The sequence below is a fragment of the Pseudomonas sp. T1.Ur genome (assembly GCF_023516725.1).
Lineage (GTDB): Bacteria > Pseudomonadota > Gammaproteobacteria > Pseudomonadales > Pseudomonadaceae > Aquipseudomonas > Aquipseudomonas alvandae.
The window spans coordinates 3,480,210-3,709,811 of the sequence record NZ_JAMGSN010000001.1 but is presented as its reverse complement, the minus strand read 5'-3'; the positions used below and the strand labels follow the sequence as shown (position 1 = coordinate 3,709,811).

Here is a 229,602-nt window from a genome sequence, read left to right as displayed (position 1 = left end):
ATGGAGCGCGTTGTTGCGAGCGCTGTCTTCCTTCGAGGCCTACACCGAAATCTACCGCGACGCCCCCGGTGCCCGGCATGTGGCTGAACTGCTGCTGTTGCGTGCCGACGTCCCGCGCTCCTTGCGTGCCTGCACCGAAGAGATCGACCAGATCCTTGCCAGCCTGCCCGGCAGCAACGGTCGGCAGGCCCAACGCCTGGCGGCGGAGATGGACGCACGCCTGCGCTATACCGGCATCAATGAAATCCTCGACGGTGGGCTGCACGCCTGGCTTACCGAATTCATCCCACTGGTTCGTGAACTGGGCAATGCCATCCACAGTTCCTACCTGGAGGTCATATGAGACTCTCGATCAGCCACGAAACGGCCTACCACTATGAAGACCAGGTTCGCGCAAGCATTCAGTACCTGCGCCTGACGCCGCACGACAGCGAACGCCAGCACGTGCTGAGCTGGCAGCTGGACCTGCCCCGGCCGGTGCGGTCGCAGCTCGATCCGTTCGGCAACATCCTTCATGTACTGACGCTGGACGAGCCCCACGAAACCATCATCATCGGTGCCCGTGGCCAGGTGGATATCGACCCGTCGCGCGAAGCCGAGCACGAAAGCCAATCGGCGCTGCCCTTCCTGCGTTTCACCCGGCTCACCGAAGCGGACGAAGCCCTTCGCGCCTTCGCCCAGGCGCAATGCAAGCAGCGTCGCGATCGTGTGGCGCTGATTGATCTGATGCACGGGCTCAACCAACACATGACCTACACACCGGGCTCCACCGAAGTCGAGACCAGCGCGGCCCAGGCGTTTGCCGGTCGCAGCGGGGTTTGCCAGGACCATGCCCATGCCTTCCTGGCGTGCGCCCGCAGCCTGGGCGTGCCGGCGCGTTATGTGTCGGGTTATCTGTTCAACGAAGACAGCGAACACCTGGCGAGCCATGCCTGGGCCGAAGCCTGGCTCGATGACGCCTGGTACAGCTTCGACGTGACCAACCAACTGGCCCGTCCGGAGCGACACTTGAAATTGGCCGTAGGCCTGGATTACCTGGACGCCTGCCCGGTGCGTGGCATGCGCCGTGGCGGTGGGTTTGAACAAATGCACGCCAAGGTGCTGGTGACGCCGGCCCCGGTGATTACGGTGCAGCAGCAGTAAACGATCCAGCTCTTGCTCCCGCTGTGTAGGAGCTGCCGAGCGAAGCGAGGCTGCGATCTTTTGATCCTTGGCTTGGAGCTCAAGTGTCTGGAAAAGATCGCAGCCTCGCTTTGCTCGACAGCTCCTACAAGGGCCAGCGGGACTGGCTTAGACAAAACAAGCTGATCTATTGACCCAACGGCTGCTTGCGCCCCGCCATATGCTTCAAATACCCCACCAGCAAATCCAGCTCCGAATCCGGCAGCACTGTCGCCGAGAACCCGGGCATTTTCCCCTGGGGCCAGTGACGCATGCCCTGCGGGTCACGGATGTAGCGCTTGAGGAAATCCCCCGAGAAATATTCCGTGGGGTTGAAAGGAATGTTCAGGTCCGGGCCAAACTGCGCATCCCCCGCGCCGTTGAGGCGGTGGCAGGCCAGGCAGTTCTTCTGGAACAGTTCGAACCCCTTGTTCACCGGGTCATCCTTGGCCAGCGTGGGCGAGGGCAGCAGGGCGGGGAAGCGATCGGCCAACGCCGACAGGCGCTTGATGCTTGCCACCGCGTACGGCCATTGTTCAGGGCTGATATGGCCGGATTGAGGATCGGTCCAGACCAGATAGAACGGTCCGGCACTTTTCTTCCCGTCTCCCAGCGGCGGCCATGGCTTGGCCGGGTCTTCGATGGCCAGCCACGCCCTGGCGCCGCGCTTGTTGAGCAACGGCGCGGCAGGCAGTTCGGCGGCAAAGCCATCCAGCGCCACGGCCTGCAGGTGATCGTCCGCTTGGACACCGGTCAACAGCGCGGCCAGCGGCACGGCGCGATAACTCATCGGCTTTTTGTAGGAGACATCTTCGGCAATCTGGACCGTCCGCGCTTCAGGATGCTTGAGCAGCGCCTCGGTTTGCCACGTACGAGTATTCGCGCCCAGCTCCAACACCAACTGTGCGGCATAAAGGGGCGAGCTGAGCAGCAGCGCCCCCATCACGATGAGGACTTTCAAATGAGTCGCCTTCCATGTCGAGAGGGAAGCGCAAAGGGTGGCACAACCACCATCGCTGGAACAGCGTTCGCTTATCGGCGTGGATGATGCAACTCATGAATGGTGTGGACACCATGCACCTGTCAGCCGATGACCTTGGTGATATTCGGCAAGATCAACAGCAGTGTGGTGGCGAAGAGAATGAGTCCGGCTTGGCGAACTTTCGAATGTTTGAACATGGCTGACCCGCCTTTTTTGTTATTTCCTGAGGCCAGCCTGCATAACTCCATAACGGCTGGCGTTGCACTTCCTGTCTGACAAGCGCCCCGGCAAAACCCGACGACTTTTCTTGTACAAGCTTTACATTAGGGGCCGCGACCGACTTGGCTTAGATCCAATTCGTATGGACTTCTTGCTGCTCGCTATAAAAAAGACATGAGGCCTATTGCCACCTTCCTGCCGGCCCTTTTGCTAGACAGCTTGCTTACCTGAATCGGTTAACCCGATAGCACGCTACCGTTCGTCTGAGCGTGGCTGTCAACGCCGTTGAGCACTGGGGTCATTGAATCCAGCGCCGCTGGGCTTATGGTTGCAGGTGTGGTTTTTGTCCCAATGGCGGTTCGAGGATGTCATGACCGAAGCTTTGATTTTTGACGCATTACGCACGCCTCGTGGCAAGGGAAAACCCGACGGCGCCCTGTACACCGTCAAGCCGGTGAACCTGGTCAGTGGCCTGTTGACCGCGTTGCGCCAGCGCATGAGCCTGGACACTGGCCATGTGGACGACATCGTGCTCGGCTGCGTGACGCCGACGGGTGATCAAGGCGCCGACATCGCCAAGACCGCCGCCCTGGTGGCCGATTGGGATGTCAGCGTGCCCGGCGTGCAACTCAACCGCTTTTGCGCCTCGGGCCTGGAAGCGGTGAACCTGGCTGCGATGAAAGTGCGCTCCGGTTTCGAAGATCTAGTGGTGGCCGGCGGCGTCGAGTCCATGTCACGGGTGCCGATGGGCAGTGATGGCGGCGCCTGGGCGCTGGACCCGCAGTCCAACCTGCGAGGCCATTTCGTTCCCCAGGGCATCGGCGCCGACCTGATCGCTACCCTCGAAGGTTTCAGTCGCGAGGACGTCGACGCCTTTGCATTGCAGTCCCAGCAGAAGGCCGCGCGGGCGCGGGATAACGGTTCGTTCGATAAATCCCTGGTGGCGGTGCGGGACCAGAACGGCATCGTGCTGCTGGACCATGACGAGTTCATCCGCGCCGACTCGACGCTGGAAGGCCTGGGCAAACTCCGGCCGAGTTTCGAGGCGATGGGGCAGATGGGCTTCGACGCGACGGCGTTGCGGGTCTACAGCCATGTCGAGCGGATCCATCACGTGCACACCCCAGGTAACAGCTCGGGCATCGTCGACGGCGCGGCGCTGATGCTCATCGGTTCCCAGGCCAAGGGACGCGAGCTGGGCCTGCAACCCCGGGCGCGGATTGTCGCCACTGCCGTCATCAGCACCGAGCCGACCATCATGCTCACCGGCCCGGCCCCGGCCACCCGCAAGGCCTTGGCGAAAGCCGGGCTGCGGGTCGAGGACATCGACCTGTTCGAGGTCAACGAAGCCTTCGCCTCGGTGGTGCTCAAATTCATCAAGGACATGGCCATCGACCCCGCCAAGGTCAACGTCAACGGCGGCTCCATCGCCATGGGCCATCCGCTGGGTGCCACCGGGTGCGCCATCCTCGGCACGCTGCTGGACGAGCTGGAGGCGCGTCGCCTGCGTTATGGCCTGGCGACGCTGTGCGTCGGCGGCGGCATGGGCATCGCCACCATCATCGAACGCCTCTGAGCCAGGACTTAAGGAACATTTTTCATGACCGATGCCATTCGTTACGAAACCGGCCCGGACCGGGTCGTCGTCCTGACCCTGGACATGCCGGGCCAGAGCGCCAACACCATGAACGCGATGTACCGCGAGGCGATGGCCGCCTGCGTTGCGCGTCTCACCGTCGAGAAAGACTCGATCGCCGGCGTCATCATTGCTTCGGCCAAGCAGACCTTTTTTGCCGGCGGCGATCTGAACGAGCTGGTTCAAGTCGAACCGTCCCAGGCCAAGGCCTTCTACGAAACCGTGCTGGGCCTCAAGGCACAACTGCGCGCACTGGAAACCCTCGGCAAACCGGTGGTTGCCGCTATCAACGGTGCGGCCCTGGGCGGTGGCTGGGAAATCTGCCTCGCTTGTCATCACCGCGTGGCGCTGGATCACCCGTCGGTGCTGATCGGCCTGCCGGAAGTGACCCTTGGCCTGTTGCCTGGCGGCGGCGGTGTGGTGCGAATGGTGCGCTTGCTCGGTTTGGAAAAGGCATTGCCGTATCTGCTCGAAGGCAAGCGGATTGGACCGCAACAAGCACTGCAGGCCGGCCTGATCGATGAACTGGCGGAGGATCGCGACGAGTTGCTCGCCAAGGCCCGCGCCTGGATTCTCGCCAACCCGGGCGTAGTGCAACCTTGGGATACGAAAGGCTATCGGATTCCGGGCGGGACTCCGTCCGATCCTGCCGTCGCCCAGACGCTGGCGATCGCGCCTTCGATCCTGCGCAGCAAGACCCAGGGTTGCCTGCCGGCCCCGGAGAAAATTCTCTGCGCCGCAGTGGAAGGGGCGCAGGTGACGTTTGACGCGGCCCATCTGATCGAAACCCGTTATTTCGCCGAACTGGTGACCAGCCAGGTGGCGAAGAACCTGATCGGCACCTTCTGGTTTCAACTCAACGAGATCAAGGCTGGCGGTTCCCGCCCACACGGTTTTGCGCCTTGTCTGACAAGAAAAGTCGCGGTGCTCGGCGCCGGGATGATGGGGGCGGGTATTGCCCATGTCAGTGCAGCGGCGGGCATCGACGTGATGCTCAAGGACATCGACCTGGCCACCGCGCAAAAAGCCAAGGCTCGTTGCGCGACGCTGCTCGACAAGAAAGTCGCACGCGGCCAGCTCACCGTTGCCCAGCGTGACGCCACGTTGGCGCGAATCCACCCCACCGACAGCGATGCCGACCTGGCCGGTTGCGAGATGATCATCGAGGCGGTCTTCGAGGACCGTGCCCTGAAGGCCAACGTGACCGCCGCAGCCCAAGCGGTGGTGGGGCCTGATGCGGTGATCGCGTCGAATACGTCGACCCTGCCCATCACCGGCCTGGCCAAGGCCGTACCAGACGAAAGCAAGTTTATCGGCCTGCATTTCTTCAGCCCGGTGGAAAAGATGCCCTTGGTCGAAATCATCCGGGGGGCTCGTACCAGCGATGAGACGCTAGCCCGAGGCTTCGATTTCGTCCGGCAAATCGACAAGACGCCCATTGTCGTCAACGACAGTCGCGGCTTTTTCACGTCGCGGGTTTTCGGCACCTTCATCCATGAAGGCATCGCCATGCTGGGCGAAGGCGTGAGTGCGCCGATGATCGAAACCGAGGCGCAAAAGGCCGGTATGCCGGTTGGGCCGTTGGCTGTTTCCGACGAAGTTTCCCTCAGCCTGATGAGCCATATCCGCAAGCAAACCGCCCAGGACTTACAAGCAGAAGGAAAAACGCCGACGGAGCATCCGGCATTCGCCGTGATCGACCTGCTGCTCGAATACAAGCGACCGGGCAAGGCGGGCGGGGCCGGTTTCTACGAATATCCAGCCCAGGGGCAGAAGCACCTCTGGCCAGGGCTCAAGGAGCGTTTCGAGAACACCGCCGGGCGGATCCCGGCTCAGGATATCCGTGATCGACTGTTGTTCATCCAGGCCTTGGAAACCGTGCGTTGCGTAGAGGAAGGCGTCGTCACGTCAACGGCCGACGCCAATATCGGCTCGGTCTTTGGCATCGGATTCGCATCCTGGACAGGGGGCGCGTTGCAGTTCATCAACCAGTATGGCTTGGCGGCGTTTATCGCCCGTTGCCAATACTTGGCTGAACAATATGGCGAACGTTTCTCGCCGCCGGCCTTGTTGTTGGAAAAAGCCGCCAGGCACGCGCGGTTCTGACCGCAGGGGGCTTGCCTTGGGACGGTGTTTCAAGGCAGGCTCTGGGGTGTGCAATATTCCCATCATCGTGTCAGGTATTTTTTATGTCGCTACGCATCTGCATACTGGAAACCGATATCCTGCGTCCGGAACTGGTCGACCAATATCAGGGTTACGGGCAGATGTTCCAGCGCCTGTTCTCGCAGCAGCCCATCGCCGCTGATTTCATCGTCTACAACGTGATGGAAGGGCAATACCCCAGCGATGACGAGCAATTCGACGCGTACCTGGTGACCGGCAGCAAGGCCGATTCCTTCGGCACCGATCCGTGGATCCAGACCCTCAAGACCTACCTCATGGACCGTTACCAGCGTGGCGACAAGTTGTTGGGCGTCTGCTTTGGTCATCAACTGTTGGCGCTGTTGCTGGGCGGCAAGACCGAGCGGGCCAGCCAGGGCTGGGGCGTAGGCACCCATCGCTACACACTCGCGGCCAAGGCGCCTTGGATGAGCCCGGTGATGGAAGAGTTGACCCTGTTGATCAGCCACCAGGACCAAGTGACCGAACTGCCGGAAAATGCCACGGTCATCGCCTCGAGCGATTTCTGCCCGTTCGCGGCCTACCACATCAATGATCAGGTCCTGTGCTTCCAGGGCCACCCGGAATTCATCCACGATTATTCCCGGGCGTTGCTGGAGATCCGCCAGCAGCACCTCGGCGAGAAGATCTACAGCCAGGGCGTGGCAAGCCTCGAACAGGAACACCACGGCACGACGGTGGCTGAATGGATGATGCGTTTCGTTGCTCACAAACCGCAGGCCGAAGCGGCTCAGGGCTGATGCTCAGGTCGCTCCCGCACTTGATGATTGACCAAGTGTGGGAGCGAGCTTGCTCGCGATGAAGGTCACGCAAATCCCACTGGAAAACACCTACAACCACCCCGACCGCTTGAAACTCCCCCACAACGCCGTACATCCCACCGCAATAAAACCGAGCACGGCGAAGTACCCGTAATGCCAGCCCAACTCCGGCATGTTCTGGAAGTTCATCCCATAGATCCCGGCCACTGCCGTGGGAAACGCCAGGATGGCCGCCCAGGCCGCGAACTTGCGTTGCACCACGCTCTGGCGCGAAGCTTCGAGCAGCACCCCGATTTCGATGGTCTGGCTGGCGATGTCCGCCAGGGTCGCCAGGTCTTCCATCTGCCGCGTGACGTGGATCTGCACATCGCGGAAATACGGGCCCATGTTCTTGTCGATGAACGGGAAATCCAGACGCTGCAATTCTTCGCTGATTTCCACCATCGGCGCTGCGTAGCGACGCAGGCGCAGCACGTCGCGGCGCAGGCTGTGGAGGTTCTGGATGTCGCGCTCGTTCAGGGCGCTGCAGAGCACGTTGCGCTCCAGTTCATCGATCTCGGCATGAATGGCTTCACCCACCGGCTGGTAGTTTTCGATGACGAAATCGAGGATGGCGTAGAGTACGAAATCTTCCCCGTGCTCCAGCAGGATAGGTCGTGCCTCACAGCGCTGGCGGACATGGGCGTAGGACGCCGAGTGACCGTTGCGGGCGGTGATGATGTAGCCCTTGCCGGCGAAGATGTGGGTTTCGATGAACTGCAGCTTGCCGTCCTTGCGCACCGGCGAATACGTGACGATGAACAGCGCATCGCCAAAGGTCTCCAGCTTCGGGCGGCTGTGTTTCTCCATGGCGTCTTCGATCGCCAGTTCATGCAGGTTGAACTGGCGCTGCAGGTTGGTCAGTTCCAGCGTGCTGGGCTCTTCGAGGCCGATCCACACGAAATGCCCTGGTTTTGCAGCCCAGGCGCTGCCTTCGTCGAGGGTGATATTGGTGACTTTCTTACCGGCGCTGTAAACCGCAGCAGCAACGACTCTACCCATGATGATGGTTCACTTCTTCTTGGAAATTGGCAGTGACAGGCAGCGTCCAGCTTAGCGCGCCATGGTGCTTGAGAGTCAGTGAAATTCGCTGGGCTCGCCGCAAAAGAAAACCCGCCGTATGGGCAATGCTGTTCACTTAAGGTCGTCCAGACACCTGTGGCGAGGGTCGTCGTTTTTCTTAAGTGAACAGCATTGCGCCGTATGGCGGGTTTCCTGTCAGGCGACCTGCAACTGCCGGTCCATCGTCTCGATGCATGCTTGCATCTGCTCGCGGCACTGGGCGATGAGGCGGGGCATGTCCTCCATGCTCAGGCCTGTTGTAGGAATCGCCGGCAGCGAGCGTATGAGAATGTCACCACTGCGCCAGCGATTAAGGCGCATGTGCTTGATGTAGGTGCTGACACACACCGGGATAATCGGCACCCCGGCGGCAATCGCCATCTGGAAAGCGCCTTTCTTGAACGGCAGCAACGCTTCGCCCAAGTTGCGCGTGCCTTCCGGGAAAACCCAGATGGAGGTGTCCTCATGCTGCAACGTATGGGTGGTGGTGAGCATCGACTTGCGTGCCTTGATCGCATTGCCGCGGTCAATCAACACATTGCCTGCCAGCCAGAACAACTGACCGAACAGCGGCACCCATTTCAGGCTTTTCTTGCCAATGCACACCGTGCGACGCGGCACCACGTTACCGAACACGAACAGATCGTAGTTGGACTGATGATTGGCGATGATCACGCAGCTCTGGGATTTGTTCACCAGCGTGTCGACCTCGGCCCTGACCCGCAGGCGCAGGAACCACATGGCCGGCAGCGCATACAGCCTGGCGCATAAACGGCTGTTGTCAGGATTGAATGGCCGGCATGCACCCAGGATTACGCCCAACACACCCGCCAGTACAAAATGCAGGCCCATCAAACACATACGCAACGTAAACAACATCAACAAGCCCTGTCGGGACAAAAGGTGGCGCAGTGTACGGATGTGCACTGTTTTCGGCAATTGCCCCTGTAGAGGTAGGAGATAGGCGATATTTAAGCGTATGTTTCTAAACAGCGCGTAGGAAGCGGCTTAGAGCGATCGCAGCGTCAAGTCCACCTTGGGTGGGAAAAAGACCCGGTTGACCCGTGGTGGGGGCGCCTGCTTTCACTTGGCCTGTAGGCGCTGACGAGTGCAACGAGGCTGCGATCTTTCACCTGACATTGGAATTTCAAGCGAACGAAAGACCAAAAGATCGCAGCCTTCGGCAGCTCCCACGTCCCGTCGAACGGGAGCAAGCGCCCTCGCCACGGTTCAGCCCATGTGCTCCTGATCCAGCAGGATCGCGCTGTCCAAGGCATCCAGCAGCGCCTTGCGGACCTTGAGCTTGGTGTTCTTGTGGGCGGTCATGTTGATCTTCTTCAACTGAAGCGCGGCTTCCAATGCCGCCGCTTGCAGCTCATCAGGCGAGACCACCTTATCGAGGAAGCCCGCGTCTACGGCGCCTTGTGGATTAAACATTTCGCCATTGATGACGGAGCGGTGAAACGCCGATTTGCGCAATCGATCGCGGGCCAGCTCGATACCGGCGTGGTGCATGGTCATGCCGATCTGCACTTCGTTCAGGCCGATGGTGAACGGCCCCTCGACACCAATGCGGTAATCGGCCGACAACAATAGGAACGCACCCTTGGCCACGGCATGCCCGGGGCACGCAACGACGACAGGGAAGGGGTGCGACAACAGGCGGCGGGCCAGGGTCGAGCCGGACGCCACCAGGCTTACCGCCTCCTTGGGGCCGGCGGTCATCACTTTCAAATCGTAACCGCCCGACAGAATCCCCGGCTGCCCGGTAATGATCACCACCGCGCGATCGGCCACTGCCTGGTCCAGCGCGGCATTGAACGCGACGATCACATCAGGCGAAATGGCATTGACCTTGCCGTTGTTCAAGGTCAGGGTCGCGATACCGTCTTCTAGATGGTAGGCAATCAGGTCGCTCATGACGCTATTCCTTGTAAGAGAAGTGGAGCAGACGTTACCCACCGTCGCAGGCCAGGTAAAGCGCCGTGACTGACTCACCGGTCAGCCCTACCTTCTATAAACAGCCCGGCCCGCCCCAAGGGCCGCGCCTGTTTCCATGGCGCGGACCACAGACCAGGCCGGAGTTTGGCCGGTTTGCCATGCCCCAGCCGGTTTGAAACACCGGCCAGCCTTAACCGCATGAAAATTCTGAAAAAAACCTTTGCCATCGCAAAGGCTTTCGACTACATTAGCGCGCCTCGACAGACTGAACAGTTTGCCGAGACACGGTGAAGTGTCCGAGTGGCTTAAGGAGCACGCCTGGAAAGTGTGTATACAGGAAACTGTATCGAGAGTTCGAATCTCTCCTTCACCGCCACATTCTACAAGCACAAACCCCTGATTTTCCTAGAGAAAGTCGGGGGTTTGTGGTTTTTGGTGTCTGAAAAAGGGCATGGGGCGCCTGTGCGGTGTTTGAAATGACACTGCACAGGCTGCTGCGCTTGCACCGATTGGGCGAGCCGATGGCCTTGTAGGCAGGGGAGGCTACAAGTGCCGGTTAGCCCTTTCGGTCACGGCCCCGTTGCTAACGCGGATCGACGATAGCCAGCGCACGATTTGCCAGCAATTCACTCACTTCAATGACTTGCTGGATGCCCATCGCAATATGCCGGCGAGAACCTTTGAGATCGAATGCCAGGTCGCTGATCATGGCATTGGCGGAGGCCAGGTTTTCGCTAAGGTTGGCGAGCAGGCTTTCCGTGTCGATGCTCTCGACGACAGTGAAGAGCTGATCCGCTGCCGGTTCTTTCTTGGGCTTGGCCTGTTCCGGCTTCAAATAATAATCAAGCGCCCGCTCAGTGGCTTCGTGGAATTTTTCCGGGTCCAGGCTTGAGTAGGCAGAGGTGGGATCTGATTTCGGAGGATTGGGTGTGACCTTGAACATGGGTAACGCTCCTATGAGTAATGGGAGCCGTCACGACCTGTCGCTAAACAGAATGGTGGCGACTGCACGCAGGTTAGCGAACCGGACATAGGCACCCGGCAGACCCGAGGGTCTCCTACATACAGCCGCCATAACGTAATCGCGGTTAGACCCCGCAATGGAGCATGGTTGCTTATGTGCCTATGGTTCGGGTCGCTAAACCCGATCACTGATGAGCAGTGACGGGAACCAAGCTACCGGTATGGACCAAGGCGCACAAGCGGGCGGATTCTGGCTTAGTTGTAGGCAAAGGCGCAAGGTGATGTAGCCTCTGCGCTGGAGCTGGGTGTTTCTGGGTATTTGTCTGTAGGCCTTGGACTTTCTTTGCCTGAGCAGCGTATCTAGAGAAACGCCGTTCGGTGCTGGGCAACAGACAGAAACTGGTGCCATGCGGGTGGGCCGGAGGGGCCCTCAAGTTTTTGGACCGGTTCGACATCATATTGGAAGCGAAGGATACGGATGTGGCTGCGCTGGCGTTCTATGAAGACGTCCTGAATGGCTAGGACCAGGCTCGAATAGCATCAGGCAAGCGTCGAGCAGTATTAAGCAAAGGTTTCTGCGCGCATATCGTTAAGGTTCTTTTTAAAGAACCTTAATCCATAGCATTGCTGCGAGAGACATCATGAAACTATCGATGAGTTCAGTCTTACATCTTCATGCCATTGTCCTGTGCCTGGCACTTTCGACATCGATCGCTGGGGCGTCCCCAACTTCAACTCAGCAAACCAATGCGACGCTGGTGCGCGAGGCATTCACAAATTGGCAGCAGGGCAAAGGCACGGTGTTCGATCTGTTGGCGCCCGATGCCAGATGGACCGTGGCGGGGACGAGCCCCGTTTCCGGTGTCTACACCAGCAAGGCCGAGTTGGCCCAAGTCGTGCGGTCAATCACCGCGCGACTGGCAATGCCGATTGTCCCCACGGTGCAAAGCATCGTTGCCGAGAATGACGTCGTGGTTGTTCTTTGGCACGGAACAGCTACGGCGCTGGATCAGAAACCCTACAGCAACACCTATTTGTGGCACATGACGTTCAAGAATGGGCAAATCATCGAAGTGACTGCCTTTTTGGATACGTATGGCCTCAACGATCTTGTGCACCGGATCAAATTTGTTCCCTAGGGCTCTATTCGGTGAGGTGGGAAGTCTGTTATTTGTTATCAGCTCGATAAATAGACCCGTTCATTGGGTCGCAGATCCGGATCCAGACTTGACGCTCTTTGGCTCCAGCTCTGTATAGGCCTTGTTGCAGCGTGTCCTAAGTGCTTCGGGGAGAGCTTTATCATATTTCGCGTAAGTTTGATCCAGGTCTAGGCATACATAAAATAGGTCGTTTTCACCTAGTACGTAATCAGCAATCTCTTTCACTTTGTCTGCCACAGCGCCTATCGTGGCCGCATCAGGTCGTCCGCCCTGCGCGGAATTCTCGGCGTTAGCGGTGGCTGCAACGATCGCATTCTTGGCTCTTTCGATGGACGCGGTATATTCATCAATCTGTTTTTTTAATCCTTGACCTTCAGTCTCCGTTTTTTGAGCAGCTGTGAGTGCGTTGTACTTCGTTTCCGCCTCGACCTTGAGTTTTTGGTTCAGGGCGATAAGTTCCTGGTTTGCACCTATTGATGCCGAGCCCGACAACTTCACTGCTGGCGTTTGCAGAACGCCTGTGAGTTGTTCAATAGCCATGAGGGCGACGGTGTTTCGTTGGTTGCGAGTCAACATCATTTGATAGGCAGGGCCGGAAATTCCTTTGTTCGCATAACCTTGGCAGATGGCAAAAAGCTGATCGCGAAGGAGCTGAATCGAATGGGTTCTCAAGCCAATATTTGCACCTGCTTCTGAATAGGCGGCCGCCAGTTTTGCTACTTCCTGTTTCTCCACATTCATGGACGCGGCCAAGGTTTTCAAGGCATCGGGACTAGGTTCGGAGCACATGACCTGTATTTTTTTATTACTGTCCCCGGAATCAATCTCCGAGTAAATAATGACCCTCTCTTCCGCTTCGAGCACTCTTGTGTGGGTCCATGTCGCGCAACCGGAAATTGTGCTGACCATCAGTATGGTCATCGCCGTTATCGTGAATGATCTCATCAGGCTCTTCCCTTTTGTCGTTAGTGCAACAGGTCGTTGGCTGGGCCGGGGCGCAGCCAACTGGAGCTAATTGGTAGTAATCACGATCGCCCGTGGTCGGTGTTTTTTCCGGGTGGGCTAAAGGGAAAACCCGAAAAGAGAACGGCGTCGCTCGATCCCGGTGTGAGCATTTGGAATAGCTGCCGTGCTAGCGCAGTAATGCTCATCATCGATCCCTCTTGGCGTGGAGGAATGTATAGTTCAGGTGGCGGCAATCTGCCAGTAGGTTGGGCGCAAATTAAATCCTGGTGGAGGCATCGCTTGATTCGCGTTTGATCAGGTATTCAAAGGCAACTGCGGCGTATCCGGATTCAACTGCTGCCGCCTGAACTGCCCCGGCGGTTGGCCGTGTATCTGGCGAAAACGCCTGGAGAAGTAAGCCTCGTCGGCAAACCCGCACAACCTCGCCACTTCGCCCACTGGCCGCGTTCCGTTGAGCAGATAGTTGCGCGCCGCGTGCATCCGGCGTTCGAGTACCAGCTCAGTGAAGGTCTTGCCGATTTCCTTGCGCAGCCAGTGGGTCAGGTACGTCGGCGACAGGTAGGTCGCTGCCGCCACTTTGATCAGGTTCAGGTCGGGGTCGGCGATGTTCTTGCGCAAGTATTCGGACATCCTGCCCAATGCATCGCGTCGGCTGACTTCGGCGGCGTTCTCTTCGGCCAAGCGCTTGAGGGGTTCGGCATACAAGGCGCAGACGCTGCCGATCAGTTGCAGCAGCAAGCCCTTGAGCATCTCGCGTGTGCCGAACTGACGGTTCTCGTCCAATGCACGCATCTGTTCGATCAACGCACGTATCTTGGCGAATTCCTCGTCGCTCAGTACAAAGTCCAGGTGTTCCTGGAAGCGGAACGGCGACAGTTCAGGCGCCAGCAGAATCGAGACTTCTTCCAGGTCCATCGGGTCGCATTGCAAATGTGGCAGCAGGAAGGTCTGGGAAAAATTGATCACCACGAAATTGCTGTCCGCCGGGTGCGGAATCACATGTACCCGGTGGGGCAGGATGAAGGCCAGGGTGTTGCGTGGAAACGGCCGCTGGACGTTGCCGATGTGTTGCACGGTGTCGCCGCCAAGGTTGATCTGGATCTGGAAATACTCGTGGCGGTGCGGGCTGGTTTCGGCGCGTCGTCCTTTCTTGTCGCGGATATAGAAGTCCGTCAATTCGCTGCGTTGCTGCATGACGTAGGTGGGGACTCGGTTCGGTAATGACATCGCCTTGGAATCCTCGACAAGCCCTTGGTGACGGGATTGTGACCAAGGGGACGTGAGATTTACAAGTAGTTATACGATGACATCGGGAACGGTGCTTTTTTGTAGAGTAGGCGATTGGAGAAGCTGTCCAAAATGGCTGCGTTCCTTGTGTTTGTATTTTCTGCTTAAAAAACAAAAACTTATTAGTTGAATAGAACCCTGTTGGCAGTTGCCGTAATCGCCGATTTTTTTGGACAGGTTTGTCCAACGTTGTTTTTGCAGGAAAAAATGATCTAACGCTCAGGTTGATTTCGATTGGTTGTACGACCACTGTTGGGGCAACGCAACCCGACCTATCCAAAAACAACCCAAGGTGCGCCCATCATGAACGTCCTTCCACTGCTCCCCGATCCTCCTGGCCAACGCTGTCGCCTGGCCGTCGCGAACGCCTGACCACGGCCGACCGAGCCCCCATCACGTTGTGATTGTCCTGCCCCGGAGATCGAGGGCAATGGCTTCGGCTGTCCGCAATATCCCGACCCTTCTAACAATAACGAGGTCCCCTCATGTCGAATTCACACACCTCCCAGACCACTGCGCCGCCGGGTATTGCCGGTGCCCGGGATGCCGTGGTGTCCGAGCGTCTGCCGTCGCGGCGGCGCTGGTTCATGCTGTCGTTGCTGTTGATTGCAACGATCATCAACTACATCGACCGGGTGAATATTTCGATTGCCGCGCCATTCCTGGCCAAGGACCTGGGTCTCGACAAGATCGAAATGGGCCTGGTCTTCTCCGCGTTTGCCTGGACCTACGCGCTGGCCTTGGTCCCCGCCGGCTTCATCGCCGATCGCTTCGGTTCCCGGTTCACCTACGGGGTGTCGCTGATCAGTTGGTCGACCGTCACCGTGTGCCAGGGGTTCGCCACGGGTTTCGCTTCGCTGTTCGGCTTGCGCCTGGCTGTCGGTGCGATGGAGGCACCGGCATTTCCAGCCAACAGCCGGGCGGTCACGGTGTGGTTTCCGGCGCGGGAAAGGGGCCTGGCCAGTAGCATCTACGTTTGTGGCCAGTACTTGGGGACGGCGCTGTTTACCGGTGCGCTGCTTTGGCTGGCGACGACCTACGATTGGCGGCACGTTTTCTACAGCACCGGTGCGCTTGGCATCGTCTTCGGCATTGCCTGGTTGTACCTGTACCGCGACCCGATGAACTGCAAGAAGGTCAGCAAAGAAGAACTCAAGTACATCGAGGCCGGGGGAGGGCTGGTCAAGAGCAGCCAGGAGCGCACCCGGTTCAACTGGCGGCAAATCGTCGAGCTGTTCAGCTACCGCCAGGTCTGGGCAATTTGCATCGGCAAGTTCGCCAGCACGTCGGCGTTGTACTTCTTCCTGACCTGGTTCCCGACGTACCTGATCGAGGAACGCCAACTGACCATGATCAAGGCCGGCATCTTCGCGGTGCTGCCGTTCGTGGGCGCAACGGTGGGCATCCTGCTGGCCGGAATCGTTTCCGACTTGTTGATCCGCCGCGGCTATTCGTTGTCGTTTGCCCGCAAGTTGCCGCTGGTGGTCGGATCGATGCTGGGCATGTCCATTGTCCTGGTGAATTTCACCGACTCGAACGTGATCTGCATTGCGGTATTGACCGTGGCCTTTTTCGCCCAAGGGATCGCGTCCTCATCGTGGGCGGCCGTGTCGGAAGTCGCCCCCAAGGAACTGATCGGGCTGACCGGCGGGATAACCAGCCTGGCCGCCAACATCGGCGGGATCGTCACGCCCATCGTGATTGGCGCGATCGTCCACAAGACCGGCTCGTTTGCCTTGGCCTTCTGGTTCATCGGCGGCGTGGCGCTGGTCGGCACCTTGTCCTATTCCTTGCTGCTCGGCCGTTTATATCGCATCGAATTGAAGGCGCGCTGAGCACAGGAAAAAACTGTTTTTCTCCAATACGAGGCGGCATTCGTCCAACTTTGTCGGGAAATGCCGCCGTACGCTGATCCTTCCAACAGGACTTTCAACAGGATGAACATGCCCGAATACGTCTTTACTCCGGACCTGCCCGTAGCGCTGCCGGTGATCGGCACCCCCCAGCGTTTTCCCGTTGGCCGGGTGTTTTGTGTCGGTCGCAATTATCCGTGGCCAGACGCCCAGGGCGGCCAGAACCGCCTGCCCCCGGTGTTTTTCATGAAGCCGTCCAGCTGTGTCATCGATGCGGTCGGGGAGGTGCCTTTTCCGACGATGACAGGGGCGTTCGTCCATGAAATCGAATTGGTCGTGGCCATCGGCGAGGGCGGTGCGAATATTCCGCAGAGCCAGGCCCTGGCGTATGTCTGGGGGTACGCGGCCGGGCTTGACCTGACGCGGCGCGACGTCCAGCTGGCGGCCAAGCGCGACGGCCTGCCCTGGGAAGGGGCCAAGGTGTTCGATGGCGCTGCGCCGATGACCGCCATCGTGCCGGTCTCCAGGGCAGGGCATCCGGATGGCGAACTGTGGTTGAGCGTGAACGGCCAGGAGCGCCAGCGTGACAGCCTCGACAACCAGATCTGGTCGGTCAGTGAAATGATCAGCAGGATTTCCCAATCGGTGGCGCTGCGGGCCGGCGACCTGATCATGACGGGCAGTCCGTCAGGTGTTGATGTGTTGCATCCAGGCGACGTGATCAACGCCGGCATCGACGGCGTCGGGCAGTTGGAAATGCGCGTCGGCCCGCGCCCCTGAGCCCGGCGCTCGTCATACCGATTCTTTTAAGGAATGCACACTATGTCGAAGACTTTGAAAGTTGCCCTGGTGACCGGCGCCGGTAGCGGGATCGGCCGCGCCGTGGCCTTGGGGTTGTTGCAGGACGGGTACACCCTGGTCCTGGCGGGACGCCGCCCGGAACCGTTGCAGGCGTTGGTCGAACTGGCGGCCAGTGAGGGACGCGAAGCGCTCGCGGTGCCGACTGACGTGCGGGATCCGGCCAGTGTCGATGCACTGTTCGCCACCGTCGAAGAGGTCTACGGACGCCTGGACGTCATCTTCAATAACGCCGGAGTCAACGCCCCCGCCGTGCCGCTGGATGAACTGACGTTCGAGCAGTGGCGAAACGTGATCGATACCAACCTCAACGGCGTTTTCCTGTGTGCCCGCGGCGCCTTCGGCCTGATGCGTCGACAGCAACCACAGGGCGGACGCATCATCAATAACGGTTCGATTTCGGCGCACACTCCGCGACCGTTCAGCAGTGCCTACACCGCGAGCAAACATGCGGTACTGGGGCTGACCAAATCCCTGGCCTTGGACGGGCGCGAGTACAACATCGCCTGCAGCCAGATCGACATCGGCAACGCCCTCACTGAAATGTCCGAGCGCATGACCAGGGGCGTACGCCAGGCCAACGGCAGCATTGCGGTGGAACCCATGGTGGACGTCAAGCACGTGGCTGATGCCGTGCGCTACATGGCCGGCCTGCCGCTGTCGGCCAATGTCCTAAACATGACCGTGATGGCCACGGCCATGCCGTTTGCCGGTCGCGGTTGAGCCCTCCTTCCAATTCGTCACGAGGTCACTATGAAGCCAGAAGTCTTGCAACTCAGCCCGATCCTGATTCCCGAAATAAACGCCCAGCTCAATGAGCTGTTCACCGTCCGACGGTACTTCGAACAGGCCGACAAACACGCCTACTTGCGCGAGCACGGCGGCAACATTCGCGGCGTGATCACGGGTGGGCACACGGGTATCAGCCAAGCGCTCATGGCGCAACTGCCCAGGCTGGAAATCGTTGCGGTCAACGGCGTGGGCACTGATGCGGTGGACCTGGCCTATGCCCGGGATCGCGGAATCCGCGTGACGGCCACCATTGGTGCGCTCACCGAAGACGTCGCCGACCTGGCCATTGGCTTATTGATTGCCGTATGTCGTGGGGTGTGCACCGGTGACCGCTACGTGCGCTCCGGCCAGTGGCCCCAGAGCCCGACGCCGCTGGCCCCGCTGCCGTTGGCGCGGCAGGTGTCCGGCATGCGCATCGGCATCGTCGGCATGGGTCGGGTCGGTCGCGCCGTGGCAATCCGAGCCGCGGCGTTCGGTTGCCCGATCAGCTACACCGACCTGCGCCCCATGGGCGACGTGAACCACACCTTCGTGGCTGACCTGAAACAACTGGCCCGCGACTGCGACGCCCTGATCCTCGCCGCGGCCGCCGACAAGGCAGAAGCCATCATTGATGCCGAGGTGTTGCGGGCCTTGGGCAAGGGCGGTTACCTGGTCAACGTTGCGCGCGGGAAACTGGTCGACGAGGCCGACCTGGTGGCAGCGCTGGCGGCGGGAGACATCGCCGGTGCGGCGCTGGATGTGTTTGTCGATGAACCGCACGCGCCAGAGGCATTGTTCGGCAATGAACAGGTCGTGCTGCAACCCCACCGCGCGAGTGCGACGTTGCAGACCCGCACGCGGATGGGGGAGATGGTCGTGGCGAGCCTGGTGGACAGTTTTGCGGGGAGCGTGCCGCTGGGGTGTGTGACGGAGTAAAAGGTTTGCCCCTGCAGAGAGCTAGTGGTCAGATTTTCAGGCGGGTTGGGTCGGTGGGTTTTTTGTCTCTGGACGTGTAGGCGATAACCCACTGACCCCAATGCAGCCGGCCGAATCGCCTAAGTGTCACAGCATGCGTCCCGCTACTGCCTATAAATTCAGAGTTGTGAAAAAGAACAACCAGAGTACCATCGGCCCAAAGACAAGGACGCCCATGGATATACTCACGCCATCACGTTTTGACGACGCTGCGATTCGGTACCCGAACGACAAGGCCGGTCTTGATCGTTGCCTGCGCATTTTGAGGATGGCGCGCCCCAGGGCGTTCGCGGACCTGCAAAAGCTGTTCGGTACCCACGGCGTCGACCTGTTCAAGCCCAGGGCCGCAATGAATTGGGTGGTGATCGACGTAGGCGGCAATAATCTCAGGGTGATAGGCGGCGTCAACTATGCCCGGCAGAAGTTCTACGTCAAACGCATCTACACGCATGCCGATTACGACGTTGCCAACAGTTGGTATGCAAGAAACAAAGGGACAAGACGATGAGCGCAGCCCGGAACGACTTCCAAACCCTGATCGCGACGCTTGGCGAACTGCACGCGGTACTGGATCGCCTGCGCGGTGAGTTTGTACACGGCATCAGGACTCCCGCCGACTATGAACGCGCGACGGACTTGCTCGATGAACTCACCGACGGGCGCGAATTGAGCAAGGTCGAGGAGCGGATTCTCGTTGAGCTTGAGGACGAAATCCTGGCCTACCAGCGCGACTCCGCCCAGTTTCGTGAGTCGAATGCTGCTTTTGAGGCGACCTGCACGCCTGTGCAACTGATCAAGGACCTGATGGAGACGCTCGGGCTCACCGGTTCCGACCTTCCTGAAATCGGTGACAAAACAGCGGTGTCCAAGGTGCTCAATGGCGATCGGCCGATCAGTCACAAGATGGCCTACGCGCTGGCAGAGCGGTTTGGGATGGAGCCGAGTGCTTTCCTGTCGGTGACCTCGGCAAAGCTGACGGCTCATATTGAAACTGTCCCTCTATCTGTCAATAAAGCTTCAGCTCATTACGTTTTGCATGAGAACGCTTTGCCCGCCTACTCAGTGGAAGAGGCCGGTGCCGGTGAATACAAAGCCATGACCTCAAAGGGCCGTACGAAGGCAGCCAAAGGGCCGGACAAGGGGTAGGGCAATTACTTGCTGATCAAGGGGCGGGGACGGGTGTCGATCCCCGCGTCGTCAGGATAATCCGCACCGCCATGAAGACTCCGATAAGCACAGCAGCAAGACCTGACGCCTCCAGGAGCGTCGGCAGCCGATGATGAAACCACAAGCCAAGTAGGGTCGCGAACAGCGACTCCAAGGCGATCAATTGTCCGGAAAGCACCATGGGCAGGCGCCGGGACGCGGCGTTCCAAGCCCAGGCTCCGATGACCGATGACATCATCGCGATCACGAAGCCCCAGAGATATAACTGTCCCGCCATGGGTAAGCTGAAGCCCCGGCTGGGCAGTTTGAGCAGATCCAACGCATGCACGGTCGGTAACAAGCACAAGGTTCCCACTCCCGCACCGGCCATCATGAGGCCGGTCCATACGCCTGACGCGTGGGGTGGCAGCTTCAGCAAGGCGCGTTGGTTCAACCAGCTAAATGCGAGCCACAAGATCACGGCACCGATTGAAAACAACAAACCCATCAGCCACGCACCATCACCTGCAACGGGTTGATGGAGAGCGCCGAGATTCGACAGCAGCAGTCCAACCGTCAAGAAAACCAATGGGATTGCCAGTTTGCGCCACGGGAGAGTTTTGGCCGTGGCGTTGCCCAACAGCGCCAGCAACACCGGCACCATTCCAATAAAGGCCGGGGTCAGCACCGGCCCGCCAAAAATGATGCCGGCGGCGATGCATGCGCTATAGCCGAGGTATCCGATCACGCCCAGGCTCGTGGCCAGCAGCACCTGATTACGGCGCAGGCGCCGAAGCTGGGCCCGATAGAGCACCACGACACCCAGGCCCAGGGCACCGGCCATCAGGAACCGTACGATCAGCAGGTCATAAATGGTGTAGGCGCCGGTGACGTAGGGCGCCATGAAGTTCAACGCCCAGCTCAGTGTCGCGACTATCGCCAGGGTCAGACCGGCGATGAGGTTTGAGTGAGCCTGGATCATCAGGCGTGCGCCCCGATACATCGGCCATTGCAGCGCGTCCCCGAACCTTCTATAAAATCCCGCGCTGGCATCGTGTTCCTCTCGACCGTCGTCGGCCCTGGATATCTGACCTGCATGGAGCATCATCGTGAGCCAATCGCCGCGCCCCCTCAACCTCCGAATCAACCTTTACCCGCGCAATACGCTCTGCGTCCTGCGGCATACGTGGAGCCTCACCTTACTGACCCTGCTCGCCGGCTGCGGAGCGCTGTCGGATGTCCGCTCTTTCTCCACCCCTTACTCAGCCCCCGGCGGTGGCGAGACAGCACGCTTGCGAGTGATCAGCGACGGCATGGTCAGGGCGGTACCCAAATCCGATTGCGTGGACTTCCGGCTGCCGGGCGCCGGGGTCATGGTGGCGTTCCGGGATGGCTACGCCAATCGCAATGGTGAAAGCCTGGGCATGCCAGCCGTCGACAAGCACCCAGCCTCGACGGTGGTGACTGAGCTACTGGTGCCGGCCGGGCACCCCATCGCTTTTCATTACATCGGTGCGCAATGCTACAACATGTTCAGTTTTGTTCCTGAGGCAGGGAAGGATTACCAACTGGACGCCGCGGGGCGTTACACCTGCGGGGTTACCCTCAGGAAAATCTCGGCGGGGATGAAGGAGCTTCCTCCTTCATCCTTGAAGAACAGCAAACTGTGCAGGGTGACGGACAATCTTTAGGGTGCCCCCCAGGATAGCCATCGGTATTGAAAAGGAATCTTCATCGTGGAATCTACCCCCACGTTCCAAACCCGCCGCCTCATTCTCACGCCCCTTGAACTGACGGACGCACCGGCCATTCAACGGCTGTTCCCCCATTGGGAAGTGGTCCGCTACCTCGACAGCCGCGTACCCTGGCCGTACCCGGATGACGGCGCGCTGACCTACGTGCGCGACCATGCGCTGCCTGCTGTCGCCGCCGGAAGCGAGTGGCACTGGATGATCCGTATTGCTGAAGACGTGACACAGCGCATCGGCAGCATCAGCCTCTACGACCAGCCAGGTAACAACCGCGGTTTCTGGCTGGCGCCGCAATGGCAGGGAAAAGGCTACATGCGCGAGGCTTGCGAGGCGATCAATGCCTATTGGTTCGAAGCGCTGGAGCGTCCGGTCATGCGAGTGCCGAAGGCGGTGGGCAACCTGGCTTCGCGCAGGATTTCGGAGCGCGAGGGGATGCGCATGATCGGGACGCAGCAGGGGGATTTTGTTTGTGGGTCGTTGCTCAAGGAGGTTTGGGAGCTGACACGTGAGGAGTGGTCCAGGAACGAAGCTGCGCGAAAGATACGCCCGTTTTTACCCGAATGAGCCCAGGTGGGAGTGGCTATCCGCCGCCGATCTGCCGTGGGAGCGAGCCTGCTCGCGAAGGCGGCAGCAAGTCCATGCGTAGTCTTAATAGATACACACTCCGTGGCGAGGGAGCAAGCTCCCTCGCCACGGATTATGGTGATTTGCATCCGTTCTCCATAATCCTGAGCCATGGCCAGCGAGCCTGATAACTCTTCGCCTTCTCATTGAACAAATCTGGCTGCGGATTCTTTGGGTTGATACGAAGGACGCCTTGCTCCACGTCATCCAAGCCGTAAGGCGCATAAACTTCGCCTGTTTCTACATCCAGTCCAATACACGTACCCGCAACCAGATAGCGATCAACGCCATCCTTGGCCGACTGAAGCTGGGGATAAGGCTTGCCAAACCGTTGGCCGTACCAAAGGTGAACGCGAGCCTGGTTCTTGACCTCGATGTTGACGTCGAGATCCTGGAAAAGACGTTGGGCGGCGTTGATCACTTCATTCTCGGCTTCCCAGGACAGGTCGGCGTCGAAGTAGAAAACATCGTAATCCTTCACGCCCCAGGCCGTTGGCCGCTGCGACTGATGATTCCAGACGGCCTGGAACAGGCAGCCTGCGGTGAGCATGCATTGGTTCAAACCGAGCGAAGGCAAGCGCGCGGCAATGTGTGCGTTGACTGGATTGGTCATGGCTATGCTGACCAAACGTTCGACCGTCAATGTCATATTCGTCCTTTTTGAATCAATCCGGTCTGGCGACCCCTATTAGATACCTGAAACCCAAGCCAGCCCCAACACGACTGATCTACAATACCGCTCCTTCGGCAGAGGCTGGCATGCGTGGATGCGTTCTCCCTTGTCTATCACTACCTGAGCGCCTGGGTGATCGCACCCATCAGCCAGCAGTTCCTCGGCATTTTCAATCTGAACGGCCGATTCGGAATTCTATTTCTCTGCGCTTCCTACTGTGTCGCCTATGGCCTGTTCCGTTACAGGAAGCGCCGCGGCCTGACCGATGCCCGTTCCTTCTGGCAATTCATCGGTGGCAGCCGGGTGAACCTGCACCGTTCGGCGCTGCTGGACTATCGCTACTACTTTGTCCGGGCGATTCTCAAGGTTGCCTTGGTGTTGCCTATTGTCCACCTGGTCGATCCGTACATCCTGCGCTCCGGGGACTATGTGGCTTTTTTCAACAACCTGTGGGGCGCGCGTCCGCGATTGGGCGAGAGTCTAGCGCTCGCCTTGGTCTATGGGCTAGGGGTATTCCTGGTGAAGGATTTTGTTCACTACTGGGTGCACCGGGCGTTTCACTCGCGCTGGCTCTGGGCGTTTCACAAAGTGCATCATTCGGCGCCCGTGCTGGTGCCGGCCACGGCGAGTCGGGTGCATTTTGTGGAGAAGATCGTCGAGAGGCTCTGCGTTATTGCCTGCCTGGGCCTCTTCGCGGGTGGTTTCTTGTACGTTTGTGGCGGCGAGATCAGCCGCTATACGTTGTTCGGCGTGACGTACCTGGTGTTTATCTTCAATAGCCTGGCGGCGAATCTGCGTCACACCCATGTCTGGCTGTCCTTTGGCCCCGTGCTGGAACATGTGTTGAATAGCCCGGCCCAGCACCAGATTCACCATAGCGATGCCCCTCGTCATTTCAACCGCAATTTCGGCATCAATCTGTCGCTGTGGGACTGGCTGTTCGGCACGCTCTATGTCACCCGCGCGCAGCCCGAGCACTTGCGTTTCGGCACTGGAGAACAGGACCACCCGCATTACCTGACGGTGTATAGCCTGATTGTCACGCCCTTCGTCGAGACTGCTCGCAAGTGCCTGCCAACGCTGAAGGCGACTGGTGGCGGGCCCCCAACGCCGTTGCGAGAGATTGAATGACTGACCAGGGCGCCAGGACGTAGCGGCGATGCTGGCCGGCTTGCCTGCCTGGACTGGGCGCCGTCAGCAGGGTGATGAATACTGAAGCCTGGTTCGAATCGATCCCGGGTGTCCATGCGAATATTGCGCAGCCCCACGGTTTCCAGGTGTGACGCGTATAACGCCTCTGAGAAATAGCTGATCAGAATGGAGCGACGGCGTTTGCCGGTCAGGTTCAGGCTGCCCGCATGCACCAGATCGACATCGAATACCAGGATGTCACCGGCGCCACCGGAAAGCTGTACGGAGCGTGACTCGTCGTGGAAGTCGAAAGGTGGTGCGTCCGACACGGGGCGATGGCTGCCAGGAACGAGTCGTGTCGCGCCGTTCTCGGGGCCGTAATCGTCAAAAAAAGCCAGGGCGACGGCGATGTCGCCTGGCCGCTGGGCCGACAAGTCGCGGTGCAGTTGCTGGTGGCCGCCATCGGCAACGGGCTCGCGTCCTTCCACTTGCGAAAGGAAGAACCGCTCGCCGATCAACTCGCCCGCCACTGCCAATAGCGGGGGCAGGCGACACACAGCCTGGATCTTCGGATCATCGTCCAGCATTGAATAGCGCCAATCCCTGTCACGCGGCACTGGCCATTGCTCCGAGGGCCTCACACCTGCATCGAACACGGCGCGAAGATGGTCCAGCCATTCGGTCGGGATGGCGTGGTGGAGCAGGGCATAGCCATCTCGATGGAGTAGTTTGCGGTCGGGCATGGTTTTCGAGACGTCCATGTGTGGGCATCTGGAAAGGTTAGTATTCCGATCAGAAAACCGCTGAACCCTGTGGCGAGGGAGCTTGCTCCCGCTTGAGTGCGAAGCGCTCACAAAAGGGGCCGCTACGCAGCCCAGCGGGAGCAAGCTCCCTCGCCACGACTGCGTATGACCTTCAGCTACATCAGGGCTATTCCCAACGCTATTCAGGTCGTTCCCGCAGTCCTTCCGCCCATTTTTACCAATGCCGGTTAAATGCGGCCTGGCACTTCCCCCCAACCCAATCGCGAATTCCAACTAAGCTCGGGATAATACGCGTTGGCTTGAGGTCACAAGCGTTCCCCCTCCATTGTTTTTGGCGGCTGAGAAGGATCGAACGCATGACAGATTGGCTCCAGAGCTATGGAGAAATGGCTGAACGGGTGCGAAGCCATGATTGGGAGGGCACGCCGCTGGGGCTGCCTGAGCAATGGCCCGATGTGCTGAAGACGACGGTGGCGCTGAGCATGGCCTCGCACTTTCCCCAGGCGATCGTGTGGGGGCCGGACTTGATCACGTTGTACAACGATGCGTTCCTGCCCATTCTCGGAAGCAAGCCCGAGGCGTTGGGGCGGCCATTCAATGAGGTCTGGCGGGAGGTCTGGAGCGATATCGGCCCGATCGTACAGGCGGCTTTCGACGGGCAAGCGACCTATATCGAGAATTTCCCCTTGATCATCGAGCGGGGCGGCGGCCCGGAGCCGGCTTATTTCACGTTCTGCTACAGCCCCATTCGGGATCAGTTCGGCAAGGTCGTGGGCATGCTCGACACGGTTACCGAGACCACTTCCACGGTGCTCATGACCCAACGCCTGGCGGTGCTCGATGCCATCGGCAGCGCCGTGGCGAATGCCACCGATCCGCAAGCCATCATGGCGACCACTGCGCGAATCCTCGCGGCGCATCTCAACCTGTCCAACTGCGCCTATGCGGACATGGACGAGGACGAGGATGGCTTCACGATCCGCGGCGATTGGGCCAGGGCCGGGTCACCCAGTATCGTTGGGCATTACCGGTTGGCGGATTTCGGTCGGCTGGCGGTCAACAACCTACGGGCCGGCAAACCCTTGGTGATCAACGACAACCTGGCGGAGCTGGCGCCGGAGGAGGCTGCGGCGTTCCAGTCCATCGGTATCGCGGCCACCATTTGTGTCCCGTTGATCAAGAACGGACGTTTGACCGCCCTGATGGCCATCCACGATAAAACCCCCAGGACCTGGACTTCGAACGAGCTGGCCTTGCTGATTGAAGTCAGGGAGCGATGCTGGGCCCACATCGAGCGCGCCCGAGCCGACGCCGCGGTGCGTGAAGGCCTGGCGGCCCTGGCTGAATTGAATTCGACGCTGGAGCAACGCGTCGAGGAGCGCACCACACGGCTCAAACAGACCGAAGCGGCGCTGCGCCAATCGCAGAAGCTCGAAGCCATCGGACAGCTGACCGGCGGGGTGGCCCACGATTTCAATAACCTGCTGACGATCATCCGTTCTTCGGTGGACTTCCTGCGCTTGCCCAACCTGTCTGACGAGCGCCGGCAACGCTATATGACGGCTGTCTCCGAAACCGTGGAACGGGCTTCCAAGCTGACCAGCCAGTTGCTCGCGTTTGCCCGGCGCCAGCCGTTGAAACCGGAAGTCATCGACGTCGGCAAGCAGGTGCAGAGCTTGGGCGACATGCTGCAAACCGTCACGGGGGCGCGGATCCAGGTCATCGTCGAGTTGGGCGATCGGCCTTGTTACATCCGCGCCGACTTGAGCCAGTTTGAAACGGCGTTGATCAATATGGCCCTCAACGCCCGGGACGCGATGAATGGTCAGGGCACGCTGTGGCTTCGGCTCACATGCGGTAATGGCATGCCGCCGATCCGCGGCCATGCCGGCGCAGGGCAGCCCTTCGCGGCCATCGCCCTGGAGGACACCGGCACAGGTATTTCGCCGCAGGATCTTGAGCACATCTTCGAGCCATTTTTCACAACCAAGGAGGTGGGGAAGGGAACAGGCCTGGGATTGTCCCAGGTGTTCGGCTTTGCCAAGCAATCGGGCGGCAACGTTGACGTTTCGACCGTGGTTGGCGAAGGAACTGTCTTCACGCTGTACCTTCCGGAGGTCGAACACGAGACAAGGCATGAGCCGATAAAGGAGGAAATCCCCTCACTGGTGTTGGAGCAGGGCAAGCGTCGGGTACTGGTCGTGGAAGACAATCTGGAAGTCGGGCGTTTTGCCAACCAGATCCTCCAGGACCTGGGCTATGAAACGGCCTGGGCAACCAACGCCGAAGAAGCGTTGGAAATGGTCGGCGTGGATGCGATGGCCTTCGACGCGATATTTTCCGATGTGGTCATGCCGGGCATCAGTGGTATTGCCCTGGCCCGGGAGCTGCGTCGGCGTCGCCCGGATCTGCCGGTGGTGCTGACTTCCGGGTACAGCGAGGAGCTGGCCCACAGTGGGCATGAGGGGTTCGAATTTCTTTCCAAACCCTACTCGGCCGACCAGGTTTCCCGGGCGTTGAGCCGGACGATGCTGGGCGTTGAGTGAGTGTTTCCTTTCTGAAACAGTGGGTTCCATTCGTCGGCCAAGGCTTTGGTGAATGAGCGGTCCGTTGATGACCAGCTAGTCTCACTGTCGTGAAGGCCAATATTTTCAGGCAATCGGTTGTTGCCGGTATCGGCCTCGACAAAAAGGGGAAAGACGATGGGAGCACCGTACAGCGAGGAGAACGGAGCCGCGTACCCGATCAACGAAGGTTTGCAGTGTGGTCAGGCCGCTTATCGATCGGACTTTGGTGACGAGCCAATCAAGTCCATCAAGACGAAGGTGTCCAAAGTGCAGCGAGGGGAAAAAGCCAAGTTCTTACCCAGGATTCCGGTCAGGAAATAATGCAAGCGCAGCCCCGTCACCGAATGGGGCTTTTTTTTATGACGTGGAAAAAGCGAAGTTGTGTAAATATTTTTAATCTTTTTTCTACAGACAATTGCTTTCACGTTTCTTTCACACTCGGCTAAGTAGTCTGAGCTCATCCGTTAGAAAGCAGTACCTGCCCGTTTCCCCAGCGGGCTTTTTTTTGCCTGTCATAAAACTACCGTTGCGTTTGTGGTCCAACCGTTGAGGCTGACGCGGTTTGGCGTACACTCGCGCCCGCGCGCACCGACTCTATTTCCCGATGCGGCATTCTTGAGGTTTTTATCATGCGTTTGACTTTGTCCACCTTGGTGCTTGGGCTTGTGGTCGCTCAGGGCGCGATGGCCGCTGGCGACGGTACCGCAGCGGTTGGCGGTGGTCTTGGCGGTGTCTTGGGTAATGTGGTCGGCCAGCAGATGGGCGGCAGCACCGGCGCCGCAATTGGCGCCGGTGTGGGTGGCGCCGCCGGCAGTGCGGTGGGCGCTCGCAAGGGCAGCCGTACGGAAGCGGCCATTGGTGGCGGGCTGGGTTCGGCCGGTGGTTCGATCGTTGGCAACCGCTTGGGCGGTTCGACTGGCTCTACCATTGGTGCGGGCATCGGCGGGGCGGCGGGTGGTGCCTTGGGAAGCAACCTGTCCAACGATGGTGATGGGCATTCGGGTGGCAAGAAGCATAAGCACAAGAGAAAACACCGCTAAGCGCATGCATGCATGAACAAACCCGGCCTTGTGCCGGGTTTGTTGTTATTGGGCATTTCCCCGGAACGTTTACCGCTCCACCTCCTCGAATCCATACACCCACTTGCGATTGCGAGGTATGCCATGACGCCGGAAACCGAAGGAAAGGAAGAAAAAGGCCCCTCGGGCGTGCCCTTCATCAACGATCCGGGTGTCAACGACCCGGGTAATGAAGATCCCGGCTCGCTAATGGACGACGCCCAGGTTCCCTTGATCGAAGATGAAGACGCAGAGCTTGAGGACGAGTCCTACAAGTAATCGCGCTTGTTCCTGAAACGCCATCACCAGGAGGCCATCATGTCAGCTGATTCGCCTGTTCCCGACGACGATGAAACCCCGGAATACCCGCTGCCTTCGCCCACCGATTCGCTGAGTCGCGATCAGCGACCGCCCGATGATGACAGCGGCGTCGAGCAAGTCCCAAGCGACGATCAGGACGTCGAGGCGACGCCGGACGACCCGGATATCGCGGGCGACGATGCGTCCGGCAAGCCAAGCTGACCCTCATCCCCGTCCGTCGATTTTGCGGCACCATCGGCGCGCCATGGTTGCCAGACATCAGGTAGTTATCTTGAAAAGGAGACTTACCATGATGAAGACAAACGTGACGGCCCTGGCGTTGGCCGGGATTCTCTCGGCCGGCGCAGGGGCGGCTTTCGCACAGTCCTCGGACAGCGCGCCGGTCGACAAGGGAGGCATGCCGCCGTCGACCCAGATGGACGCCGGGTCCACCACAGACGCCAGTGGCAATGCGCTGCCGCCCGGTTCGGTGAGTGGAGGAAATGGCGGCGATGCCAGCGGCAGCAGCACCAGCCCCGGCACCGGAAGCGGTTCGACCAGCGGTGGCAGTTCAATGGGCGGCGGCTCTTCCAGCGGAGGCGGAACCGGTACCAGTGGCAGCGGTAGCAGCTCGGGCGGCAGCGGCTCGGGGTCGGGCGGCTCCGGCAGCTCGGGTCAATAACCGCTGCATCGTCATCCAAACCGATTCCGCTTTTGTGGCGAGGGAGCTTGCTCCCGCTGGGGTGCGTAGGAGCTGTCGAGTGCAACGAGGCTGCGATCTTTCCAAAGACACTTGAATCTCAAGCGAAAGATCAAAAGATCGTCCGAACGCGGCCCGAGCCTTCGCCAGCTCCTACAGAACCGAGCGGGAGCAAGCTCCCTCGCCACAAAACCCGTCCATGGATTTCCCATTGCCGGTTCCAAGCCTCCTTCGCTATTCTGCTGAATCCTTTAAGGCGAACACGCTACGCTGGCCGCACCTGAGCCATCCCTGGAATGTTGTGTTGATAACGGATCAGATGCGATGAATGCACCCCTGAAAAAGTTTGGCCCGATCAAGGCTGTGATTTTCGACATGGATGGCTTGTTGCTCGATACCGAGGGCATCTACACCGAGGTGACCTCCATTATCGCCGAGCGCTACGGGCGTACGTTCGACTGGAGCGTCAAGCAGAACATCATCGGGCGTGGGGCCACGGACCTGGCCAATTACGTCGTCCAGGCGCTGGAATTGCCCATTACCCCTCAAGAATTCCTGATCATCCGCGAGCCCCTGATGCGCGAGCGCTTTCCCCACGCCATGGGGATGCCTGGCGCCGAGGAACTGGTGCGGCATCTGAAGGCCCACGACATTCCGATTGCGGTGGGAACCAGTTCGTCGAGCCCTACCTTTGCGCTGAAAACCACGTTGCATCGGGACTGGTTCGCGTTGTTCGATTGCATCGTGACGGCGGATGATCCTGAAGTCGGCGCGGCGAAACCGGCGCCGGATATCTTCCTCACCGCCGCCCGGCGCCTGGGTGTCGAGCCTTGCGATTGCCTGGTGTTCGAGGATTCCCCGTTCGGCGTGACCGCCGCGAAAGCCGCCGGCATGACCGCCATTGCCATTCCGGACTCGGCCATGGCGGACGAAAAGTACGCCCACGCCGACGGGATCATTCGCTCCTTGAGGATGTTCCAGCCAAGCCTGTGCGGTTTGCCGGAATTGGAGTGGGCATGACAACAGCGACTACATAATAAAAAAAGCCGGTCAGGGTTCAGCCATGACCGGCTTTTTTCATGAGTTGAGGTCAGGCGCCAAAACCACCGTCGATGGTCAGGCTGGCCCCGGTGATATACGCCGCCTCCGGGCCTGCCAGATAAGCGACGAAGCTGGCGATTTCTTCCACCGTGCCATAACGACCGACTGCCATGAGGTCCATCAGGCTGGAAGCGAAGTCGCTGCTGGCCGGGTTCATGTCGGTGTCCACCGGGCCGGGCTGCACGTTGTTGACAGTGATGCCGCGGGGGCCGAGGTCACGGGCCAGGCCTTTTGTCAGGCCAACAAGCGCAGATTTACTCATGGCGTACGTGGCGCCGCCGGCGAAGGGCATGCGGTCGGCGTTGGTGCTGCCGATGTTGATGACCCGACCGCCCTCGGTCATGTGCCGCGTGGCGGCCTGGGTGGCAACAAATACGCTGCGCACGTTGATGGCCAGGGTCTGGTCGAAATCTTCCAACTTGAACTCGTCCAGTGGCGCGATCGCCAGGATGCCAGCGTTGTTGACCAGGATGTCCAGCCGGCCAAACGCTTCGACTGTGGCCGACACCGCGTTACGGATGGCGTCGGCATCAGCGCTGTCGGCCTTGATCGCCAAGGCTTTGCCGCCGGCTGTGGTGATGCTGTTCTGCAGTTCTTCGGATTTTGCGCCGGAGCTGACGTAAGTGAACGCTACGGCAGCGCCTTCTGCGGCCAGGCGTTTGACGATGGCGGCGCCGATGCCGCGGGAACCGCCTTGGATCAAGGCGACTTTACCTTTCAGTGTCTGAGTACTCATGTATTTCTCCAAAGGTGCCGGGGCGAGATGCCGCGGTTGATGGGGCGAGTATCAAGACTAGGCTATCGGCTGGGTAGACCTTCGTTGATATAGTCTGTGTAAACCAAAAGTTTATAGTAGGCACCATGGAGAGTTTCAGCAGTATCGAATGTTTTGTTCGCAGCGCCGAAGTCGGCAGCTTCGCCGAGGCTGCGCGACGCCTGAGCCTGACACCTGCGGCGGTGGGCAAGAGCGTGGCCAAGCTTGAGGCGCGCCTGGGCGTGCGGCTGTTCCAGCGCAGCACTCGCCGCCTGACCTTGACCGAGGCCGGGCAGCTGTTCCTGCGGGAAGTAGGCAGCAGTTTCAATACGATCCAGAACGCCGTCGCCAACCTCGCCAGCGCCGGTGGGCAGCCAGCCGGCACCCTGAAGGTGAGCATGGGCACGGCGTTCGGGCGTTTGTTTGTCGTGCCGTTGCTGGGCGAATTCCTGGGGCGGTACCCGGCGATCAACCCGGACTGGCATTTCGACAATCGCCAGGTGGACCTGATCGGCCAAGGCTTCGACGCGGCCATTGGCGGCGGTTTCGAACTGCCCCAAGGCGTGGTGGCGCGCAAGTTGACGGTGGCTCATCGCGTGTTGGTTGCATCCCAAGCGTATCTGCAGAGTCACTCCGCCATCTTTGAGCCGCAGGATCTGGCGCCACATCAGGGCATCCTGATCCGCTCACCGCAGACTGGGCGGATCCGTTCATGGCAACTGACCAGCCGCAACCGGGAACACAGCCCGTTGACCCTCAAGGCGCAGATGACAATGAGTGACTCGGAAGCCGCTTGCATCACCGCAGCCCAAGGGTTGGGCATCGCCCTGGTGAGCATGCCGTTTGCCGTGGCGTACCTGGACAGCGGCGAGTTGCAACGAGTGCTGCCGGATTGGTATGTCGATGACGGCAACATCTCTATCTATTACGCCGAGCACAAACTGCTACCAGGCAAGACCCGGGCGTTCGTGGATTTCATCATCGAGCGGTTTGCCGAACTGGGGCTGGCCAAGCGGTTCAGTGCGGTTTGAGTTGGGCGCTGGATTGAGTTGGCTCCAATCGCGAGCAAGCTCGCTCCCACAGGATTTTGCAATAAACACATTTTGTATGGACGCTGGAAATCCATGTGAGAGCGAGCTTGCTCGCGATTCGGCGCGCCACGGTCTAAAGCTGCAAACTCACCGCCCAAACCGCCCCGGCCAGCCAACAATGTTTTTCGGCCGAGGCGTCGCATAAGTCCGCACCTTGGATGTCGACAGCCCCAGCCGCACCAGCGATTCGGCAATCGTCACCGCCGCCGTCACCCCATCGACCACCGGCACGCCGGTGCGTTGGCGGATCTGCTCATCGAGCCCGGCCATGCCGCCGCAGCCCAGGCAGATCACTTCGGCCTTGTCCTGGCTGACCGCCAGTTCGGCTTGCTGCACGATGGCTTCAATTGCCCGTTGCGGGTCTTGCTCCAACTCCAATACCGCCAGGCCGCTGGCCCGCACCGAGGCGCAGCGGTCGAACAGGCCGGACAGCTTGAGCCGGTCTTCGATCAGCGGCACGGTGCGGTCCAGCGTCGTGACCACAGAGTAGGCATGGCCCAGGAACATCGCGGTGCTGGCGCCGGCATCGGTGATGTCCACCACCGGCACATTCAGCAGTTCCTGCAAGCCTTCACGGCCATGTTCGCCATAGCCGGCCTGGATCACCGCATCGAACGGCTGGTCGTAGGACATCACCCGGTCCATGACCGCAATGGCCGCAAGGTAGCTTTCAAAATTGCCTTCGATGGAATCGGCACCGAAATGCGGCGTGAGCCCGATGATCTCGGTACCCGGCGCGGCCACCGCTTGGGCTTGTCGGGCGATGGCCTGGGTGATGGACTCGGTCGTGTTGACGTTGACCACTAGAATTCGCATGAGCTGTCCTTTTTTAAATGAAATACCAGGCGACCCGCACCGGTCGGGCCGCTTTCCCTGGGTTAATGGCTGATGTTATCCACAGCGATGGCTTCGCCGCTGACGTCCTCGTAATAGGCCTCGCGCTTGGCAATGATCAGGTACAACAGCCCTGCAATCGAAGCGCCAATCAGCCAGGAAAACGGCGAGATGCTGTCGAAACCGGGCACCAGCGCCAGGACAATCGCGATCAGCGCCGCCGGAATGAACGCCGTCACCGCACGCAGGTTGACCCCGTTGCTGTGGATCAATTGAACAGGTGTTTATTTTTGCGAGCGGCGGCGGGAGGGGTGGGTAAACGGGGCGGGAAGCAATGTGTAACTTTTAGGGGCAGTCACGAGATAGATGCACACAAAAAATGCCACCAGTGGTGACTTTTTTGTGTACATCTTCGGTCGACGCTTAAACGGATTTGGACTTGGCGATGATATTCCCGGCATGCAGCCCGCATTCTTTCTGCGTAGCTTCTTCCCACCACCAGCGACCTTCGCGCTCGTGCTGGTTCGGCAACACCGGGCGGGTGCAAGGCTCGCAGCCGATGCTGATAAAGCCGCGCTCATGCAGGCTGTTATAAGGCAGCTCGAGCATGCGGATATAACCCCAGACTTCTTCGCTGGTCATTTGCGACAGCGGGTTGAATTTGTACAGCGTACGCTCCGGGGTGGAAAACGCCGTGTCGATTTCCAATACCGCCACCTGGCTGCGGGTGCCAGGGCTCTGGTCGCGGCGCTGGCCGGTGGCCCAGGCGCGGACGTCGGTCAGCTTGCGCCGCAACGGCTCGATCTTGCGGATGCCGCAGCATTCGCCATGACCGTCCTTGTAGAAGCTGAACAGGCCTTTTTCCTTCACGAAGGGTTCAAGTTTCGTGTAGTCCGGCGACACCAGTTCGATGTCGATCTTGTAGTGCTCGCGCACCTGATCGATGAAGCGATAGGTTTCCGGGTGCAGGCGGCCGGTGTCGAGGCTGAACACCTTGACGTTCTTGTTCAGTTTCCAGGCCATGTCCACCAGCACCACGTCTTCGGCGCCACTGAAGGATATCCACAGGTCATCGCCGAATTCGGCGAAGGCCAGCTTGAGGATGTCCTGTGGGGACTTGTTGGCATAGGTCGTGGCGAGTTCCACGACGTCGAACGATGGGCTCATCAGGGCGGTTTCCTACAGGTCGGTGGCGCTGGGCGCTCTATAGGGGGCTGATGGTAACAAAAGCTGCCGGGACTGGCGCGTTCCTGTGCGTTGCGCGGGCTTCGACGAATGGCTAGAGTCGGCAGGCCTTTTTGTTCGCTCAACCGATAAACATCAGAAAAATGGGAGTGTCTTGTGGAAATTGCCTGTCTCGACCTGGAAGGTGTGCTGGTCCCGGAGATCTGGATCGCCTTCGCTGAAAAAACCGGGATTGAATCCCTCAGGGCAACCACTCGGGACATCCCCGACTACGACGTGCTGATGAAGCAACGGTTGCGCATCCTCGACGAACACGGCCTCAAGCTCTCCGATATCCAGGAGGTCATCGCCACCCTCAAGCCGCTGGACGGCGCTATCGAATTCGTCGACTGGCTGCGCGAGCGGTTCCAGGTGGTGATTCTGTCCGACACGTTCTACGAATTTTCCCAGCCATTGATGCGCCAGTTGGGCTTCCCGACATTGCTTTGCCATCGTTTGATCACTGATGACGGCGGGCGAGTGACCGGCTACCAGTTGCGTCAGAAAGATCCGAAGCGCCAGTCAGTCCTGGCCTTCAAGAGCCTGTATTACCGGGTGATTGCGGCGGGGGATTCCTACAATGACACCACGATGCTGGGCGAAGCCGACGCCGGCATCCTGTTCCATGCGCCTGAAAACGTGATCCGCGAGTTCCCGCAATTCCCGGCGGTGCATACGTTTGCCGAGTTGAAGCAGGAATTCATCAAGGCCTCGAGCCGCAATCTCAATCTGTAAACCACGCCGTTACTGTAGGCACAAAACCTGTGGGAGCGAGCTTGCTCGCGATAGCGGTGTATCAGTCAGCACAATGGCTGCTGACCCAACGCAATCGCGAGCAAGCTCGCTCCCACAGGGTTGTGTGTCAGGCCGGGGGGATTGTTCAGAGATTCTGCAAGGTTTCGAGCAACACCCGAACCTTGGTCATCGATTCCTGATACTCCGCCTCCCAATCCGAGTCCGCGACAATCCCGCCGCCGCCCCAGCAACACACCTGCCCATCCTTGACCAGCAAACTGCGGATGGCGATTGAGCTGTCCATTTCCCCGCGCACGTCCAGGTACAACAACGAGCCGCAATACAGCCCGCGTCGGGTCGGTTCGAGTTCGTCGATGATTTGCATGGCGCGGATTTTCGGCGCGCCGGTGATCGAGCCGCCGGGGAAGCTGCCGGCAATCAGGTCCAAGGCATCTTTTCCATCCGCCAGCTCGCCGGTCACGCTGCTGACCAAGTGATGCACATTGGGGTAGCTTTCCAGGCTGAACAGCTCCGGCACCCGCACCGAGCCGACACGGCACGTGCGGCCCAGGTCGTTGCGTAGCAGGTCGACGATCATCAGGTTTTCCGCCCGGTCCTTGGGGCTGGCCAGCAGCTCGGCGGCGTGGGCGGCGTCTTCGTCGGGCGTTGTGCCACGGGGCCGGGTGCCCTTGATCGGACGGGTTTCGACGTGGCCTTCGCTGACCTTGACGAAGCGCTCCGGCGACAGGCTCAACACCGCACCGCCTTCCGGCAGGCTTTGGAAGCCTGAGAACGGCGTCGGACACGCTGTCCGCAACGCCTGGTAAGCGGTCCAGGCATCGCCGTGGCATTGGGCGCGGAAGCGCTGGGCAAAGTTGACCTGGTAACAATCGCCGGCCTGGATATACGCCTGGATGCGTTCGAATGCCTGTCGATAGGCATCGGCGCTGAGGTCGGGTGCCATCGGGCCTGCAAGACTGAATGCGGTGGCAGGCGCTGCGGATGGCCGGCTGAATAGCTCGATCAGTCGTTGGCGTTCACTCTCGCCGCAATGGGGATGGAAGACCAATTGGCTGGTGCCGGCCTGGTGATCGGAGATCAGCGCCCAGTCGTACAGGCCGAAACGCGCGTCGGGCAATTGCAGATCATCTTGTGCCTGTGAGGGCAGGGCCTCGAGGTGTCGGCCGAAGTCGTAGCTCAAGTAGCCGATCAAGCCGCCGGCGAAGGGCAATTGCACCGCCGTCGGCAGTTCCGCGTGGCCCAGTTGCGTCAGATGCATCCGAAGACGTTGCAGGAAATCGCTGCCGGTTTCGTCAGGCCGTACCGCCAGTTGTTCCAGTGGCCAGGCGCTGAGCAGGTCGTAGCGTCCGCGTTCGGCACTTGGCCGGCCACTGTCGAGCAGGACGCTGCCAGGGGCATGGCGGATCGCCGCGAAATACTCGGCGGGGTTGGCGCGGTAGGGCAATGGGTGTACGGAGCAGGTTGGCATGGGCAGGGTGGGTCAGCCGTTCAGGCGGGGGAGCGATTGTAATCCCCTGTCGGATTTGCTCCTAGGGGGATGTCGGAGATGGGCACGTCTGGAAGGAACGACGATATCTGTGGCAAGGGAGCTTGCTCCCGCAGGATTGCGCCTGTAGGAGCTGACGAGCGAAGCGAGGCGGCGATCTTGTCCCGGACAATTGAGTCGCAAGCGAAAGATCAAGATCAAAAGATCGCAGGCTTCGCCAGCTCCTACAGAACCCGGCGGGAGCAAAGTTTAATGTTCACCCTTCAACCGGCGGAATATGCCCAAACAATTCCTGGGCAAACGCCACGCGCGCCTCCACGGTTTCGGTCACGCCGCGGGCCTTGAGTTCTTCCAGGTGGGCTTCCACCGCGTGGGTACGCAAGGTCAATCCGCAGTCGTTGGCGATCTGGATGTTCAGCCCCGGTCGGGCGTTCAGTTCCAGGATCAACGGACCTTTTTCCTGATCCAGCACCATGTCGACGCCGATGTAGCCCAGTCCGCACAATTCATAGCAACCGGCGGCCAGTTTCATGAAGCCGTCCCAATAGGGCAGTTGCACCCCGTCCACCGCGTTGGTGGTGTCGGGGTGCTTGGTGATGATGTTGTTCAGCCAGGTGCCGCGCAGGGTCAGGCCGGTGGCAAGGTCGACGCCCACGCCGATGGCGCCCTGGTGCAGGTTGGCCTTGCCGCCGGACTGACGGGTCGGCAAGCGCAGCATGGCCATCACCGGGTACCCCATCAGCACGATGATGCGGATGTCCGGCACGCCTTCGTAGCTGATGCTCTTGAAGATCTGGTCCGGGGTCACGCGGTATTCGATCAGCGCCCGGTCACGGTGCCCGCCCAAGGAATACAGGCCGGTGAGGATGCTGGAGACATGGTGCTCGATTTCCTCGTGGCTGATGATCTTGCCGGACACGGTGCGATAACGGCCTTCGAAGCGGTCGGCGATGACAATGATGCCATCGCCACCGGCGCCCTGGGCCGGCTTGATCACGAAGTCGGTACGCCCGCCGATGATCTCGTCGAGCTTGTCGATTTCCTTCTCGGTGGAGATCACTCCGTACAGCTCTGGCACATGGATGCCGGCGGCGATGGCCCGTTCCTTGGTGATGATCTTGTCATCGACGATGGGGTACAGGCTGCGCTTGTTGTACTTGAGCACGTAGTCGGCATTGCGCCGATTGATGCCCATGATGCCCCGGGCTTCCAGGGCCTTCCACGTCTTCCAGAAGCCGAACATCAGGAGTCAGCCTTGAGGAAGGCCTTGAACCGAACCAGCTCGGTCAGGCGGTAGCCGCGATAACGACCCATGGCCAGCATGAAGCCCACCAGGATCAGCAGGATCGCAGGGAAGGTGAACACGAAGTACACCAGCTCCGGCACGCTCATGATCAGATGCGCCAGGGATGCGGCGAACAAGGTGCCGATGGCGACTTTCATCGCATGGCCGCCGCCACGTTCTTCCCAGGTGATGGACAGGCGTTCGATGGTCATGGTCAGGATCACCATCGGGAACAGCGCCACCGACAAGCCGCGCTCCAGGCCCAGCTTATGGCTGAACAGGCTGATGGCGGCAATCAGCACCACCACGAACGTCAACACCACCGACAGCCTCGGCAGCATCTGCAGCTTGAGGTGTTCCAGGTAGGAACGCAGCGACAGGCCCAGCGCGGTGATGACCGTGAAGAGGATGATGCCGAAGCCCAGTTGGGTCTCGCGGAAGGCCAGGGCGATCAGTACCGGGGTGAAGGTGCCCAGGGTCTGCAGCCCGATCAGGTTGCGCAGCACCAGGATCACCAGCACGCCGATCGGGATCATCACCATGATCATGAAGGTCTGCTGGGTTTGCAGCGGCAAGCCGTAGAGCGAGTATTCAAGGAAGTTGGCGTCGGTGTTCTCGTCTGTCAGCTTGGCCAGGCGAATGGCGTTCATTTCGCTGTTGTTCATGCTGAAGGTGACGGTGGCTTTCTTGCCGCCATCGACGGTGATCAGGTTTTCATCACCGGTCCACCACAACAGGCGGTCGGTGGGCAGGCCCTGCTCGCCGGTGTCCGGGTTGAAATACAGCCAGTCGGTGCCGTTGAAACTGCGCAGCCACAGCTCGGGCATCTGCGGTTGGTCGGCGACCAGGCGGATGGTGTGGACTTTTTCCACCGGCACGTGGGCGATGGACAACACCAGTTCGACGATCCGTGCCTTGTTGCTTGAAGACGGATCACCGGCGAGCAACAACTTGACGTTGTCGTCGTTGAGGTTATTGACCCGCTTGATCGCTTCGCTGATGAACGTCTCGACGTCGGCCGAGTGCTGGCGGATCGGCGCGAGCAATGCTTCGGCGGCGAGTTTTTCCGGGCCTTCGACGGCGATGCTGTCGCGGAACGTCGGGCCCTTGACCTTGGTTTTTTCGGCGCTGTAGCGCTTGGTCAGCACCAGGCGGTAATACAGCGTCTGGTTGCCTTTGGCGCGACGGGCCGACCAGGTCACCTTGCGATTGCCGTCGACCCGGTTCACCGCCACGCCGTAATTGTTGGAAATGAAACTCTCGTTGAGGCTCACGTAGTCGCGGCTCAAGGGCGGCACGAACATCTGGATCTTCACCGGGTCCTTGGCGTTGGGCACGAATTCGACCTTGGCGTCGATGTTCCACAAATCGTCGGTGGCGTCTTCGGTGACCGGGATGCCGAGCACGAAAATCTGATAGGCCGTCACCGACAGGCCCAGTATCACCAGGATGGCGATCAGCATTTTCAGATGGAGGGTAAGGGAGCGCATTGGAATTACTCTGCGGTATGAGCGGCATTGGCGCAGGCGGGTTTGCCGGCAGCGTATTTGAGACTGGGGTCGACCAGCGCGTCGAAACGCTTGAGCGCTTCGGAGCCGATCAGCAACGGGTATTGGAAGGCGCTGCGGTCGGTCAGGTTCACTTCGATGCTGCGCAGGGCCGAGCCCATGCAGATGTCCAGTTCAATGACCGGCCGGGCCGTGTATTTCTTGCCTTCTTCCGGGTCGTAGTCACCGGCGCGGCGCTTGATCTTGCTGACACGGGCCAGCGGGCGTTCGATGGGGTGCGAGTGGGCGGCGTCGATGGCCAGGTAGAAACGCACCCAGGATTCGCCATTGCGCTTGAAGCGCTTGATGTCGCGGGCGCTGAGGGAGGCGGTCTTGGCGCCAGTGTCGAGCTTGGCGGCGACTTCCAGGTCGATGCCCTGCAGCGCGGCGTATTCGTTGAGGCCGTACACGGTTTTTTCGCCCGCCACGGCAAGCGCCGGCAGGCACATGAAATACAGAGCGGCAGAAAAGGGCTTGAGTGTCATAGATCCTGGTGCGCAGCGTTCCGTTTATCGGTTCAGGCCCTGGCATTGCTGCACAAGCTCCCTGGGCAGCCTTCCCTATAAAAGGAGAGCGGCAAATCGCGCGGCATTCTAGCACGGTGGTTTTCTGACGCCACCGTTGCCCGGACGCTGGGCGGCGCCATTCGCCCGGTTATGGCGCAAGCGCTTATTAGACGATTGTCGACAATGTTGAATTTTCTTTTGACGTATGGCGGGTTGTTGGTTAGTTTTTGCCATATTGAATTTCAAGGTGTCGACAATATGCTCGATCAGCTCGAAACACCGCTGATGGCTCAAGACGATTCGGAGACGCTGTCCGAGAACGTCTTCCGGCGTATCCAGGCCGCCATCGTCAAAGGCGAGATCGCCCCCGGCAGCAAGATCTCCGAGCCCGAGCTGGCGCGGACCTACGGCATCAGCCGCGGGCCGCTACGCGAGGCGATCCATCGCCTGGAAGGCCAGCGCTTGTTGGTGCGTGTGCCCCACGTCGGTGCCCGGGTGGTTTCGCTCAGTCACGCCGAATTGCTCGAACTGTACGAGATCCGTGAGTCCCTGGAGGGCATGGCTTGCCGTTTGGCGGCCGAGCGCATGACGATCGAGGAAATCGACGAGCTGCGTCATGTCCTCGAAACCCATGAACGCGATGCGGCGTTCCAGGCCGGTGTCGGCTATTACCAGCAGGAAGGCGATTTCGACTTTCATTACCGGATCATCCAGGGCAGCGGCAACCGCACCCTGACGCAGATGCTTTGCGGCGAGCTATACCAATTGGTGCGCATGTACCGCATCCAGTTTTCCACCACGCCCAACCGTCCGCGCCAGGCCTTCGCCGAGCACCACCGGATTCTCGATGCCATCGCCGACCGTGACGGTGAACTGGCTGAATTATTGATGCGCCGGCACATCGGCGCTTCCAAACGCAACATCGCGCGTCATTTCCAGGACAGCGCCGCCACTGAACGAGGTGAGTCATGAGTTCCAGCAAGAGCACGCCAGGCCAGCGTTTCCGCGACGCCGTCGCCACCGAGCATCCGCTGCAAGTGGTCGGCACCATCAACGCCAACCACGCGCTGCTGGCCAAGCGCGCCGGTTTCAAGGCGATCTACCTGTCGGGTGGCGGCGTCGCGGCGGGTTCCCTCGGCGTACCGGACCTGGGCATCACCGGCCTGGATGACGTGCTGACCGACGTGCGCCGCATCACCGACGTCTGCGACCTGCCGCTGCTGGTGGACGTGGACACCGGTTTTGGTTCCTCGGCCTTCAACGTGGCGCGCACGGTCAAGTCGATGATCAAGTTCGGCGCGGCGGCGATTCATATTGAAGACCAGGTCGGCGCCAAGCGTTGCGGCCACCGTCCGAACAAGGAAATTGTCTCGCAGCAGGAAATGGTCGACCGCATCAAGGCCGCCGTCGATGCCCGCACCGATGACAGTTTCGTGATCATGGCGCGCACCGACGCGTTGGCGGTGGAAGGTTTGGAATCGGCGCTTGACCGCGCCGCCGCATGCATCGAGGCCGGTGCCGACATGATTTTCCCCGAGGCCATCACCGAGCTTGAGATGTACAAGTTGTTCGCCAGCCGCGTAAAGGCGCCGATCCTGGCCAACATCACCGAATTCGGCGCGACCCCGCTGTACACCACCGAACAACTCGCCGGGGCCGACGTGTCCCTGGTGCTGTACCCGCTGTCGGCCTTCCGGGCCATGAACAAGGCGGCCGAGAACGTCTACACCGCGATCCGTCGCGACGGTACGCAACAGAATGTCATCGACACCATGCAGACCCGCATGGAGCTTTACGATCGCATCGACTACCACACCTTCGAGCAGAAGCTCGATGCGTTGTTCGCGGCGAAAAAATGAACAGGTCGCAGCCTCGCTTCGCTCGGCAACGCCTACGCGGCCCCACTCTGTAGGCGCTGTGTAGGAGCTGCCGAGTGCAACGAGGCTGCGATCTTTTCCCCCCATTCTCTACAAATCTAAAAACTGGAGACAGCAAATGGCCGAAGCAAAAGTACTCAGTGGCGCCGGACTCCGTGGCCAGGTGGCCGGGCAGACCGCATTGTCCACCGTAGGCCAGTCGGGCGCCGGCCTGACCTATCGCGGCTACGACGTTCGCGACCTGGCGGCAGATGCACAATTTGAAGAAGTGGCCTACCTGCTGCTGTACGGCGAGCTGCCAACCCAGGCCCAGCTGGACGCCTACACCGCTAAGTTGCGCCAGTTGCGCGACCTGCCCCAAGCCTTGAAAGAAGTGCTGGAGCGCATTCCCGCCGACGCCCACCCGATGGACGTGATGCGCACCGGCTGCTCGTTCCTGGGCAACCTGGAACCCGAGCAGGATTTCTCCCAGCAGCACGACAAGACCGATCGCCTGCTGGCCGCGTTCCCGGCGATCATGTGCTACTGGTATCGCTTCAGCCATGAAGGCCAGCGCATCGAATGCGTGACCGACGAAGTGTCCATCGGCGGCCACTTCCTGCACCTGCTGCACGGCAGGAAACCGAGCGAGCTGCACGTCAAGGTGATGAACGTGTCGCTGATCCTCTACGCCGAGCATGAATTCAACGCCTCGACCTTCACCGCCCGGGTTTGCGCCTCCACCTTGTCGGACCTGTTTTCCTGCATCACCGCGGCCATCGGCTCGTTGCGCGGCCCGCTGCATGGCGGCGCCAACGAGGCGGCGATGGAAATGATCGAGCGCTTCAGCTCTGCGCAGGAAGCCATCGAAGGCACCCTCGGCATGCTGGCGCGCAAGGACAAGATCATGGGCTTCGGCCACGCGATCTATAAGGACAACGACCCACGCAACGAGGTGATCAAGGGCTGGTCGAAAAAGCTCGCCGACGAAGTGGGCGACACGGTGCTGTTCCCGGTCTCCGAAGCCATCGACAAGACCATGTGGGAGCAGAAGAAACTGTTCCCCAACGCCGATTTCTACCATGCCTCGGCGTACCACTTCATGGGCATCCCGACCAAGTTGTTCACGCCGATCTTCGTCTGTTCGCGCCTGACCGGCTGGGCCGCCCACGTGTTCGAACAACGCGCCAACAACCGCATCATCCGACCGAGCGCCGAATACACCGGCGTCGAACAGCGCAAGTTCGTGCCAATCGAACAACGCTGAGCTGGAGGGTTCTAGCCGCCGGAACTGGATACCCCCGAAACGCTGTGGGAGCGAGCCTGCTCGCGAATACGCACTGACATTCAACATCGATGTCGACTGATATACCGCATTCGCGAGCAAACTCGCTCCCACAGGGGCCGGGGGTAGTCCAGGACTGGCGAACCCCTCTGAAACCACCGTGACCCGAGTCCTGACGATGAACACAGAATTTCGCAAACCGCTGCCCGGCACTTCGCTGGATTATTTCGACGTTCGCGGCGCAATCGAGGCCATCCGCCCCGGTGCCTATGACGGCCTGCCGTACACTTCTCGCGTATTGGCGGAAAACCTCGTGCGCCGCTGCGACCCGGCCACGCTGCGCGAGTCGCTGCTGCAACTGATCGAGCGCAAGCGCGACCTGGATTTCCCATGGTTCCCGGCGCGGGTGGTGTGCCACGACATTCTCGGCCAGACCGCCCTGGTGGACCTCGCCGGCCTGCGCGACGCCATCGCCCAGCAAGGTGGCGACCCGGCGCAGGTCAACCCGGTGGTGCCGACCCAACTGATCGTCGACCACTCGCTGGCGGTGGAAAGCGCCGGTTTCGATCCCCAGGCCTTCGCCAAGAACCGCGCCATCGAAGACCGCCGCAACGAAGACCGTTTCCACTTCATCAACTGGACCAAGAAAGCCTTCAAGAACGTCGATGTGATTCCGCCGGGCAACGGGATCATGCATCAGATCAACCTGGAAAAAATGTCGCCGGTGATCCAGCAACGGGACGGCGTGGCCTTCCCAGATACCTGCGTGGGCACCGATAGCCACACGCCCCACGTCGATGCCCTGGGCGTGATCGCCATCGGCGTTGGTGGCCTGGAAGCCGAAAGCGTCATGCTTGGCCGCGCATCGTGGATGCGCCTGCCAGAAATCGTCGGCGTCGAACTGACCGGCAAATTGCAACCGGGCATCACCGCCACCGACATGGTGCTGGCGCTGACTGAGTTCCTGCGCAAGCAGAAAGTCGTGGGGGCGTGGCTGGAGTTCTTCGGCGAAGGCGCCAGCGCCCTGACCTTGGGCGACCGGGCAACCATTTCCAACATGGCTCCGGAATACGGCGCCACTGCAGCGATGTTTCATATCGACCAACAGACAATCGATTACCTGAAGCTCACCGGTCGCGAAGACACCCAGGTGCAGTTGGTGGAAACCTACGCCAAGCATGTGGGCCTGTGGGCCGACAGCCTCAAGGGCGCACAGTATGAGCGCGGCCTGACCTTCGACCTGTCGTCGGTGGTGCGCAACATGGCAGGTCCCAGCAACCCCCACGCCCGTGTCGCGGTGTCGGATCTGGCCGCCAAAGGCATCTCCGGCCAGTGGGACGATGTGCCAGGGCAAATGCCTGACGGCGCGGTGATCATCGCCGCCATCACCAGTTGCACCAACACCAGCAACCCGCGCAACGTCATCGCCGCTGGCCTGCTGGCGCGCAACGCCAACCGCCTGGGCCTGGCGCGCAAGCCGTGGGTCAAGTCGTCCCTGGCGCCGGGTTCGAAAACCGTGGCGCTGTACCTGGATGAAGCCGGCCTGACGAGCGAACTCGAGACGCTGGGCTTCGGTGTGGTGGCGTTTGCCTGCACCACGTGTAACGGCATGTCCGGCGCGCTGGATCCGGTGATCCAACAGGAGATCATCGACCGCGACCTGTACGCCACCGCCGTGTTGTCGGGCAACCGCAACTTCGATGGGCGGATCCATCCGTACGCCAAACAGGCGTTCCTGGCGTCGCCACCGCTGGTGGTCGCTTATGCCATCGCCGGGACCATCCGCTTCGACATCGAGAAGGATGTGCTGGGCGTGGTGGACGGTCGCGAGATTCGCCTCAAGGACATCTGGCCGAGCGATGAAGAAATCGAAGCGGTGGTGAAGGCGTCGGTGAAGCCGGAGCAGTTCCGCCAGGTCTACATCCCGATGTTCGCCATCCAGGAAGACACCGGCCCGAAAGTCACGCCGCTGTACGACTGGCGCCCGCAAAGCACCTATATCCGTCGCCCGCCGTATTGGGAAGGTGCGTTGGCCGGTGCGCGACCGCTCAAGGGCATGCGCCCGCTGGCGGTGCTGCCGGACAACATCACCACCGATCACTTGTCGCCGTCCAACGCCATCATGCTGGACAGTGCCGCCGGGGAATACCTGGCGAAAATGGGCCTGCCGGAAGAGGACTTCAACTCCTACGCGACCCACCGTGGCGACCACCTGACCGCGCAGCGCGCCACCTTCGCCAACCCGAAACTGTTCAACGAAATGGTCGTCGAGAACGGCAAGGTCAAGCAGGGCTCCCTGGCTCGGGTCGAGCCGGAAGGCAAGGTCATGCGCATGTGGGAAGCCATCGAAACCTACATGGAGCGTAAGCAGCCGCTGATCATCATTGCCGGCGCCGACTACGGCCAGGGCTCGTCCCGCGACTGGGCCGCCAAGGGCGTGCGCCTGACCGGTGTCGAGGCGATCGCTGCCGAAGGTTTCGAGCGCATCCATCGCACCAACCTGGTGGGCATGGGCGTGTTGCCGCTGGAGTTCAAGCCCGGTACCGATCGCAAGACCCTGGGTATCGACGGCAGCGAAATCTATGACGTGATCGGCGAGCGCACCCCGCGGGCAACACTGACCCTGGTGATCACTCGCAAGAACGGCGAGCGCGTCGAAGTGCCGGTGACCTGCCGCCTCGATACCGCCGAAGAAGTGTCGATCTACGAAGCCGGGGGCGTGTTGCAACGCTTTGCCCAGGACTTCCTCGAATCGTCGGTCGCCGTTTAAATCGCTTGGGCGGTCAGTTTTCTGGCCACCCATTTTTTTTCAGGAGTTAGAGCACATGGCTCACTCGCCTCAAATCAAGATCCCCGCGACCTACATGCGGGGCGGCACCAGCAAAGGCGTGTTCTTCAGCCTGCAAGACCTGCCCGAAGCCGCCCGCGTCCCCGGCCCGGCCCGGGATGCCCTGTTGTTGCGGGTGATTGGCAGCCCCGACCCGTACGAAAAGCAGATCGATGGCATGGGCGGCGCGACGTCCAGTACCAGCAAGACGGTGATCCTGTCCAAGAGCACCCGGGCCGACCACGATGTCGATTACCTGTTCGGCCAGGTGTCCATCGACAAGCCGTTCGTGGACTGGAGCGGCAACTGCGGCAACCTGTCGGCCGCGGTGGGGGCGTTTGCCATCGGCAGCGGTTTGGTGGATGCCAGCCGTATTCCGCAAAACGGCGTGGCCGTGGTGCGGATCTGGCAGGCCAACATTGGCAAGACCATCATCGCCCATGTGCCGATCACCGACGGCGCGGTGCAGGAAACCGGTGACTTCGAGCTCGACGGCGTGACGTTTCCGGCGGCTGAAGTACAGCTGGAATTCATGGACCCGGCGGCCGAGGAGGAGGGCGGTGGTGGCTCGATGTTCCCCACCGGCAACCTGGTGGATGGCTTGGAAGTGCCCGGTGTTGGCACTTTGAAGGCGACGCTGATCAACGCTGGGATCCCGACGATTTTCATCGATGCTCGCGATGTGGGCTATACCGGCACCGAGTTGCAAGGCGCTATCAACGGCGATCCCAAGGCGTTGGCGATGTTCGAAACCATCCGCGCCCACGGTGCCTTGCGCATGGGCTTGATCAAGCACCTGGACGAAGCCGCCCAGCGCCAGCACACACCCAAAGTCGCGTTTGTCGCGCCGCCGGCCGATTACGTTTCGTCCAGCGGAAAAGCCGTGGCGGCTGGCGACGTCGATTTGCTGGTGCGGGCGCTGTCCATGGGCAAGCTGCATCACGCCATGATGGGCACCGCCGCCGTCGCCATCGGCACTGCCGCGGCGATTTCCGGCACCTTGGTGAATCTGGCTGCCGGCGGTATCGAGCGCAACGCCGTGCGTTTCGGCCACCCGTCCGGCACCCTGCGCGTCGGCGCCGAGGCCAGCCAGGTCAATGGTGAATGGACCGTGAAAAAAGCCATCATGAGCCGCAGTGCGCGGGTGTTGATGGAAGGGTTCGTGCGGGTGCCGGGGGATGTCCTCTAACTCGATGCTTCAGAAATAACACAAAACCTGTGGGAGCGAGCTTGCTCGCGAAAGCGGTGTGTCAGCTGACAACAATGTTGACTGTGCCGACGCTTTCGCGAGCAGGCTCGCTCCCACAAGGAGCTGTCAGTCTACTGTCAGAGCAGTGACGACCAGCCCGACATTACTTTCCAGCTCCGCGACCGGGTCGGTGCCATCGGTGCTCAGCACCAACAATTGTCTACCGCTCTCGGTTATGGCCGCTTTCACAGCTTCCGACGGTTGGCGGTGATGCAGCACCAGCGCGACGTCGTTCTCTTTCAATGCAGTCGCCAACTGTTTGAGGGCTTCGGGTGTCCACTCGGTGTCAGGGCGGGCGTCGGTGCTGATGCCATCCAGATTCAATCCACTGATCAAGTAACCGAAATGCTCGCTCAGGCTGACTACGCTCAGGTTGTCGGCGCTGGCGAGGCGTTTTTCGCTGTCGGCGCTGAGCTGGAGCAGGCGCTGCTTGATGGCCGCCAGGTTGGCGTCGATTTTCGCTTTGTCCGCCGGGGCCAGGCGCACCAGGTCGGCGGCGATCACGTCGGCCATGCGCCCCAGGTTATGGCTGGCCATCCACGGCTGGCTCGCCAACCCATCGGCCATGCCCGGTTGCACGGCGATACCGGGCAGGGCACCGTCCACCGGGCGCGCGGCGTCAACTTCGACGATGCGGATATTGCTGCGCCGAGCCATGGGGTACAGCGGATCGTCTGGCCATAACGAGCGCAGGCCGATCACGGCGTCGGCCTCGCGGGCCAGTTTGTTCAGGGCCGGCGCGCCACGACCACTGAAGTAGGCGCTCAGGCGGGTGCCGGGCAGATTGTCCGGCGCCGCTCGTTCCAAGCCCACCTCGGTACCCTTGAGCAAGGCTTCGCCCAATCCATAGGTGACCGGCAGTGACGCCAGCAGACGGACCTTTTCGGCGGCGAATGACGAGGTGACGGCCACGCCGCACAACGCAACGGCCAGGGTCAGTTGTCGCAATGAAAAAACCATTTATCCAAGATTCCCTTTGAGGCTGGGGACGACGCCACGGGCGATGGCGCTCAGGGCGAAGGCGATGCCGGCTACCAGAATGATCGCGGCACCGGACGGGATCGGCAGGTCGAACACAATCGGCGCGAGAATCCCGCACAAGGTACTGACAGTGGCGATCAGCACCGAGCACCAGAAAAAGCCTTTCAACGATTGGCTGAGCAGGCGCGCCGCTGCCGCCGGAATCACCAGCAATGCCCCCACCAGGATGGCGCCGATGACTTTCACCGCCGCCACGGTGATCAATGTCACCAGGACCACGAACAGGTAGTCCAGAGTCTTGACCGCCACCCCGCGCACCGCTGCCAGTTGCGGGTTGAAGCTGGCGAGCATGATGCGGTTGTACAGCGGCAAGGCCAGCGCCATCACCAACGAGCCGACCACTGCGAGTACCAGCAGGTCATTGCCGTTGACCGTGAGCACCGAGCCGAACAGCACGTTCTCCAGGATGTGCACGTTGATTTTGCCCGCCAGGATCAACAGCAAGCTCGCGCCCAAGGCCAGGGATACCGAGAGAAAGACGCCGATCAATGTGTCCGGCGCCAGGCCGGTGCGGTTGCGCAGGTAATTGAGCAGGATGCCGAACAGCAGGCAATAGCCGAACAGGCTGCCGTACGGTCCGGTATAGGGTTCGCCGAGCAGGATGCCAACGGCCACGCCCGTCAGTGCGGCATGGCCCACCGCTTCGGAGAAAAACGCGAAGCGCTTGACCACCACCAGCGTGCCGAGGCCGCCCAGCACCGGGCCGATCAACAGCCCGGCCAGCAACGCATTGACCACAAAACCGTAGGCCAACGCCTCAGGCAAGTAACCGGCTGACGCCCAGCCCTGCACCATCAAGCGAAAGGCTTCATAACTCATCAGGTCGCGCTCCCGTTCGTGCGTGGATGGGTGGAAAACAGCGTCAGCAGTCGCTCCGGGGTCAGGGTCTGGCGTGGCGGGCCGTCGAACAGCACGCGGCGATTCAGGCCGGTGACTCGGTCGGCCAGGCGTCCGACGGCTTCCAGGTCGTGTTCGATCCACAGCACGGTGATCCCAGCCTGGCGCCAGTCCTGCAGCAACCGTTCGAACACCTGGATGCCGGCCTCGTCGAGGGCTGACATCGGTTCGTCCAGCACCAGCAGTTGTGGTGAGGGAATCAGGCCCTGGGCGAGCAATACCCGCTGGCGCTCGCCGCCCGACAGCGCGCCCATGCGTCGCTTGCGCTTGTCCTGCATGCCGACCCGATCCAGGGCTCGGCCAATGGCCCCCGCGTAATGTTTGCTCACGCCGAGAAAGGCTGGCCGTCGCTGACACATCGCCGCCATGAAATCATCGACCGTCATGGGCAGGCCCCGGTCGAACTCCAATGCCTGGGGGACGTAGCCGATGACGCCGGGCCCACCTGGCCATTGCAAGCTCAGGCGTCCCAGGTGTGGCATTTGCCCGAGCAAGGTCTTGATCAGCGAACTCTTGCCGCCGCCGTTGGGGCCGACCAAGGCATGGACGCTGCCGGGTTGCACCTGGAAACCCACGTTGTCGAGAATCGTGGTGCGCCCCAGCTCAAGGCTGATGTCGGCGAACTCGATCAACGGACCGGCCGGTCGCTGGATAAGGGTTTGCTGCACGGTCATGCGCCGGACTCCTGGATCGCACGGACCACGGTGTCGAGGTTGCCGGTCATCTCCTTTTCGTATTTCTCGGCGCTGTATTCACCGTAGGAAATGTGCGAGAGCGGGTACAGCTTTACGCCCGACTCACGCTGGATGGTGTCGACGTAGGTGGAGGGAAAATCCATCTCCGAGAAGATCACTTTCACATCCAGCTCGCGCAGTTGGTCGATGGTCTTTTTCAGCTGGCTGGGGCTCGGCTCGATGCCGTGGGCCGGTTCGACCACGGCGGTTACTTCCAGGCCGAATTCGCGCAGCAGGTAATCGTAGGCGGCATGGACCGTGGCGACTCGCAGCTCGGCATTCGGTGCCTGGGTCAGCTTGGCCAGGGCGCCGGCGCGCATCTGCCGCAGGCGCTTGCCGTAGGCGCGGGCGTTTTGCGTGTAGGTCTTGGCGTTGTCCGGGTCGAGCTTGCCCAGCTCCCGGGCGATATTGTTGACCTGGGCAATGGAGGCGCTGATGGACAGGAAGGTGTGCGGGTTGACGACCTTGCCCGCGCCCCGGGCGGCAGTGCCGGTGGCGGCCAGCAAGGGCACGTTTTCGTTGGCTTCGACGACCTTCACGTCCGGCGTTTCGCTGGCAGCGATCATGCGGTCGGCGAAATCGTCATGGCCGACGCCGTTGAGCACGATCACATCCAGGCCGCTGATGCGCTTGATGTCTTCGGCCCTGGGCTCGTAGGCGTGGGGGTTGAAACCGGCCGGGATCAGCGGCACCACTTCAGCCTTGTCGCCGACGATATTCGCTACATAGCTGTAATAGGGATGCAAGGTGATGCCGATGCGCAGGCGCTTGGCTGTATCGGCGTTCACCTGTGATGTGAACAGGCAGGCGAGCAGGCCGATTAACAGCAGGCGCAGCAAGGGGCGGCGTTGGGAGGCGATAGGCATGGGCAAGCGGTCTTCTCTCGGATGAGGGCGTGGGTCAATGCCGGTGCTGGCGAGTCACGCCGGCATCGAACTGCGCGACGATCTGTTGCCAACCAGCGGCGGACAATGCAGCGTCGTCCAATGCGGTGGGGGCGGTCGCAGGATGGCTGCGGTTAAGCCAGATGTCCGGGGGCGCGTCGGATATTTCGCTGATGCGCATCAGAAAGGAGCCAGAGACGGGCAGGTTGGCGCTCGCACCGAAGTAGGCGCGTTCGCCCAGCAGTTGCCAGGCGTGCCCGCCGCGACTGACCGAACTGGCGTCCTGTGCGAACGGGGCAAAGCCTTCCTCGGCCAACGCCTCCGGGGCGGGAAGGGTTTGCTCGCTTTCGCCCAGGATGCGGATTTCGTCCAGCGTCACCCTCAGGTCGGCGTAAATGCCTTGCTCGGCGGCGCTGAGGTCGCGACGGGCATCCAACTGGTTGCTTTCCAGGTGGGCGACCTCCTGGGTTTCGCCATGCCAGGCCACCACTGACCCGGCGCCCAATACGATGACCAGGCACAACAGCAGGACGTAAAGGGTCTCATGGCCGGCGCCGGCGGGGCGGATGACTTGAGTGGTGGGAGCGCTCATGGGGCCTCGATGTCGGCTTGGTCGATTTCCACCACGTGGCCGGGGCCGGCGTCGAAGAGCACGTAGAATTCGGCGTTCGGTTTTTTGAAAGTCAGCTTCGAGTCGGCGCCGAGCTTGCCGGGCACCAGGATGGTTTCGTCGTAGCCGATCACATCCAGGGTCACCCCGGGGGCGCCGCTGCCGTCGGAAAAGCCGCCGGTGCATTGGATCTGTTCCGCGTCGATGGCCTTGCATTCGCACATGGGGTTGTGGGCCAGTGCGCTGGTGCTCAAGCCTGCGCACAGCAGCAGCGCCAGGCTGTTGAGGGGGGCGCGGAAGGTCATGGTCGGGCTCCTTGGGTTTTCAGCCAGGCGACGGTGGCCGGGGAGGCCTGGTCCAGGGGAATGGAGGCTTGATGCATCGAGCCATCCCAGCCTTCGAGGGTGATCCACAGCTCGGCGTCTGGCTGAGTCTTCCTTGGCACCGGCAACAGGGCGCCCATCCGATAGGGCGACCCGAAGAAAATCACCCCGGCGGCCCGCAGGCTGCGAGGCTTGCCGATGCGCAGGTAGGTGGCTTTCACCTGGCTGATGCAGCGTTGGCACAAAGCGGCATTGAAGTGCTTCATGGGGCCGGCGGGACCCTGGGTTCGGGGGGCTTCGTTGCGAAATTCCGCCAGGCGCAGGCTCCACGGTCCAACCTGGATTTCGCCGACTTCCCGCTCGCCTAGCCCGCCGTCACCCCGGAACAACGCCGCTTCCGAGAGATATTTGGGCATGAATCCCAAGGGAATCAGCAACAACAGCACATTCAGATGGAAACGCCATTTATGCCAGAACCGGCCCAGGCTTGAAGGGGATGTGGTTGTGGTGGACGGGTTCACAGGCTGCCCTCCGGCGAGTCACGGTGGAGGGAGGGTTGCAGCGGCGACGCGATCCGTGCTGGCCGGGCAGGTTTCTGGCTGCGCTTGACGGCGTTGGCGGTGGCCAGGGCGGTGCGTTTGGTCCAGATCAGCAATCCGCTGAGGACCATCATGCTCAGGACCAGGCCGAAGAAAAACCAGATGAGCTTGATCCAGATCCCGCCGAAGTCCCCGGTGTGCAAGGGCCGCATGGATTCGGTGACGAACTCCAGTGCCGTACGGTCCGACAACAATCGCGAGGCGTCCACCTCACCGTTGTAGGGATTGATGGTTGCGGTCTGGAACATCAATGGGTACCAGCCGCGTCCGCCGACCTCCAGATGGCTGTAGGCATTGCCCGGCAGGCTGACGAAACTCGCTTCCAGCCCGGGAATTTGCTGCCGGGCGATCTCGATGGCTCGGTCCAGGTTCAATTGCGGTGGGGCAGCACCATCGGCCGACAGCGGCACACTTTCCCGGGCCACGACCGGGACGACCGGCGCGCTGGAGATGGAGATGCCGTTGTCGGCCAGCGTGGCTTCGATCAGGAACCAGGTGCCGGTCACGGAAATAACCGCGATGAACCAGATCGACCAGATGCCACTGAGCCGATGGAAATCGCCCCAGAAAATTCGCGCGCCGTGACGGATACGCAAGGTCGGGCGCAGGAAGCCTTTCCAGAAGCGTTTGTAGACGACAAGCCCGGTTACCAGTGATGCGAGCATCGGCAAGCCGAGGAAGGAAACCAGGTACCAGCCCCAGCTGTAGCCGTTGGTGAACGGCACCAGCCACCAGCCATGCAGGGCGCGGGTGAAGCCTCTGAAGTTGAACGCCGGGGCCGATCCCTGGATGACGCCGCTGTAGGGATTGACGTAGACAGTGTCGGGGCGCCCGTCGGGGTAGGTGACCTTGGCTTCAAGGGCAAAATGCGACTCATCCGGGCGAACGAGGCTTTGCACTTGTGTCAGCGGCTGGGCTTGCTTGATGGCAGCCATGACCTGGTCGTAGCTAAGCAACGAGGCGTCATCGCTGGGCTTGCTGGCGCGCATCTCAGGATTGGCCAGCCAGACGATCTCCTGGCTGACCACGGCCAGGGTGCCGGTGACACAAACGATGAGCACGAAAAACCAGATGGGCAACGCCAGCCAGCTATGGATCAGGAACCAGAGTTTGGAGCGGGACTTCTTCGACATGATTGAACGTCTTGATTCGATGAAAGGTTCCGTGTCACGGGCTTCGCAACACCCTGAACCCTGGAAAAGCGGGCCGTGGCTTTTGCCGACGCGGCCTGCTGCATCTAACTAAGACGAACCAGCAACTCAAATCCTGAAAGGGAGAATGAAAGAAAATGTTTCGCGTTCGCGCTAGGGCGTCCTTTTGTGACGAGGGGGCAAGCCCCCTCGCCAGGATCAACGCTACCTTTTAACGCGCGTCAGTCTTGCTGGAACATTTCCCGGGCACGCTGCTCGATCTGTTCCTGAGTCAGGTCCTCCTTGCGCGTTGCCAGGAACCACAAATGCCCGTAAGGATCTTTCAAAGTGCCGGAGCGATCACCGTAGAACTGATCCTTGACCTCGGAAATCACGCTGCCTCCGGCCTCGATCGCCTGGGCGAATGCGCTGTCCACGTCGTTGACGTATAAATGCAGGCCTACCGACGGCGAGCGATCCGGATTGCTCAGCGGGCCTTGGTCGCAAGGGGTGCCAAGCATGATCGGGCAATCGCCGATCCGCAGTTCGGCATGGCCGATGCCGCCGTCGGGCATGCTCAGGCGCATGACTTCGGTTGCGTTGAAGGCTTTCTTGTAGAAATCGATGGCTTCGGCGGCTTTCTGGATGCCCAGATAAGGCGTGATGCTGTGATAACCATCAGGAATGGCTTTGACGCCCATGACGTTTCTCCTTGTTGTTATGGGAGGACGACTTTCGTCGATTTTCGCTCACCCACTATAGAACGCCGCCCATGGGAGGGCTCACGCCCCGACGAACGTTTCACGGCTCGTCCAACAAATGCGCCCCCGGTCCTCGCTTGCCAAGCACGTCGCCCTGATTGCGCAACGGGCAATTTTCCATCGAGAGGCAACCGCAGCCGATGCAGCCGTTCAGCCGGTCGCGCAGGGCGATGAGTTGATTGATGCGCTCATCCAGATTTCGGCTCCATTGTGCCGATAAGGTCTTCCAGTCGGCTGCTGTCGGGGCGCGATTCTGCGGCAGATTCTTCAGCGCTTCGCCAATCTCCGCCAGGGGAATGCCCAGGCGCTGGGCGACCTTGATCAGCGCCACGCGCCGCAGGACTTCTCGGGGGTAGCGACGTTGATTGCCCAGGTTGCGAGTACTTTTGATCAGCCCCTTGGTTTCATAGAAATGCAGCGCCGTGACCGCCACACCGCTGCGAGCGGCGACTTGGCCGACGGTGAGCTCCTTGTGAAGGTTTATGGGCGTTGTCATTCCAATCACCGCTTGACCTTGACTTAACTAGAGGTTTTACCCTGCTGGCCTTCGGATCGCAAGATTCGCCTTACCTCAACGGGGGACCTTTCATGCAATCGCCAATCAGCTTCTCGCATTTGATTGAATTCGACATCGAGCCTCAAAGGCAGCTGGCGCTGGTGACCGCCCTGACAGAACAGACCGAGCGCCTGGCGCGGGATTTTCCGGGCTTTCTCAGCGCCAGTATCCAGGCCAGCGAGGACGGCCGACGGGTGCTCAACTGCTTGCAATGGCAAACCCGCGAAGCAGGAGAAGCGGCATTTCGAAGTGTTGAAAATGGCGAGGAAAATTTCTGGCGGCTGATCCAGAAGCATCGGGCTAAAGCGGTGACGTTCGGCTCTTTTCAGGTACTGCGCAACATCGAGCGCAGCTTGGACGGTGCTTTGCATTGTCCGTGGGTCAACCCAGCGCAACGGGGGATCCGAGAGGGCGATACCCACTATCAAAAGCGTTGATTTCTGCCGTTCCATGCCGGCGGGTAGCCTTTGTTCATCGCCCAACTTCAGAACATCGGACACCCGCCATGAACCGTATCCTTGCTGTCTTGCTGCTGTTGACTGCCTCCGTATTGAGCGGTTGCGCCTCGTCGTCTCCGGAGCTGCGTCCGTACACCGCCGAGGAAACCCGCGAGCTGGCCCTCGAAGCCTTGAATCGCCGGGGCCTTTCGTTCGAGGAGTATCACGCCAAGAAAGCCGAATTGCTCGGCCCATCGCAGAAAAACGTCGGCTTCGATGAGCGAGGCGAAATGAACGCTGAACAGGCCGTCCAATTGCCTGGCCGGTCAAGCTGAAGGACTGTACCGCTCGAAGTTTTGCCTAACTGTCCATGGGCGTGTGCCGGGACGTGGGGTAGGGTCATCACCTGACTGCCTCGACGGATTGACCTGCCATGACCCTCTCGCTTGACCTGCTGCTGGGCTTCGCCCTGTTTGCCCTGGTGACCTCGATCACACCTGGCCCCAACAACACGATGTTGCTGGCCTCGGGTGTCAATTTTGGTTTCAACCGTACCATCCCTCACATGCTGGGTATCACCTGCGGGTTCTTTTCCCTGGTGCTCGCGGTGGGCCTTGGCCTGGGCGCGGTGTTCCAGGCTTATCCGCTGCTTTACACCCTGTTGCGCTATGTCGGCGCGGCATACCTGATGTACCTGGCATGGAAAATCGCGCATTCCGGTCCTGTCTCGGACAGCGCAGCGGGCAACAACAAGCCAATCAGTTATTGGGGCGCGGCGGCGTTCCAATGGGTCAACCCCAAGGCCTGGATCATGGCCATCGGGGCCATCAGCACCTATACACCCCTACAAGGCTACTTTTTCAATGTGTTGGTGATCGCGGCGGTATTCGCCCTCATCAACCTGCCAAGCGTCAGCCTGTGGGTGGTCTGCGGCAGCCTGTTGCGCAACCTGCTACGCGATCGCCGATGGTTGCGCCTGTTCAACTGGGGCATGGCGCTGCTGCTGGTGGCATCGCTGTATCCGTTGTTGGTGGAAAGCATGAGTTGAGGGCTGAGCTTCGACGCGATGCCTGCTAAGCTCGCTGTTTCCAGGAGCGTTCCTACGCACTTTTAAATGAAGTCCGACTTCCTTTAAGGTCTTGATCAGGTAAAGCTTGTCTCGAACCCAACGAGGGCACCCTGGTCCCGGAACAGGCTCTGCGAGTTTTCTTATGAATAAGCGTCCTTTGTATTTTGATTATGCCGCCACCACACCGGTGGATGAGCGGGTCATCCAGGTCATGGTCCAATGCCTGGGTTTTGATGGCAATTTTGGCAATCCAGCCTCCAGCTCCCATGCCTTCGGCCAGGAGGCTCGACGTGCCGTGGAGCAGGCGCGCCGGCAGGTGGCCCAACTCGTCGGGGCCCAAGCCGGACAAATCGTCTGGACGTCCGGGGCTACCGAATCCAACAACCTGGCAATCAAGGGCGTGGCCCAGGCGCGCGGCGTGCGCGAGGGGCACCTGGTGACCAGCCTGATCGAGCACAAGGCGGTTCTCGATACCGTCAAGCAATTGGAGGAGGGCGGTGTCGCGGTGACTTGGCTGGCGCCGGATGCCGATGGCCTGATCACCCCGCAAGCGGTTCGCGAGGCGCTGCGCGAAGATACGTTCCTGGTGTCGCTGATGCTGGTGAACAACGAGTTGGGCACCGTCAACGACGCCGTTGCCATCGGTGAGATCGTTCGCGAGCATGGCGCGCTCTTCCATATGGACGCGGCCCAGGGTGCGGGGAAAGTGAGTATCGACCTGGCCCGGTGGCCGGTGGACCTGATGTCTTTTTCCGCGCACAAAATCTACGGCCCCAAGGGCATCGGTGCACTTTATGTCGGTGACCGCGCGCGGCCGCGCCTGTCGGCGCAGATCCACGGCGGAGGCCATGAAGGTGGGTTGCGTTCCGGTACCCTGGCGACCCATCAGATTGCAGCCATGGGTGCGGCGTTCGAGCTGGCGGCGCAGTCGTTTGACGAGGAACTCGCCCATATCGCCCGGTTGCGCAATCGTTTGCTTGAGCCGCTGTTGGCATTGCCCGGCGTATGTATCAATGGCAGCGCCACCCAGCGCATTGCGCATACGCTGAGCCTGACTTTCAACGAAGGCGAGTTCAATCCAGCCGCGCTGGGCGCTTCGATTGCTTTTTCCGCCACATCGGCCTGCAACTCGGCGAATAACGCCCCTTCCCACGTACTGTTGGCCCTCGGGCACGACGAACGGGCGGCGAGCCGCACCATTCGCTTGAGCCTGGGACGTTTCACCCATGAACAAGACATCGACGAGGCGGTGCGGTTGATCAAGGCGGCCTGTGCCGCTGCGCCAGCATTCTGGGCGACACCCACCTGAGCCGAACCTATTCGGCATCGAACAACAATATTGATTAGCAGGAGTGATGATGAGTACCCAGCCTTTGACCCCAGGACAGGTTCCGCAGCGCCTGGCTCGAATCCGCCAATTGATGAGCGACGAGGGCATCCACGCATTGCTGGTGCCTTCGGCCGACCCGCATCTCTCGGAGTACCTGCCGGGCTACTGGCAAGGGCGCCAGTGGTTGTCCGGTTTCCATGGCTCGGTTGGAACCTTGATCGTCACTGCGGGTTTTGCCGGGGTTTGGGCTGACAGCCGTTATTGGGAGCAGGCTACCAAGGAGCTGGAGGGCAGTGGTATCGAGCTGGTCAAGCTTGTTCCGGGTCAGCCCGGCCCGCTGGATTGGCTCGGCGAACAGACACCCGAGGGAAGCGTGGTTGCGGTTGACGGTGCGGTGATGGCCGTAGCATCGGCGCGAACCCTGAGCAGCAAGCTTGAGTCTCGCGGTGCGCGGCTGCGTACCGACATCGACCTGCTACAGAAGGTTTGGAGCGATCGCCCAGGCCTGCCTGATCAACCCGTCTACGCCCACCTGCCACCGCAAGCGACGGTCAGCCGTGTGGAGAAGCTCGCGAAGCTGCGCGAATCCCTCAAGGAACGTGGCGCCGATTGGCATTTCATCGCCACCCTTGATGACATTGCCTGGCTGTTCAACTTGCGTGGCGCGGATGTGTCCTTCAATCCTGTGTTCGTTTCCTTTGCCTTGATCAGTCAGCAACAAGCAACGCTCTTCGTGGCTTTGGACAAAGTTGACGCACCGCTGCGCGCGGTTCTTGAACGGGATGGCGTGACGCTACGGGACTACAGCGAGGCTGGCGCAGCGCTGCGTGAAGTGCCCAATGGCATGAGCCTGCAGATCGATCCGGCGCGGGTCACGGTCGGCTTGCTGGATAATCTTGGCAGCGGTGTGAAGTTGATCGAAGGACTCAATCCCACGACGTTGGCAAAATCGCGCAAGAGCTTGGCGGATGCCGAACATATCCGTAAGGCCATGGAGCAGGACGGGGCGGCGCTCTGTGAGTTTTTTGCCTGGCTGGAAAGTGCCTGGGGGCGCGAACGCATCACCGAGCTGACCATCGATGAGCACCTCACCGCAGCCCGAAAGCGTCGGCCGGACTTTGTTTCCTTGAGCTTCAATACCATCGCTGCATTCAATGCCAATGGTGCGATGCCTCATTACCACGCCACGGAAGAGGCGCACGCCGTTATCGAAGGCGATGGCTTGCTGTTGATCGATTCGGGTGGGCAATATCTCGGCGGAACCACGGACATCACCCGCATGGTGCCGGTCGGAACGCCAACGTCAGAGCAGAAGCGTGATTGCACCCGAGTGCTCAAGGGCGTGATTGCCTTGTCCCGGGCCAGATTTCCCCAGGGCATTCTGTCGCCTTTGCTGGATGCTATCGCCCGCGCGCCGATCTGGGCCGAGCAGGTGGATTATGGTCATGGCACGGGTCATGGGGTCGGTTATTTCCTCAATGTCCATGAAGGGCCGCAGGTCATTGCCTATCAGGCCGCCGCTGCGCCACAAACCGCGATGCAGCCAGGGATGATCACGTCGATTGAGCCGGGCACCTATCGTCCAGGTCGCTGGGGCGTGCGCATCGAGAACCTTGTCATCAATCGCGAGGCGGGCAGCAGCGAGTTTGGCGCGTTCCTGGAATTCGAAACGCTCACGCTGTGCCCGATCGACACCCGCTGCCTGGAGCCGTCTCTACTGACCCAGGATGAAAAAGACTGGTTCAACGCTTACCACGCCGAGGTTCGGCGTCGATTGAGCCCATTGCTGGAAGGCGACGCGCTGCAATGGCTGAACACGCGAACGGCGGCCATCTGACGCGAAGGATCAGGCTAGGGCTTCACGGACGAAGTCCAGTCGATCCTGCCCGAAGAACAGCTCATTGCCGACAAACATGCTCGGAGCGCCGAACACGCCCCGGCGAATGGCTTCTTCGGTCGTGCTTTTGAGCTGCTCCTTGACCAACTGATCGGTCGTCAGGGCGAGTACATATTCAGGGTCGAAACCACCTTCGCTCAGGACCACCGCGACGGTTGCTGGATCATTGAGGTTGCGCGCGTTTACCCACAGCGCACGGAACAGGCAATCAATAAAAGACTGGAAACGGTCGGGTTGATGCAATTGCATGCCGGTCACGGCACGCATCAGCAGCAGCGTATTGATTGGGAAGTGAGGGTTGAGCTTGAACTCGACACCGTAGCGCTTGGCGAAACGACTCAAGTCCTGAAATAGATAGGGGCCCTTGGCTGGCACGGTAACGGGGGATGCATTACCCGTTGCCTTGAAGACGCCACCGAGCAACATGGGACGGTAAAGCAGCGCACTGCCAGCTTGCGCGCAAAGCGTGGGCAACTGGGTATAGGCCAGATAGGTGGTCGGGCTGCCGAGATCGAAGAAAAATTCCACTGATTTGTTCATGGGCATTGCTCTCTTATTGGTAGGAGGTGGCTTACCAGCGTTCGCTCCACGGGCGCAGGTCCAGCTCGAATGTCCAGGCGTCACGGGGTTGGGTGTGCAGGTACCAATAATTTTCGGCAATGTGTTCAGGATCGAGGATGCCATCCTCATTCTTGGTTGCGTATTTTTCCGGAAAGTTGTCGCGGATGAAGTCTGTGTCGATGGCGCCATCCACCACCACGTGGGCGACGTGAATATTCATTGGTCCCAATTCGCGCGCCATGCTCTGGGCCAACGCGCGAATGCCATGTTTGGCTCCCGCAAATGCTGCGAATCCGGATGCTCCGCGCAACCCCGCCGTAGCCCCGGTAAACAGGATCGTCCCGCGGCGACGCGTGGCCATCCGCTTGGCCACTTCCCGGGCATTGAGAAAACCCGAGAAGCAAGCCATCTCCCAAATCTTGAAATACTTGCGTGCGGTCTCCTCAAGGATGCTACAGGGCACATTCGCGCCAATATTAAAGACAAAGGCTTCGATCGGACCGATCTGATTCTCGATCTGCTCAATCAGCGCGATGACATCTTCTTCCCTACGTGCGTCGCAGGCAAAACCATGAGCTTCCCCGCCTTGGGCCCTTATATCGTCGACCAATGGCGCGAGCTTGTCGGCACTTCGACGCGTAACGCAGGCCACGAAACCTTCCCGGGCGAAACGCCTGGCGATCGCGCCACCCGTGGCGTCGCCGGCACCTACAACCAGTACGACCTTCTTATTATCCATGGTCAGCTCCATTGCTAAACGATCGTTAACTAAACGGACGTTATGCTAAGATCCGGCCAGCGTCAAGGTGATGATCAAGAGGCAAGACAATGCGTTATTCGGCCAGTCACAAGATGGAAACCCGCGAGAAATTGCTCGCCAGTAGTGCCGTATCGGCCAAGACGTCAGGTTTTTCGACGGTAGGGGTTGATGGCCTCATGAAGGCGATCGGGTTGAGCGGCGGGGCGTTTTATAGTCACTTTTCGTCCAAGGACGAGCTTTTCAAGGCTATCGTCGAGCGAGAGCTGGCTCATAGCCTGGATCGTTTGAGTGGTGATGGGGTCATGGACTCAGTGAAGCTCGATCGTTGTCTCAAGCAATATTTGAGCATGAGTCATGTCGAGCATCCGGAGGCGGGGTGTGCCTTGCCGGTATTGGGCGCTGAAATTGCACGTTCGGATATGCAGGTGCGCGAGGCAGCGCAAACGTGGATCTGTCGTTTGCATGACGGCTGGGCAAAAGTGTTGGGTAGCGATAGCTTGGCCTGGGCGATCCTGTCGCAATGCGTTGGGGCGCTTGTCGTCGCCCGCATGCTCGTCACGCCGGAAGTCCAGCGTGATGTTCTCAAATCCAGTCATGGGGAAATCAGCCGTCGGCTGGCTGAACGGCAATCAGACTGACTCACCGCTATTTGCAGATCACGATCATGCTGCGACTGGTGTAGCCGGCTGGGTTGAGTCCGAAAGGATAATCTCCCGGCTCCTCGACGGCATCGCCCGATTTGGCGATGACCTTGTAGTTTTTTGGGGCGCATGAGTTCGCGGCGGTGGCGGCGCACTGGTCCCAGGATGACGTCAGGCCGGAACAATTGATGTGCAGGCCTTTTTTACCACGCTTGATTTCGGTTTTCGATGTCGCTGCGCAGCCAGCAATTGCAAGTACCGCGATCAGTATCAGAATTCGTTTCATTCCCGTCCTTATGCCGTCGCGGATCTTTTGCCTGCGTACGGCTGCTTTCGCTTTGGTCTTAAGCGTACATGACGTCCTTGTATGAAAAAATTCCATGCCGACCATTAGGTTACGGCTCTAAACATGGCCTAAATACGCGGCAAATACCAGAGCTACGTAAAAAGCTGCTCAATCTGCTGCAATGGCCGGCTTTGCGGTCTCCCCCATGGTCACCGTCGCGCCGATCGACGCGAGAATAATGCAAGTAATGGCAGCCCATTGGGACAGTGAAAGGTATTCGTGAAGGAATATCAGTCCTGACAACGCACCGACCGCGGGCTCTACGCTCATCAGGGTCCCGAAGGTACGGGCTGGAATGCAGGTCAGGGCAATCATTTCCAAGGTATAAGGCAGGGCAGTGGACAGGATGGCGACACCCATGGCGATTGGAATCAGGCTTGGTGTCAGCAGTGTGGCCCCGGCGTGAACGATGCCAACAGGGGCTACAAATAGCGCAGCGATCATGACCCCCAAAGCTGCGGTCTGCACGCCATTGTCCGCTCCAGCTTTCTGGCCAAACAGGATGTACAGCGCCCAACAAACTCCGGCGCCCAGGGCATAGGCGGCACCGATCAGGTCGATGCCGGTGCTGGTGGCCCCTGAGGGTATAAGCAGCAACAAGCCAATCACCGCCAGGGCAATCCAGAGAAAATCAATCGCTCGACGTGACGCGTAGATAGCGACCGCCAGGGGGCCGGTGAATTCCAGTGCCACGGCAATGCCCAGTGGAACGGTGCGCAGTGACATATAGAAGAGGAAATTCATTCCACCCAGAGCCATTCCGTAGATCACTACGGTGCGCAAGGATTGGGCGGTGAGCTTGGCTCTCCAGGGACGTAGCAGCAACAGCATGATGATGCTGGCGAAAATGAGGCGCAGCGTCGTGGTGCCCTGTGCGCCCACTATCGGGAACATGCTCTTGGCGAGTGACGCGCCGGACTGGATCGATGCCATGGCGATCAGTAGCAGGGCAACCGGGTATAGGGAGGTTGCCAGGCTGCGATTTGGTGGGGTCATTACGAGGTTTCATCCATTGCGAAGGCTGGAGAAGCGGTTTTTGAGCAATATAGTGCGCATTTCAAGCAGCGCAGTCTATATATAAGACGGGCTTGGACCGTTTCGGCCAGAAAAATGGAGAAAGAGAAAATAACGGTTGACGGCAGATTCCAGGTGTCTATAATTCGCCCCACTTCCGGCGCAGTCGAAACGGAAAACTCCTTGATTTTCAATGAGTTAAGTAGGTTTAGATAGGCCGGGCGCTTCAGTTCATCGAAGCGCTGAAGGAGTTGATGGGGCGGTGTTGTTTGGCCCTATCGGCGATTCGATCTTCTCGGTCGAAAGCGGTGAAAAAGAGGTGTTGACAGCAGCGAGTAACGCTGTAGAATTCGCCTCCCGCTAACGAGAGATCGAAAGCGCAAGTGGTTGAAGTTGTTAAGGATTTCCAAGCGAAACTTTGAAAACTTCTTAAAATAACCGCTTGACAGATACACGGGGCGCTGTAGAATGCGCGCCTCGGTTGAGACGAAAGGCTCAACCCACCGCTCTTTAACAACTGAATCAAGCAATTCGTGTGGGTGCTTGTGGAGTCAGACTGCTAGTCAACAGATTATCAGCATCACAAGTTACTCCGCGAGAAATCAAAGATGTAACCAACGATTGCTGAGCCAAGTTTAGGGTTTTCTCAAAACCCAAAGATGTTTGAACTGAAGAGTTTGATCATGGCTCAGATTGAACGCTGGCGGCAGGCCTAACACATGCAAGTCGAGCGGTAGAGAGGTGCTTGCACCTCTTGAGAGCGGCGGACGGGTGAGTAATGCCTAGGAATCTGCCTGGTAGTGGGGGATAACGCTCGGAAACGGACGCTAATACCGCATACGTCCTACGGGAGAAAGCAGGGGACCTTCGGGCCTTGCGCTATCAGATGAGCCTAGGTCGGATTAGCTAGTTGGTGAGGTAATGGCTCACCAAGGCGACGATCCGTAACTGGTCTGAGAGGATGATCAGTCACACTGGAACTGAGACACGGTCCAGACTCCTACGGGAGGCAGCAGTGGGGAATATTGGACAATGGGCGAAAGCCTGATCCAGCCATGCCGCGTGTGTGAAGAAGGTCTTCGGATTGTAAAGCACTTTAAGTTGGGAGGAAGGGCATTAACCTAATACGTTAGTGTTTTGACGTTACCGACAGAATAAGCACCGGCTAACTCTGTGCCAGCAGCCGCGGTAATACAGAGGGTGCAAGCGTTAATCGGAATTACTGGGCGTAAAGCGCGCGTAGGTGGTTCGTTAAGTTGGATGTGAAATCCCCGGGCTCAACCTGGGAACTGCATTCAAAACTGTCGAGCTAGAGTATGGTAGAGGGTGGTGGAATTTCCTGTGTAGCGGTGAAATGCGTAGATATAGGAAGGAACACCAGTGGCGAAGGCGACCACCTGGACTGATACTGACACTGAGGTGCGAAAGCGTGGGGAGCAAACAGGATTAGATACCCTGGTAGTCCACGCCGTAAACGATGTCAACTAGCCGTTGGGAGCCTTGAGCTCTTAGTGGCGCAGCTAACGCATTAAGTTGACCGCCTGGGGAGTACGGCCGCAAGGTTAAAACTCAAATGAATTGACGGGGGCCCGCACAAGCGGTGGAGCATGTGGTTTAATTCGAAGCAACGCGAAGAACCTTACCAGGCCTTGACATCCAATGAACTTTCCAGAGATGGATTGGTGCCTTCGGGAACATTGAGACAGGTGCTGCATGGCTGTCGTCAGCTCGTGTCGTGAGATGTTGGGTTAAGTCCCGTAACGAGCGCAACCCTTGTCCTTAGTTACCAGCACGTTATGGTGGGCACTCTAAGGAGACTGCCGGTGACAAACCGGAGGAAGGTGGGGATGACGTCAAGTCATCATGGCCCTTACGGCCTGGGCTACACACGTGCTACAATGGTCGGTACAGAGGGTTGCCAAGCCGCGAGGTGGAGCTAATCCCACAAAACCGATCGTAGTCCGGATCGCAGTCTGCAACTCGACTGCGTGAAGTCGGAATCGCTAGTAATCGCGAATCAGAATGTCGCGGTGAATACGTTCCCGGGCCTTGTACACACCGCCCGTCACACCATGGGAGTGGGTTGCACCAGAAGTAGCTAGTCTAACCTTCGGGGGGACGGTTACCACGGTGTGATTCATGACTGGGGTGAAGTCGTAACAAGGTAGCCGTAGGGGAACCTGCGGCTGGATCACCTCCTTAATCGACGACCGCAGCTGCTCCATGAGCTCCCACACGAATTGCTTGATTCATTGAAGAAGACGATAGAAGCAGCTTTAAGCTCCAAGCTGATAGCTCACAGCTAACAGTTACAAGCTCGAAATTGGGTCTGTAGCTCAGTTGGTTAGAGCGCACCCCTGATAAGGGTGAGGTCGGCAGTTCGAATCTGCCCAGACCCACCAATTTTGTAATGGGGCCATAGCTCAGCTGGGAGAGCGCCTGCCTTGCACGCAGGAGGTCAGCGGTTCGATCCCGCTTGGCTCCACCATAAACTGCTTCTGAAAGCTTAGAAATGAGCATTCCATCAAGGTGATGATGAATGTTGATTTCTAGTCTTTTGATTAGATCGTTCTTTAAAAATTTGGGTATGTGATAGAAAGATAGACTGAACGTTACTTTCACTGGTAACGGATCAGGCTAAGGTAAAATTTGTGAGTTCTCTTAGTTGAGAAATTCGAATTTTCGGCGAATGTCGTCTTCACAGTATAACCAGATTGCTTGGGGTTATATGGTCAAGTGAAGAAGCGCATACGGTGGATGCCTTGGCAGTCAGAGGCGATGAAAGACGTGGTAGCCTGCGAAAAGCTTCGGGGAGTCGGCAAACAGACTTTGATCCGGAGGTGTCTGAATGGGGGAACCCAGCCATCATAAGATGGTTATCTTGTACTGAATACATAGGTGCAAGAGGCGAACCAGGGGAACTGAAACATCTAAGTACCCTGAGGAAAAGAAATCAACCGAGATTCCCTTAGTAGTGGCGAGCGAACGGGGACTAGCCCTTAAGCTTCTTTGATTTTAGCGGAACGCTCTGGAAAGTGCGGCCATAGTGGGTGATAGCCCTGTACGCGAAAGGATCTTAGAAGTGAAATCGAGTAGGACGGAGCACGAGAAACTTTGTCTGAATATGGGGGGACCATCCTCCAAGGCTAAATACTACTGACTGACCGATAGTGAACTAGTACCGTGAGGGAAAGGCGAAAAGAACCCCGGAGAGGGGAGTGAAATAGATCCTGAAACCGTATGCGTACAAGCAGTGGGAGCCCACTTTGTTGGGTGACTGCGTACCTTTTGTATAATGGGTCAGCGACTTATTTTCAGTGGCGAGCTTAACCGAATAGGGGAGGCGTAGCGAAAGCGAGTCTTAATAGGGCGTCTAGTCGCTGGGAATAGACCCGAAACCGGGCGATCTATCCATGGGCAGGTTGAAGGTTAGGTAACACTGACTGGAGGACCGAACCGACTACCGTTGAAAAGTTAGCGGATGACCTGTGGATCGGAGTGAAAGGCTAATCAAGCTCGGAGATAGCTGGTTCTCCTCGAAAGCTATTTAGGTAGCGCCTCATGTATCACTGTAGGGGGTAGAGCACTGTTTCGGCTAGGGGGTCATCCCGACTTACCAAACCGATGCAAACTCCGAATACCTACAAGTGCCGAGCATGGGAGACACACGGCGGGTGCTAACGTCCGTCGTGAAAAGGGAAACAACCCAGACCGTCAGCTAAGGTCCCAAAGTTATGGTTAAGTGGGAAACGATGTGGGAAGGCTTAGACAGCTAGGAGGTTGGCTTAGAAGCAGCCACCCTTTAAAGAAAGCGTAATAGCTCACTAGTCGAGTCGGCCTGCGCGGAAGATGTAACGGGGCTCAAACCATACACCGAAGCTACGGGTATCACGCAAGTGATGCGGTAGAGGAGCGTTCTGTAAGCCTGTGAAGGTGAGTTGAGAAGCTTGCTGGAGGTATCAGAAGTGCGAATGCTGACATGAGTAACGACAATGGGTGTGAAAAACACCCACGCCGAAAGACCAAGGTTTCCTGCGCAACGTTAATCGACGCAGGGTTAGTCGGTCCCTAAGGCGAGGCTGAAAAGCGTAGTCGATGGAAAACAGGTTAATATTCCTGTACTTCTGGTTATTGCGATGGAGGGACGGAGAAGGCTAGGCCAGCTTGGCGTTGGTTGTCCAAGTTTAAGGTGGTAGGCTGGGATCTTAGGTAAATCCGGGATCTCAAGGCCGAGAGCTGATGACGAGTTACCCTTTGGGTGACGAAGTGGTTGATGCCATGCTTCCAAGAAAAGCTTCTAAGCTTCAGGTAACCAGGAACCGTACCCCAAACCGACACAGGTGGTTGGGTAGAGAATACCAAGGCGCTTGAGAGAACTCGGGTGAAGGAACTAGGCAAAATGGCACCGTAACTTCGGGAGAAGGTGCGCCGGTGAGGGTGAAGCACTTGCTGCGTAAGCCCACGCCGGTCGAAGATACCAGGCCGCTGCGACTGTTTATTAAAAACACAGCACTCTGCAAACACGAAAGTGGACGTATAGGGTGTGACGCCTGCCCGGTGCCGGAAGGTTAATTGATGGGGTTAGCTAACGCGAAGCTCTTGATCGAAGCCCCGGTAAACGGCGGCCGTAACTATAACGGTCCTAAGGTAGCGAAATTCCTTGTCGGGTAAGTTCCGACCTGCACGAATGGCGTAACGATGGCGGCGCTGTCTCCACCCGAGACTCAGTGAAATTGAAATCGCTGTGAAGATGCAGTGTATCCGCGGCTAGACGGAAAGACCCCGTGAACCTTTACTATAGCTTTGCACTGGACTTTGAATTTGCTTGTGTAGGATAGGTGGGAGGCTTTGAAGCGTGGACGCCAGTCTGCGTGGAGCCATCCTTGAAATACCACCCTGGCAACTTTGAGGTTCTAACTCAGGTCCGTTATCCGGATCGAGGACAGTGTATGGTGGGTAGTTTGACTGGGGCGGTCTCCTCCTAAAGAGTAACGGAGGAGTACGAAGGTGCGCTCAGACCGGTCGGAAATCGGTCGTAGAGTATAAAGGCAAAAGCGCGCTTGACTGCGAGACAGACACGTCGAGCAGGTACGAAAGTAGGTCTTAGTGATCCGGTGGTTCTGTATGGAAGGGCCATCGCTCAACGGATAAAAGGTACTCCGGGGATAACAGGCTGATACCGCCCAAGAGTTCATATCGACGGCGGTGTTTGGCACCTCGATGTCGGCTCATCACATCCTGGGGCTGAAGCCGGTCCCAAGGGTATGGCTGTTCGCCATTTAAAGTGGTACGCGAGCTGGGTTTAGAACGTCGTGAGACAGTTCGGTCCCTATCTGCCGTGGACGTTTGAGATTTGAGAGGGGCTGCTCCTAGTACGAGAGGACCGGAGTGGACGAACCTCTGGTGTTCCGGTTGTCACGCCAGTGGCATTGCCGGGTAGCTATGTTCGGAAAAGATAACCGCTGAAAGCATCTAAGCGGGAAACTTGCCTCAAGATGAGATCTCACTGGGACCTTGAGTCCCCTGAAGGGCCGTCGAAGACTACGACGTTGATAGGCAGGGTGTGTAAGCGCTGTGAGGCGTTGAGCTAACCTGTACTAATTGCCCGTGAGGCTTGACCATATAACACCCAAGCAATCTGTAGACTCGAAAGAGGCCAGATTGCGGTGTGTGAAGACGAGATGAACCGAAAGTTCGAGTCAAAACCCACAAACTATCGCATACCCATTCGCTGGAACGTGACCGCAAGGCACGCGCTGGCTACCGAATTTCTTGACGACCATAGAGCATTGGAACCACCTGATCCCATCCCGAACTCAGAAGTGAAACGATGCATCGCCGATGGTAGTGTGGGGTTTCCCCATGTGAGAGTAGGTCATCGTCAAGATTAAATTCCGAAACCCCTATCTGCTGATGCAGGTAGGGGTTTTGTTTTTGAGACAAAAAAAGGATGACCAGATCATCCCTTCAATATCTATCCATCAAGCCTCAGGTACCGGGCAGCTCAAGTCTCCTTCCTTGCACTTGAGGTAGGTCTTGAGCGCCTCGACCCGCGCCTTCGTCAGGTTTGTAATACATTCATTGTGAATCATGGGATAGACGCTACCGCCTTCGACGCCGGACGCGGAAAAGCTGCATTCAGCGTCACGGAATTCGATCCATGCACGCTGTGCCTTGACCAGCAACTGCTTGGCCTGGGCATTGTCCACCAGGCGTGCTGTGATTTGTTTATACAAGCTGTTCAGCTCTTTGTCGGCAGCTTTGTTCTCTTGGGCTGCGCACTGATTCATATCACCTTGAGTTGTGGCATTGGCGCATGCATCAGCCTGAACAGCGCCGATGAATAGCAGGGGAATCAGGGGCAGCAGCAAACGGGTGGACATTATCAATCTCTCCTTGGGGTAAAACCGGCGCGGGCGTGTACCCAAACAGTGGTCCGATACAACTTTCCGGTTGGACTCGTGGTCTTACAAGCCTACTGTTGAACACAGGAGGTGACCCCATGCATTTATCCGATCGTATAGAAAGAAAGATCTTACTCAAGGCGCCGCGTTCACAAGTCTGGCGAGCCTTGGCCAATGCCGAAGCCTTTGGCCAGTGGTTTGGCGTGAATCTGGAGGGTAAACGATTCGTTGCGGGGGAGCGGACCCAAGGGCAGATTACCTACCCGGGCTATGAGCACCTTACTTGGGACGTGGCGGTGGAGCGGGTCGAGCCGGAGCGGGTATTTTCGTTTCGTTGGCATCCTTACGCCATCGAGCCAGAGACGGACTATTCTTCGGAGTCCGAGACGCGCGTGCAATTTGAGCTTGAGGATATGAATGGCGGCACCCTGCTGAAGGTAGTGGAGTCGGGATTCAACGATATCCCCGAGGCGCGCCGACTCAAGGCCTTTCGGATGGACAGTCGTGGCTGGGATGAGCAAATGGCTAATATTGAAGAGTTCTTGAACAGGGCCTGAATCCGAGGTTGATGTTCTTCGGCAGGGCGTGAGAGACGGTAGTGTCCCAACGGTCCCCTTAAGACGCTAAGGGTTTACGGAGGGGTGGGTATGGCGAATGTCTTACACGCGATGGTTGCTATCTCTTCTATTCCACTTTGGATCCGAGGCGTATTCTGACCCCATCCACTGAAGCACAGGGAGTGCTCAGGATCATGGATGATCGGCCTTGCAAGGAAAGCTATCGACAGGGAGTCGTAATGGTCTTGGAAAAACCCGCTTCGGCGGGTTTTTTTTCGCCTGTGAAAAAGTAATGTCTATTAGCTGGGCGTCTGGCCATTGCTCGTCGTAGCCCCGACGTTGTCTTGCTGCAAGGGGGCGGAGCAGGGACGAGGCGCGCGGGGAGGATTTCGAAACTGCCTCGAGTTGGCCTAATCCTGGTTGCACGCAGGATCAGGCGCTGCTGACCTGCAATGCCATGGCGCGTAGGCGGGCGATGTCCTTGCTCGGGGAGGCGCCGAATAGACGGCTGTATTCACGGCTGAATTGTGAAGGGCTTTCATAGCCCATCTTGTAGCCGATTGACGAAACGTCGCTGTTTTCGGCCAATAACAGTCGTCGCGCCTCCTGCAGGCGCAACTGTTTCTGATATTGCAGCGGACTCATGGCGGTCACGGCTTTGAAGCGGTGGTGAAGCGCCGAGGGACTGAGATTGATCATTTGCGCCAGGCTGTCGATGCTCAACGGTTCGGCATAATGCGTATTGAGCCACTCGATGGCGCGACTGATGCGGTGGGTCTGGGTGTCAGGAATGGCGATCTCATGCAGTCGCCGGCCTTGGGCTCCCCGCAGCAGTCGATAGAAAATCTCCTGCTGGGCCAAGGGCGCGAGGGTGGCGATGTCGTCCGGGCTGTCGAGCAGCCGCAGCAAACGCAACATTGCATCGAGCAGGGGTTCATCGATGCGGTCCAGGAACAATCCGCGATCGGATTTTTCGGTCGGTACGCCGATGGGACTGGCATCGGCGATCAAGCGACAGATCTGTGCCGGATCGATGTCCAGGCGTATGCACAGGTACGGTTGCTCGGGAGTGGCTTCAATCACTTGGCCGGCCAATGGCAATGTCACCGAGACCACCAGATAATTAAGCGGGTCATAAACGTAGCGTTCATGTGCCAGCGTGACTTCCTTGCGTCCTTGGACGATGACACACAGCCCTGGCTTATGCACAACGTGCAAGGCCTCGGTGGGTTGATCGCTGCGGATCAAATGCAAAGGCTCGATCGCCGTAGGATGCACGCCATATTCCGGTGCGAAGCGCTTCATCAGGTTTGCCAGCTCAGCGCGACGCAGGTCTACGCGGTCGTCAGGCGTGATGGTGATGGAGGGGGGTACCGACATGCCGATCAATCTCCCTGGCCCATTCAATGGATCGCCTAGTAAAGCCGATTGCCGCCGCGACGACCAGAGGCGTTATCGTTACAGGATCGTGCAAATGCGCAGGAGGATCCGGCTAACCGAGGCGTCGGATGAATCCCTAATCTGGACCTGTCAGAACGCTCCGATCAGGAGCCAACCTATCCAGACGAGGGGACCATCATGTCCGATATCCAAAACAAAGTCGTGGTCATCACCGGGGCCAGCAGTGGGATTGGCGAGGCGGCGGCGCGGTTGCTGGCGGCTCGGGGGGCTTGTGTAGTACTTGGAGCCCGGCGCGTGGACCGCTTGCAAACGCTCGTGCAGGAACTTGAGGTTGCCGGCCACAGGGCTGCCTGCAAAGCCGTGGACGTGGCCCGTCGTGACGACGTTCAGGGCCTGATCGATTTTGCCGTCGAAAAATTCGGCCGACTCGATGTGATCATCAATAACGCCGGCGTCATGCCCCTTTCCAAGCTCGAGGCCCTGAAAGTAGAGGAATGGGACCGGATGATCGACGTCAACATCCGTGGCGTGCTACACGGTATCGCCGCTGGCCTGCCATTGATGCAACGCCAGCGCAGCGGCCAGTTCATCAATATCGCCTCTATCGGGGCCTACGCGGTCAGCCCGACGGCGGCGGTGTACTGCGCCACGAAGTTTGCCGTGCGGGCAATTTCCGAGGGCCTGCGCCAAGAGGTGGGTGGAGACGTACGCGTGACCGTGATCTCCCCCGGCGTCACCGAGTCGGAACTGGCCGAGAGTATTTCCGACGAAGGCGGACGCGCCGAGATGCGCGAGTTCCGCAGGATTGCCATCCCCGCCGAGGCCATCGCTCGGGCCATTGCCTACGCCATTGAACAACCGGCGGACGTGGACGTCAGCGAACTGGTGGTGCGGCCCACGGCCAGCCCATACTGAGGCGTACCGGTCCGATGTCCGTTTCAGCCAGGTGAAAATACCCGCGTACCTGGCTGAAACTCTTCCGCTACACCCCCTCCAGCCGCGCAGCAGCCCGCTGGGTGATCTGTGAACGCACCCGGAGCGACTCCGCCGAGCGCCGGTTGGCCTCTTCCAGCACTTTTGCCGGCGCAGTGTCCGGACTCCCTGAGGCAAACGGGGGGGCGGGAGCATACTCAAGTTGCAATTGGACGAGCTCGGCGGTGTCCTGGTCGAACAGCTCTGCCGCCAGGGTCAAGGCAAAGTCGATGCCCGCCGTGATGCCACCCCCGGTAAACAGATTGCCATCGCGGACCACGCGGTCCTTGATGGGGATGGCGCCCAACGGTTGCAGCAGGCTGTGGAAGGCCCAATGGGTGGTGGCACGCTTGCCACGCAACAATCCCGCCGCGCCGAGTACCAGCGAGCCGGTGCATACCGAGGTGATGTACTTGGTGTGGGCTGCCTGGCGCTTGATGAAAGCCAGGGTCTGCTCGTCCTCCATCAACGGACCAACGCCGCTGCCGCCAGGCACGCAGATCACGTCGAGCGTCGGGCAGTCCTCGAACGTAGTGGTCGGCAGCAAGACCAGTCCGGTACTGGCGGTAACGGGCGCCAGGTCTTTCCAGATCAGGTGCACTTTCACATCGGGCAAGGAGGCCAGCACGTCATAAGGGCCGGTGAGGTCCAATTGCTGCACCTGGGGGAATAACAGAAAACCAATCTGCAATGTCATGTCGCTTTCTCCTGTGGATGATGCCCGAAGGGTGGACGGTTTCACTGTAGGCTCGTAGGATCTGGCGTATTCGCCAATCAGCCCACGAATCACGCCAATATGCCAAATACGCCGAAATCCATTCATGTGCTGGCCTTTGCCAACGTTCAGGTGCTGGACGTCACGGGGCCCTTGCAGGTATTCGCGTCGGCCAACGATCTGGTCCGTGGGCAAGGATTGCCGGTGCCGTATGCGCCGACCGTTGTCGCTGCCGGTGGCGGGGCGGTGATGTCGTCGGCGGGGTTGGCGCTGATGGCCGAGCCGCTCCCCGACGATGACAGCGACACGTTGCTGGTCGCCGGTGGTTGGGGCGTATACGAAGCCGCCAAGGATCCGGCCCTGGTGGCTTGGGTCAAACACCAAGGGATGCGCTCGCGAAGGGTCGCGTCAGTGTGTACCGGCGCGTTCCTGTTGGCGGCCAGTGGTTGGCTGGACGGGCGCCGGGTGGCGACTCACTGGACCCGCTGTGAACAACTGGCCAAGCAACACCCGCAATTGCAGGTCGAACCCAATCCGATTTTCATCAAGGACGGTCCAGTCTGGACGTCGGCCGGGGTCACGGCCGGGATCGACCTCGCATTGGCGCTGGTCGAAGAGGACCTGGGCCGGGCGATGGCCCTGGAGGTCGCGCGGCACTTGGTGGTCTTTCTCAAGCGTCCCGGCGGGCAATCGCAGTTCAGCGCTACCTTGGCGCTACAAAAACAGGGCGGTCGCTTCGATAAATTGCACGCCTGGATCGCCGAACACCTTACGCGGGACCTGGGCTTGTCGAGCCTGGCCGCTGAGGCGGGCATGAGTGAACGCAGTTTCGTCCGCCATTACCGCGCCGAAACCGGCCAGACCCCAGCCCGCGCCGTGGAACTGATCCGCGTCGAGACCGCCCGCCGGCTGCTTGCCGACAGCGCGGTGCCGGTCAAGCGCGTCGCCCTGCAATGTGGCTTCGGCAGCGAAGAAACCCTGCGCCGCAGCTTTTTGCGAGCCGTGGGCGTGACGCCCCAGGCCTATCGGGAGCGATTCAGCGCTCAAGCAGATCCAGTAACGCCTTGACCGTAGCCTCGGGGGCTTCCTGAGGAATGTTATGGCCGACGCCGGGCAGCACGCGGCGTTCATAGTGCCCAGTGAAATGCCCGGCATCTTCGTCGTGTCCGGACGGCGGTCCCACACCATCATCGGCCCCGCGCAGGGAAATGCTCGGCACGCTGATGGCCGGTTGCGCCGCCAGTTGCTCCTCCATCCACTCAAGGGTCGGATCTCCCGGCGCGTACATGAAGCGGTGGCGGTAGGAATGAATCACCACGTCGACAAAGTCCGGGTTCTCGAACGACGGGGCGGTAAGCGGATACAGCTCGGCGCCGCGTTCCCAGGTTGGCGACCAGAGGCGCCAGAGCAATTGGCACAGTTCACGCCGGTTCTGCGTCAGGCCTTCGACGCCCCGGGCGGTGTGAAAGTAATACTGGTACCACAGGCGATATTCATCTTCGGGACTCAGCGGTTGGGTCGAGCGAGGAATGTCCTGCACGATATAGCCGTCGCCTGCGACCAGGCAGCGCACGCGCTCCGGCCACAAGGCAGCAACGATGCACGCGGCGCGGCCACCCCAGTCATAGCCGCACAGCGCTGCTTGGGTAATGTCGAGCGCGTGCATCAGGTCCAGCAGGTCCTGGGCCAATGCCGCCTGTTGGCCGGAGCGGGCGATGGCGGGATTGTTGAACCGGGTCGGGCCATAGCCGCGCAGGTACGGCACGATGACTCGATAGCCACGTTGGGCCAGGACCGGGGCAACTTCGTCAAAGGTACGCGGATCATAGGGGAAGCCGTGCAGCAGGATGATCGGCTCGCCGCTGGCAGGGCCGTGTTCTTCGTAGGCGATGCGCAGCAGTGGCGTCACCGCGAAATTGACCTTGGGCGCAGATGTCATGTCGGTCTCCGGCTTCAATCGGTTGGGGTCAGGCGGGCTCCTGGTTCAGGTATTTGGCCCGGTCCGGTGTGAACGTCACGATCATGTTCGTGCTGGAGCAGGTCAGGGTGCGCTCCTGGGTCAGGTCGATGTCCAGGTCTTCGCCGCGCAGGCCCTGCCATTGGGCCAGGTACTTGAGACAACCGAACTTGACGGTTTTCTTCAGGCTACGGCTGACTCCGCCTTTCCAACCCAGCACCGGCAGCTCACCGGCCAGACAGCGTTGCGCCAGTTCGGGGAACCTCGCCGCCCGGTCGCGACCGATTTCCCAGCATTTGATCAGGCCCTTGTCCTTATCGTCCCAGAGTTCTTCGCGGGTCAGCCCTGATCGGGGCTCGGTGGTGATGGAGCGTTTGATATGGGGCATGTCGAGTCCTTGAATCGGGTTTTTATCGGGCAGCTCCGCTGCACCCTTGCGTGCATCGATCTTAGGAGAGGGTCGCGGGGCTGGCAACCTGGAGTCGCCGAAATGCGTTTAGCTTGGAAAGCAGATCGAACGTGGCGAGGGGAGCTTGCTCCCGCTGGGTTGTGAAGTGCCCCCAACATTCCTGAACTGAAAAGCGGCATCTGCTGCGCAGCCGAGCGGGAGCAAGCTCCCTCGCCACGGGAAATGTGGTCCTACAAAAAATGTGGCGAGCCGGAAAATTCTTACGAGTCGTGTCGGTTGGTGGTTCGGAAGCGGTGGGGACCATGGCCAGCGACCTGGAAGGCTCGCGGCGGCATGTCGCGTTGGGCTTCAGCCCGGTGGCGAGGGGATAAATCCCCTCGCCACAAAAGGAACATTCCTACTTCCAGTCCGACCGCAGCTCACGGCTGCCAATGATTTTTCTCTCCACTCAACTTGCGATCCAGGAAGGTCGCCGCGCTGATCAGCGCCAAATGGCTCAACGCCTGGGGCAGATTGCCGAGGTGATAACCGTGGCTGTCGAATTCCTCGGCATACAATCCCAGCGGATTGGCGTAGCGCAGCAATTGCTCGAATTCCAGTTGGGCTTTTTCCACGCGGCCGGCGCGGGCCAGGCATTCGACGTACCAGAATGAACAAGCGACGAATGAACCTTCGGTGCCGCTGAGTCCGTCGATGGGATCGTCGTCGGTGCGGTAGCGATAGACCATGCCATCGCGCACCAGGTCTTTTTCGATGGCGTCCAGCGTGGACAACCAGCGCGGGTCGCGGGCGCTGACGAAGCGCACCAGCGGCATCAACAGCATCGAGCCGTCGAGGGCGGTGCTGCCCAGGCGCTGGACGAAATGCTGATGCTCGTCGTTCCAGAAGTTCGTCCAGATGTCTTCGTAGATGGCCTGGCGCGTCTCATCCCAGCGGGCGAACGGAGCGGGCAGGGAGCGTTTGCTTGCCAGGCGAATGGCGCGGTCCACGGCGACCCAGCACATCAATCGAGAATGCAGGAAATGATGCTTGTCGCCGCGCATCTCCCAAATGCCGACATCCTTGTCCTGCCAGATCGTGCACACCTGGTCCACCACATCGACCGTGTGTTTCCAGCCCTGGTGGGAAATGGCTTCGCCGTATTTGTTGACCAGGTACACCGCGTCCATCAACTCGCCGAAGATGTCCAACTGCACCTGCTCGTACGCCAGGTTGCCGATGCGCACCGGCCGCGCGTTGCCGTAGCCGCTAAGGTGCGTCAGTTCGGTTTCGGGCAGTTCAAGCCGACCGTCCAGGCCGTAGAGGATGTTGAGTTTGGTCGGCTGATCGCGGCAGTCGCTGACCCGGCCACGCAGCCAGCGCATGTAGGCGTTGGCTTCATCGACAAAGCCCAGGCGCATGAATGCGTAGACGGTGAACGAGGCGTCGCGGATCCAGGTGTAGCGGTAATCCCAATTGCGCTCGCCGCCGCGTGTTTCCGGCAGGCCGAAGGTGGCGGCGGCGAGGATGGCGCCTTGTTTACGTGACGTCAGCAGTTTCAGCGCCAGCGCGGAGCGGTTGACCATTTCTCGCCAGCGACCGCGGTAGTTGGATTGGCTGATCCAGCCGCGCCAGAACGCCAGGGTTCGTTCCAGGCAGAGTGTGCTGGTGTCGTCCACCAGGCGAGTGTCGTCGATGCCCCCGAGAAGAAACTCCGCCGTCTGGCCTTGCGCCAGGGTGAACTCGGCCACCGCCGCCTGGCCGTCCAGCGTCATGGGCTGGTCGGCGCACAGGCGCAGGCTCGGTTGTTGCGCGGCCTCGAAGATGACGTGGTCGCCGTCCTGGCGCGCCGTGGTCGCGGCGCGGGAATAGTCATGGCGTACCGCGCAACGCATGCGAAATGTCGCACTGCCGACCGTCATGCGCACCCGGCGCATCAGCACAGGCAGGTCATCCTCACTGTCACCGATGGGCAGCAGATCGGTGATTTCCACCACCACGCCGTCGCTCAACCAACGGGTTTGCAGGACGTTGGTGTCGGGCAGGTAGATTTGCTGGCGACGGGCGTCCGGCAAGTCCGGCGCGAGTTGGAAGATTCCGGCCTCGGCGGTGTCCAGCAGCGAACAGAAGATCGATGGGCTGTCGAATTCAGGCCAGCAGAAGAAATCCACGCTGCCACGATCGTTGACCAGCGCGGCGGTGCGCATGTCGCCAATGATCCCGTGATTCTCGATGGGGCTTTGCGGTTCGTCATGATCAGCCATTGCCGCGGAACCCCGGATAGAGGCTCATTCCGCCATCGATGAACAGCGTGGTACCCACGACATAATCGGACAAATCCGACGCCAGCCAGACCACCGCGTTGGCGACATCTTCCACATCGCCGACCCGACCGTAGGGGATGAGCTCCAGGATTTTCTGCTCCTTGTCGCCCTCCATGGCCTCCCGGTTGATCGCCGTGCGGATGGCGCCGGGGGCGATGCTGTTTATGCGGATGCGCTGGTGACTGGTTTCCTGGGCCAGGGTCTGCATGAGCTGGTCGATGCCACCCTTGGATGCTGCGTAGTTGACGTGGCCGGCCCAGGGAATGCGCTGATGCACCGAGCTCATGTGGATGATCTTGCCGGCGGCGCGGGACACGCCTTGGCGAATGCCCTGGCGGGTGAAGATTCGCAAGGCGGCGCGGGCACAGAGGAACTGGCCGGTGAGATTGACGCCGATGACGGTGTTCCAGTCGTCCAGGCTCATGTCGACGGCGGCAGCGTCTTTTTGCAGGCCGGAGTTGGCGACCAGAATGTCCAGCGTACCGAAGGCGTCGAGGGTCTGGGCGAACAAGCGTTCGACGTCCTGCTCCTTCGACACGTCGGCGCCGATGGCGATGGCGCGGCCGCCACTGTCGTTGATCTCGCGGGCCAGCTCTTCGGCCGGGCCGGCGCTGGAATGGTAGTTGAGCACCACGGCGGCACCGGCCGCCGCCAGTGCCTTGGCCGAGCCAGCGCCGATGCCGGAACTGGCGCCGGTCACCAAGGCGACTTGTCGGGCGAGGGAAATCTGCATGGGGTAGCACCGTGAACTGAGGGCCTTACTTGCTGACTGGCGCCACGTGCCGAGAGTTCATTTGCAGGAAACAGTCTTCACATTTCACCCACAGTTTTGCGCTTTCCCCAGCCCGGTCGTTTATGGCAAGTTGCAGGCCCTTGTTGAGGCCGCATTCCATGGCAAACCCCTATCGTGAATTGTTCACTGCCCCTGGCAGCCGCGGCTTCGTGCTGGCGGGGATGATCGCGCGCATGCCCATATCAATGACCGGCATCGGCGTGATCACCATGCTTTCGCAGCTCAAGGGTGGCTACGGATTGGCCGGTGCAGTGGCGGCGACGTTTGCCTTGGCGACTGCGTTCTGCGCGCCCCAGGTGTCGCGACTGGTGGACCGTTTCGGCCAGGGGCGGGTCTTGCCGGCGGCGGCGTTGCTGGGCGGCGGGGCGTTGTTGATGCTGCTGTTGTGCACGCGATTGCAGGCCCCCCATTGGACGCTGTTCCTGTTCGCCGCCCTGGCCGGTTGCATGCCGAGTATGTCGGCGATGGTGCGGGCACGCTGGACCGAGGTGTATCGCGGCCAGCCACAACTGCGCACCGCTTATGCGCTGGAATCGGTGCTGGACGAGGTTTGCTTCATCGTCGGGCCTCCGCTGTCGGTGGGGTTGTGCGTGGTGGCGTTCCCCGAGGCGGGGCCGCTGGCCTCGGTGTTGCTGCTGGCGATAGGCGTGACGGCGTTTGTCCTGCAGCGTGGCACCGAACCGCCGGTGCACCCCCATCAGGCCCATCATCAGGGCTCGATCATTGGTTCGGGCGATGTGCTCTTGCTGCTGTCGTTGATGGTCGCCATGGGTGTCATCGTCGGGGTGGTGGACGTGGTCAGCGTCGCGTTCGCCCAGCAGCAGGGGCAACCGGCGGCGGCGAGCATCGTGCTGTCGGTCTATGCGATCGGCTCGTGCCTGGCCGGGCTGGCGTTCGGCGCGCTGCGCTCGAAACTGCCATTGCCGCGGCTGTTCCTGTACGGCGGGGTGGCGACGGCAGTGACCACGCTGCCGTTGCTGTTGGCGAACAATATCCTCGGCTTGTCCTTGGCCGTGTTCGTCGCGGGGTTGTTCTTCGCGCCGACGCTGATCGTCGCCATGGCCCTGGTGGAGCGTATCGTGCCGCCGGCTCGGCTGACCGAAGGCCTGACCTGGTTGGTCACCGGGCTGAGCATCGGTGTGGCGATCGGCGCGGCCGGTTCGGGGTGGCTGGTGGATACGTTTGGCGCACGCAGTGGGTTCTGGCTGGCGATTGCGGCCGGGGGGGTGGTGCTTGGGTCGGCGGTGCAGAGTTATCGCCAGCAAAGGTGAGCGACAGGCTTGCCAGGCACCCTTCCCGTGGCGAGGGCGCTTGCTCCCGCTGGGGCGCGAAGCGGCCCTCTATTTCTGAACGGGAAAGCGGCGTCTGCTACGCAGCCGAGCGGGAGCGAGCTCCCTCGCCACGAAAGCAAACTTCGACCGCTACCAACCCCGCCCGGAATTCACCCAGAAATTCACCGACAGTGAGGTGGACACCGACTCCACCTGGTGAAACCAACCCTCCGGCAAAAACAGCAGATCCCCAGCCTCCAGCGTCACCCGCATGAACGTTACATCCCTTGCGCTGGGGAAACGATCATAGTCCGGCGCGTCCGGGTTGAAGTCGCAGCCGTCCAGCCCGCCTTGGGGCGCGGTGGACCAGGTGCCGAGGGCTTCGCGATGATGGGGCGCGGCGAGGGTGAAGGTTTTCTGGCCCCAGACCTGGGCGAACAGGTTGTCGGTGTCGTCGCGGTGCAGGGGCGTGAGGGTGCCCTTGGGGCCGATCCAGATGCGCGGTGGGATGAACAATGAAGCATCGAAGTAGGGCGGGTATTGGATCAGCTCCATCAACTGCGCCGGCAATATGTTGTTGCCCATGTAGGCCGGTGGTTCGCCGTCGGCGCGCTTGGGCGCCGGGCTGTCGAGGGAGGCGATGAAGTCCGCCATGGAGGTGGAGCGAAAGTCCCGCTCGGTGGAGAAAGTTTTCTTCACGTAGTCGCCGTGGCGAGTGATGCCTTGCAACTCGGCAAAATGCACCAGGGTTTCTTCCCGGCTGAGCTTGAACAAGGGCCAGTCCTGCAACGCATCGCTGATGACCACCGGGATGCCATGGGGCAGATAGCGCGCCTGGAACGTTTGCACCGACAGCTCGCTGCGCGCCCGACGCTCCACGCTGCGCTGGGTCGGCAGGCTGGCGGTAAGGGTTTCACTGAAGCGCGACGGGGTCGGGTAGCGCTTGTTCATGTCGACCTTTTCCACCGGGCGACTGCCGTGGCGCGCGTGGTCGATGATCTGCGGCAACAACGTCGCCAGCCCCATGTTGCCGCCGATCTTCAGGCGACCGCTGGCGAACAGTTCCTCGACGTTGGCCGCGCCGGCCATGATCCCGAGAAAATCCTTTTCCGCCACTTCGATGGTCACGTCGGGGCTGGCGTGGCGGCCAGCCTGGGTGTGACTGCTGGCCTTGACCTCGGACCAGAACGCCTGGTGCGGGCCGAACACGAATTGGAAAACGCCTTCGATACCAACGGCGCCGGCATTGGCGAACAGCTTGCCCAGAATGGTTTGCAGGTCCACGGCGGTCACTCTTGCGGGTTTTGGTCTTAGCAGGTAACGAGGGCCTGGATCAGAAATTTAGCCCTCGCCACCCGACCACCGCACTAGCGCGTCGCGACGATGAACAACCTTGGAAACGGCAGCAGGACCGAACCATCGTCCAGGGCCGGATAAGCCTGTTCGACGGCCTTGTGGTACTGCGTCAGATAGTCCTCGCGCTGCGCTTCATCCAAGGGTTCGAGGAACGGACGCAGGCCGCTGCCCTTGAACCATTCCACGATCCCCGAGGCACCACCGGCCAGGGGATGGTGGTAGGTGGTGCGCCACACGTCGACGCGGCTGCAATGAGGCTTGAGGATCGAATAATAGGTGCCGGCGTCCTCCACCTCGGTCCGAGAATCGGCCGCGCCGGCCAGTTGGCTGGCCCAGGGGCCGCGGGCGGCGATGTCTCGCATCAAGCGATGGGACGGCTGGTGCAGGGTGTCGGGCATCTGGATCGCCAGGCTGCCACCTGGCGTGAGCTTGTCCACCAGCGATGGCAGCAGAGTGGCGTGGTCCGGCAGCCATTGCAGTACGGCGTTGGCGAAGATCACGTCGAAGGGGCCGCTTTCGTTCCATCGGCCGATGTCTGCCGTGTCGAATGTCACGTTGGGCAAGCGCTTGCGGGCGGCTTCGACCATGTCGGCGGAACTGTCCAGGCCACGCACCGTTGCGCCGGGGAAGTGGTCCACCAACAGTTCGGTGGAGTTGCCGGGACCGCAGCCCAGGTCGATCACCTGGCGCGCCTGTACCGGCGGGATCGCCGCCAGCAGATCGCGGGACGGGCGGGTGCGTTCCTGTTCGAAAGCAACATATTGTTGGGCGGACCAGCTCATTGTGTTCTCCTTGGGCAGACCAAAGCCATGGGGCGTGCAGTATAAGACGTATCCTGGGGAAAGGCCGGCGACTAATTTTCTGCGGCCCGGCCTCGTTATTCTTTTTATACAAACGATCGGAGAAAACCGCAGTGACCCAATTGATCCTGCTGTGCCTGCCGTATTCAGGCGCCAGTGCGATGGTTTACAGCCGCTGGCGGCGCAAGGTGCCACAGTGGCTGACGGTGCAACCGGTGGAATTGCCGGGGCGCGGGGCGCGTTTTGCCGAGCCGCTGCACACCGACATCGGGCCATTGGCGAAGCAACTGGCACGGGAGCTGTACCCGACGCTCCGGGCTCCTTACGCCCTGTTCGGCCACAGCCTGGGGGCTTTGCTGGCCTGCGAGCTCGCCCATGCCTTGCGCGAGCTGGGTTGCCCGGAACCGGTGGCGCTGTTTGCCTCGGGCACTGCGGCGCCGACAATGCGCGCCGATTACGATCGCGGCTTCGCCGAGCCGAAAACCGATGCGCAACTGATCGACCAGTTGCGCACCCTCAATGGCACCAGCGAAGAGGTGTTGGCCAATGAAGAGCTGATGGCCCTGACCTTGCCCGTGCTGCGGGCGGATTTCCTGCTCTGCGGGCGCTACCAACCCAAGCTCCGATCACCGCTGAACTGCCCCGTGCATGTGCTCGGCGGCGCGGCCGACAAGGCCACCACAGAACAACTGATTGGCTGGAGCCGGGAAACCTGCGGCAGTTTCTCCGTGGACATGCTCGCGGGTGGGCATTTCTTCATCCATGAGCACGAAGCCCGGGTGCTGCGGCTGATCAAGGATCAGTTGAGCGTGCATCATCGCCGACATGGCCTGGCGATCAGCGCTTGAGCTGATTTCCAGGCTTGCCGCAAGACAATCCCCTGCGAGGGGGCGATGGGTTTCAGCCGTGGAATAGCAGGAACAACAGCACGACATTCACGACCAGCGACACCAGCGCCAACGTCCGCCAAACCTTCAGCGGTTCTCTTTCCAGCAGGGGCCGGGGCCTTACGCTCAAGCTGCGGCGCTCGCCCTGTTCCAGCAACAGCAACCATTCCTCGGCGGTTTCAAAGCGCTGGCCCGGGTCCGCGGCGACGGCACGTTCGAGGCTTTGCCCGAGCCATTCGGCCAGGTCCGGTCGATAGCGGCTGGCGCTGACCGGCACACCAAAGCGCGGGCGTTGGAAGGCTTCGACTTCACCGTAGGGATAGTGCCCGGTCAGCAGGAAATACAAGGTCACGCCGACCGAGTACAAATCCTGTTGAGCGGTCGGCGCGGCACCCCCAAAGGCTTCCGGGGCAATGTAGCTGGGCGTGCCAGGCAGAACGTTGGCCTGGTCCTCGGACAAGCCTGGGCAATACGCCAGGCCAAAATCCAATAGGCGAAGTTCGCCGTCGTCGCCCAGGTGCAGGTTTTCCGGCTTGATGTCGCGGTGGTAGATCTGCCGTCGATGCAACAGGCCCACCGCCCGCACCAGCCGTTGTGCGAGGTCCTGCCATTGCGCCAGGGGCAGCGTGCCGGTCCGCTCGAATAACTCGGCCAGGGTCATGCCCGAATATTCGCGCATCACGTAGTACAGATGCTGACGCTGGGGCACGCCATGCACTTCGGGAAATTGCCTGCCGGCGACTCGCTTGAGAAACCATTCTTCCGACAACAAGGCCTGCCCGGCCCGAGAATCGTCCCGCAGCTGCGCAGGCAAGGTTTTCAGCAGCCAGGGGTGGCCTTGGCCGTCGTGGACCCGGTAAAGCAACGATTGCTGGCTCTGGCCGAGCAAACCCTCGATCTGCCAACCCTCGAAGGCCTGGCCCGCCTTTAGCGCAGGGGGCAGGGGCCACTGCTGCAATTGGATCAGCGCGTCGCCAATGCTGGCTTCGCCCACCGCATCGACTCGCACCAACAGCGCGCTGGCGTTGTCCTGGCTACCGGCCAGATGCGCGGCGGCGACCAATGTCTGGGCCGCCTGGTCCAGGTCTGGCTGGTCGCGAAGGATACCGGCGATGGCCGTGTCCCCCAGCACCGCCCAGACACCGTCGCTGAGCAGCACGAAGGTTTCATCTTCACGCAGCTCCCCGTCGAGGAAATCCAGGATCAGATGTTGATCCAGCCCGAGGGCACGCTTGAGCACATGCTGCATGCCCTGTTGTTCCCAGACGTGGTCTTCGCTGACCCGTTGCAGGTGATCGGCGTGCCAGCGGTAGACCCGGCAATCACCGACATGGGCCAGGGTGAAGCGCCGCCCCCGCAGCACCAGCGCGCTGACGGTGGTGAGCAGCGGCTGTCCGCCACCGTTGGCTTGCAACCAGCGGTTCTGTGCCAGTAACAGCCGGTCCAGCGCTTGGGCCACGCCCCAGGTTTGCGGCGTGGAGTAGTAATCCAGGGCCAGCGCTTGCAAGGTCGAGCGGGCGGCCAATCCGCCATCGGCGCATTGGCTCACGCCGTCGGCGATGGCGAACAGATAACCCTTGCTAGCGGCCAAGGCCGGGGCGGGGGTGACCAGGCGCAGGGCGTCCTGGTTTTCTTCCCGTGGGCCGATGGCGCTGGCCTCGGCGAAACTCAATTGCAGGCTCATGGTTGCAGGTTATACCCGAGCGGCGGTGACGGCGGCCGAACCCCAGGTGGTTCTCCAGCGACGCTTGACGCCGTGCAGGCCGAACCAGGCCAGGACACCCAGGCTGGCGAACAACCACAACGCCAGTTGATAGCTGCCGGTGCTCTGCTTGATCGCGCCCATGCCTGCCGCCAGGGCGAAGCCGCCGATGCCACCAGCCATGCCGATCAAACCGGTCATCACGCCGATTTCGCGACGGAAGCGTTGTGGCACCAGCTGGAACACCGCACCGTTACCTGCACCCAGACCGAGCATGGTGCACACGAACAGTGCCAGCGCCGCGTAAGAACTTGGCAGGTTGAAACCCACGGCAGCGATGCAGATAGCCGCCACGGTGTACATGCCCAGCAAGGTGCGGATGCCGCCGAAACGGTCTGCCAGGGCGCCGCCCAGTGGGCGCATCAGGCTGCCACCGAAGACGCAGGCAGCGGTGTAGTAGCCGGCGGTGACCGGGCTCAGGCCGTATTGGTCGTTGAAGTAGCCGGGCAGGGCGCTGGCCAGGCCGATGAAACCGCCGAAGGTCACGCTGTAGAAAAACATGAACCACCAGCTGTCGCGGTCGCCAAGGGCCTTGAGGTAGTCGGCCATGGATTTGGCCTTGGGGCGCTCGGGGGCGTTCTTGGCCATCAAGCTGAAGGCGATCAGGGTCAGGACCAGCGGGATCAGCGCGAAGCCGAACACGTTGGTCCAGCCGAACGACACCGCGAGGATCGGCGCGGCCAGGGCGGCGAACACGGTGCCCGAGTTACCGGCCCCGGCGATGCCCATGGCCTTGCCTTGATGTTGCGGCGGGTACCACTGGGACGCCAATGGCAGCGCCACGGCGAACGAGGCACCGGCCATGCCCAGGAACAGACCCAGCAGCAGCGCTTGTTCATAACTGTGGATGCCGAGTTTCCAGGCACAGAACAAGGCACCGATCACAATGACCTGGCCGATCATGCCGGCGGTCTTGGGTGACAGGCGGTCGGCCAGCAAGCCCATGAACAGGCGCAACACCGCGCCGGCCAGAATGGGCGTCGCCACCATCAAGCCACGTTGTTGGGTGCTCAAATGCAAATCGGCGGCGATTTGCACCGCCATCGGGCCGAGCAGGTACCAGACCATGAAACTCAGGTCGAAATAGAGGAAGGCTGCGAACAGTGTCGGGGTATGGCCGGATTTCCAGAAGCTTGAATTCATCGCGCACCTCAGCTGTAAAAGTCTCGAGAAATGAGTCAGTGCTTTGAGCAGTGCGCCGCCTGTGGTCGCACCACCGGTCCCGCAGGACCAAAACAAAAAAACGCCGCAACCCGGATTGCTGGAGGGCAATGGGGTATGCGACGTCTTTGTCGTAGGTGGGGCAACCGCCGTTGGTTACCTGTGGGGTGGGTTAAGCGAGATCTGTGCCAACCTGATGATTAGGGGGAAGTCCTTCGCGAGCAGGCTCGCTCCCACAATGGATTTGTGGCGTTCATAAATATGAAGTCCACTCCGGACTTCCTGTGGGAGCGAGCTTGCTCGCGATGACGGTGGGTCAGTCGATATCGATGTTGAACGTTAGATCGCAATCGCGAGCAAGCTCGCTCCCACAGTTGATTTGTGGTGCGACAAATATGAAGTCCACCCCGGGCCCCCCTGTGGGGAGCCTGCTCGCGATGGCGGCAGGCCCTGCGCTACAAGGCTTTCAGCCCAGCAGCTCATTCATGGCAATGATCTGCTCCGCCACCTGGATCAGCTTCTGCTGGCGGCTCATGGCCTGGCGGCGCATCAGGGTGTAGGCCTGTTCCTCGTTGCACTCCTTCATCTTCATGAGCATGCCCTTGGCCAGTTCGATGCGCTTGCGTTCGGCCAGTTGCTGGTCCCGGGCCAGGAGTTGGGCGCGCAGGGCCTGGTCGCTTTCGAAGCGGGCCATGGCGACGTCGAGGATTGGTTGCAGGCGCGCGGCATGGATGCCTTCGACGATGTAGGCGCTGACGCCTGACTTGATCGCCTGGCGCATCACATCCGGGTCGTGCTCGTCGGTAAACATGACGATCGGTCGGGGTTGGTCACGACTGACCAGCACCACTTGTTCCATCACATCGCGGCCCGGTGACTCGGTATCGATCAGGATCACGTCCGGACGCACTGTTTCGACGCGCGCCGGCAGGTCGATGGTCAGGCCGGATTCGTCGATCACTTCGAAGCCGGCTTCAATCAAGGCCGCTTTCAGGCGACCGACTTTTTTCGCGGTGTCGTTGATCAGCAGGATACGCAGCATGGTCGTGGCTCCTGTCAGCGGCTGGCGAGAAGGGGAGCCGCATCGCTCAAGGCGTGCAGTTTGAAGCTGCGGGCGTACCCGGCCGGATCAGTGCCGTCCCAGGTGGTGCCATCGATCAGTTGGCTGCTGCGCATGTCCTGGCCTGGGGAGGATACGCCCAGCGCCGCGGCGGCTTCACGGTACAGCTTGAGCTGCTGGACCTGGCGCGCGACGGCCTGGTAGTCCGGGTCTTCACGCAGCAGGCCCCAGCGGCGGAACTGGGTCATGAACCACATGCCATCGGACACGTATGGCAGGTTCACCTCGCCGCCTCCGTGGAAGCGCATGGCGTGGGGATCCTGCCAACTGTTGCCCAGGCCGTCCGCGTAGATGCCCAGCAGGCGCGGCTCGATGCAGTCCAGTGGCGCGTCGAGGTATTCGGGCGCACTCAACAGCTGCGCGGTACTGCGACGGTTCTCGACGCTTTGCTCGATGAAGCGGCTGGCTTCCAGGATCGCCATCACCAGCGCCCGGGCGGTATTGGGGTATTGCTCGACGAACGCGCGAGTGCAGCCGAGGACCTTTTCCGGGTGGTCGGGCCAGATGGTCTGGGTGGTCGCCAGGGTGAAGCCAAGGTTTTGCTTCACCGCGCTGGCGCACCAGGGCTCGCCCACGCAAAAACCGTCGATGCGCCCGGCTTGCAGGTGCGCGACCATTTGCGGCGGCGGCACCACGACGCTGTCGACATCCGATAGAGGATGGATGCCCTGGGCCGCGAGCCAGTAATAGAGCCACATGGCATGGGTGCCGGTGGGGAAGGTCTGGGCGAAGGTCAGTTTCGGGCGAGTTTGGTGCACGTGCCGCTCCAGTGCCTCAGGACTGGTCACGCCCTGGGCCTGGAGGCCGTGGGAGAGGTTGATGCTCTGGCCGTTCTGGTTCAGCCCCATCAGCACGGCCATGTCCGTTGGCGCGACACCGCCAATGCCCAGGTGCACCGCGTAGATCAAGCCATAGAGGCTGTGGGCGGCATCGATTTCACCGCTGACCAGCTTGTCCCGCAGGTTGGCCCAGGACGCCTGGCGCTTGAGATTCAGGGTCAGGCCGTAGGGTTGGGCGAAGCCTTGGGTGGCGGCCACCACCACCGGGGCGCAGTCACTCAAGGCCATGAAGCCGAGGTTGATCGCGCTCTTTTCCGGGGCATCGCTGCCATTGACCCAGGCCAGGGGATTGGCTGGAACTTCATTCATCGCGCTTCACCTTTGCACATAAAAAAGCGTCGTGTCCGAGCCCATTGCCAGAGCAGGGCCGGAGACGCCGCCGTTCTCCCTTTAATCAGTCTGGCACTCATTTGGCCGTCGGCATGGGCGCCGATGAACAGTAATGGTGCAAGGCATATGCCAGCCCAGCCCTCATCAGCTTTCCATCAAGATTCCAGGCCTCGGGTCTTTCATCCTGTCGGTCCTTCCAACGCCACGTAGCAAAGGAGACGGTATGCAGGACAAGACAATTCGCGCCACGGCAGTGCCTGACCTGGGCGAACGCGTGCTGCACCTGCGCGTGACCCGGGCCCCGGTTCAACTGAACGCTGTGCGGTCGGGCCGCAACCACTGCCTGCCCGTCGGTTGGGAGGGCTTGGTGGTACAGGGCGATTCGCTGCGCTTGAGGGGTGGAGAGTTGCACGTCACGCCGGTTTGCGAAGCGACGCTGGTCAAGCTGCAAGCGTTCCTGGATATGAGCGATGCCTTGGTGGATACCGGACAACGGCTGGACGCGGTGCCGTGGGCCCTGTTGCCGGTGGCCGGCGAAACCGTCCGCTCGCCCCAACGACTCGAGCGCTGGTACATCGGGCAAGCGATGGACGATACGGCGGCTTATCACGCTGTTGCCCGCTTGTTGCGTCTTCACGAGAGCTATGGGCTCGTGCGTTTTTTGCTGGAACAGGGCACCCGCAGCGAAAAGCTGACCACCCTGGCACAGCGTTATGGCGTATCGGTCTCGCATTTTCGCCGGCTCTGTCACCAGGCCTTGGGGGGCGCAGCCAAGCCGGCCTTGCGCGGTTGGCGAACGGCCCAGGCGTTATTGAACATGAGTCTGCACAATGGCTCGCTGACCGACGTCGCGCTGGAGTTCGGCTTCGCCTCGTCGTCCCACTTCTCCAAGGAAATCCGCGAGCTGGTGGGTTTTGCGCCCAGCAGCCTGGCGGATATCACCTACCTGCCAGGCAAGTGAGCCGATGCCCCCTCGTTTGTTATCGCCGGTTCTGTTTTGCCTCTGCTTGAGCAGCGCGTGGCTGTTCGCACCCGTAGTCGTGGCGGCCGATGCCTATACTTTCGAGGCCCGCGAACAGAGCGCACGCACGTTTTTCAGCGAGCTGTCCGAGTCCTTGGGCAAACCGGTGATCGTCAGCAAGACCGCGGCGGCCAAGCGCATTGGCGGTACGTTCGATCTGCGCACACCGCAACGGACCTTTGAGCGAGTCAGCGCACAGATGGGGTTGATCTGGTACAGCGATGGCCAGGCGATCTATCTGTATGACGCCTCGGAAATCAAAAGCGCGATGATGTCGCTGCAGACCCTGACCGTCGCCAAGCTCCAAGCGTTCCTTGGGCGTTCGGGCCTGCACGATGAGCGCTATCCGCTGCGTCATGACGGTTTGCGGACCTTCCATGTGTCGGGCCCGCCGATGTACGTCGACCTGGTGGTGCAAGCGGCCGGGTTGATGGACAACCAGCGTTCGGAGCTGTTGCTGGGCAAGCAGCAGATTGGCGTCATCCCTGTGCGCAACACCTTCGTCAGCGACCGCCGCTACGAACTGCGCGACGACAAGGTGACCATCCCCGGGCTGGCCACCGTGATCGAGGACCTGTTGCGCGGCGAGAAGCGGCAGGTCGAATCGTCGGTGGCCCAACCCTCCACCCAGCGGCCGCAGGGCTCGATGCCGGTGTTTCCCCTGGAAGGCCCGGCGAACACCTCTTCGGACCAGGACCCGACGGCACCGCGAATCATTGCGCGCGAGGTGGCCGCCGGCAACATTCGTGTGGTCGCTTACCCGGATACCAACAGCCTGTTGGTCAAGGGGCTGCCCGAGCAGGTGCGCTTTATCGAGAACCTGGTCAATGCCCTGGACACGCCGAAACGCCATGTCGAGCTGTCGCTGTGGATCATCGATCTGCACAAGGACGAACTCAACCAGTTGGGTATCAACTGGCAAGGCGCGGTGAAGTCTGGCGGGCAATTCAGCGCCTCGCTCAACGCCGGTTCGGCCACCACCCTCGACGGCGCCTCGTTCGTGACCCAGGTCATGGCGCTGGAGCGGACCCACCGGGCGAACGTGGTCTCGCGACCGGTGATCCTGACGCAGGAAAACGTGCCGGCGATCTTCGACAACAACCGCACGTTCTACGCCCCGCTGGTGGGGGAGCGCAGCGTTGATTTGCAGCACATCACTTACGGCACGCTGGTGAGTGTGCTGCCACGTTTCGCACAGGCCGACGAGATCGAGATGTCCCTCAATATCGAGGACGGCAACGAAGTCGAGAACCCCGGCGGGGGTGAGCAGCAGAGTGCCTTGCCGACGGTCGGGCGTACGCGCATCAGTACCGTGGCACGTGTGCCCCAGGGCAAGAGCCTGCTGGTGGGCGGCTTCACTCGCGATGACCATGGCGAGCAGGTCGGACGCGTGCCGGTGCTGGGATCGATCCCGTGGATCGGCCGCTTGTTCAGCTATCGCCAGGGCCGCTCGGCCAACACGGTGCGGGTGTTTTTGATCCAGCCCAAGGAGATTCGCGACGCGCTTGAACCCGTGGAACTGGGCATGCCGTTGCTGACCCCCGAGCAACATGAGCGCGTGCGTCGAATGTACTTCCGGATGTCCGAGCCATGATCCTGCCCCCGGTTTCCATGGGCGGCCGGGCGGCCCAGGCTCGATTGAATGCTGAGAAGGCCGCCGAACATCCACAGCCATCAGTCGATGCCGAGACGGCGCAGGACGACAGCGCAACGGTGGCCGTGGCCCAGCGCATCGTGCAGGTCAGCGACGAGCTGTCGGCGGCGCTGACGCAGTTCCGTGGCCGGCGTTTGTTCGAACTCAAGTCCGAGACCCTGGCCGACACCTTCGAACGCGTGCTGGAGGATGACACCGTGCCCAAGGCCCGGCAGGTGCTGAACCTGGCGCGGCTGGCGGACAAACCCGTGGCCTGGTTGCTGCAAATGGCGTGCAGCCTGTTCCCCGATGACAGCGACCTGGTGCTGGTGTTGCGGGCGTTGTTGCGCCGCCGCAACCTGGAAACCCGCACCCGCCAGCGCCTCGAAACCCTCTTGCAGACGGTGGTCGCCCAAGGCTCGCCCAAGCGCATGAACGCTGGAATCAACGCCGCGCTCAAGGCCAGGATGTTCGGCAAGAGCATGGCGGTCAGGGCCGGCCTGCTACGCGAGACCTATCGGGATTTTCTCGAGTCCGACGAAGGCCCGCTCGGCAGCTATCAGGACTGGATCGCCCTGTATGGCCCGGCACAGCGCATGAATGTGCTGGCCTTCATCGAAGCCGCGCTGCTCACCGATATCAGCGCCCAGGACCCCAGTTGCTCGCGCATCGAGTTCGGCCATTTGCTGACCCGGGTGACGGACCTCAAGCGCTTGCGTTCGGCCGATGGGCTGTTCATCGGCGCCGTGCTCGGCGATGCATTGATCTGTCGACACAACCCCCATGAGGCCGACTGGCTGGTGTTCCTGCTCGGCGTGTTGACCTACCCCGATGACCTCGACCAGCTGTTGCTCGGGGCGTTGGGCGAGCAGGTGTTGCTCAGTGCCCATCGCGAACGTTCGACGTTGCTGCAAACCCTGCGACGGTTCAGCCTGCAGTTGCCGCCGCCACTGTTTGCCGATGAAGAGGCGCCACAACGCCTGGCGATCCAGTTCACCCGCCTGGCCGACGTCGCCTATGCCCACGAATGCATCGAACAGCGCCAGTCCGGTGGTCAGCCATGATTGTGTCGCGGAGCCAGGCCTAATGTTCAACGTGTTCCTGCGAAGTGTCGGCGCTCGTCCGGAGCTGCTGATCCTCACCTTGATGGTGATGATCATCGCCATGCTGATCATCCCCCTGCCGACGGTGCTGGTGGATTTTCTCATCGGCCTGAACATCGTCATTTCGCTGTTGGTGTTCATGGGCTCGTTCTACATCGAACGCATCCTCAGCTATTCGACGTTTCCGGCGCTGCTGCTGTTGACGACTCTGTTCCGCCTGGCGCTGTCGATCAGCACCAGCCGGCTGATTCTCAGCCAGGCCGATGCCGGCGAGATCATCGCGTCGTTCGGCGACTTCGTGATCGGCGAAAGCCTGGTGGTGGGTTTCGTGATTTTTTCCATCGTCACCATTGTCCAGTTCATCGTGATTACCAAAGGCTCGGAACGAGTCGCTGAAGTGGCGGCGCGCTTTTCCCTGGACGGCATGCCCGGCAAACAGATGAGCATCGACGGCGACCTCAAGGCCGGCGCCATCGATGCGGCCCAGGCGCGGGAAAAACGCAGCGTGCTGGAGCGTGAAAGCCAGTTGTACGGTTCTTTCGATGGCGCGATGAAATTCATCAAGGGCGATGCTATCGCCGGCATCATCATTATCTTCGTCAACTTCATCGGCGGCATGGCCATTGGCGTCGGGCAATTGGGCATGGACATGTCCACGGCCTTGTCCACCTACACGCTGTTGACCATCGGCGATGGCCTGGTCGCGCAGATACCGGCGCTGCTGATCGCTATCGGCGCGGGTTTCATCGTCACCCGCGTCAACGGCGACGACAGCAACCTGGGACGCAACATGCTCACCCAGATGCTCGGCAACCCGTTTGTCCTGGGCGTCACCGCATTGCTGGCGGTGGGCGTGGGGCTGCTGCCCGGTTTTCCACTGCTGACGTTTCTCTCGATTGCCAGTGTGCTGGGGTGGGTTGTGTTCGTGCGCCATCGCCGCGCCTCGCGCCAGGCCGGTCCAGGGGAAAGCCGCAGCGAACCCGTCGAGCCAGGCGCGGGGCAGGGCGAGTCGGGATTGCTTGATGATGTCGATAACGTTGCCACCGAAACCATTGCCCTGATGCTGCTGGTGCCCACCACGCGCTTGCAAGCGTTGGAGAAGGACCGGTGGGCGGCGCGCTTTCGCAGTCAGTTCTTCGTCGATTACGGGCTGCGCATTCCCGAGCCGCGACTACGGGCCAGCGAGGCGCTGCCGGCCCATCAAGTGGCCGTGCTGATCAATGAAGTGCGCGCCGAGCAGTTCGATATTCACTTCGATCACTGGCGCCTGCTGGATTATTCGCCGGAGCTGGAGCCGTTGGGTTTTGCCCTGGTGCGCGGTAACGACAGCAATCGCCTCGGTGGCGTCTGGGTCACCGCCGCTGACCGCGAGCGGGTGCAGCAGTTGGGTTACCACCTGCGGCCTGCCGACGAAGAATGTTATCGCTGCCTGGTCACGTTGCTGGCGCGCAACATCCAGGAGTTTTTCGGCGTGCAGGAAACCAAGCAGTTGCTCGATGAAATGGAAGCGCGCTACCCCGACCTGCTCAAGGAGGTCTATCGCCACGTCACGGTGCAGAAGATTGCCGAGGTGCTGCAACGCTTGATCGGCGAGCGCATTTCCGTGCGCAACATGAAGCTGATCCTCGAAACCCTCGCCCATTGGGCCTCCCGGGAAAAGGATGTGCTGGCGCTGGTCGAGCATGTGCGCGGCGCCATGGCCCGCTACATCAGCAACAAGTTTGCCCAGGGCAACGACCTGCGGGTGCTGCTGTTGTCGGCGGAGTTCGAAGACGTGGTACGCCGGGGCATCCGGCAAACCTCGGGCGGCAGTTTCCTCAACGTGGAACCGGCCGAATCGGAAGAACTGATGGACCGCCTCAGTGTCGGCCTGGACAGCGTGCACGTCGCCCACAAGGACATGGTGCTGCTGTGTTCGGTCGATGTGCGGCGCTACATCAAGAAACTGATCGAGGGACGTTTTCGGGAGCTGGACGTGATGTCGTTCGGCGAAGTTTCCGAGACGGTCTCGGTCAATGTCATCAAGACGCTGTAAAGGAAATCTTGCAAATGGTACCAACGGATATCGCCGGCCTATTGCGCGAAGCGCTGCGACACAGCGGCTGCGTGGACAACCAGATAGGGCATTTCGACAGTCACAGCACGATAGAAATGCAGATGAAGAATCTTCCGGATATCAGCGTGGCTGAGGTGGAAGGCGATGTGTGGGTCTGGGCGGCGGTCGCCGAAGCGACGCCCCAGTCATTGAATTATTGCGCTTTCGACCTGATGCAGTTCCTGCTCGAAGGCAACCCGTTTTCCCGTACCGGGCAATTGCACTTGTGCGAAGTCGAGGGGCGGCTGGAGCTGCGGTTGATGGCCAGCACCCATGCCTTGAACGATGCCACGCACTTGGCTCAAGCGCTGGATTCCTTCGTACAGGCCATTGAAACGCTGCTGGACATCCTGCGTCGATGAACCTGCGCCTGGAACGGCTGGCGGCCCATCCCTTGCGTTTGAGCGGTCCATTGATCGAAGCAGCGCTGCGGGAGGTGGTGATCGGCGAAATCTGTGAAGTGCGCCGGCATTGGCGTTGTCCCCAGGTTGCCGCCCGGGCGCAGGTCATCGGCTTCAAGCCAGGCGCGGTGCTGCTCAGTTTGCTGGGCGAGGCGAAGGGCTTGTCCCGGGAGTCGATGATCGTGCCCACCGGTTCGACCCTGCAGCTGACCTGCAGTGATGCCTTGCTCGGCAGTGTGGTCGATCCTCAGGGCGTTATTGTCGAGCGCTTGGCGCCGTCGACGGCGGTCGCCCAACGGGACTGTGCGGTGGATGCCGACCCTCCGTCGTACCAGCAGCGGCGCCCGGTGGTGGAGCCGCTGCGCACCGGCATCCGCGTCATCGATGGTTTGCTGACCTGCGGCGTCGGCCAGCGCATCGGTATTTTTGCCGCTGCCGGTTCCGGTAAGACCACGTTGATCAACATGCTGATCGAACACACCGACGCGGAGGTCTTTGTCATTGGCCTGATTGGCGAACGCGGGCGCGAAGTGACCGAATTCATCGAGCATCTGCGCCAGTCGCCCAAGCATTCCCGTTGTGTGGTGGTGTACGCCACGTCGGATTTTTCCTCGGTGGATCGCTGCAACTCGGCGCTGCAAGCCACGACCATCGCCGAGTACTTTCGCGACCAGGGCCGGCGCGTGGTGCTGTTGCTGGATTCGTTGACGCGCTACGCCCGTGCCCGTCGTGACCTGGCCCTGGCCGCCGGTGAAGCACCCGCGCGGCGTGGTTATCCGGCCTCGGTGTTCGATGCCTTGCCGCGTCTGTTGGAGCGGCCAGGCGTGACCGCATCGGGCAGCATCACGGCTTGGTACACGGTGCTGCTGGAGAGTGACGACGAGCCGGACCCGATTGCAGAAGAAATTCGCTCCATCCTCGACGGCCACGTCTACCTCAGCCGGGCCTTGGCCGCCAAGGGGCACTACCCGGCCATCGATGTCTTGCGCAGCGTTAGCCGGGTGGCGACGCAAGTCACCTCGCCAGAGGTTCGGCAACTGGCGGCCGCGACCCGGGACACCCTGGCACGGATTGAACAACTTCAGGTGTTTCTCGACATGGGCGAATACAGCCCAGGCGTGGACGCCAATAATGATCACGCGCTGCAACGTCGCGAGGCCCTCGGCCAATGGTTGCGCCAGTCGACGGAGCAACGTAGCGAACCGGATGAAACCCAGCGGAGCCTGCATGAAATCATTGCTTGATCGGCGACGCCTGCTGGCCTTCAGTCAGTTCCGTCGGCAACGCGGCGAACAGGCGGTGTTGCGTGTCCAGCGGCAATTGCAGCCACTGTTGCAGGAGCAGTCCGGCTTCGAGGAACAAGAGGCTGCGTTGCAACGGTTGTTGATCAGTCATCGGGCGAATGACTGCGTGATGGATCACGGCCAGTTGTTGGCGCTGTTGCGAACCCAGGCGGTCATTCGTCGGCGCATCGATCTGATGCGTGTCGAGCGTGACCGCGTGGACCAGCAATGTCGGCAGGTCGAGCAGCAATTGCAGGTGCAGCGCGAGCAACTGCGTGGGCTGCAACGTAAACGCGACACGTATGAGCGCTCCGTCCAGCAACTGTTGCGTGTGCAACGGTTAGAGGCGGTGCGCCGGGAAGAGCGGGAGCTGGAAGAGATGATTAGGGTAAGACGATGAATCAGGTCCTTGCGGTTCCCACCCGACCGGTCCAGGCACTGGACCCCGTCGACGAAGGTGCGTTGGATCAATGGTTGGACCCACTTGTCCCGGTGCAAGAGGATGAACTGCCGCAAGGCGTATTGGACCTGATGGCGTCGTTGAGCCTGCCGCCTCGGCGACCCATGATCGAAGCCGCCCGGGTGCAGGCCCGGCAGGCCCTGAGTGTCGGTCAGCAAGTGCTGGTGGTGGAGGGCGATGAGGCACGGTCGGTTGTCCAGGATACGCGGGCGGTCGAGCCCGATGGAAAACCCTTGATCACCCGGGAAACCGTGGCTTATCCACCGCTTCACCCGCCGCTCGGAAGATGGGCGCAACACCCATTGCCGCAACGCCTGCAGCCTTTGGCTTCGGCCGTCGACAAGGCCACGACGCCAGTGCCGATCGCGCCGTCAACGGTCGAACCTCTCACTGCGCCTCGTGCCCGCCCGGCATCCCGTCTCGATGAACAGCAGTCGCCTCAAATTCCGCAGGGCTTCCAAGACGTGCGCCCAACGCCAGCCGTTGCGCCTGCTGCCATCCCTTCACCGGTGCTCCCGCCCGCGCCGCCGATGCTTGAGGTCATGGTCGAGGCGCTGCCGGACACGAACCGGGGTGTGCTGCAGGTACCGTTCAACAAAGGGGCGGCCAATGGGCTGGTAACGATTATCCGGTTGCCCGATGAGCCCGCTCGCAACTTGACGCTCAACCCCAGCAACGCCCAAGTATTGGAGCAACTCAAGGCGCCTTTCGAGCTGGCTCGTGAGCCGGCCTGGCGGTTGGCCGACAGTGGCGACGAGCAGTCGCGCCAAGGTTCTCGGCAAGCGCCGGACGAAGACCCGGACGAACAGGCTGAGCGTGCGGTATGAGCGCCTTGCAACTACGACGGATCGAACCGTTGGCGCACGCCCAGGCGCAGGCGATTCAACGCTGGCGGCGCGCCGGTCATGAGGCGGGTTTGGGCCCGGTGCCAAGGGAGTGCGGCTATTTGCGTTTTTGCGCCCAGGGCAACGGCGGCGACTGGCAAGGGCTGATCGCGGCCCATGATTGGTTGAATCGAGCGCTGCCATCGTTGCAGTCGTTGCTGAAAGTGGAAACCCCGTTGATGAACATCCTCGAATTGTTTCGCGCAGTGCCGCGTCCTTTGTCGCTGGAAATAGACGAGCTGCAATACCAGGCGCTGGGCGACATCACGTGCGTCGCCCCGGGGCGATTGCCCATCCGCGAGCTACCCTGGCTCGAAACCCCTCGGGGGCGCGTGTGGTTCCCGCAACTTGCGCCGACACCCGCTGTCAGCGAGCGCGTGGGCGTCGGCACCTGGCTGGACGCATTGCCGTTGGGCCTGGAACTGATCCTCGGCATCACTCACCTGAGCCTTCCCGACTACAGGCGCCTGGGTGAGGGCGATGTCCTGCGCATCGTCCAGCGCACCCAGTGGTGCTGTCTGGCCGACCATTACCTTGGCAGTTTCACCTTTACCCAGGAGGGCTTAGAGATGCAATCGACCGTGGCCGATGCCAACCCGGACAACCCGCCAGACGCCGACGCGGCTATCGACCTGGGTGCGCTCTCGGTGCGCCTGGAGTTCCTGCTCGCCAGCCATCAAACCGACCTGGCCACGCTGTCGCGCATCATCGACGGACAACTGATCCCGTTGGCCGAGGACGCGGCGCGGCATATCGAGGTGCGCGCCAACGGCAAGCCGCTGGCCCGGGGGGAACTGGTGCAGTTGGACGGCCAGTTGGGTGTCGAATTGCTCAAGGTCTATCGGGCCAGCGTCGATGAATGACGTTTCGCTGATCGCGCTGCTGGCGTTCGCTTCGCTGCTGCCGTTCCTGGTGGCGGCGGGCACTTGCTACCTCAAGTTTTCCATTGTGTTCGTCATTGTGCGCAACGCGCTAGGCCTACAGCAGGTGCCATCGAACATGGCCCTCAATGCGATCGCCCTGATGTTGGCGATTTTTGTTATGACGCCGGTCATGAAGCAGGGCCATGACTACTACAAGACCGAGGCGGTGACCTTTACCGACATCGCGTCGGTGGTGGACTTTGCCGAGAACGGCCTGGGCAGCTACAAGGATTACCTGCGCAAGTACACCGACCCGGAGCTGGCGCAGTTTTTCGAGCGGGCCCAGGCAATCCAGGATGAAGTCGACGCGGGCCTGCCTGCCGATGAAGAGGTTGAGCCCTCGCTGTTTTCGCTGCTGCCGGCCTATGCGCTGAGTGAAATCAAAAGCGCCTTCAAGATCGGTTTCTATCTGTACCTGCCCTTCGTGATCGTCGATCTGGTGATCTCCAGCATCCTGCTGGCGCTGGGCATGATGATGATGAGCCCGGTGATCATTTCCGTGCCGATCAAACTGGTGTTGTTTGTTGCACTGGACGGCTGGGCGCTGCTGTCGACCGGGCTGGTCAAGCAATACCTGACCTTGCTGGTCTAGGTGCACCGATGAACGATCTGGTCTATGCCGGCAACAAAACCTTGTACCTGATCCTGCTGATGGTGGCCTGGCCAATCATCGTCGCCACGGTGGTCGGCCTGGTGGTCGGGTTGATCCAGACCGTGACCCAGTTGCAGGAACAGACGTTGCCGTTCGGTTTCAAGCTTTTGGCGGTGGCGGCGTGCCTGTTCCTGCTTTCGGGCTGGTACGGCGAAACCTTGCTGGATTTCAGTCGTGAAGTCATTCGCCTGGCGTTGAGTTAGGCCGATGTCGTTGACGTTGTTCTTCGAGCTGTACGCCTGGTTCGCTGCGGCGGTGTTGGGCGTGGCGCGCCTGGCGCCGATCTTTTTCATGTTGCCGTTTCTCAACAGCGGCGTGCTGACCGGTGCCGGGCGTCAGGCGGTGATAGTCCTGGTGGCGCTGGGCTTCTGGCGCTATGTCGGCGTGCCCACGCCCGCCCTCGACAGCCTGGCGTTCTTCGGCCTGTTGCTGCGCGAGGTGGGTATTGGTGTGCTGCTGGGCGTGCTGCTGGGCTGGCCATTCTGGGTGTTGCATGCCATGGGCAACCTGATCGACAACCAGCGCGGGGCCATGCTCAGCAGTACGGTGGACCCGGCCAACGGGGTCGATACTTCGGAGCTGGCGAATTTTCTCCAGCTGTTCGCGGCGGCGGTGTATCTCGAAGGTGGCGGCATGCTGTTGATGCTCGAAACCGTCGGCCACAGTTATCGCCTTTGCGCGCCGGCAAGCGGTTGTGAGTTGTACCTGCCCGCGCTCTATTCATTGCTCGACGCGCTGGTGAGCAAGACGCTGGTCATCAGTGCACCGGTGGTGGCGACCTTGCTGGTCAGCGAGGCGTTGCTCGGCTTGCTCTCACGGTATGCGCCGCAAATGAATGCGTTCTCCGTGTCGCTGACGGTGAAGAGCCTGGTGGCGTTGGTGGTGTTGATGCTGTATTTCGGCGTGCATTTGCCCGATGAAGTCCTGCGAATGGGCAGGATGTCCGACGGGTTGTCGCTGTATTTGGGCGATGGGGAGGCGGGCGATGGCATCCAGCGCCTCGAAGACTGAAAAACCCACCGCCAAGCGCCTCAGGGATGCCGCGCGCAAAGGGCAGACGTTCAAGGCCAAGGACCTGGTCATCACCTGCCTGACCCTGTGCGGCATCGCCTATATGGTGTTCAACAGCTCGTTGCTCGACGTCATGGACGTCTACCGGCGCATCATCGCCAGCGATTTTGATACCGAGCTGCAAGCCTACTCGGCGATGCTGGTGCTGGTCGGCCTCAAGGCGTTGTTGCCGTTGTTGCTGGTATGCGTGCTGACCAGTGCCGTGCCGGCCTTGCTGCAAAGCGGTTTTGCCTTGGCCAGCGAAGCGTTGAAACTGAATCTGGGCGCCTTGAACCCGGTCAATGGCTTCAAGAAACTGTTCAGCCTGCGCACCGTCAAGGACACGTTCAAGGCGCTGTTGTACCTGGCCAGTTTCGCCATGGCGCTGTGGATCGTCTGGATCACCCAGCGCCAATTGCTGTTTGCCCAATTGTTCGCCCAGGCGCCAGACCTGTTCGCGATCTGGGGACATTTACTGCTGGTGCTGGTGCTGGCCTTTCTCGCCTGCGTCCTGCTGATCGTCGTGCTCGATGCCCTCAGCGAGTATTGGCTGTTCATGAAAGACCAGATGATGGACAAGGATTCGGTCAAGCGCGAGCACAAGGAGCAGGACGGCAACCCGCAGATCAAGGGCCGTCGTCGCGACTTGCACATGGAACTGTTGTCGGAGCAGGTCAAATCCGATGTGCGCAGCTCACGCATGATCATCGCCAACCCGACCCACATTGCCATCGGCGTGTATTTCCGCCCGGAAATCACCTTGCTGCCGTTTATCTCCCTGATGGAAACCAACCAGCGCGCCCTGGCGGTTCGGGCGTACGCCAAGGAAGTGGGGGTGCCGGTGGTTAACGACGTCGCCTTGGCTCGGCGGATCTTCAAGACCCACCAGCGCTACAGCTTTCTCCAGGTGCAGGAGATCGAGGAGGTGCTGCGGTTGCTGATCTGGCTGGAGCAGGTCGAGCAGGCGTGAGGATCAAACGAAGCCAGACTCGGACTTTGTGGCGAGGGAGCTTGCTCCCGCTGGGCTGTGTAGGAGCTGTCGAGTGAAACGAGGCTGCGATCTTTCCCCAGACACTTGAATCCCAAGCGAAAGATCAAAAGATCGCAGCCTTCGGCAGCTCCTACGGCGCAGCCCAGCGGGAGCAAGCTCCCTCGCCACAAAAGCAGCCTCGTCGTGGCATGAGCGCAATTTGGCAGCGGCCCTGCCGACATTTTGGCCCAATGCACCGGTCAGCGACGCTGACGTTTTCTCAGGAGTGTGGCGGATGAGTCGCGATAACAACCAAGACGAACAGGTGGCCTTGGAGGTCGTCGATGCAGTGCTCGGTGGGGCGGCCTTGAAAGACGTGCAAGGCCTCAGTGACGAGCACATGGACGGTCTCTATGCCTTCGCCTTCCAGTTCTACGAACAGGGGCGGCTGGACGATGCCGAGAAGTTCTTCCACTTCCTGTGCATCTACGACTTCTACAACAGCCATTACTGGATGGGACTGGCGGCGGTGCACCAACTCAAGCAAAACCACCAGAAGGCAATCGACCTGTATGCCATCGCTTTCGCCCAGGGCAAGAACGACTACCGACCGATGTTGTACACCGGCCAATGTCACTTGGCCCTGGGCAAGGTCGGCAAGGCCCGGTTGTGTTTCGAGTATGTGCTTGAGCAAGCCACGCAAGACGATCTGCGCGAGCAAGCCAAGGTGTATCTCGACACCCTGGCCCACATGGAACAGCACTGTTCGGAGGACTGAACATGAGTGAGATAAGGACTGCTTTCAACCCGGCGCTTCACGGCGCAATGAGCCGCAGCGAGGCCTTCGAGAAATACGGCGCGGCAGCCAGCAAGGCCGCGAGGACTGCGGATTTCCAAGAGGCCGGCCAGAAAGCGATGGCGGACCTGATGTCGGTGAAATACGAAGGCCGCGACAGCGCGCCCACCACGCATACAGGCAGACCCGCGTTGCACCCACCACCACCGCGGGCGGATGGCAACAAACAGGAAACCGACGGCGATCTGTTCACGTTGTTGATGGCGATGATCAGCGAGCTGATCGGCGAGGTCGACGTCAAGAAGTTGAAAAATCGCCTGGCCATGCTGCACGGCATGGCCGGCGCCAGGCAACAGGCCCATGAGAACTTGTCGGCTGAATACACCGCTGCCGTCGCGGCAATGGAGGCCGCCGAGGACAATGTCGGCAGCAGCCAGGCCCACCTGGAAAAACTGCGCGATCGGGTCTTGCACTTCCAGGGATTGCTGGATGAAAGCGAGGCGCGGCTGGCGCAGCTGGATCCAGAATCACCTGAGTATGCACAGGAGTTGGCACGTCGTGAGCAGCTCAAAGGCGAAGTGGCGAACCATACCCAAGCCTTCAATGTGGCGACCGATGCGCATCTGAAACTGATCGAAGTGGCCAATGCCTGTGCCAAGGCTGTGGGCACGGTATTCGCGAAAGTGGTGGCGTTCAGCGACAACAGCTCGACCCCCAAGCCCACCGATGAAAAGGCCCTCAGCAGCAGCGCACTGGCGCTATTGAACCGCTTGAAAATCATCGAACTGCTCGGCGAGTCGGCGCAGAACAAGGAGGAACTCAACCAGGAACTGTTCCAGGAACTGCAAGCCAGGCTCCAGGCGCACATGCAGCGCGAGTCGGAAAAATACCTGGAGGAAGTGCGCAAGGCCGAGGCGCTGCAAAAGACCATGGGCTGCATCGGCAAGATCGTCGGGGCGATCTTGATCGTCGCCAGTGTCTTGAGCTTCAACCCGGTGCTCATCGCCGTGGCCGTGGTCGGCGCGGCGGTGATGATTGCCGACTCGGTGATCCAGGACAAGACCGGCGTGTCGTTCATGGCCGAAGCCATGAAGCCGCTGGCCATCGTCATGCAAGAAGCCATCAAGCTGTTCACTGAGATCTACACCAAGATGCTGATCGGCCTGGGCGTCGATGAGGACAAGGCCAAGGAGATCGCGCAGATCGCCGGGATGATCCAAGGCATCGTTTCGACCCTGATCGCCGTCGCACTGGCGGTCGTTGTCGGGGTGCTGGTGATCGGGCCGATGGTCAGCGCCGTTGCCTCGAAACTGGCCTCGGTGGTCGCCCAGGCCACGCCCGCCGCCATGCAAGCGATGAAACAAGTGGCAACCTCGGTCGGCAACACCCTGACCCAGATGCTCACCCAATTGCGCGGTTTCATCACCAACGGCGCCGATCCGGTTTTGCTGGCGCGTTACGCCGCCAACCTGGAGATCGCCCAGGCCGTCACCGAGTTCGGCAATGTCGCGGTGCAGGGCGGGCTGCAGATCAAGAGCGGCCAGCACCAGGCCCAGGCCGCCGTGCACCTGGCCGACGTGCGGGTACGCATGGCCATCAGCGAAGAAATCAGCGCGTACCTGACCCAGGTGGTCGCCAACTATGGCCAGGCGATGCAAGAGCGAACCCGCCAGATCGAGCATTTGTTTGCCGATATGCAACGCAGCCATTCCGTCAGCCTGCAAATGGTTCGGCATGTTTGAAATCACAGACAACAGGTATCCACGATGACCACTATTCACGCTCCAACCACAATCGCATCCCCTGTCATTGACCCTGACCGGATCAATGACGCCGGGCTGGGCGAGTTGATTGCCCAAGAGCAACTTTCAAAGCGCAAATCCCTTGAGGGGACGTCGATCCTCGATCGGATCGCTGCAAAGCAGATACTCCAGAACAGCCCCTTCGGAGCCCTTCCTGCTGCGGAGCTGGAAAGCCGGATCAATGCCTATCAGCCCACCGAAGCGGATCGGGAGGACTTCTCTGAAGCCATGTCCATGGTCGGCGATGATGTGCGTAACGATCTGGTTTTCGACCCGGGCGCCTGGGAAAAACACGCCAACGTGCTGGTGGCCGCGATCATCGCCCTGAACATCGCGCGGGTCTCCAACGCGCAACTGCGTGGCCACTTCAGTGTCATGGCCTCCGAGGCGGTGAAGTCCCAAGGCGCGGCCATTATCGAGTCCGGCAAGGCGGCGCTGAACAGCGCCATTACCGCCGCGGTGGTGTCCGGCGCCATCGCCGGGTTCGCCATGGTCAAGACCTTCCAGGGCCAGGCAATGAAGCATGCCGACATCGACCTGCACCGCCGCAACGCCATGGACGCGAGCAACCTCGAACGCGACCTCAAGCTGGAGCGCAATCGCAATGAGTGGAGCCCGGACACCACTTACAAGATCAAGACCCTCGATGATTTCGGCCGCCCGGTCACCGTCGACTTCAAACCCAAGGGCTCGACACTGACGAACCAGGAGCAGGCCTGGTTCGACGGGGAAATCCTCAAGGCCCAGAAGGTCGGCCAAACCTCCGACTGGTTGAGCCAGATGGGCAGCAAAGGCATCGAAAAGAAACTGGAAATTGGCCGCGCGCTCAACGCCATGTTGATGAGCATGAGCCAGGTGGTGGCGAACATCGTGCGCATGAACGAGCACGCCGCCCGGGAAGAAGAAGTGCTGATGCAAAGCGCGCAGAACAGCCAGAAGAGCCTGAGTGATGAGGTCGGCCAGAAGGACGCGGCCGAGGCGGCGTTGTTGCAAAAACTGATGGAGATGGTGATGCAGCTGTTTCAATCGCGCAGTGATGTTATCCGTGCCGTGACGGCGTGAAGGAGAGAGCTCTATGGAAATTACCCAATCGATTCGTTCGCCTATCGTATTGCTGCCGAACGTAGAGGCCACCACCGATACCGCGTCGCCTGTGGACGTACCTGCTAAGATTCAAACGGTTAGTTCCCTGACGGATCTACTCGATCGGTCCATGAACGCAATGAATCGCAGCCTGGGTCATTTGCTCAGGTATCCGTCAATCATCGCCAAGCCTCTGGAAGGCGCGACCGCCGAGACCACAGCACAACACCTCATCGCGGAGTTCGTCGAACAGATCCACGCCAAACGTGACCGAGCGCAAATGTGGGCAGTGCAGGTGCGCCAGTGCGGTGCCGTGATGACCCACAGCCAGAAGACAGGGCGCTTGGATGAAAGCCAGCACCAGCAGTTGAATGATGAACACATCAAAATCCTTCGTGCCCTTCAGGAACACCTGGAAGAGAAGCAGCCCCGTGAGATCGCGGAGACTGTGGATGCGACGATCAACGCCTCGAACGACTTCTTCGACAAACTGCTCGAACTGATCGACCTGATCAAGAACGGCTACCTCGCGGGCTACGAGCACATCATTGCGGCATATTCGGACTTCTTTTCCGACTTCAACAGCGAAATCACCGCGATGATGAAGGATTGGATCGAAGGTGCGAACGACGGCAAGGAGGTCAAGTTGAATGTGGGCGCGTTGCGCAATGCATTGGATAGACTGATCGCGAAATATTCCCTACCCAACGCCGCTGCCATCCTCTTTCCAAAACCACCTGAAACAGGTGCCACTCAGGAAGAGGCGGAAAACTGGCTCAAGGCACTGGGCCTACCTGCGAGTTGCCTCAAGCAGAATCCCGCCCCGAACGGTCCTTGGTGTGTCGTCATCGACACCGGGCCACTGACAACGATGAAAAGCAGTCTGCCGTCGGGCGGCGGCACGGTGACCTGGGATACCGCCAAATTCAACGCCTGGCAAACCGGCTTCAACGCCCAGGAGGAACGCATGAAGAACATGCTGCAGTCGTTTACGCAGAAGTATTCGAATGCCAATTCTTATCATGACAATTTCAATAAGACGTTGTCGGCGCATTTGAATCAGTTTGCGGATATGTTGAGGGCGATGTTGAATTTTTGATTGTGAGGCTGAATAAGTGGATAGGTATGAATCTAGATTATATATAGAGTTTACTGTGAAGGAGTCCATCGTGAGTGGGTTTTCTATCCCGTCGCGAGATGTCAATAGTAGTTCTAGGCTGGTAGAGGATTTAAAATTTGATTCGGTGGATATAATTGAAATCGCCATGATGATGGACGATGTGTTCAATGTTGAGCTTTCTTCGGAGCAAGTGGCGACCTGGAGGTCTATGGCTGATATTGTTAACTCCGTCGCAGACTGCAATGCTTGCCGAATTTAACTTAAAGTTGGTGTGGTTCTTAGTTATGTAAAGCTTTGCATTTTATCGGTGAGCAGTCATTGGCAACGTCGGCGCGGTTGTTTTTTCTGAAAGCTAATTGGGTGTCATTGCATTTGCTAGTGATGGGTGCGTTGTAAAAGTATTAGAGGTCTCTAACATGTTAGTGAGGTCTGAGGGAACGTCAGTTTCCAATATGGCGCCGCCCGGTGTAATTTCGGAAGGCTTGCCTGGTAGTAAAATTGGAAGTGAATTAGTTAAAATCAATAACTCTGTAATGGTCGAGGCTTTTCCTTATAAGGGTGGAGAGTTTACCGGCTCGTTATTAGGAGGGAAGCCTTTCGATGGTGAGGTAAAAAATGTCAATATTCTCTACAAGCGATTTGATGGGGTTGTGAAGGAGGGAGCTTTAGCTTACCCCGATAGAACTCGCCTCCAAAGACCTGAAGCATCAACGCCTTTCCAAAAAATGTTAAGGCAAGAAGATACACCGTTCCAGCGATTGGAGAAGAATGCTGTTTTCTCGAATGAGGATGATGGGTTGCGTCGGGCAATACTTAATATTGATCCTCGCTATACGAAGCTAAGTGTTGATGAGAAGTTTGACGTAAATAACGACAATCAGAGAAGGTTGTTCGATACGTTGTTCTCCAAAGAGCTGTTAACAGGAATGGCTGGCAATAGCGAAAAAATGGCTGCTGTAAGAAAGCTGTCGGATGGAATAGTTTCTTTTTATAAGAGTTGTATTCTTGTTGATAAAATCGCGAATTGGGAGGCTGCCTGTAATGGTACCTACACTGGAGATGATCAGCGGCTTCAGCAGTTAGTAACCCAGAATGACCGGGCTAGAGAGGCAGTAGATAGCTTGGACTTGGATGCTGATGGAAAAAAATTGCTCGTAGATCTTTATCAAAGACGATATCTCAATTATATGATCGATGAAACGGATGTTTATAAGGAAGAACATCCGGAGGGTATAATAAAGTCCAAGTCAAATCCGTTGTATTTTAAGCGGGGGCGATTGGATGGCGATTTTTATCACGCAGACAGTATGAATGTCGGAATACTTCGAAGTATGGATAAGTCACCTGTCGACCTGAGGTTTTCAACCGTACCTGAAAAGCAGCCTGGTATCAGTCCCGAGCTGTACACGCGTTGTCCTGACCGTTTGAATATGGCAGATCCTGGCGGGAAGGTAGATAGGGATCCAGATAGCTGGTTGTCTTATAATTTTTTGAGTGGGAATAGTCCATTTGTAAATGGCTTATCGGGTTCCATGCTCATAGAGATTCGAGCAATGCTGTATTTAAAGGCTAGGCTCGATGCTGAAGACGTAGAAGGAAATTTTTTGGCTTCATCAGCGATGGTTGATGTCTTGGATGACTATTTTTCGGCGATCTCGGGTCTCTATGTTTATGTCGATGGAGGACATAGCCTTTTTGAAATTCAATCTTCATTCAAGCAAACTTGGGTGAAAGGTGCTTTTATAAGTACGTTTGAAGGGCAGGAATGGGGTGAGGTTGGCCAAATGCTTTATAAGGATCTGGAGTCATTTAAGAAAGCCTATCAAGCAACCAAACTTTTTGATCGGGTACTGCAAAATCAGCGCTCGGTTCACTCTCAATTGGTTTATGGCGATCCGGCAATTCAATCTGCAAGGGTCGCTAAGACTGCCGATCTGGCATTAAGCCAAACCATGGAAAGTCGTCGGGTGTTGTATAAACCGGGTGATGTTCTAATAAGTGAACTAGGCTCCGCTGCCAGTGTGTTATATAAGGTCGTTGATAATTTAAGCGGCGAAAGTCAAAAAGAGTTGTGTGCACATCTGTTAGGTGAGGGTCGATTATTGGACGGGGGCGGGGTGGCAGAGGTTCTGGCTGCTGTAAAAAGAGTGAGCGCAACCTCATCGTCGGATACGGAAGTGGCAAGTGCGGTGGATCGCGCAGCGGTGATGTCGCTTATGGGAGATATCGGTGGGTTTTATACCACGCCGGCTAATGTAAGTGAACAGCTTATGCTGGAGTTGAATGATGGGTTTGTAAGACTTGATTTAGAGGTGCCTACTTCGCAGGAGATCGAACATGTCAAAAAAATAAGTGGCTCAGCGTCTGTGGGTCCTGATAAAAGAATTGAGCGGAAGGTCAGGCAGTTTGAAAGCATAAGCGAAATACCTTTGTGGGCTGGGATCCACAATAAAGGAGTTGAAGCGGATGAGTTGTTAGGTGTTTCGACTGAGCATCGGATTCCCGAGAGTCGTTGGACGAAATTTGATATTAAAAGGACTCGGCTTCAAGAGGCAGAGGAGCCATTTGTAGGGCATATGTCGGCGTCGCCCGGTGAAATACTATTGGTGTGGGACTTACTACGCGGTGAAAAAGGTAAGGATCAGTTTTCCAAATTTTTTCCTTTGAGCTCAACGCTGTCGACAGATGATATGCGTCGTAAATTCATGGATGACCTGACAGCTAATGAGCAAAGTCAACGATATGCTCGTGCTGCCGGTGCTGGCGCCTTACTTGTTGGGCTTGGTTATCATAGTGCAGTAGAGGTTCTTGAAGGTATTCTTGTTTATACGGGGCAAAATATCCGTCAAGAAGGCGTACTTCTTTCATCGCAGCGGGATGCGGGTCACTTGTTTGGAAGTGGTGCAGCAACAGATCTTATGGTAGAGCTATTTAGCTCAAATTCTAAGTTGTAAAGTGGTTGGTGGGCTATGGATCTACGCCAGAGGTGTAATTACTTAAACGAAATACATGCTATTGGCGTTGATCTGGAAGTCACTTTCTGATGTCGTCGTTGATGTTTTTTTTTGATATAAGAGAAAATATTATGCTTCTTAGAAGTCATTCGCTTCCAAACTTGCACGCGTTCAATCATGTGACGTTATCACAAGCCGAAAAAAGCAGGTCTGCGGGGGACAAGGAGATAGATTCTACTGTCTTCATGCGTGACCGATCCCCATCGATACTCAATCGAGTAAGCGCAGTTACCGAGGCGTTGAAGGAAAACTCGTCTCCCGTACTGAATGGTAAATCGCTGGAAGTTATAAGTTTGGCACTTGTCAATAGTGAGGGTTGGCCAAGCGACGTCGCTTTGGCCTGGAAGCACGACGCTTGCGAAGGGCCCCATACAGCATTTGTCCATGGTGTGGAGAAAGGTTGGATAGACTTTGATGTTTTTTCCAGTGATGAGTCAATGCGGACTATTGAAATAAGTCACGATGGGAAAGGCGAGTATTTGGCCAGGCGCGACGGGGAGGAGCTGAAGTCGTCGGGGGAAGAATCTTTTTTTAAACTGATGCTTGCCATTAAAATGGGCGTTTCTGTAGGAAATATAAGCGAAAAACAAGCTGCTGAATTTCGAAGTGAGCTGGCTGAGGCTATTGCTGAACGGCGATTGGTTATAGGTGCGATGTTGGAGGGCGGGCTGCGATGTGCGTCGAACGTTGAGAGCGTAGTTAATGAATCGATTAATGTGGTAGAAAATGCTGCTGTCAACATCGCGCGTAATCCCGATTGGGTGGATCCGAAAACAAGGATGGCGTGTAAGTATTCCCCAGTGACAGTCGGTGAAAAGCCGGATTTGAACACCATGAAGAGTATGCAGGCGATACTGGATAATCGAATCAATACGTGCCGGGAGCTGTCCATGGAGAGGGCGGTGCCGAGTAACGGCAGCTGGTTTTCTTTTCTTAGAGGGTCTCAGTTACATGAGCCTCATCTACACACGGGAACGGTTCCGACAATTGTAATAAGTGGCGGTAGTGCAAATAAGCTGGTGGCGGAACTTGGTAAAGATTACAGTTTGGCATGGCATCCAAAAAACATGAAGAGTAATTTTAATCGTCCTGAGCCGGTTTATTTGCTGGTGCATAAAATGGATTATCCCTCCTATGCTTCTGCGATGAAGGAAACGCTTCAACAGTATCCTAATTTGCACCTTGTAGGGTGGGACGGTGGACAGCTAACAGGGTTTGGTGCTGCGCGAGCGTCTGCCTTGGCCTTTGCCGACACATTACCGTATCGGCCGGGACGAGTTGTTATGGTCGATCAGGATGTTGTTAAAACTGAACAGACCCGACACACAAGCCCATTGGTGGAGAAAAGAGTTGAGCAGTTGCACCAGCTAACCCAAAAACCGATTGTGGGCTATGGTGTCGGTTACCCTACTCGCCAGCCGCCCCCGTTGCCTTTTTCGGAGGTGAGTGCTCCGGAACGGTCCGATCTAAATTCGCCCGCTCAGCAATTCGTATCTATCCAAGCACCTTTCCGTGCGAAATGGGACGATGGAATTTATCCACCTTACATGGTGGCGGGGGGGGAGGACATGTTGATGGGGCTAGAGTTGGGCTTGATTAAGGATAAAGAAAACACAGTTCTGTTGAGCGAAAGGATAGTCAAGAAAGAGCTGAAAGGTCCCTCAGATGTGCCCAATACTTACTGGAGTGAAGGCCGTGTTCAAACACTGAAAAGGCTTTTTGAGGCGGAGCGTAATACCCCGGTTGAATTTGAGGGCGAGCGAATGAGCCTGGATGAGTTGATGTTGAAATTTAAAGACAGTGGCTGGATTGATTCGCACCCAAGTGATGAGTCTTACAATGTGGCCGCATGCGTTATTGAGAGAGTTATTTTGCGGTTCAATAAAGAGTTGGCCAGGTCGGAACTAAACTATCAGGTGCTTAGAAGAGCGGTGTCGGTATAGTTTGATCGATTGACGATATTTTTCATGGGTGTGCTGGACGGCGTTGTTGTGCCGTTTGCTGCTCACAACGTATGACGTAATTTCCTACGATAACAAGTTTAATATCCTACGGAATCCCCCCACGCATCTTCCTATAGTCACGCAGCTCGCCATCCCGAGCCTGTGCTTGCCACAGGCTCAATCGCGCTTCAGTAACTTTCTATAGGGAAGTCTCAACGTATGGACAGTGCAACTGATCAAACCCCGGCCAAGTCATTCGTTTTTGACCACTGGCTGTTGCAAAGCGATGGAACGCTGATGCGAGATGGACAAGGAGTTCATGTTCCCCCCAAAGAGCTGCACGTGCTGCGCCTGTTGTTGAGGTCGGCGGGTACGGTCGTGAGCAAGGACTATCTGCTGGACCATGTCTGGCCGCGGATGGATGCGGCGGAGGAGTCGTTGACCCGTTGTATCTATGCCTTGCGCAAGCTGTTCAAGGAGAGCAAGGACTACATCGCCACGGTGTATGGCCAGGGTTATCGGTTCACCGGTTCCGTGGTCGAGCTCGACGTGCCGAGCCAGGCGAGGGCGGTAGCGCCGTCGTTGGCGGTGTTGCCATTGCGCAATCTGGACGAGATCGCCGCGCTGGATCTGCAAGACCTGATGATTCGCCAACTGACCACGGCGTTTGGCGAGGCGTTGCATGTTATTCCCTCGGGGCTGATCGCGGCCAGCGGTGTATCGGACGATTCGCGGTCGTTGGCGGGGAGGTTGTCGGCGGATTATTGCGTGAGCGGGCGTTTTATCGGCGCGGGCGGGTTGCGACACTGGTCAGTCGAGCTGATTCGTGGTCGCGATCAGTCTCTGCTGCATGGGCAGACGCTGGATGCCTGGGATCCAGGGGAGGCGCTGGGTGTGTTGACGGGACTGGTTGCCCAGCGCGTACCCGGGTTGCGTCCCGTTGGTGATCGCTGCGGGTCTTATCCGGTGGCGGTGGCGTATCTCAATGGGTTGTGCAGCGTGCAGCAGCACACGGTGCAAAGCCTCGGCGATGCCCTCGTGCTGTTCAGGCAATGCTTGAAACTCGATGCCGGGTACGCGCCGCCCTGGTGTGGCTTGGCGGATGTGTGGCTGGGGCGGGCAATGATGGGGTTGGGTGACGCTGCACGCGCGATCGACGAGGCGCATTTGGCGGTCTCCCGTGCGTTGGCGCTGGACCCCGGAAACATCCCGGCGTTGACGCGCCTGGCGTTGCTCACCAGTTTGCGCGGTTGCGAGCAGGCAGCCCAAGTGTTGTTCCGGCAGTGCCTGTTGTCTGCCGATCCGGCGGACGTGTTGTACTTTCATGCCTGGCATCATTGGTTCTGGCGGCGCAACGAGCAGGCGGCGCAGGTGATCGAGCAGTGCCTGAAGCATGATCCGGACTGTGTCCGGGCGCAGATCCTGCGGGTACGCATTCATGAGCAGTTGACTTGGATCGGCGAGAGGCGCCTGGCATGAAGCGGCGTCGCAAAACCTGGTTATGCCTGCCGGTGTGCGTTGGCCTGGGCCTTGGCACGCCCCAGGCGCAGGCCTGGTGTTGGAGCAGGGCGGGGCAACTGCACGCCATTGAACCCGAACTGCTCCAAGCGATTGCCGAAGTCGAATCAGGCCTGCGCTCGGACGCGATCAACCACAACCGCAACGGCACTCGCGATATCGGGCTGATGCAGATCAACAGCATTCATCTAACGCGTTTGGGTGCCGAGGGCATCACCGAGCAACGCCTGCTGGATGAGCCTTGTCTGTCGGTAGAGGTCGGCGCCTCGGTGCTGGCCGGGTTTATCGCCCGTTACGGGTACAACTGGACGGCGGTCGGCGCCTACAACGCCGGCAATGCCCCGGATCGCCAAGCGGCGCGGCTGCGTTATGCGCGCAAAGTTTGGCAACGTTACCAAGTGATCACCCAGGCCGGGGACTGACGGCCGCACGGGCGGGCCCCGCGCAGGATTCTGATCTTTAGCAGCCCGCAATCGACAGAATCGGATCAGGAATCCTGCGATCGCCTTTACTAACCTCCCTGCTCATTCGACCTTACTGGAGTTTGGGCGGTGACAGTCCCGACGACCCCCACATTACAGCCCTGCGTTCTGCGGATCCTCAACGGTCCGTTGCAGGGCTGCGAATTCCCGCTTGGCGAGGGCACGACCCTAATCGTCGTCGGGGCCGTGGAGGTGTTGGGGGGGGGCGCTCGTGCTGCCAGCGTTCCGGCGGATGCCATTTTCATTCCCCTGGAGGAAGGCGGCTGCAATTTCGAGGTGCTGGTCGATCAGGCCACGCCGGACGGTGTGCCGGTGCGCGTGCTCGGCGATTCGGTCGAAGTGCGTCACTGCGCCTTCCAGGCCAGGGTGCAGATCGGTGGGCTGCACATTGCCTTGCGTCCTGAAGGTCAATCCTGGGTGCCTGCATGTCTCGGCCAGGCACACGACAGCCCGCGCGATGGCGTCGCTTTCCTCAGATGGCCTGACGCCCGTTGGGCCCGATGGGGCGGCGGTGCCCTGGCGCTGGGGGCGTTGGTCGCGGCGGTCAGTATCGGCTCGATGCCGGGGCCGGCGCCTGAAACCGATATTCGGGCCCTGATCGCGGGCGCCAGTGCGCCGGTCCAGGTGCTGCGCGGTCGTGACGAGGGGGTTTATGTCTTCGTGGCTTCGGAACGCGATGCCGGTTGGAGCCGACAAGTGCTGACGCGCCAGGCCAGCCTGCACGGCAAGGTCCTGCTGCCGGATCAGGAACGGCGCCGTTTGGAGCAAGTGCTGCTGGACCACGATTCGCAATTGGCCTGGCATTTTCTCGACCTCAAAGACCCTTCGCAGCCGCGACTGTTGCTCAGCGCGCAGCGCAACCTGCTCACGCCCGACAAGCAGGCCAAGCTGCTCGATACGCTGCTCGCGGCAGCACCTTATGCCCGCGACGTGGTGGTGCAGATGCAGGACGACGCGCTGCTCGCTGATCTTGCACAGGGCGGTTTGCAGCGCCTGGCATTGACCTTCAATCGGGTCGAACACACAGACGGGGTCTCGTTCGCCATCGGGGGGGATCTGCAGGACGCCGAGCTGGCCGCTGCGCGCCAGTACGTCGACGATTTTTACCGGCAGTGGGGTGATCGCTACGTGCACTTCACTGTCGAGCTCAGGGACGACGCGCTCAAGGGCAAGTCGTTTCAAACCGGCCCGCAGGGCTACGTCAAGACGAGTCCTTCGTCCTGGCTTTTTTCCAACAGAGACAGTAGGTGATCAATGCCTGGTATCGGTTTACCCATCATATTTCCCGACGACTTTCTCGGCGATCAAGCCGCCGCGTTCGAGGAGGGGGCGAAGAAACTCAAAGAGGCTTTGGACGATGCGCTTAAAAAGCTGCAAGGAGATGCCTCTGACCCCTCACTGCTGGCGGCCTATCAGACCGCGTTTTCCTCCTACACGGTGTTCCGCAACGCCCAGACCAACACGATCAAGGGCTTCAAAGACATCGACATGGCAATCATCCAGGCGGCGCGCTGACGCTTTCCCTTTCGACTGGCCATCGCTCATGACGATGGCCATTTTCATGAGTGCAACGTATGTCCATCCAGAGTCTTGACCTGTCGCTTATCCAGCGGTCTGCCTTCATTGAACTGCGTGGCCCGCAGGAAGGCCCGGTCGTTTCACTTGAATCGCGATTGATCGAGGCGTTTGCCGGTTCGGCAGTCGATAGCCAGCAAGACGTTTCAGCGATCAATCGGTTGCTGCAACGCCCGGATATCACCGATCCTGAAGTATTGGCCCAATTGCAGGAGCTGACCGGGCAATACAACGTGGACATCAACTTGCTCAACGTGCTGGTGCGCAAAGCCGTGGGCACGGCAGAAACCTTGTTGCGTGCATCATGAAGCCGGGCGTGTTGTTGCTGCTGTTGTGCCTGGCGCTGGCGGGGTGCCGCCAGCCGAACCTGCTGGAAGGGTTGGATCAGCAACAGGCCAATGAAGTGCTGTCGGTGCTGCAACGCAACAACATCGCGGCGGTGAAAGTCGACACTGGCAAAACCGGCTATGCGGTGAAAATCGACGCCCACGATTTTTCCGCTGCCGTCGATCTGCTCAATCTCTATTCATTGCCCTCCCGGCCACGCCTGCAAGTGGCCGAGATGTTTCCATCCGATTCCCTGGTGGCCTCGCCCCGTGCTGAAAAGGCCCGTTTGTATTCAGCGCTGGAGCAGCGCATCGAACAGTCGCTGAGTGTGCTCGAAGGCGTCGTGTCGGCGCGGGTCCATGTCAGTTACGACCTGGATGCCGGCGAGGGCGGGCGCAAGTCGCCGCCTATCCATCTCGCGGCGGTGGTGTTGCATGAGCGCGATGTCGAGCCGCAGCTGCTGATCGCCGATATCAAGCGTTTCCTCAAGAACAGTTTCGCGACCGTGGAGTATGAAAACGTCTCGGTGGTGCTGTCCAAACGTTCCCCGATCCAGCATGTCGCGCCGTCGGTCGTCGCCACGACGGGGCGCTTGCCGTGGCCGTGGTGGTTGGCAGCGACCAGTGCGGTGCTGTTGGCCGGTGGTGGCGCTTGGGTCTATTGCCGGGCAAATGCAGGGCGGCGCGATGCCGCAGCTTGAGTGCCTGGCGCACATTCTCGCCGAACCTTTGGGGTATCTACATCCCCGGCGTCTGGTCGTACCGGCCGGATTCGAAGGCGTCGAAGCCCGTACGGTGCTCAACCGCATGCTGCTCGAAGGATTAGGACTGCAAGGGCCGTGGCCTTCCGTGCCGTTGACCGGTGTGACGAAACAATGGGTTCGTTATTGGCGGCAATTGCCCTATATCGCCGTGTTGATGGGGGCTTATCGCTTGATGCCCGATCTGGCGCGAGGCGCAGCGCTGCTGGGTCTGCCCGGGTCGGTCCGGCGGTTTGCCAGCTTCGACCTGGGCCCGCGAGGTGGCCTGCCGATCGAGTGCGCGTCGGTTTCGATGGCGCAGGTCGAAGCGGCCGGTCTCAACGCGTTGTGGGGCTGGCGCGATCAGGTCTCTCATCTTTTGCTCGAACGCCTCGATTTGCAGTTTTCCGAGCCGGTGGTTCGTTTGCACCAGCAATGGCCCATTCCCCAACCGGCTCCAACCCTTTTCTTCCTGGCGGTGCAGCATGCTCGACTCCATCCGAACCCTGACTGAATTACCCATGGGCGAAGACGTGCGCCTGGCTCGCGAAGACATCGCTGCCGCGCGGCGTCGTCATCGCTTGCAGCTGGAGGCCCAGCGCCGCGCGCGGGAGTGTGTCGAGCAAGCGCACCGTGAGGCCGAGGCGGTGCATGCGCAGGCGTTTCAACAGGGCTACGCCGAGGGCATCCTGCGGGCGAGCGAGCATCTGGCCGACGGCTTGCTGAAGTCGCAAACGCTGGGGCTGCAATTGCGCAACGATCTGGTCCGGGTCGCCGGTGATCTGCTCGGGCAAGCCTTGAACCGCCCGGAGTGGCTGGATGAAATGCTGGAGCGCTGGTTGGCTGGGCAGCCAGGCGACTCAGGCACGGTACTGCACCTGTTGCTGCCGGTGTATTGTCGCCCGCGTGGCCCTGCGCTGCGCGAAAGCCTGAGTAGGCAATGGGCCGGCGAGCTGATCTTGGAATATCACCTGCAAGATCGCTATGTGCTGCGGTTGGCGGATCAACTGTTGGAATTCGATGTCGAGGCGACCCGGGAACGGCTGGCGCCCCGGTTGTTGGCGAGCCTCGCCAACCTGCCGGAGACGGTACGCGTCCTGGACCAAATCTCCAGACAGGCGCTCGCGCAGGTGTGCGCGAGCTTCATCGATTCAGTACCCACCGACCCTGGCGAGGTTTGCCTTGAAAATTGAATCCATGATGAATTCCAGCCTGTTGGATCGCGCCGCGGATTCATCGATAGAACCGCTGGAATCACGCCTGCTGGCCGCCCGCGATCAGGCGCCTGACAGCAAACGCCCGGATCCTGAGTTCGATCAGCTTTATCAATTGCTGCTGGCCATGGAGGGGCAGGGAGAGAAGGCGATTTATGAGTTTCTCCGTGCGCTGCGGGGGGCGGATGGCGTAACGGCTGCATACCCCACTGCCCAGGCGTTGATGGCGATCACGCTGCAAGTCTTGGTGCGATTGAAGGACGAGGGGTTGGAAAAGTCGCAGATCTATAAGGAGGTCGGCGGTGCCAATGGGTTGGCGTTCGCGATGGATGTTTTTGTGAAGGGGTTTATGCGCGATGTGTTCCAGCCGATGGGGGATGAGGCTTGGGAGAAGAGTGAGTGGTAACGCAAGGCACACGATGCCGGCCAGTCAGGCAGGCGTGAGGCACACCATTAGTTCTTTGTGGCGAGGGAACTTGCTCCCGCTGGGCCGGGCTGGCGCTCCAGCGCGAAGCGGCCCTGTCTTGGGGGGCTGCTGCGCAGCCCGGCGGGAGCAAGCTCCCTCGCCACGGTTAGCGTGTTGCTCATGTATTTCAGGCAAAACCGATGCCCTTTGATCGCCAGAAAACTCACGCCGCACTGGTGCGCGCGTTGATGTAGGTCGTGCCGGGACGAACAGCGAGCACGAAGAAAGCGACCGTGACATTGACCATATGGTCGACCATTTCCTTTGGAATGGGCAGGCTCGAAAAGAATCGGGATGCCGCGATGACGATCCCCGTGATTATTTGGCCTACGGAGGTTCGTATCGCATTCGTGGACAGGAGTTGGTTAGCCACTTGCTCGCCAGTGGGTATTCGGAAAGAGATGGGGTTGATCCGAAAACCCTTTCCAGCAGCATCTGCTTGTAAGGCGTGCATCGCTTCGCCCATGAGCACTTGGCCGGCAACGTCGGCTCCGGCGTTGTAGGCGCCCCGCAATACGTCATGTTCCAATACCGGTGCCAGGGATTCGACAATTTGTCCGGCCCGGGCCTCAAGCGGCAGATTTGCATCGAACGGGGTATTGGCCCGATGTTCCACCCAAGCCGACAGTTGAAAGGCCAAGCCTTCCGCTTCGGAGGTTGGGGGCTTGCTGCCCTGCGCCATTGCATACCCGGGACCGGAGTGTGGTGCGGTGTAGTTCATGCCGGTGAAGGACAGGAACTGCAGGGCGGCGTTCAGCGCGCCTGCGGCGGCCGTGCCGCCGGGGTTGGGTTTTGCATTGTCGCCCGTGGGGAAGAACAGGCTCACCAGGTCCTGGGCAAACGTGTAGAACGCCATTTGCGTGCCGAAGGACGCCAATGCTGGCAGCGCGGTTGGAACGGTTATGGCGGCTGTCAGGGCCAAGGCCGATATTGTGAGGGTGATGGAGCGCGCCAAGCGCGTTTCAGCGTTTGCGGTTCCATTGCACTCGTCCCGGATGGCTCCGAGGATATTCAGCAATGGGCCGATGCTCTGGGCAATCGCACCGATCACACTGCGGGTCAGCGGCGAAGCGGCGTTGGTTTGGAGGGTTTTTTCCATGGCGAATCCGACCTGTTGCCGGATTACCGTGAGCGTGCCGGTGACCAGGCCGGTGCGTAGGGTGGAAATGGTCAGGTTGCTGGCCCAGCGTCCGAGATCGCCTTCGAATTCGTTGCGGGTCAGTTTGCCTAGGAAATCACTGAGCTGATCAAGGATGGTTTGGGCACGTTGTATGGATACGTCGGGATCTGACAAATGGGTTGAGCCCTCGAACATACTCAGGTCAATGCTCACAAAATCATCATCGTTGTAATGCGTGCCATCGGTGTCGCCGTTTATCTTCGATTCGATGCCGTCAATGAATGCACGAACCCGCGTGTCGGCGCTATTTATTAGCGCTGTAATGATTTCATTGAGTTCCTCATCGAGGTCCGTCAGTACGGTTGCTGTGTCTGGCGATGAGAGTTGGCTTCTCTGCTCGGCAGGAATGACTTCATCGAGCATCTCTATAACGGTGTGGGGTGATCCTCCTCCTTCAATATTGATGACAGTGTCCGACTTTTGGGGGCGGACGGGCTCGTTTGAACTGTATTGCGTGGCATGTGCGCTTGTGGGTGATATAGGCATTTTCTGCTCCTGTGTGGCGGAGGGCTACCGGAGGGCGCTGCAACTGCGTCGATCTTTTGCAGGCTTTTTGCGCTTGCAACTATCAAATAACGCTCCTAGGCAAGGGCCGCGGCGCGTCGACGCAAAGGTGCCCCCGGAATCAAAGCGGTTCTCGCCGCTGGCGCTCCTGCTCGGTATAATCCCGTCACTTTTTATCGCCCAGAGTCAAACCCACCCATGTACACCCTGGCCCGTGAGCTGTTGTTCAAACTTTCCCCGGAAACCTCCCATGACTTGTCCCTGGACCTGATCGGCGCGGGCGGACGTTTGGGCCTCAACGGTTGGCTGTGCAAGGCGCCGGCGAAACTGCCGGTGACGGTCATGGGCCTGGAGTTCCCCAATCCGGTGGGGTTGGCGGCGGGCCTGGACAAGAATGGCGCGGCCATCGATGGCTTCGCCCAATTGGGTTTCGGTTTCGTTGAAATCGGCACCGTCACGCCGCGACCACAGCCGGGCAACCCCAAGCCACGGCTCTTCCGCCTGCCGCAAGCCGAGGCGATCATCAACCGCATGGGCTTCAACAACCTGGGCGTCGATCACCTGCTGGCCCGTGTAGCCGCGGCGAAGTACAAGGGCGTGCTGGGCATCAACATCGGCAAGAATTTCGACACGCCGGTGGAGCGCGCCGTCGATGACTACCTGATCTGCCTGGACAAGGTCTACGCCCACGCCAGCTACGTGACCGTCAACGTCAGCTCCCCCAACACCCCGGGGCTGCGCAGCCTGCAATTCGGTGATTCCCTCAAGCAACTGCTGGCCGACCTGGCCCGGCGCCGTGCGGAGCTGGCGGTCACCCATGGCCGGCATGTGCCACTGGCGATCAAGATCGCCCCGGACATGAGCGACGAAGAAACCGTCCAGGTAGCCCAGGCGCTGATCGAGACTGGCATGGACGCAGTGATTGCCACCAACACGACCTTGGGCCGCGAAGGTGTCGAAGGGTTGGAGCATGGCGACGAGGCGGGCGGCTTGTCTGGCGCGCCGGTGCGCGACAAGAGCACACACACCGTGAAAGTCTTGGCGGGTGAGCTGGCGGGACGCTTGCCGATCATTGCGGCGGGCGGGATCACCGAAGGCCGGCACGCCGCCGAGAAGATCACCGCCGGGGCGAGCCTGGTGCAGGTTTACTCGGGCTTCATCTACAAGGGGCCGGCGTTGATTCGTGAGTCCGTGGATGCCATTGCGGCGTTGGGGTGAACCGAAGGTTTGATCCATTGTGGCGAGGGAGCTTGCTCCCGCTGGACTCTGTAGGAGCCGTGTAGGAGCTGTGTAGGAGCTGTGTAGGAGCTGCCGAGCGAAGCGAGGCTGCGATCTTTTGATTTTGATTTTGATTTTGATTTTGATCGTTCGCTTGCCATTCAATTGCCTAGATCAAGATCGCAGCCTCGCTTCGCTCGGCAGCGCCTACACAGCCCAGCGGGAGCAAGCTCCCTCGCCACGGGATGGTGTTGTCTTTGAGATGCCCATTAAAAAGGGTTCTTCACGGATTCGTGGGGAAGAGAAGATTGACAGTCAGGGTTTAGGTAAATTGGAAGGTACCACCCAAACCAATTCCTGCCCCCTGCTGTCGACATGCATCCTATTGACCTTGCTTCGTTTTTTCCAGGCTATTACATCGCCTCTTCGATCTCTGCTCCCAAACTTTTGCAGCTGACCCTCGAACCCTGCGCCACGGTCATGCCGTTATGCGGTCGATGCCAGCAGCCCTGTCCCCTGATTCATGATCGGCGCTTGCGTCGAGTTCGAGACCGAGACCTGTTCGATCAACCGGTCCTGCTGCTGATACCTATGCGACGACTCGATTGCCTGAACTGTGGTCGGGTCAATGAGCACATTGATTGGTTGGCACCTTTCGCCCGGATGACGCAGCGCCTGGTCAACTGGATCGAGGTGTTGACGCTGATTTTACCTATTGCTCATGTGCGTCAATTAACCGGGCTCCATTGGCAGTCAATCAAGGATGTCGACAAGCGGCGCCTGGAGCGCAACGTCGCAGCCTTCGATCCCGGTAACGTGAAGCGCTTGGTCATGGATGAGTTCGCCCTGCACAAGGGGCACCGTTATGCGACGGTGATCATGGATGCTGACCGCAAGCGTGTGCTCTGGGTGGGTAAAGGCAATAGCCGAGAATCCATACGCCCGTTTTTCCAAGCCTTGGGCCAACAGTGTCAACAGATTGAAGCGGTGGCCATGGACATGAACACAGCCTTCGACTTGGAAGTGAAGCTCCATTGCCCGCAAGCCGAGGTGGTATACGACCTTTTCCACGTGGTGGCTCGTTATGGGCGTGATGTCGTGGATCGTATCCGGGTCGATCAGGCTAACGCTCTACGCCATGACAAACCCGCCCGTAAGGTGGTTAAGCAAAGTCGCTGGCTATTGTTGCGCAACAAGGAAAACCTCAAGGCTGAACAGCAAGTGCATCTCGACGAGCTGCTGGCCGCCAACCAGCCGCTGTCGACAGTCTATCTGCTCAAGGATGCCCTCAAGGATATTTGGTACGCACCCAGCGTTTGGGAAGGTTGGAGGCGCTGGCGAGCGTGGCAGAAACTGGTGACGCAAAGCGGATTACAGCCTCTGATACGCTTTGCCAAAAATCTCAGGAAATATTTGAGAGGGATCTTGGCTAGCGCTCGGTTCGCCATGCACACAAGCCTGCTGGAAGGGGTCAACAACAAGATAAAAGTCATCAAGAGGATGGCTTATGGCTTCCGGGACACGGCCTATTTCTTCTTGAAAATCAAGGCCGCCTTCCCCGGAAAACCGTGAAGAACCTTAAAAAGGGCTCCTCGAAGGAGCCCCCTGGGCCGCAGCCCGCCGTCCGGATGGGACGTGCGTGGTTAAATCGGTTTGGATGTCAGATTGTCGAGTTCTTGAGTAATAGGCCCTGTGTCAGCCGACGGCGTGAAGTTCGTTGAGTCTGTGGATACCCGCAGTGCCGGTCATACCGTCCCAGTTGTCGCCGCGTCCTTCCCGCCAGCCATTGATCCAGGCTTGACGTACCGACGGTAGAGTAAAGGGGCAAAGCTCACGGGATTTACCACCAACGCCATATTGGTAACCGCGTAAAAAAGCTCTTTCCAACGGATCACGCTTAAGTCTTCTCATAGGGTGTTGCCCTCACTTGTTGACTGTTGCTTAGCGTCGACCTCTATCGAGGCCGGGGCAGAATCATTCTGCCGTTGGTGGCTCGTTGCCGGCGTGACGAGCCAAGGTGTTGACGCCGTTGCGACGTCAACCTGTGGTGAGTTCTAACCAAAGCGTCACACGGATGGAATGATCGTTTTGTCATAAGCACGTAACAATAAAGATGTTAGTGCGATAAGTAACATCATGTTCGATACCCGCTTTTGAGCAAGACCCCTGTATGATCAGCCCTGCGCTGAAAGGCGGTCGCCGGAATCGAATGAGAATGTCCCCCTGTTGCACTCAGGTACTATTCGACGAAAGGGACGACTTTTCACAATTTGTTGCACAGAATTTTTTATCTGTCCTCGCATCTAAGCTCTTTGGACCTGAGCGGCGAGGACGGAGCGGCACACTTTCGTGCCACGCGGGTGCTCTTGAGAAAAGCACCTGATTGAACCCGGCCCGGCAATGCGTTGCCCGGCCCACTTAGCCCAAGGCTCTGGAAATCCCATGTCCGACCGTTTTGAACTCTTCCTCACTTGCCCCAAGGGCCTCGAAGGCCTGCTTCTTGAGGAAGCCGTCGGGCTTGGCCTTGAAGAGGCGCGCGAGCACACCTCGGCCGTTCGCGGCAGCGCTGACATGGAGACGGCCTATCGGCTCTGCCTCTGGTCGCGCCTGGCCAACCGCGTGTTGCTGGTGCTCAAGCGCTTCCCGATGAAGGACGCCGAAGACCTTTATCACGGCGTGCTGGATGTCGATTGGCAAGACCATATGCTTGCCGACGGCACCCTGGCGGTGGAGTTCAGTGGTCACGGCTCGGGCATCGACAACACCCATTTCGGCGCCTTGAAGGTCAAGGATGCCATCGTCGACAAGCTGCGCACCCCCTCGGGCGAGCGTCCTTCCATCGACAAGCTCAACCCGGACCTGCGCATCCACCTGCGTCTGGACCGCGGCGAAGCGATTCTCTCCTTGGACCTCTCGGGCCACAGCCTGCACCAGCGCGGTTATCGCCTGCAGCAAGGCGCCGCGCCGCTGAAGGAAAACCTCGCCGCCGCGATCCTGATCCGCGCTGGTTGGCCGCGCATTGCCGCCGAAGGCGGGGCGCTGGCCGACCCGATGTGTGGCGTCGGCACGTTCCTGGTGGAAGCGGGGATGATCGCCGCCGACATGGCGCCGAACCTGCGTCGCCAGCAATGGGGCTTTACCGCCTGGCTTGGTCACGTGCCGGCGTTGTGGAAGAAGCTTCATGAAGAAGCCTCTGAACGCGCCGCTGCCGGGCTGGCCAAGCCGCCGTTGTGGATCCGTGGCTACGAGGCCGATCCACGGCTGATCCAGCCGGGTCGCAACAACGTCGAGCGCGCGGGCCTGAGCGAGTGGATCAAGATCTATCAGGGCGAAGTCGCGACCTTCGAGCCGCGCCCGGACCAGAACCAGAAGGGCCTGGTGATCTGCAACCCGCCGTATGGCGAGCGCCTGGGCGACGAAGCCAGCCTGCTTTATCTCTACCAGAACCTTGGCGAGCGCCTGCGCCAGGCCTGCCTGAACTGGGAGGCCGCGGTGTTCACCGGCGCGCCGGACCTGGGCAAGCGCATGGGCATTCGCAGCCACAAGCAGTATTCGTTCTGGAACGGCGCCTTGCCCTGCAAGCTGCTGTTGATCAAGGTCCTGCCGGATCAGTTCGTCACGGGCGAGCGTCGCACCCCGGAACAACGCCAGGCCGAGCGTGAGCAATCCGCCTACGACCAGGCCCCGGATGTCCCGCAGGAGCGCCAGTACAACAAGAACGGCAACCCCATCAAGCCAGCCCCGGCCCCGGCACCCGTGGTCGAGCAGGCGCGCCTGAGCGAAGGCGGGCAGATGTTCGCCAATCGCCTGCAAAAGAACCTCAAGTTGCTGAGTAAATGGGCCAAGCGTGAAGGCGTGGACTGCTATCGCGTCTACGATGCCGACATGCCCGAATACTCGATGGCCATCGACCTGTATCACGATTGGGTACACGTCCAGGAGTACGTCGCGCCGAAGTCCATCGATCCGGAAAAGGCCTCGGCCCGCTTGTTCGATGCGTTGGCGGCGATTCCCCAGGCCTTGAACGTCGACAAGAGCCGTGTCGTCATCAAGCGCCGCGAGCGCCAGAGCGGCACCAAGCAGTACGAGCGCCAGAGCGCCCAGGGCAAGTTCACCGAAGTCAACGAAGGCGGCGTGAAGCTGCTCGTCAACCTCACGGATTACCTCGACACCGGGCTGTTTCTCGATCACCGGCCCATGCGTCTGCGAATTCAGAAAGAAGCCGCCGGCAAGCGCTTCCTCAACCTGTTCTGCTACACCGCGACCGCCAGTGTCCACGCTGCCAAGGGCGGCGCCCGCAGCACCACCAGCGTCGATTTGTCGAAAACCTACCTGGACTGGGCGCGGCGCAACCTGTCGCTCAATGGCTTTTCCGACAAGAACCGCCTGGAGCAGGGTGACGTGATGGCCTGGCTGGAAGCCAGCCGCGATGAATACGACCTGATCTTCATCGATCCGCCGACCTTCTCCAACTCCAAGCGCATGGAAGGCGTGTTCGATGTGCAGCGCGATCACGTCCAGTTGCTGGACCTGGCCATGGCGCGCCTGGCGCCGGGCGGCGTGTTGTATTTCTCCAACAACTTCCGCAAGTTCCAACTCGAAGAGAACCTGGCCGAGCGTTACGCGGTGGAGGAAATCACCGCGAAGACCATCGATCCGGACTTTGCCCGAAACAGCAAGATTCACCGTGCATGGAAAATCACGGCACGCTGATCTCGTTGATTGGATCCACTCAAGCCTTGAAATTCAAGGCTTCCGGGTGTTTTTGGGGCTGGCTAAAATAGTGGCATATAGCTATAACTTAGCTGTGACCGGGGCCGTTCAAATGCCTGGTCCTTTTCTGAGTTGTGGGTATGGCATTACATCCGGTGCATCCCAGGATCCTGGGTTTTATCAGCGAAGATGCTTCAGCGTGGCTGGTGGCCTCACTGGTCCTGGTGGCGGGGGGCTTGCTGACCGGCTTGTTGGCCTGGGGCACGCTGAATCTGTTCAATCAGCAAGTGCGCCAGCGTTTCGCGCTGCAAGTCGACGAGCGCTACAGCCGCATCGAAGAGCGCTTCCAGGACCAGGTGCAACGCCTCGACAGCCTGAGGCGTTTCTTCGCCAATTCCGATGGGGTTTCCAACACCGAATTCCATGGCTACACCGAAGCCATGCTGCGCCATACCCGGGCCTTCGCCTGGGCGCCCCGGGTGCTGCGGGACGAGCGGCAGGCATTCGAGCACCAGGCCCGGGCCGAGGTGTCCGGTACGTTTACCATTCGGGAGCCGGACGAGGCGGGCCTGCTGCGGGAGGCCCCCGAGCGGGACGAATACGTACCGGTGCTGTACGTCCAGGGCCAGCCCTCCTATGGCGCGCCGCTGGGCCTGGATCTGCTTTACCAACCCACGCGCCGCGCAACGCTGGAACGGGCCCGCGAACGTAACGCCATGACGGTGTCCAAGCCCCTGGACCTGGTCGGCGTCGATCCGATCTTTTCCAGGGGAATCATGCTGGCCGCGCCAGTGGTGCGGCATTCCGCAAATAAGCTGTTGGGTTTCGTCGTGGCTGCGGTCAGCATGCGCCAACTGATGTCTGATGGCCTGCCGGATCCAGGTCATGACAACCTGTCGATGCGGGTGCTTGACCTGTCCAGCGACGATCATCAAGAAGTGCTGTACGAGAGCCCTGACCGCCCGGGCAAAAGCGAGTTGTCGGCGACCCGGCTGTTGCGCTTGGCCGATCGTGACTTCCGGGTTGAGCTGCGACCCAGCCACTTGTTCCTGTCGAGCAACCATTCCGGCGTGATGAGCCTGACGGTGCTGGGCGGGTTACTCAGCCTGATGCTCAGTGTCTTGTTCTACACGCTGGTCAGCCAGCGGCAACGGGCCCTGGCGTTGGTGGAGCAACGGACCCAGGAACTGCGGGCCAGGGAAATGGAATTGCGCGGGACCCATGGCCAGTTGAGGGGCGTGCTCGACGCCGCGACGCAGGTCGCGATCATTGCCACTGATTTGCGCGGTGTCATCACGACCTTCAATGCCGGTGCCGAGCAGATGCTCGGTTATCAGAGCTGCGATGTCTTGCAGAGCATGACCCTGGAAAGCCTCCATGTCCCACGCGAGCTGCAGGAGCGGGCAGCCCAGCTCGCCGCTCGCTTTGGCAAACCGATTCCCACCTGCCACGCCATGTTGCTGGAAGGCGGCGAGCAGGGTGGCCAGCAGGCGCGGGAGTGGACGCTCGTGCGCCGCGACGGCAGCTATCTGACGGTGAACATGCTGGCGACGCCGGTGCTGGACGACCAGGGGCTTTGGGTCGGGCACCTGGCGATCTGCATCGACGTCACCGAGCGCAAGCGCGTCCACGAAGCATTGGCCGCCAGGGATCTGTTGTTGAAGAAACTCAGCGCCCATGTCCCCGGCGGCATCTATCAGTTCAAGATGGATTTCAACGGCAGCTTCAGTGTGATTTACGCCAGCGATGGCATCCGCGATATCTACGAATTGGAGCCGGACGTGCTGGTACGGCACGCCGAAGCGATTTTTTCCCGGATTCATCCCTTGGACAGCGCGCGGGTTCGCGCGTCGATCCGCACTTCGGCCGATACCCTGAGCCCATGGCGCGAAGAGTATCGGGTGCAACTGCCACTGCGTGGCCTGCGCTGGGTCCGCGGCGAGGCAACGCCCGAGCAACTGCCGGGCGGCGGGGTGCTGTGGCACGGTTATATTTCGGATATTTCCGATCTCAAGCGTGTGGAAGAAGAGCTGCGGGCGCTGTCCGTGACCGACACCCTGACTGGAATTCGCAACCGGCGTTATTTCCAGGAGCGGCTGACCTCGGAGTTGGCCCGGGTCGAGCGCGGTTCCGGGGAAATGGCAGTCATCATGCTCGACATTGATCATTTCAAACGCATCAACGATCAATATGGGCACGCGATGGGCGACCGAGTGTTGCAAGCGGTCTGCGAGCGCATCACCCAGCGACTGCGACGCACCGATGTGTTCTGCCGGCTGGGCGGGGAAGAGTTCGTGGTGTTGTGCCCGGACACCGACGGCGAAAGCGCCTACACGCTGGCCGTGGGACTGTGGGACGGCCTGCGCGGGGCGCCGATCGAGGAGGTGGGGGTCATCACTGCGAGTTTTGGCGTCGCCAGCCTTCGCCCCGGCGAAGGCGCCGATGCGCTGCTGTTGCGGGCCGACTCGGGGGTCTATGCCGCCAAGCAGGCGGGGCGCGATCGGGTCGAGGCGCCGTTGGGATAGTCTTTTTTACTCGAGCCGATGTGGGAGCGAGCTTGCTCGCGATAGCGGTGTGTCATTCAGCATCGATGCCTGCTGATCTACCGAATCGCGAGCAAGCTCGCTCCCACACTTGATCTCTGTCGTCCCGGCTCAGAGCACTGAAGCCGCCTGCGGGAGCTTCGGCTGGCGATACAGGTCAAGCAATACCTGGTCCAGCACCGAAGAGGCGCCCCATGGCTTCGGATCGTTGAGGATCGCCACGACCGCCCAGGTGTTGCCGTTGATGTCGCGGCTGAAGCCGGCGATGGCGCGGACGGTGTTCAGCGTGCCCGTCTTGATGTGGGCTTCGCCGGCCATGGCGGTGGTCTTGAGGCGCTTGCGCATGGTGCCGTCGGTTCCGGCGATGGGCATCGAACTGATGTATTCCGCCGCATACGGACTGTGCCATGCCGCCTGCAGCATCGCCGCCATTTCCCGGGCGCTGACCCGTTCCGCGCGGGACAGGCCCGAGCCGTTTTCCATCACCAGGTGCGGCGCGGTGATGCCTTTCTTGGCCAGCCATTGGCGCACCACCCGCTGTGCAGCCTTGGCGTCGTCGCCGTCGGCCTCGTTGCGAAACTGCGCGCCCAGGCTGAGGAACAGTTGCTGGGCCATGGTGTTGTTACTGTATTTGTTGATGTCGCGGATGATCTCCGCCAGGTCTGGCGAGAAGGCCCGGGCGAGCAATTTGGCGTTGCCCGGGGTCGCGGCCAGGCGATCGTTGCCCTGGATGCTGCCGCCCAGCTCCTTCCAGATCGCCCGCACGGCGCCAGCGGTATAGGTAGCGTGGTCGAGCAATGACAGGTAGGTCTGGGAGCTGCATCCGTCGCCGAGTTGGCCACTGACGGTGACGGTCATGCTGCCATCGGCGTTTGCCACCGGGTTGTAGCGAACGCCGCCGGCGCATTGCTTGCCATTGACGGCCTTGACCACGTTTTCGATGCGGATGCTGGCAATCGGCGGCTCGACCGAAACCAGCACCCGGCCGCCGTCATTGCGGGCGACGAAGCGCAGGGCCTTGAGGTTGACCAGCAGCGAGTCGGGCTTGACCAGGAAGGGTTTGTTCTCGTCGTTGCCGTCGTCGTTGAACTCCGGCAATTGTGGCTGGATGAAGAAACTCCGATCCAGCACCAGGTCGCCGGTCACCTGCTGCACGCCGTTGGCCCGCAGGTCGCGCATCAACAGCCAGAGCTTCTCCATGTTCAGCTTGGGATCGCCGCCACCCTTGAGGTACAGGTTGCCGTTGAGGATCCCGCCACTGAGGGTCCCGTCGGTGTAGAACTCGGTTTTCCACTGGTGGTTCGGCCCGAGCATCTCCAAGGCCGCATAGGTCGTGACCAATTTCATGGTGGACGCCGGGTTCACGGAGACATCGGCGTTGTACAGCGTCGGCGTTCCCGGGCCATCGAGCGGCACCATGACCAAGGACAGCGCGTTGTCTTGCAGCTTGCTGTTCTTGAGGGCCTTTTGCACATTCGGCGACAGGGCGGTGTTGATGGTGGCGGCGTGGGTGGTGACGGGAAGGGCCAGGGGAAGAAGAAGGCTGGCCAGGAGCAATGGACGCAAAGATTTGATCATGTGAAGTAAAACCCTGCAGGCGAGGGGGGAAAAGACGAGGGCATGAAAATGAACGCCCTCAACGGTCATGAAAGTTCGGCATTATGCCCCAAGGCGCAACGGCTTGTGCCGTGCCCAAGCCCGTCGAAGCGGTATTTTTTTACCGGCGGTAGCGCGAGATGCCCGATGAGTCGGGCAATCGGCGCACCAAACTGGTAAAGTGCCGGCCGTTATTACTTATGAGGATTGTTCCAATGGCGACTAACCGTTCCCAGCGTCTGCGCAAAAAGCTGTGCGTGGATGAATTTCAAGAGCTGGGTTTCGAACTTAACCTGGATTTCAAAGAAGATCTGGCCGATGAGGCTATTGACGCTTTCCTCGACGCTTTCCTGAAAGAAGCCATGGAAGCCAACGGCCTGGGTTATGTCGGCGGTGACGACTACGGCCTGGTTTGCCTGCAGAAGCGTGGCTCGGTGACCGAAGAGCAGCGCGCTGCCGTTGAAGCCTGGCTCAAGGCCCGTCCTGAGCTGACCAGCGTTGAAGTCAGCCCGTTGCTGGACGTGTGGTACCCGGAAAAGCCGATCAACTCGAAGGCTTGATGGTCTGACCGGTAGCCCGTACTTCGGGTTGCCGGTCAAAAGATCGCAGCCTTCGGCAGCTCCTACATTTGATGCGTGCATCTGTAGGAGCTGCCGAAGGCTGCGATCTTTTTCAGGCGCTACGCCAATTCAGAATCACTAAAGTCAACACCCCCGCCACAATCCCCCAGAACGCCGAACCGATGGAAAACAGCGTCAGCCCCGACGCCGTGACCATGAAGGTGACCAGCGCCGCCTCCCGTTCCTTCACTTCGCTCATGGCGATGCTCAAGCCATTGATGATCGACCCGAACAGCGCCAGTGCGGCGATGGACAGCACCAGTTCCTTGGGCAGCGCCGCGAACAGTGCCGCCAGCGTTGCACCGAACACCCCGGCGATCCCGTAGAAAATCCCGCACCACACCGCGGCCGTGTAGCGCTTGTTGCGATCTTCATGGGCGTGCGGCCCGGTGCAGATCGCTGCGCTGATCGCCGCGAGGTTGATCCCGTGGGAGCCGAACGGCGCCAGCAGCAGCGAGGCAATGCCGGTGCTGGTGATCAGCGGCGACGCCGGTACGTTGTAACCATCGGCGCGCAGCACGGCAATGCCAGGCATGTTCTGCGAGGTCATCGCCACGACGAACAGCGGGATGCCGATGCTGATGGTGGCCGCCAGGGAAAAGTGCGGCGTGGTCCAGACCGGTGTCGCGACTTCCAGGGCGAAACCGCTGAAATCCAAAAGTCCCAACAGGCCCGACAGCACGGTGCCGACCAGCAGCGCCGCCAGCACCGCGTAACGCGGCGACAGGCGCTTGATGATCAGGTAGGTGAAGAACATGCCCAGCACCAGGCCGGTGCGGTGCTGGGTGGCGACAAAAATCTCGCTGCCGATCTTGAACAGGATGCCCGCCAACAACGCCGCCGCCAGCGAGGCCGGAATGCGCTTGACCAGGCGCTCGAAACTGCCGGTCAGGCCGCAGATCGTGACCAATATTGCGCAGGTGATATACGCGCCGATGGCCTCGCCATAACTCACGCCACCCAGGCTGGTGATCAGCAACGCCGCGCCGGGGGTCGACCAGGCAATGGTAATCGGCGTGCGGTAGCGCAGGGACAGGCCGATGGAACACACGGCCATGCCGATGGAAATTGCCCAGATCCACGAGGAAATCTGCCCGCTGGTCAGGCCCGCCGCTTGCCCGGCCTGGAACATCAGCACCAGGGAACTGGTGTAGCCCGTCATCATGGCGATGAAGCCGGCGACGATGGCCGAGGGCGATGTATCGGCCAAGGGACGAAGTGGCGCGGTCGTGACTTCGGTCATGGTGGCGGTGTTCCTTGTTGTAGATTGTCTGGACTCGGGCGAGCCATTGCTTTTGTGGCGAGGGAGCTTGCTCCCGCTCGGCCGCAGTAGGAGCTGTCGAGTGCAACGAGGCTGCGATCTTTCCCCTGACACTTGAATCACCAAGCGAAAGATCAAAAGATCGCAGGCTCCTACAGAGTCCAGCGGGAGCAAGCTCCCTCGCCACAAAACCGAGGTTTAAGCCTAAACTCAACACCGTGGTCGATTGCAATACAGCCATGTCCGCAAAGAGCCGTACAGTCGTGTTGCCATCAGAGGTTGTGTACAATCGCCGTGTTATTTACGCGATACTTGCCAGCGACCCGCTGTGCCGTATTACAGTCACGGTCAAATCGCCGCAGTTCTCCCGACTCGAGTGCCCATGAACGAACAGTTGCAGCCCCTCAAGAAACAACCGCGAGCAGGCAAAGCCGGCCGCAGCGGAACCCAGGACGACATTGTCTATGCGCACATTTTCGAGGCCATCCTCGAACAGCGCCTGGCGCCCGGTACCAAATTGAGCGAAGAGGCACTTGGGGAGATTTTCGGGGTGAGCCGCACCATCATTCGCCGTGCGCTGTCACGCCTGGCCCATGAAGGCGTGGTGCTGTTGCGGCCCAATCGCGGCGCGGTCGTTGCCAGCCCGAGTGTCGAAGAGGCACGCCAGGTGTTCTTCGCCCGGCGCATGGTGGAGAAGGCGATCACGGAACTGGCGGTCCAGCACGCCAGCGCCGAGCAGCTTGCCGAGCTGCGGCAGATGGTCAGCGACGAGCGCGACAGTTTCTCCCGCGGCGATCGTGGCGCCGGCATCCGCTTGTCGGGCGAGTTCCATTTGAAGCTCGCCGAGGCGGCGAAGAATGCCCCGCTGATCAGCTTCCAGCGCAGCCTGGTGTCCCAGACTTCATTGATCATCGCCCAGTATGAAAGCGGCAATCGATCCCACTGTTCCTATGACGAACACACCCAACTGATCGACGCCATCGAGGCCCGCGACGCGAAGCTGGCGGTGGACCTGATGATGCATCACATGGACCACATCGACAGCAAGCTCAACCTCGACGAAGAAAGCGCGTCGGATGACTTGCACGCGGTGTTCTCGCATCTTTTGCAGAGCAAGAAACCAGGGCGTGCGCCTGCCAAACTCTGACGGTTGAATCAGTCATACCGCCAATCGCGAGCAAGCTCGCTCCCACAGGGTTAGTGTGAACAACACATATTCCCTGTGGGAGCGAGCTTGCTCGCGATGGCGGTCCAACATGCGCTGAAGTTTTAGCGCTGGTGCACCAACCTCCCAGCCGCATAAGTCTGCGCCACCGTCCGGTCATCCCCCAGCGTCATCAACACGAACAACCGCTCGGCAATGTCCTTGGCCTGCTTCAGTCGATAGCTCAGCAGCGGCGTGGCGTTGTAGTCCAACACCAGGAAATCCGCGTCCGTTCCCGGCTGCAACGTCCCGATCTTGTCCTCCAGGCGCAAGGCCCGGGCGCCGCCGAGGGTGGCCAGGTACAGCGACTTGAACGGGCTCAGCCGCGCCCCTTGCAACTGCATGACCTTGTAGGCTTCGTTCAAGGTGTGCAGCAGCGAGAAGCTGGTGCCGCCACCCACGTCCGTGCCCAGCCCTACGTTTACCTTGTGCTTCTCGGCCATCGGCAGGTTGAACAACCCGCTGCCCAGGAACAGGTTCGAGGTCGGGCAGAAGGCGATGGCCGAACCCGTTTGCGCCAGGCGCGCGCATTCGTCGTCGCACAGGTGAACGCCGTGGGCGAACACCGAGCGTTCGCCGAGCAATTGGTAATGATCGTAGACGTCCAGGTAACCCTTGCGCTCCGGAAACAACGCCTTTACCCATTGCACTTCCTGCAGGTTCTCACTGATGTGGGTCTGCATGTACAGGTCCGGGTATTCGCTGAGCAATTGGCCGGCCAGGGCCAGTTGTTCCGGGGTGCTGGTCGGCGCGAACCGCGGGGTCACGGCGTAGTGCAGGCGACCCTTGCCATGCCAGCGCTCGATCAGCGCCTTGCTTTCGGTGTAGCTGGACTCGGCGGTGTCGACCAGATAGTCCGGGGCGTTGCGGTCCATCATCACCTTGCCGGCGATCATCCGCAGGTCGAGTTTCTCGGCCACCTCAAAAAACGCGTTCACCGATTGCGGGTGCACGCTGCCAAACACCAGGGCGGTGGTGGTGCCGTTGCGTAGCAGTTCCTTGACGAAAATATCCGCCACTGTCTCGGCATGGGCCTTGTCGGCGAACTGGCTTTCGCAGGGGAAGGTGTAGGTGTTGAGCCAATCCAGCAACTGCTCGCCGTAGGCGCCGACCATGCCGGTTTGCGGCAGATGGATGTGGGTGTCGATGAAGCCAGGGGTGATCAGCGCGTCCGGGTAATGCGTGATCTCGATGTCCGCCGCCAGGGTCGGCAGCAGGTCGCTGGCGTGGCCGATGGCGCTGATCTGGCCATTTTCCACCACCAACAGGCCGTCTTCGAAATATTCATGGGACGCCTCGATGCCCACCTCGGCCGGGTCGGCGAGGCTGTGGAGCAGGGCGGCGCGGTAGGCTTTGCGTGTCAGGGGCATGGTCTGTCTCGATAAAAATTAGCGCTGGCTGCGGCGCGAAACCGGCAGCAACTTCGCAATCGGTTCGGCGCGCGACGTGTGCTGGCCGAAATCCGCGTTATAGGTGGCGATGATTTCGCCGGCGATGGAGATGGCAATTTCCACAGGCAACTTGCCTTTGACTTCGCCGATGCCCATCGGGCAACGCATGCGTTGCAGGGTGCCGCTGTCGAAGCCGCGATCACGCAGGCGGTGTTCGAACTTGACCCGCTTGGTCTTCGAGCCGATCAGGCCGAAGTAGGCAAAGTCGTTGCGCTTGAGGATCGCGGCGCTCAGTTCCAGGTCGAGCTGATGGTTATGAGTCATGACGATGCAGTAGCTGCCGGCGGGCAACTCGTCGACTTCATCCAGCGGGTCTTCGGTGACGATTTTGTGCACGCCATGGGGCAGGTGTTCGGGGAACTCGGCTTCCCGCGAGTCGATCCAGCGCACCCGGCACGGCAGGCTCGCCAGCAGTGGCACCAGGGCGCGGCCGACATGACCGGCGCCGAACACGGCGATCTGCGCCTGGACCTGGCCCATGGGTTCGAACAGCAGCACGGTTACGCCGCCGCAGCATTGGCCCAGGCTGGCGCCGAGGCTGAAGCGCTCCAGATGGGTGTCCTGCTGGCCGCTGGCGAGCATGTTCCGGGCGATTTCCATGGCCTTGTATTCCAGATGTCCGCCACCGATGGTGTCGAACGTCTGGCTGGCGCTGATGACCATCTTCGAGCCGGCGTTGCGCGGCGTGGAGCCGAGCTCTTCGATGATCGTCACGAGCACGCACGGTTCACCGCGGGTTTGCAGGTCGGCGAGGGCGCTGATCCAGTTGTACATATTCACCTCGACATCTCTGTTGTCTGTTTCGGCCTTATCGCGAGCAAGCTCGCTCCCACATTGGATTGCGGTCCCCTGTGGGAGCGAGCTTGCTCGCGATAGCCGCACCGCGGTCTAAAGCGGAGCCAACTCGGCCTCGGCTTCCGCAGGCTTCACAGTCTTCAACTGCCGCATCTGCTCACACCCCCACAACACCCGCTCCGGCGTCGCCGGCGCGTCGATCGTCGGTTGATGCCGGTAGTCCCCCAGGCTCGCCACGGCGTCCTTGATGGCGCACCACGCGGCGATGCCGAGCATGAACGGCGGTTCGCCCACGGCTTTGGAGTGGAACACCGTGTCTTCGGGGTTCTTGCGGTTTTCCACCAGCTTGACCCGCAAATCCAAAGGCATGTCAGCGACGGCGGGGATCTTGTAGCTGGCCGGGCCGTTGGTCATCAGCTTGCCCTTGTCGTTCCACACCAGCTCTTCCATGGTCAGCCAGCCCATGCCCTGGATGAAGCCGCCCTCGACCTGGCCGATGTCGATGGCCGGGTTCAGCGAGGCGCCGACGTCATGGAGGATGTCGGTGCGCAGCATTTTGTACTCGCCGGTGAGGGTGTCGACGATCACCTCGGCACACGCCGCGCCAAAAGCGTAGTAATAGAACGGCCGGCCACGGGCCTGGCTGCGGTCGTAGTAGATTTTCGGGGTCTTGTAGAAGCCGGTGCTCGACAGCGAGACCTGGGCGAAATACGCCTGCTGCACCAGCGCCTCGAACGTCAGGATGTGATCGCGCACCCGCACGTGGCCGTTGTGGAATTCCACGTCTTCTTCACTGACCTTGTACTGCCCCGCGGCGAATTCCACCAGGCGCCGCTTGATGGTTTCGGCGGCATTTTGCGCAGCCTTGCCGTTCAGGTCGGCCCCGCTGGAGGCCGCGGTCGGCGAGGTGTTCGGCACCTTGTCGGTGTTGGTCGCGGTGATCTGCACGCGGTCCATTTCTACCTGGAACACCTCGGCCACCACCTGGGCGACCTTGGTGTTCAAGCCCTGGCCCATTTCGGTGCCGCCATGGTTGAGGTGGATGCTGCCGTCGGTGTAGACGTGGATCAACGCGCCGGCCTGGTTGAGGAAGCTGGCGGTGAACGAAATGCCGAACTTCACCGGCGTCAGCGCCAGTCCCTTTTTCAGGATCGGGCTGCCTGCGTTGTAGCGGCGGATCGCTTCGCGGCGCTCGGCGTATTGGCTGCTCTGTTCAAGCTCGGCGGTCATCTCTTCGAGCATGTTGTGCTCGACAGTCTGGTAGTAATGCGTGACGTTGCGTTCGGTCTTGCCGTAATAGTTGGCCTTGCGCACCGCCAGCGGATCGAGCCCCAGGTGGCGGGCGATGGCGTCCATCACTTCTTCGATGGCGACCATGCCTTGGGGGCCGCCAAAACCCCGGTAGGCGGTGTTGGACGCGGTGTTGGTCTTGCAACGATGGCCGTTGATGGTCGCGTCGCCCAGGTAGTAGGCGTTGTCGGCATGGAACATCGCGCGGTCGACAATCGAGGCCGACAGGTCCGGCGAGCAACCGCAGTTGCCAGCCAGTTCCAGGGCGATGCCATGCAGGCGTCCGGTGCTGTCGAAGCCGACGTCGTATTCGATGTAGAAGGGGTGGCGCTTGCCGGTCATCAGCATGTCTTCGAGCCGGGGCAGGCGCATCTTGGTGGGCTGGCCGGTGAGGTGCGCGATCACGGCGCACAGGCACGCCGGGCTGGCGGCCTGGGTTTCCTTGCCGCCAAAGCCGCCGCCCATGCGGCGCATGTCGACCACGACCTTGTTCATCGACACACCGAGCACTTCGGCCACCAGCTTCTGCACTTCGGTGGGATTCTGGGTCGAGCAGTAGACGACCATGCCGCCGTCTTCAGTCGGCATCACCGAAGAAATCTGGGTTTCCAGGTAAAAGTGTTCCTGGCCGCCGATGTGCAGCGAACCCTGGATGCGATGCTCGGCACTCGCCAATGCAGTGGCTGAATCACCGCGCTGGTGGGTGTGGCTGTCGAGCACGAAGTGCCGCTTGCGCAGCGCCTCGACCACGTCCAGCACCGGTTCCAGGTCTTCGTATTCGACGATGGCGGCCATGGCCGCCTTGCGTGCGGTCTCAAGGTCCTTGGCCGCGACGGCCAGCACCGGTTGGCCGACGAACTGCACATCGTCGATCGCCAGCAGCGGGTCGCCGGGCAGCAGCGGGCCGATGTCCTTCAGGCCGGGAATGTCCTGGTGGGTAATGGCGATGCGCACGCCTTCGAAGGCGTAGCAGGGCGCGGTGTCGATGCGCAGGATCCGCGCGTGGGCGCGGTCCGACAGCCGGGCATAGACGTGCAACTGGTTCGGGAATTCCAGGCGGTCATCGATGTACTGCGCTTCGCCGGACACGTGCTTGGCGGCGCTGTCGTGCTTGACGCTGCGGCCCACGCCGGTGGTGAGGTCGCTGGCGAACAGTTCGGCCAGTTCGGCTTGGGTCTTCTCTACGGCGTGATGGTTAGACATAAGCGGTCACCCGAGTCTCGATGTGCGGCGTTTGCAGCTCGATGAAATATTTGCGCAGCAGGTTGCGGGCGCTGAGCAAGCGGTATTCCTTGCTGGCGCGGAAGTCTGAAAGGGGGGTGAAGTCCTCGGCCAGGGCGAGGCAGGCGCGTTCGACGGTGCTGTTCTTCCATGGCGCGCCGATCAGGACGGCTTCGCAATGCTTGGCGCGCTTGGGGGTGGCGGCCATGCCGCCGAAGGCGACGCGAGCGTCCTGGACTACACCGTTTTCGATGCGCAAGTTGAATGCCCCACAGACTGCCGAAATGTCATCGTCCAGCCGTTTGGAAACCTTGTAGGCGCGGAACGCCTGCTCGGCGCTGGCCCGGGGCACGATGATCTTTTCGATGAATTCGCTTTCCTGCCGGGCGGTGACCCGGTAATCGAGGAAATAGTCTTCCAGGGCCAGGGTGCGACGAACCTGGCCTTTGCACAGGACAATCTGCGCGCCGAGAGCGATCAGCAGGGGCGGCGAGTCGCCAATCGGCGAGGCGTTGCCGATGTTACCGCCCAGGGTGCCCTGGTTGCGGATCTGCAACGAGGCGAAGCGCTGCAGCAGTTCGCCGAAGTCCGGGTATTCGGCTTGCAAGGCTTCGTAGCAATCGGAAAGCGGAGTAGCGGCGCCGATTTCAAGGCGATCGTCGAAACGCTCGACGCGCCTGAGTTCGGCGACGTTGCCGACGTAGATCATCACCGGCAGGGTGCGATGAAATTGCGTGACTTCCAGGGCCAGGTCCGTACCGCCGGCCAACAGTCGCGCCTGCGGATAGGCGTCGTAGAGATCAGCCAGGTCGGCCACGGTCAGCGGCACCAGGCAACGCTTGTCGCCGCTGTTGAGTTCACCGGTCTCGGTGGGCGCGATGGCCTTGAGGCGGGCGACGGTCTCGGCTTCACGGGCGTCAAACTGGTCCGGCTGCTTGCCGCAACAGGCCTGGTCGGCGGCCGCCAGGATCGGCCGGTAGCCGGTGCAGCGGCACAGATTGCCGGCCAGGGCTTCGTGGGCCTTGTGAGCGTCGGGTCGTTCGCTGTTCTTCTGCAAGGCGAACAGCGACATGACGAAGCCCGGCGTGCAGAAACCGCATTGCGAACCGTGGCAATCGACCATCGCCTGCTGGACGCTGTGCAGTTGGCCATTGTGCTTGAGGTCTTCGACGCTGATCAGTTGCTTGCCGTGCAGGGACGAGACGAAGGTCAGGCACGAATTGAGGCTGCGATAGCGAACGCGTTCGCGGCCGTCCGCATCCGTCTCCAATTCGCCCACCACCACAGTGCACGCACCGCAGTCGCCGCTGGCGCAGCCTTCCTTGGTGCCGGGTTTGCCGACATGCTCGCGCAGATAATTGAGCACGGTCAGGTTCGGGTCCAGGGCGTGCTCGCTACGGAGTTCCTGGTTGAGTAAAAACTGGATCACGGAAGGCCTCGCAGATTCATTATTGTTGTATCGACGTGGGCTGAATTTAGCAGTTCTGACTTTTCGGTCAATGATTTTCTGACTTAAGGGTCAGAAAATCAGCTTCAAGCTTCAAGCTTCAAGCTTCAAGCTTCAAGCTTTTGACTTGCAGCTTGCAGCTTGCAGCTGCTTTTTTGCTTCTATCGTGCCAAAAACCCGGTGCAGGCCCTGCGCCATGACGTATCGAGTGCGCTACACTGCGCCGCTTGTGCAGATCGAAGAGTTTGAAGGACAACCATGACGTTCAAGGCCCCGGACAGCCTCGCCGAGCAAATCGCCCACCATCTTGCCGAGCGCATCATTCGCGGCGAAATGAAGCCGGGAGAGCGTATCCAGGAGCAGAAGGTCACGCTGGCGCTCAATGTCAGCCGTGGTTCGGTCCGCGAGGCCTTGCTGATCTTGGAGCGACGCCATTTGATCGCGATCCTGCCGCGCCGTGGGGCGCATGTCACCGAGTTGACCGAACACAACGTGCGCAGCCTCTGTGCGCTGATGAGCGAGCTGTACATCCTGTTGGGCAACGCCGTGGCCCATGGTTGGAAAGAACAGGCCGACATGGCACCGTTCGTCGCGATCCAGCAGCGCCTCAATGACGCCTACACGCGCCAGGACATCCGCACCTTCGTCGATGAAAGCTTCAGTGTGATGCGCGCCGCGTATCCCTTTGCCAACAATCCATACCTGCAGGAAACCGTCGAGAACCTGCAGCCGGCCATGAGTCGCGCCTACTTCCTGGCCCTGGAGCAGCGCAAGGCTGAAATGAGCGAATTCCTCGACCTGTTCCAGCGCCTGCTCGGCGCCGTGCTGGCCCGTGATTTGCCGCAGATCCGCATCGTGCTGACGGCCTACGCCCAGCGCAGTTGCGATCTGGTGGTTTCAGCCCTGACGAAGGCCTGAACATGCGCCTCAAGTGCATCAAGCTGGCGGGGTTCAAATCCTTCGTCGACCCGACCACGGTGAACTTCCCCAGCAACATGGCGGCAGTGGTCGGGCCCAATGGCTGCGGCAAGTCGAACATCATCGATGCCGTGCGCTGGGTGATGGGCGAAAGCTCGGCGAAGAACCTGCGCGGCGAGTCGATGACCGACGTCATCTTCAATGGCTCCACCAGTCGCAAGCCGGTGAGTCAGGCGAGCATCGAACTGGTCTTCGATAACTCTGACGGCACGCTGATTGGCGAGTACGCGGCCTACGCGGAAATTTCCATTCGGCGCAAAGTGACCCGCGACAGCCAGAACAGTTATTTCCTCAACGGCGCCAAGTGCCGACGCCGCGACATCACCGACATTTTCCTCGGCACCGGCCTGGGCCCGCGCAGCTATTCGATCATCGAGCAGGGCATGATCTCCAAGCTGATCGAGGCCAAGCCTGAAGACCTGCGTAACTTCATCGAAGAAGCCGCCGGTATTTCCAAGTACAAGGAACGGCGCCGCGAGACCGAGAACCGCATCCGTCGCACCCACGAAAACCTCGCGCGCCTGACCGACCTTCGTGAAGAGCTGGAACGCCAGCTCGAACGCCTGCACCGCCAGGCCGAAGCCGCGAAGAAATACCAGGAATACAAGGGCGAGGAGCGCCAACTCAAGGCCCAGCTCTCGGCCCTGCGCTGGCAGGCGTTGAACGAACAGGTCGGCCAGCGCGAGGCGATCATCGGCAACCAGGAAGTCAGCTTCGAAGCGCTGGTGGCCGAACAGCGCAACGCCGATGCCGCCATCGAGCGCCTGCGCGACGGGCACCACGAACTGTCCGAGCGCTTCAATCTGGTGCAGGGGCGCTTCTATTCCGTGGGCGGCGACATTGCCCGGGTCGAACAGAGCATCCAGCACGGTCAGCAACGCTTGCGCCAGTTGCAGGACGATTTGAAGGAAGCCGAGCGCGCGCGCCTGGAAACCGAATCGCACCTGGGCCACGACCGCACCTTGTTGCTGACCCTTGGCGAAGAACTGGAACGACTTACCCCGGAGCAGGAACTCACCAGCGCCGCCGCCGAAGAGGCTGCCGCAGCGCTGGAGGAAGCCGAGCTGACCATGCACGGCTGGCAAGAGCAATGGGACAGCTTCAACCTGACCTCCGCCGAGCCACGGCGCCAGGCTGAAGTCCAGCAGTCGCGCATCCAGCAATTGGAAACCAGCATGGAGCGCCTGGCCGAGCGTCAACGGCGTCAGTCCGAAGAGCGCGCATTGCTCGCGGCGGACCCGGAGGACGCCGCCATCCTGGAGCTGAGTGAGCAGCTCGCCACCAGCGAAGCCACACTCGAAGACTTGCAGGCCAGCGAAGACGCCCAGGTCGAACGCCTCGAACAACTGCGCCAATCCTTGCAACTGGCCCTGCAGAACCAGCAACAGGCCCAGGGCGAATTGCAGCGACTCAATGGACGCCTGGCCTCGTTGGAAGCCTTGCAACAGGCAGCGTTGGACCCGGGCACCGGCACCGCCGAATGGCTGCGCGATCAGCATCTGGCCGAGCGTCCGCGCCTGGCCGAAGGGTTGAAGGTCGATGCCGGTTGGGAGTTGGCGGTGGAAACTGTGCTGGGCGCCGACCTGCAAGCGGTGCTGGTCGATGATTTCGCCGGCTTCGACCTGTCGGGCTTCAGCCAGGGCGATTTGCGCCTGCTCAGTCCTGCCGGCGACGGCGTGCGGGTGCCGGGCAGTCTGTTGGACAAAGTCGAGGCCCAGGTCGATCTGTCGCCCTGGCTGGGGCAAGTCAAGCCAGTGGACAGCCTGGAGCAGGCCTTGGCCTTGCGCGGGCAACTGGCGGTCGGCGAAAGCCTGATCAGCCGTGACGGGTATTGGGTCGGCCGGCATTTCCTGCGTGTGCGCCGGGCCAGCGAAGCGGAGAGCGGCATGCTCGCCCGTGGACAGGAAATCCAACGCCTGGGCGCCGAGCGCGAAGAGCGCGAGGCCAGCGTCGAAGCGTTGGAAACCGAATTGCAGAACCTGCGGGCGCAACAGCGTCAACAGGAAAACGGTCGCGAACATTTGCGTCGGCTGTTGCAGGACGAAGCGCGCCAGCAGGGCGAACTCAAGGCGCAGCTGTCCGCCGGCAAGGCCAAGGTCGAACAATTGGCCCTGCGCCGCACCCGTCTCGATGAGGAAATCGGCGAGTTGGGCGAACAGCGGGCCTTGGAGCACGAACAGATCGGTGAGGCGCGCCTGCAATTGCAGGAAGCCCTTGATGCGATGGCGCTGGATACCGAGCAGCGTGAATGGCTGTTGGCGCAGCGCGACAGCCTGCGCGAACGCCTCGACCGCGTGCGCCAGGAAGCGCGCCAGCACAAGGATCATGCTCATCAATTGGCGGTACGCCTGGGCTCGCTCAAGGCGCAATACGATTCCACCCGCCAGGCCTTGGAGCGCCTGGAAATGCAGTCCGAGCGCCTGACTGAAAAGCGCGAACAGTTGAGCCTCAACCTGGAGGAGGGCGAGGCGCCGCTGGAAGAGCTGCGCCTCAAGCTTGAAGAATTGCTCGACAAACGCATGAGCGTCGACGAAGAACTCAAGACCGCGCAGATTGCCTTGGAAGATGCCGACCGCGAGTTGCGCGACGCCGAGAAGCGCCGCAGCCAGGCCGAGCAGCAATCGCAACTGATCCGCGGCCAGATGGAACAGCAGCGCATGGAGTGGCAAGCCTTGACCGTGCGGCGCAAGGCCTTGCAGGACCAATTGCTGGAGGACGGCTACGACCTCAACGGCGTACTCGCGACCCTGGTGGCGGGGGCGAACGAGAAGGACGCCGAGGAAGAGCTCGAGCGCATTGCCCAGCGCATCCAGCGCCTGGGCGCGATCAACTTGGCCGCTATCGACGAATATCAGCAGCAGTCCGAGCGCAAGCGTTACCTGGACGCCCAGAACGACGATCTGGTGGAGGCGCTGGAGACCCTGGAAAACGTCATCCGCAAGATCGACAAGGAAACCCGCAACCGCTTCAAGGATACCTTTGATCAGATCAACGGCGGTTTGCAGGCACTTTTCCCAAAAGTTTTCGGTGGCGGCAGCGCCTATTTGGAACTGACGGGCGAAGATTTACTCGATACTGGGGTGACAATCATGGCGCGTCCTCCCGGCAAGAAGAACAGCACCATTCATTTGCTCTCCGGCGGTGAAAAAGCGTTGACGGCATTGGCCCTGGTCTTTGCCATCTTCAAACTGAACCCGGCGCCGTTCTGCATGCTCGACGAAGTCGATGCGCCATTGGACGACGCCAACGTAGGCCGTTACGCACGGCTGGTGAAGGAGATGTCTGAAACGGTGCAGTTCATCTACATCACCCACAACAAGATCGCCATGGAGATGGCCGATCAACTGATGGGGGTGACCATGCATGAGCCTGGCTGTTCGCGGCTGGTGGCGGTGGATGTGGAGGAGGCCATGGCGATGGTGGACAGTTAGCTACGAGCTTCAAGCGGCAAGCTGCAAGTGCGGCGGCTTGTGGCTTTCAGCTTGTAGCTTGTAGCTGCGGGTCATGCTAGTTTAATGTCAATTTTTCGTATGCGTGGGCAAAACGCCATTCAGAACATAGAGTTGGCGCCACGTTTTAAAGCGGTTTGCAAATAGCTAAGCCCCTTATTTTTCAGCATTTTTATAGAGGCACGGGATTACATGGAAATCGGTCTGCGCGAGTGGCTGATCGTCATCGGCATCATTGTCATTGCCGGTATTCTTTTCGACGGCTGGCGTCGCATGCGCGGCGGCAAGGGGAAACTCAAGTTTCGCCTGGATCGCAGCCTGTCGAACCTGCCGGATGAAGATGACAGCGCCGAACTGCTGGGCCCGCCCCGGGTGCTCGACACCCACAAGGAGCCCCAGCTGGACGAGCATGACCTGCCGTCGATGAGCGCGCCTGCGCGTGAGCCACGGGAGTCGGGTTCCAAGCGCGGCAAGCGCAACAGCGAGCCGTCCCAGGGCGATTTGAACCTGAACCTGGACCTCGATGGAGGCCCGGGCTTCAGCAGCCGTGATGGCGACTTCCCGGACGAGAGCAAGCCTTCCAGTGCCGACAAGGAGCAGGCCCAGGCCGAAGAAGTGCTGGTGATCAGCGTGATCTGCCGCGACCCGGCCGGCTTCAAGGGCCCGGCGCTGCTGCAGAACATCCTCGAGAGCGGCCTGCGCTTTGGCGAAATGGATATTTTCCATCGTCACGAAAGCATGGCCGGCAATGGCGAGGTGTTGTTCTCCATGGCCAACGCGGTCAAGCCTGGTGTGTTCGATCTCGACGACATCGACCACTTCAGCACCCCGGCGGTGAGCTTCTTCCTCGGCTTGCCAGGCCCACGCCATCCCAAGCAGGCCTTTGACGTGATGGTCGCCGCGGCGCGCAAGCTGTCCCAGGAGCTCAACGGTGAATTGAAGGATGACCAGCGCAGCGTGCTGACCGCCCAGACGATCGAGCACTACCGCCAGCGCATCGTCGAATTCGAGCGCCGCGCGCTGACCCAGAAGCGCTGAAGTCAAAGATCGCTGGCCCTGTAGGAGCTGCCGAGTGCAACGAGGCTGCGATCTTTTGATCTTTCGCTCACGAGCCAATCGTCAGTGGAAAGATCGCAGCCTCGTTGCACTCGGCAGCTCCTACGGCTCCTGCAGCGATCGAAGTTGAGAATGAGCAGCCCAGGCTGCTCTTTTGCTTTATGAGAGAACACCATGAACGCCGTTGAAACCCGCATCCTAGAGCTGCGCGCCGAGCTGGATCAGCATAACTATCGCTACCACGTCCTCGATGAGCCCTCCATTCCAGACGCCGAATACGACCGCCTGTTCCACGAACTCAAGGCCCTGGAAGAGCAGCACCCGGAACTGGTGACCAGCGACTCCCCGACCCAGCGAGTCGGCAGCGTGGCGCTGTCGGCGTTCAGCCAGGTGCGTCATGAGATCCCGATGCTCAGCCTCGGCAACGCGTTCGACGAAACCACCATGCGCGAGTTCGACCGACGGGTGACGGAAGGCCTCGACCTGCCCCAAGGCGATTTGCTCGGCGGCGGTGCGGCGGTGGAATACAGTTGTGAACCGAAGCTCGATGGCCTGGCGGTCAGCCTGTTGTACCAGGACGGCATGCTGGTGCGCGGTGCCACGCGCGGTGACGGCACCACGGGCGAGGACATCAGCGTCAACGTGCGCACGGTGCGCAACATTCCCCTCAAGCTGCAGGGCAGCGGTTGGCCGCCGGTGCTGGAAGTGCGCGGCGAGGTGTACATGTCCAAGGCCGGTTTCGAGCGCCTCAACGCCACGCAACTGGAGGCGGGCGGCAAGACGTTCGCCAACCCGCGCAACGCAGCAGCCGGCAGCCTGCGCCAATTGGACTCCAGGATCACGGCCAACCGTCCCCTTGAATTCTGCTGCTATGGCATCGGCCAGGTGACGTCGGACATCGCCGACACCCACATTGGCAATCTCAAGCAACTCAAGGCCTGGGGCATGCCCATCAGCCGTGAGCTGAAGCTGGCCCACGGCATCGACGAATGCCTGGATTACTACCGCGACATTGGCGAGCGACGCCATTCGCTGCCCTACGAAATCGATGGCGTGGTGTTCAAGGTCAACAGCATCGCCTCCCAGCGCGAGTTGGGTTTTCGGGCCCGCGAGCCGCGCTGGGCCATCGCCCATAAATTCCCCGCCAGCGAAGAACTCACCAAATTGCTCGACGTCGAGTTCCAGGTCGGCCGTACCGGTGCTGTCACACCCGTGGCGCGGCTCAAGCCAGTCAAGGTGGCCGGCGTGACGGTGGCCAATGCCACGTTGCACAACATGGACGAAGTGGCGCGCCTGGGCCTGATGATCGGCGACACGGTGATCATTCGCCGCGCCGGCGACGTGATCCCGCAGGTGGTGCAAGTCGTCACCGAGCGCCGTCCGGACGATGCCCGTCCGGTGGCCGTGCCGCAGCAGTGTCCGGTTTGCGGTTCCCAGGTCGAGCGTACGCAGCTGATCAAGCGCAGCAAGGGCCGCGAGACCGTCAGCGAAGGCGCCGTATACCGCTGCGTCGGTCGCCTGGCCTGTGGCGCGCAACTCAAGCAGGCGATCATCCATTTCGTCTCGCGGCGGGCGATGGACATCGAAGGCCTGGGCGAAAAAAGCGTCGAGCAGTTGGTTGACGAAGGGCTGGTGGGATCGCCTGCCGACCTGTATGCGCTGACGTTCGAGCAAGTCGTCGACCTGGAAGGCTTCGCCGAGCTGTCGAGCAAGAACTTGCTGGCGGCCATCGTCGACAGCAAGCGGCCGAGCCTGGCGCGCTTCATCTACGCCCTCGGCATCCCGGACGTGGGCGAGGAGACCGCCAAGGTCCTGGCCCGCTCCCTCGGTTCGCTGGAGCGCGTGCAGGCGGCGTTGCCCCAAGTACTGACGTACCTGCCGGATGTGGGGCTGGAGGTCGCCCATGAGATCCACAGCTTCTTTGAAGACCCGCACAATCGCCAGGTCATCAAGGATCTGCTGCGCCATGGCCTGGAAATTCAGGACCAGGGCGAGTTGGGCGCGGAGTTCTCTGCCAGCACGACCCTGGGCGGCTTCCTCGACAAGCTGCATATTCCTTCAGTCGGCCCAGGCGGCGCGCAAAAACTGGCGGACAAGTTCGGTTCCCTCGACGCGGTCATGAACGCCGACTGGCTGGACATGCGCCAGGCGCTGCCGGAAAAACAGGCCAACGCCGTGCGTGAGTTCTTCGCTGTCGCTGCCAATCGACAGCAGGCCTTGGCTGCAGAGAAGCAACTGGAGGATTTCGGCATGCACTGGCTGAGCGAGAAAAAGGTCGTGGAAGGCTTGCCCGAAGCAGGGCACACCTGGGTATTGACCGGTTCGCTGGAGCTGATGAGTCGCGACGTCGCCAAGGACAAGTTGGAGAGCCTGGGGGCCAAGGTGGCTGGTTCCGTGTCGGCAAAAACCCACTGCGTGGTGGCCGGGCCAGGGGCGGGGTCGAAGTTGACCAAAGCCAATGAGCTGGGGCTCAAGGTGCTCGACGAACAAGCGTTTGTCGATTTTCTGAAAGACCATGGCATCCCGGTCTGAGGGCGCTCGGCTTTTGTGGCGAGGGAGCTTGCTCCCGCTGGGCTCTGTAGGCGCTGGCGAAGCCTCGGGCCGCGTTCGGACGATCTTTTGATCTTGATCGTTCGCTTGAGACTCGAGTGCCTGGGGAAAGATCGCAGCCTCGCTTCGCTCGGCAGCTCCTACACAGCTCCTACAGTGCAGCCCAGCGGGAGCAAGCTCCTTCGCCACGGCTTATCGGTGCTGTGACCCAGCGTTTTGGAACGATCATGAACCTAAGGTGATCTAGTCTTGCAGGCTCCAGGGAGAGATCGCCATGTACCGCTTCTTCGAACAATTGAGCTCGCGCATCGCCGCGCCGTTCCTCGGTGACCGGTCACGCAACAGCAAGGTCTGGCCGTGCCGTTGCGGCCAGTCATTGTTCTTTCGCAACAGCCAGTGCCTGGCCTGCCTGGCGGCGCTGGGCTATCAGCCGGAGCAGAGTCGACTGTCGTCCCTCCAGCCCGGCGAGCAGCCTGATACCTGGACATTGGATGCCGACCCGCAGGCCGGGCTGTTCCGCCGCTGCGCCAATCTCGATACCCCTGCAGCCTGCAACTGGCTGCTTCCCGCCAACGGACAAGACACGTTGTGCATCGCCTGCAGCTTGAACCGCACGATTCCTGACCTGTCGCTCCCGGAAAACCCCGAGCGCTGGCGCAAGGTTGAAACGGCCAAGCGCCGCCTGGTGGCGCAGTTGATCACCCTCGGCTTGCCGGTCATTCCCAAGACCGTCGACGACAACATCGGCCTGGCCTTCGATTTCATCGGCGTCGATCCCGACGGAAAACCGCCGACGACCGGGCACGCCAGTGGGCTTATCACGCTCGATATCAAAGAAGCCGACGATGCTCATCGCGAGCACGTGCGCCAGCAGATGCACGAGCCGTATCGCACCTTGCTCGGGCATTTTCGCCACGAGGTCGGCCATTACTATTGGGATCGGTTGGTTGCCAACAGTCATTGGCTGGAACCGTTTCGTGCGTTGTTCGGTGATGAACGCGCCAGTTATTCCGAAGCTTTGGAGCGGCACTACCAACAAGGGGCGCCGCTGGATTGGCAAACCCACTACGTCAGCGCCTACGCCACCATGCATCCTTGGGAGGATTGGGCCGAGACCTGGGCTCACTACCTGCACATGATGGACGCGGTGGACACGGCGTTGGGCTTCGGCATGAGTGCGCGGGAAATGGATTTCGACTACCAGCCGTTCCCGCCCGACACCCTGTTTGATCCCGGGCACACGGGCGGCACGGCGTTCCTGTCATTCGTCAACGCCTGGATCGAACTGGCCGGCATGCTCAACGAACTCTCCCGCAGCATGGGCCAGCCGGATTTCTACCCGTTCGTCGTACCGGCCGCCGTCATCACCAAGCTGCACTTCATTCACCTGGTGATCCAGGAGGAGGGCGGACGGGCGGATGAGGTGCTGCTGTAGCATTTGATAAAACGTCGGGTGATGCTGAATTGGCACTATCTGTTCTGATAGTTCCATCCACTCAAATTTCTTCCTACTCTACAACGGCCATAAATGAACATTCTATTTTGTAGAGGGAAATATCGTGAATACGGATAATACGGATAATACGGATAATACGGATAATACGGATAATACGGATAATACGGATAATACGGATAATACGGATAATGCGGATAAGTCGGTGGTCATTCCCAATGAGCCTCGAAACCTTTCTCAGGCTGGACAGACCAAATACTCGATTATATTGGTTTGGCAAATTTCGGATAATGTCAGGCCCGATCAGCTGGCCGGGCATACGTTCAAGGTGACTAAGGTGGTGGGTGGGCAGTCAATCCCTGTCCCCGGAACCCAAGTGCCGGCGGATGATCGTGGCTGGTACCGGCATGAAATAGGCGTCGATGGGAGCACACAACCGGTTCTTTACAATGTTCAAGTTCGGGCCATGAACCACAATCACGAACATGGGCCATTTTGTCCGGTGGTGGTCTGTAGCACCTCGGCATCATGAACGTTGATAGATTGTAAAGACTAGATTTAAGTTTTTTGGTCCGGTCGTATTGTTCAATACGGTGTCGGTGATAGGGCGGTACTGGGGCCTTAAAAGTTAAGTGATGCCATTTATTTTGATTGAGCCTGCCAATCAATTTTTCCTTTAGCTGATTGAAGAGGGGCAAGCAAAACCTGGGTGGCAACTAAAAGTTTCAACAAGTTGTGAATGCTCAGTGTAAGTCTTGCCCGCCCCGAGCTCCTATGGGAGCGAGCCTGCTCGCGAAAGCGACAGGTCAGCTTGCATCAATGTTGAATGTCCCGACGCCTTCGCGAGCAAGCTCGCACAGGCGCTCGGGTGTTCGCAGAATCGACGTCCATCCCCGAGCCCCTGTGGGAGCGAGCTTGCTCGCGAAAGCGGTGGGTCAACTTGCCTCCATGCCTGATGTGCCTACGCCATTGCGAGCACGCTTTGCTCTCACAGCAAGTGCTTGAACACCTTCAGTTTTTTAATCCGACACGAACGGTTGTAACTTCTTGTCAGATAGGTACAATGGCGCGGCTCGCCGTCAGGCGGGCGTCGTTATGGTGACCCCATCGGTCCCCCCGCAACGATTACCCGTGAACCTGGTCAGATCCGGAAGGAAGCAGCCACAGCGGGAACATTGTGTGCCGGGGTGTGGCTGGTGGGGTTGCCTCCATAACGCCCCAGGCCTTCGTTCGCAAGGTTTGCCAAACTCAAAATTTCTTATTGTTTTGCTGATCGATATCGATCGGTGCTTTCTGCTGCCCTGATTTTCGCGGACAAGGCAGTCGAGCGCCTTCAAGGAGGCCGAACCGTGCCGTCGGCACCCCCTGTTTCCTTTCATTGCATCAAGGCTTGGCCAACGCCTGGTCAACCGCCGCAATCAGCTTCCCAAGGTCCTTAGGGGTGGCTTTGTGAATGACATTGAACAGGTACGCACGCTGCTCGTCTTCGTCGCCCATGTCGGCGAAGAATGCCTTGAGCTGGACGTCCAGCGCGTCGGCAAACAGGAACAGGGCTTCGACGCTCGGGGTGTAGGCGCCGGTTTCGAAGCGGCTGATGGTTTTGGGGTCGAAACCGGTTTTTTCGCCAAGTTCAGCCTGAGTGAGCCCCGCTACTTTGCGGTAGCGTCTGATGGCTGGACCCAGACTTGAAATTCGCATCGCTTAATTCCCATTCAGAATCAAGAACTTAACGATAGATCTTCGCATTAGGCAACCGCTCGTTCCATCACCTTGCTTTGCAAAAAGTGATGTGTTTCGTAGAATCGGCCTTTGGCATGGGTATTTTGGTGACCTGCTTCAGGAGCCCGGGTGTAGGAAAGACCGGGGCTCGCGCTTCTTTAGCAGCGACACAGGGCGGGGCCTGGAGCTTTTCAGGTCGCACCGCCAGCGTCCATGCTCCAGCTTTCTCAAGGTATTTGAGCCTAGTTGATTTTCGCCTCTGCGGGGGCGGTGCAACCGTGCGCGACAAACGAGCCTGACTCATGGATGACTGCTTCGATGGATAAGAAGTACCGCAGGGCTGTTGACGCCGCCGCGATCTTTTCCGAAACCGATTTGAGCGGGCGCATCACTTACGTCAATGATCAATTCTGCAGCCTGTTTGGCTACGGTCGGGATGAGTTGCTTGGGGCAAACCATCGCGTGCTCAACTCGGGCCAACATCCCAGTGAATTCTTCAGCGCCATGTGGCGCACCATCGTCTTGGGCAAGATCTGGAAGGGCGAGATCTGTAATCGGGCCAAGGATGGGGCGTTGCATTGGGTCGATACCACCCTGGTGCCGGTGATCGACGAAGCGACAGGGAAGATCAAGCGTTATCTGGCGATTCGTTTTGACGTCAGCGAGAAGCGTCGGTTGCTGCATTCCTTGCAATGGCGTGTCGGTCACGACGTGCTCACCGGCTTGCCCAATCGCACCTATTTATCCGAACTGCTGGACCAGGCCCTGGCGTTTTCCCGGGTGGAAAACCTGCCCTTGGCCGTATGCATGCTCGACCTCGATGGCTTCAAGGCCGTCAACGACGGATATGGCCATGCCAGCGGCGATCGGCTGCTGGTGGAAGTCGCCAGGCGCCTGCGCAGCATCGTGCGTGGCGAAGACGTCGTGGCGCGACTGGCCGGGGATGAGTTCGTCCTGGTGTTGCGCCATGTGCGCGGGATGGACGAATTGCACGCGGCGTTGAACCGGGTCCTGATCGCGGTTTCCATGCCTTATGTCATCGACGGCAAGGCCATCAACGTCTTTGCCAGCATCGGTGTCACGCTGTCTCCGTGGGACAACGAAGACGCCGACACGCTGCTGCGCCACGCCGACCAGGCGATGTACGTGGCCAAGCAGAGCGGTCGCAATCGCTTCCATCTGTTCGACGTTTCCAGGGACAAGGAAGTGCGGGCCACGTACCAGACCGTAGAGCGGGTGCGGCAGGCGCTGGCCGACAACGAATTGCGGCTGCATTTTCAGCCAAAGGTCAATATGCGCGACGGTATGGTGGTCGGACTCGAGGCCTTGTTGCGCTGGAAGCATCCACAGCGAGGCCTGGTGCCGCCACGGGAATTCCTGCCGTTGGTGGAAGAGACCGATCTGATCGTCGACATCGGCGAATGGGTCATGGAGCAAGTGTTGACCCAGCTGCAACAATGGCAACGGACGGGACCGGGCTGGCCGGTCAGCATCAATATTTCGGCGCGGCATTTCCAGCGGGCGGACTTTGTCGAGCGGCTGCGGCAGGTACTGGAACGGCATCCGGCGGTGTCGCCGCGCATGCTCGACCTGCAGATCGTCGAGTCGGTGGCCGTGGAAAACCTGGCGCATGTCAGTGCTTGCCTCCAGGCGTGCCAGGCCTTGGGCGTGGGCTTTTCCCTGGGCGGCTTCGGTACGGGGAATTGTTCGCTCAACGACCTCAAGCACCTGCGGACGCAAACCATCAAGATCGACAAGACGTTCGTGCGCGATATTCTCAACGACCGGGACGACCTGGCCTTGACCGAGGCGGTGATCGGCCTTGCCCGGGCATTTGGTCGGCAGGTGGTCGCGGAGGGGCTGGACAGCCTGGAACATGGGCTGCTCCTGCTGGGCCTTGGCTGTGAAGTGGCCCAGGGTTACTTCATCGCCCGACCGATGCCGGCCAGACAGGTACCGGGCTGGGTCAAGACGTTTATTCCACCGTCCCAATGGCAGGCCCGGCCAGGCGATCAGAGCGAAGCGGCGCTGGCCTGCGGCCCGTCGCTGCGGCCGGTATAAAGCTGGATGATCGCGTCGATTTCTCCAGATGCCTTCATCTCCTGCAAGGTTTGCAGAATGCGTTGCACCGGGATTTTCGGGTCATTGCGCAGGTAACAGCTCAGTTGCTGTTCCTGGAGCACCGCCACTTCGTGTAATTGCCGGTCAGCGGTGTGGTGTTGGTTGAACCAGTCCAGCGCCCATTGATTGCTGACGGCATAGCGGTAACGCCCCGCCAGCAGTTTCGCCAGCACCTGTTCTTGGCTGCGTGCGTCGTCGCGCCGAAGATGGCCGCTGTCGAACAAAGGCTGCAAGGTTGGGTAGCTATAGCTGAGCACGGTGCCGATCGATTGCGGGGCCAGTGCCGCCGGGGTGGTTTTCTCCGGAGCGCTGGCCGAGCCGACCAGCACATCGCGTTGAAAGAACAGCGGGACACTCCACAGGTAGTCGAGCCCGTCGTCGTCCACCCAATCAGGCGAGACGTAACACCGCATGTCTATTTCACCGTGTTCCATGGCGCCGTCGAGCCTCGCGCGGGAAAGCACGTGGAATTGCGCCGGCATGCCCACCCGGGTCGCCAGGCTGGTCATGACATCCGGCAGGATGCCCTGGGTTGGACGGCCCCTCTCTATCTGCACCATGGGCATGGCCCAGCCATCGGTAATGGCGAAGCGCAAGGGTGCGTCGTCAGCGAAACACCCCGTTCCCAACAACAGCAAAGCCCCCATGGCCGAACGCATAAACTCTCCTGACGTACAAAAACGTGTCGACAACCGAGCCGCTCAACCTAGCTTAGCCAGATTAGACGAGCACACCGGATGCAATTTCGCCCCTGCTCCGCTAGCATTAGCCGCTTATGTTCCTTCGTTGCGACGGTTTTCGATGAGTTATCAGGTTCTTGCACGTAAATGGCGTCCGCGCTCGTTCCGCGAAATGGTCGGCCAGACCCATGTGCTCAAGGCTCTGATCAATGCCTTGGACAGCCAGCGGCTGCACCATGCCTACCTGTTCACGGGCACCCGTGGCGTGGGCAAGACCACCATCGCGCGGATCATCGCCAAGTGCCTGAACTGTGAAACCGGCATTACCTCGTCGCCCTGCGGCGAATGTTCGGTCTGCCGGGAAATCGACGAAGGCCGTTTTGTCGACCTGATCGAAATCGACGCCGCCAGCCGCACCAAGGTCGAGGACACCCGCGAACTGCTCGACAACGTGCAGTACGCGCCGAGCCGTGGGCGCTTCAAGGTCTACCTGATCGACGAAGTGCACATGCTCTCCAGCCATTCCTTCAATGCGCTGCTCAAGACCCTCGAAGAACCGCCGCCCTACGTGAAGTTCATCCTGGCGACCACCGACCCGCAGAAACTTCCTGCAACGATTCTGTCGCGGTGCTTGCAGTTTTCCCTGAAGAACATGACGCCGGAGCGCGTGGTCGAGCATCTGACCCACGTGCTGGGCGTCGAGAACGTGCCGTTCGAAGACGACGCGCTGTGGCTGTTGGGCCGCGCCGCCGATGGTTCGATGCGCGACGCCATGAGCCTGACCGACCAGGCCATCGCGTTCGGCGAAGGCAAGGTCATGGCCGCCGATGTGCGGGCGATGCTCGGTACGCTGGATCATGGCCAGGTCTATGACGTGTTGCACGCATTGATCGAAGGCGACGCCAAGGCGCTGCTGGAAGCGGTGCGTCATTTGGCCGAGCAGGGGCCGGACTGGAATGGCGTGCTCTCGGAAATTCTCAACGTGCTGCACCGTGTCGCCATCGCCCAAGCCTTGCCTGAAGGCGTCGACAACGGCCATGGCGACCGTGATCGCGTACTGGCCCTGGCCCAGGCGCTGCCGGCCGAGGACGTGCAGTTCTATTACCAGATGGGCCTGATCGGCCGTCGCGACCTGCCCCTGGCACCGGACCCGCGAGGCGGTTTCGAAATGGTCTTGCTGCGGATGCTTGCGTTCCGGCCCGCCGATACGCCGGACGCGCCGAGACAAACGCTAAAGCCAGTGGGGATCAGCCAGGCCACAGCTGATTCCGCCAAGCCAGTGGCTGCCGCGCCCGTGGTTGCGCCGGCAGCGGCTTCTGCTCCGGCGGCGGTGGCGCCTGTAGCCCAGCCGATTCCGGCGCCGGCACCTGTTGTCGTCACGCCTGAGCCGGAGCCCGAACCGGTCGTCGAGGCGGTTCCCGAGGCCGTCGCCGAAGAAGTCATCGACCTGCCATGGAACGACCCGGTCGAGCCGGAAGTTGTCCAGCAACCGGCCGTCGAGCCCGTTTTGGAGACCGTGGCCGAGCAACCTGAGTTGCCGCCGATGCCCATGCCGACGCCGGACAGCGCAGTGCCTGACGCGCCGGAGTGGGTGGCTGCACCGATGCCCGAGCCGACAGTGGTGGACGTCGATGTCGCCACGCCGGGCATTGACCTGGACGACGAGCCGCCGCTGGATGAGGATTACATCGAGCCGGACATGGATTCGGCCTACAGCTACCTGGACGACCTGGCCAGCGAACATGCCGCCGAGCCGGCCCCGGAGCCCGAGCCGGAACCGGCGGCAATGCCCGCCACCGGGCTGGCCCTGCAATGGCTGGAGCTGTTCCCCAAGTTGCAGATCAGTGGCATGACCGGCAGCATTGCCGCCAACTGCACGCTGATCTCGGTGGAGGGTGACCACTGGTTGCTGCACCTGGACCCGGCCCACAGCGCGCTGTTCAACGCGACCCAGCAGCGTCGCCTCAACGATGCGCTGAACCAGTACCATCAGCGCACCCTGACGTTGACCATCGAGCTGATCAAGCCCGAGCAGGAGACGCCGGCCCAGGCCGCGTCCCGTCGCCGTGCCGACCGGCAGCGTGAAGCCGAGGACTCGATCCACAACGATCCGTTCATCCAGCAGATGATGCAACAGTTCGGCGCCGTGGTCCGTCACGATACTATCGAACCTGTCGAGGCCCCGGTCCCCCAGGGCTCATAACTGAAGGCGCCGGGCCGTGCAGGCCGGGCGCGTTGTTTATCCAAGTACTTTCGAGGTGATTCCCATGATGAAAGGTGGCATGGCCGGCCTGATGAAGCAGGCGCAGCAGATGCAGGAAAAAATGGCCAAGATGCAGGAAGAGCTGGCCAACGCCGAAGTCACCGGCAAGTCCGGTGGCGACATGGTGACCGTGGTCATGACCGGTCGCCATGACATCAAGCGCGTCAGCATCGATCCGAGCGTGGTCGAAGGCCTGAGCGAAGACGACAAGGAAATGCTCGAAGCCCTGTTCGCCGCTGCCGTCAACGACGCGGTGCGCAAGATCGAAGCCAACAGCCAGGACAAGATGTCCGGCATGACCGCGGGCATGCAATTGCCGCCGGGCATGAAACTGCCGTTCTGATTCGCCATCCCGGTCGGGATGGGCTACACACAATGCCAGGCATCGCGCCTGGCATTTTTGTTTCTGATCCAGAGATAGCGGTGGGTGCCAGATCGCTATCGCGAGCCAGCTCGCTCCCACAGTGAATTGTGATGAATACAAGATATGTGTTCACCCATGAACCCTGTGGGAGCGAGCTTGCTCCGGGCGGCGTTCCGACGATGCGGCCACTGCGGTCCAACCGAACAAACATCGAACGCCGTCCCCTCGGCAATGGTCTGCTCCCTATACGTGTCCGCTCAACGAACAAGGAGACGCCCCATGTCATCGATTTCCAACCAGCGCATCGTGCTGGCCTCGCGCCCCACAGGCGCGCCAACTGCTGAAAATTTTCGCCTTGAACACATGACGTTGCCGGATCTGGCCGAAGGGCAAATCCTGCTCAAGACGCTGTTCCTGTCCCTGGACCCCTATATGCGTGGGCGCATGAGTGACGCACCGTCCTACGCCGCTCCGGTGCAAATCGACGAAGTGATGACGGGTGGTGCCGTCAGTCGAGTGGAGCGCTCGATGCACCCGAAATTCCAGGAGGGCGATCTGGTGGTGGGCGCTACGGGCTGGCAGAGCCACTGCATCAGCGATGGGCGCAATGTCATTCCCATCCCTTCAGGATTGCCGAGCCCTTCGATGGCGCTGGGTGTATTGGGCATGCCCGGCATGACCGCCTACATGGGGTTGATGGACATTGGCCAACCCAAGGCGGGAGAAACCCTGGTGGTGGCGGCGGCTTCGGGCGCCGTGGGCTCGGTGGTGGGCCAGGTCGCCAAGATAAAGGGACTGCGTGTGGTGGGCGTGGCCGGCGGCGGTGAAAAATGCAAATACGTGGTCGATGAGCTGGGATTCGACGCCTGCATCGACCACAAGAGCGCGAATTTTGCCGAAGAGCTGGCTCGGGCCTGCGATAAAGGCATCGACATCTATTACGAAAACGTCGGCGGCAAGGTCTTTGAAGCAGTGCTGCCGTTGCTCAACGCCAAGGCGCGCATCCCGCTTTGCGGCTTGATCGCGTCCTACAACGATCATCAGCCGCCAAGTGGCCCGGATCGCCTGCCGCAGCTACAGCGCACGCTGTTGACCAAGCGCGTGCGGATCCAGGGTTTCATCGTGTTCGATGACTACGGAGACCGCCAGCCGGAGTTCATCAGCGCCATGGCGCCCTGGGTGCGCGACGGCAGGGTCAAGTTCCGCGAAGATGTTGTCGACGGGCTGGAGAATGCGCCGCAGGCGTTCATCGGCCTGCTGGAAGGGCGCAATTTTGGCAAGTTGGTCGTGCGGGTAGCGCGCGATTGAGTATTTGACGCTAATCGGAGGCGCGGGTATAAACCGCGTCTCGTTGTTATGTCGGACGTTTCCTCGATGAGCTTCAGCCCTTTGATCCGCCAACTGATCGATGCCCTGCGAACCTTGCCGGGCGTGGGTCAGAAAACCGCCCAGCGCATGGCGTTGCAATTGCTCGAGCGTGATCGCAGCGGCGGGTCGCGTCTGGCCCAGGCCTTGAGCCAGGCCATGGAAGGGGTAGGGCACTGCCGCCAGTGCCGGACCCTGACCGAAGACGACCTGTGCCCGCAATGCGCCGACCCGCGCCGGGACGACAGCCTGCTGTGTGTGGTGGAGGGGCCGATGGACGTGTATGCCGTGGAGCAGACCGGTTTCCGTGGCCGTTACTTTGTGCTCAAGGGGCATTTGTCCCCGCTCGACGGCTTGGGGCCTGAAGCCATTGGCATTCCACAGTTGATGGCGCGGATCGAGGAGGCGGGCACGTTTACCGAAGTCATCCTCGCCACGAACCCGACGGTCGAAGGCGAGGCCACCGCTCATTACATCGCTCAATTGCTCAGTAACAAAGGCCTGGTCGCCTCCCGCATCGCCCACGGCGTGCCGCTGGGTGGGGAGCTTGAGCTGGTGGACGGCGGGACGCTGGCGCATTCGTTTGCCGGGCGCAAGCCGATCGCGTTGTAACCGCCACACCCAAGCCCCTGTGGGAGCGAGCTTGCTCGCGATGACAGTCGATCAGCCAACATCCGTGTTGGCTGACACACCGCTATCGTCGGAACGCCGCCCGGAGCAAGCTCGCTCCCACAGGTTATTCATCGCTTGAGCGTTATTTTTCGCTGAGCGAAAACTGCGTCAGGCAGAACGTCGGGATGCCCATGTCTTCAAGGCGCTGGGAGCCGAGCAGCTCCGGCAGGTCAATGATCGCGGCCGCTTCGTGGACCTTCGCACCCATGCGGCGGATCAGGTTGGCGGCGGCGATCAACGTGCCGCCCGTGGCGATCAGGTCATCGAACATCACCACCGAATCCCCTTCGCACAGGCTGTCCGCGTGCACTTCCAGGAAAGCTTCGCCGTACTCGGTCTGGTAACCCTCGGCCAACACGTCGGCCGGCAGTTTGCCTTGCTTGCGAAACAGCACCAAAGGCTTGTTCAACTGATAGGCCAGGATCGAGCCAATCAGGAAGCCCCGCGCATCCATCGCGCCGATGTGCGTGAACTCGGCCTCGACATAACGGTGGGCGAAACTGTCCATGACCAACCGCAGGGCCGTGGGGGACTGGAACAACGGTGTGATGTCGCGAAAGATCACGCCTGGCTTGGGGAAATCGATCACGGGGCGGATCAGGGATTTGATGTCGAAGGAGTCGAAGACCATCGTCGAGGTGTCCTGGCTGGCTGCAAACGCGGCAGTATAGCGCGGCGAGGCGAAAGCCTCAGCCGCGCAAGCGCATCAGCCGTCGACCGAGCCGCCGGCCAGGGCGCAGAGCTGGATCGGATCAAGGATATGGATTTCCTTGCCTTCGGCGGCAATCAATTCATTCTGCTGGAACCGGGTAAACACCCGGGACACGGTTTCCACCGCCAGGCCCAGGTAGTTGCCAATTTCGTTGCGCGACATGCTCAAGCGAAACTGGTTGGCCGAAAACCCACGGGCACGAAAGCGCGCCGAGAGGTTGACCAGGAACGTCGCGATGCGCTCATCGGCGGTCTTCTTCGACAGCAATAGCATCATTTGCTGGTCGTCACGGATCTCTCGGCTCATCACTCGCATCAACTGGCGGCGCAGCTGCGGCAGCTGTATGGCCAGTTCATCCAGGCGATCGAAGGGGATTTCGCACACGGAAGTGGTTTCCAGCGCCTGGGCCGAGACCGGATGGCTTTCGGTGTCCATGCCGGACAGGCCCACCAGTTCACTGGGCAGGTGGAACCCGGTGAGCTGTTCTTCGCCACCGTCGCTCAGGTTGAACGTCTTCAGGGCACCCGAGCGCACGGCATAGACCGAGTCGAAGGCATCGCCCTGGCGGAACAGGAACTCACCTTTTTTCAACGGACGTCCCCGTTTGACGATGTCGTCCAGCGCGTCCATGTCTTCCAGGTTCAACGAAAGTGGCAGACAGAGAGGGGCCAGGCTGCAGTCCTTGCAATGGGCCTGGTTATGAGCGCGCGATTTGACAGGCTCGGACATTTCTTAAATCCTTGTGGGAAAACACACATTAGACGTAAGGGTAACTCAGCGCACACACTCCGGCCAGTGCGGCATTGCCGTCAAATTGTCGCGCTCAGATGACTCGGGAAAAACGCTGCCGGTTTTGTTGCTCCAGGTAGGCGTCGAACACCATGCAAATCGAGCGCACCAACAGGCGCCCGGCAGGCAGTACCTTGAGGTGGGTATCCGTCAATTCGATCAGGCCGTCGTTGGCCATTGTCTGCAATTGCGGCCATGACGACGAAAAGTAGCCAGGGAAGTCGATATTGAAGCGTTGCTCGATTTCGGCGAATGCCAGGATGAAATGGCAGATCAGCTGCTGGATCACCGCACGGCGTACCCGGTCGTCGGCGTTGCACGCCAGTCCGCGACTGGTTGCCAGTTGCCCATCGGCCAATGTGTTCTGGTAATGGTTCAGGTCGCTGCTGTTCTGGCAGTACAGGTCGCCGACCTGGCTGATGGCCGACACCCCGAGGCCGATCAGGTCGCAGTGACCATGGGTGGTGTAGCCCTGGAAGTTACGCTGCAACGTCGCTTCCTCCTGGGCGATCGCCAGTTCGTCGTCGGGCAGGGCAAAGTGGTCCATGCCGATGTAGCGGTATCCGGCGGCGGTCAGTTGTTCAATGCTGCCTTGCAGCATGGCGAGTTTCTGCTCGGGGTTTGGCAGGTCCTGGCTGTTGATGCGCCGCTGGGGCATGAAGCGTTCCGGCAGGTGGGCGTAATTGAACACCGAGAGGCGGTCCGGTTGCAGGTTGATGACTTCCTCGACGGTGCGCGCGAAGTTATCCGGCGTCTGCTTGGGCAGGCCGTAGATCAGGTCGATGTTGATCGAGCGAAACTGCAAGGTCCGCGCGGCCTCGATCACGGCGCGGGTTTCTTCCAGGCCTTGCAGGCGGTTGACGGCGCGCTGCACGGTTGGGTCAAGGTCTTGCAGGCCGACGCTGACCCGGTTGAAACCCAATTCCCGCAACAGACCCATGGTCGACCAGTCGGCTTCGCGAGGGTCGATCTCGATGCTGTAGTCGCCGGAATCGTCGTCCATCAGGTTCAGGTGCTGGCGCAGCTTGGCCATCAATTGGCGCAGCTCGTCGTGGCTGAGGAACGTCGGGGTGCCACCGCCCAAATGCAGTTGCTCAACGCGCTGGGCGGGGTCGAGATGGCAGCCGATCAGCTGGATTTCCTGCTCCAGGCGTTGCAGGTAGGTATGGGCGCGACCGCGATCCTTGGTGATGACTTTGTTGCAGGCGCAGTAGTAGCAGATGTTCGCGCAAAACGGCACGTGTACATACAGTGACAGCGGCTTGAGCGCCTTGCGGCTGTCGCGTAGGGCATGAAACAGGTCGAACGAGCTCACCTGGCTACCGAACTGTGCCGCGGTCGGGTACGAGGTGTAGCGTGGTCCCGCCAGGTCGTAGCGGCGGATCAGGTCTGAGTCCCAACGAATGGCGTCGAGCATGCGGGCGTTCCCCGGATAGGCTGGCATGGGGCGAGTCTATGGGGGCGTGGGGAGGGGGGTGTTGATTTGCGTCAACGGGGCATCAGCAGTCGTCGAGGGTGATGTCAGTCCATACAACTCAAGACCGGTGGCGAGGGAGCTTGCTCCCGCTCGGCTGCGCCCCGTAGAAGCGGTGTAGGAGCGGTGTAGAAGCCGCGTAGGAACTGTGTAGGAGCTGTGTAGGAGCTGCCGAGTGCAACGAGGCTGCGATCTTTCCAAGGACACTTGAGTCCCAAGCGAAAGATCAAAAGATCGCAGGCTTCGCCAGCTCCTACAGAGCAGTAGGGAGCTGCCGAGTGCAACGAGGCTGCGATCTTTCCAAGAACACTTGAATCCCAAGCGAAGACCAAAGGATCGCAGGCTTCGCCAGCTCCTACAGAGCAGTAGGAGCTGCCGAGTGCAACGAGGCTGCGATCTTTCCAAGGACACTTGAGTCCCAAGCGAAAGATCAAAAGATCGTCCGAACGCGGCCCGAGCCTTCGCCAGCTCCTACAGAGGCCAGCGCGAGCAAGCTCCTCGCTCAGTGCCCCATGAGCCAATGCTGATGCGGCCCCGGCAGCGTCCAGATCCCGAAGACAATCACCAACAATCCCCCGGCCATGCGCACGCTGCGCTTGCGCAGCACAGCGGTGACGCGCTCGGCCGCCAGCCCGGTGGCGAGCAGCACCGGCCAGGTGCCGAGGCCGAAGGCGAGCATCAGCAGCGCACTGTCCAGTGCATTGCCCTGGCTGGCGGACCACAGCAGGGTGCTGTAGACCAATCCGCACGGCAACCAGCCCCATAATGCGCCGAGCAGCAAGGCCCGAGGTACGCTCGACACCGGCAGCAGGCGGTTGGCGACGGGTTGGATGTGCCGCCACAAGCCACGGCCGATGCTTTCGATGCGGGTCAGGCCGCTCCACCATCCGGCGAGGTACAGGCCCATGGCGATGAGCAGCAAACCGGCCAGTACGCGCATGATCATCGCCGCCGGACTGTTGGCGACGGCCCACCCGGCCAGGCCGATCAGCAAGCCGGCGGTAGCGTAGCTCAGGATCCGTCCGAGGTTGTACGCCAGCAACAGTCGGAAGCGGCGGCTGCGCTGTTCCTTGGGAATCGCCAGGGTCAGGGCGCCCATCAGGCCGCCGCACATACCCAGGCAATGGCCGCCGCCCAAAAGGCCAAGGATGACGGCTGAAACCAGCAGCGGTGCCAGGTCAAGCATGGGGCGGCGCCTTGTCGTCCGGTTTTTTGGCCTCGCCGCTGGCTTCGTCCACGGCCGCCTTGTGGTTCGGGTCCTGGTCGTCGAACAGGATGCTGTGGGCCGGACCGTCGAGGTCGTCGTACTGTCCGCTGTCCACGGCCCAGAAAAAAATGTACACGGCGATGGCCACGATCAGCAGCGCGGCCGGGATCATCACGTAGAGAGCTGGCATGTCGGAACTCCATGCCCGCGCGGCTCAGGCCGGCAGCGGACGGGTATCGGGCGTGGCGTCGAGAGCCTGCGCCTGCGGTTGACGGGTCAGCCTCAGCGCATTCAGCACCACGGTCAGCGAACTGATGGACATGCCGACCGCGGCCCATACCGGCGTGATCCAGCCGAGGGCGGCGAACGGCAACATGAGCCCATTGTACAGCGCTGCCCAGACCAGGTTCTCGATGATCACCCGACGGGTGCGCCGGGCCAGGCTGAAGGCATGGATCAAGGCATCGAGGCGATTGGACAGCAATACCGCGTCGGCGCTGGTCTTGGCCAGGTCGGTGGCCGAACCCATGGCGACGCTGATGTCCGCCGCCGCCAATACAGGCACGTCGTTTACCCCGTCGCCGAGCATCAGCACCTTGCGGCCTTGTTGATGCAATTGTTGGAGCACTGCCAGCTTGTCGTCCGGGCGCAAGCCGCCGCGGGCTTCATCGATGCCCAGTTCGGCGGCGACGCTGGCGACCATCGGCGAGCTGTCGCCGGACAGTAGGAGCGTGCGCCAGCCCCGGGCCTTGCAGGCGGCCAGCAACGCCGGAGCATCCGTGCGCAAACGATCGTCGAGGACAAACCAGGCCAGTGGTCCGACATCATTCCCCAACAGCAGCCATTGCCCGGGTTCGTCCGGCATCACCGGTACCGCGGCGCCACTCGGTTCGCAGACGAACTCTGGATGGCCGATGCGCAGTCGCTGCTCGCCCACTGAACCCTCCAGGCCCAGGCCCGGGAAGCTTTGGACATGCTCGGCGGCCAGCGGGGCGCGACCGAAGGCTCGGGCGATAGGATGTTCAGAGCGATTTTCCAACGCCGCAGCCAAGGCCAGGCACTGGTCGCTGTCGAGTGCCGCGAGGGGGCGAATGGCGCGCAACGCCAGGCGGCCTTCGGTCAGGGTCCCGGTCTTGTCGAAAATCACCGTGTCGATCTGGTTCAAGCCCTCCAGCACATGACCTCGGGTCAACAGCAGCCCGAGTTTGTGCAAGGTCCCGGTGGCGGCGGTCAAGGCAGTCGGCGTCGCCAGCGACAGCGCGCAAGGGCAGGTGGCGACCAGCATCGCCAGGACGATCCAGAAGGCACGGGACGCATCCAAGTACCACCACAACAGGCCGATGGCGACTGCGGCCATCAAGGAAAACAGCAGGAACCATTGGGCTGCGCGGTCGGCGATTTCCGCCAGCCGCGGCTTTTCTGCCTGGGCCCGTTCCAGCAGCCGCACGATGGCTGACAGCCGGGTGTCATGGCCCAGCGCTTGCACTTCGACCGTCAGGGCGCCATCAACATTCAGCGTACCCGCAGTGACCGCGTCGCCGGCCTGGCGGGGTTGTGGCAGGTATTCGCCGGTCAGCAGCGATTCATCGACGCTGGACTGACCGTCGAGAATTCGGCCGTCGGCCGGCAGGATCGCGCCGGGCTGGACCAATACCCGGTCCCCCGTGCGCAGTTCGCTGAGCAGGATGCGCTCGCTCTGGCCGTGATCATCCAGGCGCAGGCACGAGGCGGGCAGCAGGTTGACCAATTGCGCGGTGGCGGCAGCGGTGCGTTCCCGGGCCCGCCGTTCAAGGTAGCGGCCGGCGAGCAGGAACAGAGCGAACATGCCGACGGCATCGAAATACAACTCGCCGGCACCGGTGATGGAGGTCCAGATTCCTGCGATGTAGGCGCTGCCAATGGCCAGGGACACCGAAACGTCCATGGTCAGGTGGCGGGTGCGCAGGTCGCGCATGGCGCCTTTGAAAAACGGTGCGCAGCTGTAGAACACGATCGGCGTCGTCAGGAATAGCGCGACCCAACGCAGGATGGTGTGCATCTCGGGGCTCAGGTCGATGTTGAATTCCGGCCAGGTGGCCATGGTCGCCATCATCGCCTGGAACCACAGCAACCCCGCCACCCCCAATTGGCGCAGGGCCAGGCGGTTCTGCGCGGCGAGCTGTTCGCTGGCCTGATCGGCCTGGTAGGGGTGCGCGGCGTAGCCGATCTGGCGCAGTTCGGCGAGCAATGTGCTCAGCGGCAACCGGGCATCGGCCCAGCGAACGTGCAGGCGATGATTGGACAGGTTCAACCGCGCTTCGGCCACGGCCGGCAAGGTGCGCAGGTGTTTTTCGATCAGCCAGCCGCAGGCCGCGCAACTGATGCCTTCCATGAGCAAGGTGGTTTCGGACAGGTCGCCTTCATGGCGGACGAACGACTGCTGCACGTCCGGGCGATCGTACAATGCCAGCTCATCGGTCAATTGGACGGGCAAGGTCCCGGGGTTGGCCGACGCTTCACTGCGATGCTGGTAATAACTTTCCAGCCCGCCGGCGACGATCGCCTCGGCTACCGCCTGGCAGCCCGGGCAGCACAGCTCGCGGGTCTCACCGAGGACAATGGCGGTGAAGCGGCTGCCGGGAGGGACGGGTAGGGCACAGTGGTAGCAGGGTTGTGGAGTGGTCATGGGTATCGCATGAAGGCCTGGCATAGTGGGCTTGCAAGGAGGTACACAAACTGTAGGAGCTGCCCAAGGCTCGGGCCGCGTTCGGACGATCTTTTATCGTTCACTTGGAATTCAAGCGGCAGGGAAGAGATCGCAGCCTCGCTTCGCTCGGCAGCTCCTACAGGGCTGTATGCGGCTTTATTTCTTCAGGTCTTCAGCCCCTTGCAGCGGCTCGTCGCCCAGCAGGATGGCCTGGTTGGGATTGACCTGCTCTTCCTCGAACAACCGCCAGGTCTTGTCGTTCTCCACACCCAGCAATTCGACAAAGCGCCGACCTTCGATCTTGTCCGCCAACTGGCCAACATAGCGGCCCGGTTCGCTGTCGTTGCGGGTCAGGACAATCTTGCGGTCCTTCTCCGGCTGCGTCGGCGAGATCAGGCTCAGTTCCACGGTCTGGGGCCGGCTGTTGCCGTTCAGGCGCAGGTTGACTTCACCGGTAAGGTCGTCCAGTTGCACATTGGCATGCAATTGCAGGGTCTGGGCCAGCAGTTCGCGCTCCAGCGAGCGGTTGATGCCTTTACCTGCTTCGTAATAGTTGTCGTTGACCAGGTTGTCCGGATTCTTCACCGCAATGGTCACCATGGTCAGGCTCAGCGTTACCGAGCAGGCGAGGATCCCGATGATGATCCAGGGCCAGAGGTGCTTGTACCAAGGGCTGGTGGCGGTTGCTGCAGGCATGGGCATTTCTCTCAACGAGTCTGTGGGCCGATGAACCGGCTCTTGGCTTCAACATGAACGCTGTCGTCATCGGCATCCTTGAGGATGAACGTCACCTCGTTGGTGCTCGACGGCAGTTGTTCCGGTGCGCTGGACAGTTCCACCGGCTGGCTGTAGATCTCGCCAGCCGCGACCTTGATTTCACGACGGCCTTGCAGCTTGAGATCAGGCAAGCCGGCGGCTTCCAGCACGTACGTATGGTCGCGTTGGTCCTTGTTCATGATCTTCAGGCTGTAGACGTTCTCGATCCGGCCTTCGGCGTTTTCGCGATACAGCACGCGGTCCTTGCTGACGTCGAAACCCACCAGCGAACGCATGAAGAACGCAGTGACCAGCAGGCTGATCATCGCCAGCAGCACCAAGGCATAACCGATCAGGCGCGGGCGCAGTTTATGGGTTTTCTGCCCCGAGAGGTTGTGTTCGGTGGTGTAGCTGATCAGGCCGCGCGGGTAATCCATCTTGTCCATGATGTTGTCGCAGGCATCGATGCAGGCGGCGCAGCCGATGCACTCGATCTGCAAACCGTCGCGGATGTCGATACCCGTAGGGCAGACCTGGACGCACATGGTGCAGTCGATGCAGTCCCCGAGGCCCAGGGCCTTGTAGTCGATGCCTTTCTTGCGTGGGCCACGGCTTTCACCGCGACGTGGGTCATAGGAAACGATCAGGGTGTCCTTGTCGAACATCACGCTCTGGAAGCGGGCGTAAGGGCACATGTAGATGCACACTTGTTCACGCAGCCAGCCGGCATTGCCGTAGGTGGCGAGGGTGAAGAAACCGACCCAGAAGTACGACCAGCCATCGGCCTGGCCGGTGAAGAACTCGAAGACCAGCTCGCGGATCGGCGTGAAGTAGCCGACGAAGGTCATGCCGGTGACGAAACCGATCAGCAGCCACAGGCTGTGCTTGGCGAATTTGCGCAGGAATTTGTTGGCGCTCATGGGCGCCTTGTCGAGCTTGATGCGCTGGTTGCGGTCGCCTTCGGTGACCTTTTCGCACCACATGAAGATCCAGGTCCAGACGCTTTGCGGGCAGGTGTAGCCGCACCAGACCCGACCGGCATACACCGTGATGAAAAACAGGCCGAAGGCGGCGATGATCAACATCCCCGACAGCAGGATGAAATCCTGGGGCCAGAAGGTGGCGCCGAAAATAAAGAACTTGCGTTCCGGCAGGTTCCACCAGACAGCCTGGTGACCGCCCCAATTCAGCCAGACCGTGCCGAAATACAGCAGGAACAGGAAGGCTCCGCCGACCATTCGCAGGTTGCGGAACAGGCCCGTGAAGGCGCGGGTGTAGATTTTTTCCCGAGAGGCATACAGGTCGACGCTTTTGTTGGCGTCCTTGGCAGGCGGGGTAACGTCATGTACCGGAATCTGGTTGCTCATCAATTGCATCCCACGGCAGTGGAAAAACGCCGAGGCCAGTACGTGCCGACCACGGTCAGAAAGGGCGTTGCAGTGGCGCAATGATACGCCTGTCGCTCTGGTCCAAGGGTGCGACCTTTGGTCGCGTTGGGTGTCTGGGCCGAATGGTGTAGCGGATGTAACAAGTCATGACCTGGATCAATTGACTATAGACAGCGCATGGCGTTGGTGGGGTGGATGGGTGGAGCGGCTTTGCCGCCCCAGCGGGAGCAAGCTCCCTCGCCACGGGATTTTCCGTTTTGGATCAAACGTTGGGGTATTGGCTCATTTACCCCTCGCCCAGGTCATCTTCATGGATCAGCCCTTGGACGAAACGGAGGACATTCGAACAAACAGGTCTCCCGGAGTGAGCCTGGTTCTCTTCAGGGCCCAAATCCATTGAGGTAACGGGCGTTTCAGGGACTAGAAACTTATTTTCAAGCATCACTGTCCTCCGGCGGGGTCGTCTGTGTTCTCGCTTGTTGTGTTACCGCTTAACGTGCGCCTAGTCATTTGTTCGCAAACGCTATTGACCTGTGAGTTCAGCGAGGAATTCTTCAAATGATTCGCATACGAACGCCAGATCTTCTTCATCCATCAAGTACAGGTAAATATTTCCGAAGTCAGCCTCCTTAACGGATAAGAGGAAGGAATTGCCACCGTGATCGTACGCAAAGGGGATCATTTGCCTTAACGACGGAACGTCGTCCGTCAAGTCTCGATAGACCGTTTCGATAGGGGCTTGTCCGTATTTGATCGGAGTGAATCCACCCAGCAAAAAATCATTCTCGCTATTGCTCTCAGACAAATCGCCGCCGTTGTGCTTTAGATAAAATTGCCTAAAGGCTGTCGGTAATTCCACATTGAATTTTTCTTGGAACTCATTCAACTCTTGCACAGAGAGGGCGTGTTCGGATTCTTCGAGGGTCAGCCGCATTTGGATGCTCCTTTTGTTCTGCTCTTGAAACGAGCTGGGTGGGTGTAGGCCTTGCCTGTAGCTGCTTTGTATTGAGCTACGCCGCCGTTATGGCTTATGCCGCTGTGGGCGTTTTGCTTGATGAGCTGCATCGTGCCTGTGTTGGTCTTCGGGTCGTAATCATCCAAGTGGTGCCATACGTGACCGGACGGCGTAGTTTTTTGACTCAACTTGGCCGCCTTGTTTGCGGCCTCGAAGTCCTTCCCGTAGTCTCCAGTGTATTCAATTCTAACGATTGGGTTCACGCCGGGTTTTTTGTTGTAAAGCGCGTTACTTTCAGAATAGTCGAGACCTCCACCAGGTGTCTTCGTGACGCCTGTGTACCCACGGTCTTTCAGTTTTATCAGCGGGTCGACTGCAAGGCCTAGAGGGTCTGCATAGCCGATAGGGTTGGGCGCATAGGCATAAAAATTCAGGCCTCCAGCCAAGCCTATTGGATCGGGCGTAGTGAAGCGACCCACGTCAGGATCGTAAAACCTGAGAACGTTGTAGTGCAGCCCAATTTCTCGATCGAGATACTGTCCCTGGAACCTCAGGTTTTGCTCTTCGATGAAGTAGGGTTCACGAATTTCCTGAAGCGGGTTACCCCACACCTCAAAGCGAGCTTGCCAGACGCTTCGTCCGTCGACTTCTGTGAGTTGTTCTGGCAGGCCGTTCAGGTCGTTGTGGTAATAACGGACTTTCTGATGCGCACCGTATCCATCGATCCGCGCAAGGGGGTCGTAGGTGTTATCCGTATAAAGATAAAGGCTAGTCTGGTTGTATCGACTTTCCTGCAATAAGCGCATGCCATCCCAGGTGAAGCAGGTTTCGCCCAACGGGTATCCATTGTTGTCGTGTTCGGTCTTGGCGATGCGCCGGCCCAGCGGGTCGTAGGCCATTTTCACCACGCTGCCGTTGTCGTTGCGCACTTCGATCAAGCGGCTTTCGGCGTCGTAGGCGAAGCGCTGCACGCCGCGTTTGGCGCTGCGTTTTTCGATCATCCGGCCAAAGGCGTCGTAGCGGTAGCGCTTGTCTTGGTAGGTCAGCAATTTGTTGTGCATCACCCGTCCGCCGCCCGGTGCCGGGCCGTCCAGCAGGTTGGCGGCGGCGTCGTAGCTGAAGGTTTCGTGCTGGCCGTGCAGGCTGTCCTGGCTGGCGATGATGCGGCCAGTGGCGTCGTAGTGCAGCAGCTGGCGCTGTTGCGCGGCGGGTTGCTGGTCGAGCTTGCCGATGAGGTTGTCGGCGGGGTCGTACTCGAAGTGTTTTTGCACTGCCGCTGGCAGCAGCGAGGGTTGGCCGCTGTGGCGGCGTTGCCGTGCGCGCAGGCGGCCGCTGCGGTCGTATTCGCTGCGGGTGCTGATCTGCCCTTGGGTGCGCAGCACTTCGCGGTGCAGGCGGTCGCGTTCGAAGTCGCTGATGACCTGGCCGTCGAGGTTGATCTGGTGCAGATGGCCGCTGCCGTAGTACAGGCGGTTGACCCAGCGGCCATCGGGCAACTGCGTCTGGATCAGGTTGCCGAGTTCGTCGTAGTGATGTTGCAGGCGGCCGGCGGCGCTGTTTTCGGCGAGCAATTGGCCGAGGGCGTCGTAGGCGAAGCTCAGGGTCTGGGGGTTGCCCTGCAGGTCGGTGAAGGTGACGGCGGTGAGTTGGTCCAGCGGGTCGTAACTGTATTCGGTGCGGCCATCGTCGGTGACTTTGGCGATCAGCCGGCCCACGGCGTCGCGTTCCAGGCGATGGACAATGGGTGCCGTCGGTGCTTCGGGAATAAGCGCCAGGCCCGTGCCGTATGGCGCGGGCGTCGCCGTCACTGCCGCGACGTTGTCGAGGCGGTCGTAGTCGTAGCGCTTGGCGCTGCCATCCAGGTCTCGTTGTTCGCGCAACCGATCCCCGGCATCCCAGGCAAACCGGTAGCTCTCGCCATTCTCGTTGACCAGCGCTTGCAGCCGGCCAAAGCTGTCGTAGGCAAATTGCACCTGCCGGCCCTGGGCATCGGTGCGTTGGCGGACCTGGCCGCGGCGGTTGTGCTGGTAATGCGTGGTGTGCCCGGCCGGGTCGGTGTAGCCGGTGAGCTGGCCGGCGCTGTCACGCTGATAATGCTCGGTGCGGCCGTCCGGTAATTGGCTGCTCAGCAGCCGGCCTTGGGCGTCGTAGCTGAATTGGGTGCGCTCGCCGAGGGCGTCGGTGATGGTTTGCAGGTAACCGCGCGCGTCATAGCTGAAGCGTGTCGGGTAACCCGAGCAATCGACGTGTTCGACCAATTGGCCGAACGGGTTCCAGCGCAGCTTCTTGCTTTTGCCGGTGGCATCGATGATTTCTACCACCTGGCCGTGGGCGTCGTAGCGGTAGCGGGTGACATGGCCCAGCGGGTCGGTTTCCGCCGTGCAGTTGCCGCGTTGGTCGTAGCGGTATGCCCAGCTGTGGCCGGCGGCGTCGGTGTCCACCAGCGGCAGGGCCCAGTGTTCGAGCCAGAGGGTGGATTCGCTGCGGCCCAACGGGTCGGTTTCGCTGATCAGGTTGCCGGCGTCGTCGTAGCTGAATTGATACTGGCCGCCCTGTGGATCGGTGGCGCTGAGCAACTGGCGCTCGTCGTTCCACTCGAACAGCCAGGTCTGGTCGAGGTTGTTGCTGAACCGGATGATCTGGTGCTGGCTGTTCCAGTAGCGGATGCTGGTGCGTTGCAGGCTGTCGCTGATGCGGGTGATACCGGCTTGCAAGTCATAGTCGAACTGGTAGGCGTCACCCTCATCAGTCCAGTGGCGGACGACGCGCCATTCCTGGTCTTCGATCAGGGCCCATTCGTAGAAGCAATGCAGGCCGCTGGGCAACTGGTGCTCGACCATTCGTTGCCCGGCGTCGTAGCTGAAGCGACGTTGCACCTGGCCGGTGGCGTCGCGCACTTCGGCGAGAGTGTTGGCTGCGTCGTAGGCGTAGCTGACCAGCACTTCCCTCGATTGGTCGGGGTAGAGGCGTTCGATGTGGGTGACGCGTTCGCCCTCGCGGATCAGCTCGACCCGCACCAGGTCGAAGGTGTCGCGCAGCCGCACCAGGCGTCCGGCCTCGTCATAGTCGAGGTGGATACGGTTATCGTTGCGGTCGCCCAGTTGGCTCAGGCGCAGGTGCGATGGATCGGCCGGCGCAGGTTCGAACAAACGGTAGAGGCCGTCATCGCTCTCGATCAGCAATTGCCCACTCACATGGCGGCGCACCGCCAGGCCTTCGCCGGCACTGAACACCGCGCCGCCCAACGGGATGGCGCCCATGTCGATGGGGCGTGCCTGTTCGTCGGTGTAGACCAGGGTTTCGCCGCCGTCGGGGTGGGGCAGGATGTCGACCCTTACCTCATAGGTCACGCTCCAGCCGGCACCGAACAGGCTGTCATGACGCTCGTCACGGCTGTTGTAGAAGCGTTGCCAGTCGATCGGCAGCATCCCGGGCAAGACGAAGTCCAGCTCCTCATCACCGCCCAGCACTTTGGCGCCAGTAGCGGCATGCACCGGGTTCGGCGAACCCAGGGCGGCATTGGCGGCCGCGTTCGCCGCGCTGCTGGCGGCCATGGACACCGCGCCTCCCACCAGCATGCACGGCAGTTTGCTGAAGAATTTGCCCTTGCCGCCCTTGAGCATCAGCAGCGCCGTCACCGCCAGGCCAACGCCCGGGGTCTTGCCGCTGCGGATCTCGCGCACCACCACCGAACCGCCGCCGATGGTCACGTTGGGCGAAATCAGCCCGGACGACACCACCGTTGCATCGCAAGTGCTGCGGTCGCCGCTGCGCACGGCGGGCTGGCCGTTGATGGTGACCTTGTCCGAACCTTCGGCCATGAACTGCGGTGGCATCGGCGGATGCTTCATGCAGATGACCAGGTCCTCCGGCTTGGGCACGGCGCCGGGGGCGGGCGTGGCGACGGTGGGGCGCCACATTTGCGAGAAAAACTCCCCGGCCATGTCCAGGTAGCTGGGTTCTTCTTCAGGCTCGGGCGCTTCGAGCTCGGTGCCGGCCGGGGCGACATGGGACTGAATCGCCCCAGCGGCCCGGGCCGCGGGGATGTTGTTGGTGAGGGTGTCGGTGGAGCCGGTGAGGATGTTGGCCTGCACCGTGGGCGGAAAGAGGGCGTTGCCGATGCCCTCGCATATATTGCTCAGGCCCTTGTCGGCCCCGGTCTTGCTCATCGCCAGGCCAACGACCGTGCCCACCACCAGGCCAAGGACGAAGCAGCCCAGGCCGCCGGTGACCACGGTGATGCCGGTGGCGGCGACCACGGCGGCGGTCGCTACGGCGGTGATCGCGATGTTCGCCGCGACCTCCAGCACGCCGCCAAGGACGTCGGCCATCATCGAAGTGTGGTTGAGTGCATCGCCCAGGCGGGCAGCCCAGAGTGCGTCAGACATGCGCGAAGCCCAGGCCCATGCCTGTGTGCTGGAATGGTTCGATGCGTTTCATTGCGCCTGTCTCCCTGGCGGTAAGTTACGGGTCCGTCGTGATGTCAGCTTGACCAAGGGTTGAGCAGCGCCACGCCGCTGCTCTGGAAATCCGTCACGTTGCGCGTCACCACGGTCAACCCATGGACCAGCGCGGTGGCGGCAATCAACGCATCGCATTCGTTGCTGCGGTCGGGAACATGAAGACGCGCGCAGCGAAGCGCCACGGCGCGGTCGACTACGAGAATCCTGCCAGCAAACGTGGGCATGACGTGGTTGTCCAGCCACGCACGCAGGCGACTGCCTTGCACCGGATCCTTGCGTTCGAAGCGCAAGACGCCGGTTTCCAGTTCCAGTACGGTAATCGCCGAGACGTAGAGGCTGGGGGCGGGCACGCTGCGCGCCCAGGCCTGCACGTTTTTATCGGCTTGGGGTTTGCGCAGCTCCGAGATGACATTGGTATCGAGTAGAAACATTCAGGACAGGTCCACCGAGCGAGGCGTAATGACGGCACGCTCGGTATCGAAGTCGATATCCGGCGCATCGGGCATGACCAGCAACTCGACAATGCTGGCGCCAACGCCGGTCAGTTTCTGGTAGTCCTCAATGCTTAGCAGCACATGGGCCGGCTTGCCACGGTCGGTGATGATGACCGGCCCTTCACGGGTGGCTTTTTTGGCACCACTTGTGTCGTGGTTGAATTCGCGGCTGGAAATAGTGGTGACGGACATGCTGGCGTCCCCCAAGAAAATCGAATGTAGGCACGTTACTACTGGCGCCAGGTGCAGGCAAGGGGAAACAGGCTCGTGATGTTTCGACGGTCGATAAAAAAGGCCCCGCCAATCTGATTGGCGGGGCCTTTCGTGTACCGGTGGCTTGCTTTACTGAGCGTCAGCGGCCGGAGCCTTTTCGCCGTGCGACAGGCTGTAGACATAGGCCGCCAGCAGGTGGACCTTGTCGTTGCCTTGCAGATCAGCCTGGGCTGGCATCTGGCCCTGGCGACCGTAGCGGATGGTCTGCTGCAGTTGAGCGAAGCTCGAACCATAGATAAACGCAGCCGGGTGGGTCAGGTCAGGTGCGCCCATGGCGGGCGTGCCTTTGCCAGCAGGGCCGTGGCAGGCCACGCAGTTGGCTGCGAACAGTTTCTGGCCGTTGGCCGGATCGGCCTTGGCGCCTTCCGGCAGCTTGCGACCGTGCAGGCTGGTCACCAGGTAGGAAGCCACGTCAGCCACGCCTTGCTCGCCAACAACGGCGGCCCAGCCCGGCATGACTGCATGACGGCCGCCCATGATAGTGGTCTTGATGGTCTCCGGTTCGCCGCCCCAGCGCCAGTCGGCGTCGGTCAGGTTGGGGAAGCCGTAGGCACCCTTGGCGTCGGAACCGTGGCAGACGGAGCAGTTGGAAGCAAACAGGCGACCGCCCATCTTCAACGCTTGCGGGTCCTTGGCGACTTCTTCGATCGGCATGGAAGCGAACTTGGCGAAGATCGGACCGAACTTGGCGTCCGAGCGAGCCATTTCCTTTTCCCACTCGTGCACGCCGGTCCAGCCGGTCTGGCCATTGGCGAAAGCGGTCTGCTTTTCGGTGTCCAGGTAGTTATAGCCTGGCAACAGGCCTTTCCAGTTGCCCAGGCCCGGGTAGAGCGCCAGGTAACCGAGGGCGAACACGATGGTGCCGACGAACAGCATGAACCACCATTTCGGCAACGGGTTGTCGTACTCCTCGATCCCGTCGAAGGAATGGCCGACCGTTTCTTCGGTGGCTTCGCTGCGCTGGCCCTTGCGGGTCGACAGCAGCAGCCAGGTCAGGGAGAAGATCGTTCCCAGGCTGAGGACTGTGACGTACAGACTCCAGAATGTAGTCATTCTTTGTTACTCCTAGAAGCTTGCTCGACGTGCTTGATGGCTTCGGGATCATCCGCGAACGGCAGCAAGGTCGCGTCGTCAAACTCCGACTTGCGCTTGGGGCTGAACACCCACAGGGCCAGACCGATGAAGGCCACCATCACGACGACGGTGCCCAGGCCGCGAATCATCCCGATATCCATGAAGAATCACCGTTTGCTTTTGATGATGGTGCCCAGGCCTTGCAGATAGGCCACCAGCGCGTCCATTTCGGTCTTGCCCTTGACGGCATCCTTGGCACCGGCGATGTCTTCATCGGTGTAAGGCACGCCCAAGGTACGCAAGACTTCCATTTTCTTGGCGGTGTCTTTGCCGTCGAGCTTGTTTTCTACGAGGAACGGGTAGGCCGGCATTTTCGACTCAGGCACCACGTTGCGCGGGTTGTACAAGTGCGCACGATGCCAGTCGTCGGAGTAGCGGCCGCCAACGCGGGCCAGGTCCGGGCCGGTACGTTTGGAACCCCACAGGAACGGGTGGTCCCAGACGCTTTCACCGGCAACGGAGTAGTGGCCGTAGCGTTCGGTTTCGGCACGGAACGGGCGGATCATCTGCGAGTGGCAGCCGACACAGCCGTTGGCGATGTAGATGTCGCGGCCTTCCAGTTCAAGGGCGGTGCGCGGCTTCATGCCCTCGACCGGCTTGTTGGTCACGTCCTGGAAGAACAGCGGAACGATCTGGGTCAGGCCGCCGATACTGACGGCGATGACCATGAAGAAGGCCAGCAGGCCGATATTCTTCTCTACTGCTTCGTGCTTCATCAGTGAGCTCCAACTACGGCGATCTTGGCGGCGGCTTCAGCTTCAGCCGGGTCAGAGGCACGAACGGTGCGGTACACGTTGTAGGCCATCAACAGCATGCCGCTGGCGAAGAACGCACCGCCCAGGGCGCGGACGATGTAGCCCGGGTGGCTGGCTTGCAGGGCTTCGACGAACGAGTAGGTCAGGGTGCCGTCGTCGTTGATCGCGCGCCACATCAGGCCTTGGGTGATGCCGTTGACCCACATCGAGGCAATGTAGAGCACGGTGCCGATGGTGGCGAGCCAGAAGTGCGCGTTGATCAGGCCGGTGCTGTGCATCTGCGCACGACCGAACAGTTTCGGGATCATGTGGTAGATGGCGCCGATGGAAATCATCGCCACCCAGCCGAGTGCACCGGCGTGTACGTGGCCAATGGTCCAGTCGGTGTAGTGGCTCAGCGAGTTGACGGTCTTGATGGCCATCATCGGGCCTTCGAAGGTCGACATGCCGTAGAACGCCAGCGAGACCACCAGGAAGCGCAGGATCGGGTCGGTGCGCAGCTTATGCCAGGCGCCCGACAGGGTCATCATGCCGTTGATCATGCCGCCCCAGCTTGGCGCCAGCAGGATGATCGACATCGCCATACCCAGGGACTGCGCCCAGTCCGGCAGCGCGGTGTAGTGCAGGTGGTGCGGACCGGCCCAGATGTAGAGGGTGATCAGCGCCCAGAAGTGGACGATGGACAGGCGATAGGAATAGATCGGACGCTCGGCCTGCTTCGGCACGAAGTAGTACATCATCCCCAGGAAACCGGTGGTCAGGAAGAAGCCCACGGCGTTGTGGCCGTACCACCACTGGATCATCGCGTCGGTCGCGCCCGAGTAGGCCGAATACGACTTGAAGAAGCTGACTGGCAGCGACGCGTGGTTGACGATGTGCAGCATGGCGGTCACGACGATGAAGGCACCGTAGAACCAGTTGCCGACATAGATGTGCTTGGTCTTGCGCTTGACGATGGTGCCGAAGAACACCAAACCGTAGGTCACCCAGACGATGGCCAGCAGAATCGCCAGCGGCCACTCCAGCTCGGCGTATTCCTTGGTGGTGGTGAAACCCATTGGCAAGGTCACGATCGCGCCGACGATCACCGCTTGCCAACCCCAGAAGGTGAAGGCCGCGAGGCTGTCGGAAATCAGTCGCGTCTGGCAGGTTCGCTGCACGACATAGTAAGAAGTGGCAAACAACGCACAACCACCGAAGGCGAAGATCACCAGGTTGGTGTGCAGCGGGCGCAGGCGTCCAAATGTCGTCCATGGCAGATCGAAGTTCAACTCCGGCCAGACCAGTTGCGAGGCGATGAAGACACCGAGCCCCATGCCAAGGATCCCCCAGACCACCGTCATGATGGCGAACTGGCGGACTACCTTATAGTTATAAGCAGTCGGACTGATTGCTGTGCTCATTCTAAGGTTCCACGGTTTGGGTGTTTTATTAGGATAAAAATCGGTCGCAAGTATGGAGAAAGCGGGGGGTCATTGCAACGCGCCATGACCTGGGTCAATGCTTTCCAAAGCTGATTCTGCGGCCTTTCCATGTTCCCTGTAGGGACAAAATTGGCCCACGGCAAAATGTCTCGACGAAGGAAGGAGGCGAGGGGGTCAGGTCGGTTGTAACGGGGTGTGTTCAAACACGGCGTTCGGGGGATGCCAGGCAACTGTCGCAACAGCCGGTATTCACCTGCGTTTGCGGCCTCTTGAACGAACGATTGTCGAACGCATCGGGTCGGATCGACCTGAAACCGGCAGTCGCCAGTGCACGCAAAGGCAAGCTTAGACCCGATTCCAGAGAACCGAAAGGAAGACCATGGGAGGGGTGTGACAAAAAGAAGCAGCTAGAAGTTGTAAGCTGCAAGCTTCAAGTGGGTACTCGTCGCCTGCAGCTTTGCTTTTGCTTTTGCTTTTACTTGAAGCTTGCAGCTTGACGCTCACCGCTCAACTGCTCATCAGCCTTCGAAAGGCTGTACACGTAAGCCGCGAGCAGTTGCACCTTGTCATTGCCCAGCAGCTCATTTTGCGCCGGCATGTGGCCTTGGCGGCCATGGCGAATGGTCTGCTGCAACTGCGCCAGGCTGGTGCCGTAGATGAAACCGGCCGGTTGCGTCAGGTTCGGCGCGCCCATGGCTTCGGTGCCTTGGCCATTGGCGCCATGGCAAGCGACGCAGGTGGTGTTGAAGGCTTGCTGGCCGGCCTGCAGGTCGGCACCGCTGTCCGCCGGCAAGGGCAGGCCCGCCAAGTCGTGGCGCACATACGCCGCCACGTTCTTGACCCCGGCGTCCCCCAGCACTTCGCCCCAGGCCGGCATCGCCGCCATGCGGCCACCCATGATGGTCGTCTTGATGGTGTCGGCCGCGCCGCCCCAGCGCCAGTTGCTGTCGGCCAGGTTCGGGAAGCCGAAGGCACCCTTGGCGTCCGAGCCGTGGCAGACCGAGCAGTTGGAGGCGAACAGGCGACCGCCCATCTTCAAGGCTTGTGGGTCCTTGGCGACTTCCTCTACAGGCATCGCCGAGTACTTGGCGAAGATCGGCCCGAACTTGGCGTCGGCCTTGGCCATTTCCTTTTCCCATTCATGGGCGCCGGTCCAGCCGTTGTCGTAGCCGGGCAGGATGCCTTTCCAGTTGCCCAGGCCCGGGTAGAGGATCAGGTAGCCAACGGAAAACACCAAGGTGCCGGCGAACAACAGGAACCACCATTGCGGCAGCGGGTTGTCGTATTCCTCGATGCCGTCGAAGCTGTGGCCCATGGTCTGGTCGACGCTGCCCTTGGTCTCGCCCTTGCGGGTGCCGATCAGCAGCCACGTCAGGCCGATCAGGCTGCCAATGGTCAGTACGCAGATCCACGTACTCCAGAAAGTGGTCATGACCGGGTACTCCTTGGTGCGGGGTCTTGGGGGGTAATGTCGGCGGGCGGTTCGTCGGCGAACGGCAGCAGGCGCGCCTGGGCGAATTCCGGCCCGCGCTTGCTGCTGTACACCCACAGGATCAGGCCGATGAAGGCGATGAACACCACGACGGTGCCCAGGCCGCGGATCATGCCAGTACTCATTTCAAGCACCATGGCTCACCTCTTGCTCTTGATGGCAGTGCCGAGCACTTGCAGGTAGGCGACCAGCGCATCCATTTCAGTCTTGCCTTTGAGCGAGGCGACACTGCCGGCGATATCGTCATCGGTGTACGGCACGCCGAGGGTGCGCATGGCGCGCAGCTTCCCTTCGGTGTGGCTGCTGTCGACTGCCTGTGTCACCAGCCATGGGTAGGCCGGCATTTTCGACTCGGGCACGACGTTGCGTGGGTTGTACAAGTGCGCGCGGTGCCAGTCATCGGAGTAACGCGCGCCGACGCGGGCCAGGTCCGGTCCGGTGCGCTTGGATCCCCACAGGAACGGGTGGTCCCAGACGCTTTCGCCGGCGACGGAGTAGTGGCCGTAGCGCTCGGTCTCGGCGCGGAACGGACGAATCATCTGCGAGTGGCAGCCGACGCAGCCTTCGCGGATGTAGATGTCGCGGCCTTCCAGTTGCAGGGCGGTGTAGGGCTTCATGCCGTCCACCGGTTTGTTGGTCACGTCCTGAAAGAACAGCGGCACGATCTGTGTGAGACCGCCGATGCTCACGGCCAAGACCATCAACAGCATCAGCAGGCCGACGTTCTTTTCAATTGTTTCGTGTTTCATGGCGGACTCCTCAAGCCATCTGCGCGGCAGCGGCGGCTTCGGCAGGCTGGTAGGCCCGCACGGTGCGCCAAGTGTTGTAGGCCATCAGCAACATGCCGCTGAGGAAGATCGCCCCGCCTACCAGCCGCACGATGAAGCCGGGGTGGCTGGCCACCAGGGTTTCGACGAAGGAGTAGGTGAGCGTGCCGTCCTCGTTCACCGCACGCCACATCAGGCCTTGGGCGATGCCGTTGACCCACATCGAGGCGATGTAGAGCACGGTGCCGATGGTCGCAAGCCAGAAATGCGCGTTGATCAGGCCGATGCTGTGCATCTGCGCCCGACCGAAGACCTTCGGAATCATGTGATACAGCGCACCAATGGAAATCATCGCCACCCAGCCGAGCGCGCCGGCATGCACGTGGCCGATGGTCCAGTCGGTATAGTGGGAGAGGGCGTTGACGGTCTTGATCGCCATCATCGGGCCTTCGAAGGTCGACATGCCGTAGAACGCCAGGGACACCACCAGGAACCGCAGGATCGGGTCGCTGCGCAACTTATGCCAGGCGCCCGAGAGGGTCATCATGCCGTTGATCATGCCGCCCCAGCTCGGTGCCAGCAGGATCAGCGACATCACCATGCCCAGCGATTGCGCCCAATCCGGCAGCGCGGTGTAGTGCAGGTGGTGCGGACCGGCCCAGATGTACAGGGTGATCAGCGCCCAAAAGTGGACGATGGACAGGCGATAGGAATACACCGGGCGTTCGGCCTGTTTCGGCACGAAGTAGTACATCATCCCCAGGAAGCCTGCAGTGAGGAAAAAGCCTACGGCGTTGTGGCCGTACCACCATTGCACCATCGCATCCGTGGCCCCGGCGTACACCGAGTAGGACTTGGTGAAGCTCACCGGCAGTTCCAGGTTGTTGACGATATGCAGGATCGCCACGGTCAGGATGAAGCCGCCGAAGAACCAGTTGCCGACGTAGATGTGCTGGGTGTTGCGCTTGGCCACGGTGCCGAAGAACACGATGGCGTAGGCGACCCAGACGATGGTGATCAGGATGTCGATCGGCCATTCGAGCTCGGCGTATTCCTTGGAGCTGGTGTAGCCCAACGGCAGGCTGATGGCCGCCAGCAGGATCACAAGCTGCCAGCCCCAGAAGCAGAACGCAGCGAGTTTCGGCGCAAACAGCTGGGTCTGGCAGGTGCGTTGCACCGAGTAGAACGAACTGGCGAACAGGGCGCAGCCACCGAACGCGAAGATCACCGCGTTGGTGTGCAGCGGGCGCAGGCGGCCGAAGCTGGTCCAGGGCAAATCGAAGTTGAGCTGTGGCCAGACCAATTGGGCGGCGAGAAAAACCCCGAGCCCCATGCCGACGATGCCCCACACCACCGTCATAATGGCGAATTGGCGGACCACCTTGTAGTTGTAGGCGGTACTGATAGAAGTGTTCATGGTTCCCCATCCACGGTTCAGCCGAAGTGAGCGCCTGCGCAAGGCAAGGCGGCGTTCTTCGCCTGGAGTTATAGGCAGACTAAAAGCGAGGCAAGCATGGACAAACAGCACAAGGCCAGTATTGACGGGGATCAATGGGCGCGATGCGTGGCGGAACACGGCTGGTTGTGGACGGCCGCGAAACCGGGCGCCGGCGCCGAGGCGCCGACCCTGGTCCTGGCCCATGGTGCCGGTGCACCGATGGACAGCGGTTTCATGGAGGAAATGGCCGCGCGCCTTGCCGCACAGGGTGTCAATGTGTTGCGCTTCGAGTTTCCCTACATGGCCCAGCGGCGCCTGGACGGCGGCAAGCGCCCACCCAACCCGGCCCCCAAATTGCTCGAGTGCTGGCGTGAGGTGTACGCCACGGTGCGGCCTTATGTCACTGGGCGGCTGGCGGTGGGAGGCAAGTCCATGGGCGGACGCATGGCGAGCCTGCTGGCCGACGAGCTGGGCGCCGATGCGCTGGTCTGCCTGGGCTATCCCTTTTACGCGGTGGGCAAGCCGGAGAAACCGCGGATCGAGCATTTGGCAGGATTGAAGACTCGGACCTTGATCGTCCAGGGCGAGCGGGATGCGTTGGGTAATCGGGAGGCGGTGCAGGGCTATACCTTGTCACCGAGCATTGAGGTGTTGTGGTTGGTGGCGGGGGATCATGATTTGAAGCCGTTGAAGGCTTCGGGGTTTACTCATGAGCAGCATCTGGAGGCGGCGGCGCGAGAAGTGGCCGGGTTCCTGTCTCGCGATTGATGTTGCCTGTCATGGCCTCATCGCGAGCAAGCTCGCTCCCACAGGGATTTGCGGCGTTCACAATACCCGGTGGGAGCGAGCTTGCTCGCGATAGCGGCTGCCCAGGCAACAAAAAACCCGGAAGCTTTCGCCGTCCGGGTTTTCAGTTTGCCGATTGAAATCAGCGGTTAAACCGCTCCACCAACGAATACTGCGTATTGGCCGTGCGGGTCAGTTCTTCGCTGAGCAGCGCCGAGCTGTGGGCCTGGCCCGAGGTCTGGTCGGCCAGTTCAGAGATGTTGCTGATGTTGCGGCTGATCTCCTCGGCCACCGAACTCTGCTCCTCGGTCGCGGCGGCAATCTGGGTGGTCATGTCGGTGATGTGGGCCACCGCTTCGCTGATGCCCACCAGCGCCTGATCCGCTTCCATGACCCGCGCCACGCCTTCTTCGGCCTGGCGATGGCCGGCATCCATGGTTTGTACGGCATTGTTGGCGGTCTGTTGCAGTTTGGCGATCAAGGCATGGATCTGCCCGGTGGACTCGCTGGTGCGTTGGGCCAGTTGACGCACTTCATCGGCGACTACGGCAAAACCGCGTCCCATCTCGCCGGCCCGGGCCGCTTCGATGGCGGCGTTGAGGGCCAGCAGGTTGGTCTGGTCGGCGATGCCCTTGATCACATCAACCACGCCACCGATTTCATCGCTGTCCTTGGCCAGTTGGGTCACGGTCTGTCCAGTCTCGCCTACCACGACCGACAGGCGCTCGATGGCTTCGCGGGTTTCCCCGGCGATGTCGCGACCACGGCCTGTCAGGCGATTGGCCTCCTGGGTGGCATCGGCGGTGCGCTGTACATGGCTGGCGACTTCCTGGGTGGTGGCGGCCATCTGGTTGACGGCAGTGGCGACCTGTTCGGTTTCCACGCGCTGGCGTTCCAGGCCGCTGGAGCTGTCGTGGGCCAGGGTATTGGATTGCCGGGCTTGCGCATTGAGATGCTCGGCGGTGTCCTGCAAGCGGGTGAGGCAGGTTTTCAGGCGGGCTTCCTGGCTGAGGATCGACATTTCCAGGCGTGCCTGGGCGCCGCGGCTGTCGGTGTACATCTGCGCGATCAGCGGATCGGAAGTGGTTTGCTCGGCCAGGCGCAACAGGCGCTTGACGCCACGTTGTTGCCATTGCAAGCCCAACAGCCCCAACGGCACGGACAGCAGGGCGGCCAGGGCAAAGCCCCAGGAAGAGTCAAGGAAAGCTCCGACGACGAAGCTCAACTGGCTGACGAGAATGAACGGCAGCCAGTCTTGCAGCATCGGTACCCATTTATCGCTGCTCGGAACCGCGGACTTGCCTTGGTTGATGCGTCGATAGAGTGCTTCGGCCCGGGTGATCTGCTCGGCCGTCGGCTTGACCCGTACCGACTCGTAGCCGACCACCTGGTTGCCTTCGAAAATCGGCGTGACGTAGGCGTTGACCCAGTAATGATCGCCATTCTTGCAGCGATTCTTGACGATGCCCATCCAGGGTAGTCCCTGTTTCAGGGTGTCCCACATGTGCGCGAACACGGCTGACGGGACGTCGGGATGGCGCACCAGATTGTGCGGTGCATGGATCAGCTCTTCCTTGGAAAACCCACTGATTTCAACGAACGCGTCGTTGCAGTAGGTAATCACACCCTTGGCATTGGTGGTAGAAATCAATCGCTGCTGGGCCGCGAAAGTCCTTTCGCGTTGTGTGACAGGCTGGTTGTTACGCATGGTATGTAGTCCGCAAGGCTTTGAAAGGTTGTCGGCACCGTCAGCTTTTAATTGAAATAATTCTGCCCGGCGGTATCACGCCAGCATCGGGTAGGTAAATAGGGCGAAATGAAGCAGGTTCAGGCCAAAGTGCGTGGCAATCGCGGCGCCCAGGCCGCCAAACCGGTAGGCCAGTCCATAACCGATCCCGGCCAGGCCCGACAACAACACCCAGTGCCATCCCGCGCCAGCGTGCACCAGGCCGAACAACAACGAGGACAGTATCAGCGCCAGGGACGCGCCGTGGCGCAGGAGCTTGAAGCATCGGCTCAGGCCTCCTTGAATGTAGCCACGAAACAGCGCCTCCTCCACCAAGGTCACCAATAAAAGATTATTGAGTACCCAGAGCCAGGCCTGGTCCGGCCACTTCGGCGCCCATTCGATCATGCCCAGCAGCAGGGCCCCGCCCAAGGCCAGCGTGGTGCTCAAGCACAGCCCCAGCACAGTGGCGTAGACGAACCCGCGAAACGGGCGCCGGCCGACGATCCACGGGCAGGCCAGCAGCAGCCAGAAGCCGATCAGCGGCTTGTCCTGATTCAAATACATGGCAAACCGTGCGGCGTCATCGGTCAAGCGTTGCGCCGCGATGGCCCGCCCGTTGAAAAAGCCCGGCATCCAGTGCAGTGCCAGCGCGACCGCCAGGACGATGAACAGGCAATGTCCAAGGAATTGCCCGACGGGCATCTTTTGTTGGCGAACCGCATAGCCGGCGAACAGCAACAGCGCGACTGAGATGGCGGCGGTCCAGGTGAGATGACCATAGGCCAGGGCCATGGCATAACCGGCCGAGAGAAGGGCCAGGTACGGCCAAGGTAGGGCGGGCATATCAAATCCTTTGAGGCGGAAAACTGTCGAGGCTTGTCGACGCCGGCGGGATTATAGGCAGACCCATACGAAAACACCGCCCAAATGAGACGGTGTTTTCGTCAGACGCTTCTTTTTATCCTGAAATTAATTGCCGTAGGACAAAGTGCAGGATCCCGCCGGCCTTGAAATATTCCACCTCGTTCAAAGTATCGATCCGGCACAGCACTTCGATCCGCTCCTGGCTGCCGTCTTCGCGGGTAATGACCACGGGCAGGTTCATGCGCGGCGTCAGCTCGGTGTCGCTCAGGCCGAGGATATCCACGCTTTCCTTGCCGGTGAGGTTCAGGCTCTTGCGATTCTGATCAAGCTTGAACTGCAGTGGCAGCACGCCCATGCCCACTAGGTTGGAACGGTGGATGCGCTCGAAACTCTCGGCGATCACCGCCTTGACCCCGAGCAGGTTAGTGCCTTTGGCGGCCCAGTCCCGGCTGGAGCCGGTGCCGTATTCCTGTCCGGCGATCACCACCAATGGCGTGCCGCTCGCCTGGTATAACATCGCGGCATCATAGATCGACATGCGTTCGCCGTTGGGGATATAGACCGTGTTGCCGCCTTCTTCCCCGCCGAGCATCTCGTTGCGGATACGGATATTGGCAAAGGTACCTCGCATCATCACCTGGTGGTTGCCCCGTCGCGAGCCGTAGGAGTTGAAGTCCCGAGGCTCTACGCCCTGTTCGCGCAGGTAACGGCCGGCGGGGCTGTCGGCCTTGATGTTACCGGCCGGGGAGATATGGTCGGTGGTCACCGAGTCCCCCAGCAGCGCGAGTACCCGCGCCCCTTCGACATTCTTGACGGCGGGTGGTGGCCCGCCAATGTCATCGAAAAACGGTGGATGTTGAATATAGGTCGAGTCGGCTTGCCAGACGTACGTGGCGGCTTGTGGCACCTCAATCGCTTGCCATTGTTCGTCGCCAGCGAACACGGCGGCGTATTCCTTGTGGAACATGCCGGTGTCGACTTTGGCCACGGCGTCGGCGACTTCCTTGCTGCTCGGCCAGATGTCCCGAAGGTAGACCGGGTTGCCGTCGCGATCATTGCCCAGCGGTTCGCTGCTGATGTCGATGCGCACGGTGCCGGCCAGGGCGTAGGCGACGACCAGCGGCGGTGAAGCCAGCCAGTTGGTTTTCACCAGCGGATGCACACGGCCTTCGAAGTTGCGGTTGCCCGACAGTACCGAGGCCACGGTCAGGTCGGCTTTCTGGATGGCTTTTTCAATGGGGTCGGGCAGCGGGCCCGAGTTACCGATACAGGTCGTGCAGCCGTAGCCCACCAGGTCGAAGCCGAGCTTGTCGAGGTATTCGGTCAGGCCCGCGGCGTTGTAGTAATCGGTGACCACCTTCGAGCCCGGCGCCAAGGAGCTCTTGACCCAAGGCTTGCGGGCCAGGCCTTTTTCCACGGCTTTTTTCGCCAGCAACCCGGCGGCCATCATCACGCTGGGGTTGGAGGTGTTGGTGCACGACGTAATCGCCGCGATGACCACCGCGCCGTTTTTCAGCCGATGGGTCTGGCCTTCGAATTCATATTCCGCTTCACCCACCTGATCGGCATTGCCCACCGCGACGCCTCCGCCGCCTTCGCTTTCCAGGCGACCTTCTTCCTTGCTGGTGGGTTTGACTTGCAGTCCAAGGAAGTCGCTGAAGGCCTGGCCGACATTCGGCAGTGCCACCCGGTCCTGCGGACGCTTGGGGCCGGCGAGGCTGGCTTCGACGCTGCCCATGTCCAATTCCAGCGTGTCGGTGAACACCGGTTCCTGGCCCGGTAGGCGCCACAGACCCTGCGCCTTGCAATAGGCTTCCACCAGCTTCACGGTTTCCGTCGGGCGGCCGGACAGGCGCAAGTAGTCCAATGTCACATCGTCCACCGGGAAGAAACCGCACGTGGCGCCGTATTCCGGGGCCATGTTGGCAATGGTGGCGCGGTCGGCCAGGGGCAGGTCGGCCAGGCCATCGCCATAGAACTCGACGAATTTGCCCACCACGCCTTTCTTGCGCAGCATCTGCGTGACGGTCAGCACCAGGTCGGTGGCGGTGATGCCCTCGCGCAGTTTGCCGACCAGTTTGAAGCCGATGACTTCGGGGATCAGCATCGACACCGGCTGGCCGAGCATCGCCGCTTCGGCCTCGATCCCGCCGACGCCCCAGCCGAGCACGCCGAGGCCGTTGATCATGGTGGTGTGGGAGTCGGTGCCCACCAGGGTGTCGGGGAAGGCGTAGGTGCGGCCGTCTTCCTCTTTGGTCCAGACGGTGCGGCCCAGGTATTCGAGGTTGACCTGGTGGCAGATGCCGGTGCCCGGCGGCACCACGCTGAAATTGTCGAAGGCGCTCTGGCCCCATCGCAGGAAGGCGTAGCGTTCACCGTTGCGCTGCATTTCGATGTCGACGTTCTGCTCGAACGCCTGTCGGCTGGCGAACTTGTCCACCATTACCGAGTGATCGATCACCAGGTCAACCGGCGACAATGGGTTGATCCGCTGGGGATCGCCGCCGGCCTTTTCCACGGCGGCGCGCATGGCGGCCAGGTCGACCACGGCGGGGACGCCGGTGAAATCCTGCATCAGCACCCGCGCCGGGCGGTATTGGATCTCACGGTCGGAGCGACGCTCTTTCAGCCAGCCGGCCAGGGCCTTGAGGTCGGTGCCGGTGACGGTTTTTTCATCTTCCCAGCGCAGCAGGTTTTCCAGCAGCACCTTGAGGGACATGGGTAATTTGTCCAGGTCTCCCAGGCTTCGCGCCGCATCCGGCAGGCTGAAATAATGGTAGGTCCTGGCGTCGACTTGCAGCGTTTTAAGGGTTTTCAGGCTATCGAGGGACGGCATTGAAATCACTCCTTTGAGTCCGCACGGCTACGGACTGACGGAACGGACAGAGCCTTTAACCTAGCCCTGTTTTGAGCGTATGACTAATCACTGGACTCTATAGGAAGGTTCGCGGTTCCGAACTCCGCTATCATGCGCCGGTTTTCGTGACAGGCTTTGCTACGGGGTTCCAATGAATACGCTTTTTATGCACTGCCGGCCGGGCTTCGAAGGCGAGGTCTGTTCCGAGATCGCCGAACATGCCGCGCGGCTCAACGTGGCCGGTTATGCCAAGGCCAAGCCGGCCAGTGCCTGCGCCGAATTTGTCTGCACGGAAGAGGACGGCGCCGAACGGCTGATGCGCGGGCAGCGGTTCGCCGAGCTGATTTTCCCGCGCCAGTGGGCCCGCGGCACGTTCATCGAATTGCCGGAAACCGACCGCATCAGTGTCATCCTGGCCAACATGACGGCGTTCCCGACGTGCGGCAGCCTGTGGCTGGAAGTGGTCGACACCAACGACGGCAAGGAACTGTCGAACTTCTGCAAGAAATTCGAAGGCCCGCTGCGCAAGGCCTTGAGTGGTGCGGGCAAGCTGGTGGACGACCCGCATAAGCCGCGTCTGCTGCTGACGTTCAAGAGCGGTCGCGAAGTCTTCCTCGGCCTCGCGCAAGCGGATAACTCGGCCATGTGGCCGATGGGCATCCCGCGTTTGAAGTTCCCCCGGGAAGCGCCGAGCCGTTCGACGCTCAAGCTCGAAGAGGCTTGGCATCATTTCATCCCCAAGGACCAATGGGACGAGCGCCTGCACAGCGACATGACTGGCGTGGACCTCGGCGCCGCGCCGGGTGGCTGGACCTGGCAACTGGTCAACCGTGGCATGTTGGTCACGGCCATCGACAACGGCCCGATGGCCGAAAGCCTGATGGACACGGGCCTGGTGCAGCACCTGATGGCGGACGGCTTCACGTTCAAGCCCAAGCAGCCGGTGGACTGGATGGTCTGCGACATCGTCGAGAAGCCCGCGCGCAACGCGGCGATGCTGGAAGAATGGATCGGCGAGGGGCATTGCCGCGAGGCCGTGGTCAACCTCAAATTGCCAATGAAACAGCGTTACGCCGAGGTCAAGCGCCTGCTCGAACGCATCGCCGAGGGTTTCAAGGCCCGGGGTATCAAGGTCGAGATCGGTTGCAAGCAGCTGTACCACGACCGCGAGGAAGTGACGTGCCATTTGCGGCGCTTGGATACCAAGAAGCCGAAGTCCCGCTGAAGTATTTAGCGAGCTTTTGTGGCCAGAGATTGCTCCCGCTGGGCGGTGTAGGAGCTGGCGAAGCCTGCGATCTTTTGATCTTTTACTTGGAACTCAAGCGCCAATGGAAAGATCGCAGCCTCGCTTCGCTCGACAGCTCCTACAGCGCAGCCGAGCGGGAGCAATCTCTGGCCACAGGGGTGATGCACCTCTGTTAAGCGCGCCGACATTGCGCGACAATGCCGGCCAGTTTCAGGAGTAGAACATGAGTGAAATGAACGACACGCCGGTCGACGGCACGCTGGATGCCACGGGCCTCAATTGCCCGGAGCCGGTGATGATGTTGCACCAGCACATCCGCGACCTGGCCCCAGGTGGGCTGCTGAAAGTCATCGCCACCGACCCGTCGACCCGCCGCGACATCCCCAAGTTTTGCGTGTTCCTGGACCACGAACTGGTGGCCCAGCAGGAAGAGGCCGGCACCTACCTCTACTGGATCCGCAAGAAACTCGCTTAATCGGTCGAGCGGCTGATGCGGATCTGCTTGCGCGCACTGCGTGCCAGGCGGATCGACAGCATCAGCGCCGCGCAGCTCAAGCCTACGATCAAGCCCTGCCACAATCCGCTCGGGCCGCTGGCCGCGCCGAGCCAGTCGGTCAAGCCCAGGGCGTAGCCCACCGGCAGGCCGATGCCCCAATAGGCGAACAGCGTCAGGATCATCGTCACGCGCGTGTCCTGATAGCCACGCAACGCACCCGCCGCCGTGACCTGGATCGCATCGGAAAACTGGAACAGCGCCGCATAGACGATCAGCATGGACGCCACCTGGATCACCACCGGGTCGGCGGTGTAGATCGCGGCGATGGGCGCCCGCAGCGCAAACATCAGGCTCGCCGACAGGCAGGCGTACGCCAGCGCCGTGCCCATGCCGACGCCCGCGGCGAAACGCGCTTCCCGGGGTTGGCTGCGCCCCAGCGCCTGGCCTACCCGCACCGTCACGGCCATGCCCAGGGAGTAGGGGATCATGAACACCAGTGAGCTGAAGTTCAGCGCGATCTGGTGCCCGGCCACCACCGTGGCGCCGAGGCTGCCGATCAGCAGGGCGATCACCGCGAAGATGCTCGACTCGGCGAACACCGCGATGCCAATCGGCAGGCCGATGCCCAGCAGGCGCTTGATCACCGACCATTGCGGCCAGTCGAAACGAGTGAACAAGCGGCTCGATTGATAGATCGGGGCTCGGTATGTCCAGGCCGCCATGCCCGCCGCCATGAACCACATCACGATGGCCGTGGCCCAGCCACAACCGACCCCGCCCATGGCCGGGACGCCCAGGTGTCCATAGATGAAGACGTAATTGAGCGGAATGTTCAGGGCCAGTCCGCAGAGTCCCAACACCATCGCCGGTCGCGTGCGGCCCAGGCCGTCGCTGAAACAGCGCAGCACGTAATAGAACGCCACCGCCGGCAGACCGGTGCCGATGCCCCGCAGGTATTCCATGCACGGGCCGATCAGTTCGGGATCGACTTTCATGATGTGCAGGATCGGCTCGGCGCTGAACAGGGCCAGGGTCGCGATCAATCCCACTACCAGCGCCAGCCACAGCGCCTGGCGCACCAGCGGACCGATCTCATCGAACGTACCGGCGCCGAAGCGCTGGGCCACTTTCGGTGTGGTTGCCAACAGCGTGCCGGTCATCAGCAGGAACACCGGCACCCAGATCGAATTACCCAGCGCCACTGCCGCGAGGTCCCGTGGGCCGACGCGGCCGGCCATCACCGCATCGACAAAACCCATGGCGGTGGTCGCCAATTGCGCCACCATGATCGGCAAGGCCAGGGCGAGCAGTGTCTTGAGCTCCAGGCGAACCCGGGCCGGGCGGGAGAGGGCGTTGGGGGTATCGATGACGGGATTCACAGGCGCAGCGTCCGAAAGATTGAACACAAGGCGGCGAATTCTACGCCTTGACGCAGTGGTCAGGAAAAAACCTGTGTTGGGGATTTGTAATCACTCGCTCAGCCATGCGAATACCCCGTGGCGAGGGAGCTTGCCCCCGCTCGACTTTGTAGGCGCTGTCGAGCGAAGCGAGGCTGCGATCTTTCCAAGGACACAGGAATCCCAAGCGAAAGATCAAAACGATCAAAAGATCGTCCGAACGCGGCCCGAGCCTTCGCCAGCGCCTACAGGGTCCAGCGGGAGCAAGCTCCCTCGCCACGATTTCGTACACCGAAGCAATGGACTGGCCCATCGAGGCGAGGAACGCCTACACTGCCCATCCCGCCAAAGGAGCTCCGCCATGCTGATTGTTGCCGACGAAAATATTCCCTTGCTCGATGCGTTTTTCCAAGGTTTCGGTGAGATCCGCCGGGTGCCGGGCCGAGGGATCGATCGGTCAATGGTCGAGCAAGCCGATGTGTTGCTGGTGCGTTCGGTCAGCCAGGTCAATCGGGCGCTGCTGGAAGGCAGCAAGGTGCGCTTCGTTGGCACCTGCACGATCGGCACTGATCATCTGGACCTGGATTATCTGGCCGAGGCCGGCATTCGCTGGGCCAGTGCCCCGGGCTGCAACGCCCGTGGGGTGGTGGACTATGTGCTGGGCAGCCTCATGATCCTGGCGGAAATCGAAGGCGCCGATCTTGCGCAGCGCACGTTTGGCGTGGTCGGCGCGGGGCAGGTGGGCGGGCGATTGATCGAGGTGCTCAAGGGCCTGGGCTGGACGGTGAAAGTCTGCGATCCGCCTCGCCAGGCTGCCGAGGGCGGTGATTACGTGAGCCTGGAGCAGATCATCGAACAGTGTGATGTCATCAGCTTGCACACGCCCTTGACGCGCGATGGCGAGCAACCGACCTGGCACCTTTTTGACGAGCAACGGTTGAACAGCCTCAAGCCGGGCACTTGGCTGATCAACGCCGCGCGCGGGCCGGTCATCGACAACACCGCGTTGCGCGAGGTGCTGCTGGAGCGTGAAGACCTGCAGGCAGTGCTCGATGTATGGGAGCAGGAGCCGACGGTGGACGTCGACCTGGCCGACCTCTGCGTGATCGCCACCCCGCATATCGCCGGCTACAGCCTTGACGGTCGCCAGCGCGGCACGGCGCAGATCTACCAGGCCTTGTGCGATTTCCTTGGCCGGCCCGCCGAAGTCAGTCTGGCGGACTTGCTGCCCAAGCCCTGGCTCGCAGGTATTGCGCTGGATGCCGATACCGACCCGGCCTGGGCCCTGGCGGCGCTATGCCGGAGCGTGTACGACCCGCGCCGCGACGATGCGGACTTTCGCCGCAGCCTGATCGGTACGGTGAGCGAGCAGCGCAGTGCTTTTGATGCATTGCGCAAGCATTACCCACCACGCCGCGAAATCGACAGCTTGAAGGTGCGTATCGAAGGGCAATCGGCGGTCTTGCAGCAGATCGTGACGGCGTTGGGCGCTACCGTCATTTAAGCGTGGAGCGCCCTTGTGGCAAGGGCGCTTGCTCCCGCTGGGCTGCACTGTAGGAGCTGCCGAGTGCAACGAGGCTGCGATCTTTCCCCCAGACATTTGAGCTTCAAGCGGAAGATCAAGATCGAAAGATCGCAGGCTCCGCCAGCTCCTACAGAGCCCAGCGGGAGCAAGCTTCCTCGCCACAAGAGCCTGCACAATCCGCACACAATAAAAAACCCGACATCAAGGTCGGGTTCAAATGAAGACGGGCTGTATCACTTTTGTTCGGCAGGTTTGACCAGTCGTTTTTCCAGTTCGCTGCAAGCCTTCTGGATCATGTCTTCGGTGATCGGGACCTCGCGCCCATCTTCATCGATGATCGAGCAGCCCAGGGACTGGTCCGGTTGCGTGCGGATCACTTGAATCTTGTCGTCGCTGCTGTGTTGCAAAGACATGGCCTGTCTCCTCATCAGGTTGCGTGCCTATCGTAATGTCGCCAGGTGACCGAGCCATGACACTCCTTGAAGGTTCATGACGACAGTTCCACTCAACCAGAAACACACTCGCGTTTCCAGCCAGACTTTAGACCGATAACATCTAGGCCCTAGTCTTGGTGGTCATATTTAACCTGACTCATTTCGGTTTACGTTGGTTCCGCTGCGCTTCGGTGCTGTCGGTCGACCTCTTTTCTGCTCCATTATCGGACGATCTTGATGCTTTCTTCCCGACATCGCCGCGCCATGCGCCTGGCCATTGGCTTCATCGCTCCCTATCGCAAGCAGGTCGCCGGAGCGTTACTGGCACTGATCGTCACGGCCGGTATCACGTTGTCCATGGGCCAAGGGATCCGCCTGCTGGTGGACCAAGGCTTCATGACCCGTTCACCGCACCTGCTCAATCAGTCCATCGGCCTGTTCATGGTGCTGGTGCTTGGCCTGGCGATCGGTACGTTTGCACGTTTCTACCTGGTGTCATGGATTGGCGAGCGGGTGGTGGCCGACATCCGGCGACAGGTGTTCAATCACCTGGTGTATTTGCATCCCGGTTTCTATGAGAACAACCGTAGTTCGGAGATACAGTCACGCCTGACCGCCGATACGACCCTGTTGCAATCGGTGATCGGCTCGTCGCTGTCGCTGTTCTTGCGCAACGCCTTGATGGTGATTGGCGGCATCGTGCTGCTGTTCATCACCAACCCCAAGCTGACCAGCATCGTGGTGATTGCCTTGCCACTGGTATTGGCGCCGATCCTGGTGTTCGGCCGCCGGGTGCGCAGTCTGTCGCGCCAGAGCCAGGATCGCATTGCTGACGTCGGCAGCTACGTTTCCGAAACCCTGGGCCAGATCAAGACCGTGCAGGCCTATAACCACCAAGTCCAGGACGAGCAGCGTTTTTCCGTGACCGTGGAGCAGGCCTTCGAGACTGCCCGCAAGCGCATCGTCCAGCGCGCCTGGCTGATCACGCTGGTGATCGTGCTGGTGCTGGGGGCCGTGGGGGTGATGCTCTGGGTCGGCGGCATGGATGTGATCGCCGGACGGATTTCCGGCGGTGAGCTGGCGGCGTTCGTGTTCTACAGCCTGATCGTCGGCAGCGCCTTCGGCACCCTGAGCGAGGTGATTGGCGAGCTGCAGCGGGCGGCCGGCGCGGCGGAGCGCATTGCCGAATTGCTGCGCTCGGAAAATATCATCCAGCCACCGACTTCCGGTCTCGTGGCCTTGCCCGAGCGGGTCCGGGGTGATCTGCGCCTCGAAGGCGTGCGTTTTTCCTATCCGTCCCGGCCAGATAGCTACGCGGTCGATGGCCTCGACCTGAGTATCAAGGCTGGCGAGACCCTGGCCCTCGTCGGACCATCCGGCGCGGGCAAGTCAACGGTGTATGACCTGCTGCTGCGCTTCTACGATCCGGCGCAAGGGCAGATCCTCATCGACGACGTGCCGTTGACCCTGGTCGATCCGCTGGACCTGCGTCGTCATTTCGCCCTGGTATCGCAAAATCCAGCGCTGTTTTTCGGCACGGTGGAAGAGAACATTCGCTACGGCAATCCGCAGGCGACGTCCGAGCAGGTGCGCGAGGCGGCGCAGATCGCCCATGCCCACGACTTCATCGAAAAGATGCCAGACGGCTACCAGACCCACCTGGGCGATGGTGGCCTCGGATTGTCCGGCGGTCAGCGTCAACGCCTGGCTATCGCCCGGGCATTGTTGGTGGATGCGCCGATCCTGCTCCTGGACGAAGCCACCAGCGCCCTCGATGCGCAAAGCGAACACCTCATCCAGCAAGCGCTGCCCAGCCTGATGAAAAACCGCACCACCCTGGTCATCGCGCACCGCCTGGCCACGGTAAAAAATGCCGACCGGATCGCTGTGATGGACCAGGGCAAAGTGGTTGCCGTGGGCACTCACCAGGAGTTGGTTGCCAGCAATGCGTTGTATGCGCGGTTGGCGGCGTTGCAGTTCAACGTTGGCTTGGATTCGGCAGCCGACTGAGCGCGCGTCCACACGAATCCCCTGTGGGAGCGAGCTTGCTCGCGATAGCGGTGGGTCAGCTTGCATCCATGTTTAAGGTGCCGACGCCATCGCGAGCAAGCTCGCTCCCACAAGGTCCAGCAACCGACCAAGTAACCGACCAAAAATGCCCGCATCTTTCGATGCGGGCATTTTTTTGTCCGGTACACCGTCCGCTAACACTCACTGATCATCAAAATACCGCTCATGCCAGTCCACCAGCGGCTGCGGCGAGTTGAGTTTCTGGCCGTAGATCACCGAATAGGACAGCACGTTCTGCACGTACTGGCGGGTTTCGTCGAAAGGGATGCTTTCGACCCAGACGTCGAAGCTCAGGTGGTCCGCGCCGCGCAGCCACTGGCGAACGCGGCCAGGCCCGGCGTTGTACGCGGCGGAGGCGAGGACGCGGTTGCCGTTGAATTGGCTGTGGACCTGGCTCAGGTAGGCCGCGCCAAGCTGGATGTTCTTGTCCGGGTTCAGGACTTGCTGGGGCGATGCCAGGGGGATGTTGAACTTGCGTGCGGTCTCCTTGGCGGTGCCAGGCATCAACTGCATGAGGCCGCTGGCACCGACACCGGAGCGGGCATCGTCCATGAAGGCGCTTTCCTGCCGGGTGATGGCGAACGCCCAGCTCGGATGCAAGCCGCGGATCTTGGCTTCGCGCACCAGCGTGTCGCGGTGCGCCATCGGGAAGCGGATGTCCAGGTCATCCCAGTACTTGGCCTGGCTGATGGTGCGGATGGCCGGGAAATACCATTTCAAGTCGTAGGCCAGTTTTGCCTGGGCGACCATTTCGTCCCGGTTGAAATGTCGGCTGACGTGATACCACTCGCGACGCCCATCGACGATGTCGCCCCGGGCGTGAAACTCCAGCGCTCGGCGGACGCCGGGCGTATTGCGCACCTTGTTGATCAGCGCCTGGCTCATGACCAGTGGCTTGTTGGTCAGCGAGTAGGGTGATTGGGAGCGGTCGGCGGCCAGGAACCCATAGAAGTCCCGTTCGCGGGCCAGGTGTTTATAGAGTGTCAGCGCTTCGGGATTCTGCGGCTGCGCCAGTTCCAGGCTGCGGGCCTGCCAGTAGCGCCAGCGATTGGTGGAGGCCAGCGACTCGGGCAGGCGACGGGTCAGTTGATAGGCATCGTCCCAGCGGGCCAGGCGCAGCAACAGGCGCAAGCGCCATTCCGACACGGTGTCGTCCCGCAGTTCCGGGTCGTATTTGGTCATCACGTCCAAGGCGCGACTGTCGAAGCGCTTGGCCAGGGTCAGGCCGATTTCCCGAGCAATGGCGACTTTCTCATCCCGGGAGAAACGCATGGTGCTGGCGTAGCCGTCCAGCAGCGTCATGGCTTTTTCCGGATCCTGGCGCGCCAGGCGACGCAGGCCAAGGCTGACGATGTCGGACATCGGCTCATCGGCGGGCGTGAAGCGCGAAGGCTGGTTGAGCAACTCGGGCTTCTGCGCGACGTCGACCAGCAATTTGCCCCGGGGAGCCAAGGTGGTCAGGCCGTTGACCAGACTGTTGGCCAAGGGGTAGTTGCGCGCCTGGGCGGCCAGCTTGGTTCGCTCCCAGCGTTTCTGCTCGGTCAGTTGGCCTTGTGCAGCCCACACGCCAAACAGCGCATCGCAGGTGGCTGGCTGGGACTTGCCGCTGAGCCAGAGTTTTTCCGTGGCGGCGTAGCCTTCGGCCTTCTGCCCGTGTTCGAGCTGGTATTGGGCGTTGAGGCAGTCCAGTTCGGTGAAGTTGAGCTTGGGGTCGTAGTATTTGACGAAGGTCGCCCAGTCGCCCCGTTCCGCCAGCCAGCGCAACCAGCGCAGCTTCATCCAGTTGGCCTGGGGCAGGTCGCCGTGCTCGGCGAGGAACTTTTCGATTTCGGCATTGCTCGCGCTCTTGAGGCGAGCGGTCAGTTCGTCATAGGCCAGGTACGGCTCCAGCGGATAATCGCGCAGGGCCTGGCTGTAGCGAAAATAGGGGCCTGAATCACCTTTGGCCAAGGCGCGCTTGGCCTCATCGTAGTACTGGCGCTGGGTAGAGATATCCACCGCCTGGGCGGTTTGAACGGCAGTGGCACACACAAACAAACAAGATAAGACACTGAAAAGGCGACTGCGCATGATACGTCCGGGCAGAAAAAACATGACAAGCCCAAGGGGAAACCGAGGGTAACTGGCTGTAGCTTAGCCTTTTGCCAGCAACCGGCGAAAGCTTTGCGGGGCCGTTGGCAAAAGTTCGCGACATTTGTTCTTCAGAGTGCTTCGGCGACGAAATTGGCGGACCTTTGAACGCTCTTCTCAGGTAGAATGCGCGCCCGGTTTTTGGAGAAGCTCATGACCCTGCTCAAATTCAGCGATGTGTCCCTTGCTTTCGGCGCGATGCCGTTGTTGGACAAGGTGTCCTGGCAGATCGCCCGTGGAGAGCGGGTGTGCATCATCGGCCGCAACGGCACTGGCAAGTCCAGCATGATGAAGCTGGTCAAGGGCGACCAGAAGCCGGATGACGGCTCCGTCTGGCGCGCCCCCGGCCTGAAAATCGGCGAATTGCCCCAGGAACTGCCGGTGGCCGACGAGCGGACCGTATTCGACGTAGTCGCCGAGGGCCTGGATGGCGTCGGCGCGTTGTTGGCTGAATATCACCACCTGAGCCAGAACATCGTCACCGATGCCGACCTGGACAAGTTGATGCACGTCCAGCACGACCTCGAAGCCCGTGATGGCTGGCGCCTGCAGCAATTGGTCGACAGCACGCTGAGTCGCTTGCAACTGCCGGCCGACAAGACCCTGGCGGAGCTGTCCGGTGGCTGGCGTCGTCGCGTCCTGCTGGCCCAGGCCCTGGTGTCCGAGCCGGACCTGTTGCTGCTCGACGAACCGACCAACCACCTGGACATCGGCGCCATCGCCTGGCTTGAAGAAGCGCTGAAGGATTTCCAGGGGGCGGTGCTGTTCATCACCCACGACCGTTCCTTCCTGCAAAACCTGGCGACCCGCATCCTTGAACTGGATCGTGGCGGCCTGATCGACTGGAACGGTGACTACGCCAGTTTCCTGGTGCACAAGGAAGCGGCGCTGGCAGCGGAAGAAACCGCCAATGCCTTGTTCGACAAGCGCCTGGCCCAGGAAGAAGTCTGGATCCGCCAGGGCATCAAGGCCCGACGCACCCGTAACGAAGGCCGCGTGCGCGCCCTCAAGGCTCTGCGCGTCGAGCGCAGTGAACGTCGCGAGCGCACCGGCAAGGCCAATATCCAGCTGGAAACGGCAGATAAATCCGGCAAGCAGGTCATGGTGCTGGAGAACGTCAGCTTCGCTCACCCGGACGGCCCGTTCCTGATCAAGGATTTCTCCATGGTCCTGCAGCGCGGCGACCGGATCGGCCTGCTCGGTGCCAACGGGACCGGCAAGACCACGTTGCTCAAGCTGATGCTTGGCGGCCTGGTGCCGACCAGTGGCAAAGTGGAAGAGGGAACGAAGATCGACGTCGCCTACTTCGACCAGTTACGGCATCAGTTGGACCTGGAAAAGACCGTGATCGACAACGTGGCCGAAGGTCGCGATTTCATCGATATCGACGGCCAGAGCCGCCACGTGTTGAGTTATCTCGGCGACTTCCTGTTCAGCCCCCAGCGTGCCCGCACGCCGGTCAAGGCGCTGTCAGGTGGCGAGCGCGCCCGTCTGTTGCTGGCCAAGCTGTTCAGCAAGCCAGCGAACCTGCTGGTGCTCGACGAACCGACCAACGACCTGGACGTGGAAACCCTCGAACTGTTGGAAGAGGTGCTGTTGACCTTCAACGGCACCGTGCTCATGGTCAGTCACGACCGGGCATTCCTCGACAACGTGGTCACCAGCACCCTGGTGTTCGAAGGGGAAGGGCTGGTTCGCGAATATGTCGGCGGCTACCAGGATTGGCTGCGCCAGGGCGGCTCGCCGCGCTTGTTGGGCGTGACAGAGAGCAAGTCGGGCAAGGCGGACCTGAACTCGGCGGTCGTCAAGGCCGAACCGGCGCCGGTTGCCGCCGCTGCCGCGCCGGCCCCGGCGAAGAAGAAGCTCAGCTACAAGCTGCAGCGTGAGCTTGAAGCCCTGCCAGGCGATATCGACGCGAAGGAGCAGCAGATCGCCGCGGTGGAAGCCGAGATGGCTGACGCTGGATTCTACCAGCGCCCAGCGGCCGAAACCGCCAAGGTGATTGCGCACCTGGAGCAATTGCAGGCCGAGCTGGACGCACTGGTGGAGCGTTGGGCTGAACTGGACGCTTGATCTCGTGCTAAAAAATCCCGGCATTCAGTCATGAGTGCCGGGATTTCTATTTGAGCCGCAATCCCTGTGGGAGCGAGCTTGCTCGCGATAGCGGTGTGACAGCCAGCATCGATGCTGCTGATCCACCGCTATCGCGAGCAAGCTCGCTCCCACAAGGTCAGGGTCTGGGTTTATGTGCGCTTGACCAGGTGCACCGCCAGCACGTCGCAAGGCGCGCCATGCAGCACATCGTTGGCAGTGGAGCCAAGCAACAAGGCCAAACCGTGGCGGCCATGGCTGCCTACGACAATCAGGTCGCAACCCTGTTCCTTGGCCAGATGATGGATTTCCTGGCGTGGCTGGCCATAGGTCAGGTGACTGTTCTCCTTTTTCAGGGCAGGGTATTTCACGATCAGCCGGTCAAGACGTTCCTTGGCTTGGTCGAACTGTTGCTGCTGCAACTGGGAAAGATCCATCGGAACGTCGCCGCCGAAGGCCATGGCCATCGGTTCGACGATGTGCACCAGCGACAGTTTGTTTTCCCGGCCTTCGCACAGGGCGAGGGCTCGCTTGACGACTGGATCGCATTCTTCAGTAAGGTCGACGGCGACCAGGATGTGTTCGTAGTACATGGAAAGCACTCCAGAGAATGGCGATACGGTAAGTATGGCTGGTTTCAAGCGCATTGACGGCGACGCAGGTCAACGGGCTCATCAGAATTCGGGAGTACAGATATGACGGTCTGGATAGTGGTGTCAATCCTGCTGGTGGTATTAAGCCCCCTGGCATGGTTGCGGCCGTCCCGTGCACAGAGCGGGCGCATGGCCCTTCGCATGGAGGCGCGACGCCTCGGGCTGGCCATGCAATTGGCTCCGCAAGACTGGCCGCACTGGCTTGGCCAGCAGCCGCCAAACCCGTGTGCGCAATACCACCGAGCCCGGCGGGGCAATCAGCCGGCCATTTGGAGTTATTGGCAAAAGGCGCCTGGCGTGTGGGTGAATCAATGGCAAGAAACCTGCCAGGATGAATCGTTGCTCAGTCATTTCAAGACGTTGCCCGCCAATGTCTATAAGGTCGAGGCCGACCGGCAGATGATCGCGCTGTATTGGGGTGAAAAAGGCGAAGCCGTTGTCTTGCAGGACATTTCAGCGGTGCTCAAGGCGTTGGCTTGACGCATAAAAAAGCCCGACAGATTCATCGGGCTGGGTGGCCAGGCAGGCCGGTAAACACGTCTTCAGGTCGTTCATTCGAAACGACCTTCGCATAAAGCGCTCAAATGCTTTGTCACCAGCGTAGTCGGTTGAATCCGTTGCGGTTGGAATTAGGGCGACTTTTCTAATTATTGATTCTATGAATGGTTGCTCATGCAGCGCCGTGTTGCAGATCCGAGCGGTACGGAAATGACCGGGGAGTCCTGTTCAAACGCTTGTTTAGGGCGATTGACAATTGTCGGAAATTCCGTGAAGGTGACGTACCCAAATCAAACGGGCGTATGAATTGAGCGTTTGTATTTTCAGAACGTTCCTACAGACCCCCGACTATCGCGTTGACGGGTGTGCCTGGCGGATTGGCGTAGCATCGACGGTAATGTCAATGCCGAACCAGTGGTCAGCGTCCAACGTGTACTGTTCAGCTTCCATATCGTGGAGATCAGTTGATGATTTACGAAGGTAAAGCCATCACGGTTAAGGCTCTTGAAAGTGGCATCGTCGAATTGAAATTCGACCTCAAGGGTGAGTCCGTCAACAAGTTCAACCGTCTAACCCTGAATGAATTGCGTCAGGCCGTGGACACTATCAAGGCAGATGCTTCGATCAAGGGTGTGATCGTCAGCAGTGGCAAGGACGTGTTCATCGTCGGCGCCGACATCACCGAATTCGTCGACAACTTCAAGCTGCCCGATGCCGAACTGATCGCTGGCAACCTCGAAGCGAACCGTATCTTCAGCGACTTCGAAGACCTCAACGTACCGACCGTCGTGGCCATCAATGGCATCGCCCTGGGTGGCGGCCTGGAAATGTGCCTGGCGGCGGATTACCGTGTCATGTCCACCACGGCCAAGATCGGCCTGCCGGAAGTCAAGCTGGGCATCTACCCAGGCTTTGGCGGTACCGTGCGCCTGCCGCGCCTGATTGGCGCCGACAACGCCATCGAGTGGATTGCCGCCGGCAAGGAAAACCGTGCCGAAGACGCGCTGAAGGTCGGCGCCGTGGACGCCGTGGTCGAACCTGGCAAGCTCCAGGAAGCGGCCCTTGAGACCGTCAAACGCGCCATCAGCGGCGAGTTCGACTACAAGGCCAAGCGCCAGCCGAAGCTTGAAAAACTCAAGCTCAACGCCATTGAACAAATGATGGCCTTCGAAACCGCCAAGGGTTTCGTGGCCGGCCAGGCGGGCCCGAACTACCCGGCGCCGGTCGAGGCGATCAAGACCATCCAGAAAGCCGCGAACTTCGGTCGCGACAAGGCCCTGGAAGTCGAGGCCGCCGGCTTCGTGAAACTGGCCAAGACCTCCGCCGCGCAGAGCCTGATCGGTCTGTTCCTCAATGACCAGGAACTGAAGAAAAAGGCCAAGGCCTATGACGAAATCGCCCGTGACGTGAAGCAGGCGGCCGTGCTCGGCGCCGGCATCATGGGTGGCGGTATCGCCTACCAGTCGGCGTCCAAGGGCACGCCGATCCTGATGAAGGACATCAACGAACACGGTATCGAGCAAGGCCTGGCGGAAGCTGCCAAGCTGCTGGTCGGCCGCGTCGACAAAGGCCGCATGACCGCCGCGAAAATGGCTGAAGTGCTCAACGGCATTCGTCCTACGCTGTCCTACGGCGATTTCGGCCATGTCGACCTGGTGGTCGAAGCCGTTGTCGAGAACCCGAAGGTCAAGCAAGCGGTACTGGCTGAAGTCGAAGACAAGGTCAAAGAGGACACCATCCTCGCCTCGAACACCTCGACCATTTCCATTTCGCTGTTGGCCAAGGCCCTCAAGCGTCCGGAAAACTTCGTCGGCATGCACTTCTTCAATCCGGTGCACATGATGCCGCTGGTGGAAGTCATCCGTGGCGAGAAGTCCAGCGAACTGGCGATCGCCACCACCGTGGCCTACGCCAAGAAAATGGGCAAGAACCCGATCGTCGTCAACGACTGCCCGGGCTTCCTGGTCAACCGCGTGCTGTTCCCGTATTTTGGCGGTTTCGCCAAGCTGGTCAGCGCCGGCGTAGACTTCGTGCGCATCGACAAGATCATGGAGAAATTCGGCTGGCCGATGGGCCCGGCGTACCTGATGGACGTGGTCGGCATCGACACGGGCCACCACGGTCGCGACGTCATGGCGGAAGGGTTCCCGGACCGCATGAAGGACGACCGCCGTTCGGCCGTCGACGTGCTCTACGAAGCCAAGCGCCTCGGCCAGAAGAACGGCAAGGGTTTCTACGCCTATGAGACCGACAAGCGCGGCAAGCAAAAGAAAGTCGCCGACTCGTCGGTGCTGGAAGTGCTCAAGCCAATCGTCTACGAGCAGCGCGAAGTCACCGACGAGGACATCATCAACTGGATGATGATCCCGCTGTGCCTGGAAACCGTGCGTTGCCTGGAAGATGGCATCGTCGAAACCGCCGCCGAAGCCGACATGGGTCTGGTCTACGGTATCGGCTTCCCTCCATTCCGTGGCGGTGCGCTGCGCTACATCGATTCGATCGGTGTGGCCGAGTTCGTTGCCCTGGCTGACCAGTACGCTGATCTGGGCGCGCTCTACCACCCGACCGCGAAGCTGCGTGAAATGGCCAAGAACGGCCAGAGCTTCTTCGGTTAAGCGCCCAACGACTAGAGCGAGAGAACATTTATGAGCTTGAATCCTAGAGACGTCGTGATTGTCGACTTCGGTCGTACGCCGATGGGCCGCTCCAAGGGCGGCATGCACCGCAATACCCGCGCCGAAGACATGTCGGCGCACCTGATCAGCAAACTGCTGGAACGCAACGTCAAGGTCGACCCCAACGAAGTCGAAGACGTGATTTGGGGCTGTGTGAACCAGACCCTGGAGCAGGGCTGGAACATCGCTCGCATGGCGTCGCTGATGACCCAGATCCCTCATACCGCGGCGGGCCAGACCGTCAGCCGCCTGTGCGGTTCGTCCATGAGCGCGCTGCACACCGCCGCCCAGGCGATCATGACCGGCAACGGTGATGTGTTCGTGGTCGGTGGTGTCGAGCACATGGGCCACGTGAGCATGATGCACGGTGTCGATCCGAACCCGCACATGTCGCTGTACGCGGCTAAAGCCTCGGGCATGATGGGCCTGACCGCGGAAATGCTCGGCAAGATGCATGGCATTACCCGCGAACAGCAGGACGCCTTTGGCGTGCGCTCCCACCAGCTCGCCCACAAGGCGACCGTGGAAGGCAAGTTCAAGGATGAAATCATCCCGATGCAGGGTTACGACGAGAACGGTTTCCTGAAGCTGTTCGACTACGACGAAACCATTCGTCCGGAGACCACCCTGGAAAGCCTGGCGACCTTGAAGCCGGCCTTCAACCCCAAGGGCGGCACCGTGACGGCGGGTACTTCGTCGCAGATCACCGACGGTGCCTCGTGCATGATCGTGATGTCGGCCCAGCGTGCCCAGGACTTGGGCATCCAGCCGATGGCAGTGATTCGTTCGATGGCTGTCGCGGGTGTGGATCCGGCGATCATGGGCTATGGTCCAGTACCGGCCACGCAGAAAGCCTTGAAGCGTGCGGGGCTGAGCATTACCGATATCGACTTCTTCGAGCTCAACGAAGCTTTCGCCGCACAGGCGTTGCCCGTGCTGAAAGATTTGAAAGTGCTCGACAAGATGAACGAGAAGGTTAACCTGCACGGCGGCGCGATCGCCCTGGGTCACCCGTTCGGTTGCTCCGGTGCGCGTATCTCCGGCACGCTGCTCAACGTCATGAAGCAGAACGGCGGCACGTTTGGGGTGTCCACCATGTGCATTGGCCTTGGCCAGGGCATCGCCACTGTCTTCGAACGCGTCTAAGCGTTGCGTCGATGGAAGCCGGGGCCAAGTGCCCCGGTTTTTGTTTTTCGGGTTTAGTAGAAAAGATTTTGTTTTTATTTTGAAAAAATTTGAGTGAGGGCCAACGCATGCCGATACAACCTGGGCTCTACCAACATTACAAAGGTCCGCAGTACCGCGTTTTCAGCATCGCGCGGCATTCCGAGACCGAGGAAGAAGTGGTCTTCTATCAAGCCCTGTATGGCGATTACGGCTTTTGGGTGCGTCCCTTGAGCATGTTCCAGGAGTCGGTCGAGGTTGACGGCGAACAGGTGCCACGCTTTGCTTTGGTGCAGGCCGAGGAGAGCCTTTTTTCCAAGCCTTGAGGCCGACATGGGGGAGACCCCGCCCTTGACCTCACCTTGCAGCCACTATATATAGCGGTGCCGCGTCAGGCGCCAACCGCCTTTCACTTTTTAGAATTCAGGAATTTTCTGATCCATGGGCAAATCGCTGGTCATTGTGGAATCCCCGGCTAAGGCCAAGACCATCAACAAGTATCTGGGCAACCAATACGTGGTGAAGTCGAGTATCGGCCATATCCGAGACCTGCCCACCAGCGGTTCGGCTAGCGCCAGCAAGGAGCCAGCCGCCAAGCGCGGCAAGGCGGCCGCTGGTGAAGCGCCGGCGCTGTCGCCGAAGGACAAGGCGCGCAAGCAGCTGGTCTCGCGCATGGGGGTCGATCCGGAACATGGCTGGAAAGCCAAGTACGAGATCCTCCCAGGCAAGGAAAAGGTCATCGAAGAACTGCGTCGGCTCGCCAAGGATGCCGACACCATCTATCTCGCGACGGACTTGGACCGCGAAGGGGAAGCCATTGCCTGGCACCTGCGCGAAGCCATCGGTGGGGATGACAGCCGCTACAAGCGCGTGGTGTTCAACGAAATCACCAAGAAGGCCATCCAGGAAGCCTTCTCCCAGCCGGGCGAGCTGGATATCGATCGGGTCAACGCCCAACAGGCGCGTCGTTTCCTTGACCGCGTCGTGGGCTACATGGTCTCGCCCTTGTTGTGGGCCAAGATCGCCCGCGGCCTGTCGGCCGGTCGCGTGCAGTCGGTTGCGGTGAAGCTGGTGGTGGAGCGCGAGCGGGAAATCCGCGCGTTCATTCCAGAGGAGTATTGGGAAGTCCACGCTGATCTCGGCACCGCCAAGGGCGCTACCGTGCGCTTCGAAGTGGCCCGCGAGAAAGGCGAAGCCTTCAAGCCGCTCAACGAAGCCCAGGCCATGGCGGCGCTGGAGAAACTCAAGGCTTCGAGCTACAGCATCGTCAAGCGCGAAGACAAGCCGACCAGCAGCAAGCCTTCCGCACCGTTCATCACGTCCACCTTGCAGCAGGCCGCGAGCAACCGGCTGGGCTTCGGTGTCAAGAAAACCATGATGATGGCCCAGCGTCTGTACGAAGCGGGCTACATCACGTACATGCGTACCGACTCGACCAACCTCTCGGCCGATGCCGTGGCGATGGCGCGCACTTATATAGAAAGCGAGTTCGGCAAGAAATACCTGCCGGACACGCCGAACGTCTACAGCAGCAAGGAAGGCGCGCAGGAGGCTCACGAAGCGATTCGTCCATCCGACGCCAATACCGAGCCAAGCAAGCTGTCGGGCATGGAGCGCGACGCCGAGCGTCTCTACGAGCTGATCTGGCGCCAGTTCCTGGCCTGCCAGATGCTGCCGGCGCAATACCTGTCGACCACCGTCAGCGTCGGTGCTGGCGATTTCGAGCTGCGCGCCAAAGGCCGCATCCTGAAGTTCGACGGTTACACCCGCGTCATGCCGCAAATCACCAAGCCAGGCGATGACGATGTCCTGCCGGACATGGCCCAGGGCGACGTGATGAAGCTGATCAAGGTGGATCCGACGCAGCACTTCACCAAGCCGCCAGCACGATACTCGGAGGCCAGCCTGGTCAAGGAAATGGAAAAACGTGGCATCGGTCGTCCTTCGACCTACGCTGCGATCATTTCCACCATCCAGGATCGCGGCTACGTGACGTTGCACAACCGTCGTTTCTATTCGGAAAAGATGGGGGACATCGTCACCGAGCGTCTCTCTGAAAGCTTCTCGAACCTGATGGACTACGGTTTCACCGCGGGCATGGAAGAGAACCTGGACGATGTGGCCCAGGGCGAGCGGGACTGGAAGAATGTGCTCGACGAGTTCTACGGCGATTTCAAGAAAAAACTCGAAGTAGCCGAAAGTCCGGACGATGGCATGCGTGCCAACCAGCCGGTCATGACCGATATTCCGTGCCTGACCTGCGGTCGCCCGATGCAGATCCGTACCGCCTCGACCGGCGTGTTCCTCGGTTGCTCGGGCTACAGCCTGCCGCCGAAGGAGCGCTGCAAGGCGACGGTCAACCTCGTGCCGGGTGACGAAATCGCTGCGGACGATGAGGGTGAGTCGGAATCCCTGGTCCTGCGCGGCAAGCACCGTTGCCCGATCTGCAGCACGGCGATGGATGCTTACCTGTTGGATGAAAAGCGCAAGCTGCACATCTGCGGTAACAATCCGGATTGCGCGGGCTACGAGATCGAGGAGGGCACTTATCGCATCAAGGGCTATGAAGGCCCGAGCCTGGAATGTGACAAGTGTGGCAGCGAGATGCAGCTCAAGACCGGCCGTTTCGGCAAGTTCTTCGGTTGCACCAACCCGACCTGCAAGAACACCCGCAAGCTGCTCAAGAGCGGTGACGCGGCGCCGCCGAAGATGGATCCGGTGAAGATGCCCGAACTCAAGTGCGAGAAGGTCAACGACACCTACATCCTGCGCGACGGTGCATCCGGCCTGTTCCTGGCCGCCAGCCAGTTCCCGAAAAATCGCGAGACTCGGGCGCCGTTGGTGATTGAAATCCTTCCGCACAAGGACGAGATCGATCCGAAGTACCATTTCCTCTGCGACGCACCGCAGAAGGATCCGGATGGCCGTCCCGCGGTGATTCGCTACAGCCGCAAGACCAAGGAGCAATATGTGCAGACCGAGGTCGACGGCAAGCCTACCGGCTGGAAGGCGTATTACGACGGTGGTAAGTGGACCGTTGAAGACAAGCGCTGACTGAGCGATGTAAGGGACTCTTGTGGCGGGGAAGCTGGCTTCCGCTGGGCGCCGTATTGGTCCCTTGCAATTGCAGGCGAGTAAAAGGCCGCATGACAACCCGTAGGTTTTCATGCGGCCTTTTTGTTTTTGGCTTGCAGTGGCTTTGGTTCATCCACGACACTGTCGCACCTGCGTGACGCTTTTATTTCGTTGGGGAGAATGCCGCCATGGCCCACGAACTCTATACCCGCACCAACCAGAAGATTTATTTCGCCGGCCTGTCGCTTGAAGCGCTCGCCAGGGCCGAGGAGGGGCGCACCATGAATTCCCCGGCGCTGATCCAGGCGGGGCGTGAGTCAGTGCTGTTTCACCTGTATGGCGCGCTGTTGGGTCTTTGCCATGAAATCGCCGGTTTCTATCGCTTGCCCCAGGCAAGTGCTTCGCGCGCCGAGCTGGTGTTGACGCGTGAGGTGCTGGAAACCGTTGCGATCCCCGAACTGGCTGAAATGGTCGAGCTGGCGCAGAACCCGGAAACCTGGCTGGCCAGGCTATTGGCGGCCCATGCGGCGCTGTTCCAGCCACCACGGGCCCCTCGTCAGCCCAAGGGGGACGTGACCCAGCCGTTGATCGTGGCGGTCAATCTTGACGAACCGGAGTCCGAACAGCCGCTGAGTCGGGAAGAGCTGGAAAGCTGGCGTCAGAACCTGAAAAGCCTGGCAATTCGCTTTCGAGAGGGGCTGAATGAATGCTGAGTTTTCACTCGGCTTGCAGTGTTCGCTAACGACGCTTGGTCAAGATCCCGAGCGAAGCCTGACCGATGACTATATAATTCCCGCCTTTCGTGGAGAACAGACTTTTATGCCAACGTCCTTTCTAGAAATCGTCGAACTTCCTGATGGCCGCATCGAGCTGCGCAGGGCTGAAGACGAGGGTTCTCTGGTTACCCTGAACTTTTCCGAAGACGCCAAGGTGTTCCTTCAAGGCCAGCATGTTGAAGTCGCCAAGGCGATGCTTAGCGTGGGCGTTCAAATGGCAGGCCGCTTGGTTGAAGGCGAATTCAGCAAGGAAGAGGGGCCACGGGTTCTTCATTGATCCCGTTTGTCGGCTTTTTGAAGTCGATTTACCGACCCGGCTTCTCTGTCCTGGAGAAGCCCTGCGTTTGCCTTAGCCCAATCGAATGTTCAGGCTCTGCGCGTCCCCGGTACGAGCGGCGCTGATCAATTGCTGACGAGCGGTCGCAGTCAATGGGTTGAGCCAGCTCACCACCGTATGGCTACGACCCAGGCGTAACGCTTCGCAGGTTAATTGCTGCGCACTCTGGCTGCCGCGAGGTTGCAATAGCAGGATTCGCTCGCGATTAAGCCCCGCGTCCCGTAGCCAGGCCTGGGTAACGCTGGCAGGCGGCGCGATCAACGTCAACCAGCGAGCATCCTGGTCCTGGCTCAGTTCCCTCAGGATCGGAGCCAGCAGGTTCAGGCAATTCCCCGCCGCCCCACGCAACGACAGTTCGCTGAACGCCTCGGGCTCGACGCCCCAAGGCGACTCGATGACCTCTTTCAGGACTGGAGCCAGCGGTTGGGCCATGAAAGCCTCGAACAGCGGAAGTTGTGTGTGTTGTGGTGTGTGAGGAAATTGCATAAAGCCTCCTTTAGCGGCGAATGACGCCAACGCTCAAGCCTTCGATGACCAGATCCTGATCTTTCAGGTCCACTTCGATGGGGGCGAACTCCGGGTTTTCGGCAATCAGCCAGACCTTGCTGCCATCGCGCTTGAAGCGCTTGACGGTGACTTCATCGCCGATTCGCGCTACCACCACCTGGCCGTTGCGGGCTTCGCGGGTGGTGTGGACAGCCAGCAGGTCACCGTCAAAAATGCCGATGTCCTTCATGCTCATGCCATGCACGCGCAGGAGGTAGTCGGCTCTCGGGTGGAAGAAGGAAGGATTGATGTTGCAGGATTCCTCGACATGTTGCTGGGCGAGGATCGGAGCGCCGGCCGCTACACGACCGATGATTGGCAGTGTGGTTTCGTCTGCCTTGGCTTCGAAGCCCGGGATGCGAATGCCGCGCGATGCTCCCGGCGTCATTTCGATCGCACCCTTGCGGGCCAGCGCCTTGAGGTGCTCTTCGGCCGCGTTGGGCGACTTGAAACCCAGTTCCTGGGCGATTTCCGCACGGGTTGGCGGATAGCCGTTGTCTTCTAGGCAGCGTTTGATGAAGGCCAGAATCTCTGCTTGGCGTGGCGTCAGCTTTAGCATATCGATCGCTCTGTTTTTTTATACAGTGACTGGGATTATATACAGTGAACGACGCTTGGCAATCATCCTTTTTCAGCAGGCCGCCAGACGGTTGGCTCAACCGCTCGGACAGGCATGGCTACAGCCTGTGCAAGGTGTGGTTAAATAGCTGACCGGTCGTTCGCAAAACGTCCCGGCAGACTTGACAACGCGAAGGCTGAAACGTATGTTTCAAACAAGTGTTTGTCAGGCGGAGTAGCCATGGCCCAGTCGGAAACCGTTGAACGCATTCTCGATGCTGCCGAGCAGTTGTTCGCGGAAAAAGGTTTCGCTGAAACCTCTTTGCGTCTGATTACCAGCAAGGCCGGGGTAAACCTGGCGGCGGTCAATTATCACTTCGGCTCGAAAAAAGCCCTGATCCAGGCCGTTTTCTCACGTTTCCTCGGCCCGTTCTGCCTGAGTCTCGACCGCGAGCTGGAGCGACGCCAGGCCAAGCCTGACGTCAAGCCAACCCTGGAAGAACTGCTTGAAATCCTGGTCGAACAGGCGCTCGTGGTTCAGCCACGCAGCGGCAACGACCTGTCTATTTTCATGCGCCTGCTGGGCTTGGCCTTCAGCCAGAGCCAGGGCCACCTGCGACGTTACCTGGAAGACATGTACGGCAAGGTGTTCCGCCGCTACATGCTGCTGGTCAATGAGGCTGCGCCGCGCATACCACCCATCGAGTTGTTCTGGCGCGTGCATTTCATGCTCGGTGCGGCGGCGTTCAGCATGTCCGGCATCAAGGCGCTGAGAGCCATCGCGGAAACCGACTTCGGTGTGAACACGTCGATCGAGCAAGTGATGCGCCTGATGGTGCCTTTCCTGGCCGCCGGCATGCGTGCCGAAAGCGGCGTCACCGACGAGGCAATGGCGGTGGCGCAACTGCGTCCGCGCAGCAAGTCGGCCCCGGCGCTCGCCAAGGCATAGCGGACGGGTGGGCGTGGCTGGCCACATCCGCTAAGCTAGCCGCCCATGCCGATACTCCTTTCAAGTTCGTTTCAATTTTCATCGCCGCTGCGCGAATTGCCGGGCATGCAGCCTGGCGGTGTCGTCGTGCAGGCGTCGCCGTGGGCGCCCATCGTTATTAAGGAATTGCTATGACCGCTGGCCTGCAAGGCTCGTTGATGGTCGACGTCGCCGGTACCTGGCTGACGGCCGAGGATCGCCATCTGTTGCGTCAACCCGAAGTGGGTGGCTTGATCATTTTTGCTCGTAACATCGAACACCCGCGCCAAGTGCGCGAGCTGAGCGCGGCGATCCGCGCCATCCGCCCCGACCTGTTGCTGGCGGTTGACCAGGAAGGCGGGCGAGTCCAGCGGCTGCGCCAGGGTTTCGTGCGCTTGCCGGCAATGCGGGCCATTGCCGACAACCCGAACGCTGAATACCTCGCCGAACAATGCGGCTGGATCATGGCGACCGAAGTGCTGGCGGTCGGTCTCGATTTGAGTTTCGCCCCGGTGCTGGACCTCGATTACCAGCGCAGTGCGGTGGTCGGCAGTCGCTCCTTTGAAGGTGATCCCGAGCGCGCCGCATTGCTGGCCGGAGCCTTCGTTCGCGGGATGAACGCGGCGGGGATGGCAGCCACTGGCAAGCATTTTCCAGGGCACGGCTGGGCCGAGGCGGATTCCCATGTGGCCATCCCAACTGATGAGCGCAGCCTTGAGCAGATCCGCGCCAACGACTTGGTACCCTTTGCCAAGCTGAGCAAGCAGCTTGCTGCCGTGATGCCGGCCCACGTCATTTACCCTCAGGTGGACGCCAGCCCGGCCGGGTTTTCCCGACGTTGGCTGCAGGACATCCTGCGCGGTGAGTTGCAGTTCGATGGGGTGATCTTCAGTGATGACCTTTCCATGGCTGGCGCCCACGTGGTTGGCGATGCTGCCAGCCGCATCGAGGCCGCGCTGACGGCCGGTTGCGACATGGGCCTGGTCTGCAACGACCGCACGGCCGCCGAGCTGGCCTTGAGCGCGGCCCAGCGTTTGAAGGTCAAGCCGTCGGCGCGGATTGCCCGCATGCGTGGCCAGGCCTTTGCCAATACCGAGTACCGCCAGGATCCACGTTGGTTGACAGCCATCGGTGCGTTGAAAACCGCCCAATTGATTGATTAAGGACGTTTTGAATGACCGTTTACGCAATTATCGGCGGCACCGGCCTGACCCAGCTGGAAGGCTTGACCATCCGCCAGTCCCTCGCGGTAGAGACGCCCTACGGCGCACCATCGGCCGACGTGCAGATTGGCGAATACGCCGGACGTGAGGTGCTGTTCCTCGCCCGTCATGGCCATCCTCACCGTTTTCCGCCGCACCAGGTGAACTACCGCGCCAACCTCTGGGCCCTGAAGCAGGCCGGGGCCGAGGCCATTCTCGCGGTCAACGCGGTGGGCGGGATCCACGCCGCGATGGGCACCGGGCATTTTTGCGTGCCCCATCAGTTGATCGATTACACCAGCGGTCGCCAGCACACCTATTTCGCCGATGACCTGGAGGCGGTGACTCATATTGACTTCAGCTATCCCTACACTGAATCGCTGCGCCAGCAATTGATTGCAGCGCTCGCTGCCGAAGGTTGCGGCCATAGCAGCCACGGCGTCTACGCCTGTACCCAGGGGCCGCGCCTGGAAACCGTGGCCGAAATCGCCCGCCTGGAACGCGACGGCTGCGATATCGTCGGTATGACCGGCATGCCGGAGGCGGCACTGGCGCGCGAGCTGGACTTGGACTACGCCTGTCTGGCGCTGGTCGTGAATCCGGCGGCGGGCAAGTCCACTGCTGTGATCACCATGGCTGAGATCGAGCAGGCTTTGCATGACGGAATGGGCAAAGTGAAGTCGACCTTGGCGCGGGTGTTGATGGCGGGCTAGAACAGTCCGGGGAATATTTGGGGGGGAGCGAGCCTGCTCGCGAAGGTGGCGGCTCAGCGTGCGAAAAGGTTGAAGGTGGCAGCCTGTTCGCGAGCAGGCTCGCTCCCACCCATCCCAGCCCGTCCAGTGTGGCTCAGCGTTTCTCCAGCTTGTCCGGCAGGGGGGCGAATAGCGCCTCGATGTCTTCGTTCTGCAATTTCCAATCTCCCGCCACGCGTCCGTCCAGCACGCCAGCCGCCAGGTCGGACTTTTCTTTCTGCAGCAGTTGGATCTTTTCCTCCACCGTCCCGCGGGCGATCAGTTTATAAACGAACACCGGTTTCTCCTGGCCGATGCGATAGGCGCGGTCGGTGGCCTGGTTTTCGGTGGCGGGGTTCCACCACGGATCGTAGTGAATCACCGTGTCGGCTTCTGTCAGGTTCAAGCCTACGCCACCGGCTTTCAGACTGATCAGAAAGATCTGACGCTTGCCACTCTGGAATTCCTTCACCGGCGTGCGACGGTCCCTGGTCTGGCCGGTCAGGATGGCGTATTCCACGCCGCGCTTTTTCAGTTCTTCTTCGATCAGCGCCAGCATCGAGGTGAACTGTGAAAACAGCAGTACCCGCCGGCCTTCTTCAAACAATTCCTCGAGCATTTCCATCAGGCTGTCGAGCTTGCCCGAGCTGCTGCCTCGGGTCGGCAGGGCGGCATCGCTGATCAGGCGCAGGTCGCAGCACACCTGGCGCAGCTTCAACAGTGCCTCGAGGATGATGATCTGGCTGCGCGCCACACCTTTGCGGGTGATCTCGTCGCGCACTTTCTTGTCCATGGCCAGGCGCATCGTCTCGTAGACGTCCCGCTGGGCGTCGCTGAGTTCGACCCAATGGATGATTTCGGTCTTGGGCGGCAGTTCGGTCGCCACTTGTTCCTTGGTGCGGCGCAGCAGGAACGGTTTTATCCGACCGTTAAGGTGTTGCAGTCGTACGTCGCTGCCGCGTTTTTCGATCGGTACGCGGTAGTCGCGGTTGAAGGTTTTGATGTCGCCGAGCCAGCCCGGCAGCAGGAAATGAAACAACGACCAGAGTTCACCCAGGTGATTCTCCAATGGTGTTCCGGACAGGCACAACCGTTGCCGGGCATCCAGTTCCCGGGCGGCCTGGGCGGCTTTACTGGTGGGGTTCTTGATGTACTGGGCTTCGTCGAGGATCAGCACGTGCAGCGGCTGTGCCTTGAGGCGTTCGACATCCTTGGGCAGCAGCGCATAAGTGGTCAGGATCAGGTCGTAGTCGGCCAGGCGCTCGAAGTGTTTCTTGCGCCCGGCACCGTACAGGGCCAGCACCTTGAGCTGCGGAGTGAAATGCGATGCTTCATCGAGCCAATTGGGAATCAGGCTCGTCGGCATCACCACCATGCATGGGCGGTCGAGGCGGCCGGCGTGTTTTTCGCTGAGAATGTGCGCCAAGGTCTGTAGGGTTTTACCCAGGCCCATGTCGTCCGCCAGGATGCCGCCCACCTCCAACTGCCGTAGCGACTGCATCCAGCTCAGGCCTTCGAGCTGGTAGGGTCGCAACGTTGCGTTCAAACCCTTCGGTGCGGTGGTGGTGTAATCCTTGATGTCGCGAAGGCGTTGGGCGAGGCTGCGTATGTGCTCGCCACCTTCCCAGCGCAGCGGCATGTCCTGCAACGGGTTCAGGCGCAGGGCGTCGGCGCTGTTGAGTCGCAGCTTGGTGGTGCCGGGCTCTTGCAGGTAGAACTCGCCGAGGGTCGCCAGCACCGGCTTCAATCGCCCGTAGGGCAGGGCCACTTGCTGTGGGCCGAATTCCGAGTTGGGCCGGTGCGGCAAGTTGACCAGGATGAGTTCGTCATCGCGGCGCCTGGCCAGGCGTTCCGGGTTGAACAGCTCGATGTGCGAGCGCATCAGGTTCAACAGGATTGGCAACAGGCTCAAACGCTCGCCGTTGACGATAATGCCCAGTTCCAGGTCGAACCAGTCCCGCTCCGACGTTTCCTCTACGGTGGCGTACCACTCGTCCACCGCCGTCAGGTCGAAGCCGAAATCTTCATCGATCTGCAATTCCCAGCCTTGGGTGCGCAGTTTCGGCAGGTCATTGAGGGTAAAGGTCAGCCAGGCACTGTCGTTGACCATTTCGTACAGTTCGCCCGCGCTCTCCGGCAAGGCTTTGCTTTGTCGGGTTGCGATTTTGAAACCGAGGATTCGCAGTTGTTCGCGGTAGGACTGTTCCACATCGGTGTGGCGTTTTATCCGCAGCGCCTGGGTTTCCTGACGAATCAGTACGTCGGTGTTGCGCTGGCCGCTGACGTATTCATCCAGGTAGCTGAACGACAGGGCGGCGCGATGCTGGATGTAGCGCTGCATCTTGCCGTTGCGCGGCTCGAAGGCGCTGAATTCGATGCTAGCCAGCCATAGGCGTGGCACCGGTTGCACGTTGTCCACCAAGACTTGCGGCGGGGCCTTGGGGCTGCGGTTGTCCAGCACTGCCTGGAGTTTTTCCAGCATCTGGGCGTCTTTTTCAGCGGCAGGGTAGGCCAGGGTTTCCTGGACTTGCAGCAGCACCGCCGCGCAATGCTTGCAATTGATGCGCACCGGACAGGAGCACGCCGCTTCAAGCAGGATCAATGTGCCCTTGGCTGATTCCTTGAGGCGAATGGTCTGACGATAAACGCTGCCACCGGAGCCTTCGCAACTGGCGCTGATGGTGCTGTCGCCGGCCTCGACGATCCTGACGCGGTTTTCCAGCGCGTATCGGCGCCCACGCTCCAGGCTTTGTTCCTTGAATCGATTGACCCAGGAGGGTGCCAGCGGTTTGCTCAGGGGCGAGGGCATAGGCGCGCCGATCAGTCCGGAATGACGTCAGGTGCCTGCCGTGGCGCAGGCGCGGTCAGGGAGGTGATCTTGATCAGCAAGCCAAGGTGGCCGTTGTCGAGGAAATTCAACTGGCCATTCTTGGTGTGACTCTGTTGCTTCAAGCGTTCGCTGGCGGTGACCAGGCCATTGGCGTCGATCTGGTTGATCCAGAAGTCGGCGTCCACGTCGGTGAAGCGGCCGAGTTTCAGTTCCAGGGTCCCCTCGATGGGAAACTGGCCAAACTGCTCGGCGCCGTCGCTGACGGCAATCTTGCTGCCTTGTTCGCCCAGGTTCTGTTGCCAGGCCTTGTGCATCAGCACGGTGTACTGGCCGCTGGCGTTGAGTTTTTCGACGATATTGCCCATGGCCGGTGTACGCAGGCTGTCTGCGCCCAGGCGCCGGGCACCGGCGTCCCAGTCTTCCGGCGCGGCGCGGCTGATAATGGTCGGCTCGGCATTCTGCCGGACCAGGATCATCTCCACCTGATACAGATCGTCGGCCAACGCCAGAGGAGCAACCAGGGTCATCAACAACATCAAGGAGTGAAACAGGCGCATTGGGCGTCCTTCAAGCAGTGGTCGGAGTGAGGCGCTCGAACAGCGCCTCTACGGTATTGAAACGCTCTTCCGGGCGTTCCATGGGCACCATGAACTTGAACATCGTGGCGCCTTCGAACTTGTAGCGTTTGGGCTGGCCCTGGATCAGCTTGATCAGCACCAGTGGATCGACCGGGGTCTGGGCTTCGAACTCGATACGGCCGCCGTTGGGCCCGCCATCGACTTTCTTGATGCCCAGTTGCTCGGCCTTGAGCTTGAGCAACGTGGTGCGCACCAGGTTCTTGGTCGGTTCCGGCAGCAGGCCGAAGCGGTCGATCATTTCCACCTGCAGATCTTTCAGGCCTTCCTCGTCAGTGGCCGAGGCGATGCGTTTGTAAAGGATCAGGCGGGCATGGACATCCGGCAGGTAATCCTCGGGGATCAGCGCCGGCACCCGCAGGTTGATCTCCGGCCCGCCGCCCAGGGGCTGGTCGAGGTTCGGTTGTTCGCCCTTGCGGATCGACTTGACCGCCCGTTCGAGCATTTCCATGTACAGCGTGAAGCCGACGGCCTGGATCTGGCCGCTCTGGCCGTCGCCGAGCAACTCGCCGGCGCCACGGATTTCCAGGTCGTTGGTGGCCAGGACGAAACCGGCGCCCAGGTCCTGGGTGTTGGCAATGGCTTCCAGGCGCTTCTCCGCGTCCGGGGTAATCTGCTGGCGCGGCGGCGTCAACAGGTAGGCGTAGGCCTGGTGGTGGCTGCGTCCGACCCGGCCGCGCAACTGGTGCAACTGGGCCAGGCCGAACTTGTCGGCGCGTTCGATGATGATGGTGTTGGCGCTCGGCACGTCGATGCCGGTCTCGATGATGGTCGAGGCGATCAGCACGTTGAAGCGCTTGTGGTAGAAGTCGCTCATCACCTGCTCGAGCTCGCGCTCGCGCATCTGTCCGTGGCCGATGCCGATGCGCGCTTCTGGCACCAGCTCTGCCAGGTCGGCAGCGCATTTCTCGATGGTCTTCACGTCGTTGTGCAGGTAATAGACCTGGCCACCGCGCAGCAATTCACGCAGCAGGGCTTCCTTGACCGTGCTCTTGTTCTGTTCCATGACGAACGTGCGCACCGACAGGCGACGCGCCGGCGGCGTGGCGATGATCGACAGGTCGCGCATGCCCGACACCGCCATGTTCAACGTGCGCGGGATCGGCGTGGCGGTCAGGGTCAGGATGTCGACTTCGCTGCGCAGGGCCTTGAGTTGTTCTTTCTGGCGCACGCCAAAACGGTGTTCTTCATCGATGATCACCAGTCCCAGGTTCTTGATCTTCACATCGTCTTGCAGCAGCTTGTGCGTGCCGATGACGATGTCGATCTTGCCTTCGGCCAGGTCGGCGACGGCGGCGTTCACTTCCTTGGTGGACTTGAAGCGGCTCATCACTTCCACGGTCACTGGCCAGTCGGCAAAGCGGTCGCGGAAACTGTTGTAGTGCTGCTGGGCGAGCAGGGTGGTCGGCACCAGGATCGCCACCTGCTTGCCGCCGTGCACGGCAATGAACGCGGCGCGCATCGCCACTTCGGTCTTGCCGAAGCCCACGTCGCCACAGACCAATCGGTCCATGGGCTTGGGCGCGAGCATGTCGGTGCGTACGGCTTCGATGGTGGTCTGCTGGTCGACGGTTTCTTCGAACGGGAATCCGGCGCTGAAGGTTTCGTAGTCGGCTTTCGGGTCGGCGAATGCATAGCCTTCGCGCGCGGCACGGCGGGCATAGATGTCCAGCAACTCGGCCGCCACGTCGCGCACCTGTTCGGCGGCCTTGCGCTTGGCCTTCTGCCAGGTTTCCGAGCCCAGGCGATGGAGCGGTGCCAGGGCGTCGTCGCTGCCGGTGTAGCGGGCGATCAGGTGCAGGTTCGCCACGGGCACGTAGAGCTTGGCGCCCTCGGCATATTCCAGGGTGAGGAATTCGGCGGCCTGGTTTTCGATCTCCAGGGTCGCCAGGCCCAGGTAGCGGCCCACACCGTGGTCGATATGCACCACCGGCGCGCCTTCACGCAGTTCGGTGAGGTTCTTGATGACCGCGTCGTTGGCGGCGTCGGCGCGCTTCTCGCGGCGGCGACGCTGCATGACACGCTGGCCGAATAGCGGGCTCTCTGCCACCAGGGCAAGGGCGGGATCGTCAAGGACCAGGCCGTCGTTAAGCGGTGCGATGGTGATCGCCAGGCGATCCTTGCCCGCAACAAAATCCGGCCAGCTGTCGACGGTCTTCGGGCGCAGCTTCAGCCGTTCAAGCAGTTCCAGCAACACTTCGCGGCGGCCCGCGGACTCCGCGGTAAACAGCACGCGACCAGGGAATCCGTCGAGGAAACCGGCCAGGGCCGCCAGCGGTTGCGTGGCCTTGGCTTCGATCGCCAGGTCCGGCAAAGGCTTGGCGGGGAAGCGTTCCCGGCCAACGCCGGTTTCCACGTCCTGCTGGCTCGCCACCACGCGCGGCCAGCTCTTGAGGCGGGCAAAGCAGTCTTCCACCGGCAGGAACAACTCGGCGGGCGGCAATAAAGGACGGGACGGATCGACGCGACGCTCTTCGTAGCGATTGCGCACATCGTTCCAGAAGTTTTCCGCCGCCTGTTCGATGCCCGGCAGGGAGAATACCTGGGTGTCCTGGGGCAGGTAATCGAACAGCGTGGAGGTTTCTTCGAAGAACAACGGCAGGTAATACTCGATGCCGGCCGGGGTGATTCCGCTGCTCAGGTCCTGGAAGATCGGGCAACGGCGGAAATCCACGTCGAAACGTTCGCGAAAGCGTGCCTTGAACCGGGTGACCGCGTCTTTTTGCAGCGGGAATTCCTTGGCCGGCAGCAGGCGGATCGACTGGACCTTGTCGATGGAGCGTTGGTTTTCCGGGTCGAAGGTGCGCAGGGTCTCGATTTCGTCATCGAACAGATCGATGCGATACGGCAGTTTGCTGCCCATCGGGAACAAGTCGATCAAGGCCCCGCGCACCGTGAACTCGCCGTGCTCGTACACGGTGTCGACGTAGCGGTAGCCACTGGCCTCAAGTCGGGTGCGCATTTGCTCGACGTCAAGCTTCTGGCCGATGTCCAGCACCAAGCTGCTGCCCAGCAGAAATTGGGTCGGCGCCAGGCGATGTAGGGCTGTGGTGATCGGCACTACCAAAACGCCATGACTGAGCTCCGGCAGCCGATAAAGGCTGGCGATGCGCTGGGAAATGATGTCCTGGTGCGGCGAAAAAAGGTCGTAGGGCAGGGTTTCCCAGTCCGGGAAATGCAACACCGGCAAATCCGGGGCGAAGAAACCCAGTTCCTGCTCGAGCCGCTCGGCACTCTGGCTGTCGGCGGTCAATAACAGGGTGAAGCGCTTTGCAGCGCTGGCGGCCTCGGCGATAGCCAGGCTCAGGGCGGCACCGGGCAGGTTGCCCCAGTGCTGTTTACCTGCCGCGGCAGGGAGAAGCGGAAGACGCAGAACGGGCACGGAAGGTTGAGCTCCAGCGTTGCGACAAAGTCGACAATTGTAGCGGCTGAAGGGCCCGGCTGTCAGTCGCGGACTACGCTGCTAGAACGCAAAACCACGGCGCGACGGGCGCGCATTGCTCCGGCGAGGACTCGGCGGCATAATGTAGCCCCTTTTTTCAGCCCCTACATGTGGAAGGTTACCGTGACTCAGAAGCCCGACCAGTGTCTTGGTGAATGGATTGATCGTGAAGCACTCGCAGAAGCGATGATCCCTCTCATCGGTCAGCTCTACCGCAATAACAACGTGGTGAGCTCGATCTATGGCCGCAGCCTGATCAACCAGTCTGTCATCGCGATCCTCAAGGCCCACCGCTTTGCTCGCCACCGCTCTTCCGACGACAGCGAACTCTCCGTCCACGAAACATTCCCTCTGCTCAAGGCCATGAGCGAGCTCAAGCTCGGCGCGGCCTCGGTGGACCTGGGCAAGCTGGCGTTCAAGTTCCGCAACGAAGCCAATGGCCGTAGCGCCGAGCAGTTCGTGCGTGAAGAAATGGCCGATGTGGTTGGCCAGCAAAACGTTTCGGCTCGCAAAGGCACCGACGTCGTGCTGTACGGCTTTGGCCGTATCGGCCGCCTGCTGGCGCGCATCCTCATCGAAAAAACCGGTGGTGGCGACGGCCTGCGCCTGCGCGCCATCGTCGTGCGCAAAGGCGCCGAGAACGACCTGACCAAGCGCGCCAGCCTGCTGCGTCGCGATTCGGTCCATGGTTCGTTCAACGGCACCATCACCATCGATGAAGAAAACAACACCATCACCGCCAACGGCAACCTGATCCAGGTGATCTACGCGAAGAACCCGACCGAGGTGGACTACACCCAGTACGGCATCAAGAACGCATTGCTGGTGGACAACACCGGTGTATGGCGTGACGCCGACGGCCTGGGCCAGCACCTGACCTGCCCGGGTATCGATCGCGTTGTCCTGACCGCGCCTGGCAAGGGCAAGCTGAAGAACATCGTCCACGGCATCAACCACGGCGACATCACCGCCGACGACAAGATCGTTTCCGCAGCGTCCTGCACCACCAACGCCATCGTGCCGGTGCTCAAGGCGGTGAATGACAAGTTCGGCATCATCAACGGTCACGTTGAAACCGTTCACTCGTACACCAACGACCAGAACCTGATCGACAACTTCCACAAGGGCGATCGCCGTGGCCGTAGCGCCGCGCTGAACATGGTCATCACCGAGACCGGTGCCGCCACTGCGGCTGCCAAGGCCCTGCCTGAGCTGGCTGGCAAGCTGACCGGTAACGCGATCCGTGTCCCGACGCCGAACGTGTCAATGGCCATTCTCAACCTCAACCTTGAGAAAGCCGCCACCCGTGAAGAGATGAACGAGTACCTGCGCTACATGGCGCTGCACTCCGATCTGCATAAGCAAATCGACTTCGTCAATTCGCAGGAAGTGGTGTCCACCGACTTCGTGGGCTCGCGCCACGCCGGTGTTGTCGACGCTGAAGCGACCATCGTCCAGGATAACCGCGTTGTCCTGTACGTCTGGTACGACAACGAGTTCGGCTATAGCTGCCAAGTGGTTCGCGTGATGGAAGACATGGCAGATGTGAATCCGCCTGCGTTCCCGCGCTAAGCCTTAGCTGCAAATGAAAGCGCCCCGACCTGTCGGGGCGTTTTCTTGTCTGGGGTTTGTGGTGTCTGGGCCGGCCCCTTCGCGAGCAGGCTCGCTCCCACAGTTTTCGTCCGGGATATATCCGGTGGGAGCGAGCTTGCTCCGGGCGGCGATCCGACGAAAGCAATCTGTCAGGCGCCACCGACTACAGAGGCCTGCGCCGTCCGCAGTTCATGCCGATTGCCCTTGAACAGCACCAGGGTCGCAATCAACCCCAGTACCGCCGCGCCACTGAGCCAGATTCCCGGTGCGGCCTTGTTGTCGAGCACATGGATCAGGTAGGTGCAGGCCGCCGGGGTAAACCCGCCGAACGTTGCTGTCGCCAGGCTGTACGCCAGGGAGAAACCGGTGGTGCGCACCTCGACCGGCATGATTTCCGTCAAGGCCACGACCATTGCGCCGTTGTACGATCCATACAGGAACGACAGCCACAGCTCGACAACCAGCAAATGGCTGAAGCTCGGGTTCGCCACCAGCCAGGACAGTGCCGGATAGGCGGTCAGGATTGCGAGGACAGTCGCACCGAGCAGCAGGGGTTTGCGGCCGATCTTGTCGGAAAACGCCCCCATCACGGGCAACCAGAAGAAATTCGACAAGCCGATACATACGGTGACCAGCAAGGCATCCAAATCCGACAGATTCAACTCGGCCTTGCCGAAAGTCGGTGTGTAGGCGGTGATCAGGTAGAACGACACCGTGGTCATGACCACCAGCGCCATGCCGGCCACGACGATGCCGAAGTTCTGACCGATGGAGCGGACAATTTCCGACAAGCTGGGACGATGTTTTCGCGCTTGGAACTCAGGCGTTTCTTCCAGGGAGCGACGGATCATGAAGATCGCCGGGACGATCATGCAACCTACCAGGAACGGCACGCGCCAGCCCCAGTCACCCATCTCCTGGGGGCTCAGCCAGTGATTGAGGCCAACGCCCAGCAGGCCGGCAAACACCACCGCGGCCTGTTGGCTGGCCGACTGCCAACTGACAAAGAAACCCTTGCGCCCCGGCGTGGAGATTTCCGCCAGGTACACCGACACTCCGCCCAGTTCCACGCCAGCGGAAAAACCTTGCAGCAGTCGGCCCAGCAGCACCAGCAACGGTGCTGCCACGCCGAGGACGGCATAGCCCGGTACGCAGGCTATCAGTATGGTGCCCATGGCCATCAGCGCCAGGGTGATGATCAGGCCTTTGCGACGGCCGTGGCGGTCGATGTAGGCGCCGAGGAAAATCGCGCCCAGCGGACGCATCAGGAACCCCGCGCCGAACGTGGCCAGGGACAGCATCAGCGAGGCGAAGGCGCTGTCGGTCGGGAAGAATGTCTTGGCGATGGCCGTGGCGTAGAAGCCGTAGACCATGAAGTCGAACATCTCGAGGAAGTTGCCGCTGACGACGCGGAAAATTGCCTTGCCGTTGCTCGTGTTGGAAGACATGGGTAGGTACTCACTTTCACATTTTGTTGGAAACGCAGAACCTGTGGGAGCGAGCAAGCTCGCTCCCACGGGTTTTTTGCGCGCGTCTGTAGCCCATAATGGCCGGCGCGGTTTTGAGGGGAGATGAAGATTTGTTAACTGGACGATGGGCAGGGCTTGTGATGCTGGCCGGCGTGTTATCCGCCTGTGGCGACGGCGATACCCTGGAGCGCTTCGACGGCCCGACCATGGGCAGCCGCTATTCCATCCAGTACGTCAGGCATGTCGTCACACCCGGTCCGAAAGTGGTGCAGGGCGAAGTGGAAAAGATCCTCGCCGAAGTGGATCGGCAACTGTCCACCTACCGCAGAGACTCGGACATCGAGCGTTTCAATACGCTGCCTGCCGACAGTTGCCAGATCATGCCGGGCCCGGTTCTCGAGCTGATTCGTGCGGGCGAGCAGCTGTCCTTGCAAAGCGACGGTGCCTTCGACCTGACGGTTGAGCCATTATTGAACCTGTGGGGATTCGGTCCGCAATCCCGGGAAGAGAAGGTGCCAAGCGCCGCGGTCCTGGCCGAGGTGCGCCAGCGCGTGGGGCATGGGCATCTGCGCATTGAGGGCGACCGGTTGTGCAAGGACGCCGCGGTGGAGGTCGATTTCAACAGCATCGCGGCCGGTTACGCCGTCGACCGCATCGCCGCCAGGCTCCAGGCTTTGGGCATCGACAGCTATCTGGCCGAGGCCACCGGTGAACTCAAGGCCGTCGGGCACAAGCCGGATGGCTCGCCCTGGCGTATCGCCCTTGAAGAGCCAAGGGACGATCGACAAGTGGCCGAGCGGGTCATCGAGGTCAACGGCTACGGGGTTTCAACGTCGGGCGATTACCAGAAATATTTCGAGCAGGGCGGCAAGCGTTATTCCCACACCTTCGATGCGCGCACCGGCGCACCGGTCCTACACAACCTGGCGTCAGTCACGGTAATTCATCCTTCAGCGATGATGGCCGATGGACTATCGACGCTGTTGCTGATTCTGGGTCCTGAAGAGGCGTGGGACTATGCCCAGGAACACGGCATCGGGGTATTTTTCGTGTTGCGGGACAATGACCGTTTCGTCGTTCGCACCAGCGATGCGTTTGAACGGATGGTGGGCGAAAAAACCCAATAGATAGTCCAGCAAAGAACCCGTGGCGAGGGAGCTTGCTCCCGCTGGGCTGCGTAGCGGCCCCTTTTGTGAGCGCTTCGCACTCAAGCGGGAGCAAGCTCCCTCGCCACGATGATTCAGGTAGATTTTCAGTATGCAATGAGAACGCCCCCTAGCCTACGACGCGACCAAGGGGTAATGTGCGCGGCGTTGACGCTTCTATAGACTGTGGCCGGGCTCGTGAACCGGCCCCAAATTGTTCCTTCATGCCGCCGGCCGGCATGATTTAGCCGTCGGTGCCAAGCGTGGCATCGCGGCCTGTTCTGAGGAGTACGCATGGCTGTCTACAACTACGACGTGGTAGTACTGGGTTCCGGCCCTGCCGGGGAAGGCGCGGCAATGAACGCGGCCAAGGCAGGGCGCAAAGTGGCGATGGTCGACAGCCGTCGGCAGGTCGGCGGCAACTGCACCCACCTGGGCACCATCCCGTCCAAGGCTTTGCGTCACTCGGTCCGGCAGATCATGCAGTTCAACACCAACCCGATGTTCCGGGCCATCGGCGAGCCGCGCTGGTTCTCCTTCCCGGACGTGCTCAAGAGCGCCGAGAAGGTCATCTCCAAGCAAGTGGCCTCGCGTACCGGCTACTACGCTCGCAACCGCGTGGATGTGTTCTTTGGCACCGGCAGCTTCGCCGACGAGCAGACCGTCGAAGTGGTCTGCGGCAATGGCGTGGTCGAGAAACTGGTGGCCAAGCACATCATCATCGCCACCGGTTCGCGCCCGTATCGTCCGGCCGACATCGATTTCAACCATGCGCGTATCTACGATAGCGACACCATCCTGAGCCTGGGCCACACCCCGCGTAAGCTCATCGTCTACGGTGCCGGCGTGATCGGTTGCGAATACGCCTCGATCTTCAGCGGCCTGGGCGTGCTGGTGGAACTGGTGGACAACCGCGGCCAGTTGCTGAGCTTCCTGGACTCGGAAATTTCCCAGGCCCTGAGCTATCACTTCAGCAACAACAACATCACCGTGCGCCACAACGAAGACTACGACCGCGTGGAAGGCGTCGACAACGGCGTGATCCTGCACCTCAAGTCCGGCAAGAAGATCAAGGCCGACGCCTTGCTCTGGTGCAACGGTCGTACCGGCAACACCGACACCCTGGGCCTGGAAAACATCGGCGTGAAGGTCAACAGCCGTGGCCAGATCGAAGTCGACGAGAACTACCGCACCTGCGTGCCGAACATCTACGGTGCCGGAGACGTGATTGGCTGGCCGAGCCTGGCCAGCGCCGCCCACGACCAGGGCCGTTCGGCCGCCGGCAGCATTGTCGACAACGGCAGCTGGCGCTTTGTCAACGACGTGCCGACCGGCATCTACACCATTCCGGAGATCAGCTCGATCGGCAAGAACGAGCAGGAACTGACCCAGGCCAAGGTGCCTTACGAAGTGGGCAAGGCCTTCTTCAAGAGCATGGCCCGTGCGCAGATCGCCGGTGAGCCGCAAGGCATGCTGAAGATCCTCTTCCACCGCGAGACGCTGGAAGTACTGGGCGTGCACTGCTTCGGCTACCAGGCTTCGGAAATCGTGCACATCGGCCAGGCGATCATGAACCAGCCGGGCGAACTGAACACGCTGAAATACTTCGTCAACACCACGTTCAACTACCCGACCATGGCCGAAGCCTATCGGGTAGCCGCCTACGACGGCCTCAACCGGCTTTTTTGAGCGGCTCCGGCCGGTGGCCTGAGCCGGCCGGGGAGACCGATTTCAGCAATTCTCGAGGGTGGCAGTGGCCAAACCGGGAAAGTCTGTAATCAGGCTGTCAGCGCCAAAGTCGGCGAGCCTGCGCATGAGCGCGGGCTCGTTGACCGTCCACACCGACACATGCAGGCCTTGGCGCTGCGCCTTGATCAGGCGCTCTGGCGTGCACAGGGTCCAGTTCAGCGCCAGGATCTCGCAGCCATAGCTCTGGGCGACCTTCAACGGGTCGAGCCAGGCGTATTCGGCTACCAGTCCACGGGAAATGTCCGGGGTCAATTCCAGGGCTGCCTTGAGCACTTCCCGGGAGCTGGAGGTGATGGTGATCTTGTCCAGCAGCCCGAAGCGTTGGGCCATTTCACGGATGCCCAGCACGGTCGCGGCGGCGCGAGTGCGTGATGCGCTTTTCACCTCGAGCTGCCAGTGCTCGAAATCACATTTTTCGAACAGCTCTTCCAGGCGCGGAATCGGGCACGGCTTGATCCAGCCCGGGCCACCCTTGCGCGCATCGTAGGTCACCAGTTCGGCGGCGGTGTGTTCGACCACCTTGCCCCGGCGATCCGTGGTGCGCTTGAGGGTCGGGTCGTGGATCACCATCAACTCGCCGTCCATGGACAAGTGCAAGTCCAGCTCGCAACGGCGTACGCCGTGCTTGAGGCATTCCTGGAAACCGGTGAGGGTGTTTTCCGGTGCTTCGCCCTTGGCGCCGCGGTGGCCATAGATGAGGGTCACGGTTCTTCCTTATTGATGCCAGATTCGTTCAGTTCCCGCGCCAGGCGCCGTTCCTGCGCCTGTTTCTGCAGGATGTAGCGGGCCAACAATTGACGCTGGGCGTCGGTCGGGTGTTCAAACTCGGTGCCTACGTCGTAGCCGCCGCCCTTCGGATCGCAATGGGTGACGCGGGCGCGCAGCAGCAATCCCAAGGCCTGGGGCATCAACACCAGCTTGACCGACAGGTGCGCCCCGACGGCGATGGGGGTGGGGTATTGGAAGTCGATGCCGCCTTCGGAAATGATCACCGGCTGGGGGTCGCCGATTTCGCCGAGCACGGTCACGGCGATGACCTGGCTGAGCAGGTCGATGCGCTTGTTCATGGCCTTGAGGTACGCCGCGATGCTGCGTTCGCGCTCGCTGATCTGGCGCAACAGGTGCTGTGACTCGAATTCGCTCAGGTGCAGTTCGCTGAGCAGATTGAACAATGGGGACTCATCCTGCAACACTTCCTGGCTAGCAGCTTCAGGAATGGACAGGGGCCGAATTTCCAGTGCGATCGTGTCCTCGATACGGTAGTATTCGCGGCGATCTTCTTCATCTAATGTCGACATGGCGAACCCATGGTAGCGGCGGTGGTCTGAGTGTAAAGCTGGTTTGTGACCCCCGCCACAAGGACGTTCCTTTTCCCTCCGAACAAGCCCCGACATGTTCAGACCTCTCTTCGTATTCATCGGCACGCGTTATACCCGTGCAAAGCGTCGCAATCATTTCGTATCGTTCATTTCCCTGACGTCCATCATCGGATTGGCCCTTGGCGTGGTCGTGATGATCGTCGTGCTGTCGGTGATGAACGGCTTCGACCATGAAATGCGCACCCGCGTGCTGGGCATGGTGCCCCACGCGACCCTCGAATCCGGCGAAGCCATCAGCGACTGGCCGAGCCTGGCCGCCAAGGTCAAGCAGAACCCGCAGGTGCTGGCCGTCGCGCCGTTCACCCAGATGCAAGGGCTGCTGACCAACGACGGCAAGGTCTCCAAGGTCTTGCTCAACGGCATCGACCCCGCGCTGGAACGGCAAGTGTCGATCATCGACAACTTCATGACGCAGGGTCGACTCGACGACCTGGCGCCCGGCGGCTTTGGCATCGTGATTGGCGACAAGGCCGCGGCCAAGCTCGGCGTGGCCATCGGCGACAAGCTGACCTTCGTCGCGCCTGAGGTCACCGTCACGCCGGGCGGCATGTTCCCGCGCATGAAACGCTTTACCGTGGTCGGCATTTTCCATGTCGGCGCTGGCGAGCTCGACGGCTACCTCGGCGTGACCAATCTCCAGGATCTCGCCCGCCTGCACCGCTGGAAACCGGACCAGGTCCAGGGCCTGCGGTTGAAATTCGACGACCTGTTCCAGGCGCCGCGTGTGGCCTGGAACATCGCCCAGCAGCTTGGCGAAGACCGTTATTACGCCCGCGACTGGACGCGCACCCACGGCAACCTGTACCAGGCGATCCGCATGGAAAAAGCCATGATCGGCCTGCTGCTGTTGCTGATCGTCGCCGTGGCGGCGTTCAACATCATTTCCACCCTGGTGATGGTGGTGAACGACAAGAAGGGCGACATCGCCATCCTGCGCACCCTCGGCGCCACGCCGGGGCAGATCATGCGGATCTTCATGGTCCAGGGCACGGTCATTGGCGTGATCGGCACGTTTGTCGGGGCCCTGGTCGGGATGTTCGCGGCGTTGAACGTCAGCGCCGCGATTGCCGGTCTCGAAACCCTGATCGGGCACAAATTCCTCAACGCCGACGTGTACTTCATCGACTACCTGCCATCGCAGTTGCAGGCCGACGATGTGTTGATGGTCTGCGGCGCCGCGTTGGTCCTGAGTTTCCTCGCCACCCTGTATCCAGCCTGGCGTGCCGCGCGCACCCAGCCTGCGGAGGCGTTACGTTATGAGTGAGTCGGGCATGAGTGAACAAGCAATCTTGAGCTGCCGCAACCTGGGCAAATCCTACGAGGAAGGGCCGGAGTCGGTGGTGGTGTTGTCGGGCCTGCAACTGGAGCTGCACCCGGGCGAGCGCGTGGCGATCGTCGGCACCTCCGGGTCGGGCAAGAGTACCTTGCTCAACCTCCTGGGCGGGCTGGACACACCGACCGCCGGCAGTGTCTGGCTGGCCGGCGAAGAACTGTCGGCGCTGAACGAGAAGGTCCGCGGCCTGCTGCGCAACCGGTCCCTGGGTTTTGTTTATCAGTTCCACCATTTGCTGCCCGAGTTCACCGCACTGGAAAACGTCTGCATGCCGCTGTTGATCGGCCGCACGGCGATTCCCGAGGCCCGTCAGCGCGCCACGGCACTGTTGGAGCGGGTAGGGTTGGGACATCGCCTGGAACACAAGCCGGCCGAACTGTCCGGTGGCGAGCGCCAGCGCGTGGCGATTGCCCGGGCCTTGGTCAACAAGCCCGGCCTGGTGATGCTCGACGAGCCAACGGGCAACCTCGATTCCCATACCGCCCAAGGTATCCAGGACTTGATGCTGGAGCTCAGCACCTCGATGCGCACGGCGTTCCTGGTGGTGACCCACGATATGAACCTGGCCCGCCAGATGGACCGCGTCCTGCATTTGCAGGAAGGTTGCCTGACGCCCATCTGACCGACCGAAACCCGGTGCCTGATGCAGGCGCCGGGTCTTTTATTTTCATACGGTGCCCAGCGAATGTTCAGACCGTTATCGATTTTCATCGGCACGCGCTATACCCGCGCCAAGCGCCGCAATCGCTTTGTTTCGTTTATCTCCATGACGTCGATGATCGGCCTCGCCCTTGGCGTATTGGCGATGATCGTGGTGTTGTCGGTGATGAACGGCTTCCAGCGTGAAATGAGTTCGCGCATCCTTGGCATGGTCCCCCACGCCACTATCGTCGGCGTAAACCCGATCGATGATTGGCAGCCGGTGGCTGCCGCCGCGCTGAAGAATCCCGAAGTCACCGCTGCCGTTCCGTTCACGGAAATGGAAGGCATGCTCAGCCATAAGGGTTCGATGCAGCCAATCCAGATCAGCGGTGTGGACCCAGCCCAGGAAGGCAAGGTCTCCATCGTTGCCCAGCACATCGTCCAAGGGCGTCTCGATGCCTTGAAGCCGGGCGAATACGGTGTGGTCATCGGCGAGATCACGGCCCGGCGTTTCCGCCTGAATGTCGGCGACAAGCTCACCTTGATCGTGCCGGAAGTCAGCACCGCGCCGGGCGGCATCACCCCGCGGATGCAGCGCCTGAACGTCGTGGGTGTGTTCAAGGTCGGTGCGGAGCTGGACGGCTCCATGGCCCTGATCCACCTGGCCGACGCCGCGCAGATGCAGCATTGGCAGCCAAACCAGGTGCAAAGTGTGCGCCTGGCGGTGAAAGACTTGTACGCGGCGCCGAAGGTCTCCGGTGACATCGCCACCGGTCTCGGCGCTAACTACAAGGCCGACGACTGGACCCACACCCAGGGCAGCCTGTTCAGCGCCATGAAAATGGAAAAGACCATGATTGGCTTGCTGCTGCTGATGATCGTCGCGGTGGCGGCGTTCAATATCATTGCCACGTTGATCATGGTGGTGAACGATAAAGGCGCGGACATCGCCATCCTGCGCACCATCGGCGCCACGCCGCGGCAGATCATGGCGATCTTCATGGTCCAGGGCACGGTGATCGGCATTGTCGGAACGTTGATCGGTGGCGTGCTGGGGGTGATCGCGGCGCTGAATGTCAGTGAGCTGGTGGGCTGGCTGGAGCGGGTCAGTGGCCAGCACATCTTCAGTTCCGACGTGTATTTCGTCAGCAACCTGCCGTCCGAGCTTCAGCGTGGCGATGTGGTGTTGATCTGTTCTGCCGGGTTCATCCTCAGCTTCCTCGCCACGGTGTACCCGGCGTGGCGTGCGGCGAAGATCGAGCCGGCGCAGGCGTTGCGGTATTCCTGAGCCTGGACAGGCTTTCGTGGCGAGGGAGCTTGCTCCCGCTGGAGTGCGCAGCGCTCCCAAAAATCCAGACGCCCCCAATCATTTGGACGGGTGAGATTTGGGGCTGCTGCGCAGCCCAGCGGGAGCAAGCTCCCTCGCCACGGGGAATGAGTACGGCCTCAATTGTTTTTGGGCAACTCAATCACAAACCGCGTCCATCCCCCAACCGATTCGCATCTGATGTCCCCACCATGGGCGCGGATGATCGAGCGGGTGATGGCCAGCCCAAGTCCTGCATGTTCGCTGCTGCCTTCCTGGCGGGCCGGGTCGGCGCGGTAGAAACGGTCGAACAGGCGTGGTAGCAAATCCGCTGGAACGCCTTCCCCGCTGTTCTCCACGCACACGCTCACGCCTTGACCCACATCGACAATCCGCACGCGCACTTCGCCGCCACGGGGGGTGAAGCGCAGGGCGTTATCCAATAGGTTGGAAAGAGCCCTGCGTAGCATGTTGCGGTCACCCTCGATAAGGCTTTCGCCGTCGCGCCCCAGGCGTATGTTGGCGTCTTCGGCCAAGGGGGCGAAGAAGTCCAGCAACATGTCCACTTCCTCGGCCAATTGCAGCGGTTCGCGATGGAGCGCCAACAGGCCATGGTCTGCCTTGGCCAGGTACAGCATGTCGTTGACCAGTTGCGCCATCCACTGCAGTTCTTCGAGATTGCCGTGCAGTGCTTCGCGATAATCTTCCAGCGAACGCTCGCGGGTGAGGGTGACCTGGGTGTGGGTCAGCAAGTTGGACAGCGGCGTGCGCAGCTCATGGGCGATGTCGGCGGAGAACGCAGAGAGGCGTTGAAACGCATCGTCGAGGCGCCCGAGCATATCGTTGATGCTGCGGGCCAATTCCGCCAGTTCGACGGGCATATGCTCTTCCGGCAGCCGGGCATTGAGGGAGCGGGCCGAAACGCTGCTGGCGATCGCGCCCATGCGTCGCAAGGGGCGCAGGCTACGCCGGGCCGCCCAGGCGCCGAGCAGGGCGGTGGCCAGTGCCGAGAGGCCGACGGTCAGCCAGATCAGCCGCTGCATGCGTTGCAGGAAGTGCTGGTGATGGGTGATGTTCAGCAACAAGGTCAGTTGTGGTGAGTTGCTGCGATCGGGGTACAGCGGCGCGTTCAGCACCCGATAGTCATTGTCCGCATCGCGAAGCGTGTAGAGGCCGGGGCGTTCCGGTAGTTCGGGCGAGGCCGGGATCAGGCTGCCATGCCACTGGGTGCCGTTGCTGCCCTTGATGCGCAAGGTCAGGTCTGCCTGGCGGCTCAACTCATCGTCCAGGCGCACCTGGGGGTCATGGCCGTGGTTGTCTTGCAAGGCGCGGCGCACGCCGATCAGTTGGGTTTCGAGCAGTTGTCGGTCCAGCTCCACGAAGTGCGCCTCGCTGCCGCGGCTGAACAACACGCCCGCGAATAGCGACACGACGGCGGTGCAGGCGGCGAAGAGCAGCGCCAGCCGATTGCTCAGTGACCACCGGCTCACAGGCTGCGCTCTTCAAGGACATAGCCCATGCCGCGCACGGTGTGGATCAGCTTGTTGGGAAACTCGTCGTCGACCTTGAGCCGCAAGCGACGGATCGCCACTTCGATGACGTTGGTGTCACTGTCGAAATTCATGTCCCAGACTTGCGAGGCGATCAGTGATTTTGGCAGTACCTCACCCTGGCGCCGCAGCAGCATTTCCAGCAAGGCGAATTCCTTTGCAGTCAAATCGATGCGTCGACCGCTGCGTTCCACGCGACGGCGAATCAGGTCCAGGCGCAGGTCCGCCAGTTGCAGGCTGGTTTCCTGGGGCGTCGAGCTGCCACGGCGCAACAGGCTGCGCACCCGGGCCAGCAGTTCGGAAAAGGCAAAGGGCTTGACCAGGTAATCATCAGCGCCCAGTTCCAGCCCATGCACGCGGTCCTGTACCGCATCGCGCGCGGTCAGGAACAGCACCGGCGTGTCCAGGCCGGCCCCGCGCACGGCTTGGAGGATTTGCCAGCCATCGCGACCGGGCAGCATCACGTCGAGAATCAGCAGTGCGTATTCGTCGCTCAGGGCCAGTTGCTGGCCGGTGATGCCGTCGGCCACCAGGTCGGCGTTGAAGCCGGCTTCGCTCAAGCCCTGGCGCAGGTATTGGCCGGTTTTCAGTTGGTCTTCGACAATCAGCAGTTTCATGGGCGGCTCGAGGCGGTGTTTGTACCAGTGCGTTATACCGTGACGCATGCGCGGGTGGGCCAACCTGACAAACTTGTAATGCAAATGTCAGTCAACTGGCAGTCGCGCCTGCTTAGAGTCTTCGGCAAGTTGAACCTTCTCTTGCTGGAGTATGAACATGTTGATGATAAACCGTCTGGTCCTGGCCGCCTCTGTGCTGGCGTTGAGTGTGTCGTCCTGGGCGTCGCCGGGCCACTTTGATTTCGGCCAGCCCGCGCCGGCAGCCAAGGCCAGTCGCAGCATCGAAGTGGTGATGGGGGACATGTCATTCAATCCCAAGGCGCTGGACATCAAGGCCGGCGAGACGGTGCGGTTTGTATTGGTCAACAAAGGGCAGTTGTTGCATGAGTTCAACCTGGGCGATGCGGCGATGCATGCGGAGCACCAGCAGGAGATGCTCAAGATGCAACAAGACGGCATGTTGTCTCCAACCGGAATGCCATCGGGCATGGAACATGCCGCGATGGGTCATGGGGATAAAGGCGGGATGAGTCACGACGACCCCAACAGCGTACTGGTGCAGCCGGGCAATACCGGTGAATTGACCTGGACGTTCAGCAAGGCCACTCGCCTGGAGTTCGCCTGCAATGTGCCCGGCCATTATCAAGCCGGGATGAAAGGCGACCTGA

At 60.6% G+C, this 229,602-nt stretch carries 198 protein-coding genes, 3 tRNA genes, 3 rRNA genes, 1 other RNA gene and 3 pseudogenes (2 of these 208 running past the window's edge); 115 read left to right on the top strand and 93 right to left on the bottom strand.

Translation table 11 applies throughout. The features are described from left to right. Positions 1–343, top strand: the final stretch of a protein-coding gene (locus M8Q45_RS16430) for an alpha-E domain-containing protein (RefSeq protein WP_249875611.1). It extends 608 nt beyond the left edge of the window; only the last 343 of its 951 coding nucleotides appear in the window; the start codon falls outside the window, past its left edge; the stop codon is at positions 341–343. Next, the gene (locus tag M8Q45_RS16425; RefSeq protein WP_249875610.1) at positions 340–1,143 is read left to right on the top strand and encodes a transglutaminase family protein; all 804 of its coding nucleotides are present in this window, start codon (positions 340–342) and stop codon (positions 1,141–1,143) included. The genes M8Q45_RS16430 and M8Q45_RS16425 overlap by 4 nt, the downstream gene beginning before the upstream one ends. Positions 1,144–1,309: 166 nt before the next feature. Here the strand turns inward: M8Q45_RS16425 and M8Q45_RS16420 are convergent, their stop codons facing one another. Then, positions 1,310–2,122 carry a c-type cytochrome gene (locus tag M8Q45_RS16420; RefSeq protein WP_249875609.1) on the bottom strand — a complete coding sequence of 271 codons (813 nt, stop codon included), beginning with the start codon at positions 2,120–2,122 and terminating at the stop codon, positions 1,310–1,312. Positions 2,123–2,732: 610 nt separating this feature from the next. Between M8Q45_RS16420 and M8Q45_RS16415 the strand changes: the two genes are divergently transcribed. The 3 genes from M8Q45_RS16415 (at position 2,733) to M8Q45_RS16405 (ending at position 6,922) form a co-directional block, all read left to right on the top strand. Continuing rightward, on the top strand, positions 2,733–3,938 hold the full coding sequence (locus M8Q45_RS16415; protein WP_249875608.1) for an acetyl-CoA C-acetyltransferase: 1,206 nt from the start codon (positions 2,733–2,735) through the stop codon (positions 3,936–3,938). A gap of 24 nt (positions 3,939–3,962) precedes the next feature. Beyond that, positions 3,963–6,104 carry a 3-hydroxyacyl-CoA dehydrogenase NAD-binding domain-containing protein gene (locus M8Q45_RS16410; RefSeq protein ID WP_249875607.1) on the top strand — a complete coding sequence of 714 codons (2,142 nt, stop codon included), beginning with the start codon at positions 3,963–3,965 and terminating at the stop codon, positions 6,102–6,104. A gap of 83 nt (positions 6,105–6,187) precedes the next feature. After that, positions 6,188–6,922 (top strand): amidotransferase, encoded by a 735-nt coding sequence (locus M8Q45_RS16405; RefSeq protein WP_030137753.1) that lies wholly within the window; start codon positions 6,188–6,190, stop codon positions 6,920–6,922. Between the two features lie 90 nt (positions 6,923–7,012). On the opposite strand, the gene M8Q45_RS16400 is transcribed toward M8Q45_RS16405, so the two are convergent. From M8Q45_RS16400 to M8Q45_RS16390, 3 genes are all read right to left on the bottom strand, one after another. Continuing rightward, positions 7,013–7,984 (bottom strand): magnesium and cobalt transport protein CorA, encoded by a 972-nt coding sequence (locus M8Q45_RS16400; protein WP_249875606.1) that lies wholly within the window; start codon positions 7,982–7,984, stop codon positions 7,013–7,015. A gap of 216 nt (positions 7,985–8,200) precedes the next feature. Further along, positions 8,201–8,923 (bottom strand): lysophospholipid acyltransferase family protein, encoded by a 723-nt coding sequence (locus tag M8Q45_RS16395; protein WP_249875605.1) that lies wholly within the window; start codon positions 8,921–8,923, stop codon positions 8,201–8,203. Positions 8,924–9,274: 351 nt separating this feature from the next. Further along, entirely contained in the window at positions 9,275–9,964 is a 690-nt protein-coding gene (locus M8Q45_RS16390; RefSeq protein ID WP_249875604.1) for a crotonase/enoyl-CoA hydratase family protein, read from the bottom strand. 307 nt (positions 9,965–10,271) lie between these two features. Here M8Q45_RS16390 and M8Q45_RS16385 point away from each other — a divergent pair. Then, positions 10,272–10,361, top strand: a tRNA-Ser gene (locus M8Q45_RS16385). A 207-nt stretch (positions 10,362–10,568) separates the two neighbouring features. Here the strand turns inward: M8Q45_RS16385 and M8Q45_RS16380 are convergent. After that, a complete protein-coding gene (locus M8Q45_RS16380; RefSeq protein ID WP_249875603.1) occupies positions 10,569–10,928 on the bottom strand; it encodes a DUF6124 family protein in 360 nt (119 codons plus the stop codon). A 661-nt stretch (positions 10,929–11,589) separates the two neighbouring features. On the opposite strand from M8Q45_RS16380, the gene M8Q45_RS16375 reads away from it, so the two are divergent. Beyond that, entirely contained in the window at positions 11,590–12,087 is a 498-nt protein-coding gene (locus M8Q45_RS16375; RefSeq protein ID WP_249875602.1) for a nuclear transport factor 2 family protein, read from the top strand. Between the two features lie 60 nt (positions 12,088–12,147). Here M8Q45_RS16375 and M8Q45_RS16370 read toward each other — a convergent pair whose 3' ends face one another. Together M8Q45_RS16370 and M8Q45_RS16365 are read right to left on the bottom strand one after the other, a co-directional pair. Further along, on the bottom strand, positions 12,148–13,029 hold the full coding sequence (locus tag M8Q45_RS16370; RefSeq protein ID WP_249875601.1) for a hypothetical protein: 882 nt from the start codon (positions 13,027–13,029) through the stop codon (positions 12,148–12,150). A gap of 339 nt (positions 13,030–13,368) precedes the next feature. After that, positions 13,369–14,301 (bottom strand): helix-turn-helix transcriptional regulator, encoded by a 933-nt coding sequence (locus M8Q45_RS16365; protein ID WP_249875600.1) that lies wholly within the window; start codon positions 14,299–14,301, stop codon positions 13,369–13,371. A 545-nt stretch (positions 14,302–14,846) separates the two neighbouring features. Between M8Q45_RS16365 and M8Q45_RS16360 the strand changes: the two genes are divergently transcribed. The 6 genes from M8Q45_RS16360 (at position 14,847) to M8Q45_RS16335 (ending at position 19,967) form a co-directional block, all read left to right on the top strand. Next, positions 14,847–16,196: an MFS transporter gene (locus tag M8Q45_RS16360; protein WP_249875599.1), complete on the top strand. Its 1,350-nt coding sequence runs from the start codon at positions 14,847–14,849 to the stop codon at positions 16,194–16,196. A 102-nt stretch (positions 16,197–16,298) separates the two neighbouring features. Then, positions 16,299–16,994, top strand: a complete 696-nt coding sequence (locus tag M8Q45_RS16355; protein WP_249875598.1) for a fumarylacetoacetate hydrolase family protein — start codon at positions 16,299–16,301, stop codon at positions 16,992–16,994. A gap of 42 nt (positions 16,995–17,036) precedes the next feature. Then, complete coding sequence (locus tag M8Q45_RS16350; protein ID WP_249875597.1) at positions 17,037–17,795, top strand: SDR family oxidoreductase; 759 nt, start codon at positions 17,037–17,039, stop codon at positions 17,793–17,795. A 30-nt stretch (positions 17,796–17,825) separates the two neighbouring features. Further along, positions 17,826–18,782 carry a 2-hydroxyacid dehydrogenase gene (locus M8Q45_RS16345; protein WP_249875596.1) on the top strand — a complete coding sequence of 319 codons (957 nt, stop codon included), beginning with the start codon at positions 17,826–17,828 and terminating at the stop codon, positions 18,780–18,782. A 214-nt stretch (positions 18,783–18,996) separates the two neighbouring features. Then, positions 18,997–19,329, top strand: coding sequence for a type II toxin-antitoxin system HigB family toxin (locus M8Q45_RS16340; protein ID WP_249875595.1), 333 nt, complete (start codon positions 18,997–18,999; stop codon positions 19,327–19,329). Next, positions 19,326–19,967 carry a helix-turn-helix domain-containing protein gene (locus M8Q45_RS16335; protein WP_249875594.1) on the top strand — a complete coding sequence of 214 codons (642 nt, stop codon included), beginning with the start codon at positions 19,326–19,328 and terminating at the stop codon, positions 19,965–19,967. Before M8Q45_RS16340 ends, M8Q45_RS16335 begins: the two co-directional genes overlap by 4 nt. Positions 19,968–19,983: 16 nt before the next feature. Here the strand turns inward: M8Q45_RS16335 and M8Q45_RS16330 are convergent, their stop codons facing one another. Continuing rightward, entirely contained in the window at positions 19,984–20,949 is a 966-nt protein-coding gene (locus M8Q45_RS16330) for a DMT family transporter (protein WP_249875593.1), read from the bottom strand. Positions 20,950–21,076: 127 nt separating this feature from the next. Between M8Q45_RS16330 and M8Q45_RS16325 the strand changes: the two genes are divergently transcribed. Both M8Q45_RS16325 and M8Q45_RS16320 read left to right on the top strand, forming a co-directional pair. After that, entirely contained in the window at positions 21,077–21,658 is a 582-nt protein-coding gene (locus M8Q45_RS16325; protein ID WP_249875592.1) for a hypothetical protein, read from the top strand. 45 nt (positions 21,659–21,703) lie between these two features. Further along, a complete protein-coding gene (locus M8Q45_RS16320; RefSeq protein ID WP_249875591.1) occupies positions 21,704–22,282 on the top strand; it encodes a GNAT family N-acetyltransferase in 579 nt (192 codons plus the stop codon). Between the two features lie 133 nt (positions 22,283–22,415). Here the strand turns inward: M8Q45_RS16320 and M8Q45_RS16315 are convergent, their stop codons facing one another. Beyond that, entirely contained in the window at positions 22,416–22,991 is a 576-nt protein-coding gene (locus M8Q45_RS16315) for a nucleotidyltransferase family protein (protein WP_249875590.1), read from the bottom strand. A 114-nt stretch (positions 22,992–23,105) separates the two neighbouring features. Between M8Q45_RS16315 and M8Q45_RS16310 the strand changes: the two genes are divergently transcribed. Next, the gene (locus tag M8Q45_RS16310) at positions 23,106–24,146 is read left to right on the top strand and encodes a sterol desaturase family protein (protein ID WP_249875589.1); all 1,041 of its coding nucleotides are present in this window, start codon (positions 23,106–23,108) and stop codon (positions 24,144–24,146) included. Positions 24,147–24,235: 89 nt separating this feature from the next. Here the strand turns inward: M8Q45_RS16310 and M8Q45_RS16305 are convergent. Further along, positions 24,236–24,889 (bottom strand): annotated as a pseudogene (locus tag M8Q45_RS16305) (phytanoyl-CoA dioxygenase family protein); the annotation flags it as partial. Positions 24,890–25,266: 377 nt separating this feature from the next. Here M8Q45_RS16305 and M8Q45_RS16300 point away from each other — a divergent pair. From M8Q45_RS16300 to M8Q45_RS16275, 6 genes are all read left to right on the top strand, one after another. Continuing rightward, positions 25,267–27,456, top strand: coding sequence for a GAF domain-containing hybrid sensor histidine kinase/response regulator (locus tag M8Q45_RS16300; RefSeq protein WP_249875588.1), 2,190 nt, complete (start codon positions 25,267–25,269; stop codon positions 27,454–27,456). Between the two features lie 650 nt (positions 27,457–28,106). Then, positions 28,107–28,517, top strand: coding sequence for a hypothetical protein (locus M8Q45_RS16295; RefSeq protein WP_030137786.1), 411 nt, complete (start codon positions 28,107–28,109; stop codon positions 28,515–28,517). 12 nt (positions 28,518–28,529) lie between these two features. After that, positions 28,530–28,814, top strand: a complete 285-nt coding sequence (locus tag M8Q45_RS16290; RefSeq protein WP_249877408.1) for a hypothetical protein — start codon at positions 28,530–28,532, stop codon at positions 28,812–28,814. Positions 28,815–28,853: 39 nt separating this feature from the next. Then, a complete protein-coding gene (locus tag M8Q45_RS16285) occupies positions 28,854–29,057 on the top strand; it encodes a hypothetical protein (protein ID WP_030137787.1) in 204 nt (67 codons plus the stop codon). 88 nt (positions 29,058–29,145) lie between these two features. Continuing rightward, positions 29,146–29,517 carry a hypothetical protein gene (locus M8Q45_RS16280; RefSeq protein WP_249875587.1) on the top strand — a complete coding sequence of 124 codons (372 nt, stop codon included), beginning with the start codon at positions 29,146–29,148 and terminating at the stop codon, positions 29,515–29,517. A gap of 342 nt (positions 29,518–29,859) precedes the next feature. Next, a complete protein-coding gene (locus tag M8Q45_RS16275; RefSeq protein ID WP_249875586.1) occupies positions 29,860–30,555 on the top strand; it encodes an HAD-IA family hydrolase in 696 nt (231 codons plus the stop codon). Positions 30,556–30,625: 70 nt separating this feature from the next. On the opposite strand, the gene M8Q45_RS16270 is transcribed toward M8Q45_RS16275, so the two are convergent. Next, positions 30,626–31,372, bottom strand: coding sequence for a 3-oxoacyl-ACP reductase family protein (locus M8Q45_RS16270; protein ID WP_249875585.1), 747 nt, complete (start codon positions 31,370–31,372; stop codon positions 30,626–30,628). A gap of 125 nt (positions 31,373–31,497) precedes the next feature. Between M8Q45_RS16270 and M8Q45_RS16265 the strand changes: the two genes are divergently transcribed. Beyond that, on the top strand, positions 31,498–32,421 hold the full coding sequence (locus M8Q45_RS16265; protein ID WP_249875584.1) for a LysR family transcriptional regulator: 924 nt from the start codon (positions 31,498–31,500) through the stop codon (positions 32,419–32,421). A 147-nt stretch (positions 32,422–32,568) separates the two neighbouring features. On the opposite strand, the gene M8Q45_RS16260 is transcribed toward M8Q45_RS16265, so the two are convergent. The 3 genes and pseudogenes from M8Q45_RS16260 to M8Q45_RS16250 all read right to left on the bottom strand — a co-directional run bounded on the left by M8Q45_RS16260 (position 32,569) and on the right by M8Q45_RS16250 (position 34,482). Then, a complete protein-coding gene (locus M8Q45_RS16260; protein ID WP_249875583.1) occupies positions 32,569–33,297 on the bottom strand; it encodes an aspartate/glutamate racemase family protein in 729 nt (242 codons plus the stop codon). A 62-nt stretch (positions 33,298–33,359) separates the two neighbouring features. Next, positions 33,360–33,581 (bottom strand): annotated as a pseudogene (locus M8Q45_RS16255) (NCS1 family nucleobase:cation symporter-1); the annotation flags it as partial. Positions 33,582–33,738: 157 nt separating this feature from the next. Further along, positions 33,739–34,482 carry a phosphoadenylyl-sulfate reductase gene (locus M8Q45_RS16250; protein ID WP_134925194.1) on the bottom strand — a complete coding sequence of 248 codons (744 nt, stop codon included), beginning with the start codon at positions 34,480–34,482 and terminating at the stop codon, positions 33,739–33,741. Between the two features lie 174 nt (positions 34,483–34,656). Between M8Q45_RS16250 and thrH the strand changes: the two genes are divergently transcribed. Beyond that, on the top strand, positions 34,657–35,274 hold the full coding sequence (gene thrH, locus M8Q45_RS16245) for a bifunctional phosphoserine phosphatase/homoserine phosphotransferase ThrH (protein ID WP_249875582.1): 618 nt from the start codon (positions 34,657–34,659) through the stop codon (positions 35,272–35,274). A 145-nt stretch (positions 35,275–35,419) separates the two neighbouring features. On the opposite strand, the gene pabB is transcribed toward thrH, so the two are convergent. The 4 genes from pabB to rloA form a co-directional block, all read right to left on the bottom strand. Further along, entirely contained in the window at positions 35,420–36,763 is a 1,344-nt protein-coding gene (gene pabB, locus M8Q45_RS16240) for an aminodeoxychorismate synthase component I (RefSeq protein WP_249875581.1), read from the bottom strand. Positions 36,764–37,037: 274 nt separating this feature from the next. After that, a complete protein-coding gene (locus M8Q45_RS16235; RefSeq protein WP_249875580.1) occupies positions 37,038–38,024 on the bottom strand; it encodes an alpha-L-glutamate ligase-like protein in 987 nt (328 codons plus the stop codon). Next, complete coding sequence (rloB, locus tag M8Q45_RS16230; RefSeq protein ID WP_249875579.1) at positions 38,024–39,556, bottom strand: osmotic stress tolerance membrane protein RloB; 1,533 nt, start codon at positions 39,554–39,556, stop codon at positions 38,024–38,026. Before rloB ends, M8Q45_RS16235 begins: the two co-directional genes overlap by 1 nt. 5 nt (positions 39,557–39,561) lie before the next feature. After that, complete coding sequence (gene rloA, locus M8Q45_RS16225; protein ID WP_249875578.1) at positions 39,562–40,098, bottom strand: retropepsin-like aspartic peptidase RloA; 537 nt, start codon at positions 40,096–40,098, stop codon at positions 39,562–39,564. 279 nt (positions 40,099–40,377) lie between these two features. Between rloA and M8Q45_RS16220 the strand changes: the two genes are divergently transcribed. The 5 genes from M8Q45_RS16220 to prpF all read left to right on the top strand — a co-directional run bounded on the left by M8Q45_RS16220 (position 40,378) and on the right by prpF (position 47,276). Further along, complete coding sequence (locus tag M8Q45_RS16220) at positions 40,378–41,091, top strand: GntR family transcriptional regulator (RefSeq protein ID WP_030137800.1); 714 nt, start codon at positions 40,378–40,380, stop codon at positions 41,089–41,091. Next, entirely contained in the window at positions 41,088–41,978 is an 891-nt protein-coding gene (gene prpB, locus M8Q45_RS16215; protein WP_003204061.1) for a methylisocitrate lyase, read from the top strand. Before M8Q45_RS16220 ends, prpB begins: the two co-directional genes overlap by 4 nt. A gap of 136 nt (positions 41,979–42,114) precedes the next feature. Continuing rightward, positions 42,115–43,242 (top strand): bifunctional 2-methylcitrate synthase/citrate synthase, encoded by a 1,128-nt coding sequence (gene prpC / locus M8Q45_RS16210; RefSeq protein WP_249875577.1) that lies wholly within the window; start codon positions 42,115–42,117, stop codon positions 43,240–43,242. 196 nt (positions 43,243–43,438) lie between these two features. Next, positions 43,439–46,030, top strand: a complete 2,592-nt coding sequence (gene acnD, locus M8Q45_RS16205; RefSeq protein WP_249875576.1) for a Fe/S-dependent 2-methylisocitrate dehydratase AcnD — start codon at positions 43,439–43,441, stop codon at positions 46,028–46,030. A gap of 55 nt (positions 46,031–46,085) precedes the next feature. Beyond that, complete coding sequence (prpF, locus tag M8Q45_RS16200) at positions 46,086–47,276, top strand: 2-methylaconitate cis-trans isomerase PrpF (RefSeq protein WP_249875575.1); 1,191 nt, start codon at positions 46,086–46,088, stop codon at positions 47,274–47,276. Between the two features lie 24 nt (positions 47,277–47,300). Here prpF and M8Q45_RS16195 read toward each other — a convergent pair. From M8Q45_RS16195 to soxR, 11 genes and pseudogenes are all read right to left on the bottom strand, one after another. Next, positions 47,301–47,393 (bottom strand): annotated as a pseudogene (locus tag M8Q45_RS16195) (metal ABC transporter ATP-binding protein); the annotation flags it as partial. Positions 47,394–47,402: 9 nt separating this feature from the next. Further along, a complete protein-coding gene (locus M8Q45_RS16190; protein WP_249875574.1) occupies positions 47,403–48,296 on the bottom strand; it encodes a metal ABC transporter substrate-binding protein in 894 nt (297 codons plus the stop codon). Next, positions 48,297–49,196, bottom strand: coding sequence for a metal ABC transporter permease (locus M8Q45_RS16185; RefSeq protein WP_249875573.1), 900 nt, complete (start codon positions 49,194–49,196; stop codon positions 48,297–48,299). Then, a complete protein-coding gene (locus tag M8Q45_RS16180) occupies positions 49,196–49,948 on the bottom strand; it encodes a metal ABC transporter ATP-binding protein (RefSeq protein ID WP_249875572.1) in 753 nt (250 codons plus the stop codon). The genes M8Q45_RS16185 and M8Q45_RS16180 overlap by 1 nt, the downstream gene beginning before the upstream one ends. After that, positions 49,945–50,874: a metal ABC transporter substrate-binding protein gene (locus tag M8Q45_RS16175; RefSeq protein WP_249875571.1), complete on the bottom strand. Its 930-nt coding sequence runs from the start codon at positions 50,872–50,874 to the stop codon at positions 49,945–49,947. Before M8Q45_RS16175 ends, M8Q45_RS16180 begins: the two co-directional genes overlap by 4 nt. Positions 50,875–50,908: 34 nt before the next feature. Continuing rightward, complete coding sequence (locus M8Q45_RS16170) at positions 50,909–51,484, bottom strand: DUF6162 family protein (protein WP_249875570.1); 576 nt, start codon at positions 51,482–51,484, stop codon at positions 50,909–50,911. Next, entirely contained in the window at positions 51,481–51,807 is a 327-nt protein-coding gene (locus M8Q45_RS16165; protein ID WP_030137810.1) for a hypothetical protein, read from the bottom strand. Before M8Q45_RS16165 ends, M8Q45_RS16170 begins: the two co-directional genes overlap by 4 nt. Beyond that, the gene (locus M8Q45_RS16160; protein WP_249875569.1) at positions 51,804–52,346 is read right to left on the bottom strand and encodes a PA2404 family protein; all 543 of its coding nucleotides are present in this window, start codon (positions 52,344–52,346) and stop codon (positions 51,804–51,806) included. The genes M8Q45_RS16165 and M8Q45_RS16160 overlap by 4 nt, the downstream gene beginning before the upstream one ends. Further along, entirely contained in the window at positions 52,343–53,557 is a 1,215-nt protein-coding gene (locus tag M8Q45_RS16155) for a PepSY-associated TM helix domain-containing protein (RefSeq protein WP_249875568.1), read from the bottom strand. The genes M8Q45_RS16160 and M8Q45_RS16155 overlap by 4 nt, the downstream gene beginning before the upstream one ends. Before the next feature lie 239 nt (positions 53,558–53,796). Further along, positions 53,797–54,255: a VOC family protein gene (locus M8Q45_RS16150; RefSeq protein WP_249875567.1), complete on the bottom strand. Its 459-nt coding sequence runs from the start codon at positions 54,253–54,255 to the stop codon at positions 53,797–53,799. 100 nt (positions 54,256–54,355) lie between these two features. After that, the gene (gene soxR / locus M8Q45_RS16145) at positions 54,356–54,811 is read right to left on the bottom strand and encodes a redox-sensitive transcriptional activator SoxR (RefSeq protein WP_249875566.1); all 456 of its coding nucleotides are present in this window, start codon (positions 54,809–54,811) and stop codon (positions 54,356–54,358) included. Between the two features lie 92 nt (positions 54,812–54,903). Between soxR and M8Q45_RS16140 the strand changes: the two genes are divergently transcribed. The 5 genes from M8Q45_RS16140 (at position 54,904) to M8Q45_RS16120 (ending at position 59,544) form a co-directional block, all read left to right on the top strand. Beyond that, positions 54,904–55,308: an antibiotic biosynthesis monooxygenase gene (locus M8Q45_RS16140; protein ID WP_249875565.1), complete on the top strand. Its 405-nt coding sequence runs from the start codon at positions 54,904–54,906 to the stop codon at positions 55,306–55,308. Between the two features lie 68 nt (positions 55,309–55,376). Continuing rightward, positions 55,377–55,643, top strand: coding sequence for a hypothetical protein (locus M8Q45_RS16135; protein WP_249875564.1), 267 nt, complete (start codon positions 55,377–55,379; stop codon positions 55,641–55,643). Between the two features lie 98 nt (positions 55,644–55,741). Further along, positions 55,742–56,356 (top strand): LysE family translocator, encoded by a 615-nt coding sequence (locus tag M8Q45_RS16130; RefSeq protein WP_249875563.1) that lies wholly within the window; start codon positions 55,742–55,744, stop codon positions 56,354–56,356. Between the two features lie 163 nt (positions 56,357–56,519). Next, a complete protein-coding gene (locus M8Q45_RS16125; protein ID WP_249875562.1) occupies positions 56,520–57,686 on the top strand; it encodes a cysteine desulfurase family protein in 1,167 nt (388 codons plus the stop codon). Between the two features lie 49 nt (positions 57,687–57,735). Beyond that, a complete protein-coding gene (locus M8Q45_RS16120; protein ID WP_249875561.1) occupies positions 57,736–59,544 on the top strand; it encodes an aminopeptidase P family protein in 1,809 nt (602 codons plus the stop codon). A 9-nt stretch (positions 59,545–59,553) separates the two neighbouring features. Here M8Q45_RS16120 and M8Q45_RS16115 read toward each other — a convergent pair whose 3' ends face one another. Next, a complete protein-coding gene (locus M8Q45_RS16115; RefSeq protein WP_249875560.1) occupies positions 59,554–60,144 on the bottom strand; it encodes a 2-hydroxychromene-2-carboxylate isomerase in 591 nt (196 codons plus the stop codon). 31 nt (positions 60,145–60,175) lie between these two features. Continuing rightward, entirely contained in the window at positions 60,176–60,904 is a 729-nt protein-coding gene (locus tag M8Q45_RS16110) for an SDR family oxidoreductase (protein ID WP_249875559.1), read from the bottom strand. A gap of 89 nt (positions 60,905–60,993) precedes the next feature. On the opposite strand from M8Q45_RS16110, the gene M8Q45_RS16105 reads away from it, so the two are divergent. Further along, on the top strand, positions 60,994–61,563 hold the full coding sequence (locus tag M8Q45_RS16105; protein WP_249875558.1) for a TetR/AcrR family transcriptional regulator: 570 nt from the start codon (positions 60,994–60,996) through the stop codon (positions 61,561–61,563). Between the two features lie 7 nt (positions 61,564–61,570). On the opposite strand, the gene M8Q45_RS16100 is transcribed toward M8Q45_RS16105, so the two are convergent. Together M8Q45_RS16100 and rhtA are read right to left on the bottom strand one after the other, a co-directional pair. After that, complete coding sequence (locus tag M8Q45_RS16100) at positions 61,571–61,852, bottom strand: hypothetical protein (RefSeq protein ID WP_181288040.1); 282 nt, start codon at positions 61,850–61,852, stop codon at positions 61,571–61,573. Positions 61,853–62,020: 168 nt separating this feature from the next. After that, complete coding sequence (gene rhtA / locus M8Q45_RS16095) at positions 62,021–62,908, bottom strand: threonine/homoserine exporter RhtA (protein ID WP_249875557.1); 888 nt, start codon at positions 62,906–62,908, stop codon at positions 62,021–62,023. A gap of 683 nt (positions 62,909–63,591) precedes the next feature. On the opposite strand from rhtA, the gene M8Q45_RS16090 reads away from it, so the two are divergent. The 5 genes from M8Q45_RS16090 to rrf all read left to right on the top strand — a co-directional run bounded on the left by M8Q45_RS16090 (position 63,592) and on the right by rrf (position 68,813). Beyond that, positions 63,592–65,128, top strand: a 16S ribosomal RNA gene (locus tag M8Q45_RS16090). A 123-nt stretch (positions 65,129–65,251) separates the two neighbouring features. Further along, positions 65,252–65,328 (top strand) — tRNA-Ile (locus M8Q45_RS16085). Positions 65,329–65,338: 10 nt separating this feature from the next. After that, positions 65,339–65,414 (top strand) — tRNA-Ala (locus M8Q45_RS16080). 242 nt (positions 65,415–65,656) lie between these two features. Then, positions 65,657–68,548 (top strand): 23S ribosomal RNA (locus tag M8Q45_RS16075). 149 nt (positions 68,549–68,697) lie between these two features. Next, positions 68,698–68,813 (top strand): 5S ribosomal RNA (gene rrf / locus M8Q45_RS16070). Together the 16S, 23S and 5S rRNA genes with 2 tRNA genes alongside form the textbook arrangement of a ribosomal RNA operon. 94 nt (positions 68,814–68,907) lie before the next feature. Here rrf and M8Q45_RS16065 read toward each other — a convergent pair. Then, positions 68,908–69,309, bottom strand: coding sequence for a lysozyme inhibitor LprI family protein (locus M8Q45_RS16065; protein ID WP_249875556.1), 402 nt, complete (start codon positions 69,307–69,309; stop codon positions 68,908–68,910). Positions 69,310–69,428: 119 nt separating this feature from the next. Here M8Q45_RS16065 and M8Q45_RS16060 point away from each other — a divergent pair, with 119 nt between their 5' ends. Further along, positions 69,429–69,887 carry an SRPBCC family protein gene (locus M8Q45_RS16060; RefSeq protein ID WP_249875555.1) on the top strand — a complete coding sequence of 153 codons (459 nt, stop codon included), beginning with the start codon at positions 69,429–69,431 and terminating at the stop codon, positions 69,885–69,887. A gap of 432 nt (positions 69,888–70,319) precedes the next feature. On the opposite strand, the gene M8Q45_RS16055 is transcribed toward M8Q45_RS16060, so the two are convergent. Continuing rightward, entirely contained in the window at positions 70,320–71,267 is a 948-nt protein-coding gene (locus tag M8Q45_RS16055; RefSeq protein ID WP_249875554.1) for an AraC family transcriptional regulator, read from the bottom strand. Positions 71,268–71,465: 198 nt separating this feature from the next. Here M8Q45_RS16055 and M8Q45_RS16050 point away from each other — a divergent pair, with 198 nt between their 5' ends. Continuing rightward, positions 71,466–72,203, top strand: a complete 738-nt coding sequence (locus M8Q45_RS16050) for an SDR family oxidoreductase (RefSeq protein ID WP_249875553.1) — start codon at positions 71,466–71,468, stop codon at positions 72,201–72,203. 67 nt (positions 72,204–72,270) lie between these two features. On the opposite strand, the gene inhA is transcribed toward M8Q45_RS16050, so the two are convergent. After that, positions 72,271–72,957: an isonitrile hydratase gene (inhA, locus tag M8Q45_RS16045; RefSeq protein WP_249875552.1), complete on the bottom strand. Its 687-nt coding sequence runs from the start codon at positions 72,955–72,957 to the stop codon at positions 72,271–72,273. Between the two features lie 99 nt (positions 72,958–73,056). Here inhA and M8Q45_RS16040 point away from each other — a divergent pair, with 99 nt between their 5' ends. After that, complete coding sequence (locus M8Q45_RS16040) at positions 73,057–74,043, top strand: GlxA family transcriptional regulator (RefSeq protein ID WP_249875551.1); 987 nt, start codon at positions 73,057–73,059, stop codon at positions 74,041–74,043. Here M8Q45_RS16040 and M8Q45_RS16035 read toward each other — a convergent pair. The 4 genes from M8Q45_RS16035 to M8Q45_RS16020 form a co-directional block, all read right to left on the bottom strand. Next, entirely contained in the window at positions 74,012–74,914 is a 903-nt protein-coding gene (locus M8Q45_RS16035; protein ID WP_249875550.1) for an alpha/beta fold hydrolase, read from the bottom strand. The two genes, M8Q45_RS16040 and M8Q45_RS16035, sit on opposite strands and share 32 nt — an antisense overlap. A gap of 28 nt (positions 74,915–74,942) precedes the next feature. Beyond that, positions 74,943–75,320, bottom strand: coding sequence for a hypothetical protein (locus M8Q45_RS16030; RefSeq protein ID WP_249875549.1), 378 nt, complete (start codon positions 75,318–75,320; stop codon positions 74,943–74,945). A 440-nt stretch (positions 75,321–75,760) separates the two neighbouring features. Further along, positions 75,761–77,584: a glycoside hydrolase family 15 protein gene (locus tag M8Q45_RS16025; protein WP_249875548.1), complete on the bottom strand. Its 1,824-nt coding sequence runs from the start codon at positions 77,582–77,584 to the stop codon at positions 75,761–75,763. Next, positions 77,577–78,377 (bottom strand): SDR family oxidoreductase, encoded by an 801-nt coding sequence (locus M8Q45_RS16020; RefSeq protein ID WP_249875547.1) that lies wholly within the window; start codon positions 78,375–78,377, stop codon positions 77,577–77,579. The genes M8Q45_RS16025 and M8Q45_RS16020 overlap by 8 nt, the downstream gene beginning before the upstream one ends. A 158-nt stretch (positions 78,378–78,535) precedes the next feature. Here M8Q45_RS16020 and M8Q45_RS16015 point away from each other — a divergent pair, with 158 nt between their 5' ends. After that, a complete protein-coding gene (locus M8Q45_RS16015; RefSeq protein ID WP_249875546.1) occupies positions 78,536–79,708 on the top strand; it encodes an MFS transporter in 1,173 nt (390 codons plus the stop codon). A 150-nt stretch (positions 79,709–79,858) separates the two neighbouring features. Here the strand turns inward: M8Q45_RS16015 and M8Q45_RS16010 are convergent, their stop codons facing one another. Both M8Q45_RS16010 and tam read right to left on the bottom strand, forming a co-directional pair. Next, entirely contained in the window at positions 79,859–80,992 is a 1,134-nt protein-coding gene (locus tag M8Q45_RS16010; RefSeq protein ID WP_249875545.1) for a cupin-like domain-containing protein, read from the bottom strand. Between the two features lie 83 nt (positions 80,993–81,075). Then, the gene (gene tam, locus M8Q45_RS16005; RefSeq protein ID WP_249875544.1) at positions 81,076–81,846 is read right to left on the bottom strand and encodes a trans-aconitate 2-methyltransferase; all 771 of its coding nucleotides are present in this window, start codon (positions 81,844–81,846) and stop codon (positions 81,076–81,078) included. A gap of 131 nt (positions 81,847–81,977) precedes the next feature. Here tam and M8Q45_RS16000 point away from each other — a divergent pair, with 131 nt between their 5' ends. Next, positions 81,978–82,712, top strand: a complete 735-nt coding sequence (locus M8Q45_RS16000) for a thioesterase II family protein (protein WP_249875543.1) — start codon at positions 81,978–81,980, stop codon at positions 82,710–82,712. A 52-nt stretch (positions 82,713–82,764) separates the two neighbouring features. Here the strand turns inward: M8Q45_RS16000 and M8Q45_RS15995 are convergent, their stop codons facing one another. The 4 genes from M8Q45_RS15995 to M8Q45_RS15980 all read right to left on the bottom strand — a co-directional run bounded on the left by M8Q45_RS15995 (position 82,765) and on the right by M8Q45_RS15980 (position 87,942). Then, on the bottom strand, positions 82,765–84,435 hold the full coding sequence (locus M8Q45_RS15995; protein ID WP_249875542.1) for a bifunctional protein-serine/threonine kinase/phosphatase: 1,671 nt from the start codon (positions 84,433–84,435) through the stop codon (positions 82,765–82,767). A 9-nt stretch (positions 84,436–84,444) separates the two neighbouring features. After that, the gene (locus M8Q45_RS15990) at positions 84,445–85,656 is read right to left on the bottom strand and encodes a nitrate/nitrite transporter (protein ID WP_249875541.1); all 1,212 of its coding nucleotides are present in this window, start codon (positions 85,654–85,656) and stop codon (positions 84,445–84,447) included. A 484-nt stretch (positions 85,657–86,140) separates the two neighbouring features. Further along, positions 86,141–86,716 (bottom strand): ANTAR domain-containing response regulator, encoded by a 576-nt coding sequence (locus M8Q45_RS15985; RefSeq protein ID WP_025212689.1) that lies wholly within the window; start codon positions 86,714–86,716, stop codon positions 86,141–86,143. A gap of 14 nt (positions 86,717–86,730) precedes the next feature. Beyond that, positions 86,731–87,942 (bottom strand): CmpA/NrtA family ABC transporter substrate-binding protein, encoded by a 1,212-nt coding sequence (locus M8Q45_RS15980; RefSeq protein WP_249875540.1) that lies wholly within the window; start codon positions 87,940–87,942, stop codon positions 86,731–86,733. A gap of 244 nt (positions 87,943–88,186) precedes the next feature. Between M8Q45_RS15980 and M8Q45_RS15975 the strand changes: the two genes are divergently transcribed. The 29 genes from M8Q45_RS15975 to M8Q45_RS15835 all read left to right on the top strand — a co-directional run bounded on the left by M8Q45_RS15975 (position 88,187) and on the right by M8Q45_RS15835 (position 116,457). Beyond that, complete coding sequence (locus M8Q45_RS15975; protein ID WP_249875539.1) at positions 88,187–88,924, top strand: helix-turn-helix domain-containing protein; 738 nt, start codon at positions 88,187–88,189, stop codon at positions 88,922–88,924. A gap of 4 nt (positions 88,925–88,928) precedes the next feature. Next, positions 88,929–90,578 (top strand): type III secretion system outer membrane ring subunit SctC, encoded by a 1,650-nt coding sequence (gene sctC, locus M8Q45_RS15970; RefSeq protein ID WP_249875538.1) that lies wholly within the window; start codon positions 88,929–88,931, stop codon positions 90,576–90,578. After that, a complete protein-coding gene (gene sctW, locus M8Q45_RS15965) occupies positions 90,575–91,681 on the top strand; it encodes a type III secretion system gatekeeper subunit SctW (RefSeq protein ID WP_249875537.1) in 1,107 nt (368 codons plus the stop codon). Before sctC ends, sctW begins: the two co-directional genes overlap by 4 nt. Before the next feature lie 22 nt (positions 91,682–91,703). Beyond that, positions 91,704–93,755, top strand: a complete 2,052-nt coding sequence (locus tag M8Q45_RS15960; protein ID WP_249875536.1) for an EscV/YscV/HrcV family type III secretion system export apparatus protein — start codon at positions 91,704–91,706, stop codon at positions 93,753–93,755. 14 nt (positions 93,756–93,769) lie between these two features. Then, positions 93,770–94,177, top strand: a complete 408-nt coding sequence (locus M8Q45_RS15955; RefSeq protein ID WP_249875535.1) for an InvB/SpaK family type III secretion system chaperone — start codon at positions 93,770–93,772, stop codon at positions 94,175–94,177. Continuing rightward, positions 94,174–95,460: a type III secretion system ATPase SctN gene (gene sctN / locus M8Q45_RS15950; RefSeq protein WP_249875534.1), complete on the top strand. Its 1,287-nt coding sequence runs from the start codon at positions 94,174–94,176 to the stop codon at positions 95,458–95,460. The genes M8Q45_RS15955 and sctN overlap by 4 nt, the downstream gene beginning before the upstream one ends. Next, positions 95,444–95,899 (top strand): SpaM family type III secretion system protein, encoded by a 456-nt coding sequence (locus tag M8Q45_RS15945; RefSeq protein ID WP_249875533.1) that lies wholly within the window; start codon positions 95,444–95,446, stop codon positions 95,897–95,899. The genes sctN and M8Q45_RS15945 overlap by 17 nt, the downstream gene beginning before the upstream one ends. Next, positions 95,896–96,786, top strand: a complete 891-nt coding sequence (locus M8Q45_RS15940; protein ID WP_249875532.1) for a SpaN/EivJ family type III secretion system needle length determinant — start codon at positions 95,896–95,898, stop codon at positions 96,784–96,786. Before M8Q45_RS15945 ends, M8Q45_RS15940 begins: the two co-directional genes overlap by 4 nt. Continuing rightward, a complete protein-coding gene (locus M8Q45_RS15935) occupies positions 96,783–97,706 on the top strand; it encodes a FliM/FliN family flagellar motor switch protein (RefSeq protein ID WP_249875531.1) in 924 nt (307 codons plus the stop codon). Before M8Q45_RS15940 ends, M8Q45_RS15935 begins: the two co-directional genes overlap by 4 nt. Beyond that, positions 97,699–98,358 (top strand): EscR/YscR/HrcR family type III secretion system export apparatus protein, encoded by a 660-nt coding sequence (locus tag M8Q45_RS15930; protein WP_249875530.1) that lies wholly within the window; start codon positions 97,699–97,701, stop codon positions 98,356–98,358. Before M8Q45_RS15935 ends, M8Q45_RS15930 begins: the two co-directional genes overlap by 8 nt. An 8-nt stretch (positions 98,359–98,366) precedes the next feature. After that, positions 98,367–98,621: an EscS/YscS/HrcS family type III secretion system export apparatus protein gene (locus tag M8Q45_RS15925; RefSeq protein WP_014337351.1), complete on the top strand. Its 255-nt coding sequence runs from the start codon at positions 98,367–98,369 to the stop codon at positions 98,619–98,621. Positions 98,622–98,625: 4 nt separating this feature from the next. Continuing rightward, a complete protein-coding gene (sctT, locus tag M8Q45_RS15920) occupies positions 98,626–99,429 on the top strand; it encodes a type III secretion system export apparatus subunit SctT (RefSeq protein WP_249875529.1) in 804 nt (267 codons plus the stop codon). Next, complete coding sequence (locus M8Q45_RS15915; protein WP_249875528.1) at positions 99,404–100,438, top strand: EscU/YscU/HrcU family type III secretion system export apparatus switch protein; 1,035 nt, start codon at positions 99,404–99,406, stop codon at positions 100,436–100,438. The genes sctT and M8Q45_RS15915 overlap by 26 nt, the downstream gene beginning before the upstream one ends. A 295-nt stretch (positions 100,439–100,733) precedes the next feature. Further along, complete coding sequence (gene sicA / locus M8Q45_RS15910) at positions 100,734–101,216, top strand: type III secretion system translocator chaperone SicA (protein ID WP_249875527.1); 483 nt, start codon at positions 100,734–100,736, stop codon at positions 101,214–101,216. 2 nt (positions 101,217–101,218) lie between these two features. Further along, on the top strand, positions 101,219–102,976 hold the full coding sequence (sctE, locus tag M8Q45_RS15905) for a type III secretion system translocon subunit SseC family protein (RefSeq protein ID WP_249875526.1): 1,758 nt from the start codon (positions 101,219–101,221) through the stop codon (positions 102,974–102,976). Between the two features lie 24 nt (positions 102,977–103,000). Then, positions 103,001–104,098 (top strand): IpaC/SipC family type III secretion system effector, encoded by a 1,098-nt coding sequence (locus M8Q45_RS15900; RefSeq protein WP_249875525.1) that lies wholly within the window; start codon positions 103,001–103,003, stop codon positions 104,096–104,098. A gap of 13 nt (positions 104,099–104,111) precedes the next feature. Next, positions 104,112–105,218: an IpaD/SipD/SspD family type III secretion system needle tip protein gene (locus M8Q45_RS15895; protein ID WP_249875524.1), complete on the top strand. Its 1,107-nt coding sequence runs from the start codon at positions 104,112–104,114 to the stop codon at positions 105,216–105,218. Between the two features lie 70 nt (positions 105,219–105,288). Continuing rightward, positions 105,289–105,498 carry an acyl carrier protein gene (locus M8Q45_RS15890; protein ID WP_249875523.1) on the top strand — a complete coding sequence of 70 codons (210 nt, stop codon included), beginning with the start codon at positions 105,289–105,291 and terminating at the stop codon, positions 105,496–105,498. Between the two features lie 193 nt (positions 105,499–105,691). Further along, a complete protein-coding gene (locus tag M8Q45_RS15885; RefSeq protein ID WP_249875522.1) occupies positions 105,692–108,193 on the top strand; it encodes a hypothetical protein in 2,502 nt (833 codons plus the stop codon). An 89-nt stretch (positions 108,194–108,282) separates the two neighbouring features. After that, complete coding sequence (locus M8Q45_RS15880; protein ID WP_249875521.1) at positions 108,283–110,196, top strand: hypothetical protein; 1,914 nt, start codon at positions 108,283–108,285, stop codon at positions 110,194–110,196. Between the two features lie 219 nt (positions 110,197–110,415). After that, a complete protein-coding gene (locus M8Q45_RS15875) occupies positions 110,416–111,675 on the top strand; it encodes a winged helix-turn-helix domain-containing protein (protein WP_283939052.1) in 1,260 nt (419 codons plus the stop codon). After that, positions 111,672–112,136: a transglycosylase SLT domain-containing protein gene (locus M8Q45_RS15870; RefSeq protein WP_249875519.1), complete on the top strand. Its 465-nt coding sequence runs from the start codon at positions 111,672–111,674 to the stop codon at positions 112,134–112,136. Before M8Q45_RS15875 ends, M8Q45_RS15870 begins: the two co-directional genes overlap by 4 nt. Positions 112,137–112,265: 129 nt before the next feature. After that, the gene (locus M8Q45_RS15865; RefSeq protein WP_249875518.1) at positions 112,266–113,447 is read left to right on the top strand and encodes a PrgH/EprH family type III secretion apparatus protein; all 1,182 of its coding nucleotides are present in this window, start codon (positions 112,266–112,268) and stop codon (positions 113,445–113,447) included. A gap of 3 nt (positions 113,448–113,450) precedes the next feature. Then, positions 113,451–113,711 (top strand): type III secretion system needle filament subunit SctF, encoded by a 261-nt coding sequence (gene sctF, locus M8Q45_RS15860; protein WP_249875517.1) that lies wholly within the window; start codon positions 113,451–113,453, stop codon positions 113,709–113,711. 59 nt (positions 113,712–113,770) lie between these two features. Next, the gene (gene sctI / locus M8Q45_RS15855) at positions 113,771–114,079 is read left to right on the top strand and encodes a type III secretion system inner rod subunit SctI (RefSeq protein WP_249875516.1); all 309 of its coding nucleotides are present in this window, start codon (positions 113,771–113,773) and stop codon (positions 114,077–114,079) included. Next, on the top strand, positions 114,076–114,798 hold the full coding sequence (locus M8Q45_RS15850; protein ID WP_249875515.1) for an EscJ/YscJ/HrcJ family type III secretion inner membrane ring protein: 723 nt from the start codon (positions 114,076–114,078) through the stop codon (positions 114,796–114,798). The genes sctI and M8Q45_RS15850 overlap by 4 nt, the downstream gene beginning before the upstream one ends. Beyond that, positions 114,785–115,351, top strand: coding sequence for an OrgA/MxiK family T3SS sorting platform protein (locus M8Q45_RS15845; protein ID WP_249875514.1), 567 nt, complete (start codon positions 114,785–114,787; stop codon positions 115,349–115,351). Before M8Q45_RS15850 ends, M8Q45_RS15845 begins: the two co-directional genes overlap by 14 nt. Beyond that, a complete protein-coding gene (locus M8Q45_RS15840; RefSeq protein ID WP_249875513.1) occupies positions 115,323–116,030 on the top strand; it encodes an oxygen-regulated invasion protein OrgB in 708 nt (235 codons plus the stop codon). Before M8Q45_RS15845 ends, M8Q45_RS15840 begins: the two co-directional genes overlap by 29 nt. A 4-nt stretch (positions 116,031–116,034) precedes the next feature. Beyond that, positions 116,035–116,457, top strand: a complete 423-nt coding sequence (locus M8Q45_RS15835) for a hypothetical protein (protein WP_349654639.1) — start codon at positions 116,035–116,037, stop codon at positions 116,455–116,457. A 223-nt stretch (positions 116,458–116,680) separates the two neighbouring features. Here the strand turns inward: M8Q45_RS15835 and M8Q45_RS15830 are convergent, their stop codons facing one another. Continuing rightward, entirely contained in the window at positions 116,681–118,183 is a 1,503-nt protein-coding gene (locus M8Q45_RS15830) for a hypothetical protein (protein WP_249875511.1), read from the bottom strand. 216 nt (positions 118,184–118,399) lie between these two features. On the opposite strand from M8Q45_RS15830, the gene M8Q45_RS15825 reads away from it, so the two are divergent. After that, entirely contained in the window at positions 118,400–119,419 is a 1,020-nt protein-coding gene (locus M8Q45_RS15825) for a quinone-dependent dihydroorotate dehydrogenase (protein ID WP_249875510.1), read from the top strand. 375 nt (positions 119,420–119,794) lie between these two features. Further along, positions 119,795–120,991, top strand: a complete 1,197-nt coding sequence (locus tag M8Q45_RS15820) for an ISL3 family transposase (protein ID WP_249875509.1) — start codon at positions 119,795–119,797, stop codon at positions 120,989–120,991. A gap of 123 nt (positions 120,992–121,114) precedes the next feature. Here M8Q45_RS15820 and rmf read toward each other — a convergent pair whose 3' ends face one another. Further along, on the bottom strand, positions 121,115–121,330 hold the full coding sequence (rmf, locus tag M8Q45_RS15815; RefSeq protein WP_003223300.1) for a ribosome modulation factor: 216 nt from the start codon (positions 121,328–121,330) through the stop codon (positions 121,115–121,117). Positions 121,331–121,861: 531 nt separating this feature from the next. Between rmf and rlmKL the strand changes: the two genes are divergently transcribed. Both rlmKL and M8Q45_RS15805 read left to right on the top strand, forming a co-directional pair. After that, positions 121,862–124,132: a bifunctional 23S rRNA (guanine(2069)-N(7))-methyltransferase RlmK/23S rRNA (guanine(2445)-N(2))-methyltransferase RlmL gene (gene rlmKL, locus M8Q45_RS15810; protein WP_249875508.1), complete on the top strand. Its 2,271-nt coding sequence runs from the start codon at positions 121,862–121,864 to the stop codon at positions 124,130–124,132. Between the two features lie 140 nt (positions 124,133–124,272). Beyond that, positions 124,273–126,657, top strand: a complete 2,385-nt coding sequence (locus M8Q45_RS15805; RefSeq protein ID WP_249875507.1) for a sensor domain-containing diguanylate cyclase — start codon at positions 124,273–124,275, stop codon at positions 126,655–126,657. Positions 126,658–126,786: 129 nt separating this feature from the next. Here M8Q45_RS15805 and dacB read toward each other — a convergent pair whose 3' ends face one another. Continuing rightward, the gene (dacB, locus tag M8Q45_RS15800) at positions 126,787–128,253 is read right to left on the bottom strand and encodes a D-alanyl-D-alanine carboxypeptidase/D-alanyl-D-alanine endopeptidase (protein WP_249875506.1); all 1,467 of its coding nucleotides are present in this window, start codon (positions 128,251–128,253) and stop codon (positions 126,787–126,789) included. 233 nt (positions 128,254–128,486) lie between these two features. Here dacB and M8Q45_RS15795 point away from each other — a divergent pair, with 233 nt between their 5' ends. Then, positions 128,487–128,831, top strand: coding sequence for a YggL family protein (locus tag M8Q45_RS15795; RefSeq protein WP_249875505.1), 345 nt, complete (start codon positions 128,487–128,489; stop codon positions 128,829–128,831). Positions 128,832–128,943: 112 nt separating this feature from the next. Here the strand turns inward: M8Q45_RS15795 and M8Q45_RS15790 are convergent, their stop codons facing one another. Then, positions 128,944–130,134: a benzoate/H(+) symporter BenE family transporter gene (locus tag M8Q45_RS15790; RefSeq protein ID WP_249875504.1), complete on the bottom strand. Its 1,191-nt coding sequence runs from the start codon at positions 130,132–130,134 to the stop codon at positions 128,944–128,946. Between the two features lie 400 nt (positions 130,135–130,534). On the opposite strand from M8Q45_RS15790, the gene M8Q45_RS15785 reads away from it, so the two are divergent. Then, positions 130,535–131,299 carry a GntR family transcriptional regulator gene (locus M8Q45_RS15785; protein ID WP_249875503.1) on the top strand — a complete coding sequence of 255 codons (765 nt, stop codon included), beginning with the start codon at positions 130,535–130,537 and terminating at the stop codon, positions 131,297–131,299. Positions 131,300–131,421: 122 nt separating this feature from the next. Here the strand turns inward: M8Q45_RS15785 and guaD are convergent, their stop codons facing one another. The 4 genes from guaD to xdhA all read right to left on the bottom strand — a co-directional run bounded on the left by guaD (position 131,422) and on the right by xdhA (position 137,542). Beyond that, positions 131,422–132,726 carry a guanine deaminase gene (gene guaD, locus M8Q45_RS15780; RefSeq protein ID WP_249875502.1) on the bottom strand — a complete coding sequence of 435 codons (1,305 nt, stop codon included), beginning with the start codon at positions 132,724–132,726 and terminating at the stop codon, positions 131,422–131,424. Between the two features lie 18 nt (positions 132,727–132,744). After that, positions 132,745–133,581 carry a xanthine dehydrogenase accessory protein XdhC gene (xdhC, locus tag M8Q45_RS15775; RefSeq protein WP_249875501.1) on the bottom strand — a complete coding sequence of 279 codons (837 nt, stop codon included), beginning with the start codon at positions 133,579–133,581 and terminating at the stop codon, positions 132,745–132,747. Positions 133,582–133,695: 114 nt separating this feature from the next. Beyond that, positions 133,696–136,095 carry a xanthine dehydrogenase molybdopterin binding subunit gene (gene xdhB, locus M8Q45_RS15770; protein WP_249875500.1) on the bottom strand — a complete coding sequence of 800 codons (2,400 nt, stop codon included), beginning with the start codon at positions 136,093–136,095 and terminating at the stop codon, positions 133,696–133,698. Continuing rightward, positions 136,088–137,542 (bottom strand): xanthine dehydrogenase small subunit, encoded by a 1,455-nt coding sequence (gene xdhA, locus M8Q45_RS15765; protein WP_249875499.1) that lies wholly within the window; start codon positions 137,540–137,542, stop codon positions 136,088–136,090. The genes xdhB and xdhA overlap by 8 nt, the downstream gene beginning before the upstream one ends. A gap of 276 nt (positions 137,543–137,818) precedes the next feature. On the opposite strand from xdhA, the gene M8Q45_RS15760 reads away from it, so the two are divergent. From M8Q45_RS15760 to ffs, 7 genes are all read left to right on the top strand, one after another. Then, positions 137,819–138,478: a GntR family transcriptional regulator gene (locus tag M8Q45_RS15760; protein WP_249875498.1), complete on the top strand. Its 660-nt coding sequence runs from the start codon at positions 137,819–137,821 to the stop codon at positions 138,476–138,478. Between the two features lie 2 nt (positions 138,479–138,480). After that, positions 138,481–141,969 (top strand): chromosome segregation protein SMC, encoded by a 3,489-nt coding sequence (gene smc / locus M8Q45_RS15755; protein WP_249875497.1) that lies wholly within the window; start codon positions 138,481–138,483, stop codon positions 141,967–141,969. 210 nt (positions 141,970–142,179) lie between these two features. After that, complete coding sequence (gene zipA / locus M8Q45_RS15750; protein ID WP_030140882.1) at positions 142,180–143,025, top strand: cell division protein ZipA; 846 nt, start codon at positions 142,180–142,182, stop codon at positions 143,023–143,025. A gap of 192 nt (positions 143,026–143,217) precedes the next feature. Continuing rightward, positions 143,218–145,575: an NAD-dependent DNA ligase LigA gene (ligA, locus tag M8Q45_RS15745; protein WP_249875496.1), complete on the top strand. Its 2,358-nt coding sequence runs from the start codon at positions 143,218–143,220 to the stop codon at positions 145,573–145,575. A 292-nt stretch (positions 145,576–145,867) separates the two neighbouring features. Further along, positions 145,868–147,028, top strand: a complete 1,161-nt coding sequence (locus M8Q45_RS15740) for a zinc-binding metallopeptidase family protein (protein WP_249875495.1) — start codon at positions 145,868–145,870, stop codon at positions 147,026–147,028. A 124-nt stretch (positions 147,029–147,152) separates the two neighbouring features. Next, complete coding sequence (locus M8Q45_RS15735) at positions 147,153–147,578, top strand: hypothetical protein (protein WP_249875494.1); 426 nt, start codon at positions 147,153–147,155, stop codon at positions 147,576–147,578. 573 nt (positions 147,579–148,151) lie between these two features. Further along, positions 148,152–148,248, top strand: an RNA gene (ffs, locus tag M8Q45_RS15730) — signal recognition particle sRNA small type. Between the two features lie 181 nt (positions 148,249–148,429). On the opposite strand, the gene M8Q45_RS15725 is transcribed toward ffs, so the two are convergent. After that, the gene (locus M8Q45_RS15725) at positions 148,430–148,744 is read right to left on the bottom strand and encodes a helix-turn-helix domain-containing protein (protein ID WP_249875493.1); all 315 of its coding nucleotides are present in this window, start codon (positions 148,742–148,744) and stop codon (positions 148,430–148,432) included. 339 nt (positions 148,745–149,083) lie between these two features. Between M8Q45_RS15725 and M8Q45_RS15720 the strand changes: the two genes are divergently transcribed. Continuing rightward, positions 149,084–150,826 (top strand): putative bifunctional diguanylate cyclase/phosphodiesterase, encoded by a 1,743-nt coding sequence (locus M8Q45_RS15720; RefSeq protein ID WP_249875492.1) that lies wholly within the window; start codon positions 149,084–149,086, stop codon positions 150,824–150,826. Here the strand turns inward: M8Q45_RS15720 and M8Q45_RS15715 are convergent. Further along, positions 150,778–151,545 carry a substrate-binding periplasmic protein gene (locus M8Q45_RS15715; protein WP_249875491.1) on the bottom strand — a complete coding sequence of 256 codons (768 nt, stop codon included), beginning with the start codon at positions 151,543–151,545 and terminating at the stop codon, positions 150,778–150,780. The two genes, M8Q45_RS15720 and M8Q45_RS15715, sit on opposite strands and share 49 nt — an antisense overlap. A 142-nt stretch (positions 151,546–151,687) precedes the next feature. On the opposite strand from M8Q45_RS15715, the gene dnaX reads away from it, so the two are divergent. The 4 genes from dnaX to recR all read left to right on the top strand — a co-directional run bounded on the left by dnaX (position 151,688) and on the right by recR (position 156,170). After that, positions 151,688–153,769, top strand: coding sequence for a DNA polymerase III subunit gamma/tau (dnaX, locus tag M8Q45_RS15710; protein ID WP_249875490.1), 2,082 nt, complete (start codon positions 151,688–151,690; stop codon positions 153,767–153,769). Between the two features lie 64 nt (positions 153,770–153,833). Beyond that, positions 153,834–154,172: a YbaB/EbfC family nucleoid-associated protein gene (locus M8Q45_RS15705; RefSeq protein WP_003183512.1), complete on the top strand. Its 339-nt coding sequence runs from the start codon at positions 153,834–153,836 to the stop codon at positions 154,170–154,172. Between the two features lie 300 nt (positions 154,173–154,472). Next, a complete protein-coding gene (gene curA, locus M8Q45_RS15700; RefSeq protein ID WP_030140890.1) occupies positions 154,473–155,501 on the top strand; it encodes an NADPH-dependent curcumin/dihydrocurcumin reductase in 1,029 nt (342 codons plus the stop codon). Between the two features lie 66 nt (positions 155,502–155,567). Next, positions 155,568–156,170, top strand: coding sequence for a recombination mediator RecR (gene recR / locus M8Q45_RS15695; RefSeq protein ID WP_181286939.1), 603 nt, complete (start codon positions 155,568–155,570; stop codon positions 156,168–156,170). A gap of 142 nt (positions 156,171–156,312) precedes the next feature. Here recR and M8Q45_RS15690 read toward each other — a convergent pair whose 3' ends face one another. The 20 genes from M8Q45_RS15690 to ccoN (M8Q45_RS15595) form a co-directional block, all read right to left on the bottom strand. Further along, on the bottom strand, positions 156,313–156,861 hold the full coding sequence (locus tag M8Q45_RS15690) for an adenine phosphoribosyltransferase (RefSeq protein ID WP_003183509.1): 549 nt from the start codon (positions 156,859–156,861) through the stop codon (positions 156,313–156,315). A 75-nt stretch (positions 156,862–156,936) separates the two neighbouring features. Further along, a complete protein-coding gene (gene fnr / locus M8Q45_RS15685; RefSeq protein WP_030140892.1) occupies positions 156,937–157,671 on the bottom strand; it encodes a fumarate/nitrate reduction transcriptional regulator Fnr in 735 nt (244 codons plus the stop codon). Positions 157,672–157,765: 94 nt separating this feature from the next. Continuing rightward, entirely contained in the window at positions 157,766–159,148 is a 1,383-nt protein-coding gene (hemN, locus tag M8Q45_RS15680; RefSeq protein ID WP_249875489.1) for an oxygen-independent coproporphyrinogen III oxidase, read from the bottom strand. A gap of 559 nt (positions 159,149–159,707) precedes the next feature. Continuing rightward, the gene (locus M8Q45_RS15675; RefSeq protein ID WP_249875488.1) at positions 159,708–160,391 is read right to left on the bottom strand and encodes a sulfite exporter TauE/SafE family protein; all 684 of its coding nucleotides are present in this window, start codon (positions 160,389–160,391) and stop codon (positions 159,708–159,710) included. Then, complete coding sequence (gene ccoS / locus M8Q45_RS15670) at positions 160,384–160,602, bottom strand: cbb3-type cytochrome oxidase assembly protein CcoS (protein WP_249875487.1); 219 nt, start codon at positions 160,600–160,602, stop codon at positions 160,384–160,386. Before ccoS ends, M8Q45_RS15675 begins: the two co-directional genes overlap by 8 nt. A gap of 24 nt (positions 160,603–160,626) precedes the next feature. After that, positions 160,627–163,077, bottom strand: coding sequence for a heavy metal translocating P-type ATPase (locus M8Q45_RS15665; RefSeq protein ID WP_249875486.1), 2,451 nt, complete (start codon positions 163,075–163,077; stop codon positions 160,627–160,629). Positions 163,078–163,254: 177 nt separating this feature from the next. Further along, positions 163,255–163,794 carry a FixH family protein gene (locus M8Q45_RS15660; RefSeq protein WP_249875485.1) on the bottom strand — a complete coding sequence of 180 codons (540 nt, stop codon included), beginning with the start codon at positions 163,792–163,794 and terminating at the stop codon, positions 163,255–163,257. 11 nt (positions 163,795–163,805) lie between these two features. Continuing rightward, positions 163,806–165,221, bottom strand: a complete 1,416-nt coding sequence (ccoG, locus tag M8Q45_RS15655) for a cytochrome c oxidase accessory protein CcoG (RefSeq protein ID WP_249875484.1) — start codon at positions 165,219–165,221, stop codon at positions 163,806–163,808. A 544-nt stretch (positions 165,222–165,765) separates the two neighbouring features. Next, the gene (locus M8Q45_RS15650) at positions 165,766–166,176 is read right to left on the bottom strand and encodes an SMI1/KNR4 family protein (RefSeq protein ID WP_249875483.1); all 411 of its coding nucleotides are present in this window, start codon (positions 166,174–166,176) and stop codon (positions 165,766–165,768) included. Then, positions 166,167–170,585 (bottom strand): RHS repeat-associated core domain-containing protein, encoded by a 4,419-nt coding sequence (locus tag M8Q45_RS15645; protein WP_249875482.1) that lies wholly within the window; start codon positions 170,583–170,585, stop codon positions 166,167–166,169. Before M8Q45_RS15645 ends, M8Q45_RS15650 begins: the two co-directional genes overlap by 10 nt. Positions 170,586–170,680: 95 nt before the next feature. Next, a complete protein-coding gene (locus tag M8Q45_RS15640) occupies positions 170,681–171,091 on the bottom strand; it encodes a type II toxin-antitoxin system VapC family toxin (protein WP_030140902.1) in 411 nt (136 codons plus the stop codon). Beyond that, entirely contained in the window at positions 171,092–171,346 is a 255-nt protein-coding gene (locus tag M8Q45_RS15635; protein WP_249875481.1) for a type II toxin-antitoxin system Phd/YefM family antitoxin, read from the bottom strand. A gap of 150 nt (positions 171,347–171,496) precedes the next feature. Then, positions 171,497–172,480, bottom strand: a complete 984-nt coding sequence (gene ccoP, locus M8Q45_RS15630) for a cytochrome-c oxidase, cbb3-type subunit III (protein ID WP_249875480.1) — start codon at positions 172,478–172,480, stop codon at positions 171,497–171,499. Beyond that, positions 172,477–172,662 (bottom strand): CcoQ/FixQ family Cbb3-type cytochrome c oxidase assembly chaperone, encoded by a 186-nt coding sequence (locus M8Q45_RS15625; protein WP_003183474.1) that lies wholly within the window; start codon positions 172,660–172,662, stop codon positions 172,477–172,479. The genes ccoP (M8Q45_RS15630) and M8Q45_RS15625 overlap by 4 nt, the downstream gene beginning before the upstream one ends. Before the next feature lie 6 nt (positions 172,663–172,668). Continuing rightward, a complete protein-coding gene (gene ccoO / locus M8Q45_RS15620; RefSeq protein WP_003199605.1) occupies positions 172,669–173,277 on the bottom strand; it encodes a cytochrome-c oxidase, cbb3-type subunit II in 609 nt (202 codons plus the stop codon). After that, positions 173,277–174,719, bottom strand: a complete 1,443-nt coding sequence (gene ccoN, locus M8Q45_RS15615) for a cytochrome-c oxidase, cbb3-type subunit I (RefSeq protein WP_092197383.1) — start codon at positions 174,717–174,719, stop codon at positions 173,277–173,279. Before ccoN (M8Q45_RS15615) ends, ccoO (M8Q45_RS15620) begins: the two co-directional genes overlap by 1 nt. 496 nt (positions 174,720–175,215) lie before the next feature. Beyond that, a complete protein-coding gene (gene ccoP / locus M8Q45_RS15610) occupies positions 175,216–176,172 on the bottom strand; it encodes a cytochrome-c oxidase, cbb3-type subunit III (RefSeq protein ID WP_249875479.1) in 957 nt (318 codons plus the stop codon). Beyond that, entirely contained in the window at positions 176,169–176,369 is a 201-nt protein-coding gene (locus M8Q45_RS15605; protein ID WP_030140907.1) for a cbb3-type cytochrome oxidase subunit 3, read from the bottom strand. Before M8Q45_RS15605 ends, ccoP (M8Q45_RS15610) begins: the two co-directional genes overlap by 4 nt. Before the next feature lie 3 nt (positions 176,370–176,372). Then, positions 176,373–176,981, bottom strand: a complete 609-nt coding sequence (ccoO, locus tag M8Q45_RS15600) for a cytochrome-c oxidase, cbb3-type subunit II (protein ID WP_003183469.1) — start codon at positions 176,979–176,981, stop codon at positions 176,373–176,375. A gap of 10 nt (positions 176,982–176,991) precedes the next feature. Next, positions 176,992–178,416, bottom strand: coding sequence for a cytochrome-c oxidase, cbb3-type subunit I (gene ccoN / locus M8Q45_RS15595; RefSeq protein WP_249875478.1), 1,425 nt, complete (start codon positions 178,414–178,416; stop codon positions 176,992–176,994). A gap of 96 nt (positions 178,417–178,512) precedes the next feature. Between ccoN (M8Q45_RS15595) and M8Q45_RS15590 the strand changes: the two genes are divergently transcribed. Then, complete coding sequence (locus M8Q45_RS15590; RefSeq protein WP_249875477.1) at positions 178,513–179,205, top strand: alpha/beta family hydrolase; 693 nt, start codon at positions 178,513–178,515, stop codon at positions 179,203–179,205. Between the two features lie 160 nt (positions 179,206–179,365). Here M8Q45_RS15590 and M8Q45_RS15585 read toward each other — a convergent pair whose 3' ends face one another. The 3 genes from M8Q45_RS15585 to acnA form a co-directional block, all read right to left on the bottom strand. Beyond that, entirely contained in the window at positions 179,366–180,931 is a 1,566-nt protein-coding gene (locus M8Q45_RS15585) for a methyl-accepting chemotaxis protein (RefSeq protein WP_249875476.1), read from the bottom strand. A gap of 75 nt (positions 180,932–181,006) precedes the next feature. Then, positions 181,007–181,795 (bottom strand): CPBP family intramembrane glutamic endopeptidase, encoded by a 789-nt coding sequence (locus M8Q45_RS15580; RefSeq protein ID WP_249875475.1) that lies wholly within the window; start codon positions 181,793–181,795, stop codon positions 181,007–181,009. Positions 181,796–181,910: 115 nt separating this feature from the next. Then, on the bottom strand, positions 181,911–184,652 hold the full coding sequence (gene acnA / locus M8Q45_RS15575) for an aconitate hydratase AcnA (protein ID WP_249875474.1): 2,742 nt from the start codon (positions 184,650–184,652) through the stop codon (positions 181,911–181,913). Between the two features lie 172 nt (positions 184,653–184,824). Between acnA and rlmM the strand changes: the two genes are divergently transcribed. Continuing rightward, positions 184,825–185,898 carry a 23S rRNA (cytidine(2498)-2'-O)-methyltransferase RlmM gene (rlmM, locus tag M8Q45_RS15570; RefSeq protein WP_249875473.1) on the top strand — a complete coding sequence of 358 codons (1,074 nt, stop codon included), beginning with the start codon at positions 184,825–184,827 and terminating at the stop codon, positions 185,896–185,898. Between the two features lie 244 nt (positions 185,899–186,142). Then, entirely contained in the window at positions 186,143–186,394 is a 252-nt protein-coding gene (gene tusA / locus M8Q45_RS15565) for a sulfurtransferase TusA (RefSeq protein WP_003183455.1), read from the top strand. On the opposite strand, the gene M8Q45_RS15560 is transcribed toward tusA, so the two are convergent. Further along, positions 186,391–187,794 carry an MATE family efflux transporter gene (locus M8Q45_RS15560; protein WP_349654628.1) on the bottom strand — a complete coding sequence of 468 codons (1,404 nt, stop codon included), beginning with the start codon at positions 187,792–187,794 and terminating at the stop codon, positions 186,391–186,393. The genes tusA and M8Q45_RS15560 overlap by 4 nt on opposite strands. A gap of 379 nt (positions 187,795–188,173) precedes the next feature. On the opposite strand from M8Q45_RS15560, the gene pdxB reads away from it, so the two are divergent. After that, the gene (gene pdxB, locus M8Q45_RS15555) at positions 188,174–189,316 is read left to right on the top strand and encodes a 4-phosphoerythronate dehydrogenase PdxB (RefSeq protein ID WP_249875472.1); all 1,143 of its coding nucleotides are present in this window, start codon (positions 188,174–188,176) and stop codon (positions 189,314–189,316) included. 254 nt (positions 189,317–189,570) lie between these two features. On the opposite strand, the gene M8Q45_RS15550 is transcribed toward pdxB, so the two are convergent. After that, positions 189,571–189,750, bottom strand: coding sequence for a PA1571 family protein (locus M8Q45_RS15550; RefSeq protein ID WP_092403097.1), 180 nt, complete (start codon positions 189,748–189,750; stop codon positions 189,571–189,573). Between the two features lie 258 nt (positions 189,751–190,008). On the opposite strand from M8Q45_RS15550, the gene M8Q45_RS15545 reads away from it, so the two are divergent. Then, the gene (locus tag M8Q45_RS15545; protein WP_249875471.1) at positions 190,009–191,781 is read left to right on the top strand and encodes an ABC transporter transmembrane domain-containing protein; all 1,773 of its coding nucleotides are present in this window, start codon (positions 190,009–190,011) and stop codon (positions 191,779–191,781) included. 201 nt (positions 191,782–191,982) lie between these two features. On the opposite strand, the gene M8Q45_RS15540 is transcribed toward M8Q45_RS15545, so the two are convergent. Next, entirely contained in the window at positions 191,983–193,911 is a 1,929-nt protein-coding gene (locus M8Q45_RS15540; protein WP_249875470.1) for a transglycosylase SLT domain-containing protein, read from the bottom strand. A gap of 213 nt (positions 193,912–194,124) precedes the next feature. Between M8Q45_RS15540 and M8Q45_RS15535 the strand changes: the two genes are divergently transcribed. Beyond that, a complete protein-coding gene (locus M8Q45_RS15535; RefSeq protein ID WP_249875469.1) occupies positions 194,125–196,044 on the top strand; it encodes an ATP-binding cassette domain-containing protein in 1,920 nt (639 codons plus the stop codon). Between the two features lie 170 nt (positions 196,045–196,214). Here M8Q45_RS15535 and M8Q45_RS15530 read toward each other — a convergent pair whose 3' ends face one another. Then, on the bottom strand, positions 196,215–196,655 hold the full coding sequence (locus tag M8Q45_RS15530) for a universal stress protein (RefSeq protein ID WP_039589074.1): 441 nt from the start codon (positions 196,653–196,655) through the stop codon (positions 196,215–196,217). A 102-nt stretch (positions 196,656–196,757) separates the two neighbouring features. Here M8Q45_RS15530 and M8Q45_RS15525 point away from each other — a divergent pair, with 102 nt between their 5' ends. The 7 genes from M8Q45_RS15525 (at position 196,758) to M8Q45_RS15495 (ending at position 205,180) form a co-directional block, all read left to right on the top strand. Further along, positions 196,758–197,195, top strand: a complete 438-nt coding sequence (locus tag M8Q45_RS15525; RefSeq protein ID WP_249875468.1) for a hypothetical protein — start codon at positions 196,758–196,760, stop codon at positions 197,193–197,195. Between the two features lie 485 nt (positions 197,196–197,680). Beyond that, complete coding sequence (gene fadB / locus M8Q45_RS15520; RefSeq protein ID WP_030139948.1) at positions 197,681–199,828, top strand: fatty acid oxidation complex subunit alpha FadB; 2,148 nt, start codon at positions 197,681–197,683, stop codon at positions 199,826–199,828. A 30-nt stretch (positions 199,829–199,858) separates the two neighbouring features. Then, positions 199,859–201,034 carry an acetyl-CoA C-acyltransferase FadA gene (gene fadA, locus M8Q45_RS15515; protein ID WP_030139949.1) on the top strand — a complete coding sequence of 392 codons (1,176 nt, stop codon included), beginning with the start codon at positions 199,859–199,861 and terminating at the stop codon, positions 201,032–201,034. A gap of 107 nt (positions 201,035–201,141) precedes the next feature. After that, a complete protein-coding gene (locus tag M8Q45_RS15510) occupies positions 201,142–201,378 on the top strand; it encodes a DUF1653 domain-containing protein (protein ID WP_047227205.1) in 237 nt (78 codons plus the stop codon). 115 nt (positions 201,379–201,493) lie between these two features. Continuing rightward, positions 201,494–204,106 (top strand): type I DNA topoisomerase, encoded by a 2,613-nt coding sequence (gene topA, locus M8Q45_RS15505; protein ID WP_030139950.1) that lies wholly within the window; start codon positions 201,494–201,496, stop codon positions 204,104–204,106. A gap of 209 nt (positions 204,107–204,315) precedes the next feature. Further along, the gene (locus M8Q45_RS15500; protein WP_249875467.1) at positions 204,316–204,840 is read left to right on the top strand and encodes a DUF6586 family protein; all 525 of its coding nucleotides are present in this window, start codon (positions 204,316–204,318) and stop codon (positions 204,838–204,840) included. A gap of 106 nt (positions 204,841–204,946) precedes the next feature. Further along, positions 204,947–205,180, top strand: a complete 234-nt coding sequence (locus M8Q45_RS15495; RefSeq protein ID WP_122568400.1) for a hypothetical protein — start codon at positions 204,947–204,949, stop codon at positions 205,178–205,180. A gap of 72 nt (positions 205,181–205,252) precedes the next feature. Here the strand turns inward: M8Q45_RS15495 and sulA are convergent, their stop codons facing one another. Next, the gene (gene sulA, locus M8Q45_RS15490; protein ID WP_030139953.1) at positions 205,253–205,726 is read right to left on the bottom strand and encodes an SOS-induced cell division inhibitor SulA; all 474 of its coding nucleotides are present in this window, start codon (positions 205,724–205,726) and stop codon (positions 205,253–205,255) included. Between the two features lie 10 nt (positions 205,727–205,736). Continuing rightward, the gene (lexA, locus tag M8Q45_RS15485; RefSeq protein ID WP_030139954.1) at positions 205,737–206,345 is read right to left on the bottom strand and encodes a transcriptional repressor LexA; all 609 of its coding nucleotides are present in this window, start codon (positions 206,343–206,345) and stop codon (positions 205,737–205,739) included. A 240-nt stretch (positions 206,346–206,585) separates the two neighbouring features. Between lexA and M8Q45_RS15480 the strand changes: the two genes are divergently transcribed. The 3 genes from M8Q45_RS15480 to M8Q45_RS15470 all read left to right on the top strand — a co-directional run bounded on the left by M8Q45_RS15480 (position 206,586) and on the right by M8Q45_RS15470 (position 209,226). After that, complete coding sequence (locus M8Q45_RS15480; protein WP_249875466.1) at positions 206,586–207,293, top strand: TetR/AcrR family transcriptional regulator; 708 nt, start codon at positions 206,586–206,588, stop codon at positions 207,291–207,293. A gap of 170 nt (positions 207,294–207,463) precedes the next feature. After that, on the top strand, positions 207,464–208,474 hold the full coding sequence (nagZ, locus tag M8Q45_RS15475; RefSeq protein ID WP_249875465.1) for a beta-N-acetylhexosaminidase: 1,011 nt from the start codon (positions 207,464–207,466) through the stop codon (positions 208,472–208,474). Positions 208,475–208,485: 11 nt separating this feature from the next. Beyond that, positions 208,486–209,226, top strand: a complete 741-nt coding sequence (locus M8Q45_RS15470; RefSeq protein ID WP_249875464.1) for an S-methyl-5'-thioinosine phosphorylase — start codon at positions 208,486–208,488, stop codon at positions 209,224–209,226. A gap of 133 nt (positions 209,227–209,359) precedes the next feature. Here M8Q45_RS15470 and M8Q45_RS15465 read toward each other — a convergent pair whose 3' ends face one another. From M8Q45_RS15465 to mfd, 3 genes are read right to left on the bottom strand one after another with little or no spacing between them, the layout of a single operon-like run. Then, positions 209,360–212,053, bottom strand: a complete 2,694-nt coding sequence (locus M8Q45_RS15465) for a DEAD/DEAH box helicase (protein WP_249875463.1) — start codon at positions 212,051–212,053, stop codon at positions 209,360–209,362. Positions 212,054–212,064: 11 nt separating this feature from the next. Continuing rightward, positions 212,065–212,631: a CsiV family protein gene (locus M8Q45_RS15460; RefSeq protein ID WP_249875462.1), complete on the bottom strand. Its 567-nt coding sequence runs from the start codon at positions 212,629–212,631 to the stop codon at positions 212,065–212,067. 10 nt (positions 212,632–212,641) lie between these two features. Next, complete coding sequence (mfd, locus tag M8Q45_RS15455) at positions 212,642–216,091, bottom strand: transcription-repair coupling factor (protein WP_249875461.1); 3,450 nt, start codon at positions 216,089–216,091, stop codon at positions 212,642–212,644. A gap of 168 nt (positions 216,092–216,259) precedes the next feature. Between mfd and M8Q45_RS15450 the strand changes: the two genes are divergently transcribed. Then, on the top strand, positions 216,260–217,723 hold the full coding sequence (locus tag M8Q45_RS15450; RefSeq protein WP_181286902.1) for a glyceraldehyde-3-phosphate dehydrogenase: 1,464 nt from the start codon (positions 216,260–216,262) through the stop codon (positions 217,721–217,723). A 170-nt stretch (positions 217,724–217,893) separates the two neighbouring features. Here the strand turns inward: M8Q45_RS15450 and M8Q45_RS15445 are convergent, their stop codons facing one another. Further along, on the bottom strand, positions 217,894–219,192 hold the full coding sequence (locus M8Q45_RS15445; protein WP_249875460.1) for an MFS transporter: 1,299 nt from the start codon (positions 219,190–219,192) through the stop codon (positions 217,894–217,896). 161 nt (positions 219,193–219,353) lie between these two features. Between M8Q45_RS15445 and M8Q45_RS15440 the strand changes: the two genes are divergently transcribed. Together M8Q45_RS15440 and sthA are read left to right on the top strand one after the other, a co-directional pair. After that, a complete protein-coding gene (locus M8Q45_RS15440; RefSeq protein WP_249877338.1) occupies positions 219,354–220,340 on the top strand; it encodes an FAD:protein FMN transferase in 987 nt (328 codons plus the stop codon). A 312-nt stretch (positions 220,341–220,652) separates the two neighbouring features. Further along, the gene (sthA, locus tag M8Q45_RS15435) at positions 220,653–222,047 is read left to right on the top strand and encodes a Si-specific NAD(P)(+) transhydrogenase (protein ID WP_003183399.1); all 1,395 of its coding nucleotides are present in this window, start codon (positions 220,653–220,655) and stop codon (positions 222,045–222,047) included. A 42-nt stretch (positions 222,048–222,089) separates the two neighbouring features. Here sthA and M8Q45_RS15430 read toward each other — a convergent pair whose 3' ends face one another. Both M8Q45_RS15430 and M8Q45_RS15425 read right to left on the bottom strand, forming a co-directional pair. Beyond that, the gene (locus tag M8Q45_RS15430) at positions 222,090–222,812 is read right to left on the bottom strand and encodes a glycerophosphodiester phosphodiesterase (RefSeq protein WP_249875459.1); all 723 of its coding nucleotides are present in this window, start codon (positions 222,810–222,812) and stop codon (positions 222,090–222,092) included. After that, entirely contained in the window at positions 222,809–223,405 is a 597-nt protein-coding gene (locus M8Q45_RS15425; protein ID WP_249875458.1) for a PilZ domain-containing protein, read from the bottom strand. The genes M8Q45_RS15430 and M8Q45_RS15425 overlap by 4 nt, the downstream gene beginning before the upstream one ends. Before the next feature lie 94 nt (positions 223,406–223,499). On the opposite strand from M8Q45_RS15425, the gene M8Q45_RS15420 reads away from it, so the two are divergent. From M8Q45_RS15420 to M8Q45_RS15410, 3 genes are all read left to right on the top strand, one after another. Beyond that, positions 223,500–224,750, top strand: coding sequence for a lipoprotein-releasing ABC transporter permease subunit (locus M8Q45_RS15420; protein WP_249875457.1), 1,251 nt, complete (start codon positions 223,500–223,502; stop codon positions 224,748–224,750). Then, positions 224,743–225,441, top strand: a complete 699-nt coding sequence (gene lolD, locus M8Q45_RS15415) for a lipoprotein-releasing ABC transporter ATP-binding protein LolD (protein WP_502940321.1) — start codon at positions 224,743–224,745, stop codon at positions 225,439–225,441. Before M8Q45_RS15420 ends, lolD begins: the two co-directional genes overlap by 8 nt. A gap of 63 nt (positions 225,442–225,504) precedes the next feature. After that, on the top strand, positions 225,505–226,749 hold the full coding sequence (locus tag M8Q45_RS15410) for a lipoprotein-releasing ABC transporter permease subunit (RefSeq protein ID WP_030139967.1): 1,245 nt from the start codon (positions 225,505–225,507) through the stop codon (positions 226,747–226,749). Positions 226,750–226,907: 158 nt separating this feature from the next. Here M8Q45_RS15410 and M8Q45_RS15405 read toward each other — a convergent pair whose 3' ends face one another. Beyond that, a complete protein-coding gene (locus M8Q45_RS15405) occupies positions 226,908–228,257 on the bottom strand; it encodes a heavy metal sensor histidine kinase (RefSeq protein WP_249875455.1) in 1,350 nt (449 codons plus the stop codon). Then, positions 228,254–228,934, bottom strand: a complete 681-nt coding sequence (locus M8Q45_RS15400; RefSeq protein ID WP_030139969.1) for a heavy metal response regulator transcription factor — start codon at positions 228,932–228,934, stop codon at positions 228,254–228,256. Before M8Q45_RS15400 ends, M8Q45_RS15405 begins: the two co-directional genes overlap by 4 nt. Before the next feature lie 157 nt (positions 228,935–229,091). Between M8Q45_RS15400 and copI the strand changes: the two genes are divergently transcribed. Further along, positions 229,092–229,602: the 5' portion of a copper-resistant cuproprotein CopI gene (gene copI, locus M8Q45_RS15395; RefSeq protein WP_249875454.1), read on the top strand. 14 nt of this gene lie beyond the right edge of the window; only the first 511 of its 525 coding nucleotides appear in the window; its start codon is at positions 229,092–229,094; its stop codon lies off the right edge, out of view.

Bases quoted from the DNA above. Each gene is read 5' to 3' on its own strand.
- M8Q45_RS16150 (WP_249875567.1), bottom strand. From the start codon at position 54,255: ATGGGCGTCAAAGCCATTCCTGATGGTTATCACAGCATCACGCCTTAT.
- M8Q45_RS16265 (WP_249875584.1), top strand. From the start codon at position 31,498: ATGGAGAGTTTCAGCAGTATCGAATGTTTTGTTCGCAGCGCCGAAGTC.
- M8Q45_RS15400 (WP_030139969.1), bottom strand. From the start codon at position 228,934: ATGAAACTGCTGATTGTCGAAGACCAACTGAAAACCGGCCAATACCTG.
- M8Q45_RS16340 (WP_249875595.1), top strand. From the start codon at position 18,997: ATGGATATACTCACGCCATCACGTTTTGACGACGCTGCGATTCGGTAC.
- M8Q45_RS15885 (WP_249875522.1), top strand. From the start codon at position 105,692: ATGGCGCCGCCCGGTGTAATTTCGGAAGGCTTGCCTGGTAGTAAAATT.
- sctW (WP_249875537.1), top strand. From the start codon at position 90,575: ATGATCCTGCCCCCGGTTTCCATGGGCGGCCGGGCGGCCCAGGCTCGA.
- sthA (WP_003183399.1), top strand. From the start codon at position 220,653: ATGGCTGTCTACAACTACGACGTGGTAGTACTGGGTTCCGGCCCTGCC.
- M8Q45_RS16125 (WP_249875562.1), top strand. From the start codon at position 56,520: ATGAATAAGCGTCCTTTGTATTTTGATTATGCCGCCACCACACCGGTG.
- M8Q45_RS16165 (WP_030137810.1), bottom strand. From the start codon at position 51,807: ATGACCTTCCGCGCCCCCCTCAACAGCCTGGCGCTGCTGCTGTGCGCA.
- M8Q45_RS15840 (WP_249875513.1), top strand. From the start codon at position 115,323: ATGCTCGACTCCATCCGAACCCTGACTGAATTACCCATGGGCGAAGAC.
- M8Q45_RS16130 (WP_249875563.1), top strand. From the start codon at position 55,742: ATGACCCTCTCGCTTGACCTGCTGCTGGGCTTCGCCCTGTTTGCCCTG.
- tam (WP_249875544.1), bottom strand. From the start codon at position 81,846: ATGAGCTGGTCCGCCCAACAATATGTTGCTTTCGAACAGGAACGCACC.
- M8Q45_RS15975 (WP_249875539.1), top strand. From the start codon at position 88,187: ATGCAGGACAAGACAATTCGCGCCACGGCAGTGCCTGACCTGGGCGAA.
- M8Q45_RS16275 (WP_249875586.1), top strand. From the start codon at position 29,860: ATGAATGCACCCCTGAAAAAGTTTGGCCCGATCAAGGCTGTGATTTTC.
- M8Q45_RS15480 (WP_249875466.1), top strand. From the start codon at position 206,586: ATGGCCCAGTCGGAAACCGTTGAACGCATTCTCGATGCTGCCGAGCAG.
- M8Q45_RS16415 (WP_249875608.1), top strand. From the start codon at position 2,733: ATGACCGAAGCTTTGATTTTTGACGCATTACGCACGCCTCGTGGCAAG.
- M8Q45_RS15760 (WP_249875498.1), top strand. From the start codon at position 137,819: ATGACGTTCAAGGCCCCGGACAGCCTCGCCGAGCAAATCGCCCACCAT.
- M8Q45_RS16135 (WP_249875564.1), top strand. From the start codon at position 55,377: ATGAACCGTATCCTTGCTGTCTTGCTGCTGTTGACTGCCTCCGTATTG.
- M8Q45_RS16065 (WP_249875556.1), bottom strand. From the start codon at position 69,309: ATGTCCACCCGTTTGCTGCTGCCCCTGATTCCCCTGCTATTCATCGGC.
- ccoG (WP_249875484.1), bottom strand. From the start codon at position 165,221: ATGAGCAACCAGATTCCGGTACATGACGTTACCCCGCCTGCCAAGGAC.
- M8Q45_RS15605 (WP_030140907.1), bottom strand. From the start codon at position 176,369: ATGGTGCTTGAAATGAGTACTGGCATGATCCGCGGCCTGGGCACCGTC.
- ccoO (WP_003199605.1), bottom strand. From the start codon at position 173,277: ATGAAGCACGAAGCAGTAGAGAAGAATATCGGCCTGCTGGCCTTCTTC.
- M8Q45_RS15835 (WP_349654639.1), top strand. From the start codon at position 116,035: ATGATGAATTCCAGCCTGTTGGATCGCGCCGCGGATTCATCGATAGAA.
- M8Q45_RS15540 (WP_249875470.1), bottom strand. From the start codon at position 193,911: ATGCGCAGTCGCCTTTTCAGTGTCTTATCTTGTTTGTTTGTGTGTGCC.
- M8Q45_RS15820 (WP_249875509.1), top strand. From the start codon at position 119,795: ATGCATCCTATTGACCTTGCTTCGTTTTTTCCAGGCTATTACATCGCC.
- prpF (WP_249875575.1), top strand. From the start codon at position 46,086: ATGGCTCACTCGCCTCAAATCAAGATCCCCGCGACCTACATGCGGGGC.
- M8Q45_RS16025 (WP_249875548.1), bottom strand. From the start codon at position 77,584: ATGGCTGATCATGACGAACCGCAAAGCCCCATCGAGAATCACGGGATC.
- rloB (WP_249875579.1), bottom strand. From the start codon at position 39,556: ATGCGCTCCCTTACCCTCCATCTGAAAATGCTGATCGCCATCCTGGTG.
- sctF (WP_249875517.1), top strand. From the start codon at position 113,451: ATGCCTGGTATCGGTTTACCCATCATATTTCCCGACGACTTTCTCGGC.
- nagZ (WP_249875465.1), top strand. From the start codon at position 207,464: ATGACCGCTGGCCTGCAAGGCTCGTTGATGGTCGACGTCGCCGGTACC.
- M8Q45_RS16390 (WP_249875604.1), bottom strand. From the start codon at position 9,964: ATGAGCGACCTGATTGCCTACCATCTAGAAGACGGTATCGCGACCCTG.
- M8Q45_RS15640 (WP_030140902.1), bottom strand. From the start codon at position 171,091: ATGTTTCTACTCGATACCAATGTCATCTCGGAGCTGCGCAAACCCCAA.
- M8Q45_RS16345 (WP_249875596.1), top strand. From the start codon at position 17,826: ATGAAGCCAGAAGTCTTGCAACTCAGCCCGATCCTGATTCCCGAAATA.
- M8Q45_RS16290 (WP_249877408.1), top strand. From the start codon at position 28,530: ATGAACAAACCCGGCCTTGTGCCGGGTTTGTTGTTATTGGGCATTTCC.
- M8Q45_RS15410 (WP_030139967.1), top strand. From the start codon at position 225,505: ATGTTCAGACCGTTATCGATTTTCATCGGCACGCGCTATACCCGCGCC.
- sulA (WP_030139953.1), bottom strand. From the start codon at position 205,726: ATGCAATTTCCTCACACACCACAACACACACAACTTCCGCTGTTCGAG.
- M8Q45_RS16280 (WP_249875587.1), top strand. From the start codon at position 29,146: ATGATGAAGACAAACGTGACGGCCCTGGCGTTGGCCGGGATTCTCTCG.
- M8Q45_RS15420 (WP_249875457.1), top strand. From the start codon at position 223,500: ATGTTCAGACCTCTCTTCGTATTCATCGGCACGCGTTATACCCGTGCA.
- M8Q45_RS15945 (WP_249875533.1), top strand. From the start codon at position 95,444: ATGAAATCATTGCTTGATCGGCGACGCCTGCTGGCCTTCAGTCAGTTC.
- M8Q45_RS16365 (WP_249875600.1), bottom strand. From the start codon at position 14,301: ATGTCATTACCGAACCGAGTCCCCACCTACGTCATGCAGCAACGCAGC.
- M8Q45_RS15940 (WP_249875532.1), top strand. From the start codon at position 95,896: ATGAATCAGGTCCTTGCGGTTCCCACCCGACCGGTCCAGGCACTGGAC.
- rhtA (WP_249875557.1), bottom strand. From the start codon at position 62,908: ATGACCCCACCAAATCGCAGCCTGGCAACCTCCCTATACCCGGTTGCC.
- M8Q45_RS16375 (WP_249875602.1), top strand. From the start codon at position 11,590: ATGAAACTATCGATGAGTTCAGTCTTACATCTTCATGCCATTGTCCTG.
- pdxB (WP_249875472.1), top strand. From the start codon at position 188,174: ATGCTGATTGTTGCCGACGAAAATATTCCCTTGCTCGATGCGTTTTTC.
- M8Q45_RS16370 (WP_249875601.1), bottom strand. From the start codon at position 13,029: ATGACCATACTGATGGTCAGCACAATTTCCGGTTGCGCGACATGGACC.
- M8Q45_RS16425 (WP_249875610.1), top strand. From the start codon at position 340: ATGAGACTCTCGATCAGCCACGAAACGGCCTACCACTATGAAGACCAG.
- M8Q45_RS16175 (WP_249875571.1), bottom strand. From the start codon at position 50,874: ATGCCTATCGCCTCCCAACGCCGCCCCTTGCTGCGCCTGCTGTTAATC.
- xdhC (WP_249875501.1), bottom strand. From the start codon at position 133,581: ATGTACAACTGGATCAGCGCCCTCGCCGACCTGCAAACCCGCGGTGAA.
- M8Q45_RS15805 (WP_249875507.1), top strand. From the start codon at position 124,273: ATGGCATTACATCCGGTGCATCCCAGGATCCTGGGTTTTATCAGCGAA.
- M8Q45_RS16050 (WP_249875553.1), top strand. From the start codon at position 71,466: ATGTCCGATATCCAAAACAAAGTCGTGGTCATCACCGGGGCCAGCAGT.
- sctE (WP_249875526.1), top strand. From the start codon at position 101,219: ATGAGTGAGATAAGGACTGCTTTCAACCCGGCGCTTCACGGCGCAATG.
- M8Q45_RS16030 (WP_249875549.1), bottom strand. From the start codon at position 75,320: ATGCCCCATATCAAACGCTCCATCACCACCGAGCCCCGATCAGGGCTG.
- rmf (WP_003223300.1), bottom strand. From the start codon at position 121,330: ATGAGAAGACTTAAGCGTGATCCGTTGGAAAGAGCTTTTTTACGCGGT.
- M8Q45_RS15665 (WP_249875486.1), bottom strand. From the start codon at position 163,077: ATGACCACTCCACAACCCTGCTACCACTGTGCCCTACCCGTCCCTCCC.
- M8Q45_RS15880 (WP_249875521.1), top strand. From the start codon at position 108,283: ATGTCGTCGTTGATGTTTTTTTTTGATATAAGAGAAAATATTATGCTT.
- M8Q45_RS16295 (WP_030137786.1), top strand. From the start codon at position 28,107: ATGCGTTTGACTTTGTCCACCTTGGTGCTTGGGCTTGTGGTCGCTCAG.
- M8Q45_RS15635 (WP_249875481.1), bottom strand. From the start codon at position 171,346: ATGTCCGTCACCACTATTTCCAGCCGCGAATTCAACCACGACACAAGT.
- M8Q45_RS15460 (WP_249875462.1), bottom strand. From the start codon at position 212,631: ATGCGCCTGTTTCACTCCTTGATGTTGTTGATGACCCTGGTTGCTCCT.
- M8Q45_RS16185 (WP_249875573.1), bottom strand. From the start codon at position 49,196: ATGAGTTATGAAGCCTTTCGCTTGATGGTGCAGGGCTGGGCGTCAGCC.
- fnr (WP_030140892.1), bottom strand. From the start codon at position 157,671: ATGTCCGAGCCTGTCAAATCGCGCGCTCATAACCAGGCCCATTGCAAG.
- rlmKL (WP_249875508.1), top strand. From the start codon at position 121,862: ATGTCCGACCGTTTTGAACTCTTCCTCACTTGCCCCAAGGGCCTCGAA.
- M8Q45_RS15545 (WP_249875471.1), top strand. From the start codon at position 190,009: ATGCTTTCTTCCCGACATCGCCGCGCCATGCGCCTGGCCATTGGCTTC.
- M8Q45_RS16190 (WP_249875574.1), bottom strand. From the start codon at position 48,296: ATGGTTTTTTCATTGCGACAACTGACCCTGGCCGTTGCGTTGTGCGGC.
- dacB (WP_249875506.1), bottom strand. From the start codon at position 128,253: ATGATCAAATCTTTGCGTCCATTGCTCCTGGCCAGCCTTCTTCTTCCC.
- ccoS (WP_249875487.1), bottom strand. From the start codon at position 160,602: ATGCCAGCTCTCTACGTGATGATCCCGGCCGCGCTGCTGATCGTGGCC.
- M8Q45_RS15675 (WP_249875488.1), bottom strand. From the start codon at position 160,391: ATGCTTGACCTGGCACCGCTGCTGGTTTCAGCCGTCATCCTTGGCCTT.
- M8Q45_RS16155 (WP_249875568.1), bottom strand. From the start codon at position 53,557: ATGTCGAAGAAGTCCCGCTCCAAACTCTGGTTCCTGATCCATAGCTGG.
- M8Q45_RS15450 (WP_181286902.1), top strand. From the start codon at position 216,260: ATGTGGAAGGTTACCGTGACTCAGAAGCCCGACCAGTGTCTTGGTGAA.
- M8Q45_RS15425 (WP_249875458.1), bottom strand. From the start codon at position 223,405: ATGTCGACATTAGATGAAGAAGATCGCCGCGAATACTACCGTATCGAG.
- M8Q45_RS15495 (WP_122568400.1), top strand. From the start codon at position 204,947: ATGCCAACGTCCTTTCTAGAAATCGTCGAACTTCCTGATGGCCGCATC.
- M8Q45_RS16105 (WP_249875558.1), top strand. From the start codon at position 60,994: ATGCGTTATTCGGCCAGTCACAAGATGGAAACCCGCGAGAAATTGCTC.
- lexA (WP_030139954.1), bottom strand. From the start codon at position 206,345: ATGCTAAAGCTGACGCCACGCCAAGCAGAGATTCTGGCCTTCATCAAA.
- M8Q45_RS16395 (WP_249875605.1), bottom strand. From the start codon at position 8,923: ATGTTGTTTACGTTGCGTATGTGTTTGATGGGCCTGCATTTTGTACTG.
- M8Q45_RS16015 (WP_249875546.1), top strand. From the start codon at position 78,536: ATGGCAAACCCCTATCGTGAATTGTTCACTGCCCCTGGCAGCCGCGGC.
- M8Q45_RS16330 (WP_249875593.1), bottom strand. From the start codon at position 20,949: ATGATCCAGGCTCACTCAAACCTCATCGCCGGTCTGACCCTGGCGATA.
- M8Q45_RS16300 (WP_249875588.1), top strand. From the start codon at position 25,267: ATGACAGATTGGCTCCAGAGCTATGGAGAAATGGCTGAACGGGTGCGA.
- xdhB (WP_249875500.1), bottom strand. From the start codon at position 136,095: ATGTCTAACCATCACGCCGTAGAGAAGACCCAAGCCGAACTGGCCGAA.
- M8Q45_RS15995 (WP_249875542.1), bottom strand. From the start codon at position 84,435: ATGAGCCTGCAATTGAGTTTCGCCGAGGCCAGCGCCATCGGCCCACGG.
- M8Q45_RS15465 (WP_249875463.1), bottom strand. From the start codon at position 212,053: ATGCCCTCGCCCCTGAGCAAACCGCTGGCACCCTCCTGGGTCAATCGA.
- ccoO (WP_003183469.1), bottom strand. From the start codon at position 176,981: ATGAAACACGAAACAATTGAAAAGAACGTCGGCCTGCTGATGCTGTTG.
- smc (WP_249875497.1), top strand. From the start codon at position 138,481: ATGCGCCTCAAGTGCATCAAGCTGGCGGGGTTCAAATCCTTCGTCGAC.
- M8Q45_RS15720 (WP_249875492.1), top strand. From the start codon at position 149,084: ATGGATAAGAAGTACCGCAGGGCTGTTGACGCCGCCGCGATCTTTTCC.
- sicA (WP_249875527.1), top strand. From the start codon at position 100,734: ATGAGTCGCGATAACAACCAAGACGAACAGGTGGCCTTGGAGGTCGTC.
- M8Q45_RS15440 (WP_249877338.1), top strand. From the start codon at position 219,354: ATGCTGGCCGGCGTGTTATCCGCCTGTGGCGACGGCGATACCCTGGAG.
- ccoP (WP_249875479.1), bottom strand. From the start codon at position 176,172: ATGACCACTTTCTGGAGTACGTGGATCTGCGTACTGACCATTGGCAGC.
- M8Q45_RS16260 (WP_249875583.1), bottom strand. From the start codon at position 33,297: ATGCGAATTCTAGTGGTCAACGTCAACACGACCGAGTCCATCACCCAG.
- M8Q45_RS15785 (WP_249875503.1), top strand. From the start codon at position 130,535: ATGAACGAACAGTTGCAGCCCCTCAAGAAACAACCGCGAGCAGGCAAA.
- zipA (WP_030140882.1), top strand. From the start codon at position 142,180: ATGGAAATCGGTCTGCGCGAGTGGCTGATCGTCATCGGCATCATTGTC.
- M8Q45_RS15830 (WP_249875511.1), bottom strand. From the start codon at position 118,183: ATGCCTATATCACCCACAAGCGCACATGCCACGCAATACAGTTCAAAC.
- M8Q45_RS15980 (WP_249875540.1), bottom strand. From the start codon at position 87,942: ATGAATGAAGTTCCAGCCAATCCCCTGGCCTGGGTCAATGGCAGCGAT.
- M8Q45_RS16035 (WP_249875550.1), bottom strand. From the start codon at position 74,914: ATGACATCTGCGCCCAAGGTCAATTTCGCGGTGACGCCACTGCTGCGC.
- tusA (WP_003183455.1), top strand. From the start codon at position 186,143: ATGAGTGAAATGAACGACACGCCGGTCGACGGCACGCTGGATGCCACG.
- M8Q45_RS15895 (WP_249875524.1), top strand. From the start codon at position 104,112: ATGGAAATTACCCAATCGATTCGTTCGCCTATCGTATTGCTGCCGAAC.
- M8Q45_RS16380 (WP_249875603.1), bottom strand. From the start codon at position 10,928: ATGTTCAAGGTCACACCCAATCCTCCGAAATCAGATCCCACCTCTGCC.
- M8Q45_RS15660 (WP_249875485.1), bottom strand. From the start codon at position 163,794: ATGCCTGCAGCAACCGCCACCAGCCCTTGGTACAAGCACCTCTGGCCC.
- M8Q45_RS16400 (WP_249875606.1), bottom strand. From the start codon at position 7,984: ATGGGTAGAGTCGTTGCTGCTGCGGTTTACAGCGCCGGTAAGAAAGTC.
- M8Q45_RS15790 (WP_249875504.1), bottom strand. From the start codon at position 130,134: ATGACCGAAGTCACGACCGCGCCACTTCGTCCCTTGGCCGATACATCG.
- M8Q45_RS15530 (WP_039589074.1), bottom strand. From the start codon at position 196,655: ATGTACTACGAACACATCCTGGTCGCCGTCGACCTTACTGAAGAATGC.
- M8Q45_RS15825 (WP_249875510.1), top strand. From the start codon at position 118,400: ATGTACACCCTGGCCCGTGAGCTGTTGTTCAAACTTTCCCCGGAAACC.
- M8Q45_RS15585 (WP_249875476.1), bottom strand. From the start codon at position 180,931: ATGCGTAACAACCAGCCTGTCACACAACGCGAAAGGACTTTCGCGGCC.
- rlmM (WP_249875473.1), top strand. From the start codon at position 184,825: ATGAATACGCTTTTTATGCACTGCCGGCCGGGCTTCGAAGGCGAGGTC.
- M8Q45_RS15870 (WP_249875519.1), top strand. From the start codon at position 111,672: ATGAAGCGGCGTCGCAAAACCTGGTTATGCCTGCCGGTGTGCGTTGGC.
- M8Q45_RS16110 (WP_249875559.1), bottom strand. From the start codon at position 60,904: ATGGATAATAAGAAGGTCGTACTGGTTGTAGGTGCCGGCGACGCCACG.
- M8Q45_RS15445 (WP_249875460.1), bottom strand. From the start codon at position 219,192: ATGTCTTCCAACACGAGCAACGGCAAGGCAATTTTCCGCGTCGTCAGC.
- M8Q45_RS15705 (WP_003183512.1), top strand. From the start codon at position 153,834: ATGATGAAAGGTGGCATGGCCGGCCTGATGAAGCAGGCGCAGCAGATG.
- M8Q45_RS16350 (WP_249875597.1), top strand. From the start codon at position 17,037: ATGTCGAAGACTTTGAAAGTTGCCCTGGTGACCGGCGCCGGTAGCGGG.
- M8Q45_RS16140 (WP_249875565.1), top strand. From the start codon at position 54,904: ATGCAATCGCCAATCAGCTTCTCGCATTTGATTGAATTCGACATCGAG.
- topA (WP_030139950.1), top strand. From the start codon at position 201,494: ATGGGCAAATCGCTGGTCATTGTGGAATCCCCGGCTAAGGCCAAGACC.
- M8Q45_RS15625 (WP_003183474.1), bottom strand. From the start codon at position 172,662: ATGGATATCGGGATGATTCGCGGCCTGGGCACCGTCGTCGTGATGGTG.
- M8Q45_RS15900 (WP_249875525.1), top strand. From the start codon at position 103,001: ATGACCACTATTCACGCTCCAACCACAATCGCATCCCCTGTCATTGAC.
- hemN (WP_249875489.1), bottom strand. From the start codon at position 159,148: ATGCTCGACGCCATTCGTTGGGACTCAGACCTGATCCGCCGCTACGAC.
- recR (WP_181286939.1), top strand. From the start codon at position 155,568: ATGAGCTTCAGCCCTTTGATCCGCCAACTGATCGATGCCCTGCGAACC.
- ligA (WP_249875496.1), top strand. From the start codon at position 143,218: ATGAACGCCGTTGAAACCCGCATCCTAGAGCTGCGCGCCGAGCTGGAT.
- prpC (WP_249875577.1), top strand. From the start codon at position 42,115: ATGGCCGAAGCAAAAGTACTCAGTGGCGCCGGACTCCGTGGCCAGGTG.
- M8Q45_RS15960 (WP_249875536.1), top strand. From the start codon at position 91,704: ATGTTCAACGTGTTCCTGCGAAGTGTCGGCGCTCGTCCGGAGCTGCTG.
- M8Q45_RS16055 (WP_249875554.1), bottom strand. From the start codon at position 71,267: ATGTCGGTACCCCCCTCCATCACCATCACGCCTGACGACCGCGTAGAC.
- M8Q45_RS16250 (WP_134925194.1), bottom strand. From the start codon at position 34,482: ATGAGCCCATCGTTCGACGTCGTGGAACTCGCCACGACCTATGCCAAC.
- M8Q45_RS15580 (WP_249875475.1), bottom strand. From the start codon at position 181,795: ATGCCCGCCCTACCTTGGCCGTACCTGGCCCTTCTCTCGGCCGGTTAT.
- M8Q45_RS15535 (WP_249875469.1), top strand. From the start codon at position 194,125: ATGACCCTGCTCAAATTCAGCGATGTGTCCCTTGCTTTCGGCGCGATG.
- M8Q45_RS16410 (WP_249875607.1), top strand. From the start codon at position 3,963: ATGACCGATGCCATTCGTTACGAAACCGGCCCGGACCGGGTCGTCGTC.
- M8Q45_RS15955 (WP_249875535.1), top strand. From the start codon at position 93,770: ATGGTACCAACGGATATCGCCGGCCTATTGCGCGAAGCGCTGCGACAC.
- M8Q45_RS16040 (WP_249875551.1), top strand. From the start codon at position 73,057: ATGCCAAATACGCCGAAATCCATTCATGTGCTGGCCTTTGCCAACGTT.
- inhA (WP_249875552.1), bottom strand. From the start codon at position 72,957: ATGACATTGCAGATTGGTTTTCTGTTATTCCCCCAGGTGCAGCAATTG.
- M8Q45_RS16170 (WP_249875570.1), bottom strand. From the start codon at position 51,484: ATGAGCGCTCCCACCACTCAAGTCATCCGCCCCGCCGGCGCCGGCCAT.
- sctN (WP_249875534.1), top strand. From the start codon at position 94,174: ATGAACCTGCGCCTGGAACGGCTGGCGGCCCATCCCTTGCGTTTGAGC.
- prpB (WP_003204061.1), top strand. From the start codon at position 41,088: ATGAGTTCCAGCAAGAGCACGCCAGGCCAGCGTTTCCGCGACGCCGTC.
- M8Q45_RS16020 (WP_249875547.1), bottom strand. From the start codon at position 78,377: ATGCAGATTTCCCTCGCCCGACAAGTCGCCTTGGTGACCGGCGCCAGT.
- M8Q45_RS16285 (WP_030137787.1), top strand. From the start codon at position 28,854: ATGTCAGCTGATTCGCCTGTTCCCGACGACGATGAAACCCCGGAATAC.
- M8Q45_RS15500 (WP_249875467.1), top strand. From the start codon at position 204,316: ATGGCCCACGAACTCTATACCCGCACCAACCAGAAGATTTATTTCGCC.
- M8Q45_RS15525 (WP_249875468.1), top strand. From the start codon at position 196,758: ATGACGGTCTGGATAGTGGTGTCAATCCTGCTGGTGGTATTAAGCCCC.
- M8Q45_RS15930 (WP_249875530.1), top strand. From the start codon at position 97,699: ATGAATGACGTTTCGCTGATCGCGCTGCTGGCGTTCGCTTCGCTGCTG.
- M8Q45_RS15645 (WP_249875482.1), bottom strand. From the start codon at position 170,585: ATGTCTGACGCACTCTGGGCTGCCCGCCTGGGCGATGCACTCAACCAC.
- M8Q45_RS16355 (WP_249875598.1), top strand. From the start codon at position 16,299: ATGAACATGCCCGAATACGTCTTTACTCCGGACCTGCCCGTAGCGCTG.
- pabB (WP_249875581.1), bottom strand. From the start codon at position 36,763: ATGCCAACCTGCTCCGTACACCCATTGCCCTACCGCGCCAACCCCGCC.
- M8Q45_RS15590 (WP_249875477.1), top strand. From the start codon at position 178,513: ATGGACAAACAGCACAAGGCCAGTATTGACGGGGATCAATGGGCGCGA.
- M8Q45_RS15845 (WP_249875514.1), top strand. From the start codon at position 114,785: ATGCCGCAGCTTGAGTGCCTGGCGCACATTCTCGCCGAACCTTTGGGG.
- soxR (WP_249875566.1), bottom strand. From the start codon at position 54,811: ATGACAACGCCCATAAACCTTCACAAGGAGCTCACCGTCGGCCAAGTC.
- M8Q45_RS15550 (WP_092403097.1), bottom strand. From the start codon at position 189,750: ATGTCTTTGCAACACAGCAGCGACGACAAGATTCAAGTGATCCGCACG.
- M8Q45_RS15740 (WP_249875495.1), top strand. From the start codon at position 145,868: ATGTACCGCTTCTTCGAACAATTGAGCTCGCGCATCGCCGCGCCGTTC.
- M8Q45_RS16120 (WP_249875561.1), top strand. From the start codon at position 57,736: ATGAGTACCCAGCCTTTGACCCCAGGACAGGTTCCGCAGCGCCTGGCT.
- M8Q45_RS16405 (WP_030137753.1), top strand. From the start codon at position 6,188: ATGTCGCTACGCATCTGCATACTGGAAACCGATATCCTGCGTCCGGAA.
- M8Q45_RS15985 (WP_025212689.1), bottom strand. From the start codon at position 86,716: ATGCTGCGTATCCTGCTGATCAACGACACCGCGAAAAAAGTCGGTCGC.
- M8Q45_RS15725 (WP_249875493.1), bottom strand. From the start codon at position 148,744: ATGCGAATTTCAAGTCTGGGTCCAGCCATCAGACGCTACCGCAAAGTA.
- fadA (WP_030139949.1), top strand. From the start codon at position 199,859: ATGAGCTTGAATCCTAGAGACGTCGTGATTGTCGACTTCGGTCGTACG.
- sctI (WP_249875516.1), top strand. From the start codon at position 113,771: ATGTCCATCCAGAGTCTTGACCTGTCGCTTATCCAGCGGTCTGCCTTC.
- M8Q45_RS15925 (WP_014337351.1), top strand. From the start codon at position 98,367: ATGAACGATCTGGTCTATGCCGGCAACAAAACCTTGTACCTGATCCTG.
- acnA (WP_249875474.1), bottom strand. From the start codon at position 184,652: ATGCCGTCCCTCGATAGCCTGAAAACCCTTAAAACGCTGCAAGTCGAC.
- fadB (WP_030139948.1), top strand. From the start codon at position 197,681: ATGATTTACGAAGGTAAAGCCATCACGGTTAAGGCTCTTGAAAGTGGC.
- acnD (WP_249875576.1), top strand. From the start codon at position 43,439: ATGAACACAGAATTTCGCAAACCGCTGCCCGGCACTTCGCTGGATTAT.
- M8Q45_RS16100 (WP_181288040.1), bottom strand. From the start codon at position 61,852: ATGAAACGAATTCTGATACTGATCGCGGTACTTGCAATTGCTGGCTGC.
- M8Q45_RS15715 (WP_249875491.1), bottom strand. From the start codon at position 151,545: ATGCGTTCGGCCATGGGGGCTTTGCTGTTGTTGGGAACGGGGTGTTTC.
- M8Q45_RS15690 (WP_003183509.1), bottom strand. From the start codon at position 156,861: ATGGTCTTCGACTCCTTCGACATCAAATCCCTGATCCGCCCCGTGATC.
- M8Q45_RS15470 (WP_249875464.1), top strand. From the start codon at position 208,486: ATGACCGTTTACGCAATTATCGGCGGCACCGGCCTGACCCAGCTGGAA.
- M8Q45_RS16180 (WP_249875572.1), bottom strand. From the start codon at position 49,948: ATGACCGTGCAGCAAACCCTTATCCAGCGACCGGCCGGTCCGTTGATC.
- curA (WP_030140890.1), top strand. From the start codon at position 154,473: ATGTCATCGATTTCCAACCAGCGCATCGTGCTGGCCTCGCGCCCCACA.
- ccoN (WP_249875478.1), bottom strand. From the start codon at position 178,416: ATGAACACTTCTATCAGTACCGCCTACAACTACAAGGTGGTCCGCCAA.
- ccoP (WP_249875480.1), bottom strand. From the start codon at position 172,480: ATGACTACATTCTGGAGTCTGTACGTCACAGTCCTCAGCCTGGGAACG.
- M8Q45_RS16360 (WP_249875599.1), top strand. From the start codon at position 14,847: ATGTCGAATTCACACACCTCCCAGACCACTGCGCCGCCGGGTATTGCC.
- guaD (WP_249875502.1), bottom strand. From the start codon at position 132,726: ATGCCCCTGACACGCAAAGCCTACCGCGCCGCCCTGCTCCACAGCCTC.
- M8Q45_RS16115 (WP_249875560.1), bottom strand. From the start codon at position 60,144: ATGAACAAATCAGTGGAATTTTTCTTCGATCTCGGCAGCCCGACCACC.
- M8Q45_RS16235 (WP_249875580.1), bottom strand. From the start codon at position 38,024: ATGTTCGGCTTCTGGAAGACGTGGAAGGCCCTGGAAGCCCGGGGCATC.
- M8Q45_RS15935 (WP_249875531.1), top strand. From the start codon at position 96,783: ATGAGCGCCTTGCAACTACGACGGATCGAACCGTTGGCGCACGCCCAG.
- M8Q45_RS15510 (WP_047227205.1), top strand. From the start codon at position 201,142: ATGCCGATACAACCTGGGCTCTACCAACATTACAAAGGTCCGCAGTAC.
- M8Q45_RS15850 (WP_249875515.1), top strand. From the start codon at position 114,076: ATGAAGCCGGGCGTGTTGTTGCTGCTGTTGTGCCTGGCGCTGGCGGGG.
- sctT (WP_249875529.1), top strand. From the start codon at position 98,626: ATGTCGTTGACGTTGTTCTTCGAGCTGTACGCCTGGTTCGCTGCGGCG.
- M8Q45_RS15990 (WP_249875541.1), bottom strand. From the start codon at position 85,656: ATGAATTCAAGCTTCTGGAAATCCGGCCATACCCCGACACTGTTCGCA.
- rloA (WP_249875578.1), bottom strand. From the start codon at position 40,098: ATGACACTCAAGCCCTTTTCTGCCGCTCTGTATTTCATGTGCCTGCCG.
- M8Q45_RS16315 (WP_249875590.1), bottom strand. From the start codon at position 22,991: ATGACATTGACGGTCGAACGTTTGGTCAGCATAGCCATGACCAATCCA.
- M8Q45_RS15875 (WP_283939052.1), top strand. From the start codon at position 110,416: ATGGACAGTGCAACTGATCAAACCCCGGCCAAGTCATTCGTTTTTGAC.
- M8Q45_RS16335 (WP_249875594.1), top strand. From the start codon at position 19,326: ATGAGCGCAGCCCGGAACGACTTCCAAACCCTGATCGCGACGCTTGGC.
- ccoN (WP_092197383.1), bottom strand. From the start codon at position 174,719: ATGAGCACAGCAATCAGTCCGACTGCTTATAACTATAAGGTAGTCCGC.
- M8Q45_RS15795 (WP_249875505.1), top strand. From the start codon at position 128,487: ATGGCGACTAACCGTTCCCAGCGTCTGCGCAAAAAGCTGTGCGTGGAT.
- M8Q45_RS15650 (WP_249875483.1), bottom strand. From the start codon at position 166,176: ATGCGGCTGACCCTCGAAGAATCCGAACACGCCCTCTCTGTGCAAGAG.
- M8Q45_RS16220 (WP_030137800.1), top strand. From the start codon at position 40,378: ATGCTCGATCAGCTCGAAACACCGCTGATGGCTCAAGACGATTCGGAG.
- M8Q45_RS16270 (WP_249875585.1), bottom strand. From the start codon at position 31,372: ATGAGTACTCAGACACTGAAAGGTAAAGTCGCCTTGATCCAAGGCGGT.
- M8Q45_RS16060 (WP_249875555.1), top strand. From the start codon at position 69,429: ATGCATTTATCCGATCGTATAGAAAGAAAGATCTTACTCAAGGCGCCG.
- sctC (WP_249875538.1), top strand. From the start codon at position 88,929: ATGCCCCCTCGTTTGTTATCGCCGGTTCTGTTTTGCCTCTGCTTGAGC.
- lolD (WP_502940321.1), top strand. From the start codon at position 224,743: ATGAGTGAGTCGGGCATGAGTGAACAAGCAATCTTGAGCTGCCGCAAC.
- M8Q45_RS15915 (WP_249875528.1), top strand. From the start codon at position 99,404: ATGGCATCCAGCGCCTCGAAGACTGAAAAACCCACCGCCAAGCGCCTC.
- dnaX (WP_249875490.1), top strand. From the start codon at position 151,688: ATGAGTTATCAGGTTCTTGCACGTAAATGGCGTCCGCGCTCGTTCCGC.